The sequence below is a fragment of the Nocardia sp. NPDC023852 genome (assembly GCF_040639505.1).
Classification (GTDB): Bacteria; Actinomycetota; Actinomycetes; order Mycobacteriales; family Mycobacteriaceae; genus Nocardia.
On record NZ_JBFAAB010000002.1, the window covers coordinates 343,548 to 573,020 of the forward strand.

Annotated in this window: 208 protein-coding genes and 8 pseudogenes (2 of these 216 running past the window's edge); 140 read left to right on the top strand and 76 right to left on the bottom strand. The window is 67.3% G+C overall.

The window, feature by feature from the left end; all coding sequences use genetic code 11:
• The 8 genes from AB0H00_RS05320 to AB0H00_RS05355 form a co-directional block, all read left to right on the top strand.
• A protein-coding gene (locus tag AB0H00_RS05320) for an NAD(P)/FAD-dependent oxidoreductase (protein WP_357261144.1) crosses the window boundary here: on the top strand, nt 1-1,136 show its 3' portion. It extends 355 nt beyond the left edge of the window; 1,136 of the gene's 1,491 nt are visible here — the last part of the coding sequence; its start codon lies off the left edge, out of view; it ends in the stop codon at nt 1,134-1,136.
• Between the two features lie 181 nt (nt 1,137-1,317).
• Complete coding sequence (gene yajC / locus AB0H00_RS05325; protein WP_357261147.1) at nt 1,318-1,713, top strand: preprotein translocase subunit YajC; 396 nt, start codon at nt 1,318-1,320, stop codon at nt 1,711-1,713.
• Between the two features lie 116 nt (nt 1,714-1,829).
• The gene (gene secD, locus AB0H00_RS05330) at nt 1,830-3,488 is read left to right on the top strand and encodes a protein translocase subunit SecD (RefSeq protein ID WP_357261150.1); all 1,659 of its coding nucleotides are present in this window, start codon (nt 1,830-1,832) and stop codon (nt 3,486-3,488) included.
• A gap of 7 nt (nt 3,489-3,495) precedes the next feature.
• Nucleotides 3,496-4,731, top strand: a complete 1,236-nt coding sequence (secF, locus tag AB0H00_RS05335; RefSeq protein ID WP_357261153.1) for a protein translocase subunit SecF — start codon at nt 3,496-3,498, stop codon at nt 4,729-4,731.
• Nucleotides 4,732-4,750: 19 nt separating this feature from the next.
• On the top strand, nt 4,751-6,472 hold the full coding sequence (locus AB0H00_RS05340; RefSeq protein ID WP_357261156.1) for an ABC transporter substrate-binding protein: 1,722 nt from the start codon (nt 4,751-4,753) through the stop codon (nt 6,470-6,472).
• 37 nt (nt 6,473-6,509) lie between these two features.
• Entirely contained in the window at nt 6,510-7,082 is a 573-nt protein-coding gene (locus AB0H00_RS05345; RefSeq protein ID WP_357261159.1) for an adenine phosphoribosyltransferase, read from the top strand.
• Between the two features lie 298 nt (nt 7,083-7,380).
• Nucleotides 7,381-8,970, top strand: a complete 1,590-nt coding sequence (locus AB0H00_RS05350; RefSeq protein ID WP_357261162.1) for an ATP-binding cassette domain-containing protein — start codon at nt 7,381-7,383, stop codon at nt 8,968-8,970.
• Between the two features lie 130 nt (nt 8,971-9,100).
• Nucleotides 9,101-9,268 (top strand): hypothetical protein, encoded by a 168-nt coding sequence (locus AB0H00_RS05355; protein ID WP_357261165.1) that lies wholly within the window; start codon nt 9,101-9,103, stop codon nt 9,266-9,268.
• 109 nt (nt 9,269-9,377) lie between these two features.
• On the opposite strand, the gene AB0H00_RS05360 is transcribed toward AB0H00_RS05355, so the two are convergent.
• Nucleotides 9,378-9,791 (bottom strand): nuclear transport factor 2 family protein, encoded by a 414-nt coding sequence (locus AB0H00_RS05360; RefSeq protein WP_357261168.1) that lies wholly within the window; start codon nt 9,789-9,791, stop codon nt 9,378-9,380.
• Between the two features lie 80 nt (nt 9,792-9,871).
• On the opposite strand from AB0H00_RS05360, the gene AB0H00_RS05365 reads away from it, so the two are divergent.
• From AB0H00_RS05365 to AB0H00_RS05455, 19 genes are all read left to right on the top strand, one after another.
• Nucleotides 9,872-10,366, top strand: coding sequence for a helix-turn-helix domain-containing protein (locus tag AB0H00_RS05365; protein WP_357261171.1), 495 nt, complete (start codon nt 9,872-9,874; stop codon nt 10,364-10,366).
• 463 nt (nt 10,367-10,829) lie between these two features.
• The gene (locus AB0H00_RS05370; protein WP_357261174.1) at nt 10,830-13,232 is read left to right on the top strand and encodes a RelA/SpoT family protein; all 2,403 of its coding nucleotides are present in this window, start codon (nt 10,830-10,832) and stop codon (nt 13,230-13,232) included.
• Nucleotides 13,233-13,537: 305 nt separating this feature from the next.
• The gene (locus AB0H00_RS05375) at nt 13,538-15,136 is read left to right on the top strand and encodes a cutinase family protein (protein WP_357261177.1); all 1,599 of its coding nucleotides are present in this window, start codon (nt 13,538-13,540) and stop codon (nt 15,134-15,136) included.
• 57 nt (nt 15,137-15,193) lie between these two features.
• Nucleotides 15,194-16,156: a hypothetical protein gene (locus AB0H00_RS05380; protein ID WP_357261180.1), complete on the top strand. Its 963-nt coding sequence runs from the start codon at nt 15,194-15,196 to the stop codon at nt 16,154-16,156.
• 14 nt (nt 16,157-16,170) lie between these two features.
• The gene (locus tag AB0H00_RS05385; RefSeq protein WP_357261183.1) at nt 16,171-17,049 is read left to right on the top strand and encodes a hypothetical protein; all 879 of its coding nucleotides are present in this window, start codon (nt 16,171-16,173) and stop codon (nt 17,047-17,049) included.
• Nucleotides 17,046-17,708, top strand: coding sequence for a DUF6668 family protein (locus AB0H00_RS05390; protein WP_357261186.1), 663 nt, complete (start codon nt 17,046-17,048; stop codon nt 17,706-17,708). The genes AB0H00_RS05385 and AB0H00_RS05390 overlap by 4 nt, the downstream gene beginning before the upstream one ends.
• 52 nt (nt 17,709-17,760) lie before the next feature.
• Nucleotides 17,761-18,057: a hypothetical protein gene (locus tag AB0H00_RS05395; RefSeq protein ID WP_327119197.1), complete on the top strand. Its 297-nt coding sequence runs from the start codon at nt 17,761-17,763 to the stop codon at nt 18,055-18,057.
• Nucleotides 18,058-18,065: 8 nt separating this feature from the next.
• Nucleotides 18,066-18,341 (top strand): hypothetical protein, encoded by a 276-nt coding sequence (locus AB0H00_RS05400; RefSeq protein ID WP_357261189.1) that lies wholly within the window; start codon nt 18,066-18,068, stop codon nt 18,339-18,341.
• Nucleotides 18,342-18,384: 43 nt separating this feature from the next.
• Nucleotides 18,385-19,029: a hypothetical protein gene (locus AB0H00_RS05405; RefSeq protein WP_357261192.1), complete on the top strand. Its 645-nt coding sequence runs from the start codon at nt 18,385-18,387 to the stop codon at nt 19,027-19,029.
• The gene (locus AB0H00_RS05410; RefSeq protein WP_357261195.1) at nt 19,026-19,838 is read left to right on the top strand and encodes a hypothetical protein; all 813 of its coding nucleotides are present in this window, start codon (nt 19,026-19,028) and stop codon (nt 19,836-19,838) included. Before AB0H00_RS05405 ends, AB0H00_RS05410 begins: the two co-directional genes overlap by 4 nt.
• A gap of 23 nt (nt 19,839-19,861) precedes the next feature.
• Nucleotides 19,862-20,665 carry a hypothetical protein gene (locus tag AB0H00_RS05415; protein WP_357261198.1) on the top strand — a complete coding sequence of 268 codons (804 nt, stop codon included), beginning with the start codon at nt 19,862-19,864 and terminating at the stop codon, nt 20,663-20,665.
• 38 nt (nt 20,666-20,703) lie between these two features.
• Complete coding sequence (locus AB0H00_RS05420) at nt 20,704-22,131, top strand: hypothetical protein (RefSeq protein WP_357261201.1); 1,428 nt, start codon at nt 20,704-20,706, stop codon at nt 22,129-22,131.
• Nucleotides 22,128-23,618 (top strand): SCO6880 family protein, encoded by a 1,491-nt coding sequence (locus tag AB0H00_RS05425; protein ID WP_357261204.1) that lies wholly within the window; start codon nt 22,128-22,130, stop codon nt 23,616-23,618. The genes AB0H00_RS05420 and AB0H00_RS05425 overlap by 4 nt, the downstream gene beginning before the upstream one ends.
• Before the next feature lie 7 nt (nt 23,619-23,625).
• Nucleotides 23,626-25,818, top strand: coding sequence for a hypothetical protein (locus AB0H00_RS05430; RefSeq protein ID WP_357261207.1), 2,193 nt, complete (start codon nt 23,626-23,628; stop codon nt 25,816-25,818).
• Nucleotides 25,819-25,894: 76 nt separating this feature from the next.
• A complete protein-coding gene (locus AB0H00_RS05435; RefSeq protein WP_357261210.1) occupies nt 25,895-26,203 on the top strand; it encodes a transposase in 309 nt (102 codons plus the stop codon).
• A gap of 37 nt (nt 26,204-26,240) precedes the next feature.
• Nucleotides 26,241-27,905 (top strand): peptidoglycan DD-metalloendopeptidase family protein, encoded by a 1,665-nt coding sequence (locus AB0H00_RS05440; RefSeq protein WP_357261213.1) that lies wholly within the window; start codon nt 26,241-26,243, stop codon nt 27,903-27,905.
• 59 nt (nt 27,906-27,964) lie between these two features.
• Entirely contained in the window at nt 27,965-28,543 is a 579-nt protein-coding gene (locus AB0H00_RS05445; protein WP_357261216.1) for a hypothetical protein, read from the top strand.
• A gap of 42 nt (nt 28,544-28,585) precedes the next feature.
• Nucleotides 28,586-30,421, top strand: a complete 1,836-nt coding sequence (locus AB0H00_RS05450; protein ID WP_357261219.1) for a TraM recognition domain-containing protein — start codon at nt 28,586-28,588, stop codon at nt 30,419-30,421.
• Nucleotides 30,418-30,804 carry a DUF4913 domain-containing protein gene (locus AB0H00_RS05455; protein ID WP_357261222.1) on the top strand — a complete coding sequence of 129 codons (387 nt, stop codon included), beginning with the start codon at nt 30,418-30,420 and terminating at the stop codon, nt 30,802-30,804. Before AB0H00_RS05450 ends, AB0H00_RS05455 begins: the two co-directional genes overlap by 4 nt.
• 77 nt (nt 30,805-30,881) lie before the next feature.
• Here AB0H00_RS05455 and AB0H00_RS05460 read toward each other — a convergent pair whose 3' ends face one another.
• A complete protein-coding gene (locus tag AB0H00_RS05460; protein ID WP_357261225.1) occupies nt 30,882-31,433 on the bottom strand; it encodes a hypothetical protein in 552 nt (183 codons plus the stop codon).
• Between the two features lie 408 nt (nt 31,434-31,841).
• Nucleotides 31,842-32,720, bottom strand: a complete 879-nt coding sequence (locus AB0H00_RS05465; RefSeq protein ID WP_357261228.1) for a peptidylprolyl isomerase — start codon at nt 32,718-32,720, stop codon at nt 31,842-31,844.
• Between the two features lie 139 nt (nt 32,721-32,859).
• On the opposite strand from AB0H00_RS05465, the gene hisS reads away from it, so the two are divergent.
• The 3 genes from hisS to AB0H00_RS05480 all read left to right on the top strand — a co-directional run bounded on the left by hisS (nt 32,860) and on the right by AB0H00_RS05480 (nt 36,106).
• The gene (gene hisS / locus AB0H00_RS05470; RefSeq protein ID WP_357262385.1) at nt 32,860-34,131 is read left to right on the top strand and encodes a histidine--tRNA ligase; all 1,272 of its coding nucleotides are present in this window, start codon (nt 32,860-32,862) and stop codon (nt 34,129-34,131) included.
• Nucleotides 34,132-34,276: 145 nt separating this feature from the next.
• Nucleotides 34,277-34,924: a hypothetical protein gene (locus tag AB0H00_RS05475; protein WP_357261231.1), complete on the top strand. Its 648-nt coding sequence runs from the start codon at nt 34,277-34,279 to the stop codon at nt 34,922-34,924.
• Nucleotides 34,925-35,095: 171 nt separating this feature from the next.
• Nucleotides 35,096-36,106, top strand: coding sequence for a malate dehydrogenase (locus AB0H00_RS05480; protein WP_357261234.1), 1,011 nt, complete (start codon nt 35,096-35,098; stop codon nt 36,104-36,106).
• A 70-nt stretch (nt 36,107-36,176) separates the two neighbouring features.
• On the opposite strand, the gene AB0H00_RS05485 is transcribed toward AB0H00_RS05480, so the two are convergent.
• From AB0H00_RS05485 to AB0H00_RS05500, 4 genes are all read right to left on the bottom strand, one after another.
• Nucleotides 36,177-37,256: a 2-oxoacid:ferredoxin oxidoreductase subunit beta gene (locus tag AB0H00_RS05485; RefSeq protein WP_357261236.1), complete on the bottom strand. Its 1,080-nt coding sequence runs from the start codon at nt 37,254-37,256 to the stop codon at nt 36,177-36,179.
• The gene (locus AB0H00_RS05490) at nt 37,253-39,253 is read right to left on the bottom strand and encodes a 2-oxoacid:acceptor oxidoreductase subunit alpha (RefSeq protein WP_357261239.1); all 2,001 of its coding nucleotides are present in this window, start codon (nt 39,251-39,253) and stop codon (nt 37,253-37,255) included. Before AB0H00_RS05490 ends, AB0H00_RS05485 begins: the two co-directional genes overlap by 4 nt.
• A 110-nt stretch (nt 39,254-39,363) precedes the next feature.
• Complete coding sequence (locus tag AB0H00_RS05495) at nt 39,364-40,380, bottom strand: Rv2578c family radical SAM protein (RefSeq protein ID WP_357261242.1); 1,017 nt, start codon at nt 40,378-40,380, stop codon at nt 39,364-39,366.
• 31 nt (nt 40,381-40,411) lie between these two features.
• Nucleotides 40,412-41,416, bottom strand: a complete 1,005-nt coding sequence (locus AB0H00_RS05500; RefSeq protein ID WP_357261245.1) for an NAD-dependent epimerase/dehydratase family protein — start codon at nt 41,414-41,416, stop codon at nt 40,412-40,414.
• Between the two features lie 173 nt (nt 41,417-41,589).
• Here AB0H00_RS05500 and AB0H00_RS05505 point away from each other — a divergent pair, with 173 nt between their 5' ends.
• Together AB0H00_RS05505 and AB0H00_RS05510 are read left to right on the top strand one after the other, a co-directional pair.
• Nucleotides 41,590-41,961 carry a type VII secretion target gene (locus tag AB0H00_RS05505; protein WP_357261247.1) on the top strand — a complete coding sequence of 124 codons (372 nt, stop codon included), beginning with the start codon at nt 41,590-41,592 and terminating at the stop codon, nt 41,959-41,961.
• The gene (locus AB0H00_RS05510) at nt 41,958-43,520 is read left to right on the top strand and encodes a hypothetical protein (protein WP_357261250.1); all 1,563 of its coding nucleotides are present in this window, start codon (nt 41,958-41,960) and stop codon (nt 43,518-43,520) included. Before AB0H00_RS05505 ends, AB0H00_RS05510 begins: the two co-directional genes overlap by 4 nt.
• A gap of 67 nt (nt 43,521-43,587) precedes the next feature.
• On the opposite strand, the gene AB0H00_RS05515 is transcribed toward AB0H00_RS05510, so the two are convergent.
• The gene (locus AB0H00_RS05515; RefSeq protein WP_357261253.1) at nt 43,588-44,121 is read right to left on the bottom strand and encodes a hypothetical protein; all 534 of its coding nucleotides are present in this window, start codon (nt 44,119-44,121) and stop codon (nt 43,588-43,590) included.
• 93 nt (nt 44,122-44,214) lie between these two features.
• Nucleotides 44,215-45,141, bottom strand: a complete 927-nt coding sequence (locus AB0H00_RS05520; RefSeq protein WP_357261256.1) for a neutral zinc metallopeptidase — start codon at nt 45,139-45,141, stop codon at nt 44,215-44,217.
• Between the two features lie 163 nt (nt 45,142-45,304).
• Between AB0H00_RS05520 and aspS the strand changes: the two genes are divergently transcribed.
• Nucleotides 45,305-47,107, top strand: coding sequence for an aspartate--tRNA ligase (aspS, locus tag AB0H00_RS05525; protein ID WP_357261259.1), 1,803 nt, complete (start codon nt 45,305-45,307; stop codon nt 47,105-47,107).
• Between the two features lie 194 nt (nt 47,108-47,301).
• Here aspS and AB0H00_RS05530 read toward each other — a convergent pair whose 3' ends face one another.
• Nucleotides 47,302-48,291 carry a hypothetical protein gene (locus tag AB0H00_RS05530; protein ID WP_357261262.1) on the bottom strand — a complete coding sequence of 330 codons (990 nt, stop codon included), beginning with the start codon at nt 48,289-48,291 and terminating at the stop codon, nt 47,302-47,304.
• A 190-nt stretch (nt 48,292-48,481) separates the two neighbouring features.
• On the opposite strand from AB0H00_RS05530, the gene AB0H00_RS05535 reads away from it, so the two are divergent.
• The 8 genes from AB0H00_RS05535 to AB0H00_RS05570 all read left to right on the top strand — a co-directional run bounded on the left by AB0H00_RS05535 (nt 48,482) and on the right by AB0H00_RS05570 (nt 57,857).
• Nucleotides 48,482-49,651 (top strand): kinase, encoded by a 1,170-nt coding sequence (locus AB0H00_RS05535; protein WP_357261265.1) that lies wholly within the window; start codon nt 48,482-48,484, stop codon nt 49,649-49,651.
• A 178-nt stretch (nt 49,652-49,829) separates the two neighbouring features.
• Nucleotides 49,830-50,075, top strand: a complete 246-nt coding sequence (locus AB0H00_RS05540; protein ID WP_357261268.1) for a hypothetical protein — start codon at nt 49,830-49,832, stop codon at nt 50,073-50,075.
• Nucleotides 50,076-50,360: 285 nt separating this feature from the next.
• Nucleotides 50,361-51,665: a replication-associated recombination protein A gene (locus AB0H00_RS05545; RefSeq protein WP_357262388.1), complete on the top strand. Its 1,305-nt coding sequence runs from the start codon at nt 50,361-50,363 to the stop codon at nt 51,663-51,665.
• 84 nt (nt 51,666-51,749) lie between these two features.
• Entirely contained in the window at nt 51,750-54,416 is a 2,667-nt protein-coding gene (alaS, locus tag AB0H00_RS05550) for an alanine--tRNA ligase (protein ID WP_357261271.1), read from the top strand.
• A complete protein-coding gene (ruvX, locus tag AB0H00_RS05555; RefSeq protein ID WP_357262391.1) occupies nt 54,416-54,982 on the top strand; it encodes a Holliday junction resolvase RuvX in 567 nt (188 codons plus the stop codon). The genes alaS and ruvX overlap by 1 nt, the downstream gene beginning before the upstream one ends.
• Nucleotides 54,979-56,478: an endolytic transglycosylase MltG gene (gene mltG, locus AB0H00_RS05560; RefSeq protein WP_357261274.1), complete on the top strand. Its 1,500-nt coding sequence runs from the start codon at nt 54,979-54,981 to the stop codon at nt 56,476-56,478. The genes ruvX and mltG overlap by 4 nt, the downstream gene beginning before the upstream one ends.
• Nucleotides 56,468-57,283 (top strand): shikimate dehydrogenase, encoded by an 816-nt coding sequence (locus AB0H00_RS05565; RefSeq protein WP_357261277.1) that lies wholly within the window; start codon nt 56,468-56,470, stop codon nt 57,281-57,283. The genes mltG and AB0H00_RS05565 overlap by 11 nt, the downstream gene beginning before the upstream one ends.
• A gap of 106 nt (nt 57,284-57,389) precedes the next feature.
• Nucleotides 57,390-57,857 (top strand): B-4DMT family transporter, encoded by a 468-nt coding sequence (locus AB0H00_RS05570; RefSeq protein ID WP_357261280.1) that lies wholly within the window; start codon nt 57,390-57,392, stop codon nt 57,855-57,857.
• Nucleotides 57,858-58,022: 165 nt separating this feature from the next.
• Here the strand turns inward: AB0H00_RS05570 and aroB are convergent, their stop codons facing one another.
• The 3 genes and pseudogenes from aroB to aroC all read right to left on the bottom strand — a co-directional run bounded on the left by aroB (nt 58,023) and on the right by aroC (nt 61,233).
• Nucleotides 58,023-59,144, bottom strand: a complete 1,122-nt coding sequence (gene aroB / locus AB0H00_RS05575) for a 3-dehydroquinate synthase (RefSeq protein WP_357261283.1) — start codon at nt 59,142-59,144, stop codon at nt 58,023-58,025.
• A gap of 356 nt (nt 59,145-59,500) precedes the next feature.
• Nucleotides 59,501-60,028 (bottom strand): annotated as a pseudogene (locus tag AB0H00_RS05580) (shikimate kinase); the annotation flags it as partial.
• Entirely contained in the window at nt 60,025-61,233 is a 1,209-nt protein-coding gene (aroC, locus tag AB0H00_RS05585) for a chorismate synthase (RefSeq protein WP_357262394.1), read from the bottom strand. The gene aroC and the pseudogene AB0H00_RS05580, both read right to left, overlap by 4 nt.
• Nucleotides 61,234-61,528: 295 nt before the next feature.
• Between aroC and AB0H00_RS05590 the strand changes: the two genes are divergently transcribed.
• Together AB0H00_RS05590 and AB0H00_RS05595 are read left to right on the top strand one after the other, a co-directional pair.
• Nucleotides 61,529-61,948, top strand: coding sequence for a response regulator transcription factor (locus tag AB0H00_RS05590; protein ID WP_357261286.1), 420 nt, complete (start codon nt 61,529-61,531; stop codon nt 61,946-61,948).
• Nucleotides 61,949-61,982: 34 nt separating this feature from the next.
• On the top strand, nt 61,983-66,383 hold the full coding sequence (locus AB0H00_RS05595) for a HAMP domain-containing protein (protein ID WP_357261289.1): 4,401 nt from the start codon (nt 61,983-61,985) through the stop codon (nt 66,381-66,383).
• Nucleotides 66,384-66,457: 74 nt separating this feature from the next.
• Here the strand turns inward: AB0H00_RS05595 and AB0H00_RS05600 are convergent, their stop codons facing one another.
• Nucleotides 66,458-66,913, bottom strand: coding sequence for an A24 family peptidase (locus AB0H00_RS05600; RefSeq protein ID WP_357261292.1), 456 nt, complete (start codon nt 66,911-66,913; stop codon nt 66,458-66,460).
• 208 nt (nt 66,914-67,121) lie between these two features.
• Here AB0H00_RS05600 and AB0H00_RS05605 point away from each other — a divergent pair, with 208 nt between their 5' ends.
• Genes AB0H00_RS05605 through AB0H00_RS05620 form a run of 4 tightly spaced genes read left to right on the top strand, consistent with a single transcriptional unit; the run spans nt 67,122 to nt 69,665 of the window.
• Entirely contained in the window at nt 67,122-68,252 is a 1,131-nt protein-coding gene (locus AB0H00_RS05605) for a Xaa-Pro peptidase family protein (protein WP_357261296.1), read from the top strand.
• 48 nt (nt 68,253-68,300) lie between these two features.
• A complete protein-coding gene (efp, locus tag AB0H00_RS05610) occupies nt 68,301-68,864 on the top strand; it encodes an elongation factor P (protein ID WP_357261299.1) in 564 nt (187 codons plus the stop codon).
• 31 nt (nt 68,865-68,895) lie between these two features.
• Nucleotides 68,896-69,405, top strand: coding sequence for a transcription antitermination factor NusB (gene nusB, locus AB0H00_RS05615; RefSeq protein ID WP_357261302.1), 510 nt, complete (start codon nt 68,896-68,898; stop codon nt 69,403-69,405).
• Nucleotides 69,402-69,665, top strand: coding sequence for a YciI family protein (locus AB0H00_RS05620; protein WP_357261305.1), 264 nt, complete (start codon nt 69,402-69,404; stop codon nt 69,663-69,665). Before nusB ends, AB0H00_RS05620 begins: the two co-directional genes overlap by 4 nt.
• A 77-nt stretch (nt 69,666-69,742) precedes the next feature.
• On the opposite strand, the gene AB0H00_RS05625 is transcribed toward AB0H00_RS05620, so the two are convergent.
• Nucleotides 69,743-71,011, bottom strand: a complete 1,269-nt coding sequence (locus AB0H00_RS05625) for an SLC13 family permease (protein ID WP_357261307.1) — start codon at nt 71,009-71,011, stop codon at nt 69,743-69,745.
• A gap of 446 nt (nt 71,012-71,457) precedes the next feature.
• On the opposite strand from AB0H00_RS05625, the gene AB0H00_RS05630 reads away from it, so the two are divergent.
• Together AB0H00_RS05630 and AB0H00_RS05635 are read left to right on the top strand one after the other, a co-directional pair.
• Nucleotides 71,458-71,991, top strand: coding sequence for a DUF4334 domain-containing protein (locus AB0H00_RS05630; RefSeq protein WP_357261310.1), 534 nt, complete (start codon nt 71,458-71,460; stop codon nt 71,989-71,991).
• Between the two features lie 106 nt (nt 71,992-72,097).
• On the top strand, nt 72,098-73,330 hold the full coding sequence (locus AB0H00_RS05635) for an FAD-dependent oxidoreductase (protein WP_357261313.1): 1,233 nt from the start codon (nt 72,098-72,100) through the stop codon (nt 73,328-73,330).
• Nucleotides 73,331-73,385: 55 nt separating this feature from the next.
• Here the strand turns inward: AB0H00_RS05635 and AB0H00_RS05640 are convergent, their stop codons facing one another.
• Together AB0H00_RS05640 and AB0H00_RS05645 are read right to left on the bottom strand one after the other, a co-directional pair.
• On the bottom strand, nt 73,386-74,558 hold the full coding sequence (locus AB0H00_RS05640; RefSeq protein ID WP_357261316.1) for a serpin family protein: 1,173 nt from the start codon (nt 74,556-74,558) through the stop codon (nt 73,386-73,388).
• 98 nt (nt 74,559-74,656) lie between these two features.
• Nucleotides 74,657-75,637, bottom strand: coding sequence for a zinc-binding dehydrogenase (locus tag AB0H00_RS05645; protein WP_357261318.1), 981 nt, complete (start codon nt 75,635-75,637; stop codon nt 74,657-74,659).
• An 85-nt stretch (nt 75,638-75,722) separates the two neighbouring features.
• Here AB0H00_RS05645 and AB0H00_RS05650 point away from each other — a divergent pair, with 85 nt between their 5' ends.
• Entirely contained in the window at nt 75,723-76,298 is a 576-nt protein-coding gene (locus AB0H00_RS05650; protein WP_357261321.1) for a helix-turn-helix domain-containing protein, read from the top strand.
• Between the two features lie 36 nt (nt 76,299-76,334).
• Here AB0H00_RS05650 and AB0H00_RS05655 read toward each other — a convergent pair whose 3' ends face one another.
• The 3 genes from AB0H00_RS05655 to AB0H00_RS05665 form a co-directional block, all read right to left on the bottom strand.
• Nucleotides 76,335-77,156: a CPBP family intramembrane glutamic endopeptidase gene (locus tag AB0H00_RS05655; RefSeq protein ID WP_357261324.1), complete on the bottom strand. Its 822-nt coding sequence runs from the start codon at nt 77,154-77,156 to the stop codon at nt 76,335-76,337.
• Between the two features lie 129 nt (nt 77,157-77,285).
• Nucleotides 77,286-77,999, bottom strand: coding sequence for an HD domain-containing protein (locus AB0H00_RS05660; protein WP_357261327.1), 714 nt, complete (start codon nt 77,997-77,999; stop codon nt 77,286-77,288).
• Between the two features lie 53 nt (nt 78,000-78,052).
• Complete coding sequence (locus tag AB0H00_RS05665) at nt 78,053-78,679, bottom strand: alpha-ketoglutarate-dependent dioxygenase AlkB (RefSeq protein WP_357261330.1); 627 nt, start codon at nt 78,677-78,679, stop codon at nt 78,053-78,055.
• Between the two features lie 201 nt (nt 78,680-78,880).
• On the opposite strand from AB0H00_RS05665, the gene pyrR reads away from it, so the two are divergent.
• From pyrR to AB0H00_RS05730, 13 genes are all read left to right on the top strand, one after another.
• Entirely contained in the window at nt 78,881-79,513 is a 633-nt protein-coding gene (gene pyrR, locus AB0H00_RS05670) for a bifunctional pyr operon transcriptional regulator/uracil phosphoribosyltransferase PyrR (protein WP_357261333.1), read from the top strand.
• 65 nt (nt 79,514-79,578) lie between these two features.
• On the top strand, nt 79,579-80,538 hold the full coding sequence (locus tag AB0H00_RS05675) for an aspartate carbamoyltransferase catalytic subunit (RefSeq protein WP_357261336.1): 960 nt from the start codon (nt 79,579-79,581) through the stop codon (nt 80,536-80,538).
• A 17-nt stretch (nt 80,539-80,555) separates the two neighbouring features.
• Complete coding sequence (locus tag AB0H00_RS05680) at nt 80,556-81,872, top strand: dihydroorotase (protein WP_357262396.1); 1,317 nt, start codon at nt 80,556-80,558, stop codon at nt 81,870-81,872.
• A gap of 231 nt (nt 81,873-82,103) precedes the next feature.
• Nucleotides 82,104-82,625, top strand: coding sequence for a transporter (locus AB0H00_RS05685; RefSeq protein WP_357261339.1), 522 nt, complete (start codon nt 82,104-82,106; stop codon nt 82,623-82,625).
• On the top strand, nt 82,622-83,734 hold the full coding sequence (gene carA, locus AB0H00_RS05690; protein WP_357261342.1) for a glutamine-hydrolyzing carbamoyl-phosphate synthase small subunit: 1,113 nt from the start codon (nt 82,622-82,624) through the stop codon (nt 83,732-83,734). The genes AB0H00_RS05685 and carA overlap by 4 nt, the downstream gene beginning before the upstream one ends.
• On the top strand, nt 83,734-87,093 hold the full coding sequence (carB, locus tag AB0H00_RS05695) for a carbamoyl-phosphate synthase large subunit (protein ID WP_357261345.1): 3,360 nt from the start codon (nt 83,734-83,736) through the stop codon (nt 87,091-87,093). The genes carA and carB overlap by 1 nt, the downstream gene beginning before the upstream one ends.
• Nucleotides 87,094-87,121: 28 nt before the next feature.
• Nucleotides 87,122-87,946 (top strand): orotidine-5'-phosphate decarboxylase, encoded by an 825-nt coding sequence (gene pyrF / locus AB0H00_RS05700; protein ID WP_357261348.1) that lies wholly within the window; start codon nt 87,122-87,124, stop codon nt 87,944-87,946.
• A 565-nt stretch (nt 87,947-88,511) separates the two neighbouring features.
• The gene (gene mihF / locus AB0H00_RS05705) at nt 88,512-88,832 is read left to right on the top strand and encodes an integration host factor, actinobacterial type (protein WP_357261351.1); all 321 of its coding nucleotides are present in this window, start codon (nt 88,512-88,514) and stop codon (nt 88,830-88,832) included.
• A 7-nt stretch (nt 88,833-88,839) separates the two neighbouring features.
• The gene (gmk, locus tag AB0H00_RS05710) at nt 88,840-89,424 is read left to right on the top strand and encodes a guanylate kinase (RefSeq protein WP_357261354.1); all 585 of its coding nucleotides are present in this window, start codon (nt 88,840-88,842) and stop codon (nt 89,422-89,424) included.
• 103 nt (nt 89,425-89,527) lie between these two features.
• The gene (gene rpoZ, locus AB0H00_RS05715) at nt 89,528-89,809 is read left to right on the top strand and encodes a DNA-directed RNA polymerase subunit omega (RefSeq protein ID WP_357261357.1); all 282 of its coding nucleotides are present in this window, start codon (nt 89,528-89,530) and stop codon (nt 89,807-89,809) included.
• 42 nt (nt 89,810-89,851) lie between these two features.
• Entirely contained in the window at nt 89,852-91,075 is a 1,224-nt protein-coding gene (gene coaBC, locus AB0H00_RS05720) for a bifunctional phosphopantothenoylcysteine decarboxylase/phosphopantothenate--cysteine ligase CoaBC (protein WP_357261360.1), read from the top strand.
• 232 nt (nt 91,076-91,307) lie between these two features.
• On the top strand, nt 91,308-92,522 hold the full coding sequence (gene metK, locus AB0H00_RS05725; protein ID WP_357261363.1) for a methionine adenosyltransferase: 1,215 nt from the start codon (nt 91,308-91,310) through the stop codon (nt 92,520-92,522).
• A gap of 81 nt (nt 92,523-92,603) precedes the next feature.
• On the top strand, nt 92,604-94,895 hold the full coding sequence (locus AB0H00_RS05730; RefSeq protein ID WP_357262399.1) for a primosomal protein N': 2,292 nt from the start codon (nt 92,604-92,606) through the stop codon (nt 94,893-94,895).
• A gap of 36 nt (nt 94,896-94,931) precedes the next feature.
• On the opposite strand, the gene AB0H00_RS05735 is transcribed toward AB0H00_RS05730, so the two are convergent.
• Nucleotides 94,932-95,777, bottom strand: coding sequence for an NAD(P)H-binding protein (locus AB0H00_RS05735; protein ID WP_357261366.1), 846 nt, complete (start codon nt 95,775-95,777; stop codon nt 94,932-94,934).
• Between the two features lie 68 nt (nt 95,778-95,845).
• Here AB0H00_RS05735 and AB0H00_RS05740 point away from each other — a divergent pair, with 68 nt between their 5' ends.
• From AB0H00_RS05740 to AB0H00_RS05750, 3 genes are all read left to right on the top strand, one after another.
• Entirely contained in the window at nt 95,846-96,427 is a 582-nt protein-coding gene (locus tag AB0H00_RS05740; RefSeq protein WP_357261369.1) for a TetR/AcrR family transcriptional regulator, read from the top strand.
• 99 nt (nt 96,428-96,526) lie between these two features.
• A complete protein-coding gene (locus tag AB0H00_RS05745) occupies nt 96,527-97,162 on the top strand; it encodes a PadR family transcriptional regulator (protein WP_357261372.1) in 636 nt (211 codons plus the stop codon).
• Nucleotides 97,163-97,411: 249 nt separating this feature from the next.
• Nucleotides 97,412-98,227 (top strand): alpha/beta fold hydrolase, encoded by an 816-nt coding sequence (locus AB0H00_RS05750; protein WP_357262402.1) that lies wholly within the window; start codon nt 97,412-97,414, stop codon nt 98,225-98,227.
• Nucleotides 98,228-98,245: 18 nt separating this feature from the next.
• On the opposite strand, the gene AB0H00_RS05755 is transcribed toward AB0H00_RS05750, so the two are convergent.
• The 3 genes from AB0H00_RS05755 to AB0H00_RS05765 all read right to left on the bottom strand — a co-directional run bounded on the left by AB0H00_RS05755 (nt 98,246) and on the right by AB0H00_RS05765 (nt 101,006).
• Complete coding sequence (locus AB0H00_RS05755; RefSeq protein WP_357261375.1) at nt 98,246-98,509, bottom strand: hypothetical protein; 264 nt, start codon at nt 98,507-98,509, stop codon at nt 98,246-98,248.
• 94 nt (nt 98,510-98,603) lie between these two features.
• A complete protein-coding gene (locus AB0H00_RS05760; protein WP_357261378.1) occupies nt 98,604-99,731 on the bottom strand; it encodes an FAD-dependent monooxygenase in 1,128 nt (375 codons plus the stop codon).
• 195 nt (nt 99,732-99,926) lie between these two features.
• Entirely contained in the window at nt 99,927-101,006 is a 1,080-nt protein-coding gene (locus tag AB0H00_RS05765) for a methyltransferase (RefSeq protein WP_357261382.1), read from the bottom strand.
• Nucleotides 101,007-101,359: 353 nt separating this feature from the next.
• On the opposite strand from AB0H00_RS05765, the gene def reads away from it, so the two are divergent.
• The 4 genes and pseudogenes from def (at nt 101,360) to AB0H00_RS05785 (ending at nt 105,004) form a co-directional block, all read left to right on the top strand.
• On the top strand, nt 101,360-101,926 hold the full coding sequence (def, locus tag AB0H00_RS05770) for a peptide deformylase (protein WP_357261385.1): 567 nt from the start codon (nt 101,360-101,362) through the stop codon (nt 101,924-101,926).
• On the top strand, nt 101,926-102,849 hold the full coding sequence (fmt, locus tag AB0H00_RS05775; RefSeq protein ID WP_357261387.1) for a methionyl-tRNA formyltransferase: 924 nt from the start codon (nt 101,926-101,928) through the stop codon (nt 102,847-102,849). The genes def and fmt overlap by 1 nt, the downstream gene beginning before the upstream one ends.
• A gap of 182 nt (nt 102,850-103,031) precedes the next feature.
• The gene (locus AB0H00_RS05780) at nt 103,032-104,603 is read left to right on the top strand and encodes a transcription antitermination factor NusB (RefSeq protein WP_357261390.1); all 1,572 of its coding nucleotides are present in this window, start codon (nt 103,032-103,034) and stop codon (nt 104,601-104,603) included.
• A gap of 49 nt (nt 104,604-104,652) precedes the next feature.
• A pseudogene (locus tag AB0H00_RS05785) lies at nt 104,653-105,004 on the top strand (MmcQ/YjbR family DNA-binding protein).
• 6 nt (nt 105,005-105,010) lie between these two features.
• Here AB0H00_RS05785 and AB0H00_RS05790 read toward each other — a convergent pair.
• Nucleotides 105,011-105,874, bottom strand: a complete 864-nt coding sequence (locus AB0H00_RS05790; RefSeq protein WP_357261393.1) for an RNA polymerase sigma factor SigF — start codon at nt 105,872-105,874, stop codon at nt 105,011-105,013.
• Nucleotides 105,874-106,296 (bottom strand): anti-sigma factor, encoded by a 423-nt coding sequence (locus AB0H00_RS05795; protein WP_357261396.1) that lies wholly within the window; start codon nt 106,294-106,296, stop codon nt 105,874-105,876. The genes AB0H00_RS05790 and AB0H00_RS05795 overlap by 1 nt, the downstream gene beginning before the upstream one ends.
• Nucleotides 106,297-106,392: 96 nt before the next feature.
• Here AB0H00_RS05795 and rpe point away from each other — a divergent pair, with 96 nt between their 5' ends.
• Complete coding sequence (rpe, locus tag AB0H00_RS05800) at nt 106,393-107,049, top strand: ribulose-phosphate 3-epimerase (protein ID WP_357262405.1); 657 nt, start codon at nt 106,393-106,395, stop codon at nt 107,047-107,049.
• A gap of 6 nt (nt 107,050-107,055) precedes the next feature.
• Here rpe and AB0H00_RS05805 read toward each other — a convergent pair whose 3' ends face one another.
• A complete protein-coding gene (locus tag AB0H00_RS05805; protein WP_357261399.1) occupies nt 107,056-107,526 on the bottom strand; it encodes a hypothetical protein in 471 nt (156 codons plus the stop codon).
• Nucleotides 107,527-108,089: 563 nt separating this feature from the next.
• Here AB0H00_RS05805 and AB0H00_RS05810 point away from each other — a divergent pair.
• From AB0H00_RS05810 to AB0H00_RS05825, 4 genes are all read left to right on the top strand, one after another.
• Entirely contained in the window at nt 108,090-108,713 is a 624-nt protein-coding gene (locus AB0H00_RS05810; RefSeq protein ID WP_357261401.1) for a riboflavin synthase, read from the top strand.
• A gap of 239 nt (nt 108,714-108,952) precedes the next feature.
• Nucleotides 108,953-110,197, top strand: coding sequence for a bifunctional 3,4-dihydroxy-2-butanone-4-phosphate synthase/GTP cyclohydrolase II (locus tag AB0H00_RS05815; RefSeq protein ID WP_357261403.1), 1,245 nt, complete (start codon nt 108,953-108,955; stop codon nt 110,195-110,197).
• A gap of 31 nt (nt 110,198-110,228) precedes the next feature.
• Complete coding sequence (gene ribH, locus AB0H00_RS05820) at nt 110,229-110,708, top strand: 6,7-dimethyl-8-ribityllumazine synthase (protein WP_357261406.1); 480 nt, start codon at nt 110,229-110,231, stop codon at nt 110,706-110,708.
• A 3-nt stretch (nt 110,709-110,711) separates the two neighbouring features.
• Nucleotides 110,712-111,212: a PH domain-containing protein gene (locus tag AB0H00_RS05825; protein WP_357261409.1), complete on the top strand. Its 501-nt coding sequence runs from the start codon at nt 110,712-110,714 to the stop codon at nt 111,210-111,212.
• Nucleotides 111,213-111,467: 255 nt separating this feature from the next.
• Here the strand turns inward: AB0H00_RS05825 and AB0H00_RS05830 are convergent, their stop codons facing one another.
• Entirely contained in the window at nt 111,468-113,363 is a 1,896-nt protein-coding gene (locus AB0H00_RS05830; RefSeq protein ID WP_357262408.1) for a gamma-glutamyltransferase family protein, read from the bottom strand.
• Between the two features lie 218 nt (nt 113,364-113,581).
• On the opposite strand from AB0H00_RS05830, the gene AB0H00_RS05835 reads away from it, so the two are divergent.
• The 8 genes from AB0H00_RS05835 (at nt 113,582) to tpiA (ending at nt 122,731) form a co-directional block, all read left to right on the top strand.
• Nucleotides 113,582-114,271 (top strand): HAD family hydrolase, encoded by a 690-nt coding sequence (locus AB0H00_RS05835; protein ID WP_357261412.1) that lies wholly within the window; start codon nt 113,582-113,584, stop codon nt 114,269-114,271.
• A 165-nt stretch (nt 114,272-114,436) separates the two neighbouring features.
• On the top strand, nt 114,437-116,446 hold the full coding sequence (gene uvrC / locus AB0H00_RS05840) for an excinuclease ABC subunit UvrC (RefSeq protein WP_357261415.1): 2,010 nt from the start codon (nt 114,437-114,439) through the stop codon (nt 116,444-116,446).
• A gap of 112 nt (nt 116,447-116,558) precedes the next feature.
• Nucleotides 116,559-117,539, top strand: a complete 981-nt coding sequence (gene rapZ, locus AB0H00_RS05845; RefSeq protein ID WP_357261418.1) for an RNase adapter RapZ — start codon at nt 116,559-116,561, stop codon at nt 117,537-117,539.
• On the top strand, nt 117,536-118,582 hold the full coding sequence (gene yvcK, locus AB0H00_RS05850) for a uridine diphosphate-N-acetylglucosamine-binding protein YvcK (RefSeq protein ID WP_357261421.1): 1,047 nt from the start codon (nt 117,536-117,538) through the stop codon (nt 118,580-118,582). The genes rapZ and yvcK overlap by 4 nt, the downstream gene beginning before the upstream one ends.
• Nucleotides 118,579-119,556, top strand: a complete 978-nt coding sequence (gene whiA, locus AB0H00_RS05855) for a DNA-binding protein WhiA (protein ID WP_357262411.1) — start codon at nt 118,579-118,581, stop codon at nt 119,554-119,556. Before yvcK ends, whiA begins: the two co-directional genes overlap by 4 nt.
• Before the next feature lie 147 nt (nt 119,557-119,703).
• Nucleotides 119,704-120,723, top strand: a complete 1,020-nt coding sequence (gene gap / locus AB0H00_RS05860; protein WP_357261424.1) for a type I glyceraldehyde-3-phosphate dehydrogenase — start codon at nt 119,704-119,706, stop codon at nt 120,721-120,723.
• 5 nt (nt 120,724-120,728) lie between these two features.
• Entirely contained in the window at nt 120,729-121,943 is a 1,215-nt protein-coding gene (locus AB0H00_RS05865) for a phosphoglycerate kinase (protein ID WP_357261427.1), read from the top strand.
• Nucleotides 121,944-121,945: 2 nt separating this feature from the next.
• Nucleotides 121,946-122,731: a triose-phosphate isomerase gene (gene tpiA / locus AB0H00_RS05870; protein ID WP_357261430.1), complete on the top strand. Its 786-nt coding sequence runs from the start codon at nt 121,946-121,948 to the stop codon at nt 122,729-122,731.
• Nucleotides 122,732-123,177: 446 nt separating this feature from the next.
• Here the strand turns inward: tpiA and AB0H00_RS05875 are convergent, their stop codons facing one another.
• Entirely contained in the window at nt 123,178-123,960 is a 783-nt protein-coding gene (locus AB0H00_RS05875; protein WP_357261433.1) for an META domain-containing protein, read from the bottom strand.
• Nucleotides 123,961-124,219: 259 nt separating this feature from the next.
• Between AB0H00_RS05875 and AB0H00_RS05880 the strand changes: the two genes are divergently transcribed.
• From AB0H00_RS05880 to secG, 3 genes are all read left to right on the top strand, one after another.
• Nucleotides 124,220-125,164 (top strand): DMT family transporter, encoded by a 945-nt coding sequence (locus tag AB0H00_RS05880; protein ID WP_357261436.1) that lies wholly within the window; start codon nt 124,220-124,222, stop codon nt 125,162-125,164.
• Between the two features lie 10 nt (nt 125,165-125,174).
• The gene (locus AB0H00_RS05885; protein ID WP_357261439.1) at nt 125,175-126,776 is read left to right on the top strand and encodes an MFS transporter; all 1,602 of its coding nucleotides are present in this window, start codon (nt 125,175-125,177) and stop codon (nt 126,774-126,776) included.
• Nucleotides 126,777-126,856: 80 nt separating this feature from the next.
• Nucleotides 126,857-127,090, top strand: coding sequence for a preprotein translocase subunit SecG (gene secG / locus AB0H00_RS05890; RefSeq protein WP_327118689.1), 234 nt, complete (start codon nt 126,857-126,859; stop codon nt 127,088-127,090).
• Nucleotides 127,091-127,122: 32 nt separating this feature from the next.
• Here secG and AB0H00_RS05895 read toward each other — a convergent pair whose 3' ends face one another.
• The gene (locus AB0H00_RS05895) at nt 127,123-127,971 is read right to left on the bottom strand and encodes an SDR family NAD(P)-dependent oxidoreductase (protein WP_357261443.1); all 849 of its coding nucleotides are present in this window, start codon (nt 127,969-127,971) and stop codon (nt 127,123-127,125) included.
• 345 nt (nt 127,972-128,316) lie between these two features.
• On the opposite strand from AB0H00_RS05895, the gene AB0H00_RS05900 reads away from it, so the two are divergent.
• On the top strand, nt 128,317-128,919 hold the full coding sequence (locus AB0H00_RS05900) for a hypothetical protein (protein WP_357261446.1): 603 nt from the start codon (nt 128,317-128,319) through the stop codon (nt 128,917-128,919).
• A gap of 8 nt (nt 128,920-128,927) precedes the next feature.
• Here the strand turns inward: AB0H00_RS05900 and AB0H00_RS05905 are convergent, their stop codons facing one another.
• From AB0H00_RS05905 to tkt, 7 genes are all read right to left on the bottom strand, one after another.
• Nucleotides 128,928-129,407, bottom strand: a complete 480-nt coding sequence (locus AB0H00_RS05905) for a hypothetical protein (protein WP_357261449.1) — start codon at nt 129,405-129,407, stop codon at nt 128,928-128,930.
• A gap of 113 nt (nt 129,408-129,520) precedes the next feature.
• Nucleotides 129,521-131,767, bottom strand: a complete 2,247-nt coding sequence (locus tag AB0H00_RS05910; protein ID WP_357261452.1) for a thiamine pyrophosphate-dependent enzyme — start codon at nt 131,765-131,767, stop codon at nt 129,521-129,523.
• Nucleotides 131,768-131,819: 52 nt separating this feature from the next.
• Nucleotides 131,820-132,575, bottom strand: a complete 756-nt coding sequence (gene pgl / locus AB0H00_RS05915) for a 6-phosphogluconolactonase (protein ID WP_357261455.1) — start codon at nt 132,573-132,575, stop codon at nt 131,820-131,822.
• Entirely contained in the window at nt 132,568-133,476 is a 909-nt protein-coding gene (gene opcA / locus AB0H00_RS05920) for a glucose-6-phosphate dehydrogenase assembly protein OpcA (RefSeq protein ID WP_357262414.1), read from the bottom strand. Before opcA ends, pgl begins: the two co-directional genes overlap by 8 nt.
• The gene (gene zwf / locus AB0H00_RS05925) at nt 133,473-135,050 is read right to left on the bottom strand and encodes a glucose-6-phosphate dehydrogenase (protein WP_357261458.1); all 1,578 of its coding nucleotides are present in this window, start codon (nt 135,048-135,050) and stop codon (nt 133,473-133,475) included. Before zwf ends, opcA begins: the two co-directional genes overlap by 4 nt.
• A gap of 3 nt (nt 135,051-135,053) precedes the next feature.
• Nucleotides 135,054-136,208 (bottom strand): transaldolase, encoded by a 1,155-nt coding sequence (tal, locus tag AB0H00_RS05930; RefSeq protein ID WP_357261461.1) that lies wholly within the window; start codon nt 136,206-136,208, stop codon nt 135,054-135,056.
• Between the two features lie 6 nt (nt 136,209-136,214).
• Nucleotides 136,215-138,356, bottom strand: a complete 2,142-nt coding sequence (tkt, locus tag AB0H00_RS05935; protein ID WP_357261464.1) for a transketolase — start codon at nt 138,354-138,356, stop codon at nt 136,215-136,217.
• Nucleotides 138,357-138,949: 593 nt separating this feature from the next.
• Between tkt and AB0H00_RS05940 the strand changes: the two genes are divergently transcribed.
• Nucleotides 138,950-139,840 (top strand): heme o synthase, encoded by an 891-nt coding sequence (locus AB0H00_RS05940; RefSeq protein ID WP_357262417.1) that lies wholly within the window; start codon nt 138,950-138,952, stop codon nt 139,838-139,840.
• Here the strand turns inward: AB0H00_RS05940 and AB0H00_RS05945 are convergent.
• Nucleotides 139,833-141,248: an FAD-dependent monooxygenase gene (locus tag AB0H00_RS05945; protein ID WP_357261466.1), complete on the bottom strand. Its 1,416-nt coding sequence runs from the start codon at nt 141,246-141,248 to the stop codon at nt 139,833-139,835. The two genes, AB0H00_RS05940 and AB0H00_RS05945, sit on opposite strands and share 8 nt — an antisense overlap.
• Before the next feature lie 77 nt (nt 141,249-141,325).
• Here AB0H00_RS05945 and AB0H00_RS05950 point away from each other — a divergent pair, with 77 nt between their 5' ends.
• Complete coding sequence (locus AB0H00_RS05950; protein WP_357261468.1) at nt 141,326-141,934, top strand: TetR/AcrR family transcriptional regulator; 609 nt, start codon at nt 141,326-141,328, stop codon at nt 141,932-141,934.
• A 52-nt stretch (nt 141,935-141,986) separates the two neighbouring features.
• Here AB0H00_RS05950 and AB0H00_RS05955 read toward each other — a convergent pair whose 3' ends face one another.
• Nucleotides 141,987-142,952 (bottom strand): quinone oxidoreductase, encoded by a 966-nt coding sequence (locus AB0H00_RS05955; protein WP_357261470.1) that lies wholly within the window; start codon nt 142,950-142,952, stop codon nt 141,987-141,989.
• Between the two features lie 62 nt (nt 142,953-143,014).
• Here AB0H00_RS05955 and AB0H00_RS05960 point away from each other — a divergent pair, with 62 nt between their 5' ends.
• From AB0H00_RS05960 to AB0H00_RS05970, 3 genes and pseudogenes are all read left to right on the top strand, one after another.
• Nucleotides 143,015-143,365: a hypothetical protein gene (locus AB0H00_RS05960; RefSeq protein WP_357261473.1), complete on the top strand. Its 351-nt coding sequence runs from the start codon at nt 143,015-143,017 to the stop codon at nt 143,363-143,365.
• A gap of 3 nt (nt 143,366-143,368) precedes the next feature.
• Nucleotides 143,369-144,169: a transporter substrate-binding domain-containing protein gene (locus AB0H00_RS05965; protein ID WP_357261476.1), complete on the top strand. Its 801-nt coding sequence runs from the start codon at nt 143,369-143,371 to the stop codon at nt 144,167-144,169.
• A 305-nt stretch (nt 144,170-144,474) separates the two neighbouring features.
• Nucleotides 144,475-145,734, top strand: a pseudogene (locus AB0H00_RS05970) (cytosine permease); the annotation flags it as partial.
• Between the two features lie 234 nt (nt 145,735-145,968).
• Here the strand turns inward: AB0H00_RS05970 and AB0H00_RS05975 are convergent.
• The 8 genes and pseudogenes from AB0H00_RS05975 to mptB all read right to left on the bottom strand — a co-directional run bounded on the left by AB0H00_RS05975 (nt 145,969) and on the right by mptB (nt 154,088).
• Nucleotides 145,969-147,006, bottom strand: a complete 1,038-nt coding sequence (locus tag AB0H00_RS05975; RefSeq protein ID WP_357261479.1) for a cupin domain-containing protein — start codon at nt 147,004-147,006, stop codon at nt 145,969-145,971.
• Between the two features lie 212 nt (nt 147,007-147,218).
• Nucleotides 147,219-147,458 (bottom strand): hypothetical protein, encoded by a 240-nt coding sequence (locus AB0H00_RS05980; RefSeq protein ID WP_357261482.1) that lies wholly within the window; start codon nt 147,456-147,458, stop codon nt 147,219-147,221.
• 24 nt (nt 147,459-147,482) lie between these two features.
• The gene (locus AB0H00_RS05985) at nt 147,483-148,367 is read right to left on the bottom strand and encodes a universal stress protein (protein ID WP_357261485.1); all 885 of its coding nucleotides are present in this window, start codon (nt 148,365-148,367) and stop codon (nt 147,483-147,485) included.
• Nucleotides 148,368-148,478: 111 nt separating this feature from the next.
• Nucleotides 148,479-149,415, bottom strand: a pseudogene (gene pip, locus AB0H00_RS05990) (prolyl aminopeptidase).
• 76 nt (nt 149,416-149,491) lie between these two features.
• On the bottom strand, nt 149,492-150,466 hold the full coding sequence (locus AB0H00_RS05995; RefSeq protein WP_357261488.1) for a heme A synthase: 975 nt from the start codon (nt 150,464-150,466) through the stop codon (nt 149,492-149,494).
• 68 nt (nt 150,467-150,534) lie between these two features.
• Nucleotides 150,535-151,326, bottom strand: a complete 792-nt coding sequence (locus AB0H00_RS06000; protein ID WP_357261490.1) for an ABC transporter permease — start codon at nt 151,324-151,326, stop codon at nt 150,535-150,537.
• A complete protein-coding gene (locus AB0H00_RS06005; protein ID WP_357261493.1) occupies nt 151,323-152,255 on the bottom strand; it encodes an ABC transporter ATP-binding protein in 933 nt (310 codons plus the stop codon). Before AB0H00_RS06005 ends, AB0H00_RS06000 begins: the two co-directional genes overlap by 4 nt.
• 150 nt (nt 152,256-152,405) lie before the next feature.
• Complete coding sequence (gene mptB / locus AB0H00_RS06010) at nt 152,406-154,088, bottom strand: polyprenol phosphomannose-dependent alpha 1,6 mannosyltransferase MptB (protein WP_357261496.1); 1,683 nt, start codon at nt 154,086-154,088, stop codon at nt 152,406-152,408.
• A gap of 524 nt (nt 154,089-154,612) precedes the next feature.
• On the opposite strand from mptB, the gene AB0H00_RS06015 reads away from it, so the two are divergent.
• The 10 genes from AB0H00_RS06015 (at nt 154,613) to AB0H00_RS06060 (ending at nt 163,690) form a co-directional block, all read left to right on the top strand.
• On the top strand, nt 154,613-155,362 hold the full coding sequence (locus tag AB0H00_RS06015; protein WP_357261498.1) for a metalloregulator ArsR/SmtB family transcription factor: 750 nt from the start codon (nt 154,613-154,615) through the stop codon (nt 155,360-155,362).
• Nucleotides 155,359-156,795, top strand: coding sequence for a Fe-S cluster assembly protein SufB (sufB, locus tag AB0H00_RS06020; RefSeq protein WP_357261500.1), 1,437 nt, complete (start codon nt 155,359-155,361; stop codon nt 156,793-156,795). Before AB0H00_RS06015 ends, sufB begins: the two co-directional genes overlap by 4 nt.
• A complete protein-coding gene (gene sufD / locus AB0H00_RS06025; RefSeq protein WP_357261502.1) occupies nt 156,795-158,006 on the top strand; it encodes a Fe-S cluster assembly protein SufD in 1,212 nt (403 codons plus the stop codon). The genes sufB and sufD overlap by 1 nt, the downstream gene beginning before the upstream one ends.
• A gap of 38 nt (nt 158,007-158,044) precedes the next feature.
• Complete coding sequence (gene sufC, locus AB0H00_RS06030; RefSeq protein ID WP_357261505.1) at nt 158,045-158,863, top strand: Fe-S cluster assembly ATPase SufC; 819 nt, start codon at nt 158,045-158,047, stop codon at nt 158,861-158,863.
• Nucleotide 158,864: 1 nt separating this feature from the next.
• Nucleotides 158,865-160,118 (top strand): cysteine desulfurase, encoded by a 1,254-nt coding sequence (locus AB0H00_RS06035; RefSeq protein ID WP_357261508.1) that lies wholly within the window; start codon nt 158,865-158,867, stop codon nt 160,116-160,118.
• A 3-nt stretch (nt 160,119-160,121) separates the two neighbouring features.
• Nucleotides 160,122-160,625 carry a Fe-S cluster assembly sulfur transfer protein SufU gene (gene sufU, locus AB0H00_RS06040; protein ID WP_357261511.1) on the top strand — a complete coding sequence of 168 codons (504 nt, stop codon included), beginning with the start codon at nt 160,122-160,124 and terminating at the stop codon, nt 160,623-160,625.
• Nucleotides 160,618-161,025 carry a metal-sulfur cluster assembly factor gene (locus AB0H00_RS06045; RefSeq protein WP_357261514.1) on the top strand — a complete coding sequence of 136 codons (408 nt, stop codon included), beginning with the start codon at nt 160,618-160,620 and terminating at the stop codon, nt 161,023-161,025. The genes sufU and AB0H00_RS06045 overlap by 8 nt, the downstream gene beginning before the upstream one ends.
• 588 nt (nt 161,026-161,613) lie before the next feature.
• Nucleotides 161,614-161,808 carry a hypothetical protein gene (locus AB0H00_RS06050; protein WP_357261517.1) on the top strand — a complete coding sequence of 65 codons (195 nt, stop codon included), beginning with the start codon at nt 161,614-161,616 and terminating at the stop codon, nt 161,806-161,808.
• The gene (locus tag AB0H00_RS06055) at nt 161,792-162,289 is read left to right on the top strand and encodes a threonyl-tRNA synthetase editing domain-containing protein (RefSeq protein ID WP_357261519.1); all 498 of its coding nucleotides are present in this window, start codon (nt 161,792-161,794) and stop codon (nt 162,287-162,289) included. The genes AB0H00_RS06050 and AB0H00_RS06055 overlap by 17 nt, the downstream gene beginning before the upstream one ends.
• Nucleotides 162,290-162,736: 447 nt before the next feature.
• The gene (locus AB0H00_RS06060; protein WP_357261521.1) at nt 162,737-163,690 is read left to right on the top strand and encodes an acyltransferase domain-containing protein; all 954 of its coding nucleotides are present in this window, start codon (nt 162,737-162,739) and stop codon (nt 163,688-163,690) included.
• Nucleotides 163,691-163,912: 222 nt separating this feature from the next.
• Here the strand turns inward: AB0H00_RS06060 and AB0H00_RS06065 are convergent, their stop codons facing one another.
• Nucleotides 163,913-165,037 (bottom strand): CoA transferase, encoded by a 1,125-nt coding sequence (locus AB0H00_RS06065; protein ID WP_357261524.1) that lies wholly within the window; start codon nt 165,035-165,037, stop codon nt 163,913-163,915.
• Between the two features lie 82 nt (nt 165,038-165,119).
• Between AB0H00_RS06065 and AB0H00_RS06070 the strand changes: the two genes are divergently transcribed.
• Both AB0H00_RS06070 and AB0H00_RS06075 read left to right on the top strand, forming a co-directional pair.
• A complete protein-coding gene (locus tag AB0H00_RS06070; protein WP_357261527.1) occupies nt 165,120-166,289 on the top strand; it encodes an acyl-CoA dehydrogenase family protein in 1,170 nt (389 codons plus the stop codon).
• A gap of 26 nt (nt 166,290-166,315) precedes the next feature.
• Nucleotides 166,316-166,978, top strand: a complete 663-nt coding sequence (locus AB0H00_RS06075) for a GntR family transcriptional regulator (protein ID WP_357261529.1) — start codon at nt 166,316-166,318, stop codon at nt 166,976-166,978.
• A gap of 93 nt (nt 166,979-167,071) precedes the next feature.
• On the opposite strand, the gene AB0H00_RS06080 is transcribed toward AB0H00_RS06075, so the two are convergent.
• From AB0H00_RS06080 to AB0H00_RS06100, 5 genes are read right to left on the bottom strand one after another with little or no spacing between them, the layout of a single operon-like run.
• Nucleotides 167,072-168,019 (bottom strand): fumarylacetoacetate hydrolase family protein, encoded by a 948-nt coding sequence (locus tag AB0H00_RS06080; protein ID WP_357261532.1) that lies wholly within the window; start codon nt 168,017-168,019, stop codon nt 167,072-167,074.
• 17 nt (nt 168,020-168,036) lie between these two features.
• Entirely contained in the window at nt 168,037-169,056 is a 1,020-nt protein-coding gene (locus AB0H00_RS06085; RefSeq protein ID WP_357261535.1) for an aminoglycoside phosphotransferase family protein, read from the bottom strand.
• Nucleotides 169,053-170,363: a phosphopyruvate hydratase gene (gene eno / locus AB0H00_RS06090; protein WP_357261537.1), complete on the bottom strand. Its 1,311-nt coding sequence runs from the start codon at nt 170,361-170,363 to the stop codon at nt 169,053-169,055. The genes AB0H00_RS06085 and eno overlap by 4 nt, the downstream gene beginning before the upstream one ends.
• Nucleotides 170,360-171,352: a C-terminal binding protein gene (locus tag AB0H00_RS06095; RefSeq protein ID WP_357261540.1), complete on the bottom strand. Its 993-nt coding sequence runs from the start codon at nt 171,350-171,352 to the stop codon at nt 170,360-170,362. The genes eno and AB0H00_RS06095 overlap by 4 nt, the downstream gene beginning before the upstream one ends.
• Nucleotides 171,349-172,464 carry a fumarylacetoacetate hydrolase family protein gene (locus tag AB0H00_RS06100; protein WP_357261543.1) on the bottom strand — a complete coding sequence of 372 codons (1,116 nt, stop codon included), beginning with the start codon at nt 172,462-172,464 and terminating at the stop codon, nt 171,349-171,351. Before AB0H00_RS06100 ends, AB0H00_RS06095 begins: the two co-directional genes overlap by 4 nt.
• Before the next feature lie 361 nt (nt 172,465-172,825).
• Here AB0H00_RS06100 and AB0H00_RS06105 point away from each other — a divergent pair, with 361 nt between their 5' ends.
• Entirely contained in the window at nt 172,826-173,143 is a 318-nt protein-coding gene (locus AB0H00_RS06105; protein WP_357261545.1) for a cupin domain-containing protein, read from the top strand.
• Between the two features lie 106 nt (nt 173,144-173,249).
• Here the strand turns inward: AB0H00_RS06105 and AB0H00_RS06110 are convergent, their stop codons facing one another.
• The 7 genes from AB0H00_RS06110 to AB0H00_RS06140 all read right to left on the bottom strand — a co-directional run bounded on the left by AB0H00_RS06110 (nt 173,250) and on the right by AB0H00_RS06140 (nt 180,021).
• A complete protein-coding gene (locus AB0H00_RS06110) occupies nt 173,250-173,822 on the bottom strand; it encodes an NAD(P)H-dependent oxidoreductase (protein ID WP_357261548.1) in 573 nt (190 codons plus the stop codon).
• A gap of 86 nt (nt 173,823-173,908) precedes the next feature.
• On the bottom strand, nt 173,909-175,015 hold the full coding sequence (locus AB0H00_RS06115; protein WP_357261551.1) for an alcohol dehydrogenase catalytic domain-containing protein: 1,107 nt from the start codon (nt 175,013-175,015) through the stop codon (nt 173,909-173,911).
• 80 nt (nt 175,016-175,095) lie between these two features.
• Nucleotides 175,096-175,635: a carboxymuconolactone decarboxylase family protein gene (locus AB0H00_RS06120; RefSeq protein ID WP_357261553.1), complete on the bottom strand. Its 540-nt coding sequence runs from the start codon at nt 175,633-175,635 to the stop codon at nt 175,096-175,098.
• A 26-nt stretch (nt 175,636-175,661) separates the two neighbouring features.
• Complete coding sequence (locus AB0H00_RS06125) at nt 175,662-176,651, bottom strand: VOC family protein (RefSeq protein ID WP_357261556.1); 990 nt, start codon at nt 176,649-176,651, stop codon at nt 175,662-175,664.
• 166 nt (nt 176,652-176,817) lie between these two features.
• On the bottom strand, nt 176,818-177,315 hold the full coding sequence (locus AB0H00_RS06130; protein WP_357261559.1) for a flavin reductase family protein: 498 nt from the start codon (nt 177,313-177,315) through the stop codon (nt 176,818-176,820).
• 127 nt (nt 177,316-177,442) lie between these two features.
• A complete protein-coding gene (locus tag AB0H00_RS06135) occupies nt 177,443-178,609 on the bottom strand; it encodes an acyl-CoA dehydrogenase family protein (protein WP_357261562.1) in 1,167 nt (388 codons plus the stop codon).
• A 371-nt stretch (nt 178,610-178,980) separates the two neighbouring features.
• Nucleotides 178,981-180,021 (bottom strand): LacI family DNA-binding transcriptional regulator, encoded by a 1,041-nt coding sequence (locus AB0H00_RS06140; protein ID WP_357261565.1) that lies wholly within the window; start codon nt 180,019-180,021, stop codon nt 178,981-178,983.
• A gap of 633 nt (nt 180,022-180,654) precedes the next feature.
• Here AB0H00_RS06140 and AB0H00_RS06145 point away from each other — a divergent pair.
• Nucleotides 180,655-181,932: an MFS transporter gene (locus AB0H00_RS06145; RefSeq protein WP_357261567.1), complete on the top strand. Its 1,278-nt coding sequence runs from the start codon at nt 180,655-180,657 to the stop codon at nt 181,930-181,932.
• A gap of 139 nt (nt 181,933-182,071) precedes the next feature.
• On the opposite strand, the gene AB0H00_RS06150 is transcribed toward AB0H00_RS06145, so the two are convergent.
• Nucleotides 182,072-182,569, bottom strand: coding sequence for a MarR family transcriptional regulator (locus AB0H00_RS06150; protein WP_357261570.1), 498 nt, complete (start codon nt 182,567-182,569; stop codon nt 182,072-182,074).
• 113 nt (nt 182,570-182,682) lie between these two features.
• Between AB0H00_RS06150 and AB0H00_RS06155 the strand changes: the two are divergent.
• The 6 genes and pseudogenes from AB0H00_RS06155 to AB0H00_RS06180 all read left to right on the top strand — a co-directional run.
• Nucleotides 182,683-183,359: pseudogene (locus AB0H00_RS06155) on the top strand (aldo/keto reductase); the annotation flags it as partial.
• A 155-nt stretch (nt 183,360-183,514) separates the two neighbouring features.
• Nucleotides 183,515-184,387: a class II glutamine amidotransferase gene (locus tag AB0H00_RS06160; protein WP_357261572.1), complete on the top strand. Its 873-nt coding sequence runs from the start codon at nt 183,515-183,517 to the stop codon at nt 184,385-184,387.
• Between the two features lie 49 nt (nt 184,388-184,436).
• Nucleotides 184,437-184,529: pseudogene (locus tag AB0H00_RS06165) on the top strand (hypothetical protein); the annotation flags it as partial.
• A 41-nt stretch (nt 184,530-184,570) separates the two neighbouring features.
• Nucleotides 184,571-184,702: pseudogene (locus AB0H00_RS06170) on the top strand (FAD-dependent oxidoreductase); the annotation flags it as partial.
• 625 nt (nt 184,703-185,327) lie between these two features.
• Nucleotides 185,328-186,473, top strand: coding sequence for a peptidogalycan biosysnthesis protein (locus AB0H00_RS06175; RefSeq protein WP_357261575.1), 1,146 nt, complete (start codon nt 185,328-185,330; stop codon nt 186,471-186,473).
• 21 nt (nt 186,474-186,494) lie between these two features.
• Nucleotides 186,495-187,379 (top strand): hypothetical protein, encoded by an 885-nt coding sequence (locus AB0H00_RS06180; protein ID WP_357261578.1) that lies wholly within the window; start codon nt 186,495-186,497, stop codon nt 187,377-187,379.
• Between the two features lie 153 nt (nt 187,380-187,532).
• On the opposite strand, the pseudogene AB0H00_RS06185 reads toward AB0H00_RS06180, so the two are convergent.
• Nucleotides 187,533-187,643 (bottom strand): annotated as a pseudogene (locus tag AB0H00_RS06185) (antibiotic biosynthesis monooxygenase); the annotation flags it as partial.
• Between the two features lie 157 nt (nt 187,644-187,800).
• Between AB0H00_RS06185 and AB0H00_RS06190 the strand changes: the two are divergent.
• The 8 genes from AB0H00_RS06190 to AB0H00_RS06225 all read left to right on the top strand — a co-directional run bounded on the left by AB0H00_RS06190 (nt 187,801) and on the right by AB0H00_RS06225 (nt 194,142).
• Nucleotides 187,801-188,745 (top strand): metal ABC transporter substrate-binding protein, encoded by a 945-nt coding sequence (locus AB0H00_RS06190; protein WP_357261581.1) that lies wholly within the window; start codon nt 187,801-187,803, stop codon nt 188,743-188,745.
• The gene (locus tag AB0H00_RS06195) at nt 188,742-189,476 is read left to right on the top strand and encodes a metal ABC transporter ATP-binding protein (protein ID WP_357261584.1); all 735 of its coding nucleotides are present in this window, start codon (nt 188,742-188,744) and stop codon (nt 189,474-189,476) included. Before AB0H00_RS06190 ends, AB0H00_RS06195 begins: the two co-directional genes overlap by 4 nt.
• A 5-nt stretch (nt 189,477-189,481) precedes the next feature.
• Nucleotides 189,482-190,366: a metal ABC transporter permease gene (locus AB0H00_RS06200; RefSeq protein WP_357261587.1), complete on the top strand. Its 885-nt coding sequence runs from the start codon at nt 189,482-189,484 to the stop codon at nt 190,364-190,366.
• A gap of 108 nt (nt 190,367-190,474) precedes the next feature.
• A complete protein-coding gene (locus AB0H00_RS06205; RefSeq protein WP_357261590.1) occupies nt 190,475-190,906 on the top strand; it encodes a DUF4189 domain-containing protein in 432 nt (143 codons plus the stop codon).
• Nucleotides 190,907-191,167: 261 nt separating this feature from the next.
• Complete coding sequence (locus tag AB0H00_RS06210) at nt 191,168-191,926, top strand: SDR family oxidoreductase (protein ID WP_357261593.1); 759 nt, start codon at nt 191,168-191,170, stop codon at nt 191,924-191,926.
• 262 nt (nt 191,927-192,188) lie between these two features.
• Nucleotides 192,189-192,620, top strand: coding sequence for an SRPBCC domain-containing protein (locus AB0H00_RS06215; RefSeq protein ID WP_357261596.1), 432 nt, complete (start codon nt 192,189-192,191; stop codon nt 192,618-192,620).
• Nucleotides 192,610-192,939 carry a metalloregulator ArsR/SmtB family transcription factor gene (locus AB0H00_RS06220; protein WP_357261599.1) on the top strand — a complete coding sequence of 110 codons (330 nt, stop codon included), beginning with the start codon at nt 192,610-192,612 and terminating at the stop codon, nt 192,937-192,939. Before AB0H00_RS06215 ends, AB0H00_RS06220 begins: the two co-directional genes overlap by 11 nt.
• 582 nt (nt 192,940-193,521) lie before the next feature.
• Nucleotides 193,522-194,142, top strand: coding sequence for a hypothetical protein (locus AB0H00_RS06225; RefSeq protein ID WP_357261602.1), 621 nt, complete (start codon nt 193,522-193,524; stop codon nt 194,140-194,142).
• A 24-nt stretch (nt 194,143-194,166) separates the two neighbouring features.
• On the opposite strand, the gene AB0H00_RS06230 is transcribed toward AB0H00_RS06225, so the two are convergent.
• Nucleotides 194,167-194,967, bottom strand: coding sequence for a helix-turn-helix transcriptional regulator (locus tag AB0H00_RS06230; protein WP_357261605.1), 801 nt, complete (start codon nt 194,965-194,967; stop codon nt 194,167-194,169).
• Nucleotides 194,968-195,054: 87 nt separating this feature from the next.
• Between AB0H00_RS06230 and AB0H00_RS06235 the strand changes: the two genes are divergently transcribed.
• Nucleotides 195,055-195,435 (top strand): nuclear transport factor 2 family protein, encoded by a 381-nt coding sequence (locus AB0H00_RS06235; RefSeq protein ID WP_357261608.1) that lies wholly within the window; start codon nt 195,055-195,057, stop codon nt 195,433-195,435.
• A gap of 100 nt (nt 195,436-195,535) precedes the next feature.
• Here AB0H00_RS06235 and AB0H00_RS06240 read toward each other — a convergent pair whose 3' ends face one another.
• Together AB0H00_RS06240 and AB0H00_RS06245 are read right to left on the bottom strand one after the other, a co-directional pair.
• A complete protein-coding gene (locus AB0H00_RS06240; RefSeq protein WP_357261611.1) occupies nt 195,536-196,468 on the bottom strand; it encodes a Ku protein in 933 nt (310 codons plus the stop codon).
• 22 nt (nt 196,469-196,490) lie between these two features.
• Entirely contained in the window at nt 196,491-197,579 is a 1,089-nt protein-coding gene (locus tag AB0H00_RS06245) for a lycopene cyclase family protein (RefSeq protein ID WP_357262420.1), read from the bottom strand.
• Nucleotides 197,580-198,177: 598 nt separating this feature from the next.
• On the opposite strand from AB0H00_RS06245, the gene AB0H00_RS06250 reads away from it, so the two are divergent.
• Nucleotides 198,178-200,385 (top strand): MMPL family transporter, encoded by a 2,208-nt coding sequence (locus AB0H00_RS06250; protein ID WP_357261614.1) that lies wholly within the window; start codon nt 198,178-198,180, stop codon nt 200,383-200,385.
• A 210-nt stretch (nt 200,386-200,595) separates the two neighbouring features.
• On the opposite strand, the gene AB0H00_RS06255 is transcribed toward AB0H00_RS06250, so the two are convergent.
• The gene (locus AB0H00_RS06255; protein ID WP_357261617.1) at nt 200,596-201,360 is read right to left on the bottom strand and encodes an SDR family oxidoreductase; all 765 of its coding nucleotides are present in this window, start codon (nt 201,358-201,360) and stop codon (nt 200,596-200,598) included.
• Nucleotides 201,361-201,531: 171 nt separating this feature from the next.
• On the opposite strand from AB0H00_RS06255, the gene AB0H00_RS06260 reads away from it, so the two are divergent.
• The 3 genes from AB0H00_RS06260 (at nt 201,532) to AB0H00_RS06270 (ending at nt 204,170) form a co-directional block, all read left to right on the top strand.
• Complete coding sequence (locus AB0H00_RS06260) at nt 201,532-203,163, top strand: ABC-F family ATP-binding cassette domain-containing protein (protein WP_357261620.1); 1,632 nt, start codon at nt 201,532-201,534, stop codon at nt 203,161-203,163.
• Nucleotides 203,164-203,244: 81 nt separating this feature from the next.
• Nucleotides 203,245-203,478 carry a helix-turn-helix domain-containing protein gene (locus AB0H00_RS06265; protein ID WP_357261623.1) on the top strand — a complete coding sequence of 78 codons (234 nt, stop codon included), beginning with the start codon at nt 203,245-203,247 and terminating at the stop codon, nt 203,476-203,478.
• Nucleotides 203,479-203,597: 119 nt separating this feature from the next.
• Complete coding sequence (locus AB0H00_RS06270; protein ID WP_357261626.1) at nt 203,598-204,170, top strand: dihydrofolate reductase family protein; 573 nt, start codon at nt 203,598-203,600, stop codon at nt 204,168-204,170.
• Here the strand turns inward: AB0H00_RS06270 and AB0H00_RS06275 are convergent.
• The 3 genes from AB0H00_RS06275 to AB0H00_RS06285 form a co-directional block, all read right to left on the bottom strand.
• Nucleotides 204,164-205,093, bottom strand: a complete 930-nt coding sequence (locus AB0H00_RS06275; RefSeq protein ID WP_357261629.1) for a hypothetical protein — start codon at nt 205,091-205,093, stop codon at nt 204,164-204,166. The genes AB0H00_RS06270 and AB0H00_RS06275 overlap by 7 nt on opposite strands.
• A gap of 44 nt (nt 205,094-205,137) precedes the next feature.
• Nucleotides 205,138-205,593 (bottom strand): hypothetical protein, encoded by a 456-nt coding sequence (locus AB0H00_RS06280; RefSeq protein ID WP_357261632.1) that lies wholly within the window; start codon nt 205,591-205,593, stop codon nt 205,138-205,140.
• Nucleotides 205,594-206,036: 443 nt separating this feature from the next.
• A complete protein-coding gene (locus tag AB0H00_RS06285; RefSeq protein ID WP_357262423.1) occupies nt 206,037-206,459 on the bottom strand; it encodes a cupin domain-containing protein in 423 nt (140 codons plus the stop codon).
• A gap of 149 nt (nt 206,460-206,608) precedes the next feature.
• Between AB0H00_RS06285 and AB0H00_RS06290 the strand changes: the two genes are divergently transcribed.
• Together AB0H00_RS06290 and AB0H00_RS06295 are read left to right on the top strand one after the other, a co-directional pair.
• The gene (locus AB0H00_RS06290) at nt 206,609-207,115 is read left to right on the top strand and encodes a MarR family transcriptional regulator (RefSeq protein ID WP_357261635.1); all 507 of its coding nucleotides are present in this window, start codon (nt 206,609-206,611) and stop codon (nt 207,113-207,115) included.
• Between the two features lie 149 nt (nt 207,116-207,264).
• Complete coding sequence (locus AB0H00_RS06295) at nt 207,265-208,059, top strand: hypothetical protein (RefSeq protein WP_357261638.1); 795 nt, start codon at nt 207,265-207,267, stop codon at nt 208,057-208,059.
• A 10-nt stretch (nt 208,060-208,069) separates the two neighbouring features.
• Here AB0H00_RS06295 and AB0H00_RS06300 read toward each other — a convergent pair whose 3' ends face one another.
• Together AB0H00_RS06300 and acnA are read right to left on the bottom strand one after the other, a co-directional pair.
• The gene (locus AB0H00_RS06300; protein WP_357261641.1) at nt 208,070-208,636 is read right to left on the bottom strand and encodes a helix-turn-helix domain-containing protein; all 567 of its coding nucleotides are present in this window, start codon (nt 208,634-208,636) and stop codon (nt 208,070-208,072) included.
• 146 nt (nt 208,637-208,782) lie between these two features.
• On the bottom strand, nt 208,783-211,677 hold the full coding sequence (gene acnA, locus AB0H00_RS06305) for an aconitate hydratase AcnA (protein WP_357261644.1): 2,895 nt from the start codon (nt 211,675-211,677) through the stop codon (nt 208,783-208,785).
• A 237-nt stretch (nt 211,678-211,914) separates the two neighbouring features.
• Between acnA and AB0H00_RS06310 the strand changes: the two genes are divergently transcribed.
• The 9 genes from AB0H00_RS06310 (at nt 211,915) to AB0H00_RS06350 (ending at nt 220,957) form a co-directional block, all read left to right on the top strand.
• Nucleotides 211,915-212,559, top strand: coding sequence for a DUF6676 family protein (locus tag AB0H00_RS06310; protein ID WP_357261646.1), 645 nt, complete (start codon nt 211,915-211,917; stop codon nt 212,557-212,559).
• Between the two features lie 547 nt (nt 212,560-213,106).
• Complete coding sequence (locus tag AB0H00_RS06315) at nt 213,107-214,522, top strand: NlpC/P60 family protein (protein ID WP_357261649.1); 1,416 nt, start codon at nt 213,107-213,109, stop codon at nt 214,520-214,522.
• Between the two features lie 134 nt (nt 214,523-214,656).
• Nucleotides 214,657-215,853 carry a MoxR family ATPase gene (locus AB0H00_RS06320; protein WP_357261652.1) on the top strand — a complete coding sequence of 399 codons (1,197 nt, stop codon included), beginning with the start codon at nt 214,657-214,659 and terminating at the stop codon, nt 215,851-215,853.
• A gap of 32 nt (nt 215,854-215,885) precedes the next feature.
• Complete coding sequence (locus AB0H00_RS06325; protein ID WP_357261655.1) at nt 215,886-216,836, top strand: DUF58 domain-containing protein; 951 nt, start codon at nt 215,886-215,888, stop codon at nt 216,834-216,836.
• Nucleotides 216,833-217,837: a VWA domain-containing protein gene (locus tag AB0H00_RS06330; RefSeq protein WP_357261658.1), complete on the top strand. Its 1,005-nt coding sequence runs from the start codon at nt 216,833-216,835 to the stop codon at nt 217,835-217,837. The genes AB0H00_RS06325 and AB0H00_RS06330 overlap by 4 nt, the downstream gene beginning before the upstream one ends.
• A gap of 79 nt (nt 217,838-217,916) precedes the next feature.
• Nucleotides 217,917-218,633 carry a 3-oxoacyl-ACP reductase FabG1 gene (gene fabG1 / locus AB0H00_RS06335; RefSeq protein ID WP_357261661.1) on the top strand — a complete coding sequence of 239 codons (717 nt, stop codon included), beginning with the start codon at nt 217,917-217,919 and terminating at the stop codon, nt 218,631-218,633.
• A gap of 80 nt (nt 218,634-218,713) precedes the next feature.
• Nucleotides 218,714-219,550 carry an NADH-dependent enoyl-ACP reductase InhA gene (gene inhA / locus AB0H00_RS06340; protein ID WP_357261664.1) on the top strand — a complete coding sequence of 279 codons (837 nt, stop codon included), beginning with the start codon at nt 218,714-218,716 and terminating at the stop codon, nt 219,548-219,550.
• Between the two features lie 22 nt (nt 219,551-219,572).
• Nucleotides 219,573-220,634, top strand: a complete 1,062-nt coding sequence (locus tag AB0H00_RS06345) for a ferrochelatase (RefSeq protein ID WP_357261667.1) — start codon at nt 219,573-219,575, stop codon at nt 220,632-220,634.
• Nucleotides 220,635-220,708: 74 nt separating this feature from the next.
• Nucleotides 220,709-220,957 carry a hypothetical protein gene (locus AB0H00_RS06350; protein WP_357261670.1) on the top strand — a complete coding sequence of 83 codons (249 nt, stop codon included), beginning with the start codon at nt 220,709-220,711 and terminating at the stop codon, nt 220,955-220,957.
• Here the strand turns inward: AB0H00_RS06350 and AB0H00_RS06355 are convergent.
• The 3 genes from AB0H00_RS06355 to AB0H00_RS06365 all read right to left on the bottom strand — a co-directional run bounded on the left by AB0H00_RS06355 (nt 220,949) and on the right by AB0H00_RS06365 (nt 223,387).
• On the bottom strand, nt 220,949-221,116 hold the full coding sequence (locus tag AB0H00_RS06355; RefSeq protein ID WP_357261673.1) for a hypothetical protein: 168 nt from the start codon (nt 221,114-221,116) through the stop codon (nt 220,949-220,951). The two genes, AB0H00_RS06350 and AB0H00_RS06355, sit on opposite strands and share 9 nt — an antisense overlap.
• Before the next feature lie 473 nt (nt 221,117-221,589).
• Nucleotides 221,590-222,405, bottom strand: a complete 816-nt coding sequence (locus tag AB0H00_RS06360; RefSeq protein WP_357261676.1) for a hypothetical protein — start codon at nt 222,403-222,405, stop codon at nt 221,590-221,592.
• Between the two features lie 157 nt (nt 222,406-222,562).
• Nucleotides 222,563-223,387, bottom strand: a complete 825-nt coding sequence (locus AB0H00_RS06365) for a DUF3097 domain-containing protein (protein WP_357261679.1) — start codon at nt 223,385-223,387, stop codon at nt 222,563-222,565.
• A gap of 128 nt (nt 223,388-223,515) precedes the next feature.
• Between AB0H00_RS06365 and AB0H00_RS06370 the strand changes: the two genes are divergently transcribed.
• The 3 genes from AB0H00_RS06370 to AB0H00_RS06380 all read left to right on the top strand — a co-directional run bounded on the left by AB0H00_RS06370 (nt 223,516) and on the right by AB0H00_RS06380 (nt 226,079).
• Nucleotides 223,516-223,947, top strand: coding sequence for an NfeD family protein (locus tag AB0H00_RS06370; RefSeq protein WP_357261681.1), 432 nt, complete (start codon nt 223,516-223,518; stop codon nt 223,945-223,947).
• On the top strand, nt 223,947-225,218 hold the full coding sequence (locus AB0H00_RS06375) for an SPFH domain-containing protein (RefSeq protein WP_357261684.1): 1,272 nt from the start codon (nt 223,947-223,949) through the stop codon (nt 225,216-225,218). The genes AB0H00_RS06370 and AB0H00_RS06375 overlap by 1 nt, the downstream gene beginning before the upstream one ends.
• Before the next feature lie 183 nt (nt 225,219-225,401).
• Entirely contained in the window at nt 225,402-226,079 is a 678-nt protein-coding gene (locus tag AB0H00_RS06380; RefSeq protein ID WP_357261687.1) for an O-methyltransferase, read from the top strand.
• Nucleotides 226,080-226,182: 103 nt separating this feature from the next.
• On the opposite strand, the gene AB0H00_RS06385 is transcribed toward AB0H00_RS06380, so the two are convergent.
• A complete protein-coding gene (locus AB0H00_RS06385) occupies nt 226,183-227,178 on the bottom strand; it encodes a zinc-binding dehydrogenase (protein ID WP_357261690.1) in 996 nt (331 codons plus the stop codon).
• Between the two features lie 48 nt (nt 227,179-227,226).
• Nucleotides 227,227-227,913 carry a helix-turn-helix domain-containing protein gene (locus tag AB0H00_RS06390; RefSeq protein WP_357261693.1) on the bottom strand — a complete coding sequence of 229 codons (687 nt, stop codon included), beginning with the start codon at nt 227,911-227,913 and terminating at the stop codon, nt 227,227-227,229.
• A 92-nt stretch (nt 227,914-228,005) separates the two neighbouring features.
• Here AB0H00_RS06390 and AB0H00_RS06395 point away from each other — a divergent pair, with 92 nt between their 5' ends.
• Nucleotides 228,006-229,473: the 5' portion of an MFS transporter gene (locus tag AB0H00_RS06395; protein WP_357261696.1), read on the top strand. It continues 5 nt past the right edge of the window; the window shows 1,468 of its 1,473 coding nt (coding positions 1-1,468); its start codon is at nt 228,006-228,008; its stop codon lies off the right edge, out of view.

A 229,473-nucleotide genomic window follows, 5' to 3' on the forward strand; every position in this document is an offset into this window, starting at 1 on the left:
CCGTCGCGGGAGGTGACACCCTCACCGGCCGATACCTGCTCACCGCGACGGGCTTCCTCTCCCAGCCCTACACCCCGCCGTTTCCCGGCATCGACTCGTTCGCGGGCAAGATCATCCACACCACAGCGTGGGAGGACGACGTCGACCTCACCGGCCGCAAGGTTGCGATTATCGGTACCGGCGCCACCGCCGTGCAGCTGGTGCCGGAGGTCGCCAAGAAGGCGCAGGCACTCACTGTCTTCCAGCGCACCCCGATCTGGGTGGTCCCGAAGATCGATACCACCATTCCCGCCCCGGTGCGGACGCTGTTCGAGCGCGTCCCCGCCACGCAGAAGATCGCACGGCTGGTCAACACCAGCCTGCTCGAGGCTCTGATGGTGGTCGGCGTGCTGCACTTCAAGCAGGCCAAGCTGATGAACAAGGGCGCGGGCGTGCTGGCCAAGGCACACCTACGGGCGTCGGTGCGGGACAAGGAGACTCGCAAGCAACTCACGCCGCACTACGACTTCGGCTGCAAGCGGCCCACCTTCTCCAACCACTACTTCCCGACGTTCAACCAGTCGCACGTGCGGCTGGAGACGAACTCGATCGACCACATCGAGGCCGACGGCATCGTCACCGCCGACGGGCACCGGACCGAGATCGACACACTGATCCTGGCCACCGGCTTCAACCTGTGGGACGTGAACTTCCCGGCCATCGAGATCGTCGGCCGCGACGGAGTGAACCTCGGAAAGTTCTGGCGGGACAACCGCTTCCAGGCCTACGAGGGCATCACGGTGCCGAAGTTCCCGAACTTCCTCAGCCTCAACAGCCCGTACTCCTACAGCGGACTGTCCTACTTCACCACCATCGAAGCGCAGATGAAGCACATGGGCAGGCTCTTCGGTGAGTTGCGGCGCCGCGGCGAGACCACCTTCGAGGTGACCGAGCGGGCCAACGCCGAGTTCTTGGACCGCGTGACCGCCAAGCTAGGCTCCTCGGTCTTCTACGGAGGTGACTGCACCACCGCGCGCAGCTACTACTTCAACCCGCACGGCGAGGCGGCCCTGCTGCGTCCGACCAGCACCCTCAACGCCCACCGCGAAGCGGTCAGCTTCCCACTCGACGACTACGTCTACGGCACGACCGCCTGAGCGCACCGAGGAACCCTCACACACCGTCCCGCCGCCCGGAGAGGTTCCAGCGGCGATTCGGTGTGTGACGGGGCGTTGTAGCTGCCCAGCCGGTGTGCGGGTGTGGCGCCTGCGCGACGAACTGGCAGACTGTGTGGGTACTTGTCCATCCCACCCACAACACTAGGGACTGACTTCGACGATGGAACTTCTGTTTCCGCTGCTACTGGTAGCCCTGCTCGTGCCGATGTTCCTCGGTGTCCGCCGTCAGAAGCGGGAGGCCGAAAAGGTCTCGACCATGCAGGACAGCCTGAAGGTCGGCGACCAGGTCGTCACCACGTCGGGGCTGTACGGCACCGTGGTCGAACTCGATGACACCACGGTCGACCTCGAGATCGCCGAGGACGTGGTCACCACGTGGCTGCGCCAGGCCATCCGCGAGGTGCGCGCCGACGACGAGGTGAGCACCAACGGCGAGGGGCGTGCCGACAACGAGGTGAGCGCCGAAGAGTCCGGCACCGACGCCACCGGCTCGGAAGCGACAGACACCCGCGAGGAATCCGCCGAGCAGACCGAGACCCGGCTGACCAAGGACTGATCTTTCGGTGTGCCTGCGCGCCGGATGTCGCCGCGGCTACCCGTCCGCGCACCCGGCGGCGTTGGTGCATGCCCGCCTGTTCCATCCTCGACTTTCCGCCTAGGAGATGACGTACTGTGCCACCTTCCCAGGGATCGGCGCACCCGCTCCGGCTGCTCGGTGTCTATGCCGCGCTGCTGGCTGTGGTCTATGCGCTGGTGTTCTTCACCGGTGACAAGTCCCCGACACCCAAGCTCGGCATCGACCTGCAGGGTGGTACCCGGGTCACGCTGTCGGCGCGCACACCGGACGGCAGCAAGCCGAGCCAGGACAGCCTGAAGAAGGCGCAGGAGATCATCGAGAACCGGGTCAACGGACTCGGTGTCTCCGGCTCCGAGGTCGTCATCGACGGCAGCAACATCGTGATCACCGTGCCTGGCGACGATGGGCAACAGGCGCGCGCGTTGGCGACCACCGCCAAGCTCTACATCCGCCCCGTGCTGCAGGCCGTGCCCGCGGCGGGCCGCGGCGCGACGCCGCAGACAACGCCGGGCGCACAGCCTCCGCCGAGCACCGAGCCAGGTACGCCGGAGGCTCCGCAAGCGGAGCAGACACCCGCTGCGCAGCAGCGCGTGTTCCCCGCGCAGGCGCCGACCCCGGCGCCCGATCCCAACCTCGCTCCCACCGAGGAGGCCACCAAGGAAATCCAGGCGGCCAAGGCGGTCCGGCAGAGCACCGATCCGTCCGTGCAGCAGGCCGCGCTGGCCGCGCTGGACTGCGCCAAGGCCGATCCGCTCGCGGGCAACGACGATCCATCCCTTCCGCTGGTGACCTGCTCGACCGACGGCGCCGAGGTGTTCCTGCTCGACAAGAGCCGCATCGACGGCCAAGAGATCAAGGACGCCAGTTCGGGCCTGAATCAACAGCAGGCCAGGCACGAGGTCTACCTGGAGTTCAAGTCCGGCGGTAGCGACGCGTGGGCCGCGCTCACCGGCGAGTACGTCTACAAGCGGGTCGCGTTCGTGCTCGACTCCAGGGTGGTCAGCGCGCCGGTCGTGCAGCAGGGCCCGCAGCAGGGTGGCCGCACCCAGATCTCGGGCAACTTCACCGCCACCACGGCGAAGGAGCTGGCGAACACGTTGAAGTACGGTTCGCTGCCGCTGTCGTTCCAGACCTCCGAGGCCGAGACGGTCTCCGCGACGTTGGGCCTGTCCTCGCTGAAGGCGGGTCTGCTCGCGGGGGCGATCGGCTTGGTCGTTGTGCTGCTCTACTGCCTGTTCTACTACCGAATGCTCGGGTTCGTCACTGGATTGTCGCTGGTGGCGTCCGGATTCGCGGTCTACGGCATCATGGTGCTGCTCGGCCGCTGGATCGGCTTCACCCTCGACCTCGCCGGTATCGCCGGTCTGATCATCGGTATAGGCATGACCGCGGACTCGTTCGTGGTTTTCTTCGAACGCATCAAGGACGAGATGCGCGAGGGCCGCAGCTTCCGTTCCGCCGCGCCCCGCGGCTGGCAGCGCGCGCGCCGCACCATCCTGTCGGGCAACGCGGTCAGTTTCATCGCCGCGGCGGTGCTTTACATCCTCGCGGTCGGCCAGGTGAAGGGCTTCGCGTTCACCCTCGGCCTCACCACCATCCTCGACGTAGTCGTGGTATTCCTGGTGACTTCGCCGCTGGTGCTGCTCGCCTCGCGGACCGCGTTCTGGTCCAAACCGTCGGTGAACGGCCTGGGAGCGATCCAGCAGATCGCCCGCGAGCGGAAGGCGGCCGAGGCCGCCCTCGGGAAGGCGTGAGGACGCGATGACCAACAGCCACACCACCTCGTCGCTCAGTAAGCCGAACGCGACCGAGATCACCGACGTGTTCGCGGCGGTCACCGTCGCGGAACCGCCCAAGCACAGCTTCCTGAACCGGCTCTACACCGGCACCGGCGCTATCGATGTCATCGGCAAGCGGCGGATGTGGTACCTGATCACCGCCACCATCGTGCTGATCTCGTTGGGCAGCATCATCTTCCGCGGATTCAACTTCGGCATCGACTTCGAGGGTGGTTCACGGATCCAGTTCCCGGCTGGGCCGGCGACCACCGGTCAGGTCGAGGACGTCTACCGCGGGACCATAGGCACCGACCCGGTGTCCGTGCAGACCGTCGGCACCGGCGGCTCCGCCACCATGTTGATCCGATCGGAGGCCCTGAACCAGAACCAGGTGGAAGCGCTGAACAACGCGCTGTTCGCCAAGTTCCAGCCGAAGGACAAGACCGGCAACCCGAGCCGGGCCGCGATCAGTACCTCGGACGTCAGTGAGACGTGGGGGAGCCAGATCACCCGCAAAGCGCTCATCGCGCTCGCGGTGTTCCTCGTGCTCGTCGCGGTGTACATCGCGGTCCGATTCGAGCCGCACATGGCCATCGCGGCGCTCGCCGCGCTGGCCTTCGACGTCACCGTCACCGCGGGCGTGTACTCGATCGTCGGATTCGAGGTCAGCCCGGCGACGGTGATCGGCATTCTGACCATCCTCGGCTTCTCGCTCTACGACTCGGTCGTCGTGTTCGACAAGGTCGAGGAGAACACCCACGGCATCCTGCACCTGACTCGGCGCACCTACGGCGAGCAGGCCAACCTCGCGGTGAACCAGACACTCATGCGCTCGATCAACACCGCGTTGATCGGCATCCTGCCGATCGTCGGCTTGATGGTGATCGCGGTGTGGATGCTCGGCGTCGGCACCCTCAAGGACCTGGCGCTGGTGCAGTTGGTCGGTCTGCTGATCGGCACGTACTCCTCGATCTTCTTCGCGACGCCGCTGCTGGTGTCGATCAAGGAGCGCTGGGGACCGGTGGCGGCGCACACCAAGAAGGTTCTGGCCAAGCGGGCCGGCGTGGCGGGCGCCCGCGCCGGGATCGCGGCCGAGCGTCGGGCGACCATGGCGTCGGGCCGGGACTTCGACGAGCCGCCACGCAGGCAGCGCCCAGCCGGGCAGGCACCAAGGCCCGGCGCGCGACCGAGCGGGAAACGGCACAAGAAGCGGCACTGACAACAGGGCAGGGGGTTCCATGCGACACCCAGGCAGGGCGGTACGACTGATCGGAGCGCTTGTTGCGGGCACCCTGGCCGCCGGGCTGGTGGTCGGCTGCTCCAGCAAGAACCAGGTGCCGTCCATCGGCTACGCGACCGACGCCACCATCGCCACCTACAACGGTGGCAGCACGCTCGGGGCGAGTTCCGGATCCGACGCGGTCTTCGCGCGCGTGCTGACCGGCTTCTTCTACACCGGGCCGGACGGCCAGCAGGTCGCCGATACCGACCTCGGCACCGCGAAAGAGGTGCCCGGCGAGACACAGACCATCCAGTACCGCCTCAACCCGGACGGCGTGTACTCAGACGGCGTGCCCACCTCGTGCGACGACTTGGTGCTCGCCTGGGCCGCTCGCAGCGGGCGATTCACCAAACCCGGTGAGCGCGGAACGGTTCCGCTCTTCGACGCCGCGAGCACCGCGGGCTACGCCGACATCGAGCGGGTCGACTGCCAGCCTGGCTCGCGGGATGCCACCGTGGTGTTCCGGCCCGATCGGCACTACCTGGCATGGCGCAATCTGTTCACGGCAGGCGAGCTGATGCCCGCGCATGTCGCCGCCCGGGTGGCGAACATTCCCAATGTGGTGTCCGCCTTGCAGTCCGGTGATCCGAACGCCGTGGGCAGGCTCGCCGAGTTCTGGAATACCGGCTGGGCCATCCCGGCCGGTGGTGATCTGGACCTGTCCCGGTTCCCGTCGTCGGGACCCTACCGGGTCGAATCCTTCAGCCAGGAGGACGGATTGGTGCTGGTCGCCAACGAGCGCTGGTGGGGAAACAAGCCGGCGACCGGTCGGATCGTGGTGTGGCCCAAGACCGTCGACCTGAAACAGAAGATCGGCGACAGCGCCGTCGGTGTGGTCGATGTCGGCGCGGGCTCGGTGAAAGACCTGAATCTGAACGGTTTCTCGGTGAAGACCGTGCCCGGCCGTGGCGTCGAGCAGCTGGTGCTCTCGACCGGGGGGGTGTTCGGTTCGCGCGACGCACGACGTGCGTTCGCGTTATGCCTGCCGCGGCAGGCTTTGTTCGACAAGCTCGGCAAGGTGCCGGACGCGCCGAAGGCCGGGCTCGGCTCCGGCCCGCTGAACGCGCATATCGTGCAACAGGATTCGCTGTTCTATCCGGCGGTCATCGGGGCGGCGGACAAGTTCTCCGGTGGCGACGTGCCCGGCGCGACCAAGGCGATCGCCACCTCCGGTGCGCCGAACCCGACCGTCCGTGTCGGCTACCTGCGTCCGGACGATCGCCGCGCGCAGACCGTCTCGATGATCGCCGATGCCTGCAAACCGGCAGGTATCACCGTGGTGGACGCCGGGTCGTCCGATTTCACCCCGGCTCAGCTCACCGAGGGCAAGGTCGACGCGGTCCTGGGCAGCACCGCGTCGGCGCCTGGTCCGGCGGGATCGCTGGGTGGTGTGGCCGCGACCAGCGCGTTGCGCACCGGTAGCGGGCTCAATGTCGGGCGGTTCGGCAACGGCCGTTACGATGCCATCACCGATCAGCTTGCGGCCGACGACAACTCGACCACACAGCTGAATCTGCTCACCGATGCCGAGAACCTGCTGTGGGCGGAGCTGCCGAGCATTCCGTTGTTCGCCACCCCGCGCCTCATCGCTTTCGGGGCGGGGCTGCGAAATGGGATCGCAGGCCCCACCCAGGCGGGGTCCGGCTGGAACATGGATCGATGGGTGCTCGAGCGGTGACAGACGGTGTGGGTGATGTGATCATGGAGAGGTGTCGATGAGCAAGCACGCGGCGATCGAGTCCGAAGACATAACCGCCGAACGGTCCACCAAGGCCGCGGAGTTGGTCGATCGCCTGACCCGCTGGCACGATGACTTCCCCACACCCGGGGTCCGTTTCGCCGATCTCACCCCTGTGCTCGCCGACCCCGAGGGCTTCCGGGCGGTCATCGACTGTCTGGCCTCATGCGCGCCCGACGCCGACGTGGTGGCGGGCATCGACGCACGCGGTTTCCTGCTCGGAGCGGGCGTCGCGGCGACCCTGGGCACCGGCGTCCTCGCGATCCGTAAAGCGGGCAAGCTTCCGCCACCGGTGATCAGCCGGGAATACAGCCTCGAGTACGGCACCGCCGCCCTCGAGATCCCCGCGGACGGCATAGATCTGCAGGGCCGCCGCGTCCTGCTGCTGGACGACGTACTCGCCACCGGCGGCACCCTCGCCGCCGCCGCCGAGCTCTTCAAGCAGGCGGGCGCCGAGGTCGCCGCCGCCGCGGTGGTGCTGGAGCTCACCTTTCTCGACGGGCGGGTGCGGCAGGGAGACTACCCGCTGACCTCGATCGTGCAGATCTGAGCTGGTTCCCGAGGGTTCCGCACAGGACGGCGAAAGCGACTCCTGTGCGGTTCTGTGCCGGTCGTGAGTCGAAGCCACGCGGCAAGCCGGGGAAGCAGATGGAGCAGCGGTGGTGAAGGACGATGCGGCCATCCAGATCGGTGTGATCCGAAAATCACTGGCGCAGGAGCCGACGCTGTGCGTAACCTGAACGAGTCTTATCCCCGTTGATCGGAGTCATGCCGTTGCTCTTCTGAGGTAGCCATTCGGGCGGCCCGCTTTCGCGCGCCGCGTATCCGTCGCAACCTCGGGAGTCACTATGACCAATCTGTCTATTTCCGATCTCACCTTCTCCTGGCCGGACGGCACTCCCGTCTTCGAGGGGCTCGACGCCGTCCTCGGTCCCGGTCACGTCGGCCTGGTCGGCGGCAACGGTGCGGGTAAGTCGACACTGCTGGAGCTGATCGCCGGTCGGCTGAAGCCCGCGCGCGGGTCGATCACGGTCACCGGGCAGCTCGGGTATCTTCGGCAGGATCTCGGTCTCGCGTCAGGGCAGCGTGTCGACGCCGTGCTCGGTATCGCCGGTATCCGAAAGGCGTTGCACCGCATAGAGTCAGGGATCGCTGCTGAGGCGGACTTCGACCTGGTCGGCAATCAGTGGGATGTCGAGGAACGCGCTCTCGCGCTGCTGGCCGGGCTCGGCTTGCACTACGTCGCCCATTCGGTCGGGCAGCTCGATCGCACGCTGGACACGCTGTCCGGCGGCGAGACGGTGCTGCTCGGACTGGTCGCCGAGCTGCTCGCCGACCCTGACGTGCTGCTGCTGGACGAACCGACGAACAACCTGGATCAGATCGCCCGCGAACGGCTCTACGAGGTGGTCACCCAGTTCTCCGGCACGGTGCTCACCGTCAGCCATGATCGCGAGCTGCTGGAGCGGATGGCTGCCATCGCCGAGCTGCGGCACGGCGAACTGCGGTTGTTCGGAGGCAATTTCAGCGAGTACGAGCGGATCGTCGAGGCCGAGCAGGAGGCTGCCAGGGCCGCGATCCGGGATGCGCGCGGCGATGTGCGAAAGCAGGCGCGCGAGCTCGTCGAGGCGCGCATCAAGCTGGACCGCAGGCAGCGCTACGGGCAGAAGATGTGGGACCAGAAGCGGGAGCCGAAAATTGTCATGGGCGAGCGCAAACGGCAGGCACAGGTGTCTGCGGGCAAGCTGCGCAACAGCCACATCGAGAAGCTCGACACCGCCAAGGAGCAGCTCGAGCAGGCGAAGGAATTGTTGCGCGACGATCGGGAGATCAGGGTGGATCTGCCCGACACACGGCTCTATCCCGGCCAGGACGTGATCGGACTGGACCAAGTGGAGCTTGCTTGCGGGCCGACGGTGACGTTGCGAGTGTCCGGCCCGGAGCGGATCGCCCTGACCGGACGCAACGGGGTCGGTAAGACGACGCTGCTGCGCCACATCGCGGCGAAGGGTCCGAAGGTGCCGTGGCGGATGCTGCCGCAGCGTCTGGACGTGTTCGACGAGCGGCTTTCGGTGTTCGAGAACGTGGCCTCGACGGCGCCGCACGCGTCTGCCGAGCGGATTCGGGCCCAGCTGGCCCGCTTTCTGTTCCGCGGCGCGGACGCCGATGTCGCTGCTGCGGCGCTGTCTGGAGGGGAGCGGTTGCGGGCCGCGTTGGCGATGTTGCTGCTCGCCGATCCCGCGCCGAAATTGCTGCTGCTGGACGAGCCGACCAACAATCTCGATCTGCCGAGTCTGCGGCACCTCACGCAGGCCCTCGCCGGTTTCGAGGGTGCGCTGATCGTGGTAAGCCACGACTTGCGATTCCTCGGCGACATCGGGGTGACCCGGCGGCTGGAGCTCACCGCCGACGGGCTGGCTGAGACATTGGTGACATAGCGGGACCGCGTCGCGGCGCTTGCGGAACAGTTGTCCGACCTGACAAGATCGCTGCGACCCTGCACGGTGTCGAATGTTCCAGTGGGGCAGGGCTATTCGGTCTTGGTTTCGGAAGGTGGGGTTTGATTCTGTGAAGTCCGCGATGCGCGTCCTGGCCGTGTGTTTCATCGCCGCGGCGGTGGCAGGTGTGGGGGCGGCGGTCGCGGTGGCCGATCCGGTCGCCGACCCGCACTACAAGAGCTGCGTCGAGGCGCGTGCGGGCGGGCAAGGCGCGGCTGCGGAGAGGGGACCCCGGTGACGGCGAGGTGCGCATGAAACGTCCGGGAGCCCGGAATCGGGCGTTCACTACTCTCCGGTAGGCCGACGCAGATCGCCCGGATGCGGGACAACGGGCCCACGGGCGCAATTTACGCGGCCCGGGCCGCCCGCCGTAAGACGCCGGGATGCCGGAACAAACCAGGTGCCAAGCGCACCGCGAGGTAGCTGAGGGTGAGCCACGGCCGGAGGTGCGGGTTCAGCGTGCGGATGCGGCCGTGGTCGTCGAGCCCGATCACCAGCGCCTCGGTCAACCGGAGCGGTCCGATCGTGGCGGTCGCCAGCAGGACCTGGCGTGCGCCGTCGCCGATCTGCTCGGTCCAGCGCAAGTCGGTCGCGCTGCCGTAGGCGGCCGCTAGCAGCACCCGCAGGTCTGCCTTGCCCCGGAACACCAACCGGCCGGACAGCGGCGAGGTCAGTTCGGCATCGGGCGCGATCGTCTCCATCAGCGAGTCGATGTCGCCTGCCTCGGTCGCCGCGCGGAACCTGGCAATCGCGTCGGACATATCCGGTCACTCCTTTGCTTCTCGGTTGGCCCGAACCTAACCCAAGTAACTTGCAAAAAGCAATGGACTATCCTGTCCGTGTGCCCAAGGCTGCTTTCTCCGACATCGTCTGCTCGATCGCGCGCACGGTCGACGCGATCGGTGAGCGCTGGACGCCGCTGATCCTGCGCGACCTGTTCGTCGGGCTGACCCGCTTCGAGGACATCCGCCGCGACCTCGGTATCGCCTCCAACGTGCTCGCGGCTCGCCTGGACGCGCTGCAAAAGCACGGGATCGTCGAAGCGCGTGCCTACCAATCGAATCCGGTCCGACACGAGTACCTGCTCACCGAACAGGGGCGCGATCTGTATCCGGTCCTCACCATGCTCATCACGTGGGGCGACAAATGGCTGGCGGGTGCTGCGGGTCCGCCCGCCGTGGTCGTCCATCGCGACTGCGGTCGGCCGACCGCCGGCGTGGTGGTGTGCCAAGCCTGCGGAACACCCCTCACTGCCGACAACGTCCGCTGGCTGCACGGTCCGGGCGGCCGGCGCGGCCCCGGGACCATGCTCATCGGCGAACACCTCGAACCCTGACGAGGCGGCACGTGGCGCATGGCCACGGCAGACGGCAGACGGCAGACGGCAGACGGCACGAGAATGCGCTCCATGACGTGTGCCACGCACGGGTGAGCCCGCGACAACCCTGCCCCATGCGGCAAGGGTTCGGAGCCTGGCGGCATCGACGCGTTCTGGAGAGCCCTCGGCCGCCTCCACTGTCGGCTGAACGACCGCGTGATCCGATCCTGGCCGTTGATCGGCAGGGGTCGCTTCGCGGCAAGTATTCCAACTCGGGCGGCGTGGCCGCGTCCGATATGGCAGGGTTGCGTCTGATGGTCGAACCTCTCGGGAACCGTGCCCGTTGCTTGTCCGGAGACGCCTGCGCGCATCCACAGCCAGCTGAACGGACGCGCGAGCCCAGGCCGGACTAAAGTTGGTGGTCCGGGAGTCTGCAGCGGTCGGATAGGGTGTTCCGATCGAGGCGCGGAGAGGTGGTGGCATGGCTCAGCATCTGGGCGAGGCGAAGGTCGAGCAATCGGCGTCGGTCCCCCAGTCGGATGGTGCCTCCACCGCCGACGCCACCCAGCCGAAAAAGCCGCAGACGGCGGGGAGTGCGACGCCGCCGCGTCAGCCCGGTGCCGCTGTCCCGACCTCGGCCTCGCGTCGAGTGCGTGCCAGGCTGGCCCGCCGCATGACTGGTCAGCGCGGCATCGCGGCGGTCAAGCCGGTGCTGGAGCCGCTGGCCACTGTGCACCGCGAGCTGTACCCGAAGGCGAACCTGACGCTGTTGCAGCGCGCGTTCGACGTGGCCGACGACCGGCACAAGCACCAGTTCCGCAAGTCCGGCGATCCGTACATCACCCACCCACTCGCCGTCGCCAACATCCTGGCAGAGCTCGGCATGGACACCACCACGCTGGTGGCCGCCCTGTTGCACGACACAGTGGAGGACACCGGCTACAGCCTCGAGCAGCTCACCGAGGACTTCGGCACCGAGGTCGCGCATCTCGTCGACGGCGTCACCAAGCTGGACAAGGTCAACCTCGGCGCGGCCGCCGAGGCGGAGACCATCCGCAAGATGATCATCGCCATGGCGCGTGATCCGCGCGTGCTGGTCATCAAAGTGGCCGATCGATTGCACAACATGCGGACCATGCGGTTTCTTCCGCCGGAGAAGCAGGCCAAGAAGGCCAAGGAGACACTGGAAGTCATTGCGCCTCTTGCCCATCGCCTCGGCATGGCGACGGTCAAATGGGAACTGGAAGACCTCGCGTTCGCGATCCTGCACCCGAAGAAGTACGACGAAATCGTCCGGCTGGTCGCCGATCGCGCGCCCTCGCGCGACACCTATCTGGCGAAGGTGCGGGCCGAGATCGTCAATACGCTGGCCGCTTCTCGGATCAACGCGATCGTCGAGGGCCGCCCCAAACACTACTGGTCGATCTACCAGAAGATGATCGTCAAGGGTAAGGACTTCGACGACATCCACGACCTCGTCGGGATTCGCATCCTCTGCGACGAGGTGCGCGACTGCTACGCGGCGGTCGGCGTGGTGCACTCGCTGTGGCAGCCGATGGCAGGCCGGTTCAAGGACTACATCGCACAGCCGCGCTATGGCGTCTACCAGTCGCTGCACACCACCGTGGTCGGGCCGGACGGCAAGCCGCTGGAAGTGCAGATCCGCACCCAGGACATGCACCGCACCGCGGAGTTCGGCATTGCCGCGCACTGGCGCTACAAGGAGACCCGAGGCAAACACACCAACGACACCGCCGAGGTCGACGACATGGCGTGGATGCGCCAGCTGCTGGACTGGCAGCGTGAGGCCGCGGATCCGGCCGAGTTCCTGGAGTCGCTGCGCTTCGATCTGAAGTCGCCGGAGATTTTCGTGTTCACCCCGAAGGGCGACGTGATCACGTTGCCGCAGAAGTCGACGCCGGTCGACTTCGCTTACGCGGTGCATACCGAGGTCGGCCACCGGTGTATCGGCGCCCGGGTGAACGGGCGGCTGGTCGCGCTGGAACGTCAACTGGAGAACGGCGAGGTCGTCGAGGTGTTCACCTCGAAGGCGCAGAACGCGGGGCCCAGTCGCGACTGGCAGAACTTCGTGGTTTCGCCGCGTGCCAAGGCCAAGATTCGCCAGTGGTTCGCCAAGGAGCGGCGGGAGGAGGCCCTGGAGAGCGGCAAGGAGCAGATCTCCAAGGAGGTTCGCCGTGTCGGGCTGCCGCTGCAGCGGTTGATGAGCGTCGACGCGATGACCGCGGTCGCCCATGAACTGCACTACACCGACATCTCCACGCTCTACACCGCGGTCGGCGAGCACCAGGTCTCCGCGCACCACGTGGTGCAGCGGTTGATGGCCCAGCTGGGCGGTATCGGCGACGTGGAGAACGAGCTGGCCGAGCGCTCCACCCCGTCGACGACGCCGAGTAGGCAGCGGGTCACCGGCGACGCGGGCGTGCTGATTCCCGGTGCGGCGGGCACGGTCGCCAAGCTGGCCAAATGCTGCACCCCGGTGCCAGGTGACGAGATCATGGGCTTCGTGACCCGTGGCGGTGCGGTGAGTGTGCACCGCACCGACTGCACCAACGCGGGTTCGCTGCGCGAGCAAGCGGAGCGGATCATCGAGGTGTCCTGGGCGCCCTCGCCGTCCTCGGTGTTCCTGGTCGCCATCCAGATCGAGGCGCTGGACCGTACCCGGCTGTTGTCTGATGTGACGAAGGTGCTGGCCGACGAGAAGGTCAACATCCTGTCCGCGTCGGTCGCCACGCACGGTGACCGGGTGGCGATCAGCAAGTTCACCTTCGAGATGGGCGACCCGAAACACCTGGGGCACTTGCTGAATGTGGTGCGCAATGTGGAGGGCGTCTACGACGTCTACCGCGTCACCTCCGCTACCTGACCGGTGCCCTGCCCACCACCTGTTTGGTAGCCCTGTATTTGCTGATGTCGCAATAGCTTTCGTGGCTCGGTTGTCGCCCGGCGGTGGCCATCCAGTGCGAGCCGTCCGGAAACTTATCGAAGTGGCTCCCGTCGGCGCGTCATGGAGGGTCGCGCGCATCGGCGTTTCGCGGAAGATTTCCGCCGATTCGGCGGCAATAGTCGGAATCTGTTACCGTCTATTGCGTTTCATGGCGTTGAGGGTAGTTGCGGCAAACGACTTGATTGCGGGTCGCTATGACTGGACACACGGCAAGATTCTCGGGGATGCTGGTCGCACTCGCCGTGGGTGTGGCGACCGCCGGCACCGCGGAGGCGGAGCCGCCCAATCCCGCAAACCCCTCGACGAACATCGACATCCGCACTTGTCCTGCGTTGTACGCGTTGGGAATTCAGGGCACGGGTGAGTCCTCCCCGGACGCGGCACCCACCACGGACACCGGAATGTTGTCAACGGTGTTCCGGCCGATGATGGCCAAGGCCGCCGACCGCGGTCTGGTCGATCGGGCCTATGTGCCATATGAATCCGGCTTCGGCGGTGCGACCGCCGGTGGCGCGGTGCCGTACTGGGAGTCGGTGACCGGGGGCCTCGCTCGCCTGCGGGCCATGGCCGATACTGTCGCCGACGCCTGCGCGAACACCCGCTTCGCAGTGGTCGGCTACTCGCAGGGCGCGCACGTCGCATCGCTGTTCGCCCAGGAAATCGGCCAGGGCCACGGCGTGCTGCCCGCCGAGAAGGTCGCGGCGGTCGCGCTGTTCGCCGACCCGACCCGCAATTCCGGCGCGCCGCTGTTTCCCGGTGTGCCAGGCAAGGCGACGCCGGACGCCGCGCCGGGCACCTCGGGCGATCGGCTCGCGTCCATCGCCGCCCTGCCGCAGACGCCGGCCGCCGGCGGAGGCATCGGCCCGGAACGTGACAAGGCGGCCGACTTCGGCGCGCTCACCGGACGTGTGGCCAGTTTCTGCGCGGCCGGCGACCTGGCCTGCGACGCGCCGGACGGCGCCCCCATCCTCAGGGTGGTCGCCAACGTGGCCGGCCAGTCCACGCTGAGCGGTGGCGACCCGATCGCCTCCCTGGTGTCGATCGCACAGGCATTGGCGTACACCTCGATCAAGACCGTGACCACAGTGGTTGACGAGGACATCCAAGGCAATTCACTGGCGACCCTGTCGATCTCGCCCAGGAAATCGATCTCGCAGCGCCTCTCCGACGCCTCCGACCCGCGCACCCCGCTGGATCTTCCCGGCGCGCTGCAGACCCTGCTGAAGGTCGGCATGATCGGACTCAACGCGGTGGTCACGGTGGTCAGGACGTTCATCAACCCGACGGCCATCTCGGAGCTGGCCACCGCAGGCCTGTCCGATCCGCCCGCCGCGCTGCTGTCGCTCGGCACCAAGCTGCTCGGCGCCGTACCGCAGCTGATCCCGCCGACGACCGGCGTCCGGTTGGTCACCCAGGCGTTCGACGCGGTCGTGCAGAGCATCACCGACAACAGCGATTTGCTGAACACGACCACTTGGGTGCGGTACTGGGACACCATCCAGCGGCACCGCGGCTACTCCAGCGCGACGGTCTCGGCGAACGGTGATGCGCCCACCCAGCTGGTGGCCGACTGGTTCGCCGCCGTCGCCCGCGACGTGGCCGACACATTCGGCAGCAATACCACGCCACAGGGGGTGGTGGAGAAGCAACCCACCGGATTCTTCGGGGAAAGCTCCGGCGCGTCGCCCACGCCGAGTTCGTCCGGTACGGGACAATTTCCGTTCGGGACAGGAGCCGATGGCGCCTCATCCGGCGGCGTGACATCGATTCCGCCCACCGATCGACCCGGCATACCCAACACCTACCCGTTCTCCACGAACTGATCGCCGAGAGGGTCCCACGATGCGATGCTGCGTGCCCTGCTCTGCGGGAATGGGGGAATGTTGAAGTCGTACAAACAGCTGTCCCGCTGGTACGGCGCTCTGGAGCCGGAGAAGGGCACCCCGGAAACCGTCCACCCTGGGGAGGCGAGTTCCGCCGCTCCCGCGGAGGGCGACGGGCCCGCGCGCTATCCGCACTATATTCGCGAGGACGACGAGCCGTCGGGGCGTCCGGCCGAGGACATTTCCAGCGATCTGCCCGCGCAGCGCAGCGAATTCACCGGCGGCTGGTCGGATTGGGTGGCCGGCCGCGCGCCCGGTCCAGACGACGACTACACCCCGCCTCGGCAGGCCGGTCTCGCACGCTTTCCTTGGTCCGACGGGGACAACGGGGACAACGGGGTGGGCCGTCCGCGTCCGCGTGCGTCGGGTGCGCTGCGCAAAGCTGCCCGCGAGCACCCCGCCGTCCGCCGGGCCCGCCTGCTGATCGTCCTGATCGCGGCGGCGCTGCTGCTCGGCGCGGCGGTCGCGTGTGTGCTGTTTCTGCTGCACGCCTCCGGTAACCGCGCTGCGGCGCCGAAGGATTCGCCCGTACCCGCGTCGGTCCAGTTCACCGTCGCCGGTGCCCAGGCGGGTGTCAACCCGCGCGCGGGCGGCGGCTGTCCGACCGAACGGGGCGACTCGATCGTTCGCAGCGCGGAAGCCGGTGGTCCGGACTCCGGTCCGGACGCGGTGCTGTCGTTCCAGCATGCGTATTACGTCGAACGTTCCGGCGAGCGGGCAAGGGAGGCGGTCGCCCCCGACGCCGCCGTCCAGCCCGCTTCGGTTATCCAGCGCGGTATCGACACGATTCCGGCGGGCACCACGCACTGCGTGCGGATCGTGACGATCGCCGATAACCGGTATTCGGTGGAGGTCACCGAGTACCGGCCCAGCGGCGGTCCCGCCACGTACAACAAACAGACGGTCACCACCGCGGTGATCGGCGGCCGCACGCTGATCACGGGTATCGCGGCCGGATAAGGAGAGTAGAAGCGATGGGAGAGGACTGGAGCCGCTGGCTCGACGAGACGCCCGAGGAGGGCGAACCGTCGGGTCGGCCGGTGCGCTCCAAGGCTCCGGTGGTGCGATTGCGGCGCAGCAAACGCGATGGTTCCGGGGCAGACCGTCCACCGCAGCGCCCGATTCTGGTGGTCGGTGGGTGTGGTGGTGCGGGCACCACCACGACGGTGCTGGGATTGGCGGGAGAGCTCGGCACGGGTGGCACGCCGACAGTCGCGGTGGACGCGACGGCGGCGGGCAGTGATCTCGCATTACGCGGTGCGGACGAGCATCTGCACCCGATCAGCCTGCAGTCCTGGTTGTACGGACGCGGGGACGACGAACCGGCGCCGTTGAAGGAATGTCTTTCACGCGCCACCTCGGGCATCGGTTTGCTGTGGCGTGACGCCGCGCCATTGCGCAGGCGTGCGACTTATCTCACGGTCGCCCGGGCGGTGCACGACGCCGGGTATACGGCGGTATACGACGGCGGGACCCCGATTGCGGGCAGGCAGCTGCGCCCACTGCTCGATGACGCTGATGTCGCCCTGGTACTTGCCATTCCGGCTCGCACGGACGCGGCCAACCGGCTCCGGGTAACCCTGGAATGGCTCGACGACCAGTTCGGCGACACGGCCGAAGGGCAAGGCGGCGGTATCGTCGGTGACACGACCATCGTTGTCTCCCACCAGTACCCGGGTGGTGAGTCGCGGGTTGCGGATCATTTGCGTGAGCATCTTTCCGGCTGGGTCCGCGATATCAGGGAGATTCCGTACGATCCGCACCTTGCCCGCGGTGAACTCGTCCGGCACGCCGCGCTGGCCGACGAGACACGTCGGGCATATGGGCGCCTGCTCGCCGGGGTGGCATCATGACCGCCGCCATGATTTATCCCCCTCAGCCCGAACGCACGCCCGCCGGCATGATCGCCCCGCCGGAATCCCGCCGCGCCGCCATCTGGGACCGGCCGGTGCCCGGCATCGGCCGCGCTCCGCTGGTGTGGTTGCTGGGTGTGCATGGCGGAGCAGGAGCCAGTACCCTCGCGCATGTGCTTGCGCCCGCGGCGGATTCGGGCCGCCGCTGGCCCGGCGTCTTCGACCGCGAAAGTCCGTTCGTCGTCCTCGTGGCCAGGGAGACCATCGCCGGCCTGTCCCGCGCGCACGACCTTCTGCGCCAACATCTTTCGGGTTTGGCAGGACCCTCCGACGTGCTCGGGCTGGTCACCGTCGCTGTGCGCCCCGGCAGAATCGCTCCCGAGATCCGGCGCTACCGCGACGTCGTCGGCTCGCTGGCCGGGCAGCTGTGGCAGGTGCCGTGGTACGAGGAATGGACGCTGGTCGAGCCCGAGCAGCTGCCGGTGTGGTCCCCCGGCGACCCGCTGCCGCAGAAGAAGCGCAAGCTCGACCCGCTCGAGGAGGTACCGCTCGATGTCCGGGTGCTCGGCGCCGACATTGTGGCGGCGGCTCGGACGGCACTGGAGGACGCCACATTCGATTACCAGGCACCGGACCTCAGAAAGCCGCACGAGCAGTGAACGTACGCATCGAATCGGCGACAACTACATCATTATTCGAGAAAGGCACCCGATGAGCATGATCCTCCTCGCCGTGCAGGACACGTACGGCACCGTCCTCGCGCAAGTCGGTAATCCGACGCCCGAGGCGCCTCCCGGCTCCGAGAAGATCTTGCAGCTGGTGCGTTATCTCACCTGGTTCGTCTTGCTGTCCGGTGTCTGCGGCATCACCTACGCGGGCGGCAAGTTCGCGTGGGAGAAGTGGACCGGCGGTGGCTTGGAGTCGCCGAAGATGGTGGCGGGAGCCATGATCGGTGGCGTCGTAGCCACCAGCGCCGGCACCATCATGAACGCTGTCATCGGCACCTGATGTCCGCGATGAGTACTGTGCGCATGCCGGCGGCCGAGCTGCTGGCCTACAAACAGATGCCCGCCGAGGTTCTCGCACCCCTCATGCAGCTGCTGAACTGGCTGCTGTGGTTCGTGCTGTTGGTGTGCCTGGCCTGGATGATCGTTTCCGCAGGCAAGCTATGGATCTCGTTCCGCAGCGACCTGGCCATGAACGACTCCTCGCACGGCGTCCTGATGAGCCTGCTGGGTGCTGCGGTGGCGAGCACGGCGTCGGGGATCGCCCTGGCGTTCTTGCCCGCGTGAGCCATCGGAGCGGAACGGGGACGACGCGGGAATGAATTCCACAGTGATTCGGTCGAACGACTCAGCGGCGTGGCGGCGCGACCTACGCCGCCCCGCCGCCGGGGTCTTCGGCGCCGCGCTGGTGCTGGCGGCGGTCGGTTGCGGAGGAGACGACGACAAGTCAGGCACTGCCCTGAACGCGGCACCGACCGACGTGCGGTGGCAGCCGTTCCAAGGTGTGCCGTTACCGCAGACCGGCCAGGGGCCGAAGTCGACGGCCGACGGTGCCGCGACCGGTTTCGAGCACTCGCCGCGCGGCGCGGGCGTCGCCGCGCTGACTCATTCGGTACGTCTCGCAGTGGCCGCGGACACCCAGTGGGCGAAAGTGGCCGCGCAGGAACTGGTTCCGGGCCCGGCCAAGGACGAGTGGGCGATCAACCGGGTGCAGCTTTCGATCACGGGGCCGGCCGGTCCCGAGTTCACACCGCGCCTGCTCGGCTACAAGATCACCGGCTACACCGATCAGAGTTCCACCGTCGACGTGTACACCGAGTATTCCGACAGCTCGAAGGCGGTGCACCACACGACCGTCGAGTGGTTCAGCGCCGACTGGAGATTACGACTGCCCGACCCCGACTCGATCGTACGACCCATCGATTCGATCGACGCATTACCCACCGACATCGTGAAACTGGAGGCACCGACGTGAGCGACAAGGAGTCATACGCGCGCGACCGCGTCTCCTTCGGTGTCGTCGCGTCCGCCGCCGTGCTGACACTCATCGTGATCGTGGGCATCTTCGTCTTCGTCGGTCGCGACGACGACGGCGGTGACGGCGCTGCCGCCGTCACCGAAGGCTCCGGCGGCACCGGGTTCGCCGGGCCCGAGGTCGACATCCTCGGCAGGCGCGTGGACATCCCGAACAACACTGCCGGACAACCACTTCCGCAGGATCCGTCGCGTCAGCGCAAGCCGGCCGACGCGGACTGGTTGACCGCGGCGCCTGAGGGCACCACCGCGCCACACGGCTGGCAGCGGGTGTACGGCGCCTCCGTTCCGTTCTCCACCTCCGATGGGCCCACCCGCATCGAAGACGACCTGGCCGTCGGGTACTCGCATACGCCGCAGGGCGCGGTACTGGCCGCTGCGCAGATCACCTACCGGCTCAATGCCCGTCCTGCCGACCGCGATCTGTACGTGCGCCAGGTCCGTGTCTCCGCTCAGCAGATCGCCGCCTATGACAAGGCGCTGTTCGACGATCGCCTGCCCGAGCAGCAGCCCGAGAAGGTGACCCGCTACTTCGTCGCCTCCGATGCGTTCAAGGTGGACGATTATGCCGACGATCTCGCCATCATCCGCCTTGCCACCCGCGGGCCGGTGGTGGATGGCAAGCAGCTGTGGGCGGCGATGCGCCTGGTCATGGTGTGGGACGCGGGTGATTGGCGCTTGAAGCCCTCGACGACCAACAACGCACAGACCGAGTACATCGAGTCGTTGCAGGGGTGGACGAAGTGGTAAGCCGCAGAAGGTCCTTCGGGCGCATGCCGCTGGCTGTGCTGGGCGCAGGTGCAGTCCTCGCAGTTGCGGTGGCCGCAGTCGTCACCGTGGTTGCTATCGGGGACGACGACGCGCCCTACGACCAGGCGTCGTCAACGCCAACAGCGTCGGAGAATCCGCCTGGGCCGATTGGGTCGTCGTTCGTAGGTTCCGGCAAGGACTCTTTCGGGCATCCTTTTGATATCCCAAAAGATACCGCTGGACAGGCCCTTTCGCAGTCAGGTTTGCCACGGACACCGACCGACCCGGAGTTGCAGACCGGCGCGCCGGGGGGGACGAACCAGCCGGGCGGTTGGCAACAGGTGTACGGCGGCCCGATCATTCCTTTCTCGACGACCGATGGACCGGCGCGCATCGACAACGGCGTGCCGTCAGGTTTCAGCAAGACACCGCAGGGTGCAGCGCTGGCCGCCGAGCATATCTACTGGCGGACCGTGGCACGTCCCACCGACCACACGCTGTGGCAGCAGTTGGTGATCCTCACTCCCGAGGAGCTCGCCGATCGGGAGCGCAAGATCGCTGAGGGCAAAGTGCCCGACGTCTTGCCGGAGAGTGCCAAACCACTGTTGTACGCGTCCGACGCTTTTCGAATCGAAAGCTATGGTGACGATTTCGCTGTTGTTCGTATCGCCCGCAAGACCCGTGAGTTTCTGCACGGCGGGCGAAGCTGGGTGGCCATGAGGCTCAACGTGGTATGGCGTGACGGTGGCTGGAGACTGAAGTCGTCCGCGGGCGACGCACAGCCGCTCGAGACGATCGGCTCGATCGATGGGTGGACACAATGGTGAGACGGCTAGTCACAATCTTCGCGGTCATCTTCACAGTGATGATCGCGACTCCGACCGTGGCCTACGGTCAGACGTACGGCTTCGACGATACGTGCAACGAAATCCACGACTCTCTCGACGGCCTCGGACTGCCCGGCTTCACCCTCGGAGACGCCGCGTCGGCCGCCTGCAAGGCAGGCAACGCGGCCACGCATCCCGGCCAGGCAGCGACCGCGGTGAAGGACAAGGCATGGGACTCGACCTTCGGCAAGGTGGTCGACTCGCTCATGAATGGCCTCGGTGAGGCCATCATCCTGGCGTTGACCTTCTGGATGAAGGTGCCCAACGAAGCGGTCAGCGACTCGGGTTCGCTGTTCACGAAGATCAACGACTACACCTATCAGGCGCAGATATTGCTGTTGATCGCGTCGGTGATCCTCTCGGGGGCGCGATTGGCCGAGGCCAGACGCGGGGCCGCGATGAACGAGGCAGCCGAGTCGTTCCGCATGTTCACCCGCGTGGTGTTCAGCTCATGGATGCTCGGCGCGGTGATCGTGGCGGGTACCCAGGCCTCGGACCGCTTCTCGGAGTGGATCATCAACGACTCGACCAACGGCAACGCCAAGGACCTGGCCGAGTTGATGGTGAAAACCAGTAAGCTGCAGGCATTCTCGCCAGGTCTGGTGCTGATCATCGCGATAGTCGGCCTGCTGGGCGCGTTGGCGCAGATCGTGCTGGCCATTGTCCGCCAGGGTCTGCTGGTGATCGCGGCCGGTGTGCTGCCGCTGGCCGCGGCCGCGTCGGGCATGAACGTGGGCAAGCAGTCCTATCAGAAGCTGATCGGCTGGATCATCGCGTTCATGCTGTGGAAACCGGTGGCGGCGATCGTCTATATGATCGCGTTCACTACTGCGGGCCACGTGGATTCGCTCACCACGACCGCGGGCCTGCCGGACGGCGAACAAGCTCAGCGCATGCTGGTCGCCATCGTGTTGCTGTGCAGCGTGGCGTTCGTGCTGCCCGCGCTGATGCGGTTGGCCACGCCTGCCGTCGCGATCGTCGGTAGCGGCGGTTCCGGACTCACCGCGACCGGGGGAACCTTGCTCGCGGTCGCGGGCCTCGGCGCTATGGGCACCAAGGCCGTCGGTGTCAAGGGCTCCGCGGCGCCGGGCGCGGCGGGTTACGTGAGCGGCAGCGGAACTGGTCCGCGTCCTGGCGGCGCGGGCGGCCCGCGCGGCGGCGGCGCCCCGCGGCCGACGCCGCCGCGGGGCGGTGGCGGTGGTCAAGGCGGCGCGGCCCCGCGCGCCTCCGGCCCCTCTGGCGCGTCCGGGGTAGCGTCCGGAGCGGCCAGGACGGCAGGCCGGATCGGCGCGGCGCGCGCCGCGAGCGGCGGCCTGAACCGGGCCGACCAAACAATGGGTGACGTCGCGGGCGACCGCTGGACGAATCGTTCACCCGACCTCGGGAGGAGCACCATTCCGCGATGACAGTCACCGACACCTACGAGCGGCGCTCGTACGGCCTCTGGCAGAAGCCGCGCAGCGCGGGCCTTTTCGGCCTGCGCTGGGAGGAGACCGTGCTCGGCTTCGCGGTCGTGATCACGGCGCTGATCACCGCGATGGTCGGCGGCTTCCAGTGGGGTCTGATCGTCGGCGGCACCGGCGTCGTCGTGATGGTTCCACTGGTGTGGCGGACGGGTGGCCGTTCGGGTTACGAGACGGGATTGATGATGTTCAACTGGATGCGCTCGCGCAGTCGCGGCGAGCATGTGTACCGAGGCGGCCGGTTCTCCCGAATCCCGGGCGGCGTCACCCGATTGCCCGGTCTGCTCGCGCCCTCCAAGCTCTACGAGGGAATCGACGCGGGTGGCTACAGCTTCGGCATGATCCACCTTCCGCAGTTCGCGCAGTACACGGTGGTGCTGCGCGCCTGGCCCCAGGGCCACGAGGCAGTGGACCAGCCGGTGATCGACCGGTGGGTGTCGGCATGGGGCACCTTCCTGGCCTCGGTCGGCCAGACCAGCGACATCGTCGCCGTGGTCCCGGTCATCGACACCGTGCCCGAGACCGGAAACCGTTTGCTCACCGAGGTTTCCGCGATCACGCGGCCGGAGGCGCCGGAGCTGGCCCAGCAGGTGATGTATGAGCTGGCCACCGAACTGCCGCAGGAGCGCGTGCAGCTGCTTCCGCGTGTGGCGATCACGTTCAAGGCCACCACCGCCGAGCGCCGCAAGAACCCGGCGGAGGAGGCCGTCGAGATCGGCCGCCGTCTGCCCGGGATCTGCGCGGCACTGGCGGAGGCGGGTGTGCGCGCGCAGCCGATGTCGGCCGACGAGGTGATCTCGTTCATCCGGCGCAGCTACGACCCTGCCGCGCAGGCCGACCTGGAAGTCGCCGCGAGCGAACCCGAGGGCCACGGCCTGGACTGGGCGGACGCGGGGCCGGTCTCGCATGACGAGAAGTGGGACTACCTCGTACACGACGGCGGCCGGTCGGTGACCTGGGAGATGGACGCCGCTCCGGAGGGCGCGGTCGACGAGCGCGTGCTGCAGCGGCTGCTGGCACCGAATCCCGAAGTGCCGCGCAAACGTATCGCCATCGTATACCGGCCGCACTCTGCCGCCGATGCCGCCGAGATCGTCGACGACGACTTCAAGAATGCGCTGGTAGCCCAGCAGAGTGAACGTGGTGTCGTGTCGGCGGCGGCCACGCTGCGGGTGGGCGCCACCCAGCAGGCCCGCGAGGAGCAGGCCAGGGGTCACGGTGTGACCCGCTTCGGGGCACTGGTGACCATCACCGAGCCCCTGCGCGGCGATCTGCCGCGTATCGAAGCCATCACGCGCGACCTGTCGACCCAGGCGCGCTTGAAGATTCGGCGGTGTTACCGATACCAGGCGGCGGCCTTCGCGGCTTCGCTGGGTTGCGGGGTGATCCTGCCGGAACACGCCACTATTCCGAAGGCACTGGCGGGGTGAGGGATTCATGGCACGGGACTACGAGCCACCCGTACGGGACCGGGACGAAGCCGCTCGCAGGCGGCTCGAGCAAGCCGGGCGGGACGAGTGGGGCCAGCGGCCGCGGCGCCCCGCGCGGGATTCGACGCGGGTGAGCGGCGAGGATCGGTCGGACGTAGAGATGTCCGACCGGGAACGGCGGGCCGCTCGAGAGGCCGCCGAGCGGCGAGCGCGAGCAGGCACGGGCCGGTCCGAGGGCACGCGTTCCGAACGGGCGCACGCCGACCGCCCCCGCGGCGACCGCACGCCCGCGGATCGCTCCCGCACTGACGGCATGCGGACCCCCCGGCCTTCCCGCGACGCGGCCACCGAGCGCGTTGCCCGGCCCCGTCCAGATCGCAACGGCGCCAGAACCGGTCGCGTGCCCCGGCCCGCGAAGGTCGACTACACGGCCGACCGCGCCATGGGCACCCCCTACCTGGACAAGGCGGCCCGCCGCGCGAAGGCGAGGGCGGACCGACGCAAACAGTCCGGGCCTTCGCTGCTGGACGACGCCACCCGCGCCAAACTGGAGATGATCGCCCGCGAGGGGAGCGGCCTGCGTGCGGCGTGGGCACAGTTCCGGGTCCGCACCGACGACATCCGCCGCCGCAACTACGCAGCCCGCGCGGAGCAGACGATCGAGGACGGATTCGACCGCGGCACAGCGCAACTCACCGACCGCGGCTACGCGGGTGCGGGCGGCGGCCGGATGAACGTGGTCGGGCGTCCGGTCGAATACCGCGCCACCACCGCCCAGGTCGCGGGCTTGTGGCCGTGGTCGGTCGGCGCGGGCGCGCCGCTGATCGGCACGCCACTCGGCTCGCACCTGCACACCGGCGCCCCGGTCTGCTTCGACCCGATGAACTGGTTCATGCGCGGCAGCTTCATCACCGCGCCCAGCTTGTTCGTGCTCGGCCTCAACGGTTTCGGCAAGTCCTCGCTGGTGCGCAGGATCGTGCTCGGTGGTGTCGCGCAGGGGATCACGCCGCTGATCTTGGCCGACGTGAAACCGGACTACCGCAAGATGGTGGAGCTGGTCGGCGGCCAGGTGATCGATCTGGGATACGGGCACGGCAAGCTCAACCCGCTCGCGGCGGGAGTGCTCGGCGCGGTCGTGCCGCGCCTGGAAGATCTTCCTGCCTTGCAAATTCAGGTGTTGCAAGACCTCAGGGCCAGACAGGTAACGCTGATCGCGGGTCTGGTCGAACTGGTCCGCGGCGACCGTGTGCGTGATTACGAGGAGACGCTGATCTCCACCGCGTTGCGCATCCTCTACAAACCCGGCAGCGGATTCGCGCCGGACAAGCCGCCGATCATGGAGAACCTCCTCGAGGTGATCGTCGGTGGCGGTGAGGAATTGATGCTGGACGCGGGCGCCGATAATCCGGCCGAGTACCAGAACGCGATCAAAGGTTTGCGCCGCTCGTTGCGCGCCCTGACCCAGGGCCCGTTCGGCGCGGTCTTCAACGGGCAGACCACGGTGCCGATCGACACCAGCGCGGTCGCGGTATGTATGGACGTGTCGCACATCCCGACCGGTGACAAGAAGCTCAAGGCCGCGGTCATGCTGGCCTGTTGGGCGGACGGATTCGCCTCGGTCGAGGCCGCGCATGTGCTCGCCGACGCGGATCTGGGCCCGCAGCGTTATTTCCAGGTCGTGATGGACGAGTTGTGGCAGGTGCTCGGTCTCGGCGACTTCATGGTCGACCGGGTCGACGAGCTCACCCGATTGCAGCGCGGCATCGCCACCGCGCTGATCATGATCAGCCATACCATCAAGGACCTGCAGGCACTCGGATCGGAAGCCGCCATCGCCAAGGCGCTCGGTTTCCTCGAACGAGCGCGCGCCAAGATCTTCGGAGCGCTTCCTGCCGAAGAGATCAAACGACTGGACAGCACGGTGCCGTTCACGTCGGCCGAGGAGGAGATGGTGACCGGATGGTCCGCACCGCAGGCGTTGACCGGCGAAGCGCTCAAACCGGGCCAGCAGAGGCCGTCTCCGCCCGGAACCGGTAAGTTCCTGTTGAAGATCGGTGAGGACCGTCGGCCCGGCATCCCATTCCACATGGAATTCACGCTGTCGGAGAAGGAAAGCGGGATCCACGACACCAACCAGCGGTTCAGCGAATTCACCGAATCGAATTCGCGGGGAACGGATTCGCCAGGGAGTGCCGCATGAGAGATCAGCGGGGACGCGATGCGGGGATGATCCGCGTCGTGCCGCGGCACATGACCGTCGACGGGGGGCGCGCCGCATGATGCCGCACCGGTCCTACCGCCGCGTCTCACCGGAGGTGCGCGAGGCCGCCGTCCAGCAAGTCGTCGCGCTCACAGGCAAACTGCACAGCGAATCGGAGGCCTGTCGCGTGGTCGCCGAACAGATCGGGGTGCATACGAATTCGGTACGGAACTGGGTGCGCGCCGCCGAAGGCCCTGGTCTGGAGCGCATGGACGCGGCCGCTCTGCGGCGGAAGGTCGCGTTGCTCCAACAACAGTTGGCGGCTGCCGCCGAGATGAACCGTACCCTGGCCGACACCCTCAACGAAGCCCGGCGCCGGACGTGACGCACGCCTGTGCATTGCACGTCGGCGAGGGGCGGCGATGAGCGGCAAATCGATGCTGTGGGTTGCTCTCGGCGCGGTGCTCGGCCTGATGACCATCGTGCTGGTCATCATCATGCCCGCGGTGGACGACGCCTGCGAAGGATCCTCGGTGCTCGGTTCGCAGTCCGAACTGCCGCCGCTGGGCGGTTACCCGTCTGGTGGTTCGCGTCCCGCCGCGACCGGCAATCCCACTGCCACACAGGCCAATCCGACCGCGACCGCGACGCCCTCGCTGGCCGCTGGCTCCGGCCCGCTGCGCCGAACCCTGCCGTTGGCGGCCGGAACCTTCACCGTCTCCGACACTTTCGGCGCGCGCGGTGGCGCGCACAAGGGCGTCGACCTGGCCGCGGCCGACGGCACCCCCATCTACTCCGTGTCCGATGGACGCGTCGTCGCCGCGGGTTCGGCATCGGGTTTCGGCAACTGGATCGTCATCGACTCCGTGGACACCAATGGGCGCTCGTACTCGGCGGTCTATGGCCACATGTGGAACTCCGGTGTGCTTGTCCGGGTCGGTGACACGGTGACCGCGGGTCAGCCGATCGGCGCGGTCGGCTCCGCGGGTGAATCCAGCGGTCCGCACCTGCATTTCGAAATCGTCCCGGGCGGCCGGTTCACCGGCGGGCGTCAGATCGACCCGCTGCCCTGGCTGGACGGCGCCCCCACGCCGGACGTCGGTGGCGCGCGCGCCTACTCCAGCGATCCGCGGTGCAGTCTCGGCTTCGGCACCGCCGGTGGTGCGCTCGCCGCAGGCAAGGTGCCGCCGGAACTGGAAATCTGGTATCGCCGTGCGGGTTCGATCTGCCCGCAGATCACCCCGTCGTTGCTGGCCGCGCAGGGTAGGCAGGAGTCAGGATTCCGGCGCGGCGCAACCTCACCAGCCGGTGCGCAGGGGCTGGCGCAGTTCCTGCCGGGCACCGCGGCGAGTACCGATCCGGATGACGGTCGGCCGTATGTGATCGACGCCGACGGCAACGGCGTGGCCAGCGTGTGGGACGACGGCGATGCGATCATCGGTCAGGGCCGCTACATGTGCGCGATCGCGCACAAGATCCTGCGGTGGCAATCCGAGGGTAAGGTGCAGGGCGATGTCGTCGCGCTGACCCTGGCCGCGTACAACGCGGGCGAAGGCGCGGTGCTCGCTTCGGGCGGCATGCCGAATCAGGTTGCGGCACATTACGCCGAGACTCAGCCCTACGTGCGGAACATCCTGGCGATGGAAGCGCAGTACCGCGCGCCCGGCTCGCTCGGCCGGTTCACGCCGGGGGAGGGCTCGAACGGGGACCAGATCGTCGAGGCCGCGCACGAATGGCTCGGCACACCTTACGTGTGGGGCGGTGGCGGGCCACAGGGGCCGAGTGGCGGCGGTCTGGACGGCCCGGGGCTGACCTCGGCGGCGGTATTCGCGGCTTCCTCCGGCACGGTGACGCTGCCGCGTACGGCCGAACAGCAGTGGGAGTCGGGTGTGGAGGTGCCGATGAGCAGAACGCAGCCGGGTGACCTGGTATTCAGTTCCTTCGGTCCCCGCGGACCCGCGCAGGTCGGCATCTACGTCGGGAATGGGCGCATGATTCAGTCGGTGCCCGGCGCGGGAGCGCGATCCGGCGGCGGTGTTTCGCAAGTTGCGGTGCCGGGGGATGGCCGGGCGAGGAGGGTGCTGTGAGTGCCGGCGCGCGCACCACGAACCAACACACGGCGGAAGGACTGCCGAAGTGCCGCCCGATGCGGCTAGCCTGGAGAGGCAAAGCAAGTGCACGCGCGAATCTGGTGGTGATGCTGGTGCTGAGCGTCGCGATGCTGGGCGCGGCCTGCGGTCGTGGTGACCGTGTGGACGCGGAATCCGGTGGGGTGCATCCCGCTACGTCCACGACCCGGTTGCTCGAGGGTGTCCCCGCGCCCGACCCGGTGACGCCCGACGGCGTCGCCGTTGCGGCGCTGCGGGAGATCTACAGCTGGGAACCCGCCACCGAAAACCATGGCACATCGTTGAGCCGAGCGCGGAAGTTTCTGGGTCCCAGCTTGATTCGTATGCTGGATGCCTCGCCGACCGGGATGGAGACCCCGAAAGCGACGCTGCAGTGGTCGGATTGGGCGAAGGCCGGAGCGCGCGTGGACGCATTCACCTTCGCCTCCGGTGAGACGGCACCGAACACCACCGACCCGAACGTCCAGCAGTTCAAGATCGGGATCGAGCAGACCGTCGTCTATCCGAACGGGCGCAAGGAGCCGTTGCCACCGGCGACGGTGATCGCCACCGTCGTGCGGACGCCCGACGGATGGCGGCTCGACGCGTTCCGTTGACCACACGCTTTCACCACCGGACCGCCGACCCAGGAGGCACACATGGCGAAGAAGAAAAAGGTGACGGATCCGGCCGTGCCCGGACCCGATCTCAGCCTGTATCTGACCTACGCCGGCTTCGCGATCTTCGGAACCATCTGGATCGCACTGCATCTGGGCAACATGCTCGCGGGCAGCCCGCAGAGTGTCCCGATCAACCCGATCGCCATCGTCGCCGACCTCGCCAGGGGAAGGCTGCAGTGGCCGGGCGCGTCCACGGTGATCCTGCTGCTGGTGATCGCAAGCGTGGTCGCCTATCTCGCGATCCGCAGACGGCTGAAGAAGCGCCAGAGCAAGGGCAGGCTGCCGGTCGACGATAAGGCCGATGTGATGGGCAGCGGCGGCGCGATCTCCATGCTCACCGAGGCGGGTGTCCGGGAGAAAGCCGATCAGTTGGGGGTGCGACTCGGCTACGACGACGTTCCCGGTGTGCCGATCGGTGTCGGCGTGGCCGATGGGGTGATGCTTTACGGCTCCTATGAGGATCTGCACCTGGATATCTGGGGACCGCGTCAGGGCAAATCGACCTCGCGTGTGATCCCGGCGATCCTCACCGCGATCGGACCGGTGCTGGCCACCTCGAACAAGCGAGATGTGGTGGACGCGACCCGAGACGTCCGGGAGTCCAAGGGAAGTCCCACTTTCGTCTTCGATCCGCAGGGTGTCGCAGGCGAGGAGCCGACCTGGTTTTGGGATCCGTTGTCCTGGGTGGACGCGGGCCGCGAGGGCTGCGAGATGCGCGCGGCGCGGTTGGCCGGGCACTTTGCCGACGGTGACGGTGGCAGCGACACCAAGACCGACGCGTTTTTCGATCCGGAGGCCGAGGACCTGCTCGCCGGATTGTTCCTCGCCGCTGCCGTCGGTGACCGCAACGGCAGCAGGCCGATCGTCCAGGTGTGGGAGTGGGTGACGAACCCGCAGGATACCGAGCCGATCGAACTCCTGCGCGCCGCACGCCACCACTACACGGCGTCCGGACTTTCCTCGCAGTACAACACCGATCCGCGCACGCGAAGCGGCATCTTCGGTACTGCCAAGAAGATGATCCGCTGCCTGAAGCTGTCGAATGTGCATCCGTGGATCACCAGGGGCGGGGACCGTCGGGAGTTCGACGAGCTGGAGTTCCTCGAGCACAACGGAACTCTTTACAGCCTGTCCCTCGAGGGCCGCGGCTCGGCCGCGCCGCTGGTGAGCGCGCTCACCGAGGCGGTGGTGGACGTCGCGATGCGCAAGGCATCGCAGTCGCGCGGCGGGCGACTGGAGATTCCATTGCTCGCGGTGCTCGATGAGGCCGCGAACGTGGTGCGCTGGAAGGATCTGCCCAAGCAGTACAGCCACTTCGGCTCGCGCGGCATCGTGGTGATGACGGTGCTGCAATCCTGGGCGCAGGGCGCCCGCTGCTGGGGTGAGAGCGGCATGAACGCCCTCTGGTCGGCGGCGAACATCAAGGTGCTCGGCAGCGGCGTCGACGACACCAGGTTCCTGCAGGAGCGGTCCGATGTCCTCGGCGAGTACGATGCGATCTCCCAATCGGTCTCGGAATCCAAAGGTGGCAAAAGCTATTCGCGGTCGCTAGGTTCGTCGAAGACGTTCTCGGTCAACGGTCTGGCAACGTTGCCGCGTGGCCGGGCCATCGTGTTCCCGTCCGGTGCGCCGCCGGTGCTGGTCCGGACGGTTCCGTGGTGGGAAGGCGAGTACGCTGCCGACGTGAAGAAGTCCATCTCGCACCATGATCCGCAGCGCAAGACGGAAATCACGGACCTGATCGGCGCGCCCTCGTTGAGCAAGTCGGCACCGCCGCCGGAGTACGGACAGGTCGAGGAGGTTCGCCCGCTGTGACCGAACAGCAGCAGCAACCGATGATCTACGCGAGTGTGGTGGAGTTCGTCGAAAATTATCTCAGCCTGGTTTACCGGCGGCAGGTCACCGATCTCAGCGACACGGTGTGGTGCCCGGAGTGGTGGCAGCACGCCGAGGCGGTCGCGCGGCTGGACGCGCTGTGGCGTGCGTGGGAGCACTACCGCCTGGACGGGCGCACGGGGCTGAGCGTCTGGTTCCTGGACCACGCGGACCCACATATGTCAAAACTCTTCGACCCGAAGGGGCCGTTCAAATACTGCAGTGTGCGCAACGGTCACAAGGATATGCTCAGCCCGCTGCCGCTGAAGTCGCCGCAGCACGGCATGTTCGGTGATCCCACGATCGGCGACTTCCGCCTGTAAACCCTTGCCGGACAGCGCTTCACGTGGAGTCCCGGAAAGGCGAACGCCCGCTGGGAAACCAGCGGGCGTTCGGTCGTCTACTGTCTCGCGCGTTCCAGGCCGCGAGCTTCCTGTTCCCTGGCCCGAGTCACTGACGGCGCCTCGTCCGGGCGGGTGCGCACGGCCTCGCCCGGCGGCTGTGCCTGGCCTACCTCGATCAACATCCGCACCGCGGCCAGTTCCGGCGCGACCCCCATTTTGGCGAGATGGGCGGCGATCGCCATCCGGCGTTCCGCGGAGTCGTATCGCATCGCGGGCTTGGCGTTCGCGGCGGCGTTGGCGGCCATGCGCGTGGCCTCGGCTTGCGCGGAGAAGCGGTCCTTCTCCAGGGATACACCCTTTTCCGCGATCGGCTTCTCGATCAGCCGAGCCAGTTCGGTGTTGCGCGGATCCTTGGCCTTCGCGTCGCGGGCCTCGCGGAGCTGCATCTCTTTCGCCTCTTTGATGCGGGCGTCCGTGAGCTTGGCGCGCGCCTCGGCTTCTTTCTGACCACGCTCGCGGGTCCGCAGTGCGACGAGCGTCGCCATCTGCAACATAGTCCTCATCATGGCCGCTGTCTCCCGGCCGATGTCGTCCAGTTCTTCGGACATGGCTGCTCCCCGATGCTGCAGTGATCACTATGGATGATTGTGGTGCTTCGTCCCGGACGCCGCCACGCGAACCGTAGTCCGTGTAGCGGGCCCCGCCTGCAAACGCGGACACCCGGAGGACTCGTAACGCGGCACTCCCTACAAGGGGATCGCCCTATTCGCGGGATGGCTACGCTGCGGGAACTCCTTGGTTCGAGATTACCTGACAAAGGTCGACACAATCGTACGAGCGTGCCGCATATCAGCATATATTGCACAATTCCGGCGCAGGTGCGAACTCGGCGGAGGATCTCCGGATTTCTAGGAAAACCTTACCGAATAATAGGGTCGCCTATTTCGGTGGCGCGGCGGATCGGCGATGAACTCGGGCCCGCACGGTGATCGGCGGCGGGCCCGAGCATCGGGCGATCAGCGGTCGATGCGTACCGATTGGATCGTGACCGGCTCCTTCGGCTTGCCGTCGCCGGGGCCGTTCGAGTTGTCCTGGCCGAGCTGCGCGATCTTGTCGAGGGTGCCGAGGCTGCTCTCGTCCACGGTCCCGAAGATCGTGTACTGCGGCGGCAGCTGTGAATCTCCGTAAACGATGAAGAACTGGCTGCCGTTGGTGCCGGGGCCGGCGTTGGCCATGGCGAGCACACCACGTTTGTAGGCGATCGCATTGCTCAGCGCTGGATCGTTCGGCGCGTACTGATCGGTCGGGTATTCGTTGTCGAACTCATAACCGGGCCCGCCGGATCCGGAGCCGGTCGGGTCACCGCACTGCAACACCTTCAGGCCCTCGTCCGCGGTCATCCGGTGGCAGCCGGTGCCGTCGAAGAAGTTCTGCGAAGCCAGGCTGACGAAGCTGTTCACGGTGCACGGTGAGTCGGCGTTGTTCAACGTCAGCCCGATCGGACCCTGACTGGTCTCCATGCTCACGCTGACCTTGGCGTCGACACCGGTGGTCGGGATGCCGCCGGCCTTCGGCTTGGTCGCGGCCTTGTCCGCGGGCTTGGCGCCATCGCGGTAGACGCAGTCGACCGTCGCCGGCTTGGCCTTCGCGGCGGGTGGCGCCGCGGCCGCGGCCGCAGGTGAGCTGGTCGGCGAGGCGTCGGCGGCATCGGAGCTGTCGTTCTCGCCGCGGGTCAGGAAGTACACCCCGGTCACGGCTGCGACCACCACGACGACACCCAGCACCGAGCCGGCGATCGTGAGTTGCTTGCGCCTGCGCGCCCGCTGAGCCCGGTTGGCGAGCTGACGCTCCAGCTTGCGTTTCGCCGCTGCTCGTCGCTGTTCGTTGCTCGGCACTACCACGTTCCTCCCGTATCTGGTGACATCGGGATAAGAGTGTGCCAGTTTTTCCTGAGACTGCTCCGTAACCTTCCTGAGAGGCGGTTCGGTGAACCGGTTGGACTTCGCGGGCCGTGGTGGTGGAAACTGGAGCATCGTGACCAAGACCAGCAGCTTCTCCGCCCCGAAGGGGGTACCGGACTACGTGCCTCCCGGCTCGGCCGAGTTCGTCGCGGTGCGAGACGGCCTCATCCACGCCGCCCGACTGGCCGGGTACGGACATGTCGAGCTGCCGGTCTTCGAAGACACCGGGCTGTTCGCCCGCGGCGTCGGCGAGTCGACCGACGTGGTCACCAAGGAGATGTACACCTTCCCCGACCGCGGCGATCGCAGCGTGACGTTGCGCCCCGAGGGGACAGCGGGCGTGATGCGCGCCGTCATCGAGCACGGGCTCGACCGCGGCCAGCTCCCGGTGAAGCTGTGCTACTCGGGTCCCTTTTTCCGTTACGAGCGGCCGCAGGCGGGTCGCTACCGGCAGTTGCAGCAGGTGGGCATCGAGGCGATCGGCGTCGACGACCCGGCCTTGGACGCCGAGGTGATCGCCATCGCCGACGCGGGGTTCCGCGGGCTCGGGCTCGACGGCTTCCGGCTCGAGATCACCTCGCTCGGCGACGAGACCTGCCGCCCGCAGTACCGGGAGTTACTGCAGGAGTTCCTGTTCGGGTTGCCGCTGGACGAGGAAACCAAGCGCCGCGCCCAGCTCAACCCGCTGCGCGTCCTCGACGACAAGCGGCGCGAGGTGCGCGCGATGACCGCGGACGCCCCGCTGATGATCGATCACCTCTCGGAGTCGGCCAAGGCGCACTTCGAGCAGGTGCTCGGCCACCTGGACGCGCTCGGCGTGCCGTATGTGGTGAACCCGCGCATGGTGCGCGGACTCGACTACTACACGAAGACCACCTTCGAGTTCGTGCACGACGGTCTCGGCGCCCAGTCGGGCATCGGTGGCGGCGGTCGCTACGACGGCCTGATGGCGGAACTCGGTGGACAACCGCTGTCCGGCATCGGTTTCGGGCTCGGCGTGGACCGCACCATGCTCGCGCTGGAGGCCGAGGGCAAGTCGGCGGGAAACCCGGCGCGTTGCGAGGTGTTCGGTGTGCCGCTGGGCGATGCCGCCCAGCATCGGATGGTCGTCCTCGCCGCGCAGTTGCGGTCGGCGGGCATCCGGGTCGACCTCGCCTACGGCGGCCGTGGCGTGAAAGGCGCGATGAAGGCGGCCGACCGGTCAGGGGCGAAGTTCACCCTGGTGCTCGGCGACCGCGACCTCGCGGACAGCACCATCGGACTCAAGGAAATGGCGACCGGCGAGCAGCGGCAGGTTCCGTTGGGCGAGGTGGTCGGTGTGCTCCGAGCGTCGCTGGTCGGCTAGCCAACGGCCTCGCTCGGACTAGGGCAGCACCGAACTCGGGGTCTGGGCGGCGTGTGGGGCCACCTGGCACCGAACGCCCGCTCACCCAGGCGGCCGGCGCGGTAGCGTGACCCGGCACGTGCCGGAGTCGGGAGAGGGCGGAGCAGTGTCGACGAATTCTGGTGACCAGCAGGCCGTTGCGCCGGTGGGACTCGACCTGGTCGCGCCCGAGCTATACGCGCCGATGCTGCGCCGCCTCGCACTTGCCGCGTCGGGCATCGGGATCGGCGCCGCGCTGTTGGCGGCCACGGTGGTGACCTGGCCGTTCGCCGTCGCCATCGGTCTCGTCGTCGGCGCGCCGACCGTCCTCTATGCCGTCGCGCTGCGGCGTCGTCGAATGTGGTTGGCGGGCACAGTTATTCACGCCCGCAGGCTGTTCGGTGAGCGGCAGGTGGAGATGTCGGCGGCGACTGGTGTCGAGGTACTGGTCTTCCCGGCCCGGTTGAGCCGCATCGCCCTTCGGGTCACCGCGGGGGAGGTCTCGCAGCTGATCCCGCTGGCCATGTACACCGACGCGGGTAGCGGCCGCGAATTGCACCTGCTCGGTCTCCGCAGACTGGCCGACGCGCTCGCGGCCAGTCAATTGGCCGCGGCGGTGGCGGTTTCCGCGATGTTGTTGCACCAGTTGCGGGCGGAGGCGCGCGATGCGGGACTGGAGGAGCGGCCGCTGTATCGCGCCGTGCGGTTGGCACGGTCGAAGGATGTGGTGTCGCCGATCGTGCTGACCGACACCGAGGTTGCCGCGCTCGGCTGATCCGGCGCGGCGGGAGATCGGCTTGGGCCTCGGGCCGCGCCGGTGGCGCTGCGCAGGCGGGGTGTGCGGTTGCGTGGACGGATTACTGTCGTGTAGCTCACCACCGGGTTTCGCGGGCGGTGAGAGTCGATAGGGTGGGCAGCGAGAGCCCCCTACCGCAAGGAGTTCGTCGTGACCACCGCCGCCGGCACCGCGCCCGTGACCGTCGCCGTGACCGGAGCCGCGGGCCAGATCGCCTACGGCCTGCTGTTCCGGATCGCCTCCGGTGCGATGCTCGGCCCGGACACGCCGGTGCGGCTGCGGCTGCTCGAGATTCCCGCCGCAGTGGCCTCGCTCGAGGGCGTAGCGATGGAGCTGGACGACGGTGCGTTCCCGCTGCTGGAGTCCATCGACATCAGCGACGATCCGTGGATCGGCTTCGCGGGCGCCGACATCGCGCTGCTGGTCGGCGCCCGCCCGCGTACGGCGGGGATGGAGCGCTCGGATCTGCTCGCCGCCAATGGCACGATCTTCACCGAGCAGGGCGCGGCGATCAACGCCAGCGCGGCAGACGACGTCAAGGTGCTCGTGGTGGGAAACCCGGCCAACACCAACGCGTTCATCGCCATGAGCAACGCCCCCGATGTGCCCGCCGAGCGTTTCACCGCGATGACTCGTCTCGACCACAACCGGGCCATCGCCCAGCTGGCGGGAAAGACCGGTGCACCTGCCGCCGGCATCGCCCGCGTGGCGATCTGGGGCAACCACTCCGCGACGCAGTACCCGGACATCGCGCACGCCACCATCGCGGGTCGTCGGGCCCTCGATCTCGTCGGCGATCGCGCGTGGCTGACCGACGACTTCATCCCCACTGTGCAGCAACGCGGCACTGCGATCATCCAGGCTCGCGGCGCGTCCTCGGCGGCCAGCGCGGCGAGCGCGGCGATCGACCACATCCACGACTGGGTGCGTGGTACCCGGGACGGTGACTGGGTGTCCATGGCTGTGCCCTCGGACGGCTCTTACAGGGTGCCGGAGGGTCTGATCAGCTCGTTCCCGGTGACGTGTGAGAACGGCGATTACACGATCGTTCCCGGTCTGCCCATCGACGATTTCGCCGGGCCCCGCATCGGCGCCTCGGTCGCCGAACTCGAGCAGGAACGCGACGCCGTTATCGACTTAGGGTTTGCCAAGCGCGTCTGACGCTTGCCGTTTCCACGAATTCGCGCGGCGTTCGGCACACCGCGCGAATCCTGCGAGTCGCCCCACGGGCCTACGCGACCGTCCAGGTTTCGGATCCGCTGAGCAGGGACTGGAGTGAGTCCGGACCGACCGGCTTGCGTTCGCGGGCCACCTCTGTCTGGGCGCGTACCGCGTCGTCGTAAGTCGGCCGCGAGACGCTGCGGAAGATGCCGGTGACCACATGGCCGAGATCCTGGTCCGACAGCCGTGACAGCGCGTAGGCGTACTCGGGGCTGTCGGCGTAGGCGTCGTGCACCACGATGTCGGACTCCACGATGCCGTCGGTGCGGGCCACCTCGAGGCGGAAGCCGTTGCGCACGACGGCGAATTCGCCCTCGGCGCCGAAGCGGATCGGTTCGCCGTGCCGCAGCGGGACGAGATGGTCAGCGGCGTTCTCTCGTCGAAGCACGTCGAACGAGCCGTCGTTGAAGATCGGGCAGTCCTGCAGGATTTCCACGAACGACGTGCCGCGGTGCTCGGCAGCCGCGCGCAGCACCTCGGTGAGTCCCGCGCGGTCGGAATCCAGGGCGCGGGCAGCGAAGGTTGCCTCGGCGCCGAGTGCGATCGACAACGTGTTGAACGGGTGGTCCACCGAGCCCATCGGGGTGGACTTGGTGATCTTGCCCTGCTCCGAGGTCGGTGAGTACTGGCCCTTGGTGAGACCGTAGATCCGGTTGTTGAACAGCAGGATCGTCATGTTCACGTTACGTCGCAACGCGTGGATGAGATGGTTGCCCCCGATGGACAGCGCGTCACCGTCGCCGGTCACCACCCAGACCGACAGGTCGGGGCGGCTGACCGCGAGGCCGGTGGCGATCGCGGGTGCGCGACCGTGGATGGAGTGGATGCCATAGGCCTCCAGGTAGTACGGGAAGCGGCTGGAGCAGCCGATGCCGGAGACGAACATCAGGTTCTCTCTGCGCAATCCGAGTTCGGCGAGAAAACCCCGCACGGTCGCCAGGATCACATAGTCGCCGCAGCCAGGGCACCATCGGACCTCCTGATCGGAGGTGAAGTCCTTCGCCTTCTGCGGTCCGTCCGCCGACGGCACGCCGGACACCCCGGTCAGCCCCAGATCGGCGCCTATGAGCGAGGTTTCCACGATCGTCATTCGTTACCCCCAACCGTGCGGTAGGCGACTGCCTCGGCTGCGCTCGGTCCGGCGCAGGGCTGTGGACGGACTTCGTCCGGCAGTGCTCGATAGGTGGCCTTCGCTCGCGCGGCGAAGGCCTTGTCCCGTTCCATATCGGCGATCGATCCGTCCAGCGCTGCGTCGATGACCCCGACCAGTTCCTGTGCGGAGAACGCTGTGCCGGCGATCTTCGTCCACGGATGCACGTCGACCAGGTACCTCGCGCGCAGCAGCATGGCGAGCTGGCCGCCGTTCATCTCCGGCGCGACCACGGTGCGGTATCGGCGCAGCACGTCACCGAGGTTCGCGGGCAACGGATTCAAATTACGCAGGTGCGCCTGGGCGACCGGCGCGCCACGGCGACGGGCTCGACGGCACGCCTCGCCGATCGGGCCGTAAGAGCTACCCCAGCCGATCAGCAGCAGCTCGGCCGTGCCCTCCGGGTCGTCCACCTCGAGATCGGGGACGGCGATCGCGTCGATTTTGGCCTGCCGCAACCGGACCATGAGCTCGTGGTTGGTGGGGTCATAGGAGATGTTGCCGCTGCCGTCCGCCTTCTCCAGTCCACCGATGCGGTGCGCGCGCCCCTTGGTGCCCGGTACGGCGAGTGGGCGCGCCAGTGTGTCGGGGTCACGGGCGTACGGCTGGAACGGGTCGGCGTCATCGCCCTCCGGCTCGAATGCGGGATCGATCGGGGCCAGCTCGTCGACGCGCGGAATCGACCACGGTTCCGAACCGTTCGCGATGGCGCCGTCGGACAACAGCAGCACCGGAGTACGAGAGGTGAGCGCGATCCGTGCCGCCTCCACCGCAGTGGCGAAACAGTCGGCGGGTGAGCGCGGCGCGAGTACCGCCACCGGCGACTCGCCGTTGCGGCCGTAGAGCGCCTGCAACAGGTCGGCCTGCTCGGTCTTGGTCGGCAGGCCGGTGGACGGCCCGCCGCGCTGCACGTCGATCACTACCAGCGGTAGCTCGGTCATCACCGCGAGACCGATGGTTTCGCTCTTGAGCGCGAGACCGGGCCCTGAGGTGCTGGTGACGCCGAGCGCACCGCCGAGCGCCGCACCCAGCGCGGCGCCGATTCCGGCGATCTCGTCCTCGGCCTGGAATGTCGTGACGCCGAAGTTCTTGTGCTTGCTCAGCTCGTGCAGGATGTCCGAGGCAGGCGTGATCGGGTACGTGCCGAGAAAGACCGGCAGCCCCGCAAGCTGCCCTGCGGCGATCAGGCCGTAAGCGAGGGCGGTGTTGCCGGTGATCTGGCGATAGGTGCCCGGCGGCAGCTTGGCGGGCGCGATCTCGTAGGTGGTGGCGAAACTCTCGGTGGTCTCGCCGTAATTCCACCCCGCGCGGAACGCCAGCACGTTTGCCTCGGCGATCTCCGGCTTCGCTGCGAACTTCTCTCGCATGAACCGTTCGGTGCCGCCGATCGGGCGCCCATACATCCAGGACAGCAGGCCGAGCGCAAACATGTTCTTCGCGCGCTGGGCGTCCTTCTTCCCGACGCCGGTCGATTCGGTGGCGCCCAGGGTCAGCGAGGTCATCGGGACGTGATGCACCACGAAATCCGACAGTGTCTCGTCCGTCAGCGGATCGGCGCCGTAGCCGACCTTCGCGAGGGTGCGCTTGGTGAACTCGTCGGTGTTGACGATGACGGTGGCGCCGCGCGGGAGATCCTCCAGATTGGCCTTGAGCGCGGCGGGGTTCATCGCGACCAGCACGTCGGGTTGATCACCGGCGGTCAGGATGTCGTAATCGGCGATCTGGATCTGGAACGACGAGACACCGGGCAACGTGCCCTGCGGCGCTCTGATCTCGGCGGGAAAGTTCGGCTGGGTGGCCAGGTCGTTGCCGAAAGCGGCGGCCTCGTGGGTGAAGCGATCGCCGGTCAGCTGCATCCCGTCGCCGGAGTCCCCGGCGAACCGAATCACGACCTTTTCCAATTTCGCTGTGCCGACCTCACTTTGGTGCGAAACCATGTGCTTGCTTCACTTCCTCGTCGATGAGAGGTGCCATCGCCAAACTACTCCGTCGAGCGCGGTACGCGCCCCCGCAGCGCGCGGTCCGTCCGGAATCGGCGGTGGAGGCTTCAGGCGAACAATGCCAGCTGCGGGTCTGCGGTGTGTGGAATTTCGGAGGGTGTCTCTGGTTCGGTTGTGCTCCGCGGCGTCAGACCGTGCTCGGCCAGCAGCGGATCGACGCGCCCGCGCAGCCATGCCGCGTATTCCGGCGTCACGTATGCGCCCCGGCCGTAGAGTCGGCGGTAGCGGCCCAGCAGGGCGGGATGGTGTTCGGCCAGCCAGGTCAGGAACCAGCCCCTGGTGCTACCGCGCAGGTGCATCGGAAACGCGACGGCCGAGTCGGCCCCGGCCTCGGCGATGGCGCCGAAGATCGCGTCCAGGTGCGCCCGGCTGTCGGTGAGACAGGGGATCACCGGTGCGACCATGACGTTTACCGTGAACCCCGCGTCGGTGAGTGCGCGCACGAGATCCAGCCGTGCCCGGGGCGACGGCGTCCCGGGTTCCAGGCTGTGGTGCAGGTCCTGGTCGAGGATCGCGATGGATACCGCGAGGCCGACCCGCACCTCGCGGGCGGCGGGTGTGAGCAAAGGCAGATCCCGGCGTAGCAGTGTGCCCTTGGTGAGGATGGAGAACGGGGTGCCGGAATCGGTCAGCGCGCGAATGATGCCCGGCATCAATCGATACCGGCCCTCCGCGCGCTGATACGGGTCGGTGTTGGTGCCGAGCGCCACCGGCGCGCGGCGCCAGGACCGCTTGCCGAGTTCCTTGCGCAGCACCGCGGCGATATTCGTCTTCACCACGATCTGCGAATCGAAGTCCCGGCCCGCGTCCAGGTCCAGATACTCGTGTGTGCCGCGCGCGAAACAGTATCGGCACGCGTGGGAACAGCCGCGCATCGGATTGACGGTCCAATGGAACGGTAGATTCGCGCCCTCGGGCACCTTGTTCAGCGCGCTTTTGCACAGCACCTCGTGGAATGTGACGCCGTCGAACTCAGGCGTCTGGACGGTGCGCACGAAACCTGCCCGGGACAGCCCGGGCAGGGCGCCATCATCGGCGTCCAGAGTTTGGCTTTGCCACCGCACCCTTTCAGTCGAACATGTGTTCTAGATGCTGTCAAGCAATCTGCCGGGCGCCGGGCGGCGTCAGCCGGGCCGGGTCGGCGAAGAAGGCGACCAGATCGCGGACGGTTACGTCGATAGGGCGTGGCTGGTAGCCGAGTTCGCGTTCGGCCTTGCCGTGGTCCACGCTCGGCGCGGAAATCAGTGCGCCGAGCGCGGCCTTGGAGACGATGTCGGAGTTGAACAGCTTGCCGATCGGCGCGAGCGCCGGGATGATGCCGGACACGAGCTTGGGCGGGATGGCGAACTTCGGGCCCTTCTTGCCGCCGTGGCCCGCGGCCAGGCGGCACAGGTCGAGCATCGAGATCATCGATCCACCGAGCAGGTAGTTCTCACCGGTGCGGCCGTGTTCGCCGGCCAGTAGTAGGCCTTTGGCCACGTCGCGCACGTCGACCAGATCGAAGCCGCCGCCGATCATGGCCGGCACTCGGCCCCGCGCCGCGTCCGCGAGCGTGCGGTTGATCCGGGACAGCGGCCTGCTGTAGTCGAGCGGGCCGAAGACGCCGGTGGGGTTGCACAGCACCGCGTCCAAGCCCTGGTCGATCACCTTGCGCAGTTCCACTTCGCCCGCCCACTTCGAGCGGTCGTAGACCGGAAGTGCCGCCTCGTTCGACCGCGGCGCGCTCTCGTCGATCCGGCCGCCGCAGCTGTACTGGTTGAATGCGTGGATGGAGCTGGCGTGCACCATCCGGCGCGCGCCGACGGCAAGCGCCGCCTCGGCAACCACGCGCACGCCCTCGGTGTTCACCTGCCAGGCCAGCTCGTTCTTCTCGGCGAGGGTGATCACTGCGACAAGGTGGTAGACGACCTCGGCGCCGGCCAGTGCGGCGCGCATCGACTCCGGATCGAGTACGTCGCCGCGCACCCAGGTCGCATCCGGCGCGGCGACCGTGTCGGGGACCGTCCGATCGATGGCGGTGACCTCATGGCCCTGTTCGGCGAGCAGGGAAAGCAGATTCGTGCCAAGGTAGCCGGCTGCGCCGGTCACTGCGACCTTCATGGCTCCGAGAATATAGAACTTGTTCTAATTTGCAACACGTTCCAGTTCGGTGCGATTCGGCTCGTGACGCCGCGCTCGGCCTCGAACCTCGGCGGTCTCGTCCGCTATATTGAGCCCACACCGTAGCGGCCCAGCCGATTCGGCAGGGGAGCGAACGGGTCACGACGAAGTTCATGACACAGCTGTTCACGACGATTTTTTGGGGGGGCAACTCGATGAGTGATCTCTCGGTAGAGACCGAAGCGGTCCGGGCGTTCGCCGCCACGAACGCGGGCATCGCCGACGATCTCGCGGGGGCGGGCGCTTTCGACGCGGTGCGTAACGTTGCCGCGTTGGCTCCGGTGTTCGGACTGATCGGCGTCGACTATCTGGCGATGTTCGCCGCGGCCCAGGTGCTGCAGGCCAAGGACATCAATGATCTGTCGGCCAAGTACGCCAAGCTTTCGGAGTCGGCGTTCAGTGCCGCCGCTGCCTACGACGCCACCGACTCGTTCAACGCGGGCGCGCTCGGCTCCATCGCCAACCAGATCGGGGGCGCGGTATGAGACCACTGGACAGCGGCGTCATCGCGCCCGAGGGGTCGGTCGTCGAGCATGCGGCCGAGCAAAACGTCGCCATCGGCCAGCAGACCGTGCTGGACGCGTTGCAGAACTCGCCCGCGCGGGCGGTGCTCGACCTGCCGCTGCCCCAGCTGCCCGACGACATGCCGCCCATCGAACCGCCCGCGTTCGTATTGTCGCGCAAGATTTCCGAGGACCAGCACACGCTCGGCGCCGTTCCGGCGGGACTGCCCGGCTCGAACGGCGCGGCAGGGCCGGGCACTCAGGATATTCCTGGCGTTCCGCATGAGGTCTCCGCTCTGCTGGGAGAAACGGGCACCGCGATCAACCACGCCGCGGCCCCGGTGGTCGAGGGCGTGCTCAGTGGCGGGCTCGCCGACGCGCCGGCCGCCGTCTCGGCCGCGGTGAATCGGGCCGAGGCAGCGCTGCCGCCGCTGCCCGCCGACCCGGTGGCCGCGCTGATGCAGGGCGTCGCGCTGCCCGCGCTGCCGGGTGTGGACATGCTCATGAAGCCGATCCTCGATCTGCTCGGTAGCTTCGGCACCGGCGTGATCGGCGCGCTCGACCCGACCGCGATCCTCAGCCAGTCCTCCAAGGTGATCGAGATGGCCATGCAGGTGGGCAAGGGCAGCATGGCCACCGTCGACCAGCTGTGGCAGAGCCAGGCCGCCCGCAACGCGCAGGTCACGAGCCAGCAGGCGAACGTCGAGGGCCACGAGACCAGTCAGCGCGGCATCGACATCTCCGAGCTCACCCAACGCGCCGCCGCGGTAGTGCAGCAGGGCAACGCGCAGCTGCTCGGCATCGCGTCGTCGTTCGCCACCCAGGCGACCGCGCTGGCGCCGGTGATCCTGACCCCGCCCGCGCAGGCGACGCTGATCGCCTCGGCCACCGAGCACCTCGGTCACGCCATGGGCGTCGTCAATGCCACCCGCGGTGACCTGGCGGGGAAGACCGCCGAACTCAGCGGCATGGTGCAGCAGCTGGTGGCGCCGGGTGGCGGGCCTGCGCCGCAGGAGCTGGCGCAGGCGGTGGCGCAGACCGTCGGCCAGCCGATCCTGGAGCAGGCGCAGTCGACCGCGACGGACACGGCCACGAAGGCCGCGGGCCTGGACTCGTACGCACCGGGTACACCGTCGACCACACCGTCATCGGTGCATACGCCGCACAGTCCGAGCGTCAACCACGGCGTGCCGAGCGGTTTCCCCGGCAACCCCGGTCGGCCGGGAACGCCCTCGGTGCCCAAGCCCACCGGCCTGCCCGGCAGCGCGGCCCCGCCGATCCGCCCGATCGCGGGTGCGCCCTTCGGTCCGGGCGGACCCGGCACGACCCCCTCCGGTGCCAACAGCTTCATGGGCAGCCCTGCCGCCGGGGCGGGGCAGCGGGGCAACGACGAGGAGCATTCGCGCACCGTACAGCCCTATCTGAGTCCGACCGGCAATGACGACCTCACCGGTTCGCTGGGAGAGTCCACGCCGGACGTTATCGGCGCGACGCACTCCGACGAGATCATCAGCTCCAACTACGAGCAAGACCAGTTCTAGCCCCGCACGGGCTTACCGGGCAACCCGGCCCGAACTGGCAGTAACCGCTTGGGCCGCACCGCGGGTATCAGTTGTCCTGGACGAATGCATCGAGCAGCTTCTTGTAGAGGTCGGCAAAGCGTTTTCGATTGGCCTGCTGCTCGGCGCCGAGGCCGTCGGTGGCCTGGGGCGCGTAGACGATCAGATGCACGTCCGCATTCGGCGGCTGCGACATGTAGTCGATGATCTGGCTGCCTTGGTCGGTGGCCCTCGGCACACCGAGATCCACGGCGGTGAGCGACCTGGTCTCGGCCAGCGCCGCAGTCAGCACCTCGGGCGGAACGTGCCCGTTGATCCGCTTCGGCGAGACATCCGGTGTGCGATCGGCGGCGACGGCGTCGGGGATCTTGACAGCCTTGCCGTCGGAGAAGATTTCCAGTTGCGGGCGCAGATCCACCCGGCTCTGCCAGCCGTCCGGAATGGTGGTCAGGGTGAACAGCACCAGCGGCTCGGCGGCCGGAGGCAGCGCGCTGGGCTGCTGCGGCGGGGCGGACGCGGCGGTGCCTGAGCCCACCTCGAGCGCCAGCATCGCAACCAGCAGGGCCACTGTCGTACGTCGCATCAATCCCATCTCCCAGTTGCCGTTTTCACCTGTGGCACAGGCGAACTACCCGTCGATCATGACAGCAAAGCTGTGGTGCCGATCGAATCCGTGTCACCGCAAGGCGGACGGATTGTTCAGGTCCTGGGCCGAATAGGTGTCACAGGCGCGCACCTCGCCGGTCCTGTAGCCGGCGAGGAACCACTTCTGCCGCTGCTCGGACGAACCGTGAGTCCACGCTTCGGGATTCACCCTGCCCTGCGCCGCGCGCTGGATGCGGTCGTCGCCGACCGCCGACGCTGCCGAGAGCGCATCACGGACATCGTTGTCCGACAGCGGTTTCAGGAACGGTTGGCCGCCACCGGGTGCGGGGAGCTCATCCGCGAAGTGCGCCCAGATGCCCGCGTAGCAGTCGGCCTGCAATTCGGTGCGCACCGCGCCGGACTCCGGGCCGCGCGGATCCAGCTGTGCGCGGCCGATATCGCCGAGCTGGTTCTGGATGTGATGGCCGATCTCGTGCGCCACCACATATTCCTGCGCGAGCGGACCGCCGCTGGAACCGAAACGGTCCACCAACTCTTGGAAGAAGCTCGTGTCGAAGTAGGCGGTCTGGTCGGCCGGGCAGTAGAACGGGCCGACCGCGCTGGTGGCGTTGCCGCAGCCGGTCGAGGTGGCGCCGGAGAACAGCACGACCTTCGGCCGCACGTACCGCTTGCCGGTCTGCTTGGGGAGCTCGGTGGACCACACGGCGTCCAGGCTCTGCGCTGTGAGTGCCACTCTGCAGTCGACGTACTTATTGGCGTCCGCGCCGGTCTTGCAGTGGCTCGGTGTGCCCGCCGTGCCAGGTTGCGTCTGGATTTGGTCCTGTGCTCCGGTGAAGTTGCCGAGGATCGAGCCCGGGTCACCGCCCATCAGAAGGGTCAACACCAGCACGATCAGTCCGCCCGCGCCGCCGCCCAACGCGATCTTGCCGCCCATTCCGGGGCCTCCGCCGGACGAAACTCGATCAGGGTCGATCTGCATGCCCTCGTTGAAGGTCATCGTTGTCGCTTTCTCGTCGTCCGTAGCCCTCGGTCACACACTCGCCCGATACAGCTTGGCACGGGGGTGGTGATATCGGTTTCCACTCGGGGAATGTGTCTCACTACGATGGACCCGCACCTGGTCACATCGCGCCGGTGCCGGATTCGTCGAAAGGAACCCTGTGCTGCGCACCCACTTGGCTGGTTCGCTGCGAAGCGAGCATGCCGGTCAGACCGTCACCCTCACCGGCTGGGTGGCCCGGCGGCGTGACCACGGCGGGGTGATCTTCATCGATCTGCGCGATGCGTCCGGGGTCGCCCAGGCGGTGTTCCGTGAGGGTGAACCCGCCGCGCAGGCACACCGGCTGCGCGCCGAGTACTGCGTGCGTGTCACCGGCACCGTGGAACCGCGCCCGGATGGCAACGAGAACGCGGAGCTGCCCACCGGCACCATCGAGGTGAACGTCACCGAACTCGAGGTGCTGAACGAGAGTGCCCCACTGCCGTTCCAACTGGACGAGCAGCCCGGTGAGGAGGCGCGCCTCAAGCACCGCTACCTGGATCTGCGCCGCGAGGGTCCGGCGCATGCCATCCGGCTGCGGTCGAAGGTCAACGCGGCTGCCCGCGAGGTGCTGGCCCGCCACGAGTTCGTCGAGGTGGAGACGCCGACGATGACCCGATCCACCCCGGAGGGCGCACGCGACTTCCTGGTACCCGCCCGCTTGCAGCCGGGCAGCTTCTACGCGCTGCCGCAGAGCCCGCAGTTGTTCAAGCAGCTGCTCATGGTCGGTGGCATCGAGCGGTATTACCAGATCGCGCGCTGCTACCGCGACGAGGACTTCCGCGCCGACCGTCAGCCCGAGTTCACCCAGCTCGACATCGAGATGAGCTTCGTGCGCCAGGACGACGTGATTCTGCTGGCCGAGGAGATCCTCGTCGCGCTGTGGAAGCTGGTCGGCTACGAGATCCCGACGCCGATCCCGCACATGACCTACGCGGAGGCCATGCGCCGCTTCGGTTCCGACAAGCCGGATCTTCGCTTCGGTGTCGAGATCACCGAGTGCACCGAGTATTTCAAGGACACCCCGTTCCGGGTGTTCCAGGCGCCCTATGTCGGCGCGGTGGTCATGCCTGGCGGCGCGAGCCAGCCGCGGCGCCAGCTCGACGCCTGGCAGGAGTGGGCCAAGCAGCGTGGCGCGAAGGGGCTGGCGTATGTCCTGGTGAACGAGGACGGCACGCTCGGAGGACCGGTGGCCAAGAACCTCAGCGACGCCGAGCGCGAGGGCCTTGCCAAGCATGTCGGCGCGGTGCCGGGTGACTGCGTGTTCTTCGCGGCCGGTGCGGCGAAGGCACAACGCGGTCTGCTCGGTGCGGCGCGCGGCGAGATCGCCCGCAAGGTCGGCCTGGTCGACGAGGACGCCTGGTCGTTCGTGTGGATCGTGGACGCCCCGCTGTTCGAGCCGACCGCCGAGGCGACCGCGAGCGGCGATGTGGCGGTGGGCCATTCCGCGTGGACCGCGGTACACCACGCGTTCACCTCACCGAAGCCGGAGTCGCTGGACACCTTCGACACCGACCCGGATTCGGCGCTGGCCTACGCCTACGACATCGTCTGCAACGGCAACGAGATCGGCGGCGGCTCGATCCGTATTCACCGCCGCGATGTGCAGGAACGCGTCTTCAAGGTAATGGGCATCAGCCACGAAGAGGCGCAGGAGAAGTTCGGGTTCCTGTTGGACGCCTTCGCTTTCGGCGCCCCGCCGCACGGCGGCATCGCCTTCGGCTGGGACCGGGTCACCGCGCTGCTTGCCGGACAGGATTCGATCCGCGAGGTCATCGCATTCCCGAAGACCGGCGGCGGCGTCGATCCGCTGACCGACGCGCCCGCGCCGATCACCGCGCAGCAGCGCAAGGAGGCGGGCCTGGACGCCGAGCCGGAGCCGAAGAAGGGCGAGGACGCGAAAGCCGCGAAGCCCGCGCGATAGCGGTCGCGCCCGCGCGACAGTATGGTCTGGACAGCATCGCTACCGGCCCGGCGTAGCCGACCGCAAGGGGATTCGTGGTTGCCGGGATCATCGTGCTCGAGTTCCGGCCTCGCCGGGCAGCGAGGCCGGGCCGGTCGAGCGGGCGCGAGCGCTGGATCGGGATGCGGTCACTGATCAATGAAGTGATCGTCGGTTCACCGCGCGGAAACCGTGCCTCCGGTGAGCGTGCGGTAGGCGTAGGTTACCGCGAGGGCGGCGACCGGGCCTGCGACCAGCAGCCCGAGACCGCACAGCAGCAGCCCGAGGAAGGTCACCACGAGCACCGCGAGCGCGAGCAGGAGCACCGGCCAGATGTTGGCGACTACCAGCGTGAAGCTGGACTTCAGCGCCTCGAACGGTCCCTGGTCCTGGTCGACGACGTAGTGCAGCGAGAACATGCACAGTAAGCCGGCGACAAGTCCGGGGACGAAGCAGATCGCGGAGCCGACGAAGGTCAGCAGGAATGCCAGCAGCGCGGTGAGCAGGACATTGCCCGCGTTCACGAAGCGGAAGTATGAGCCGAAAGACGGTGGCGTTCCGTCGGTCTCGTACAGCGCACCGCGGACCATCGCGGCTTGCAGCAGCCACACACCAGCCAGCACCGCGAGGAAGATGAGTAGCAGCGGCAGTAGCGTCGTCGGATCGGTGAGTTGCACGACGAGCACGAACGCCAGATAGATGACGAGGCCCACGGCGGTCACGCCGATCCACGGCCCCGGGTTGGCACGGAACTTCGCCAAGCCGTAGCTGAGAGCCCGGCCCACATCGAGCGTACCGGGGGCCGCGGTGACCTGCTGGTAGCCGTAGACCGGTTGCTGCGGTGGCACGGCGCCGGGCGGTGGCATAATGCCAGGCTGCGCATAGCCAGGACCGGTGCCTTGCGTGCCATAAGTGGGGTACGGCTGGGATGCCACAGGCGGGGCCGGCTCCAGCGGTTCGCTGCCGTAGTGCGCCGCGTCCGGGCCCTCGAACTGCGGATATCCGGCCGAGCCCGCCATCTCGTGGCGGGCGTGGCCGGTTGCGGGACCCGGCGAGTTCGGGTTCGTGCCGGCGTGCTGTCCCGGCCGCGCCACGAAGCGCTCGTCGTTCGGGTCGGGGGCGCCGCCAGCTGATTCCTTCGACGCGGGAGGCGATGTTTCGGCCATGCGTAGACCTTTCGACTCAACTGGTTTGCGGTGTGGCGCAGAGCAGTTGACGATGACAAAACCGGACGGGTCCAATCGTGTCAAGCAATGAGCGGCCGCTCCGCGACCTCGGCACGGACACGCCGGACGACGCGGAAAGGTTGTGCAACCGCTCGCTAGAAGTGACCTGATGCGAGTAGCTTGAGAGGCGATGACCGCACTATTGGCCGAACGCGCCACCGAAGTCGTGTCCGCAGCGCAACAGTTGCTCACAAAGCGAATGGGTGCTCCGGTAAAGCTGAGCGATCCGATCGAACTCAGCGGTAGTGGTAGGACGACCGTCCTACGTGTGCGTGTAGCCGAGAACGCTTTCTCGTTGCCGCGAACCTTGATCGTCAAGCAGGTGCGCGGGGCCGCGCGGGATCGTCGGACCGGCGGTCTGGCTCCCGGCGTCGCCAGCATCGATTCCGCGTTCCTCCGCGAGGCCGTCTCCTATCAATTCACCACCGCCCTGAGCCGGGAGCACCGGCCGGGCGCGTATCTGATCGCGCACAGCCTGCCGGAACGGTTGCTGATCCTCAGCGATCTCGGCGAGAACTCCCTGATCACCGCCGTGCTGCGGTCCGGATCCGAGCCCGCCACCCGCAATGCGCTGATGGCGTTCGCGCAGGCGCTCGGCCGGATGCATGCCGCCACCGTCGGGCGCGAAGCCGACTTCGTCGCGCTGCTGCGCCGGGTCGATGTGGTGCACCGGGTCGACGGCATCGCGCAGCAGGCCGAGTCGGCGATCTCGGAGGTGCCTGGACTGCTGCAGCGCGAGCTGGGCATCGAGGTGCCCGGCGAGATCGCCGAGCGCATCGTGCGGGGCAACCGGCTGTTCTCCGCGGGGCGATTCCGCGGGTTCAGTCCGTCGGACCTGTGCCCGGACAATGTGATCTTGAACGAGGAGGGCGCGCGCTTCCTCGACTACGAGTGGGGTGGGTTCCGCGACGCCACCCTGGACATCGCCTATGCGCTGGTGTCGTTCCCCGGCTGCCTGTGCGATGTCGAGCTCTCGCGGGAGCGCGCCCAGCAGATGGTGGAGGCGTGGCGTTCCGAGGTGGTGGGCGTGTGGCCCGCGCTGGCCGACGACGACCTGCTCGCCGAGCGGATCCTCGAAGCTCGCCTGATCTGGGTGTGGCTGTCCACCTTCTGGTTCCTGCCCGCAGACCATGCGCGCATCGCGTCCGCACGCGAGCATGGACTTTCGGTGCCGCGCTCGGCAGCGCTGATCAACCGCTGGGCCGCGCTTGCCGAAGACGCGCGGTGTACGGGTGACGACATCGTCGGCGATTTCGCCGAGGATGTGTCGGCGATGCTGGAAGAGCGCTGGTCCGAATAGGTTTGAGCCACATGCAAGTCATCCGGTGAGGCGGGCTACCGGATGTGAGCTTTGACGTTGTTCTCGGTGAGCAACAGCGCCGACTGGTATTTCCGGCGACAAGCCGTGCACATAAGAGTCGCTGTACCGGCCCGGCCACAGGGAGGTCGCGAGTGCAGCGGAAGAAAGGGGGTGTCGGATGGGCGACCTATTGCTCGTCTTCCTTCCGATCGTGATCATCATCGTCGGCGTGCTCGGGCTCGCGGCTGCCCGCCGGACCAGGGCTCGCCGCTGTGCCGACGACCCGTCCACGCGTGCCCGCGCGGCTGGGGTTCGGCTGACCAAACAGGTCCGCGCCAGCCAATGGTGGAACCGGCCCTACGACAAGACCGGTTACACCGGCGGCGGCGGTGGCGGTGGGGGGTGCGGGGGCGGCTCCGAATGACGGGTCAGATCACCGGGCCCTGCGGCTCCGTCCGGCTCCGGGCGGACCTGAAGCCCAACTGATAGCCCGAACAGGCGATCGCGGTCGGCGGTGTAGCCATCCCACCGGTCGCTGTTCACCGACAATCAGCCTGCGGCAGGCCCGGATATCGCGTATGCCGCCGGTTACGGTGGGACAAGACCGGGTGTGGTGGCGGAGGAACAGCGCGCCGCGCTGTCGGTGCGGCTCGGTAACGTTCTTTCCGTGAGCGATGGCTTGTTCGATGTACCCGGTGACGCGGTTCCCGTGGAGCACACAATCGACAACGTGGTGCGCAGGGACGCGGGTGCGCCGTTGGCGGTGCGGATGCGGCCCACCTCGCTGAACGAAGTGGTCGGGCAGCAGCATCTTCTCGGCCCCGGCTCCCCGCTGCGCAGGCTGATCGAGGGCTCAGGGGCGGCGTCGGTGCTGCTGTACGGCCCGCCCGGCACGGGTAAGACGACCCTCGCGGCGCTCATCTCGCGCGCGACCGGCCGTCGCTTCGAGGCGCTCTCGGCGCTGTCGGCCGGGGTGAAGGAGGTACGCGCTGTCATCGATGTGGCGCGGCGCAGGCTGTCGGCCGGTGCGCAGACCGTGCTGTTCATCGACGAGGTGCATCGATTCTCCAAAACGCAGCAGGACGCCCTGCTCGCCGCTGTGGAGAACCGCATCGTCCTGCTGGTCGGCGCGACAACGGAGAATCCGTCGTTCTCAGTGGTGTCGCCGTTGCTGTCGCGCTCACTGGTGTTGCAGCTGCAATCGCTCACCGACGCCGACGTCCGGCAGCTGCTCACCCGCGCGATCGCCGACTCGCGTGGCCTCGACGGCGCGTACACCGTCACCGACGCGGCGCTCGACCACATCATCCGGATCGCCGGCGGCGACGCCCGCCGCGCGCTCACCGCACTGGAAGCCTCGGCCGAATCCTCGCTGGACGGCGCAGTCGATGTCGACCTTGTCGAGGCCAGCGTCGACAAGGCGGCCGTACGCTACGACCGGGCAGGCGACCAGCATTACGACGTGATCAGCGCGTTCATCAAGTCCATCCGAGGCTCGGATGCCGACGCCGCGCTGCATTACCTGGCCCGCATGTTGAGTGCGGGGGAGGACCCGCGCTTCATCGCCCGCAGATTGATGATCCACGCCAGCGAGGACATCGGCATGGCCGATCCGATGGCGCTGCAGACAGCGACGGCCGCCGCACAGGTGGTGCAGCTGGTCGGGCTGCCCGAGGCGCGGCTCGCACTGGCACAGGCCACGATCCATCTGGCCACCGCGCCGAAGTCCGGCGCGGTGGTGGCCGCGATCGGCGCGGCCATGGCCGACGTCGCAGCGGGCAAGGCCGGAGCGGTCCCGCCGCATCTGCGCGACGGACACTACGCAGGCGCGGCCGCGCTCGGCAACGCCCAGGGTTATCGATACCCGCACGACAACAAGGATGGCGTGCTCGCTCAGCAGTACCCGCCCGACGACTTGGTCGGCGTGGATTACTACCACCCCACTGACCACGGCCACGAACGCGAGGTCGGACCCCGCGTACAGAAACTCCGCCATATCGTTCGGGGGACCTGAGGGCCGGTTCGCTGCTCTCTCGCAGCAACGCGAGACCCCGGGCGATGAATAATCGCGTGCGCAGCACCGGTAGGCTGGATTTCTGTGCAGACCCACGAGATCCGCCGGCGTTTTCTGGACCATTTCCTTCGGGCCGGCCACACCGAGGTGCCGAGCGCCTCGCTGATCCTGGCCGACCCGAACCTGCTGTTCGTCAACGCGGGCATGGTTCAGTTCAAGCCGTACTTCCTGGGTCAGGAGGCGCCGCCCTACCCGCGGGCGACGAGCGTGCAGAAATGCGTCCGCACCGGCGACATCGAGGAGGTCGGTGTCACCACGCGGCACAACACGTTCTTCCAGATGGCTGGGAACTTCTCCTTCGGTGACTACTTCAAGGAGGGGGCGATCACCCTCGCCTGGGAGCTGATCAGCAAGCCCCAGGATGAAGGCGGCTACGGGTTCGATCCCGAACGGATCTGGGTGACCGTGTACCAGGACGACCCGGAGGCGGCCGAAATCTGGCGCCGGGTCGCGGGCATCCCCGCGGAGCGGATCCAGTTCCGCGACGGCAAAGACAATTACTGGGACATGGGCGTGCCTGGCCCAGGCGGTCCGTGCTCGGAGATCTACTACGACCGCGGTCCGGAGCACGGCCGCGATGGTGGGCCGGTCGCCGACGAGGACCGCTACCTCGAGATCTGGAATCTCGTATTCATGCAGGACATCCGTGGCGAGCTGAGTCCGAAGCTGGGCCATCCGCCGGTCGGGACACTGCCGAAGAAGAACATCGACACCGGTATGGGTGTTGAGCGGATCGCATTGCTGCTGCAGGGCGTGGACAATGTCTACGAGACAGATTTGCTGCGCCCGATCATCGACAAGGCCGAGGAGCTGACCGGTCGCTCCTACGGCGTGCAGCACGAGGACGACGTGCGCTTCCGCGTGATCGCCGACCACGCCCGCACTGCCGCCATGTTGATCGCCGACGGTGTGAACCCGGGCAACGACGGCCGCGGCTACGTGCTGCGTCGCCTGCTTCGCCGCATCGTGCGTTCGGCCCGCCTGCTCGGCGCCGAGAAACCGGTGATGGGCGAGTTCATGAAGGTCGTCAGCGATCTCATGACCCCGTCCTATCCGGAACTGTCCACCGACTTCCGCCGTATCGAGACCGTCGCGGTCGGCGAGGAGACGGCGTTCCTGAAGACGCTGAACACCGGCTCTACGCTGTTCGAGAACACCGCGACCGCGGTGAAGGCCGGGGGCGGTGCGACGATCGCCGGGTCGGACGCCTTCACTTTGCACGACACCTACGGCTTCCCGATCGATCTGACCCTGGAGATGGCCGCCGAGGCCGGTCTCTCGGTCGACGAGGAGGGCTTCCGCTCGCTCATGGCCGAGCAGCGCAAGCGCGCCAAGGAGGACGCGCAGTCCCGCAAGCACGCCCACGCCGACCTGACCGTCTACAAGGAACTGGTCGATCGCGGCGCTACCGAGTTCACCGGATTCGACGAGCTGACCTCCGAGGCCACGGTGCTGGCCCTGATCTGCGACGGCGTGCGGGTGCCGACCGCGACTGCGGGCCAGGACGTCGAGGTGATCCTGGAACGCAGCCCCCTCTACGCCGAATCCGGCGGCCAGATCGCCGACCGCGGCAGCATCACCGCGTCCGGCCTGAAGGTGCGCGTCAATGACGTGCAGAAGATCGCCAAGAAGCTTTGGGTGCACAAGACCACGGTCGAGCAGGGCCAGATCACCGAGGGCGACGTGGTGCTCGCCCAGGCCGACCCGGCCTGGCGGCGCGGCGCCACCCAGGGGCACTCCGGCACGCACATGGTGCACGCCGCCTTGCGTCAGGTGCTCGGCCCGAACGCGGTACAGGCGGGCTCGCTGAACAAGCCGGGCTACCTGCGCTTCGACTTCAACTGGCAGGGCCAGCTGTCCGAGCATCAGAAGGCCGACATCGAGGCCGTATCCAACGACGCGGTCGGCTCGGACTTTCCGGTCAACACCTTCGTCACCGACCTGCCGAAGGCCAAGCAGATGGGCGCCCTGGCGCTGTTCGGCGAGAATTACGGCAGCGAGGTCCGCGTCGTCGAGATCGGCGGCCCGTTCTCGATGGAGCTCTGCGGTGGCACGCACGTGCAGCATTCCTCGCAGATCGGTCCGATCACGGTGCTCGGCGAGTCGTCGGTCGGCTCCGGTGTGCGGCGCGTCGAGGCGTTTGTCGGCCTGGACTCCTACAAGTACCTGGCTAAGGAGCGAGCGCTGCTGGCTGGTGTCGCGTCGTCGCTGAAGGTGCCCTCGGAGGAGGTGCCTGCCCGCGTCGAGCAGCTGGTGGAGCGGCTCAAGGTGGCCGAGAAGGAGCTCGAGCGGGCCAGGACGGCCGCCGTGCTGTCCGCGGCCGGCAAGTTCGTCCAGGAGGCCGAGCGGATCGGCCGCCTGCTGCTGGTCGCCGTCGCCGCGCCCGAGGGCGTGCCGGCCGGCGATCTGCGGACACTGGCCACCGATATCCGTGGCCGGTTCGGCACCGAACCCGCCGTGGTGGTGCTGCTCGGCAACGCCGACGGCAAGGTGCCGTTCGTGGTGGCCGTGAACAAGCCCGCCCAGGAACTCGGCGTCAAGTCCGGTGATCTTGTCGGCAGCTTCGGCCCCAGCATCGCGGGACGCGGCGGTGGCAAGCCGGAGATGGCGCAGGGCGCCGGTTCGGATCCGTCCGGCATTCCAGCGGGCCTGGCCGCGGTCCGCGCTCGGGTGGCTGAACTGGCCGGGTGATGGACGACGCCGAAAGTCCGGAGCGAGCGGCGCCACGCGGCTCCGACCGGCCGCATCCTGACACCGATCCAGGGCGGGGCAGGCGGATCGGCGTCGATGTCGGCACCGTCCGCATCGGGGTTGCCGCCTGCGATCCCGACGGCATCCTCGCCACGCCGGTGGAGACCGTCTCGCGCGCGAAACAGAATCAGCGTACTTCCAGGGCGGCTCCCGATATCGGCAGAATTGCCGAAATTGTGCGGGAGTACGAGGCTGTAGAGGTCGTCGTAGGATTGCCGCGAACATTGCGCGGGGAGAAGGGCACTGCCGCTACGCTGGCCATCGCATTCGCTGAGCGATTGCGGGCTGCTGTCGCCCCGGTGCCTGTCCGGCTTTCCGACGAACGTTTGACTACGGTGTCAGCTGCACGTGCATTGCGGGACAGTGGAGTTCGCGCGCGTGGCCAGCGGCAGGTGATCGATCAGGCGGCGGCCGTGTCGATCCTGCAAGGATGGTTGGACGAACGGAGTGCGGTGTTGAGGTCGGTGGAAGCGGGACGCCCTGTGTCGTCCGGGGACGATGCATGACGGATCGGTGGGCGCGGGCCGAGGAACTGTTCAGACAGCGTGAAGCTGATCGGCGTTACCGCAGAGACGACCGGGCCTGGGATGAATACGACGAATACGACGACGGAGGCGCGCCCGCGCACCATCACGTCGTCGGGCCCGACTACGACGATTACGACGATGACACCACTGTCATCCCCCGCTACGTCGATGACGACGACGAGCCGCCACCGCCCGGCCCGCGAACCGGAAACCAACGTCCGCGCGTGGGCCGCCAAGAGGCGCGCCGCTCGAAGCGGGCGCAGCGGGAGCGCCCCACACGCTTGCAGCGCGGCAAGCGCTCTCGGGCCGCTTCGCGCAAGGCGGCTGAGCGCAAGCGGCGGCGCAGGAACCTGTGGATCATCGCCGGTGTCTTCGTGCTGCTGTTCACCGGCGCCGCGGTGTTCGCGGGAATGAAACTGATCGGCAGCATGTCCGGCCCGGAGGATTTCGCGGGTCCGGCGGGCCCGCTCGTGGTGGTGCAGGTGCAGCCGGGCGACACGTCCCAGCAGATCGCCTCCACCATGGTCGAGCGCGGCGTCGTCGCCAGCACGGGCGCATTCTTTCAGGCGGCGGTGCGCAACTCGAACATGAGCGCCGTGCAACCCGGTTACTACGCGATCCCCAGCCGCAGCCCCGCCGCGCAGGCGGTGACTGCCCTGATCAGCAAGTCCTCTCGGGTCGGCAATTTGGTGGTGTCCGAGGGGCGTCAGCTGCACGACCAGCAGGACGTGAATACCGGATCCCGCAAGGAAGGCATCTACCGCAAGATCGCGGACGCCAGCTGCGTCGGAACGGGGCCAACCCAGAAGTGCGTGACTTATGACCAGCTCGACGCCGCGGGCGCGGGCGTGAACCTGGCTGCGCTCGGGGTGCCGCGCTGGGCCGAGCAGGTCGTGCGCAACGTCCCCGATCGCGGCAGGCAGCTCGAGGGCCTGATCGCGGCGGGCACCTGGGATTTCGATCCGAGTGGCACGCCCGAGCAAATCCTCGCGCAGCTGGTGACCGCCAGTGCGCGCAGTTACGAGGGCACCGGGCTGCTGCAGTCGGGCGCCGAGACCAAGCTGAACCCCTACCAGACGCTGATCGGGGCCTCGCTGGTCGAGCGGGAAGCGTTGCCGCAGGACATGTCCAAGGTGGCGCGCGTGATCGTGAACCGGTTGCGGGTCGATCAGCCGCTGCAGTTCGATTCGACGGTGAACTACACCCTGGACCGCACCGAGGTCGCGACCACCGACACCGACCGGGCCCAGCACAACCCATGGAATACCTACGCGATGCCCGGCCTGCCCGCCACGCCGATCTCGGCGCCGTCGCTGAATGCGCTACGCGCTATGGAGAATCCGGAGCCAGGGCCGTGGCTGTATTTTGTCACCGTCGACAAGCAGGGCACCACCCTGTTCACGGACGGCTACCAGGAGCACCTGCGCAACATCGAGAAGGCAAGGCAGAGCGGAATTCTGGACAGTGGCCGGTAATCGCAAGGCGGCGGTGCTCGGCAAGCCGATAGCGCACTCCCGGTCCCCGCAGCTGCATCTGGCCGCCTATCGCGCGCTCGGATTGAGCTGGACCTATGAACGCATCGAGTGCTCGGCCGAGCAGCTGCCGAGTGTCGTCGACGGGCTGGGGCCGGAGTGGGTCGGGCTCTCGGTGACGATGCCGGGCAAGGAGGCCGCCCTGGCCTATGCGAGTGAGCGCACCGATCGGGCTGTGCTGGTCGGGTCGGCCAACACGCTGGTTCGTACCGAGAGCGGCTGGCGGGCGGACTGCACCGACGTGGACGGGGTATTCGGCGCGCTGCGCGGCGGAGGGGTCACCGAGCTGGCCGAAGGAGTAGTGCTCGGCGCGGGCGGTACCGCGCGGCCCGCGCTGCTGGCGATGGCTGAGCTGGGCGCGAAGGCGGTCACCGTGATCGCGCGGGACGCTGGGCGGGCCGTCGGCGCACTGGAGCTCGCGGACCGGCTCGGGATGGCCGCCGCCCTGGTCGGCTTCGACGCCGCCGCCATCGGTGCGGCCTGCGCGTCCGCGGGCGCCGTGGTGAGCACCATCCCCGCGACCGCCGCTGCGGCCGTCGCGGACCAGGTGGCATCGGCCCCCGTGGTGCTCGACGCGATCTACGACCCGTGGCCGACCGCGCTGGCCGAGGCCGTCGAGCGCGCGGGGCACACCGTGGTCAGCGGACTGCAGATGCTGCTGAACCAAGCCTATGGGCAGGTCGCGCAGTTCACCGGGCAACCGGCACCGCGCGCGGAGATGGCCGCCGCGCTGGCGGGCGCCGCATAGGTCTACGGGCGCCGCTTCCGCGCGCCGGGCGGGCCATACGTAATGACGGAGAAACTAGTACGAGTTCTAGTTTCGATCCGGGCAGCTCGAGGTTATGGTGGTCGGCATGAATGGTTGGGTGTTGCGGGCCGCCGTGCTCGGCGCGCTGGTGGTCATCCTGCGTACCGTGCTCGGGTTTGCGATGGTGAATTGGCCCACGCACGGCGCGTGGATGCGCATCCTATGCCTGATCGTGCTGGTCGCAGCCATCGTGTCCTGGGGTCTGTTGGATGGCCGCGCGGACCGTTCCGCCGGACCGGCCCCGGATCGCGGCTCCGATCTGACCCTCCTCTGGCTGAAAGCAGCCGTCGTCGGCGGCGTCGGCAGTGGGTTGGTCGCCTGGATCCTGGACTGGCTGCCGCGGTTCGATCTCGGTGACAACGGCCTGCTCTTCGAACTCACCGCGGGCGCGTCCTTCATCGTCCTGCTGATCTTCGTGCCCGCGCTGATCGGTGTCGGCATCGGTCGGATCCTGGCCGAACGGCGGGGCGCCAAGCGGCCCACGCCGCCGCACGCGCACGCCATCGCGCTCTGACCCACAAACGGCACGCCCCCGGTCCAAGACCGCGTCGTCGCGTATCCGGGCCCCACGCACCGGTCGGCTGCGCGAGCCTGGGGGCCGTGCGCGTGCAGCGGTCGGCATGGTTGGGATCACCTCGGGTCGAGGGCAGCGCGTCGGTCGCGGTGGCATGGCCGCGCGCTAGAGCAGAACCGCGCCGCCGCTCGAGCTGTCCTCGCGGGCGATCGCCGAGTACGCGGCGGCCAGCAGGGCCGGGTCCGGTCCCTCCAGGCGGCCGGGCTTGGCGAGGCCGTCGAGCACGACGAACCGCAGCACGCCTGACCGGGTCTTCTTGTCGGTCTGCATGGCGTCGAGCAGCTGGGGAAGGGCATCGGCGTCATAGCTGGTCGGCAGCCCCACGGCAGTGAGGATCGCGCGGTGCCGGTCGGCGGTGGCGTCGTCGAGGCGGCCCGCGAGGCGGCCTAGCTCGGCGGCGAACACCAGCCCCACGGAGACCGCGGCGCCGTGCCGCCAGCGGTAGCGCTCCCGCCGCTCGATCGCATGGCCGAGGGTATGGCCGTAGTTGAGGATCTCGCGGAGGGCGGCTTCCTTCAGATCGGCGGCGACCACATCGGCCTTCACCTGGATCGCGCGGCGGATCAGCTCAGGAAGCACCTCGCCGGTCGGGTCGAGCGCGGCCGCCGGGTCGCGCTCCACCAAGTCGAGGATCACCGGGTCGGCGATGAATCCGGCCTTGATGATCTCGGCCATACCCGCCACGATCTCGTTGCGCGGCACTGTTTCCAGCGTGGCCAGGTCGACCAGCACGGCCGCCGGCTCGTGGAAGCAGCCGACCAGGTTCTTGCCCGCCTCGGTGTTGATGCCGGTCTTGCCGCCGACGGCCGCGTCGACCATGGCCAGCAACGTGGTCGGGACGTGCACGATCCGCACCCCGCGCATCCAGGTGGCGGCGACGAAGCCGGCCAGGTCGGTCGCCGCGCCGCCGCCGAGGCTGACCACGACGTCGTTGCGCATCAGGCCGATGCGCCCGAGCACCTCCCAGCAGAACCCGGCGACGGGCAGGTCCTTGCCCGCCTCGGCGTCCGGGATTTCGATGCGATGTGCGTCCATACCGTTGTCGGCCAAGGCCTTCCGCACTGCCTCAGCGGTTTCGGTGAGCGGCGGCTGGTGGAAGATCGCCACGGTCCGCACGCCCGTGGTCGCTCCGCGGACCGACTCGACGAGTTCGTCGAGCAACCCGCGGCCGATGATCACCGGGTACGGGTCGGCGGTCCGGACTTCGAGACGACTCGGCTCTGTCACGTGGCTTGCTCCGATTCTGTTGCTGTCGCTGACTGTTGCGGTGTCCGTGCGCGGGCGCGCCGCGCGCGGGCGCGCCTGGTTCGGCCGCTGGACGCCGAGGTGTCCCCGGATCCGGCCACGCCCGCGGCGTCGGGCTCGCTCGCGGTGCCCCTTCGAGCGCGGCGCGGCCGGAGGGGCGCGCCGGATTCCGGCGCAGGAGCTGCCCCGACGTCGGTGCTCTCACTCGGGTCGGCGGTCCTGCGTTGCGCGGCCGCCCGGGCTCTGGCGCGCCGCCGGCCCCGCGATCGGCTGCTGCCCTGCGGAATTCCGGTGCGTTGCTGCTCAGGATCCGGCTCGGCCGTGGTCGGCTCGACTGGTTCCATGCCGAGTTTGGTCATGATCATCCGTACGACGCGACTCGGGCTGCGGCTGTCGGTGCGTACCCGCACGGTCGCCACCTCACGATAGAGCGGGCGGCGGGTGCGCATCAGCTCCCGGTACTTCGCGGCGGCGTCCGCGCCGTTGAGCAGCGGTCGCTGCGTGCTCGCCCCGGTGCGCCGAAGCCCTTCGGCCACACTGATTTCCAAGTAGACGACGGTGCGATTGCGCAGCAGCGTCCTTGTGTTCGCGGACAGCACGGCGCCGCCGCCGAGCGAGACGACCCCGCGTTGGGCCAGGATAGCGCGGCGCACCACCCCCTCCTCGATCCTGCGGAACTCGGGTTCACCGTCCTCGACGAAAATCTCCGGGATCGTGCGACCGGTTTCGCGCTCGATCCCGGCGTCGGTGTCGTACAGCTCGACACCGAGTTCCCTGGCGAGTTTGCGGCCGATCGTGGATTTCCCCGCCCCCGGCGGTCCGACCAGCACCACGCGCGGGGTGCGCGGGTCGGTCTGCACGATCATTGCGGCCGACTGTCCGCTGACACGTGGGGCCGGGTGCTGATGCGCTTGACGTAGCTGGTGATGTTCTCGAGGGTTTCGGTGAGCGAGTCACCGCCGAACTTCTCCAGCGCGGCCTGCGCGACGACCAGCGCCACCATCGATTCGGCGACCACGCCCGCGGCGGGTACGGCGCACACGTCGGAGCGCTGGTGGATGGCAACGGCTTCCTCGCCCGTGGTCATGTCGACGGTGGACAGTGCGCGCGGCACGGTGGAGATCGGCTTCATCGCGGCACGCACGCGCAACGCCTCGCCGTTGGTCATACCGCCCTCGAGCCCACCAGCGCGGTTGGTGGAGCGCAGGACGCCGTCGGGGCCGGGCCGCATCTCGTCGTGCGCCTGGCTGCCGCGCCGGCGCGCGGTCTCGAAGCCGTCGCCGACCTCGACGCCCTTGATGGCCTGGATGCCCATGAGCGCGGCGGCGAGCCGCGAGTCCAGACGGTTCTCGCCGCTGGTGAACGAGCCGAGGCCGACCGGGAGGCCCTCGACCACCACCTCGACCACGCCGCCGAGAGTGTCGCCATCCTTCTTGGCCGCTTCGATCTCGGCGATCATCGCCGCCTCGGCGTCCTTGTCGAACGCGCGCACCGGGCTCTCATCGACTGCGGCGAGGTCGGCGGCGGTTGGCACGATGCCGGTGGTGTTCCGCGCCGCGCCGATGGAGACCACATGCGAGACGACCGCCACGCCGAACGCCTGGCGCAAGAAGTTGCGCGCGACGGTGCCCGCCGCGACGCGCGCGGCGGTCTCCCGTGCGCTGGCGCGCTCGAGGACGTTGCGGGCGTCGTCGAAGTTGTACTTGAGCATGCCGGAGTAGTCGGCATGCCCGGGGCGTGGCCGGGTCAGCGGAGCGTTGCGGGCCAGGTCGGCGAGTTCGGTCGGATCGACTGGATCGGCGGACATCACTGTGGTCCACTTCGGCCATTCGGAGTTGGCGATCTCGATGGCCACTGGGCCGCCCATGGTGCGTCCGTGCCGCACGCCGCCGAGGACTGTGACCTTGTCGGCCTCGAACTTCATCCGCGCGCCGCGCCCGTACCCGAGCCTGCGGCGTGCCAGTTGCTCGGAGATCTCGTCGGACGTCACCTCGATACCGGCCACCATCCCGTCGAGGATCGTGACGAGAGCGGGACCATGGGATTCTCCGGCAGTTATCCAGCGCAGCACGCTGTTCATCTTCCCATGTCGACGCGGGTGCTTCGGAACGTGGCCCGCCGACGGCGGGCACTGCCGTCACACCTGCGGCATCGGCCATAGCCGGCCCACGACAGACCATGAGCCGCCGCCGCAGCGCATGTTGTCCACCGCGCTCGAAATCGTCGGTGAAAGATCGAAAACTCGACATGTGGACAGCCGCGACCTGGAATCTGCGAGGACGAAATTCCGATCATGAATCGCGATCAGAAATACAACTCGTGGAAATCCGGCAGCAACGAACCAGCATCGACGTAAGCTTACGTCTATGTCGGCTGATGTCGACCCTGGCCGTACACGGCTGCTGGTGGCGGAAGATCACCCCATGGTGGTGATGGCGTTGGACTCCGCCTTCGAGCTCGTCGACGACATCGAGGTCATCGAAATAGCGAGGTCGGTCGAGGATGCGATCGGTGCTGCGAGCCGATACCAACCACACGTCACTCTGCTCGACCGTCGGCTGCCCGATGGAGACGGGATCGATGCGATCGGGCGGCTGCACACGGTGTCTCCCCAGACCAGGGTGTTGATTTTCACCGGGGATGCGAACCGGGCCATGGTGGACCGGGTGATCGCGGCGGGTGGTGCCGGCCTGGTACTCAAGACCGGGATGTTCGACGACCTACTGGACGCCATCCGGCGGGTCGCCGCCGGCCAGGATTGCTTCGAGGTCGACCTCGGACATTGACCGGCTGGACAGGCGAAGTGAGGCAGGTATACCGATGGTCCAGTACACCGCGACCACGGAATTGGTGAGCAGCAACGACGAACGGCTGCAGCCCTTGCTGGACGGCCTCAAGGCCGTGCGGGACGGTGACTTCCGGCGGTACCTGCCCGAGGTAGGTGACCCGCTGCTGGACGAGATCGCCACCGTCTTCAACGGCATGGTGGACCAGCTCTCGCTCTTCACCACCGAGGTCACCCGTGTCGCCCGGGAGGTGGGTACCGAGGGCAAGCTCGGCGGCCAGGCTTCGGTGCCAGGGGTGTCGGGCACCTGGAAGGATTTGACCGAGTCGGTGAACGCGATGGCGGACAACCTCACCGCTCAGGTCCGCGACATCGCCGGCGTGGCCACCGCGGTGGCGCAGGGCGACCTGTCGCAGAAGATCGCGGTGGATGTCAAAGGAGAGTTGCTGGAGCTGAAAATCACCATCAACACGATGGTGGACCAGCTCTCGGCTTTTGCCGACGAGGTGACCCGTGTCGCCAGGGAGGTCGGCAATGAGGGACGGCTGGGTGGCCAGGCAAGAGTGCCCGGGGTGTCCGGAACATGGCGGGACCTCACCGAATCCGTGAACATCATGGCGGGCAACCTCACGGCACAGGTTCGGTCGATCGCGGAGGTGACGACCGCGGTGGCACGTGGCGATCTGTCGCAGAAGATCACCGTGGACGCCCGCGGAGAAATCCTGGAGCTGAAGTCGACGATCAACACGATGGTGGACCAGCTCTCGGCTTTTGCCGACGAGGTCACCCGCGTCGCGCGTGAGGTCGGCACCGAGGGACGGCTCGGCGGCCAAGCCCAGGTGCTGGGTGTCTCGGGCACCTGGAAGGGCCTGACGGAGTCGGTGAACTTCATGGCGGACAACTTGACCGACCAGGTTCGTTCGATCGCCCAGGTCACCACCGCGGTGGCACGTGGCGATCTGTCGCAGAAGATCCGGGTGGACGCCAGAGGGGAAATCCTGGAACTGAAAGACACCATCAACACGATGGTCGACACTCTGTCGTCGTTCGCCGACGAGGTCACCCGCGTCGCCCGTGAGGTCGGCACCGAGGGACGGCTCGGCGGGCAGGCCGACGTGAAGGGCGTATCCGGCACCTGGAAAGGCCTGACCGAGTCGGTCAACGTCATGGCGGACAACTTGACCGACCAGGTTCGTTCGATCGCCCAGGTCGCCACCGCGGTGGCACGTGGCGATCTATCGCAGAAGATCCGGGTGGACGCCAGAGGGGAAATCCTGGAACTGAAAGACACCATCAACACGATGGTCGACACTCTGTCGTCGTTCGCCGACGAGGTCACCCGCGTCGCCCGTGAGGTCGGCACCGAGGGACGGCTCGGCGGGCAGGCCGACGTGAAGGGCGTATCCGGCACCTGGAAAGGCCTGACCGAGTCGGTCAACGTCATGGCGGACAACTTGACCGACCAGGTTCGTTCGATCGCCCAGGTCGCCACCGCGGTGGCACGTGGCGATCTGTCGCAGAAAGTGACCGTTGAAGCCAAGGGCGAGGTCGCCGCGCTGGCGCACACCATCAACACGATGGTCGACACTCTGTCGTCGTTCGCTGACGAGGTCACCCGCGTGGGGCGAGAGGTGGGCACCGAAGGCATACTCGGCGGGCAAGCGCGGGTGCCCAATGTCGCAGGCACCTGGAAGAACCTCACCGACAATGTGAACTCGATGGCGGGCAACCTGACCAGCCAGGTTCGTTCCATCGCCCAGGTCACCACAGCGGTCGCGCGCGGCGACCTGTCGCAGAAGATCGACGTCGATGCGCGCGGCGAGATCCTGGAGCTCAAGACCACCATCAACACGATGGTCGACACCTTGTCCTCGTTCGCGGCCGAGGTGACCAGGGTGGCACGCGAGGTGGGCAAGGACGGTCGGCTCGGCGGACAGGCCGAGGTCGAGGGCGTGTCCGGAACGTGGAAGCGTCTGACCGAGAACGTCAACGAGCTGGCCGGCAACCTGACCCGTCAGGTGCGGGCCATCGCCGAGGTCACTAGCGCGGTGGCGACTGGAGACCTGACCCGGTCGATCGCTGTCGAGGCGAAAGGTGAGGTCGCCGAACTCAAGAACAATATCAACGCGATGGTTCACTCCCTACGCGAAACCACCCGCACCAACGAAGAGCAGGCATGGCTCAATACCAACCTGGCTCGGATATCCGGACGTCTGCAGGGACACCGGGATCTCAGCGCCGTCGCCCAGCTGATCATGAACCAGGTCACCCCGCTTGTCGGCGCCCAATATGGCGCATTCTTCTTCATGGAGTCGGAAGGGAAACGTGTCCAACTGCGGCTGATCGCTGGCTACGGGCGCAAGGAAAACGGTAGTACCGCATTCGAACTCGGCCAGTCGCTGGTCGGCCAGGTGGCGCTGACCAAAACGGCGATCGTGGTCGACCGGACGCCGCCGGAATACGTCCAGATCTCCTCCGGTCTCGGTGCCGCACAGCCCGTCAACCTGATCGTGCTGCCGATAGTGTTCGAGGATCAGGTGCTCGGCGTGATCGAACTGGCCTCCTTCAGCCGATTCACGGTCGTACAGCAAGATTTTCTCGAACAGCTGATGGAAAGCATCGGCGTGAATGTCAATACGATAATGGCCAATGCGCGTACCGACTCCTTACTGGAGGAATCGCAGCGACTCGCGGGAGAACTGCAAAACTCCAATGCGGCACTCGAAGAAAAAGCAGAGTTGCTCGTGCGTCAGAACCGCGATATCGAAATGAAGAACTTCGAAATCGAACAGAATCGGCGGGAAATCGAAGAACGAGCCCAACAGGTTGCGCTGGCGTCGAAATACAAGTCGGAATTCCTCGCGAACATGTCGCACGAGCTACGCACACCGTTGACCAGCCTGCTCATCCTGGCAGGCATATTGACACAGAACTCGAGCCGGAATCTGACCCCGAAGCAGGTCGAGTTCGCCAACGTGATCCAGTCCGCAGGCAAGGAACTGCAGCAGTTGATCGACGATATTCTCGATCTGTCCAAGGTCGAGGCGGGGAAGATGGAGCTTCAAAGGGAGCTCGTTCCGCTGCGGCAATTGCTGGAGTACGTGCAGGCCACGTTCCAGCCACTCATCAGCCAGAAGGGCCTCGAGTTCGACGTCGATGTCGAGCCGGCTGTTCCCGCCCACCTCAACACCGATGAGCAGCGGCTGCGTCAGGTGCTGCGCAACTTACTGTCCAACGCGGTCAAGTTCACCGAGAAAGGGATGATCCGGCTCAGAGTGCGGCGGTTGGACAACCACATCGCGTTCTCCGTGAGCGACACCGGAATCGGTATCGCCGAGCAGAATTTGGAGACCATCTTCGCCGCGTTTCAGCAAGCCGACGGCACCACCAGTCGTCGATACGGCGGTACCGGCCTCGGTCTGTCGATCAGCAGGCAGGTGGCGAACTTGCTCGGTGGCGAGATTCGGGCCGAAAGCCAGCTCGGCGTCGGCAGCACATTCACGCTCTACCTGCCCGTGACGCCGCAACCGGAGATCACCACCTACTCGAGGACACGAGCGAAGCTTATGGATCGTTCGGTGCTGGTCGTCGAAGACCAAGGCGACAGGCCGCTGAGCCGGCTTGTCCACGGGGTCGTCACGGCGTTGGAGGACACCGCAGGGCCGGTCCGCATCGAATCAGTCGGTACCCTCGATGAGGCACTAAAGGTGTTGCCCGCCTGTCCATATCGGTGTGTCTTGCTGGACGCGAGCCTGCCGGGCCTGTCCGCGCCGGAATTTCTGCGCGGGCTTGCCGAGGACACGGACGCGAGAAGTATTCCGTTGCTTGCGCATCCGGTCCGTGAGCGAGGTCCTGACCGGGAAAGGCTTACCGAGGAGGATGCCCGAAATCATCGGGTCGAACTGCTGGTTTCGCCGGACGAGTTTCGCGAACGGTTAATGCTGCTGCTGACTCACCCTCACCATTCGAAGCTCGAAACACCAGCTAAGCGGACAGGGCAGCCCGGGCTGGAGGGGCGCAAGGTCCTGCTCATCGACGACGATGCGCGCAATGTCCTGGCGATCGCGGAAATATTGGAACTGAACGGGATGTCCGTCGAGCACGCGCCCAATGGGCGGAAGGGCATCGAAATGCTGCAGGCCAACCAGGACGTCGACGTGATCGTGATGGACGCGATGATGCCGGAGATGGACGGTTACGCCACCACCGCAGCGATACGAAAGATGCCCCGCTTCGACCGGCTCCCCATCATCATGGTCACCGCTAAGGCCATGGCAGGCGATCGGGAGAAGAGCTTGGCATCCGGTGCCACCGACTACATCACCAAGCCCGTCGACCCCGACGAACTCCTGGGCTGCATCAACCGCTGGTTGCAAGCCATGGAGCGGGCGAGCACCGAACCAGTCCGTGTAGTAGATCTCGATATCCGAGCTTAGGTTCTCATCCCTGCTGGCAGCCTGGAGGTCCACGCGGCGGGCGAACACTGGAGGCGGGCGTGGGCTCGTGGTCATCATGTCGGCCAGGCGGTGGGAACAACCGCGACCAGAGTCGTCAGGCACATTGCCGGGCCGTGTGGAACGAGAGACCGACCGGCGTCCCGCGCCCGCATCCGGCGGACGGCCAGCAGGACAAGACCGGCGCAGGCGGTGAGAACCGGAGCCGTGATGGCCGCCCATACCCAGGCCTGCGCTCCACCGCGGGCCGCCACCGCACCGAGCCCGACCGCGAGTTTCACATCACCCGCACCGAATGCGGCGGGGGCGACCAGATGAATCACCAGATACGGCACCGCCAGTAGCGCCGCGCCGAGCAGCGCGGATGTGAATTGCGCTGTGCACAGTGCGTATCCGAAAATGCCCGCCGCGCCCCAGCCGGTGAGCGCATCGGGCAGGCGTCGATGTCTGAGGTCGATAATAGTCAAGGCCGAACACCACCCGGTCAGTAGCGCGAAAGCGATGGGGGACATGCCTCCAACCTCCGCCGCCCGTCCACCCCGATCAACCGCCCGCGCCCAAATGTGGACAACCCCTCGGTTTGTGAACAGTGACCGAGTCGGACCGTTGCCAGCGGACGCGGCTTATAGCAGCGACCAGGCATCTGTCGTGGAAAGCGCGAGAGCTCGGCCGTACGTGTTGAGTGGCCATATCGCGACATTCCGGCGGTAGCTTGGACCCATGTGTGCTGACCACGCCCCGCCGCTCCGCCCAGATTTCGCCGCGCGCCGCGGGGCGCTGCGGAACTTGCTCGTCGAGAACGGGGTCGATGCGCTGCTCGTCACCGACCTGGTCAACATCCGGTACCTGACCGGATTCACCGGGTCCAACGCAGCGGTGCTGGTGTGCTCCTGGGACACACACGATGCCGAAGAGCGCACGGTGATCGGCACCGACGGGCGTTACCGGACGCAGGTCGCGGAGCAGGTGCCGGACCTCCGCGCGGAGATCGCACGGGCCACTGCCCGCCGGATCGTGGAACTGGCGGGGGAGTGGCAACTCGGCCGAGTCGGTTTCGAGAGCCACGTCGTCACCGTCGACCAGCACCACGGCTACATCGAACAGCGCACCGGCCTGGAGTTCGTCGCCACGCCCGGCCTGGTAGAGCAGTTGCGCATGGTGAAGGACGCCTACGAGGTCGACCAGCTGCGTGCGGCCTGCGCGGTGGGCGATGCGGGTCTCGCCACGCTGTTGGAGCGCGGCGCCCTGCGCCCCGGCCGCACCGAACGTCAGGTGGCCAGGGATCTCGAGTGGGCCATGTTCGAGCACGGCGCCGAAGCGGTCGCGTTCGAGACGATCGTGGCGACCGGAGCGAATTCGGCCGTCCCGCATCACCGCCCGACCGAGGCTGTGCTCGGCGCGGGCGATTTCGTCAAGCTGGACTTCGGCGCGGTGGTCGGCGGCTACCACTCCGACATGACCCGCACCTTCGTGCTCGGCGCGCCGACCGATTGGCAGCGCGAGGTGTACGCGCTGGTCGAGGAGTCTCAGCGCGCGGGACGCGAGGCGCTGCGACCCGGGGTGCAGGTCGCCGATGTGGATGCGGCGTCGCGGTCGGTGATCGAGGCAGCTGGGCACGGCAAGCTGTTCGTGCACAGTCTCGGGCACGGGGTTGGGCTCCGGGTCCACGAAGCGCCGGGAATCGCGAAAACGGGAACCGGTACACTTTTGTCGGGCGTGGCGGTGACCGTCGAACCAGGTGTGTATTTTCCCGGCCGCGGCGGGGTCCGGATCGAGGACACTCTCGTGGTGCGTGAAGGGGGCCCGGAGCTGCTCACCCACACCAGCAAAGACTTGACCGTCGTCGACTGACGCCGGTCGGCCCTAGACCGAGTGGTAGAACGAGGAGATCCGAGGACAGTGGCGGACACCAGCGACTTCAAGAACGGCCTTGTGCTGAAGATCGACGGTCAGCTCCAGCAGATCGTCGAGTTCCAGCATGTCAAGCCGGGCAAGGGCCCCGCGTTCGTGCGGACCAAGCTGAAGAACGTCGTGTCCGGCAAGGTGGTCGACAAGACCTTCAACGCCGGGGTGAAGGTGGAGACCGCCAACGTCGACCGCCGCGACATGACCTACCTCTACCACGACGGCTCGGACTACGTCTTCATGGACGGCGAGACCTTCGATCAGATCTCGATCTCGGAGGAGACCATCGGCAACGGTGCCCGGTTCCTGCTCGAGAACATGACCGTGCAGGTTGCCACGCACGAGGGTGCGCCGCTGTACGTCGAGCTCCCGGTGTCGATCGAGCTCGTGGTGCAGCACACCGACATCGGCCTGCAGGGTGACCGCTCCACCGGTGGCACCAAGCCCGCCACCCTGGAAACCGGCGCCGAGGTGCAGGTCCCCCTGTTCATCAACACCGGCGACAAGCTGCGCATCGACTCGCGCGACGGCAGCTATCTCGGCCGAGTCAACGCCTGATCGCCGGACGCGGCGACCGGGATCTGTGACCGTGACGGAACAGCCTGTGGACAAGAAGTCCTCGTTCAAGAAGCTCGGCGCGCGGCACAAGGCCCGCCGCCGGGCGGTCGACCTGCTGTTCGAGGCAGAGGCCAGGGATATCGACGCCGCCGACCTGCTCGACGAGCGAGCCGAGTTGGCCACCCGCGACCAGGCGGTCGCGCCGGTGCACGCCTACACGCGCACCCTGGTCGAGGGCGTCGCCGACGACCTGGACCGGGTGGACGGCACCATCGAGTCTTATCTGCAGGACTGGACGTTGTCGCGGCTTCCGGCCGTGGACCGCGCCATCCTGCGTATCGCGGTGTGGGAGTTGTTCCATGCGGGTGACGTCCCCCCGGTGGTGGCCGTGGACGAGGCCGTGGAGCTGGCCAAGGAGTTGTCTACCGATGACTCCCCGTCCTTCGTCAACGGTGTACTCGGCCAGGTTGTCCTGGTGGCGCCGCAGGTGCGCGCCGCGGCCGCCGCGACTCGCGCCCCGCGCCAGGAGCCGGAGTCGTGAACAAGTACCTCGTGCTGGTGATGCGGACGCCGCGGTTCGATGCCGCCGTGATCGAGCCGCACAAGCAGTTCCTCGAGCAGCTCGTCGAGCGGGGGCAGCTGCAGGAGAGTGGCCGTTTCACCGACGATACCGGCGGCGCGTACGTCATCTTTGCCGAAAACCTCGATGCTGCACGGGAGATCGCTTTCACCGATCCCGTGCACACCACCGGCTCCTCGGAACTGACAGTCTATGAGTGGGAGATCACCACTCCGACGTGAGTTCCGCAGGTGTGAGGTGGGCCAGGTGAAGGCGCTCGAAGCCGACGTGATGGTCGGCGGTCTGGCCGCGAGCCCGGCTAACCCGTTGCCAGCAGTGCGACGACCGCCCCGGTTGTGGCGACGACGGCGAGGGCGATGCCGGTGAGGACGAACCGCGACATGGGGACGCGGACGTTGTGCGTTCGGCAGAATTCCAGGCACAGCAGCGTGGCGAGCGAGGCCCACGGTGTGACGACCGAGCCGATGTTGGTGCCGATCAGCAACGCGAGTAGCTGATTCCGGTTCGCCGCCGGGACGACCGCCTCACCCGCGGTGTAGGCAGGAAGGTTGTTGGCGAGGTTCGAGAGGGCAGCGCCCGCTGCGGCGGCCCGGTAAGTGCCTGCCGCGCCGGGGTCGGTGCCGATCAGTGCACGCATCAGGTGATCGAGGCCGAATCGGCTCAGGGTCGGCACCACAAGGAATAATCCGATCACGAAGACGAGCAGCTGCCACGGGATGAGCGACAGCCGCAGCGCGGCACGGTCGAACACGGCGAAGGCCGCCACCGCGATGGCCGCGGCGATGGCGGCCGCGATGCCGATTCGGTCGCCGAGGATGGGGATCGCGAGGATGAAGAGCAGACATGCTCCCGCCGTAGTGAACAGCAGCGCACGCTCCCGGAAGTTTGCTGGGTGGATCGGCTGGGGTGGCACGTAGCGGTCCGCCTGGCGTCGTCCGCGCCGCCAGTACCAGATCCACAGGCACAGCATTGTCACGGCGATCGAAACCAGTTGCGGTGCCCACATTCTCGCCGCGAACCCGGTCGCGGTCATTGCCACCCGGTCGGCGGCGAGCAGATTGGTGAGGTTGGAGACCGGAAGCAGCAGACTCGCGGTGTTGGCCAGCCACAGGGTGGTCATGGCCAACGGCAGCGGCGGAATCCGGGCGGGCGTCGCGAGCGCCAGCATCACGGGTGCGATCAGCACGGCCGTGGTATCGAGGTTCAGCAGGATCGTGGTGGCCGAGGCGAACAGCACGCACAGGAAGAACAGCGCCGGGTAGTGGCCGCGACCGAGGATCGCGAGGCGGTGGGCGATGACGTCGAAGACCTTGGCCTGCCTGGTCAGCTCGGCCAGCACGATCACGCTGCCGAGGAACAGCAGTAGCGGGCCGATGCGACGCATGTTCGCGGCGGCCTCCGCTCGCGGCAGCAGTCCGGTGAGCACACACAGCAGTCCGACCAGCAACAACGAGAGCCGGACCCCATCGATGACGCTGAGCCGTCCCTTCGGGCCGGACGGCGGCGCAATGGCCCGCGAGGGCGGGTTCCGCTCGGAGGAGTCGACCTGTTGAGACACGCCCGCCATCATGCAACATTTCAGCTGGGCCTCTTGTCTGCGGTCCGGGGCTCTAATGTTGGTGTACATAGCAGGGTGGGCGGACGCACGTCACAGCCACCGGTTGTGCGATTCCGTTGGGTGGCTGCGCACGACGCGCTCCGGGGCCGTCGTTGGCGTTCCACCGGTCAGGTGGACTGCGACCGGCGGCGCCGACGGCAACGCGAACTCTGGATGCTCCCGGTGAACTGGACCCGGACGGCGCCCGCGATCCAGACCGCACTCGGGTCGGACGGCCGGGGCAAGTTCGAGGGCAATATCGCCGGCCTCTGCTGGCCCGTCATCAGGTTGTCGCGGTGGGAGTCCGGCGAGCTGGACAACACCTGCCCGAGTCGGTCACTTTCCGATAGACGCCGCGGCTCCGAGAGACAGATAGATTATCTCTCGCAATGTTGCTATCCGTGAGGAGTGGAGCCATGGCCGCGAACGAGCTGAATGCACTGAACATCCGCACTGCGGCGGAGGCATGGGTACTGTTCGACCGCTTGCCTGCGGCCCGGGTCGAGGAGATCACGACCGGGCGCTGGCGCGGTGACGAACTGCCTACCGGGCATCCGTTCGACGGCGTACTCGTCGCCTCCGGGTGGTACGGCAAGCAGTTCGACGGGCCGGACGACGTGCACCCATTGCTCTTCACCGCGCGCGGCACTGTGTTCCCCGTCGACCCGCGCCGGATTCCACTCGGGCTGGCCGGGCGGGTGCCGCTGTCGGGGGTGCGTGCCATGCGGCGGATGCTGCCTTATCTCCGGCCCGCGCTGCGAACCCGCAAGTCCACAGCTCGTTTGCGCGACATCGAGTACCGCGGCGTGGCCAGTGCCGCGATGGTCTACGACCATCTGCCTATCATCGATCACTTCCGGCGCGCGGACGAGCACACCCTGCTCGGTGTGATGGATCTGCGCGGTATGACCGAGCCGTACTTCTTCATCCTGCGGAGAGACATCGGTTGAGTTCCGCGCGGGCCGCCTTCGATCCGGTCCGGCGCGGCACGCCTCGCATTAGGATTTGCCCGAGCAGGCGATACCTTTGCGGCGGCGACCGAGGGAGAGACAGTCGATGGAGCGCACGACCTGCCTGGTGGTCGGTGGTGGGCCGGCCGGAATGATTCTCGGACTGCTGCTGGCGCGCGCCGGCGTCGAGGTAACCGTGCTGGAGAAGCACAAGGACTTCCTGCGTGACTTCCGCGGGGACACCGTGCATCCGACCACACTCGACCTGCTCGACGAGCTTGGCCTCGGCGCGGAGTTCGCGAAACTGCCCGCGCGCAAGGTGGATCAGGTACAGCTGCCGACCGCTGGCGGCATGCAGACCTTGGTCACGCTGAAGAACCTGCCGGGCAAGCACAAGTACATCGCCATGGTGCCGCAATGGGATCTGCTGGACCTGCTCGCGCGCGCCGCCTCGCCGGAGCCGACCTTCCGGCTGCGGATGACCACCGAGGCCACCGACTTGATCTGGACCGACGGCAAGGTGGGCGGCGTCGCCTACCGGACCGCCGACGGCACGACCGGCACGATCGAGGCCGAGCTCACCGTGGCCTGCGACGGACGCGCCTCCGTGCTGCGGTCTGCCGCGGGACTGCCGAGCAGGAAGTGGCCCACCCCGATGGATGTGTGGTGGTTTCGCCTGCCACGCGCCGAGACCGACCCGGCGGGCGCGCTTCCGATCGTCACCGCCCACCGTGCGGCGGTGTTGCTCGACCGTGGCGACTACTGGCAGTGTGGGACGCTGATCGCCAAGGGCGCCGACGAGGTCGCGCGGGGCGGTCCGGTCGGGGACATCATGCGCACCATGGCCGACGCCGCCCCCTGGCTTCGCGACCGTGTCGACGCGTTGACCAGCTGGGACGAGGTGAAGCTGTTGGAGGTGAAGCTCGACCGCCTGACCAAGTGGTATACCAACGGTCTGCTCTGCCTCGGCGACGCGGCCCACGCGATGTCCCCGGTCGGCGGTGTCGGCATCAATCTGGCGGTGCAGGACGCCGTGGCGGCGGCGCGAGTTCTGGCCGCACCGTTGCTCTCCGGCACGGTCGGGACCAGGGAACTGGCGAAGGTGCAGCGCCGGAGGACCTTCCCCACCGTCGTGACGCAGGGAATGCAGCGCTTCCTGCACGCCAGTGCGATCGCCCCAGCCCTCGACGGACGGATCGACATCGCCACCGCCACGCGCGCACCACTGCCGGTCCGCATCCTGCGCCGGGTTCCCGTGTTGCGCAGCGTCCCACCATTCCTGGTTGCTCGCGGCGCCCTGCCGGAGCACGCACCGGATTTCGCTCGCCGTCCGGCCTGACCCCGCCGCCCGCCATCCCGTGCCAGGCTATGCGATCTGCTGCGAGACCTTCCTTCTACCGCGAAGTGTCGGTAGCGGGCGCCGAATCCGGCAGCGTGGCAACCCATCCCGCGACGACCGCCATGCCCGTCGGCCGATGCACGGCGAGGAAGCCGAACGGCCGGTCGAATGTCGCGGAGACAACGGTCACGCGCTGCCGCCGCAGTGCCGCGCTGGCGTAGCGCAGGGATAACGCGGTGACCGCGGCGGCCTCGAAACCCTCGTGCGTGAACCGTGCGAGGACCTCTTGGGCGCCCTGGCCGACACACAGCGGCACCGTGGAGATCGCGGGGAAATGACCACGGGTGCAGTCGGCCGCGGTGGCAAGCCCGAACAGGTCGGATCCGGCGAGCAGATCGTGGCTCGATCGAATCTCGAAGGGTGGCAGCTGGATCCGCAGCTGGTCGGTGTTCGACATGATCGTTTCGGTGCGCACGGTCAGCCCTGGCGCTTCGATACCGACCGGCAGATCGGTGCGTATCGGTACCGCGTCGGCCAAGGCGGCCAGACCCGTTCCGAGGACGCCACCCGGAGCGCCCGCCCCGATCAGGAGGTGCACGTCGAGGTCGGTGACGCCCTCGACGACGACACGCGTGACGGGCTCGGGCGCGTCCAGGATCACGGCATTGCTCAGATCACTGCTCGTGCGTGACAACCCGGGTCCGCGATGTCCTTGCCACGGGCCGTTCTTCGGTAGCAGCGTGCCGACCTCGAACGGCACGCGCCACCGGGTCTTCGCGACGAGCGCGGTCGCGAGTACCAGCAGCGTGTTCGGATCCACCGCGAGCGGGAATCGCTCGATGAGCCCGTCGGTATGCCGGGCCGCCCAGGCGTCGAGCACGTCCTGCCCGGCCAACCGTGCGACGGTGCCCGTGGGCAAGCGCCCCGACCACGCCTCGTGCAGCGGAAGATCACGGCGCACCCACGTTCCGAGCGCCGCGCAGACCGCCTGTGCGCGGTCGAGGTCGCGCAGCAACCGCAGCGCGCCGTCCTGCCCCGCCTCCGCGGGCACTCCGACCGCCTGCGCCAACTCCTCCCGCGCCCGACCTTCTGCCGCTGACGCGAGCAACGCCAGCAACGGCCACACCCCGGCGCCGGACACCACGAAGTCGCCCTCACGGACCTCCGCACACCATCGCGCTGTCAGCGCATTGGCTGCACCGATATGGGGTGCCAGAGAAGTCTGCACGAAACCCACCTTAACGACGGCGCTGCCCTGCTCGCGACGTTCCATAAACGCGTCACCCGTCCTTGCGGACGGCCGGGTGGACGCCGTAGCCGGCCCTGCTAGCCGCTGAGCCCTGGACGCAGCACGATCTTGCCCAGCGGTGTCCGATCCTCCAGCAGCTGGTGCGCCCGGCTGGCTTGATCCAGCGGCAGGATCGCTTCGACCAGCGGATCTAGTCTGCCCTCCGCTGCGAGGGTCAGAACGTCGGCGCGCGCTCGGGCTACCCGGCCCAGCCAGGCGGGTCCGGCGCAACCGGTGAAGGTGAGGCCGCGCATGATCAGGTCGCTCGCCGATACCTGCGCGGGTGCGCCGGCCAACCAGCCGTAACTCAGCATCCGGCCGCGCAGGGGCGTCATGAGGTCGAGCAGGTCCAAGGCGGTCGTGCCGCCGATAGAGTCGAAGACCACGTCCACGGTTGCGCCGCCGAGGTCTTCGCGCAGCCGGGCGGTCCACGCCGGGTCATTGTGGTCGATCACCTGGTCGGCGCCGAGCTTGCGGGCCTGTTTCGCCTTCCCCGGACCACCGGCCGTCGCGATGACGCGGGCCGCGCCGTACTCCTCGGCGAGTTGTGTCAGGGCGCTGCCGATGCCCGTGGCGGCCGCCTCGATCAGGACCGTCTCGGCACCGGTGAGCGCGGCGGTCTCCAGTAGCGGAATCGCCACCGACCCGTTCATCAGCACCGCCACCGCGTCCGCCGAGGACAATCCGTCCGGAATCGGCGTCACGGAATCCGCCTGCGCGGCGACGAATTCGGCGTAGGCGCCGAAACCCTTGCTGTCTACGACGACTCGCTGCCCGATCAGTGCCGGATCGACGTCCGCGCCGACCTCGGTGACCTCGCCGGCGGCCTGGAATCCGAACACCAGCGGCGGCTGCGCGCCGAGCGGGAACTCGCCGGAGCGCAGCTTGGTCTCCGGGAACAGCACCGGGATCGCCTCGGCGCGGATCACCACCTCGTCGGCGCCCGCCCGCGGGGCCGGGATCTCTGTGGCGACGAGCACGTCCGGTCCTCCAGGCGCCGTCATTACGATTGCCTGCATCACAAACTCCATAAATTGACTGTCGGTCCAGTTATGTTTGTAACGATATGGACCGTCGGTCAACTTGTCAATGAAAGCGGGAGCGATGACCGACGGGCGACCGAGGGAACGGGCGGATGCGGCGCGCAACCGGCGCGCGATCCTGGACGCGACCACCGCCCTGCTCGCCGAGCACGGCGCCGAGGCGATCACCATGGACCGCGTGGCGGCCGCCGCCGGGGTGGGGAAGGGGACAATTTTTCACCGTTTCGGCAATCGCGCCGGGCTGCTGCACGAGATGGTCGCCCAGAGTGCGCTCACTCTGATGAACGCGATCACCAGCGGCCCGCCGCCGCTGGGGCCCGGCGCGCCCGCCGATACGCGCCTGATCGCCTACTTCGATGCGATGGCGCGGTTGGTGATCGACAATTCCGAGCTGATGGTCGCCTATCGCACCGTGCCACCGCATCCACGGACCGCGGAGTTCCACGCGTTCTGGGACAACCACATCACCACGTTGCTGCGTGAGGCGCGTCCGGATCTGGACGCCGAGGTGGTCGGCCGACTGCTGCTCGGCTCGCTCAGCGGTGAGCTGGTGCCGCGCATGGTCCGCGCGGGCGAGACCTCTCGGCTGCTGGCCGGAGTCCGCGAACTTGTCGAATCGGTGCTGCGCGCGGCCTAGCCGCGTACGCCTGCGACTCGCTTGCTGGTCGCTCGCTCACGCCATGGACATGAGCATGGTGATCGGCGCATTGATCAGTCCGTGCACCACGAACAGCAGCCAGGGATTGCGGTAGCGCGACCACAGGTAGCCGAGGAAGAGTCCGTCGACGCCGAGCCGAACCACCACCGTCGCCAGATCGATGGCGAATCCGGCACCGCCGTGCAGCGCTACATGCCAGGATGCCCACAGCAGTGCGGTCGACATGATGGCGGGCCAGCGGCCGCAGATCGCCTCCAGGCGGGTCTGAAGCCAGATCCGGTAGAAGACTTCCTCCAGAACTGCGTTCACCAGAAATACCACCAGAATGGTTACCGGAGCCGGCGGTCTGCCGGTGAATCCTGGACCGAGCAGGCTGGCCAGCGCCACAAACGTCAAGACCGCCGGGATCGCGCGCAGCCAGCGCCTGTGCGTGTCGACGCGATACCACTCATGCCAGCTCGCGAGCCGCAAGAGCAGCGGAACTACAAGGAGCAGAGCCAGTTTGAGGCCGATGAACCACAGATCGTCGCCGGGGGAGAGGTACAGGGCGACGGTAAAGGTGAGGCCGAGTGCGAACAACCCCGATGCCTGCCGTACGGTCACCGACTCGTTCGCGCCCGAGGGCTGAGCTCTCCCGGAGGTTGCGGGTGGCACCAGCCAGGCGATGGCGAGCCCGCCGAGCACCGGCGCCCATGCGGCCCACAGTGGCAGTGTGTCGTCGTGATCGGCGGAGTATCGCAGCGCGGTGTGACCTGTCACGACCAGCGTCGCCGCCGCGGCGAGGTAGGCCGCCGCTGCCGTCGCCGTGAAGAGCTGCTTGATTCGTCTGTGTCGCAATATCTCCCGCTCCATCCGATGGTTCCCACCTTGCCACGCGCGAGCGATGTGGAGGTGAGCGCGTCGGACGTACTCCGAACAGAGGACGGCGCTGCGGTGGAATTCGGCCGCGGGCTCGGTGATCCGGGTTCAGTCCCGCGCCAGAATGGCGTTGAAGCGCTCGTCCGCGCGGTCGAGTTGGCCCAGGATATGCTGCCTGACGTGGTCGGCCAAGGGGGTGTCGGGCCGATTGACCAACTCGCGATACACCTCGGTGAGTGGGCGATACTTGGCGGCGAGCTTGGGCATCGCGGGGCCGGTCGCGTAGAGGATGCCGACGCCGTTGTCGGTGAAGTCGGAGAGCTTGATGATCCGGGCCCAAGGGTCGCGGTCCAGGTTGGCCACTACATGCTCGCGGTACTGGGCCTGCCGGTCGATCGAGGGGTCTGGTTCGGGATTGGTCACCGCGGCGACGAGGTCGGCCACCCGCTCGCCGAACCGCTCAGTGAGTTCGCGCAGCGCGGCCGGTGCGGCCGGGCCGGTACGGTCCGCGGCCAGCTCGGCCGCGTGGTCTTCCACCGAGTCGTGCAGCAGTCCGGCCGCGACCACGTCGGGGTCGTGAACCTCGTAGTGGCTGATGATCCGGATCGCCACGCGCAGCAGATGATTGAGGTATGGTTCGCGTCCATAGCGGTCCTCGCGGTGCAGATCGGCCGCCAAGTCGAGCGCGGCGACGAGACGTTCCATATCGGGCAGCTCGGCGATTTCCAGCAGGAGTCGGTCACGCAGCCCGGACTCGCCGTAGACCTCGCTGATCGTGTGCAGCGGCATCACGGCCAAGACGGCCGCCGCTGGATTGCTCATGCTGCCAATCTAACGTCGCCAGGTGACACTCGAGAATACGTTCGGGCAACGAACTACCGAACGCCGCGTGGGCGGAATTGGATGCTGATCCGCGGTCCGGCGGGTTTGCGGGTCTTCGGCACAGCATGCTCCCATGTCCGCTGGCACGAGCCGCCCATGACCAGTAGATCACCATGTCCCACAAGGTATTTGATGCTCGCGCCGCCTCCGCGCGGCCGAAGCAGCAGCGCCCTCGGTGCCCCGATCGACACGATCGCGACCATGGTGTCCTCTGTCGCGCCCCGGCCGGAAGTGTCGCCGTGCCACGCGACGCTGTCGTGCCCGTCCCGGTAGTAGCACAGCCCGGCCGTCCGGAACGGTTCGCCGAGCTCGCGCCGATAATGGTCGCTCAGCGCTGTGCGTGCGTCGGCCAAGGCCGGATCCGGCAGCGGTTCTTGTTCCTCGTAGAACTTCAACAGCCGGGGCACGTCGACCACCCGGTCGTACATCGGCCTGCGCTCCGCTTTCCACGGCACGTCCTCGACCAGCCGGTCGAACAGTGCGTCCGCACCGGAGAGCCATCCAGGCAGCACATCGATCCAGGCTCCGTGGTCCAGCACGGTCCGGCGGATCTCCCGCAGCGGCCCGAATTCGATCGCGCCGAACCCGTCGAGCAGCGATCCCTGCAGCGGTGTCGACATGGCTTCCAGCGTATCTCCGATCGAACATATGTACTAGTCCTCAGTGTGCTGGGTCCGTTGAGTGTTCGATCTCACAGTCGCGTCCGTGGCCTGGCTCACAGCGTGATATGCCTGGTGAAACCGGGGAACGGGCGCTGCTACGCTGCTTGTCGTAAGACATCCTTTAACGGACCGTCCGGTGAGGCGGGGAAGGAGGTCGGCGTGGCTGTGCCCGAAGAGCGGGCCGTCAAGTCCGGCGCTGGCGAGACATCGCAGCGACACACCCCGGAGTGGGTGGCGGCGGGGCGGGAGCTGTTGTCGGCTTCCGATGTCGGCCGGACTATCGCGCGCATCGCGCACCAGATCATCGAGAAGACCGCGGTGGACGCGGGCGAGCCGGAACCGCCGCGTGTGGTGCTTATCGGCATTCCCACCCGGGGCACCACGCTGGCGGCGCGGCTGACCGACAAGATCGAGGAGTTCTCCGGCGTCCGCCCGGCCCTCGGCTCCCTTGACATCACCCTCTACCGCGACGACCTGCGCAGCCGGCCGCACCGGCCCCTGGAGCGCACCTCCGTGCCCGAGGGGGGCATCGAGGACGCGTTGGTCGTCCTGGTCGATGACGTCCTGTTCTCCGGTCGCACCGTCCGATCCGCGCTCGATGGCCTGCGCGATCTCGGCCGCCCGCGTGGCGTGCAGCTCGCGGTGCTGATCGATCGGGGCCACCGTGAGCTGCCGATCCGCGCCGACTACGTCGGCAAGAACGTGCCGACCAACCGATCTGAGGACATCTCGGTGCTGCTCACCGAGCACGACGGTCGCGACGGCGTCTACCTGCACCAAGAGGAGGCGTAGATGGGCCGCACACGGGAAGCCTCGCCCCGCCTGGTCGACGCGGTGACGGCCATGGGGGTCCGGGCGTGAGGCATCTGCTGACCGTCGCCGGCCTCGATCGCGCCGCCGCGACCGAACTGCTCGACGAAGCCGAACGGTTCGAACAGGCGCTGCTCGGCCGCGAGGTGCGCAAGTTACCCACGCTGCGCGGGCGCACCGTGATGACGGTCTTTTACGAGAACTCCACCCGCACCCGGGTCTCGTTCGAGGTCGCCGGCAAGTGGATGAGCGCGGATGTGATCAACGTCAGCGCGAGCAGTTCCTCGGTCTCCAAGGGCGAATCGCTGCGTGACACCGCGCTGACGCTGCACGCCGCGGGCGCAGACGCGCTGATCGTGCGGCATCCGGCCTCCGGCGCGGCGCACCAGATCGCGCGCTGGTTGGACGAGTGGGCGGTCTCGGAAGGCCGCGCCTCCGGTCCGGCCGTCGTCAACGCGGGCGATGGTACCCACGAGCACCCCACCCAGGCACTGCTGGACGCGCTCACCCTCCGGCAGCGGCTGGGTGACATCGAGGGCAAGCGGGTCGTCATTGTCGGCGATATCCTGCACAGCCGGGTCGCCAGGTCCAACGTCTTCCTGCTGGCCACGCTCGGAGCCGAGGTAGTGCTTGTCGCGCCGCGCACACTGCTGCCGGTCGGCGTCGAGACCTGGCCTGCCCGCGTATCGCACAGTCTGGACGCCGAGCTGATCGGCGCCGACGCGGTGCTGATGCTTCGGGTGCAGGCCGAGCGGATGAATGGCGGGTTCTTCCCGTCTGCCCGCGAATACTCGATCAGCTACGGGCTGTCCGAACGCAGGTCGGCCCTGCTGGACGACCACGCCGTCGTGCTGCACCCCGGTCCGATGCTGCGCGGCATGGAGATCGCGTCCTCGGTCGCGGATTCCCCGAAAGCCGCGGTGCTGCAACAGGTCACGAATGGAGTGCACATGCGCATGGCCGTCCTCTTCCGCCTGCTCATCGGGACACAGGAGGCCCTCGTATGAGCGCGCGAGCAATGAGCATGACCGAGAACAGCGCGGCGCTGATCAAGGGTGCGCTGCTGTACGGCGAGGGCGAGCCGGTCGACGTGCTCGTCGCCGACGGCGAGATCCGCCAGATCGGCACGGATCTCGGGATCGTGGACGCCGAGGTCATCGACGCGCGGGGACAGATTCTCCTGCCCGGCTTCGTCGACCTGCACACCCACCTGCGCGAGCCGGGCCGGGAAGACACCGAGACCATCGAGTCCGGTTCCGCCGCCGCCGCGCTCGGCGGGTACACGGCGGTGTTCGCGATGGCCAACACCAGCCCGGTCGCCGACTCGGTGGTCGTCACCGATCACGTGTGGCGACGAGGCAAAGAGGTCGGCCTGGTCGACGTGTACCCGGTCGGCGCGGTCACCGTCGGGCTCGAGGGCAAGCAGCTCGCCGAGATGGGCACCATGGCGGCGGGTATCGGGGCGGTGCGCATGTTCTCCGACGACGGCCATTGCGTCTACGACCCGCTGATCATGCGCCGCGCCCTGGAGTACGCGAACTCGCTCGGCGTGCTCATTGCCCAGCACGCGGAGGAGCCGAGGCTGACCAAGGGCGCTGTCGCGCACGAGGGCCCCACCGCTGCCCGGCTCGGGCTGGCGGGCTGGCCGCGCGCGGCCGAGGAGTCGATCGTCGCACGGGATGCGCTGCTGGCTCGCGACGCGCGTGCGCGGGTGCACATCTGCCACGCCTCCACCGCGGGCACGGTCGAATTGGTCAAATGGGCGAAGTCCCAGGGTATTTCGATCACCGCCGAAGTCACCCCGCACCATCTGCTGTTGGACGACTCGCGGCTGGAGACCTACGACGCGGTGAACAAGGTCAACCCGCCGCTGCGCGAGGCCTCAGACGCTGCCGCGCTGCGGCAGGCGCTGGCCGATGGGATCATCGACTGCGTCGCCACCGACCACGCCCCACACGCCGAACAGGACAAGTGCTGCGAGTTCGCCGCAGCCCGCCCCGGCATGCTCGGCTTGGAGACCGCGTTGTCGATCATCGTGCGAACCATGGTCGAGCCGGGGCTGCTGGATTGGCGCGGCGTCGCGCGGGTGATGAGCGAGCGTCCCGCCGAGATCGTCGGCCTCGACGAGCACGGCAGGCCGCTCGAGGTCGGCGAGCCGGCCAACCTCACGCTGGTCGACCCGAACGCCACCTGGACGGTGCGCGCGGCCGAGCTCGCCAGCATCTCGAACAACACGCCGTTCGAAGCGATGACGTTTCCGGCCCGAGTCACCACGACGTTGTTGCGGGGCCGGGTGACCGCGCGCGAAGGCAAAGCGGTGGGGAACCGTGCGGAGGCGTAGATGAGCGATCATGGCGCACCCTCTTACCGAAGCCGACCGGGCGCGGGTATCTGGCAGGACACCGCGGCGCGAGCGATGGGCCCGGAGGTGGTAGCGGAGTGTGACCACGCAGGGCACCGGGAGCGCCGCAGATCGAGCACCGCGGCGCGAGCGATGGCCGCGGAGGTGGTAGCGGAGTGTGACCACGTAGGGCACCGGGACCGCTGCAGATCGAGCACAGGAGGTCCGTGAGTGGAAAGAACGCTGTGGGTGGTCGGCCTTCTGGCACTGTTCGTCGTCTGCCTCTGGCTGATGTATCGGGGCTGGCAGAACCGGGCGGCTCGTCAGGTGGCGCGCATCGGTGAACTTCCCGCCGTACCCGCTGAACTTGGCGCTCAGGTGCTGGAGCCGACCACCGGACTCTATCTCGGCAGCACTGTCGCACCCAGCTGGCAGGACCGGATCACGGTGGGCGACTTGGGTTTCCGGGCCATAGCGGAACTCACGCGGTTCGAACGGGGGATTCTGCTCGAACGCGACGGCGCGATGGTGCTGTGGATTCCGCAGGAGTCCATCACGGCCGTGCGCACCGAACGCGGCCACGCAGGCAAGGTGATGACGCAAGATGGTGTGCTGGTCATTCGCTGGAAGCTGCCCACTGGGACCGAGATCGATACCGGTTTCCGAGGCGACGACAAGTCGGTCTACCCGGCTTGGACGCAGCATTCGACGGCGGATCAGACCAGGACGATGACGGGAGATGACGAGGGATGACAGGTGAAGCAGCGCTCGTGCTGGAGGACGGCCGGGTGTTCCGCGGCCGAGCCTACGGCGCCGTGGGCCAGACGCTCGGTGAGGCGGTGTTCTGCACCGCGATGACCGGGTATCAGGAAACTTTGACCGACCCGTCCTATCACCGCCAGATCGTGGTGGCCGCCGCGCCGCAGATCGGCAACACCGGCTGGAATGACGAGGACGACGAGTCTTCGAAGATCTGGGTGGCCGGATACGCTGTGCGCGATCCGGCGCGGCGCGCCTCCAACTGGCGGGCCACCACCACCCTCCCGGACGAGCTGGAGCGTCAGCATGTCGTCGGCATCGCGGGCATCGACACCCGTGCGCTTGTGCGCCACCTGCGCAGCCGCGGCTCGATGAAGGCAGGCATCTTCTCCGGGGACGCGCTCTCCGCCGCCGACGAGCTGCTGGCCAGGGTCAACGGCCAGCCCTCGATGCTGGGCGCCGATCTGGCGGGCGAGGTGAGCACCGACGCGCTGTACACCATCGAGCCGGATGGCGAGCACCGCCGCACGGTTGTCGCGGTCGACCTCGGCATCAAGACCAATACCCCGCGCATGTTCGCCCAGCGCGGTATGCGGGTGCATGTGGTGTCGTCGAACACGCCGCTGGATCAGCTTCTCGAGCTGGAGCCCGACGGCATATTCCTCTCCAACGGCCCTGGCGATCCGGCCACCGCCGACGGCGCGGTTGCGCTGACCCGCGGAGTGCTGGAGCGGGGAATTCCACTGTTCGGCATCTGCTTCGGCAACCAGATCCTCGGCCGCGCGCTCGGCCGAAGCACCTACAAAATGAAGTTCGGCCACCGCGGCATCAACATCCCGGTGGTCGAGCACGAGACCGGCCGGATCTCGATCACCGCGCAGAACCACGGGTTCGCGCTGGAGGGCGAGCAGGGCGAGCGGTTCGACACCCCGTTCGGCACGGCCGAGGTGAGCCACGTCTGCGCCAACGACGGCACGGTCGAAGGCGTCCGGCTGGTCGACGGCCGCGCGTTCTCCGTGCAGTACCACCCGGAGGCCGCCGCCGGGCCCCACGACGCCGCATATCTGTTCGACCGTTTCGCCGGTCTCATGGAAGGAGCCTGATGCCTCGTCGCGAGGATCTCGAGCACATCCTGGTGATCGGCTCTGGCCCGATCGTCATCGGCCAGGCGTGCGAATTCGACTACTCCGGCACCCAGGCGTGCCGGGTGCTGCGGGCCGAAGGCCTACGCGTGTCGCTGGTGAACTCCAATCCGGCGACCATCATGACCGACCCGGAGTTCGCCGATTCCACCTACGTGGAGCCGATCACGCCGGAGTTCGTCGAGAAGGTCCTGGAAAGAGAGAAGGCTAAAGGAGCTCCGATTGATGCTCTTCTCGCCACCCTCGGCGGACAGACCGCGCTGAACACCGCGGTTGCGCTGCACGAGCGCGGCGTGCTCGCGAAGTACGGCGTCGAGCTGATCGGCGCCGACTTCGAGGCCATCCAGCGCGGTGAGGACCGGCAGAAGTTCAAGGACATCGTCGCCAAGGTCGGCGGCGAGAGCGCACGCTCGCGGGTTTGCTTCACGATGGACGAGGTCCGCGAGACGGTCGCCGATCTCGGCTTTCCCGTCGTGGTGCGCCCGTCGTTCACCATGGGCGGCCTCGGCTCCGGCATGGCATACAACGACGAGGACCTCGACCGCATCGCGGGCGGCGGCCTCGCCGCCTCGCCGACGGCGAACGTACTCATCGAGGAGTCCATCCTCGGTTGGAAGGAATACGAGCTCGAGCTGATGCGTGACGGCCGTGACAACGTCGTGGTGGTCTGTTCGATCGAGAACGTGGACCCGATGGGCGTGCACACCGGTGACTCGGTCACCGTCGCCCCGGCCATGACGCTCACTGATCGCGAGTACCAGAAGCTGCGCGACCTCGGCATCGCCATCCTGCGCGAGGTCGGCGTCGACACCGGCGGCTGCAATATCCAGTTCGCGGTGGACCCGCGCGACGGCCGTCTGATCGTCATCGAGATGAATCCGCGCGTCTCGCGTTCGTCCGCGCTGGCGTCCAAGGCAACCGGCTTCCCGATCGCCAAGATCGCCGCCAAGCTGGCCATCGGCTACACACTCGACGAGATCGTCAACGACATCACCAAGGAAACCCCGGCCTGCTTCGAGCCGACCCTGGACTACGTGGTCGTCAAAGCGCCGCGGTTCGCGTTCGAGAAGTTCCCTGGCGCGGACCCCACCCTCACCACCACCATGAAGTCGGTCGGTGAGGCGATGTCGCTCGGTCGCAACTTCTCCGAGGCACTGGGTAAGGTGCTGCGCTCGCTGGAAACCAAGGCCGCGGGCTTCTGGACGCAAGAGGATGGAAGGTGGGCTCCGTCCGAAGGCGGCGACCCGCAAGCGGTTGCCTCGGCCGTCGAGGCCATCCTGGCGGATCTGCGCACCCCGACCGAGGGCCGTATCTACCAGGTCGAGCGGGCGCTGCGCCTCGGCGCGAGCATCGAGGACGTGGCCGCCGCCTCGGGCATCGACCCCTGGTTCGTGGCGGAAGTGGCCGGTCTGGTCGAGCTGCGCCAGGAGGTCATCGACGCACCGGTGTTGGACGAGCCGCTGCTGCGGCGAGCCAAGCACTACGGCCTGTCCGACCGTCAGCTGGCCGCGCTGCGGCCCGAGCTGGCCGGGGAGACCGGTGTGCGTGCGCTGCGGCACCGGCTCGGCGTGCGCCCGGTCTTCAAGACCGTCGACACTTGCGCCGCCGAGTTCGAGGCCAAGACCCCGTATCACTATTCGGCCTACGAGCTCGATCCCGCGGCGGAGTCCGAGGTCGCGCCGCAGCGCGACCGTGACAAGGTGATCATCCTCGGCTCCGGCCCGAATCGGATCGGCCAGGGCATCGAGTTCGACTACTCGTGCGTGCACGCGGCGCAGACGCTGTCACAGGCCGGGTACGAGACCGTGATGGTCAACTGCAACCCGGAGACCGTCTCCACCGACTACGACACCGCCGACCGCCTCTATTTCGAGCCGCTGACTTTCGAGGACGTGCTCGAGGTCTACCACGCCGAGACCGAGTCCGGCCGGGTCGCGGGCGTCATCGTGCAGCTCGGCGGGCAGACTCCGCTGGGTCTGGCGCACCGGTTGACCGAGGCGGGCGTTCCGGTGGTCGGCACCAGCGCGGCCGCCATCGACTTGGCCGAGGACCGCGGCGAGTTCGGCGAGGTGCTCGTCGCGGCCGGGTTGCCCGCGCCCAAGTACGGCACGGCGACCACCTTCGCGCAGGCTGAGAAGATCGCCGCGAAGATCGGCTACCCGGTGCTGGTTCGCCCGTCCTACGTGCTCGGCGGACGCGGCATGGAGATCGTCTACGACGAGGAGTCTTTGGAGGGCTACATCTCGCGCGCCACCGAGGTCAGCCCGGAGCATCCGGTGCTGGTCGACCGGTTCCTCGAGGACGCGATCGAGATCGACGTCGACGCGTTGTGCGACGGCGAGGATGTCTACCTCGGCGGTGTGATGGAGCACATCGAGGAGGCGGGCATCCACTCCGGCGACTCCGCCTGCGCGCTGCCGCCGATCACCTTGGGCCGCAGCGATATCGAGGCGGTGCGTCGCTCCACGGTCGCGCTGGCCAAGGGCATCGGTGTCAAGGGCCTGCTCAACGTGCAGTACGCGCTCAAGGACGACGTGCTCTACGTGTTGGAGGCCAATCCGCGTGCCAGCCGGACCGTTCCGTTCGTGTCCAAAGCCACCGCGGTGCCGCTTGCCAAGGCCGCCGCTCGGATCATGCTCGGGGCCACCATCGCCGAGTTGCGCAAAGAGGGCATGCTGCCGAGCGAGGGCGATGGCGGACACGTCGCGCTGGACGCCCCGGTGGCGGTGAAGGAGGCGGTGCTGCCGTTCCATCGGTTCCCTCGTGCCGACGGCTCCGGCGTTGATTCGCTGCTGTCCCCGGAGATGAAGTCCACCGGCGAGGTGATGGGCATCGACGCGGACTTCGGCACCGCCTTCGCCAAGAGCCAGACCGCCGCCTACGGCTCGCTGCCGACCGAAGGCACCGTGTTCGTCTCGATCGCCAATCGGGACAAGCGCGCGATGGTCTTCCCGGTGAAGCGCCTCCACGACCTCGGCTTCCGCATCCTCGCCACCGAGGGAACGGCCGAGATGTTGCGCCGCAACGGCATTCCGTGCCAGCGAGTGCGCAAGCACTCCGAGGAAGGACCCGCGGACGAGCCGACGATCGTGGAGCAGATCCGTGACGGTGAGATCGACATGGTGTTCAACACCCCCTATGGCAACTCGGGGCCGCGCGTGGACGGCTACGAAATCCGTACCGCCGCCGTTGGGGTGAACATTCCGTGCATCACCACAGTGCAGGGCGCGGCGGCCGCGGTGCAGGGCATCGAGGCCGGCATCAACGGCGGTATCGGGGTGCGCTCACTGCAGGAACTGCACTCGGTGCTGCGTGGGTGAGTCGCCGACGCAGGACGGAGCAGACGGGATGAAGAGCTTCGGCAGCCGGTTGCGGCACGCGATGCGGCATTCAGGCCCGGTGTGCGTCGGCATCGACCCGCATCCGGAACTGCTGCGGTCCTGGGGGCTGACCGGGGACGTGGAGGGGCTCGAACGGTTCGCCGAGATCTGCGTCGAGGCCTTCGACGGCCTGGCCGCGCTGATCAAGCCGCAGGTCGCGTTCTTCGAGGCCTACGGTTCCGGCGGAATCGCCGTGCTCGAGCGCACCATCGATGTGCTGCGCGCCTCGGGGACCCTGGTGCTCGCCGACGCCAAGCGCGGCGACATCGGCTCCACCATGGACGCCTACGCGCGCACCTGGCTGGGCAACGGTCCGCTCGGGTCGGACGCCCTGACGGTCTCGCCGTATCTCGGATTCGGTTCGCTGGCACCGGCTTTGGCGCTCGCCGAGAACAACCACCGTGGTGTCTTCGTACTCGCGGCAACCTCGAATCCAGAAGGGGCGCAGGTGCAGCGGGCGGTCACGGCGGAAGGCCGCACCATCGCTCAGACGATGGTCGACGAGGCCGCGGTCCGTAATGCGGGTGCGGAGTTCGGATCGGTGGGCGTGGTAGTCGGCGCCACGCTGACCGAGGCACCGGACCTTTCCGTGCTCAACGGCCCGATCCTCATGCCGGGCGTCGGCGCCCAGGGCGGGGGTCCAGAAACCATTCGTGACCTGGTCCCCCCGCCGATGCTGCGGGCTGTGGTCCCGAACGTCTCGCGCGAGGTTCTGCGCGACGGACCGACCGTCCCGGCACTGCGTGCCAGATTGTGCGCGGTCCAGGACGCGTTCGCGTTCCTGCAGAAGTGACATCGAGGGCCGGCGCGTAGGCGCGGCCCCTGGGGGTGCCCGGCAATCGCGAGTGCGGAGGCACCCACGCATGTACCCATGCCGTGGGCTATACGCCATTCTGGGCCCATTTGAGGCCGGAGTGCGCCCCCGGGGGCGCCGATCGCCCTATGGCGACGCGGCGTCGCGTGTACGGCACCGAATTCACCGAATCGCGGCGCGCATCGCACAGTGTGACGCCCGACACGCGGTGAGAAGTCGCGACACGCGGAAAATTTCGAGAAAGTTCCTGGTAGGGCGCCTGGCCGGTTGCTGGCGCGCCGCGCCGCGCCGTCGCAACCCTCCAGCAAACCAGTCGGTTTGTTGAAAAAGCCCTGCTAGCGGGTTATTTCGTGGGTTCCGCGGCCTGATCCGGGCGGTGGCAGAGGCGGGATGTGCGGGGTACCGTACACGCGTCTACGTCATCCGGAATCATGCGCTGACCTGGGGGGTGGGTTCGCAATCGGCGGACGTCGTGGGTACGGTCGCTGAGACTGCACGGGTTACCGGCAGGAGTTGATGCAATGAACGATGAGACGGAGGAACCGTGGCCCTTCCCCAGCTGACTGACGAGCAGCGCGCCGCTGCTTTGGAGAAGGCGGCTGCCGCTCGCCGCGCTCGGGCGGAGCTCAAGGAGCGCTTGAAGCGTGGCGGCACCAACCTGAAGCAGGTCCTCACCGACGCCGAGACTGATGAGATCCTCGGCAAGATGAAGGTGTCGGCGCTGCTGGAGGCCCTGCCCAAGGTGGGCAAGGTCAAGGCGGCGGAAATCATGAGCGAGCTGGAGATCGCTTCCACCCGGCGGCTGCGCGGACTGGGAGATCGGCAGCGTAAGGCGCTGCTGGCCCGGTTCGACTTCGACGCCTGACATCAGGGTGGTCGAACACACGCAGAAGGGTCGGCTGGTTGTACTGGTCGGCCCCTCGGCCGTGGGCAAGTCCACTGTGGTCCGTTGTGTCCGCGAGCGACTGCCCCACCTGGTCTTCAGCGTGTCGGCAACGACCCGGGCCCCCCGGCCCGGGGAGGTCGACGGCCTCGACTACCGGTTCGTGACCCGGGCTGAGTTCGACGCGATGATCGCGGCGGGCGAACTGCTCGAGTGGGCGGACATTCACGGCGGGCTGCAGCGTTCGGGCACCCCGGCCGGTCCGGTGCGCTCCGCCTTGGCGGAGGGCCTTCCGGTACTGGTCGAGGTGGATCTCGAGGGCGCGCGGTCGGTGCGCCGGGCAATCCCCGAGGCGATTCTGGTGTTCCTCGCCCCACCGAGCTGGGACGAGCTGGTGGCCCGGCTGCGGTCGCGCGGCACCGAATCCCCCGAGGTGATCGAGCGTCGGCTGGAGACCGCCAGGACCGAATTGGCAGCCTGTGACGAGTTCGACATCGTCATCGTGAACGACGAGGTGACCAGCGCCTGTGAGCAGTTGGTATCGTTGTTCGTTAGCACGAATTCGAGTTCGTGACCCCCACCTTGCGCATGAGTGATCAGGGCCCGGAGTAGGCAGCTTGCGTAACCACGCAGGGCCCCCCGCTCGTGCGACATCCGAAACAGCAGGAGCCTCCCTAGTGAGCAGTACGGACATCAAGACCGCGCCCGCCTACGACACGCCGGTCGGCCTCACCAACCCGCCGATCGATGAGCTGCTGGAGCGCACCTCGTCCAAGTACGCCCTGGTCATCTACGCGGCCAAGCGGGCCCGCCAGATCAACGACTACTACAACCAGCTCGGCGACGGCATCCTCGAGTATGTCGGCCCGCTGGTCGAGCCGGGACTGCAGGAGAAGCCGCTGTCGGTAGCGATGCGGGAAATCCACTCCGACTTGCTCGAGCACTCCGAAGGCGAGTGAGCGAACCGGGTTCGCGGTAACCACAACTAGGCCGGAGGCGTAGTGACCACACGGATCGTCGTCGGCGTCGGCGGAGGGATCGCCGCGTACAAGGCATGCGCACTGGTCCGGCGGTTCACCGAGACCGGACATCAGGTTCGGGTGATCCCCACCGAGTCGGCGCTACAGTTCGTCGGCAAGGCGACCTTCGAGGCGCTGTCCGGGAACCCCGTGCACACCGGCGTGTTCACGGACGTGCCCGAGGTTCCGCATGTTCGGCTGGGCCAGGAGGCGGACCTCGTGGTCATCGCACCGGCAACCGCCGACCTCATGGCGCGCGCCGCGTCCGGCCGCGCCGACGACCTGCTGACCGCCACATTGCTGACGGCCCGATGTCCGATCCTGTTCGCGCCCGCGATGCACACCGAGATGTGGGAGCATCCAGCCACCGTCGCCAATGTCGCGGCGCTGCGCGCCCACGGTGCGATCGTCATGGAGCCCGCGGCGGGCAGGCTCACCGGCGCCGACACCGGTCCGGGACGGCTGCCCGAGCCCGAGGAGATCTTCGGCCTCGCGTCGCTGCTCAGGGAGCGCGCCGACGCGATCCCGCGCGATTTGGAGGGCCGCAGGGTTGTCATCACGGCAGGTGGCACCAGGGAACCGCTGGATCCGGTGCGTTTCCTCGGCAATCGCAGCTCCGGTAAGCAGGGCTACGCGCTCGCCCGAGTGGCGGCACAGCGTGGCGCCCAGGTGACACTGATCGCGGGCAACACGATCGAGATGGCCGCTCCCGCCGCTGTCGACTTGGTGCACATCACCACGGCCGAGCAGCTGAAGATCGCCGTCGACAAGCACGCAGTCGGTGCCGACGCGGTGATCATGGCCGCCGCGGTGGCCGACTTCCGGCCGACCAACGTGGCCGCCGCCAAGATCAAGAAGGGGGCGGGCGAGCCCGACGTCATCAAGCTGACCAAGACCGACGACATCCTCGCCGGGCTGGTGCAGGCGCGGCGCGACGGGCGGTTACCCGGCACGGCGATCGTCGGCTTCGCCGCCGAGACCGGTGACGAGCAGGGCGATGTCCTCACCCACGCGCGGGCAAAGCTCGCCCGCAAGGGGTGCGACCTGCTGGTGGTCAACGCGGTCGGCGAGGGTAAGGCGTTCGAGGTGGACACCAACGACGGGTGGCTGCTCGGCGCGGACGGCACCGAGCAGGCGCTCGATCACGGCTCGAAGGCGTTGCTTGCGAGCCGGGTGCTCGACGCGCTGAGTGCGTTGTTGCGCTGAGCCACCTGGGTGCCTGCCATGATCGCCAGCTGATCGGTTGGTTCTTCGCGGCCCCGTAGTGTCGTCATCGTGGTGGAGACACTGTGTTTTCAGCCGCCTGGGTTATGGCGTGGCAACGGGCCCGCCGTGTCGGTGATTTGGAATAGTCTGAAATGTAAGGGTTGCGCGGTAGCGACATCGCGTTACTGTCGCAAGCCGATACGAGCAACCCGTTGAGGGAGAGGGAAGAACTGTGCGCACGTCCGGCAGCCGGCTTTTTACCAGTGAGTCCGTGACCGAAGGTCATCCGGACAAAATCTGTGATGCCATCAGTGATTCCATCCTCGACGCGTTGCTGGCGGAAGACCCGCGCAGCCGGGTCGCGGTGGAAACGCTCGTGACGACCGGTCAAGTACATGTCGCGGGTGAGGTCACCACGTCGGCTTACGCGGATATCCCGCGAATTGTCCGGGAAAAAGTGCTGGAAATCGGATACGACTCGTCCGCAAAGGGTTTCGACGGCAATTCTTGCGGTGTGAATATCGCGATCGGCGCGCAATCGCCGGATATCGCGCAGGGCGTCGACACCTCGCACGAAGCGCGTGTCGGCGGCTCCGACGACGAGATCGAGCGGCAGGGTGCGGGCGATCAGGGCCTGATGTTCGGCTTTGCCACCATCGACACCCCTGAGCTGATGCCGCTGCCGATCGCACTGGCGCACCGGCTGTCGCGCAGGCTCACCGAGGTCCGCAAGTCCGGCGTGCTGCCATACCTGCGTCCCGACGGCAAGACCCAAGTCACCATCGAATACGACGGCGACCGCCCGATCCGCCTCGACACGGTCGTCATCTCCACCCAGCACGCCGCCGACATCGACCTGGACAATCTGCTCGCGCCCGACATCCGCGAGAAGGTCGTCGACGCGGTGCTGGCCGACCTGGAACTGCCCACACCCCTGGACACCTCCGACATCCGCCTGCTGGTCAACCCGACCGGCAAGTTCGTGCTCGGCGGCCCGATGGGCGACGCGGGCCTGACCGGCCGCAAGATCATCGTGGACACCTACGGCGGCATGGCACGTCACGGTGGCGGCGCGTTCTCCGGCAAGGACCCGTCGAAGGTGGACCGCTCCGCCGCGTATGCCATGCGCTGGGTCGCGAAGAACGTCGTCGCAGCCGAACTGGCCGAGCGTGTGGAGGTCCAGGTGGCATACGCGATCGGCAAGGCAGCACCGGTGGGTCTGTTCGTGGAGACCTTCGGCACCGAGAAGGTCGATCCGCTGCGCATCTCGACGGCGATCACCGAGGTGTTCGACCTGCGCCCCGGCGCGATCATCCGCGACCTCGACCTGCTGCGCCCCATCTATGCGCCGACCGCCGCGTACGGCCACTTCGGCCGTACCGACGTCGACCTTCCGTGGGAGCACACCGACCGCGCCGACAAGCTGCGCGCGGCCGTCGGCCTGTAACCCGACCGGGTCCGAGTGAACGAACCCGCGGCGGATGCCCCCGCCACCCCGGGGGACCGCCCGTCCGCGGGCCCCGCAGCTGTGGAGCACCCGGTCGCCCGGGTGCTCCCGCTGCTGTCACCGGCGCACCTCGACCGCGACTTCGACTACCTGGTTCCTCCTGAGCTGGACGAGATCGCCCAGCCTGGGGTCCGGGTGCGCGTCCGTTTCGCGGGTCGCCTCGTGGACGGCTACCTACTCGCTCGGCTCGCGCACAGCGATCACAGCGGCAAGCTGGTCGAGCTCGAGCGTGTCGTGTCCGGGGAGCGCGTTCTGACGCCGGAAGTCCTGACCCTCGCCACCGCGGTCGCCGCGCGTTACGCCGGTACCCGCGCCGATGTGCTCCGCCTGGCCATTCCGCCGCGGCACGCCCGAACGGAATCCGGAGGAGCGAAGACGCCGCCCGATTCGGCTGCGAAACGCGATGTTTCGTCAGCCTCGTTCGTTGGATCGACGGAACCCAATGAGACCGATGGCGAGTCGTCTATCGAAGCCGAAGGCGCGTCGGCGGTGAAATTCGGCGAGGTCACGGAGCCACCGGGTGACCGACCTGCCGGGGTGAACGATGCTGGTGTGCCGCAAACCGTCGGCACGGCAACCGACGAACCGTCGCACCCGCTCGCTGCTGACGGCATCGACGCATCCGAGGCCGCTGCGTCGACCATGGAATGTGTCGCTCCCCGCGATTCGGCCAGGACACAGGCATTTTCGGGCATCGACCTCGCGCCGTGGAAGCGGTACGTCCACGGCGCCGCCTTTCTGGCCGCACTCGGGCAGGGAAGGGGGGCGCGCGCGGCCTGGCAGGCGCTGCCCGGCGAGGACTGGCCGCGTCGACTCGCGGAGCTCGCCGCCGTGGTTGCCGGGCAGGGGCGCAGCGCGATCCTCATGGTGCCCGACCAACGCGACCTCGACCGCGTGCTGGCCGAATGCGTTCGGCTGGTGGGAGGTTCGGCGGTCGGACTGGCCGCCGGTCTGGGGCCCGCGGCCAGGTACCGGCGCTGGCTCGCGGTGCTGCGTGGGTCGGCACGTGTGGTGGTCGGCACGCGCAGCACGGTGTTCGTACCGGCCGCGAACCTCGGGCTGATAGCGCTCTGGGACGACGGCGACGACACATACGCCGAACCGCGCGCACCGTATCCGCATGCGCGCGAGGTCGCGATGCTGCGGGCACACGAGAGCGGCGCGGCGTTTGTAGCGGCCGGATTCGCGCGGACCGCCGAGATCCAGGCGGTGGTCGATTCGGGGTGGGCGCACGATCTGATCGCCGACCGCGCCGTCGTGCGCGAGGCCTCGCCCAGGATCAGCGCGCCCGGCGACAGCGACATCGCGCTCGAACGCGATCCGGTGGCTCGGGCGGTTCGGATTCCCGGTGTCGCGTTCGCGGCCGCCCGCTCCGCGTTGAAGGAGGGGGCAGCGGTACTGGTGCAGGTGCCACGGCGCGGCTACGTACCCGCGCTGGCCTGCGCGAAATGCCGCACCCCGGCCCGATGCAGGCACTGCAACGGCCCTCTTGCGCTGCCGGAGGCACGTGGACAACGCGGATCGTCGGCCGAATCCAGCGCGACCGCGCAGAGCCCCAGTTGTCGTTGGTGCGGTATCACCGAGGCTGCGTTCCGCTGCACCACCTGTGGGTCACGCGCGCTGCGCGCCGTAGTGATCGGCGCGTCCCGCACTGCGGAAGAACTGGGGCGCGCGTTTCCCGGCGTGCCGATCCGCGGCTCGGGCGGCGGTGCGATGCTCGACACTGTGGAGCCGGGACCACAGGTCGTGGTCGCGACGGTGGGCGCCGAACCCGTCGTCCCCGGCGGCTATGGCGTCGCGCTGCTGCTCGACGGGTGGGCGCTCCTCAGCCGCGCCGACCTGCGGGCCGCGGAGGACGCGCTGCGCCGTTGGATGTCGGCCGCCACCCTGGTCCGGGCGCAGGGGCAGGTCATCGTGATGGCCGAGCCTTCGATACCCACCGTGCAGGCCCTGGTTCGCTGGGATCCCGTCGGCCACGCCCGCGCCGAGGTCGGAGCCCGCGCCGAGGTCGGTTTCCCACCAGCCGTCCGGATGGCCGCGATCGACGGCGCCTCCGATGCGATCGCCGAACTACTGTCCACCGCAACCCTTCCAGAGGGCGTGGACATGCTCGGTCCGGTCCCGCTTCCGGTCACCGCCCGCAAACCTTTCGCCGGCGATTCCCTCGCCGAGGTCGAACGCATTCTGTTGCGTGTCCACCGCGGCTCCGGCGCTGCGCTGGCCCGCGCCCTCACCGCCGCTCGAGCCGTCCGCAGCACCCACCGCTCGGACGCACCCCTGCGCGTCCAGATAGACCCCGTCGATATCGGTTGAACGACCGGCGATAGGCAATGCGAACGGATCCGTGGACTATCGGAAGGCGGCGATGTTTCGCCGCGCCCAGTCCTCGAATGTGCGGGGTGCGCGGCCGAGCACCTTTTCGACATCGGGGCTGATCCGCTGCTCCGCGGCGGTGGGTGCGCCCAGGATCGTCAGGGTCGTCTCGACGACAGACTCGGGCATAAACCGCAGCATCTGTGCGCGCGCCTCGGCACGGGTCTGCTCGATGAACTCGATCGGCTCGCCGAGTGTGGCACCGATCGCAGCGGCCCGCTGCCGCGGCGTGCTGAGGGTAGGACCGGTCAACTCGTAGCTCTGTCCGGCATGACCGGCCTCGCACAGGACCGCGGCGGCAACCTCGGCAATGTCCGACGGATCGATGATCGGCAGACCGATGTCGCCGAACGGTGCGGCGACCGCCCGATGGCCACGAACCGATTCGACCCAGGCGAACGCGTTGGACGCGAACCCCCCGGGTCGGAGGATCGTCCATTCCATTCCCGACTCCCGGACGGCATCCTCGAAGGACTGTCCCAGGTTCCCGTGTGAGGCCGACTGTGGCCGGGTGACGACTCCTTGGGACGACAGCTGCACGATCCGTTCGACTCCGCCGGCTGCGGCGAGCTCGAGGACTGCCCGCGGATTCATCAGGTGTGCACTCGTGCCGGTGTCGTGCAGGAACAGTGCCTTGGCACCCGCGAAGGCGGGGGAGAGCGTGTCCAGTTCGGTCAGATCGGCTCGCTGGTGGCGCACGCCGTCGGGCAGCGCGATGTCCTGGCTCCCGCGCGACACTGCGATCACCTGCTCGCCAGCTTCGGCGAGGGTCTGCACGAGGGTGCGTCCGACATTGCCGGTTGCTCCGGTCACTACGATCACGATTACTCCTAGTTAGTTGACTGACTGAAACCTAGCCGTCGGTCGTTCGTTTGTCTATAGTCAGTTGTGTGACTAACTCAGTCGGTGCGACATCGCAGGCGGGCAAGCGGGAGCGGTTGGCTGCCGCAGCGGCTCGGGTGTTTCACGAACAGGGCGTCGAGAGGACCACGATCGCCGACATCGCCCGGTCCGCCGAGGTTCCGGTGGGCAATGTGTACTACTACTTCAAGACGAAGGATCAGCTGGTGCAGGCGGCGCTCGGCGCGCACACGCGGAATCTGCGGGATCTGATCACTGTGCTGGAACAGCAGGACGCGCCGCAAGACCGGCTCAAGGCGTTGGTGCGCGGCTGGGTTGATCAGCGGGACGTTGCAGCGCAGTTCGGTTGTCCCACTGGGACCTTGGCTGCGGAGCTGGGCAAGCGTACCGACGGGCTCGACCGCGAGGTGGCAACCGGCATGCGTGCGCTGATCGACTGGGTGGAGCAGCAATTCGTGGCCATGGGTCGCAGTGATGCCAGCGAGCTCGCGGTGGCGTTGATCGCTTCTTATCAGGGAATCTCGTTGCTCACCAATGCCTTCCATGAACCCGAGCTCATGGTTGCCGAGGGGTCTCGGCTGGAGCGCTGGATCGACTCGCTGGCTGGCTGAGGTCCGACTCACTCGAGAAGCCCGTCCCGGCACTTGTCTTCGATGTATTGACGATATATCGTCGATAATATGAAAACACGAGAGCCTTGGGAGGCTGACATGGAACACGAAGAACATCGAGAATTCGGGCGTCGTGGCCGCAGGCCGCTGCCGGGCCACGACGAGCTGGGCCGACGGTTCCGCCGCGGTGGCCGGCACGGGTTCGGGCCCGAGTTCGGGCCTGGGTTCGGCCCCGGTTTCGGGCCGCACTTCGGGCGCGGCCGAGGTCGCGGCGGCCGGGGCAGGCGCGGCGACGTGCGCGCCGCCGTGCTGCTGCTGCTCACCGAGAGGCCGATGCATGGGTACGAACTCATCCAGCAGATCCGCGAGCGCAGCGACGACATCTGGCGGCCGAGCCCGGGGTCCATCTACCCCGCGCTGGCACAGCTGGAGGACGAAGGTCTCGTCCTTATCGAGAAAGTCGCGGGGCGCAAGACCGCGAAGCTGACTGAAACGGGCACCGAGTACGTCACAGCCCATCGTCACGAGCTGGGCGATCCGTGGGCAGACGTCAAGCAGGACGTCGGGGCGCAAGCGATCGACCTGCGCGGACTTGTCGGGCAGCTGATGGGCGCGGTCGCACAGGTCGCCGCGGCGGGCACCCCGGAACAGGCCGCGCGTGCGGCCGAACTGCTTACCGAGACCCGCAAGTCCCTCTACCGCATCCTCGCCGAGGACGAGACCCCCGAGAAGTAGGGGACGTGAAACACCCCATAACAGCGCGCATTTGGAGCCGATCGGGTAGATCATTATGACATGGGACAGCCGAGGGGTTCGTGGAGTTGGGGTTATTCACATTTGTGTAGCGCCGTGCTGGCCTGCGCGATCGCCGGAGCCGCCGCGCTCGGCTCCGGCGCGGCGTCGGCCGACTCGTTCGTCCGTCCGCCCGACGTGCCGAGGCATTCCGCTCCGCCGCAGCAGGACCACTTGGCCGCCGCGGTGTACATGAAGAACCATCCGGATGCGGTTCCGGTGGGCACCAACGACTTCAGTTGCGTGCCGACCGCCGCCCACCCCCGGCCCGTGGTGCTTGCGCACGGGACCGATTCCTCGGCCTATTCCGACTGGTCGGGCATCGCGCCGCAGCTGACCGCGGCAGGATTCTGCGTATTCGCCATGAACTACGGTGGAAAGCCCGGCGCGGAGAGTTACGGCACGGAGGACCTGGTTCTCAGCGCCTACCAGGTCGGCGCGTTCGTCGATCAGGTGCTCGCGGCGACCGGCGCGAGCAAGGTCGATCTGGTCGGCTTCTCGCAGGGTGCCACTGTGACCCGCTACTTCGTCAACAAACTCGGCGGTGCGCCCAAGGTCGACCAGTGGGTGGGTCTCGCTTCGCCCAGCTACGGCGGTGTGATGTATGGACTGGTGCCGATCGCCCAGGCAATCCCCGGTGCACTGCAGGCATTCGCGCAGGTGACCTCGCTCGCGGCGGTGCAGCAGGTCCAGGGATCGCCGATCATGACCGACCTCAACGCGGGCGGTGACACGGTGCCCGGCGTCCGGTACGTGACCATCGGCAGTCGGGTCGACGAGATGATCCAGCCGTTCAGCAACATCGCGCTGCGTGGCCCCGGCGCGCGGAACCTCGTGCTGCAGGATTTGTGCCCCTCCGACCTGACCGGACATTTCCACATGGTGTACGACCCGTTCGTGCAGGAATTGCTGCTCGCCACCCTGGATCCGGGCAGCCCGGCCCCGGTGTGCAAGCCGGTCCCGCTCGGCACCGGCATCCCCGAAGTGATCATCGCCGGGCATTCCTGAGCGGGGTCGACTCGCGGCTCAACGATTCGCAGCAGTCCACTGCGGCAATGGATCCTTCCGGCGACAACGCTCGCGATTGCGGACCGTGGGCACAGTGGACTCTTTGCGGTAGTCGCGGAACGCGGCGCGCAAGTCGTCGATGATGAGGTCGGGTTCTTCCATGGCGGCGAAGTGGCCGTCGCGTTCGAATTCGGTCCAGCGCACGATGTTGTGGTTCTGTTCGGCGATGCGGCGGACAGGGACGCCGATGTCGTGGGGTAGGACTGCTACGGCGACCGGCACGTTGGTGTCAGGTTCGGTCCTGCCCTAGGTGGCGGCGGCTCAGAGCATCATTTCCTCGAGCAAGGTGTGGGTCGAACACGAGGTCGGATGTCGGTCACGCCGGCGCAGCCATCGATCGGTGGCATCGCTGCTGAACGTCGTCCGCTTCCGCGTGCCGGCCGGTGCGACCGAGGTCGGCGATTCGGACCGAGGACTCGACTACCAGTCGGCATCGCTCCAGCCGCCGCTGTGTGAAGGCGACCAGTGCCTTCTCGACGTTCGCCGCTGCGGCCAATTCCTCGGCGAGTAGAACGCCGTCCTCGATGGCGAGAGCGGCGCCGCTGACCAATTGCGGTGAGGGCGCATGCGCGGCATCACCGATGATCACGGTGCGGCCGCGATGCCATGGGCCCTCGACCATGACCACCTGCACAGGCCGCCGCACGACCAACGCCGAATCGGTGATGAGGTCACGGACTTCGGCAACTCGCCCGCCGAACGGAGCCAATAGCCGCCGCATGCCGTCGGCCAGGGTGTCCTCCGGGATCGGGGAGGGTTCCGCCTGGTTCTCGGTGAGGAACACGTACGCTCGGTCGTCGGCGATCGGGACGAGCCCGGCGTTGTTTCCAGTGCCCGCAAAGGTGTGCAGTGATGTCGCCCAGCCCGGGCGAGGTACGAGAGCCCGCCAGACCATCTGCCCGATATACCGCGAACTGCCGTGAATCCCGAGCAACGACCGCACCCGGGAATGGACCCCGTCGGCACCGACGACGACATCGGCGAAGCGCTCACTGCCGTCGCTGACGGTGGCCCGGACAATTTCCCCGTTGTCGTGCAGCCCGTCGATCGTGCGGCCGTAGCTGATCACGACTCCGGCTGCCAGCGCAGCCTCGCACAGGATGTCGTACAGCGCAGGTCGGCCGAGTCCAATCTGGCTGGGGCGCTTCGGACCGAGCAGCGGCGGCAAAGGGATGACGTTGCGCACCTCGCCGTTCGAGCCGCAGTTGCTGATTGCCGTGATTCCGTATCCGGCGGCGATGCATTCGTCGGCGAGTGCGAGCACATCGAGAGCTCGCAGACTCGGTCCAGTGAGGCTGAGACCCCAGCCGGCGACGTTGCGGCCCGGATTGATATCGACGACTTCGACGGTGACGCCGCGGCGCGCGAGCGCGATCGCGAGGGTAAGTCCGCCAACGCCGGCGCCGACCACCAAGACACGGCGAGGGGAAGACGACGAACTCACAGCAGCTCCAAACGTTGTTGATGGGAAAGGGGGCCGGGTTGAAAGTTGGCTCGCGCAGTGTCACCGGACCATCCACTGCCTTGGAAGCCACTACTGGCGGGGTGGCCCGCTGCCCCCGGATGCGGCAGCTGAGCGCGACCACGTAGCCACCCTGCTCGTACTGGAGAGAACACAACATGCGGCGCGAGGACCTGGTCACTCCGCCTTGCGCGCTTCCAGGATGCTGTCGGGTGTAGCGGTGGGGGTAATGCGGACCAACTCGAATCCCGCGGCGGCGAGGAGCTCGCGGAATTCTCGTTCGGTGCGTTCGCGACCACCGGCGCTGACCATCATCTCCAGATCGAGGAAATTACCCCGATGCGGCCGATTTCCTTCGGGGAGAACTATTTCCAGCAACAACAGTCGTGCCGACCCGGTCATGGCGCGGTGCACGGTGCGCAGGATCTTCTCCGCCTCATTATCGCCCCAGTCGTGCACGATGTGTTTGAGAACATAGGCGTCACCGCCCTCGGGAACTGTGTCGAAAAAGGAGCCGGCAACGACGGTGCACCGGTCTGGTGCCTGCACGTCGGCGACGATTTCGGGCAGATCGAACAGGACACCGCGGGTTTCGGGTGCTCGGGCGAGAATCTCGGCGAGCATCCTGCCCCGCCCACCGCCGACGTCGACGATCGTTCCGAATCGGTGGAAGTGACCCGCGGCCAGCATCGGTTCCAGCATCAACTCCGAAATACTGGTCATGGCGCCGTCGAAGACGGCACCGAATTCCCGGTCTTTACGGACGTAATCGAAGAACGGAAGACCGTCCATGCCCTCGGGAATGACCGCGGCGCCGGTGCGCACCGCATCACTCAGGTATGACCAGTACTGCCGATGCTGGGGAGACCCGATGAAGAGCGCGAAGTTGCGCATGGACACCGGCGCGTCCGCGCGTAGGGGTTCGGCGAGCGGTGTCAGACCGTAGGTTCCGTCGGGGTGCTGAGTGAAGATGTCCTGGCTGATCAGCCAGCGAAGCAGCCGCCGCAGGTAGTCGGGATCGGCGTCGATGTCGGCCGCCAGATCCGCGAGACCGCGCGGTCCGGCGGCCAACGCGTCGGCGATGCCGAGCTGTGCAGCGGCACAGACGGCCTGTGCGGTAGAGGCGGCGGCGATCATCTCGAACAGGGCGAGAGGCGGGGGTGCGAGCCTCCGGTTCAGTGCCGTGAACGCGGCGCGAATCCGTTCGACGATCCGGATCACGGGCAGCGGTGGAACCTTGTTCTTGCTTGCAGCCATCGGGGTATTGTGCGGTACTCAGCCGATTTCGGCAGGTTGAAGGCGCACCATGCCAGCAACACCCCACCCCGACGCCGTGCTCTGGCGGCGCGGGCACGGTACCGACCGAGCTGTCACGGACCGAGGTGAAAGAGGACGCGGGCTTTGCGCCGAGGACCGCGTGAGTGCGAGGAACTGCGGGAAAGGCTGCTCTGAGGTCGCTGACCAGGTCGTTTCGGGCGGCCGGGCGGGGGGCTCGACACCCCGCCCGGTCCGCATAGCAGTTCTACCAGCTTCCGGCTGGTGAATCGGGGATATCCGCGTCGTCTCACTAGAATGAGACGACCGCGTTCGTCCGATTCCGGGAGCCAGCCGTGACCATTCAGCCCGTTCGCCTGTTCGGCGATCCCATCCTGCGTGCCCGCGCCACGGAGGTCACCGCGTTCGACCGCGACCTGCGACAGCTGGTGACCGACTTGACCGAGACCATGCACGACGACGGCGGAGTCGGAATGGCGGCACCGCAGATCGGTGTTGGGCTGCGTGTGTTCGTCTACGACACCGGCGACGCCGCCGGACACCTGGTGAACCCGCAATGGGAGGTCATCGATGACGAGGAGCAGGTCGGTCCGGAGGGCTGCCTGTCGATCCCCGGTGTGCGTTACGACACGCGGCGCGCGCGGCGCGTGCGCGCGTCCGGTGTGGACCTGGACGGCGCGCCGGTCACATGGCAGGCGGAGGGGCTGCTCGCACGGTGCGTGCAGCACGAGAGCGATCACCTCGACGGTGTGCTGTTCATCGATCGCCTCGACCCGGCCCAGCGCAAGGAGGCGATGCGGACCATCCGCGAATCCGAGTGGTTCTCCGCGGGGTCGACGGTACGGCCGGCGCGGTCGATGAGTGGAACGGGCCAAGCCAACCCGTTCGGGCTGGGCCGTTGATGCGCATCGTCTTCGCGGGGACCCCCGAACCGGCGGTGCCGTCGCTGCGGCGCTTCCTGGAATCGGGGCGCCACGAGCTGGTCGCGGTGGTCACCCGGCCGGATGCGGTGGCAGGGCGGGGTCGCAAGGTGACCAGGTCGCCGGTCGGCAGGCTGGCCGACGAGTACGGCATTCCCGTGTTCACGCCGCGGCGGCCATCCGAACCCGAATTCATTGCGCAACTCACCGAACTGGCGCCGGACTGCTGCCCGGTTGTGGCTTACGGCGCGCTGCTGCCCCAGCAGGTGCTCGATGTCCCCCGGTTCGGCTGGATCAACCTGCACTTCTCGCTGCTGCCCGCCTGGCGTGGGGCCGCCCCGGTGCAGGCGGCGATCGATGCGGGCGACGAGATCACCGGCGCGTCGACCTTCCAAATCGAGGCCGGACTGGACACGGGCCCGGTGTTCGGCATGGTGACCGAGAAGATCTCCGTTACCGACACCGCGGGTACGCTGCTGGAGCGACTCGCCGACAGTGGCGCCCGGCTTCTCGAGGCGACCCTGGATGGTGTGGAAGACGGCTCGCTGCAAGCGGTTCCGCAGTCCAACGTCGGCGTCTCCTATGCGCCGAAGGTCGGCGTCGAGGCCGGGCACGTCCGGTGGGATCAGCCCGCGCTGGCCATCGGCAGACGTATCCGCGCCGTCACTCCCGCGCCGGGTGCGTGGACCGAGGTCGACGGCACCCGACTCAAACTGGGCCCGGTCGAGCTGGTCGAGGAGGTGTTGCCGGAGCGGGCGATCGAGGTCCGTAAGACCGGAGTTTTCCTCGGCACCGCGACTACCGCCGTGCGGCTGGATCAGGTTCAGCCGCAGGGCAAGCGCATGATGGCCGCCCTCGACTGGGCGCGTGGTGCGCGCCTGCGGCCTGGCGCGGTGGTCGAGTGAACCCGCGCGAAAACCGGCGTGGCGACGACAGCCAACGCAGTGGGCGGCGCGGCGGCGAACAGGATGCCGCGGCGGAGCCTACGAATCGGTCCGGCGGCACCGGTCGAGCCCGTGCCCAGGGTGCGCGGCCGAGCGGCGCACGGCAGCCGAATTCGGCCGATAGTGGCGAACCTCCGAAGCGCGTGACGCAGAACCGGAACGGTCCCGGGCAGTCACGGGCCGCCGAGCAGCGTTCTCGGGGCGGTGGCCAGGGCGAGGCGGGCGGGCACAACCGTAACGAACGGCGTGCCGCCACGGGGCAGCGTGCGACGGCGGGTCGAGCAGATCGTTCCGCCGAGCAGCGCCCGGCGCGCGCCACCGCGAAATCGAAAACCGCTGCGCGTCAAGGTGCGTCGGGCGTCGGCCGATCAGCCCGACACGAGAACGTCGATCCGCCGCGGTCGGTTGCCAGGGATGTGCTGCGCGCGGTGCGCGAACGCGACGCCTACGCCAATCTTGTCCTGCCCGCTCTGCTGCGCGACCGCGGGTTGTCCGGGCGGGACGCGGCCTTGGCGACCGAACTCGCTTATGGAGCGTGCCGGTCGCTGGGGCTGCTCGACGCGGTGATCGCCCAGGGCGCCGGCAGGCCGATCGAGGAGATCGACGGGCCGTTGCTGGACGTACTGCGGTTGGGTGCCTATCAGCTGCTGCGGACCAGGATCGGCGCGCACGCCGCGGTCGACACGTCCGTGGCCCTGGCTCGCGGCGAATTCGGTGCGGGCAAGGCCGGTTTCGTGAACGCCGTGCTGCGGCGGGCGGGCGAGCGGACCACCGAGCAATGGGTCGAGGCGCTCGCGCCCGCCGACCCCGTCGGCAGGTTGGCCTTCGAGTATGCGCATCCGGTGTGGATCGCGCAGGCATTCGCCGACGCGCTCGGCGCCCGGGCGGGGGAGCTGCGCGAGGCGCTCGCCGCGGACGACGCCCGACCGCTCGTGCATCTGGTGGCCAGACCCGGCGATATCACCGCGGAGGAACTCGCACTGGTGACCGGTGGCGAGGAAGGTCGGTGGTCGCCGTATGCGGTGTACCTGGAAGGCGGCGACCCCGGCAAGCTCGAGCCGGTGCGCGAGGGCATGGCAGCAGTGCAGGACGAAGGCAGCCAATTGGTCGCGCTCGCGCTGACGCGGGCCGCGCTCGATGGTGAAGACAACGGCCGCTGGCTCGACCTGTGCGCGGGACCAGGCGGCAAGGCCGCACTGCTCGGGGCGATCGCCGCGATCGACGGCTTCCGGGTCGACGCGGTCGAGCCCGCCGAGCACCGCGCCGAGCTGGTGCGCAAAACGGTGCGCGACCTTCCGGTCGACGTCCACGTAGCCGATGGCCGCGCCAGCGGACTGACCCGCGGCTACGACCGCATCCTGGTGGATGCCCCATGCACCGGCCTTGGCGCACTGCGCCGCAGGCCGGAGGCGCGTTGGCGGCGGACCCCTGGCGATGTCCGTGAACTGGTCGTGCTGCAGCGTGAATTACTCACCGCCGCATGGGATCTGCTGCGTCCGGGTGGGGTCGTCGTGTACTCGACCTGTTCCCCACACCTGGCCGAGACGGTGTCTATCGTCGCCGATGGCGTGCGTCGCCTGGGCGCAGAGCAGGTGGACACCCGCGACCTGCTGCCCGGCGTCACCGACGTCGGCGACGGGCCAGCGGCGCAACTGTGGCCGCATCGGCACGGCACCGACGCGATGTTCCTGGCCGCGCTCCGCAAGCCGCGCTGAGTTCCATTTGTCCAAGCGTGGACGCTCGGTCCTGCCGCACACTCGGATCATGACGATGACCTGGCCGGACGTAGTGGCTTTGGCGACCGATCTCCCGGGCGTCGAAGAAGCGACCTGGTAGCGCAGCCCGGCGTTGAAGGTTTGACGGCAAGGGGTTCGCCCGGCTGCGCCGCGAGGCCGAGGGCGGGCTCGTGCTGGCCTGCGAGATGGTCGAGAAACAGGCGCTGTTGGCCTCCGGCGATCCCGCCTACTACACCACGCCGCACTATGACGGCCACGCCTACATCCTCGTCGACCTGGATCGCGTTGCCCCCGATCAGCTGCGTGAGATGTTGGACGCCGCTTGGTGGCTCACCGCCCCGGCGAAGGCGCGCAGAGTGCGCGAACGCGGACAGGGTTGAGTATCGTCACTCTCGACTGGACTGATCGCGCAGGCGGGCAAGGGTTTTCGCGAGGATACGCGACACATGCATCTGCGAGATTCCCATCTGCTGCGCGATCTGGGTTTGCGTCATCGATTCGAAGAATCGCATGGTGAGGATTCGGCGTTCCCGCTCGGGCAGTCCGGCCAGCAGCGGCCGGATCGCGACGTATTCCTCGACGCGGTCGAACTGGGATTCTTCCTCGCCGAGGGTGTCCAGCAGCGAGGCTTCGGTATCGCGGCCGAGTGTGGCCGCGTCGATCGAGCTCGGCTGGTAGGCGTTGCCCGCGATGACGGCCTGGGTCACCTCGTCCGGATCGACGTCCAGTTCCGCCGCGATCTCCTTTGCGGTCGGCGCGCGGCCGAGGCTTTGCGAGAGCGAGTCGATCGCCGCGCCGATGCGCAGGTGAGTTTCCTTCACCCGCCGCGGCACTCGCATCGCCCACGTATTGTCGCGGAAGTAGCGGCGGACCTCGCCCATGATGGTCGGCACCGCGAAGGAGAGGAAGTTCGATCCCCGCTCGACATCGAAGCGGTCCACCGCGTGCACCAGACCCACTCTGGCCACCTGGGTGAGGTCGTCGAACGGTTCGCCGCGTCCGCTGAACTTGCGTGCGATGTGGTCAGCGAGCGGGATGCAGCGACCGATCAGTTCCGCGCGGAGCGCGGTATGCCGCGCTGTGCCCGGCTCACTGGCGGTGAGCTGCCCGAAGAGAAGTCCGACATCGTCATAAGCAGGGACGGCGCCAGCGGCTTCGAGGGTTTCGCTCTCCTCGGCGGCGTCCTCCGTGGTCAGCGTGTCGGCGTCATCGTCTCGTTGGGATTCGGACACGGTTTCCTCGTCGGTCACTACGCCTTCCCCCGGAGCCGACGGAACTCGACCCTGGTCGGATACCCGGAAACCGTCGAATCGAACGAATCCTGTGTCGCGTCCACCGTGTCGGTGAGCGTGCGCAGCACATGCCAGCCGAAGCTGCGCTGGTCGGGCAGCCCCGGCTTCTCCGCGATCCCGTCGACCCGGACGAGCAGCTCGGTGTCACCGACGGTGAACCGGCAGTTCAAGCTGGTTTCCTGTGCCGCGACCGCGATCAGCGTCGAGCAGACCTCGTCGACGGCAAGCCGGATGTCGGCCACCTCATCCAGCGTGAAATCGCTGAGTAGGACGAGGGTTTCGGCGAGCCCACGCACGATGGGCAGCTGTGTCACCGATGCGGCCACCCGAATCTCCACCGGGGTGCTGTAGAGCCCCTGTTCCGCCGAAATATTGATCACCCTATGCAGGCTACCCACTCCCGCGCTGGGCAACCCTACCGACCGTTAGACTGCCGCGTTGTGTCCAACCCGACTTTCCCGCGTCCGGCCGTCCCGATGATCGCCCCGTCCATCTTGTCCGCCGACTTCGCGCACCTCGCGGACGAGGTGCGGGCGGTCAAGGGTGCCGACTGGCTGCATGTCGACGTGATGGACGCGCACTTCGTGCCGAACCTCACGATCGGTCTTCCTGTGGTCGAAAGCTTGCTGAAGGCGACCGATATCCCACTGGACTGCCACCTCATGATCGAGGACCCGGGCCGCTGGGCGCCGCCGTACGCCGAGGCGGGCGCATACAACGTCACCTTTCACGCGGAGGCCACCGACGATCCGATCGCGGTCGCCCGCGACATTCGCGCGGCGGGCGCCAAGGCCGGGCTTTCCGTCAAGCCCAACACGCCCATCGAACCGTATCTGGAGATCCTGCGTGAGTTCGACACACTGCTCGTGATGAGCGTGGAGCCGGGCTTCGGCGGGCAGTCGTTCATTTCGCACGTGCTGGAGAAGGCACGTATCGTGCGCAATCTCGTCGACTCCGGCGAGCTGCGGTTGGTGGTCGAGATCGACGGCGGCATCAACGCCGACACCATCGAGGCCGCCGCGGAGGCGGGCGTCGATTGCTTCGTCGCCGGGTCCGCGGTCTACAACACCGCGGACCCCGGGGCCACCGTGCAGGCGCTGCGCAGTACGGCAGCCTCGGCGCGGACGCGCTGAAACTTCTTACCCCACGCGAACTTTCCGCGTGCCGACCTCCTGCGTCGCCTCGATCACGGCGCTGAGCGGCGGCCGGGGCGACGCAACCTCCGGTGGTCGGATCCAGGTGCGGTAGCCGGTGCGCTCGTCCTCCGGCGAGGGCAGCACGACCTGGCTGCCGGTACACGCGACTGTGGCATACAGCCGGAACAATTGGGCCAAGACGCCGGCGCTGAGCGTGTCGCGCTGGGCGTGCCCGGTGAGGAACGTCCAGAGCCGGGCGCGTGGATGTTCGACAACCGGACCGGCGAGCCCGGCCTGGACGAGTCGTTGCTGCACTCGTTCGCCGAGATCGGCGGGCATCGTGATGGCGCCGTAATCAGCGCCGATATGCAGCAGAATGCGGCGCGAGGTGGGATCGACCGCTGCGGGCAGATCGAATTCGCGGCGATACTGCGAGCAGCGGACTTCCAGCGCCGAATCGAGAATGGCGGTCACACCGTGCCCCCAACTGTGTCGCACTTGATTTGGCCCACTGTGTTTTCGGCTTTCTCGAGTTGTTGACATCCTGGGTTGAACTTCTCGGGTGTACTGCGGCCCCACGTCCAACCGCTCCACATCGAACTGCTCTGCGGGAAGCTGAACGGGAGGCATCAGTCATATGACGATATCGCCTGGTTTTCCATCTGTGTGCTAGTTCACGTTATAAGCGTGTTTCGGTGGGGTACCACGCGGGAATCGACCATTACGCGCGCGAGCGGAAATTAATTCGGGCGATAGCGAAAATAGGCTTGAACGGGAATCGCCTTCTTGTGATCGGCGCCGATTTCGGCATACGTGGGCAATTTTCGTTCAGCTTTCGATGGCAGATGTTTGTTCGAGCGCGACTTGCTCGCCCTGCGGTCTGCTTCCGGTCTCCCCGGCGGAGCCGGGTGTGGATCGGCCAGGCCGCTGTCCGCTACGACCTGGCGTCGTTAGGCTGAGGAGGTGGCGGGAATAGCGGCCGGGGCCCGCGCTGTTCCGCAACCGGAGGACAACGACGCGACAGGGAGTCAGGGCACATGTTCACAGGCATCGTCGAGGAACTCGGCGAGATCGTCGCCAGCGAGCAGTTGGCCGACGCCGCGCGGCTGACGATCAAGGGCAAGCTGGTGACCTCCGATGCCGGGCACGGTGATTCGATCGCCGTGAATGGGGTATGCCTGACGGTCGTCGAGGTGGTCGGCGGCGAGTCGTTCACTGTCGATGTGATGGCCGAGACGCTGAACCGCTCCAGCATCGGGAAGCTGGACGTCGGCTCGAAGGTGAACTTGGAGCGGGCCGCCGCGCTGAACAGCAGGCTCGGCGGCCATCTGGTGCAGGGCCACGTCGACGGCACCGGCACCGTGCTCTTCCGGACGTCGTCGGAGAACTGGGACGTGGTACGAATCTCCCTGCCCGAGCACGTCGCTCGCTACGTCGTGGACAAGGGATCGATCACCGTCGACGGCATCTCGCTCACCGTTTCCGGTCTAGGCGTCGCCGACGAGCCCACCGAGGACGGAAGCCGCGATTGGTTCGAAGTCTCCCTGATCCCGACCACTCTGTCGCTGACCAACCTAGGCTTCGCCACCGTCGGCACCACCGTGAACCTGGAAGTGGACGTAATCGCCAAGTACGTCGAACGCCTCCAGCAACGCGACTAGTCGTGTGGCGATCCGCTCGGCCCCGCCCGCGTCGTGAGAGGGCGCGACGGTCTCGAGCGCCGTTCGGGACGTGCGCATGTCCGAGCGGCGAGTGCATGCGGTGAAGTCGCGAGTTCCAGCCGTAGCTGGGTGCGAGTCTCGCCTGCTCGGAGCAAGCCGCGAACACGCCGCGCGAAGGCGCGGCAAATGAGACACAGTACTGTGGTGAGGCACCTATTTCGAGATGGAGCACAGCAGACGTGACCAGGTTCGACAGCATCGAGCGCGCAGTCGCCGACATCGCCGCCGGTAAGGCGGTCGTCGTCGTTGATGACGAGGACCGCGAGAACGAGGGCGACCTCATCTTCGCGGCGGAGAAGGCCACCCCGGAGCTGGTCGCCTTCATGATCCGCTACACCTCTGGGTACATCTGCGTGCCGCTCACCGGTGACGACTGTGATCGCCTGGGTCTCCCGCCTATGTACGCGATGAACCAGGACAAGCACGGCACCGCATACACCGTCTCGGTGGACGCGCGCGAGGGCGTCACCACCGGCATCTCGGGCGCCGACCGGGCCACCACCATGCGGCTGCTCGCCGATGCCGACGCGAAGGCCGACGACTTCACCAGGCCGGGCCACGTGGTGCCGTTGCGCGCCAAGGACGGTGGGGTACTGCGCCGTCCCGGCCACACCGAGGCGGCCGTCGACCTCGCCAGGATGGCAGGGCTGCGAGCCGCGGGTGTGATTTGCGAGATCGTCAGCCAGAAGGACGAGGGTCATATGGCCCGCACCGAGGAGTTACGCGTTTTCGCCGACGAGCACGAGCTCGCGCTGATCTCCATCGCGGACATGATCGCCTGGCGGCGCAAGCACGAGAAGCACGTGGTGCGGGTCGCGGAGGCGCGTATTCCCACGTCGCACGGCGAGTTCATGGCAGTCGGTTACCAGAGCATCTACGACGAGGTCGAGCACGTCGCGCTGGTGCGTGGCGACATCAGCGACGGCGAGGACGTGCTGGTGCGCGTGCACTCGGAGTGCCTCACCGGCGATGTGTTCGGGTCGCTGCGCTGTGACTGTGGTCCGCAACTGGACGCCGCGCTGGAGATGGTCGCGGCCGAGGGCCGCGGCATTGTGCTGTACATGCGCGGCCACGAAGGGCGCGGTATCGGCCTGATGCACAAGCTGCAGGCCTACCAGCTGCAGGATTCCGGCCACGACACGGTCGACGCGAACCTGGAACTGGGCCTGCCCGCCGATGCCCGCGACTACGGCACCGGCGCCCAGATCTTGGTGGATCTCGGTCTCCGCTCGATGCGTTTGCTCACCAACAACCCGGCCAAGCGTGTTGGTCTGGACGGCTATGGCCTGCGGATCACCGATCGAGTGCCGATGCCGTTGCGCGCCAACACGGAGAACCTCCGTTACCTGCGAACAAAGCGTGACCGGATGGGCCACGACCTGATCGGGCTCGACGAACTCGATCTCGGCGAGACCGCACACTGAACTCCGAGCAGACCCGGAAAGGCGGATATCGATGAGCGGTACCGGCGTACCGACTTTCGCGCTCGAAGATGCCAAGGACCTCACCTTGGGTATCGTCGCGTCGCGCTGGCACACCCAAATCTGCGACACCCTGCTCGCCAACGCGGAGCGGGTGGCCAAGGACGCCGGCGTCCACCGGATCACGGTAGTGCGTTGCGCGGGCGCGATGGAGCTGCCGGTGGTGGCTCAGGAACTCGCCAAGGCACATGACGCGGTGGTCGCGCTCGGTGTGGTGATACGAGGTGATACACCGCATTTCGAGTACGTCTGCGATGCGGTGACCACGGGGCTCACCCGGGTCTCGCTGGACGAGGGTACGCCCGTCGCGAACGGGGTGCTCACCACCAACAACGAGCGACAGGCGCTGGATCGGGCCGGGCTGCCGGATTCACACGAGAACAAGGGTGAGCAGGCGGCCGCCGCGGCGTTGGATGCCGCACTGACGCTGCGGGCCCTGCGGCAGTCCGCGTAGCCGATGCCGGTTGTCCGCATCTTCCGGAGGAACGCCGGCTCGCCCGCGGCGGGGAGCGATTCGCTGGACTGGGAGTTCGAGGTGCGTCCGAGGCGCGCGGTGCGGGCGGCCTGGATTGTGGCGGTCCTGATCGCGGCAGTGTTCACCGCGGGTGGTATCTGGTTGCGCAGCGGGTCGACCGGCGTGAATTTCCGCGTCGCCGACCAGGTCGCGATGATCGGGATCGGCCTGCTCGGTGCGGCGGCGGTGCTGCTGCTGACCAGACCGAGGGTGCGGGTGGGCGCGCGCGGCGTGTCTGTCCGAAACATCCTGGGCGACAATGATTTCGGGTGGGATGACATCCGCGGCGTGTCGTTCCTGGACCGGAAGTCCTGGGCGCGCCTGGAGCTGGTCGATGACGACTACGTCCCGATGCTGGCGATTCGATCCAATGACAGGGAGCATGCCGCGCAGGCGATGGCCCGGCTGCGCGAACTCGGCGCGCGATACTCCGGGAACAAGTGATCGGCACGCGCCGGGGAGGCAGACGTGCCACCTGATGTTCCGTCCGCCGCAGGGTAGTTTTGACGTTATTCAAACTTGTCGGGGATAGCGCCGGGTAGGTGCGTTTTCGCGGCGACTTTCGCCGACGACCCTTCTGACTGTGATCGGCGGCGAAAAGCCTTGCCGCTTTTGCGCAGGTTTCTTGCAGGAAGAATAAGCTTTACCCTGCCCGCAGGATGGAGGTCACCGCGCGGGCTATGGATCGGTGGCAGCTGTTCAGTGGGTGTCGCCCAGGACCGCGCCCTCGCGACGGGGGTCGGCGCCGCCGATCCAGCTGTCGGCGCCGTCGCGTTCGAGAGCGCTGAGACCGCTGATCTGTGGCGCGACCGAGACCTGATGGCCGAGCTCACGGAGCCGAAGTACGAGCGGGTCGTGATCGCCGTTGTCGGTCGCGTTGACCGCGGGGTGCTCGCCGCCGACGCCGGTGGTCGGGCTGTTCGCCGCGCCGAAGGCCACCGCGGAGACCGCCTGCTGCGGGTCCAAGCCCCAATCGAGCATGCTGACCAGGGATTTCACCACATACTGGATGATCACCGAACCGCCGGGTGAGCCTGCGACGTGGGTCAGCTCGCCGCGCGATCCGTCGCCGGCCTTGTCGAAGACCAGTGTCGGGCTCATCGAGCTGCGCGGCCGTTTGCCCGGCTGGACGCGGTTGGCCACTGGCACGCCGTCGGTGCCCAGTGGGTCGGCGTTGAAGTCGGTGAGTTGATTGTTCAGCACGAAGCCGTCGACCAGGTGGAACGAACCGAACGCCGACTCGACCGTGGTGGTCATCGCCGCGGCGTTGCCGTACTTGTCGACCACTGAAATGTGGCTGGTGCCGTGCTCGGGCGGCTGCGGGCTGATGCCGAGTGGAACCGGGCCGAAGTCGCCGGGCTGTGCGGTGCCCATACTGCGATTCGGGTTGATCAGCCCGGCGCGCTGCTTCAGGTAGTCCTTGTTCAGCAGGGTCTGAGCCGAATTACCAGGTAGCGGAATGAAGTCCGTGTCGGCCACGTACTTGTTGCGGTCGGCGTAGGCGAGTCGCTCGGCCTCCGAGATAAGGTGCACCGCCTGGGCGTCCGGCCTGCCACCGTTGCGGTCGATGTCATCCGGCCGCATGGCGGCCAGATCGAAGTTCTCCAGAATGCCGAGCGTGGCGGCGACGGTGATCCCGCCGGAGGAGGGGCTCGGCATGCCGCAGACCTCGCGCGTGCGGTAGCCGGTGCACAGCGCGGTGCGCTTCTTGGCCTGGTAGCCGGCCAAGTCTCCGGTCGTGATCAGGCTCGGGGTGCGCCCGCCGGAAGACCGTCCCGCGGCGTCGACGATGTCACGGGCGATGGCGCCGGTGTAGAAGGCCTGCGCGCCGTCGGCGGCGACAGCGCCGAGCGTTTTCGCCATGGCCGGGTTGGTGAGCACGGTGTCTGCGGGCTTGGGACTTCCGTCCGGGTTGAGGAAGTATGCCCGAGCGTCCTCGTCGACTGCGAGGTCCTTCGCCGACTCCGCGATCTGACCCGCAAGGCGGGGACTGATCGAAAATCCGCGATCGGCCAGCCCGATGGCCGGCTCGAAGAGGTCGCGCCACCCGGTCTTGCCGTGGTCGTGGTGCACCATTTCCAGCATGCGCAGCACGCCGGGCACTCCGATGGACCGACCGCTGGCACGTGCGTTCGGCTTGGGCTCGGCCCGATCGGTGTCGCCGACCCAGCGCAGGTAGTTCTCGGTCGCTGCGGCGGGGGCGATCTCACGGCCGTCGTAGGCGTCCACGGATTTCGTGTTCGCGTCGTAGTAGAGCAGGAACGCGCCGCCACCGATGCCGGAGGCCTGCGGTTCGACCAGTCCGAGCACCGTCTGCGCCGCGATCAGTGCGTCCGCCGCGGTGCCACCGTCGCGCAGCACCTCGCATGCGGCCTTCGTCGACACCGGGTTCGCGGTCGACACCGCGAAGCTGTGTGTGCGCACCGGCGTCATGCCGGAGCGGTACCCGCTCGCGATCTCCGGATTCGTGCTCAGATTCTGGGCGCCGCGGCCCGCTGGATCCGTCGAGGCCGCCGCCGCGACCGGTGTGCCGTTCGAGACGGTCGCGCACACGCCACCCGCGTTGTCCTCGTCGGACGAACAGGCCGTGGCCATCCCCACGGTGAGCGCCAACGCCGCGACAGCGCCGACCCAGCTTCCTCGCTTGCGCCTCATGCCCGGACTCTATCGTCCGGCACCGGCTCGCGCGACTTTCTCCGACCACTCACGAAATCGCTCTGGCCGCAGCCGGTGTCGTCACTCGGCGTCGTCGAATCGGTCCTGCGGTGTTCGCGACCATGCGGGCTCGAATAGTCCGTCGGTAGGCTGGCGCGGTGACGATCGACGCCGTGTTGTTCGACTTCTCCGGGACCCTGTTTCGGCTGGAGGAGGACGAAACCTGGTATGGAGATCTGACCTGGCCCGACGGCCGGGCGTTCGACGTGCACGAGAAGGCCGAGATCATGCGGCGGATGACGGCGTCCGTCGGACAGATCGTCCGGTTCGACGCGGAGAGGCAGTACGCGTGGGACAACCGTGACCTCGACCCGGCACTGCACCGCGTCGCCATGCTGGAGGTGCTGCGGAAGTCGGGCGTGCCCACCGACGAGCACGCCGAGCGGCTCTACGCCCGGCTCGTCGACCCGATGCAGTGGACGCCCTACCCCGACACGGCCACTGTGTTGGAACTTCTTGCCGCACAAGGTATCCCGGTCGCTGTTGTGAGCAATATCCCGTTCGACATCCGTCCCTCGTTCGCCGCGCGTGGCTGGGACCGGTCCGTCCAGGCCTTCACGCTGTCCTACGAGGTGGGCGCGATGAAGCCGGATCCGGCGATCTTCCAGTCCGCCCTCCACGCACTCGGCGTGCCCGCCGACGCGACGCTGATGATCGGCGACAGTGCCGAGGCCGACGGCGGCGCGGCGGCGCTCGGCTGCCGATTCGCTCAGGTCGACCCCGTCCCCACCACCGAGCGTCCGGAAGCCTTGCTGGCAGTCCTCCGCGGGCACGGCCTCGCGGAGTAGATGGCCGATCGGCGGCGCGCGCCTGCTACTCGCTCGGCACGACGGCGGCCGTCGTCCACCTGCTGCGGCGGCCGGACGCGAAGCCTGGTTCGGCGTCCGGGCGTCCTGACCGCGGCGGCTGCGGAGCCGTACCGGGCTGTCGGACCCGATGGATAGGCTTGACCCGTGGCAGATCCAGCGACGTACCGGCCCGCGCCGGGCACGATCCCCGTCGAACCCGGTGTCTACAAGTTCCGGGATGCCCATCGGCAGGTCATCTACGTCGGCAAGGCAAAGAGCCTGCGCAGCAGGCTGAACTCGTACTTCGCCGACGTCGCCGGTCTGCATCCGCGCACGCGGCAGATGGTCACCACGGCCGCGAGCGTCGAGTGGACGGTCGTCTCCACGGAGGTGGAGGCGCTGCAGCTGGAGTACAACTGGATCAAGGGTTTCGATCCGCGCTTCAACGTCCGCTACCGAGACGACAAGTCGTATCCGGTGCTCGCGGTCACCCTCGACGAGGAGTACCCGCGGCTGTTCGTCTACCGCGGAGCGCGACGCAAGGGCGTCCGGTACTTCGGCCCGTACGCGCACGCCTGGGCGATCCGCGAGACCCTCGATCTACTTCTGCGGGTGTTTCCCGCGCGCACCTGCTCCAACGGAGTCTTCAAGCGGCACAGCCAGATCGGGCGCCCGTGCCTGCTCGGGTACATCGACAAGTGCTCGGCGCCCTGCGTCGGCCGGGTGAGCGCCGACGAGCATCGCGGGATCGTCGAGGACTTCTGCGACTTCCTCGCCGGCCGCACCGACCGTATGGTCCGTGAGCTCGAGCGCCGCATGCACGACGCCGCCGAAGACCTGGACTTCGAGACCGCCGCCCGCCTGCGCGACGACATCCAAGCGCTGCGCCGCGCGTTGGAGAAGCAAGCAGTGGTGCTCGGTACCGGCACCGACGCCGACGTGATCGCCTTCGCTACCGACGAGCTGGAGGTGGCGGTGCAGGTCTTCCACGTCCGCGACGGTCGCGTGCGCGGCCAGCGCGGCTGGGTGGTCGACAAGTCGGGCGATGCCGTCGACACTCCCGAAGCCGGCGGCGAGCTGGCCGCCCTGGTCGAGCAGTTCCTCACCCAGTTCTACGGCGAGCAGGTCGCCGTGGCCGAACAGGCGACCGACGAGCGGCCCGCCACCGTGGTGCCGCGCGAGGTGCTTGTCCCCGAGTTGCCCGCCGACGTCGAGCAGGTCCAGCAGTGGCTGTCGGACCTGCGCGGCTCGGCGGTGCGACTGCGGGTACCGCAGCGCGGCGACAAGAAGGCCCTCGCCGAGACTGTGCAGCGGAACGCGATGGAAGCGCTTGCCCAGCACAAGCTCAAGCGCGCGGGCGATCTGACGTCGAGATCACAAGCTCTGCAGGACATTCAGGACGCGCTGGAACTCGACAGCGCCCCGCTGCGCATCGAGTGCGTGGACATCAGTCACGTGCAGGGCACCGACGTGGTGGCCTCGCTGGTGGTGTTCGAGGACGGTCTACCGCGCAAATCCGAGTACCGGCACTACGCGATCAAGGAGGCCGCAGGCGACGGCCGCTCCGACGACGTCGCCAGCATCGCCGAGGTGACCCGCCGCCGGTTCCTGAAGTTGCGGCGCGAACGCGATCTGAGGGAACAGGAAGACCTCGCCGCCATCAAAAGCGATGACGACACACCCGAACTCGTCTCCCGCCCGGGCATAGACCCACACACCGGGCGTCCACGCAAGTTCGCCTATCCGCCCAACCTGTATGTGGTCGACGGCGGCGCGCCCCAGGTCGCGGCCGCCGCCGAGGTGCTCGACGAACTCGGCATCACCGACGTCGCGGTGATCGGCCTGGCCAAACGCCTCGAGGAGGTGTGGGTGCCGGCGGAGAGCGAGCCGGTGATCATGCCGCGCAACAGCGAGGCACTGTACCTGCTGCAGCGAGTCCGCGACGAGGCGCATCGCTTCGCGATCACCTTCCACCGCAGCAAACGCTCGCGTCGGATGACGGCGTCGGCGTTGGACTCGGTGCCCGGCCTCGGCACGGCACGCCGGAGCGCACTGGTCACCCATTTCGGGTCGGTAGCCAAGCTGAAGCAGGCCACGGTCGAGCAGATCACCGAGGTGCCCGGCATCGGGCTGGCAACCGCGAAGGCGGTGCTCGCCGCACTACAGGCGGAATAGTCGCTGACAGTGCACCGGAAGTTTCGGTTTCGCGTACGTTATGTGTCTGTGCCCGATACCGAAACCGGTGCGGGATGATCGGAAGGCACCCGAGAGACGGATCCGGTAGGACATGACACGCGTCGAATCGAACAGCAGTGCGGGTGGCCCGCCGACGAGCGGAGGACGAGCGGGCTTGTCCGGCTCCTTCGCCGGAGCACACCCACAGGTCGAGGTAGTGATCGTGACCGGACTCTCCGGCGCGGGCCGTGGCACCGCCGCGCGCGTACTCGAGGACCTCGGCTGGTACGTCGCGGACAATCTGCCGCCTGAGCTGTTCGGTCGGATGGTGGAGTTGGGCGCCTCCGCGACCCCGCCGATCCGCCGCCTGGCCTTGGTCATGGATGTGCGCAGCCGGTTCTTCACCGGCGATCTCTCGGCGGTCACCGAACAGTTGCGGACGCTCGGCGTCGGCACCAGGGTCCTGTTCCTGGAGGCGTCCGACGACGTGCTCATCCGCCGTTTCGGATTTGCCCGGCGCCGTCATCCGCTACAGAGCGAGAGCAAAGACGGCACGCTGTCGGCCGGTATCGCCGCCGAGCGGGTGCGCCTGTCGGCCGTGAAGGCCGCGGCGGATCTGGTCATCGACACCACCGAGCTGTCCATCCATCAGCTGCACCGCAAGCTCGAGGAAGCATATGGGGGCGGCGCGCCCAGCGCGCTGCAACTCACCGTGCAGTCCTTCGGCTTCAAGTACGGGGTTCCGCTGGACGCTGACATCGTGTTGGATGTGCGTTTTCTACCTAATCCACATTGGATACCGGAATTGCGGGAACATACCGGTCAGGAGGCGGTGGTCAGCGAGTACGTGTTGTCACGCCCTGGCGCGGACGATTACCTGCGTACCTGTCACCACCTGGTCGATCTGACGACGAACGGTTACCGCCAAGAGGGGAAGCGATACATGACCGTGGCAGTGGGCTGCACCGGAGGCAAACACCGAAGCGTCGCGATAGCCGAGGCACTGGGCGAGCTGATCAGCCAGGTCCCCGGCGGGTCGGAGGGATCCGCCGACGTGGTGCGCGTCGTGCACCGGGATCTGGGGCGCGAATGACCGGTTGGGAATCCAATCCGAGTATCGTCGCGCTAGGCGGCGGGCATGGCCTGTACGCGACACTGACCGCGGTGCGACGGCTGACCAGGAAGATCTGCGCGGTGGTGACCGTCGCGGACGACGGCGGCTCGTCCGGGCGGCTACGCGCCGAATTGGGGGTGCTGCCGCCGGGGGATCTTCGCATGGCGTTGGCCGCCCTCGCCGCGGACGCCGATGGGGTGTGGACACGGACCGTTCAGCACCGTTTCGGCGGCACCGGCGCGCTGGCCGGGCACTCTGTCGGCAATCTCATCCTGGCCGGGTTGACCGAGGTGCTCGGCGATCCGGTGGCCGCGCTCGACGAGGTCGCCAAAATGTTGCGTATCACCGGACGGGTGCTTCCGATGGCGCCGATCACGCTCGACATCGAGGCGGATGTTTCTGGGCTGGAAGCAGATCCGCGGGTGAGCCGCTGCATTCGCGGCCAGGTTGCCATCGCCACCACGCCGGGTAAGGTGCGGCGGGTGCGGTTGATTCCGTCCGATCCGCCGGCCAGTCCCGAGGCGACCTCGGCGATCGAACACGCCGATGTCGTCGTGCTCGGTCCCGGTTCGTGGTTCACCAGCGTCATTCCGCACATCCTCGTGCCCGAGCTGCGGGAAGCCCTGGTGTACACCAGGGCGCGGAAGGTCTTGGTGCTCAATCTCGCTGCAGAGCCGGGGGAGACGGCGGGCTTCTCCGCGGAGCGGCATCTGCACGTATTGTCTCAGCACGCGCCGGAATTCGTGGTCGACGAGGTATTGGTCGATTCCGGGTCCGTGCCAGAGGGGCGCGAGCGAGAACATGTGGCCAGGGCTGCCGAACAGTTGCGGGCACGGGTAACCTTCTCCGATGTCGCCGAAGCGGGGACGGCCCGGCATCACCCCGGAAAGCTCGCCGCCGCACTGGATCAAGTGATCCGGCAACCTCGGCCGCAAATGGCAGGGCTTCGAGTCGAGGGACGGCACATGGGTCAGGATGTGCGTTCCGGGTTGGGTGGAAAGGAGCGCGTCTCGTGGCGATGACAGCCGATGTGAAAGACGAGCTGAGCAGGCTCGTGGTGTCGCAAGTGAGTTCCCGCAGGGCGGAGTTGTCCGCGCTGCTGCGCTTTGCCGGCGGCTTACACATCGTCGGCGGCAGGGTGATCGTCGAGGCCGAGGTGGACATGGGTTCCATCGCGCGCAGGCTGCGCCGGGAGATCTTCGAGCTCTACGGCTACGGCTCCGACGTGCACGTGCTCGGCGCGGGTGGTCTGCGCAAGACTTCACGCTATGTGGTGCGCGTGTCCAAGGAGGGCGAGGCGCTGGCCCGGCAGACCGGCCTGCTCGACGTGCGCGGTCGTCCGGTGCGTGGTCTGCCCGCACAGGTGGTCGGCGGCAGCATCGCCGACGCCGAAGCCGCTTGGCGCGGAGCGTTTCTCGCGCACGGCTCGCTCACCGAGCCAGGGCGTTCCTCGGCGCTGGAGGTCAGTTGTCCTGGGCCGGAGGCGGCGCTGGCGCTGGTCGGTGCGGCCCGGCGGCTCGGGATCGCGGCGAAGGCGCGCGAGGTGCGCGGCACCGACCGCGTCGTGGTGCGCGACGGCGAGGCGATCGGTGCGCTACTGACCAGGATGGGCGCGCATGGCACCCGGATGGTCTGGGAGGAGCGCAGGTTGCGCCGCGAAGTCCGCGCGACCGCGAACCGGCTGGCCAATTTCGACGACGCCAACTTGCGCCGCTCGGCGCGGGCCGCGGTAGCCGCGGCGGCGAGGGTGGAACGCGCGCTGGAGATCCTCAGCGAGGACGTGCCCGACCATCTCGCCGCCGCGGGCAAGCTGCGCGTGCAGCACCGCCAGGCGTCGCTGGAGGAACTGGGTCAGCTCGCCGACCCGCCGATGACGAAAGACGCCGTGGCGGGCCGTATTCGCCGCCTGCTGTCGATGGCCGACCGGCGCGCCAAGGAGCTCGGCGTGCCCGACACCGAATCGGCCGTCACGGCCGAGTTGCTCGACGACGCCTGAGCCCGCTGTCCCGGCGGACATCCGCCGGGACACGCGGTTCTGACCAGGTGCCGCACGAATGCCAGGTGCGTGTCGGTGAGGTACCGACAGGGCATTAGTGTGAGTGGGGCATCGGAATGATCCGCCTGAAAGCTGAGGAGCGATAACGTGACTGTCCGGGTAGGCATCAACGGCTTCGGCCGTATCGGACGAAACTTCTTCCGGGCGGTGGAGGCGCAGAAGGCGCTCGGCACCACCGACATCGAGATCGTCGCGGTCAACGACCTCACCGACAACGCGACCCTCGCGACCCTGCTCAAGTACGACTCGATCCTCGGCCGGTTGCCGCAGGATGTCTCGCTCGACGGCGACGACACCATTGTGGTGGGCGACCAGCGGATCAAGGCGCTGGCCATCAAGGAAGGGCCCGCGGCGCTGCCGTGGGGCGATCTGGGCGTCGACGTGGTCGTCGAGTCCACCGGCATCTTTACCGATGCCACCAAGGCCAAGGGCCATCTCGCCGCCGGCGCGAAGAAGGTCGTCATCTCCGCCCCCGCCAAGGGCGAGGACATCACCATCGTGATGGGCGTCAACGACGACAAGTACGACGGCAGCCAGAACATCATCTCGAACGCCTCGTGCACCACCAACTGCCTCGGCCCGCTGGCCAAGGTGCTCAACGACGCGTTCGGCATCGAGCGCGGCCTGATGACGACGATTCACGCCTACACCCAGGACCAGAACCTGCAGGACGGCCCGCACAGCGACCTGCGTCGCGCCCGCGCCGCCGCGCTGAACATCGTGCCCACCGGCACCGGCGCCGCCAAGGCCATCGGTCTGGTGCTGCCCGAACTGCAGGGCAAGCTGGACGGCTACGCACTGCGCGTGCCGGTTCCGACGGGTTCGGTCACCGACCTGACCGCCACCCTGCGCAAGTCCGCAACGATCGACGAGATCAACGCCGCCTACCGGGCCGCCGCCGAGGGCCCGCTGAAGGGCATCCTGAAGTACAACACCGACCCGATCGTCTCCAGCGATATCGTCACCGATCCGGCCTCGTCGATCTATGACGCGCCGCTCACCAAGGTGATCGACGATCAAGTGAAGGTCGTCTCCTGGTACGACAACGAGTGGGGCTACTCCAACCGTCTCGCCGATCTCATCGGCCTCGTCGGCAAGTCGCTCTGACGCGTATGGCTGTCAAGACACTCGCAGACCTGATCGAAGAGGGTGTCGAGGGTCGGGGCGTGCTCGTGCGCTCCGATCTCAACGTCCCCCTCGACGACAACGGAAAGATCACCGATCCCGGCCGGATCGTCGCCTCGGTGCCGACCATCAAGGCACTGGTAGAGGCGGGCGCCAAGGTCGTGGTGACTGCCCATCTCGGCCGCCCGAAGGGCGAGCCGGACATGAAGTTGTCGCTGGCGCCGGTGGCCGCCGAACTTGCCGACCAGCTGGGCCGCAACGTCCAGCTGGCCGGTGATGTCGTGGGCCAGGACGCGCTCGCGCGGTCGGAGGGCCTCACCGACGGCGACGTGTTGCTGCTGGAGAACATCCGCTTCGACCCGCGCGAGACCAGCAAGGACGACGCCGAGCGCGGCAAGCTCGCCGCGGCGCTGGTCGAGCTGGTGGGCGATGACGGCGCGTTCGTCTCCGACGGCTTCGGCGTCGTGCACCGCAAGCAGGCGTCGGTGTACGACGTGGCGAAGCTCCTGCCACATTTCGCGGGCACACTGGTCGCTGCCGAGGTCGACGTACTGGCCAGGCTGAGCGAGAAGCCGGACCGGCCGTACGCGGTCGTGCTCGGCGGGTCCAAGGTCTCCGACAAGCTGGCCGTCATCGAGGCGCTGGCGCCGAAGGTCGACACCCTGGTGATCGGCGGTGGCATGTGCTTCACCTTCCTTGCCGCACAGGGCCTTTCGGTAGGCTCCTCGCTGCTGCAGGAGGAGATGGTGGACACCTGCAAGAATCTGCTCGAGCAGTACGCCGACGTCATCCACCTGCCGAGGGACATCGTGGTGGCCGACACGTTCGCCGCGGACGCCGAGTCGAAGGTCGTGCCGGCGCATGAGATCCCGGACGGCTGGATCGGTCTGGACGTGGGCCCGGAGTCGGTGCGGCGATTCGCGGCGCTCCTGACCGAGGCGAGGACCGTCTTCTGGAATGGCCCGATGGGCGTGTTCGAGTTCGAGAAGTTCGCCGCGGGAACCCTCGGGGTCGCCGAGGCGATCGTGACCGCCACCGGCAAGGGCGCGTTCAGCGTCGTCGGCGGCGGCGACTCGGCCGCGGCCGTACGTGCGCTCGGGCTGCCGGAGGACGGCTTTTCGCATATCTCCACCGGCGGCGGCGCGTCGTTGGAATACCTGGAGGGCAAAGAGCTCCCTGGCATCGCGGTGTTGGAGGACTGAGCATGGCACGCAAACCGCTCATCGCGGGCAACTGGAAGATGAACCTCAACCACCTCGAGGGCATCGCTCTGGTGCAGAAGATCGCGTTCGCGCTGCCGGAGAAGTACTTCGACAAGGTAGACGTAGCGGTGATCCCGCCGTTCACCGACATCCGCAGCGTGCAAACGCTGGTCGAGGGGGACAAGCTCCTGCTCACCTACGGCGCGCAGGATGTCTCGGTCCACGAATCCGGCGCCTATACCGGAGAGATCAGCGCGGCCATGCTCGCCAAACTGGGCTGCGCCTTCGCCGTGGTCGGCCATTCGGAGCGACGGCAGTACCACAACGAGGACGACGCTCTCGTGCTCGGCAAGGCAAAGCAGGCGCTGAAGCACGGGATCACCCCGATCGTGTGCATCGGCGAGGGCCTGAACATCCGCGAGGCGCGGACGCACGTCGAGTACAACCTCGAGCAGCTGCGCGGTTCGCTGAAAGGCCTGACAGCGGAGCAGATCTCGAAGATCGTCATCGCCTACGAGCCGGTGTGGGCGATCGGCACCGGCAAGGTCGCCACCCCTGCCGACGCGCAGGAGGTCTGCGGCGCGATTCGCGGGGAGCTGGCGCGGCTGGCCTCGCCCGAGGTCGCCGCGGAGGTCCGCGTCCTCTACGGCGGCTCGGTGAACGCCAAGAACGTCGGAGAGTTGGTCGCTCAGACCGACATCGACGGCGCCTTGGTCGGCGGCGCGTCGCTCAAGGGCGACGAGTTCGCCACCCTGTCCGCGATCGCCGCGGGCGGCCCCCTGCCCTGACCTGGTCGAGGAACAACGCGCAACAGCCCGGTATCGCTCCCCGCGATACCGGGCTGTGCCGTATCCAGCGCCAGGAGTGGGTCTATCGGCCGGTGCGGCATGACCGGTGGTCGAGCGATGCATCCGCACTACCGGGCTGGGGCTGCTCAGGTTCTCGCCGACCGACAATCACTACGAGTGAGCGACGGTCGACAGCGTGACCCGATGACAATGACCTACAAGGGCACCAAGGGAAGTGGCGGCGATGCCGACATCGCCATGGCGGGGGAGTTCACCGATCCCGGTGTGCTGGCGAGCAGTTCGTCGCCAAGACCATTCCGATGCGCACGACGATCCGGCTGGAGTCAGCAGATCGGGTGGTCATGGAGGTCTTCGCCCCGCCGGGCGAGCAGGAACGGATCGCCGATCGGTGGTGCTCAGTCGGCAGAAGTAGGCGCTACCGGCACTTACTGCGCGTGCAGCATGAGACCGCTGCCGTTCTCGTTGCGGAGGGTCAACGTGTCGGCGTCGACCGTGGCGGTGGTCTTGCCGTCCAACGCTTTCAGGACCGCCTGTTCGACCTCCATCACCTCCGGGGTACACAGCATTTTGGTGGTGGCGATCCGGAAGGTGATCTCCGAGCCTGACACGTCCGCGCTGCCGGTCATGCGATTACACCCCGCGCCGCCGGAGACGCCGCCATCCTCGGCGATGGTGAGGGCCGGTTTCGTCTCGTCAATGGTTTGCGAGCGGATTTGGGCGTCAGGGGTGATGAGCGCGGTGACGAGCCACGGTGTCCCCCGCACGGGCTTATCGGGTCGAGCGACTTTCTTGTCGATCATGGTGACGGTGCGGTCGTCGCTGTGCAGGGTGAGCTTCGCGTCGTCGAGCCGCCAGCTGGGGTCGGAATTCAGCAGACCGCTGAGCCATTCGTCGGCGCCATGACGGCCGCCGCCGCAGGCCATCAAAGTGCTGGCAAGGCCGGAGACTCGCATGATGTGGTCGTCGAGTGTGACCGCGCCGGTGTACTTGTTGCAGCCCGCGTCGGCGGAGATGCGGCCGTCGGTGAAGCTGACTGTGAGCGGGCCGCCGCCAGGGATCGGCGTCCCCTCGATGCCGGTGGAGAGGAAGGTTCGGCCGATCGGGCTCGGCTCGTCGGAACTCTTGCCCGGGCTGCCGCTCGCGCATGCCGCGACCGCGCCGAGGGCGAGCAGGACAGCCGGACCGAGTCGCGCGAAGTGTGCCGCCATGGGGCGATGCTACCGACGACGCGCATCCCAGCACGGCTGCTCACCAGGTACCGGCGTGCCGAGTGCGCCAGCGAAGAGCTGGCGGGTATTAGTATCTGTTCCGTGCACCGATGCTTCCCGATCACTCCGCCGCCCGCCTCCTGAGCGAGGTGTAGGTTTCCAGCGCGCCACCGGCAGGTGAGCGCGCTGTTCTCGGCACCGCCGTGCACCTCGCTTCCGCGACCACCTTCCCTTTCTCGTCGCAGGAGCGCGATACTTCATGTCCACATCTGTGTCCACCGCAGGCCGTTCCGGGCTGGTCTACCTCGTCGGCGCCGGAATGCTTTGGGGCACCGGCGGTTTGCTCGGCACGCTGTTGCACCGGGCCACCGGCCTCTCGCCCGTTTCGGTTGCCACCTGCCGGCTCGCCGTCGGCGGGCTGCTGTTGGTGGCGCTGCTGGCCACCAGGAGGCGGCCCTGGCCGCGAAACCCCTTGGCGTGGCGCAGGGTCGGTGCGGTCGCCGTGCTCGCGGCAGTCTTCCAGGCGGCCTACTTCGGTGCTGTCGTGGCCTCCTCGGTCAGCTTGGCCACTCTGATCACCATCGGCATGTCGCCGGTGGTGGTCGCCGTGCTGGAACGCCTCACCGGAAGGTACGCGGTGGACCGGCGTCGCGCCGTCACGATCGGCATCGCCTTGTGCGGTCTTGCGCTGCTGGTCGGTGATCCCTCCGGTGGGGTCAGCGTGGGCGGGTTGGTCGCGGGCGCTGCGCTCGCCGCGGCGGCCGCGGCGGCGTTCGCGGCGGTCACCGTGATCAACGCGGTGCCGGTGCCGGGACTCGATGCGATGACCACGACGGGTCTCGGGTTCACCGGCGGCGCGCTGCTGCTTGCCCCACTTGCCGCGACTTCCGGGCTGGCGTTCGATCCGACAGCACGCAGCGTTGTGCTGGTCCTGGTGCTGGGTCTGGTGCCTACCGCGGTCGCCTACACGCTCTACTTCCGCGGGCTGTCGAACGCCGGGCCGGGGATCGCCGCGGTCCTCGCCCTGCTCGAACCGCTGACCGGCGCGGCGCTTGCCGCGGTGGTGCTCGGCGAACGACTGACGACGTCGGGGTTGGCAGGTGCCGCGCTGCTCGTCGTGGCGCTGTTGCTCGCCGCCATACCCTCGCGGTCGACGGCGCGGATCCCGGACACTGCGACGGGCCGGCGCCGGTCACGAGACTAAGCTTCGGCGAGTGACCGCTGCCGCAACGACTGTTCCAGGCTCCACCTGGGCGCCGATGCGATCGCCGGTCTACCGCGCGCTGTGGATCGCCCAGCTGGTGTCGAATCTCGGCACCTGGATGCAGACCGTCGGGGCGCAGTGGATCCTGGTCGACCAACCCAACGCCGCGGCGTTGGTGTCGTTCGTGCAGACCGCCATCACGCTGCCGGTGATGCTGCTGGCTATTCCGTCCGGGGTGGTCGCCGACCTGATGGACCGCCGCAGGCTCCTGCTCGGCGCGCAATCCACGATGGCGGCGCTCGCGACGATTCTCGCGGTCTCGACTGCGACTGGGCACACTACCCCAGGCGTGCTGTTGACTTTGTTGTTCTTGCTGGGCTGTGGGCAGGCGCTGACCGCGCCCGCGTGGCAGGCGATCCAGCCGGAACTGGTGTCGCGTGAGCAGATCCCGGCCGCCGCGGCGCTGGGCAGCATGAACATCAACATCGGAAGGGCGGTCGGCCCCGCGCTCGCCGGTGTGCTGATCTCGCTGTCCGGGCCGACGCTGGTGTTCGCACTGAACGCGGTGTCGTTCGGCGGGATCGTCGCGGTCCTCACCGTCTGGCGCAGGCCGGCGACGGATCGGCGACTGCCCACGGAACGTCCGCTCGCGGCGTTGCAGGCGGGCACCCGGTTCATCCGGGCCGCACCCGCGATCCGCCGGGTGCTGCTGCGCTCGATCCTGTTCATCGCGCCGGCCAGCGCGGTGTGGGCGCTGCTCCCGGTGATCGCACGGGATCGGCTCGGGCTCTCATCCTCCGGCTACGGCCTGATGCTCGGCGCACTCGGGCTGGGTGCGGTGCTCGGCGCCGCCACGTTGTCGCGACTGCGGAGCCTGATGACTCCGACGCAGCGGCTGACCACGGCCGCGATCCTGTTCGGCCTCGCGACCGCGGGCACCGCGCTGCTGCGCGTGCTGCCCGCGGTGTTGGTGCTGCTGATCTTCGCCGGGCTGGCATGGCTGCTGGCGATGTCCACGATGAACTCGACCATGCAGCTGCTTCTGCCCGCATGGGTGCGTGCGCGCGGGCTCTCGGTGTACTTGCTGGTGTTCATGGGCGGCCAGGCGATGGGCTCGCTGGTTTGGGGGCTGGTGGCCACTGCGCTCGGGCCGGTGTCGGCACTGCTGTTGGCCGCGGCTCTCCTCGCGATCTGTGCGCTGAGCACACCGTGGTTACCGATTCGGCACAACGCCGAGGAGCTGGATTTGACCCCGTCGGCGTTCTGGCCGGAACCGCAGCTGGTCGTCGAACCCGATCCCGACGACGGCCCGGTGCTGATTCTGCGCAGCTACGACGTGCCGCGGGAGAACGTCGAGGAATTCCTGGCCGCCATGGTTTTCGTCGGCCGGTCCCGGCAGCGCACGGGCGCCATGGAATGGCGTCTCTACCGTGACGTCGGGGTGCTCGACCGCTACGTGGAAGCGTTCGTCGTGCGGTCCTGGGCCGAGCACATGCACCAGCACCAGGTTCGGCTCACTGCGCAGGACCAGCTGCGCGAGCAGGCCGTCGCGAAGTTCACCACCAATGACGACGACCAGATCACCCACCTGGTCGCCGTCGACCCGCGCTAGCGGATCTTGCGGGCCGCGGCGGAGCGGTCTGGACGTATCCTGATTCGGCGGGATTCCGCCGACCGCATACACTGTCCCGCATGCGGATGTTCCTGGATATCCTCCTGATCATCACCAGCGTGCTGCTGGTGCTGCTGGTGCTGCTGCACCGCGCCAAGGGCGGAGGTCTGTCCAGCTTGTTCGGTGGCGGTGTGCAGTCCAGCCTGTCCGGCTCGACCGTCGTGGAGAAGAACCTCGACCGCATCACCATCTTCACCGGGGCGATCTGGCTCATCGCCATTCTCGGCATCGGCCTGGAGATCAAGTTCGCCTGACCCGGCCGGTCACACCCGTCGTCGCGGCGGATTCAGTCGACGCGAGGAACGCGTCCGTCGATATCGGTGAAGCCGTAGTACGCGGCTAGATCCGCCACCCGCCAGGGTAATCCGGTGCGCGCGTATCGCCCGCCGTCGGTGGCCAGGGCGACGACCGCGCGGCCCGGAAAGCGCGGCGTCTCCGCCTCGGCGAGGTCGAATGTCCCTTCGCCGGGCAGGGTGACCAGTCGTTGCCCGGTTGCGTCGGCCGGAACCATCTGCAGCAGTTCGGTATCCACGATCCCGGGCCAGATCGAGACGACCGTCACGCCGGTGCCAGCGAGATTGTGCGCCATGTCGGCGGTAAGCCGGTCGAGCGCGGTCTTCGCTACGCCGTATACGGCATTGTGCATGTACCCGCGTGCGCCTGGGGAGGAGATGTTGACGATCAACCCGCCCGACTCGATCAGCAGCGGCGCGGCGAAAAAGCTTGCCACATAATGTGATCGGACGCCTACGTCGAAGCTCTCGTCCCACGCCGCAGGCGGCACCTCCCAGAACGGCTTGCCGAGCCAGCGCGCCGCGGCAGGGGAGTTGTAGACGTTGTTCACCAGCACGTCCAGCCGGCCGTGCTCGGTGCGGATCCGCTCGAACAGCCGCTCGACCGCGTCATCGTCCCGATGGTCACAGACGAACGGAATCCCGACTCCACCCGCCGCGTCTATCTCGGTGGCGGTTTCGTGCACGGTGCCCGGCATTCGCCCCTTCGTGGCCGAGCGCCCGGTGACGAACACCGTCGCGCCCGCAGCGCCCAATTCCAGCGCGATGCCCTTGCCTATGCCGCGGCTGGCGCCGGTGACCACCGCGATCTTGCCTTCGAGCCCCTCGGGTATTCCGCTCACGGTCCCGGAACATTACCGTGAAACCAGAACGCGTTCTATGTTTTGGAAGCCGGATCTCGAGACCGGAGTGGAGTTGACCCATCGGTCGTGACGATCCACGGCATCAGGATGCACGTCGCCGAGCGGGGGAAGGGGCGAGCCGGTGATCTTTGCCACTGCTTCCCGCACACCTGGTACATCTGGTACCGCCAGCTGCCCGTGGTCGCCCGGCGGGCTATCGCGCAATGGGCTGATCGCCGCGCATCTGCGCCCCCTCTCCGCACACCCTCGACATACTGGTCTGAGCCGAAACGCCTTCGCACGGAGGGCCGTTCACTGTCGGTGGCCACCGCTAGTGTCTCCTGAATGAGCTATTGCCTGAGCATCTACGTCGTCGAACTGGACCGGATCAAGGGCGCCATCGGGTCCAGGGACGACAAGCTCCGGCGCATGATCGGGGGCCGGTTCAAGGCCCAGCTGACCCACGACGACGACTGGTTCGCCGAGGAGATCGAGAAGGGCGCACCCACCCGCTATGACGCGGTGCGCGCCGTCATCGCCGGCGGCCCATTCGACCCGTCATACGGGTTCCAATACGGCTATGCCTACCAAACGATCTGCCAGTTCTACGGCCGGTTCGTGGACAACCGGTACTTCTCCGCGTTCCGCGGCCGCTGGCTCGACCACATCGATGACGGGCTGGCCACGCTCGGCATCAAAGCGATCAGCGTCCGCGCCTTCATGTATCACTCGCTGCCACCTGCACTGCCCCAGCCCGACGACCTGCCCGGCTACGGCGAATGGACCCCTGAGCAATGTGCCGAAGCCCTGGTCCAGTGGGAATCGACCACGCCACGGCAGCGCGAAGAGATCGACCACGAGGTGCTGGCCGCCATCGAATCCTGTATCGCATGGATCAGGGAGGCGCAGGCTCGCCCTGGCTGGGGTATCGCCGGGTTCTTCTTTTGAGCAGCGATCTACTGATATTCCTCGGTCCGCTTCGGGTAGCTGGACCAGCAGGGCAGGGGTTGGTAGTCGAGGTAGGCCGTGAGGCGGTCGAGCAGATACTGCCAGCGGGGGCCGATGGCGCCGACGTCGGCGGGGCAGACGTGGCGGCGGGTCAGTTCGACGGTGGTGACCACGCCGACCTGGTTCATATGGATCTCGAGCAGGCATCCGTCGATGTGTACGACAAGTTCGTGCGGTGCCTGGCAGTGATCGACGCGCACCGCGATCGGACCGGAGACCGGACCGTCGAGCGGTTCGATCGTAAGGTTGCCGTTGCCGCCGGTGACGGCGCCGAGCCAGCGGGTGAGCTGGCCGCGCTCGGTAGCCGCTGACCACACCTCGAGCACCGGCTTGCGGAAGGACCGCAGATAGTGCAGGAGTACCAGATCGCCGTCCGTTGTGTGCTCGTGCTCCGGCCGTACCTCGCCGAGCATGGACATCGTGGTCATCTCCGTGCCCTTCCGCTACTGGTCACCGTCACTATCACTGTATTTCCACTATTCCCCCGTCGAATCGAATTCCAGGGAAACCCGCGCTCCGGCGCGCCGCAGGCCCGGGCGTGTTACCTCGCGAGGAGTTCCTCCGCCGCGGTCTCGATCTTGCTCTCGTCGAGCAGCACCGTATCGGCAGCCGGTCCCAGCGGGACGAAACTGTCCTCGCTGGTGACTCGTGCCATCCGCCCCTCGAAACCGGCGTCGATCAAGGCGGCGCACACCGCCTCGGACACGCCGCCACTGTGGCGGGTTTCGTCCGCGACCAGGACACAGCCGGTCGCGAGTGCGTGCTGGAGTAGATCGTCCACCGGCAGTGGCGCGAGCCAGCGCAGGTCGAGCACGCGCGCGCGGATACCGCGCTGGGCCAGACGGTGCGCGACGCGCAGGCTCATCGGCACGCCGTTGGCGAAGCTGACGAGGGTCAGGTCGGCGCCATCGCCGTAAACGCGGGCACGGCCGATCTCGACGTGCTCGGCGGGCGATGCGTCTGCGAGCCAGCCGTTGTCGCCGGGCCGGTGCAGGTCGCGGGTGTGATAAAGCGCGATGGGCTCCAGGTACAGGCATACTCTGCCGTCCACCCGGGCCGCGGAAACGCAAGTGCGGAGCGTGGCCGCGGCGTCGTCGGCGCGAGAGGGGGACGCGATGATCAAGCCGGGGATGTCGCGCAGCGCGGCGACCGAGTTGTCGTTGTGAAAGTGGCCGCCGAAGCCCTTCTGGTAGGCGTATCCTGCGATCCGGACCACCATCGGGTTCCGGTAGCGGCCATCGGAGAAGAACGACAGCGTGGCCGCTTCGCCACGCAGCTGGTCGGCGGCGTTGTGCACGTAGGCGAGGTACTGGATCTCCGGGATCGGCACGAATCCGGCCAATCCCGCGCCGAGCGCGGTGCCGAGGACGCTCTGCTCGTCCAGCAGGGTGTCGAACACGCGGCGTGCGCCGAACGTCTTCTGCAACCCCTTCGTCACGCCGTACACCCCGCCTTTGCGCCCGACGTCCTCCCCGAAGACGAGCAGGTCTCGATCGCGGGCCAGCAGATCCGCAAGCGTGTGATTGATCGCTTGGGCGAGGGTTGTCGAAGTGTCCGGAGGCGTCGCGCTGTTCGCACCGAGCTGTGCCGCGGCGCTACGCGCTGATTCCCGACTGGGGTCCACGCCGGTCGGGAGTGCGTCGATCCGGAGCACGTCGGCGCGCACCAGCGCGGTGCGGGACGCTCCGATCGGGGCGGCCACTGCCGCGGCGGAGGCGAGTTTCGGCTCACGCCAGACGAGTTCGGCCATCGCGGTCACCCGGTGGCCCAGGTCGTTGTAGCGCTCGAGGACCTCGGCGGGCGTTGCCACACCGGAGGAAATCAGCAGCCGCGCCGTCGCCAGCACCGGATCGCGCAGCTGGTCGGCGGCGATGTCCGCGGGGCGGCGGTAGGCCGCTTCGACATCCGAACCCGCGTGGCCCAGCAGGCGAACGGTCCGCAGCCGCAGGAATGCGGGTGTGCGGCGATCTCGAACCCACTGCGCAGCGGTGGCGCCGGTCGTCAAGGCGTCGCGCGCGTCGCATCCGTCCGCGCTGAAAAATGCCAGGCCGGGCCGATGGCCGTACGCTTGCTCGATCCAGTCCGGCGGCGTCGGCACGCTGATCCCGATGCCGTTGTCCTCGCAGACGAATAGTATCGGCATCGAAATCCCTTGATGGGCGGTGTGTATGGCGGCGTTGATCGCGCCCGCCGCCGTGGAGTGGTTCGCTGATGCGTCACCGAAACTGCAGAGCACCACCGAATCTGGCGGCCACTGCGCGGACACGCCGAGCCGAGCCGCACGGTCGATCGCGAACGCCAGCCCGACCGCGCGCGGAAGGTGCGAGGCGATCGTGGAGGTCTGCGGGATGACGTTCGCCGCCGCGCTGCCGAAGACTTTGTGTCGCCCACCGGAAATCGGATCCGCCGCCGCGGCGACCACGCCGAGCAACACGTCCCGGATCGGGTCGAGGCCGGGCACCTGGCGGGCCCGGTGTACGAAGAACGCCCCCGACCGGTAATGCAGCAGGGCCGGATCGGTGACCCGCAGGAGCGCGGCCAGCGCCGCGTTGCCTTCGTGGCCAGAGGACCCGATGCTGTAGTAGCCGCGCCGGGTACTGCCGAGCCTGCGTGCCGCGAGGTCGAGATGTCTGCTCGTCGCCTGCGACTCGAACAGCGCGAAGCACGCCTCACCGGTGATCGCGCTGCCCGGCTCGATCGCCTGACCGGCCGGGCGCTTCGGCTGCGGTGTGAGCGCCGAGATCGCGGTGCGAAAACGCTCGTCCAGATCCGCTACCTGATCGGTCATCGAAAGATCATCCCGTACAACTCCGCCGGTCGGCCGCGCCCGTCCGCAAAGGTCAGCGCAATGCGGCCGCGGCTTCCTGATCCAGCAGCCACGTGGTCGAGTCGATACCCATGGCACCCGCTGCGGGAATGTCCACCGGCTCCGCACCGGTCAAGGCCGCGGCGACTGCCTCGGCCTTGGCCGAGCCGCCTACCGCCAGCACCACGTGGCGGGCGCGGCGGACAGCGGGCAGGGTCAAGGTCACCCGGACCGGCGGCGGCTTCGGCGAATCCGTGACGGCGACAACGAGTTCGTGCTTCTCACGCACCGCGTCGGTGTGCGGGAACAGCGAGTTCACGTGACCTTCTCCGCCCATACCGAGCAAATGCAGGTCGAATGCGCTGTGCTCGGCGAGATAGGCATGCACGGCCGCGGAGTACTCGGCGGCGGCCTCGACCGGGTCGGGGTATTCGCCGTCGGAGGTTGCCACTGGATGCACCCGCGCCGGGTCCAGCGGCACGTGGTCGAGCAGTGCCTGCCTGGCCTGCAGATCGTTGCGCTCCGGATCGCCCGCGGGGACGAAACGCTCGTCTCCCCAGAACACGTCGAGCCGGGACCAGTCGATATCGCCGGGCGTCTTGTGCACTTGTTCGAGCAGTCCGATTCCGGTCCCGCCGCCGGTCAGCACCACCGACGCGGAGCCGCGCTCGGCCTGGGCCGCGACAACGATCGCGACGAAACGGGCCGCCGCGGCGGCGACCAGCGCGTCGGTGTCGAGATGGACCTCGACGGTGTCACTGGGGAATTCCGAATCGGTGTGGTCACTCATAGCTCACCTTCTCGATTCCGGCCAGTGCCTCCGCGTAGATCTCGTCGGCATCCAGCCTGCGTAGTTCTTCGGCGAGACAGTCGCGAGTCTCCCTGCGCGCCAGCGCGATCCGCTGATCAGGATCGCCGGTGCGGGTGACCGTCGCGGTGCGGCCGGTCTGCGGCCGCTCGATCGCGAAGTCGACCGACGGGCGGTGCACCTCCACGCGCAGCGCGCCCGAGCGGCGGCGAACCGGGCAGCCGAGCCGGGTGGCCAGCCAGCCCGCCAGCATGTCCAATGCGGGCTCGTTGCGCAGCCCGGACACGGTCACCGACTCCACCGGTTCGAACGGCGGCTCGTCCAGCGCGGCGGCCAGCAGCGCACGCCAGTAGGTGATTCGGCTCCAGGCGAGGTCGGTGTCGCCGCTCGCGTAGGAGTCGAGTCGCTTCTTGATCGTCGCTTGCGGGTCGGCCGCGAACGTGGCGTCGGTGATGCGCCGGGCCGCCAGACGACCCACCGAGTCCTTGGACGGGAACTCCGGTGCGCCGCGCGGCCACCAGGCGACCACCGGCGTGTCCGGCAGCAGGAACGGGATGACGACGCTGTTTTCGTGGTTGACCAGATCGCCTTGCAGGCGGAGCACTATCACCTCGGCCGCGCCCGCGTCGCCGCCCACACGGATCTGCGCGTCCAGTCGGGTCTCGGCCTCCCGGTCGCCGCGCGCGAGCACTACCACGCGACAGGGATGCTCGCGGCTTGCGTCGTTCGCGGCGTCGATCGCGTCTTCGGCCTCCGAGCTGTCCAGCGTGCACACCACCAGGGTGAGCACCCGGCCCATGGTGATCACGCCGTTGCTCTCGCGTAGCTGCACCAGGCGCTTCGTGACCTCGCCGGTCGTGGTCTCCGGCATATCGATGATCACGGTCGCCGCCATTCGCGCCCAGTGCGGGCGAGCATCTCGTCGGCGGAAGGCGGACCCCAGGCGCCCGCCTCGTATGGTTCCGGTTTGCCGTCGGCGGCCCAGCGCTCGAGTACCGGATCGAGAATGCGCCAGGACAATTCGACCTCCGCGTTCACCGGGAACAGTGACGGTACCCCGAGCAGCACGTCGAGGATCAGGCGCTCGTAGGCCTCGGGGGAGGACTCGGTGAACGCCTCGCCGTAGCTGAAGTCCATGTTGACGTCACGTACTTCCATGCCGGAGCCCGGCACCTTCGAGCCGAACCGCATGGTGATGCCCTCATCCGGCTGTACCCGGATGACCAGCGCGTTCTGCCCCAGTTCCTCGGTCATGGTCTGATCGAACGGCAAGTGCGGCGCTCGCTTGAAGACCACCGCGATCTCGGTCACTCTGCGTCCCAACCGTTTTCCGGTGCGCAGATAGAACGGGACGCATGCCCAGCGGCGGGTGTCGACCTCGAGGGTGATCGCGGCATAGGTCTCGGTGCGCGACTGGGGGTCGAACCCTTCCTCGTCCAGTAGGCCGACCACGTGCTCGCCGCCCTGCCAGCCCTCTGCGTACTGGCCGCGCGCGGTGGTTTCGTCCAGCGGCTCGACGAGCTTCGTCGCTGAAAGCACTTTGATCTTCTCGGCCTGCAGTTGCTTGGGCTCGAAGCTGATCGGCTCCTCCATGGCGGTGAGCGCGAGCAACTGCAGCAGGTGGTTCTGGATCACATCGCGCGCAGCGCCGATGCCGTCGTAATAGCCTGCGCGCCCGCCCAACCCGATGTCCTCGGCCATGGTGATCTGCACATGGTCGACGTAGTTGGCGTTCCAGATCGGGTCGAACAGCTGGTTGGCGAAGCGCAGTGCCAGGATGTTCTGCACCGTCTCCTTGCCGAGATAGTGGTCGATGCGGAACACCGTCTCTTCCGGGAACACCCGGTTGACCAGCGCGTTGAGTTCCTGGGCGCTTTCCAGGTCATGCCCGAACGGCTTCTCGATCACCACGCGTCGCCACGGTTTGCGGCCCGCCTCGTCGGTGCCTGTCGGCTGTGCAAGCCCATGTTCGGAGAGCTGATCGAGCACGACGGGGAACATGTTCGGCGGAATCGACAGGTAGAAGGCGTGATTGCCGCCGGTGCCGCGCTCCTTGTCCAGCGTGGCCAGGGTGTCGGCGAGGGTGGCGAATGCCGCGTCGTCATCGAAGCTGCCCTGCACGAACCGGATTCCCTCGGCGAGCTGGTCCCAGACCTCCTGACGGAAAGGGGTGCGCGCGTGCGCCCGCACCGCGTCGAGGACGACCGCGGCGAAGTCCTCGTCCGCGTAGTCGCGGCGGGCGAAGCCGACCAAGGCGAAGCCCGGTGGCAGCAGCCCCCGGTTCGCCAGGTCGTAGATGGCCGGCATCAGTTTCTTCCGGGACAGATCACCGGTGACGCCGAAGATCACCATGCTGCACGGGCCCGCGATGCGCGGGAGTCGTTTGTCCCGCTTGTCACGGAGCGGGTTCTTCCAGGCGATCGTTGCTGGTTTTCCCGTGGATGCTGTACCGGCCATCGGTCAGCTGTTCCCGGATACGTCAGTTCCGGAGGCGTTAGCCGAGTTCAACTCTTGGGCCGTGGCGGACAGCAACTCCTCCCAGGACTTCTCGAACTTGTCCACGCCTTCGCGCTCGAGCACCGCGAACACGTCGTCCAGGTCGATGCCGACCGCGCCTAACTTGTCGAAGACCTCCTGGGCCTCCGCGGCGGTGCCACTGACGGTGTCGCCCCGGATCTCGCCGTGGTCGGCGACGGCCGCCAAGGTCTTCTCCGGCAGCGTGTTCACCGTGTTCGGCGCCGCCAGCTCGGTGACGTACATGGTGTCGGAGTAGTCCGGGTTCTTCACGCCGGTCGAAGCCCACAGCGGCCGCTGGCGATTCGCGCCGGACGCGGCCAGGTTCGTATAGGTGGAGGTGCGCTTGCCGCCGTCGAACACGTCCTGGTACTCGGCGTAGGCCAGACGCGCGTTCGCGATACCGGCTCGACCGCGCAGCGCGAGCGCCTCGTCGGTGCCGATCGCCTCCAGCCGCTTGTCGATCTCGGTGTCCACCCGGGACACGAAGAACGAGGCGACCGAATGGATCTTGGCCGAATCGTGCCCGGCGATCTTGGCCTTCCGCAGGCCGTCCAGGTACGCGCCCATCACCGAGCGGTAGCGCTGGACCGAGAAGATCAGCGTGACGTTCACGCTGATTCCTTCCGCGATCACGGCCGTAATCGCGGGCAAGCCGGCCTCGGTGGCGGGGATCTTGATGAACAGGTTGGGCCGGTCGACGATCTTCCACAGCTCCACGGCCTGGGCGGTGGTCTTCTCCGCGTCGAACGCCAGACGGGGATCGACTTCGATGGAGACCCGGCCATCCACACCTCCGGTCGCCTCGTACACCGGGGCGAACACATCGCAGGCGGCGCGCACGTCGTCGGTGGTGATGGTCCGCACCGCGGCGTCGGCATCCGCACCTTGGGCGGCGAGCTCCTTCACCTGGCCGTCGTAGGCGTGCCCCTGGCTCAGCGCACCCTGGAAGATCGTCGGGTTGGTGGTGACCCCGACGACACTACGGGTGGCGATCAAGTCCGCCAGATTGCCGGACTGGATCCGGTCCCTGGACAGATCGTCGAGCCACACGGAGACGCCTGCCGCGGAGAGGGCGGCGAGATTTTCGTTCTGTGCCATGAGCGCTTATCCCTTCACGTTCTCGAGCGTGCGCTGCGCTGCGGCAACGACGGCTTCCGGAGTGAAACCGAATTCGCGGAACAGGGTCTTGTAGTCGGCGGAGGCGCCGAAGTGCTCGATCGATACGATCTCGCCCGCGTCACCGACGAACCGGTACCACGGCATCGCGATACCGGCCTCGACGACGACACGAGCGGCGACCGCGGGCGGGAGCACCTCGTCCCGGTAAGCCTTGTCCTGCGCGTCGAACCACTCCACACACGGCATCGACACCACGCGGGTTCCGATGCCCTGCTCCTCCAGCGTAGTGCGGGCGGCGACCGCGAGTTGGAGCTCCGAACCGGTAGCGATGAGGATCACCTGCGGTGTGCCGGTGGACGCCTCGGCCAGGATGTAGCCGCCCTTCGATACGCCCTCGTAGCTGGTGCCTTCCTGGATCGGCAGATCCTGGCGGGTCAGTGCCAGCCCTGACGGGCCGTCCTGATGCGGCAGCTCGGAGACCGAGAAGTGCGAGGTGTGCTCGTTGCTGTCACGCTCGAGGATGGTGCGCCAGGCGTATGTGGTCTCGTTGGCGTCGCCGGGGCGGACCACGTTCAGGCCGGGAATGGCGCGCAGCGCGGCCAGGTGCTCGATCGGCTGGTGTGTAGGCCCATCCTCGCCGAGGCCGATGGAGTCATGGGTCCACACGTAGATCGCGGGCACTCGCATCAGCGCGGCCAGGCGAACCGCAGGACGCATGTAGTCGCTGAACACCAGGAAGGTGCCGCCGTAGGGGCGGGTCGGGCCATGCAAGGCGATGCCGTTGAGGATCGAGCCCATCGCGTGCTCGCGGACACCGAAGTGCAGGGTGCGGCCGTACGGGTTGGCCTTCCACGTGCCGGTCGAGATCGACTCCGGCCCGAAGCTGGGCTGGTCGGGCATGGTGGTGTTGTTGGACTCGGCGAGGTCGGCCGAACCGCCCCACAGCTCAGGCAGCACCGGCGCGAGCGCGGCGAGTACCTTGCCGGACGCCTTGCGGGTGGCCATGCCCTTCGGATCCGCTTCGTAGGTCGGCAGGTTGGCGGCCCAACCTTCGGGCAGGCGCCGCTCGGCGAGGCGATCGAACAGCGCCTTGTTCGCCGGGTTCGCCGCGGCCCACGCGTCGAACGACCGCTGCCATTCCTGGTGGGCCTCCCGGCCGCGCTCGATAGCCTTGCGGGTGTGCGCGATGACCGCATCGTCCACCTGGAAGCTCTGCTCCGGGTCGAAGCCGAGGATTTTCTTGGTGGCGGCCACCTCGTCGGCGCCCAGCGCGGCGCCGTGCGCTGCCCCGGTGTTCATCTTGCCCGGCGCTGGGTAGCCGATGATGGTACGCAACACGATGATCGAGGGCTTGCCGGTCTCGGCCTTGGCCGTGGCCAGCGCGGCTTCGATCGCTACGACGTCCTCGCCGCCCTCGAGTACCTGCACGTGCCAGCCGTAGGCCTCGTAGCGCTTCGCGACGTCCTCGGTGAAGGCGATGGTGGTGTCGTCCTCGATGGAGATCCGGTTGTCGTCGTAGACCAGGACGAGATTGCCGAGCTGCTGGGTGCCCGCGAGCGACGACGCCTCGGAGGTGACGCCCTCCTCGAGGTCACCGTCGGAGGCAACCACATAGATGAAGTGGTCGAACGGGCTGGTGCCTGGCGCAGCGTCGGGGTCGAACAGGCCGCGTTCGCGCCGTGCCGCCATCGCCATACCGACCGCCGAGGCCAAGCCCTGGCCGAGTGGGCCGGTAGTGATCTCGACGCCGTCGGTGTGTCGGAACTCCGGGTGGCCCGGGGTGAGCGAGCCCCACTTGCGCAGGTTCTTCAGGTCGTCCAGTTCCAGACCGAATCCGGCCAGATAGAGCTGGATGTACTGAGTCAAGCTGGAGTGGCCGCAGGAGAGCACGAACCGGTCCCGGCCCACCCAGCTGGGATCGCTCGGGTCGAGACGCATCGTGCGCTGGTAGAGCGTGTACGCCAGCGGCGCCAGGCTCATCGCCGTGCCGGGATGACCGTTCCCGGTGTTCTGCACCGCGTCGGCGGCGAGGACCCGGATGGTGTCGACGGCCTTGGTGTCCAGATCCGTCCAGTCGTCCGGGTGGTTCGGCTGAGTGAGGGCGCGGATGTCGTCTGTGACTGACACGACCGAGGTTCTCCTGACATTGGTTTCGTCGACGGCGGCGGGTTTCTGACGGCGATGAACGCACGGCAGCGATGGCGTGCATACCGGTTTACCCAACCACCCTAGATGTGCCGCTTGACCGGCACAGCAGTAACCCGTGTTTAACGTGCGGTTGTGTCTGAGGGGCGGCGGGAGTTCGGATCGTGCAGGCGGTGCCCGGTGTCGCTCGGAAAGAGGCGAGTGGTCGATGGCGTGGGTGGTGCGGAGTGGACTCGAATGGGGCGGTGGGGACCGCGTGCGAGGACCGGTCTGATAGGTCAGGTTTCGGCGGGGTTGCGCGGGGGCGCGGGGAGAGGAGGAGTCGACGGGGGTCTACCATCCTTTGTAGTAGTCGCGCCGCGCCGGGTCTGGAGGGGCGTCGGGGTGGGCGGAGGTCCAACGGCGCATCGGGACCGCCGGGACGAGTGCGCTGCTGGTCCAGGCCGGAGGCGATGCACAGCGTGCGAGGAGAGACAGTGCGGATTGGGCAACAGCCGGGTGGCGATAGCGCACACGGCTCCTCCGCGACGGCGCTGGCCGATCGGTTCGCGGGTCCAGGTCTACCTTCTCGACTCATGCGGCGGATGTTGGCGTACATCGCGCTCACCAAACCGCGCGTTATCGAACTGCTGCTGGTCGCCACGATTCCCACCATGCTGCTCGCCGATCGTGGCACGGTCGACCTGCGGTTGATCGTGGTCACGCTGTTCGGCGGCTGGATGGGCGCCGCGAGCGCGAACACGCTGAACTGTGTCGCCGACGCCGACATCGACAAGGTGATGAAGCGGACCGCCAAACGTCCGCTGGCCAGGGATGCGGTGCCGACCAGGAATGCCTTCGTGTTCGGTGTGCTGCTGGGCGTCGGCTCGTTCGCCTGGTTGTGGTGGCAGGCGAACCTGCTCAGCGGCCTACTCGTGGTCGCGACGATCCTGTTCTACGTCTTCGTGTACACGCTCGGCCTCAAGCGCCGCACGGCGCAGAACGTGGTCTGGGGTGGCGCGGCGGGCTGCATGCCCGCGCTGGTCGGCTGGTCGGCAGTAACCGGCGGCATCGGCTGGCCTGCCCTCGCGCTGTTCGGTGTCATCTTCTTCTGGACACCGCCGCACACCTGGGCGCTGGCCATGCGTTACAAGGAGGACTACCGCGCGGCGGGCGTGCCGATGCTGCCGGTGGTGGCCACCGAGCGGGCCGTCACCAAGCAGATCGTCATCTACACCTGGCTGACTGTGCTCACCACCCTGGCCCTCGCGCCGGCGACCGGTGTGGTCTACACAGCCGTGGCCCTGGTGGCCGGAGCGTGGTTCCTGCTCATGGCCCACCAGCTGTACGCGGGTGTGCGGCGCGGCGAATCGGTGAAGCCGCTGCGGCTGTTCCTGCAGTCGAACAACTACTTGGCCGTGGTGTTCTGCGGCCTCGCGGTGGACTCGGTGCTCGGCTGGGACACCATCGGCAGCTTCTTCAACTGATCGCGCCCACGTAGCCGTCCGGCCGGATGAGTACGCAGGTGCCCTCGGCCGCGGCGTAGGCGGTGTGCGCGTGCCCGTCGACATCCACCACGTGCGGTCCCGCCACCGGCATCCCAGGGCGAACCACCGCATACGCGTCCAGGCCGGCCGGGGCGGTGCTGCCGAACGACAGCAGCGTCGTGTGCGGTCCGCGGAACAAATCGAACAGCCGGATCGGTCGTCCCGCTTCGTCTTTCAGCGGCGCGTCCGGTGCGCGATCGCCCGCCGCCAGCGGCTCGCACGCGGCCGGGTCGCGGTAGCTGATGTCCAGCTGCTGGGTCTCCGAACCGCGTCGCATGGCGTCCTCGTCGCCGTCGACCAGCTTGTCCAGCAGTTCCGAGCTCAGACCGAGTACCCGGGCGGCCACCGTCCTCCGCTCGGATTCGTAGCTGTCCAGCGGTGCGTCGTCACCGGCGAGGGCGGCGGCCAGCTTCCAGCCGAGGTTGTAGCCGTCCTGGATGCCGGTGTTCATCCCTTGTCCTCCGGTGGGCGGATGCGCGTGCGCGGCGTCACCGGCCAGAAAGACGCGGCCGTCGCGGAATTTTTGGGCCAAGCGGACATTCGGCCGCCACACCGTGACCCAGCTGAGCTCGGTCAGGGTGATGTCATCGCGTCCGCAGTAGCGGTCCACGTACTTCTGAAGCAGCGCGAGACTCGGCTGCGCGTCGCCGGCAAACGGGGCGGCGAACTGGAACTGGCGCCCACCGGGCAACGGCGACAGGGCGACGCCCTCCATCGGCCGGTCGGCGGCTGCGAACCAATAACCGAACTCGTGGTCGAGCGCGTCGGCGCGCACGTCGCCGAGCAGCATCCGGATCGACTCGTCGGTGTTGCCCTCGAACGGAATGCCCAACGTCTTGCGCACGGTGCTCTTCCCGCCGTCGGCACCGACCAGGTAGGCGGCGCGCACGGTCTCGCGTGCGCCGTCGCGCTCCAGCGTCGCCGTGACGGCATCCTCGTTCTGGTCGAAGGCGACCAGCGTGGTGCCGCGTTCGACGTGCACGCCGAACTCGGCGAGCCGATCGCGCAGGATGCCCTCGGTCCCGGACTGGCCGAGCACCCAAGGATTCGGGTAGGGGACGGTGGGGGTCGGCTCGATCGGCTCCCACATCCTGCGCTCGGTGACGAACGCGCCGTCGAGGTGGACGCGCATCGCGGGCATCGGCATCCCGGCCGCGCGCACCGCGTCGAGCACACCAAGGTCGTCGAACACCTCCAGCGTGCGCGGCTGGATGCCGTCGCCGCGGGAACCGGCGAAGAACTTCGCGGCCTTGTCGATGATGCGGACCGGGATGTTCCGGCGAGCGAGGTCGAGAGCGAGGGTAAGGCCGGTGGGGCCGGCACCCGCGACAAGGACGAGCTGAGCCATGGATACTCCTGATGAAATCAGATTCAGTGAATGAATGTTCAGTATGCGAGTTGGTACGTTTCCGTGTCAAGGAGGTGATGCGGGTGTCCCTGAGCCGCAAGGAGAAGTCGGCCGAGACCGAGCAGGCGCTGAAGGCCGCCGCACTGCGGCTGTTCGCCGAGCGCGGCTATCTGAATACCAAGATCACCGACATCACGACGACCGCGGGCCGGGCCGCGGGGTCGTTCTACAACCACTTCGCAAGCAAGGAAGAACTGCTTCAAGCACTACTGAGCGACCTGTCCGCGGCGGGTGACGAGCGCGCGGAGAAGCCCGACCACAACCCGGACTTCAGCGACCCGGAGGCGGTGCGTTACCACGTCGAGGGGTACTGGGCTTTCGCGCGGGAACACGCGGCGGTGCTACGCGCGGTGAATCAGGCGGCCTTGGTCAACGACGACTTCGCTCGCATGGTCGCGCGGTTCGGCCGCGAGCAGCGCGCGGACATCATCGACCACGTGGAAGGCTTCGCCGACAAGGGATTGCGGCTGCCGAGCACGGCCGACGCCAGTTTGGCGATGATGTTCCTGCTCACCCAAAGCCTGGTGGTCGCGGTCGAGGACGGCACCGTCGAGCTGACCGACGAACAGGCGGTGAACGGCTTGACTCGCTTCGTCTACCGCGGACTCACCGGGCGAGATTGCTGATGGGCGGTGGGCAATCGGCGACTGACCACGGCCAATGCTTTCCGGCCTGAGCCTAGGGGAGTAGAACGATGGAACCCGTGGTCTTGCGGCCCTCCAGGTCGCGATGGGCCCGCTCGGCGTCGGCGAGCGGGTAGGTGCCGCCGATTCGGATGTTCAGTGAGCCGTCGGCAATGGCGCCGAGTACATCGCCTGCGCGCCAGGTCAATTCGGCGCGGTCGCGGATGTAGTGCGCGAGGGTCGGGCGAGTGACCGAGAGCGAACCGGCTGGGCCGAGCCGTTGTATGTCGAACGGCGGCACTGGGCCGCTCGCGGCGCCGAACAGGGCGAGCGTGCCGCGGACGCGCAGCGAGGCCAGACTCGACTCGAAGGTCGACGCGCCGACGCCGTCGTAGACCGCGGCCACGCCGACGCCGTCGGTGAGTTTGCGCACCTGGTTGGCGAGATCATCGCCGTAGCGCAGCACCTCGGCGGCGCCCGCCGCGCGGGAAAGGGTTTCTTTGTCGTCGGAGGACACCGTCGTGATCACCCGGATTCCGCGCGCCGTGGCCAGCTGGGTCAGGATCAGCCCGACACCGCCCGCACCCGCGTGCACCAGCACGGTTTCCCCTGGCTCCGGTTTGTAGATCGACTCGATCAAGTAGTGCGCCGTCATCCCCTGCAGCAGCGCCGAGGCAGCCACCGCAGCCTCGACTCCGTCCGGCACCGCTATGGCGACGGCGGCGTTCACCGCCACCTTCTGCGCGTAACTGCCCGGCGCGGCCGCCCACGCGACCCGGTCGCCGACCGCGAACTCGCTCACGTTCGCGCCGATCTCGGTGACGACGCCGGTGCCCTCGGCGCCGGGGATGTACGGGACGTCCTGCGGGTAGCGGCCGGTGCGGATGTAGGTGTCGATGAAATTGATGCCGATCGCCTGCGTGTCGACCAGCAGCTGGTCCGGCCCGATGCGTGGATCGGGCACGTCCACGTACTTCAGGACCTCGGGACCGCCGTGTTCGGAAACCTGAATGGCGTGCATGAACTCCAGTTGTACACCCGAGCGGCTGGGCTGCTTTCTACCGGTCGGTAAACTCCGTTGTCATGAGTACTCGAGCCGCCACGGCCCCGGCGAAGTTGTCGGGCGCCCTTGTGGAGTCCGTCAAGGGATTCGTCGCCGATCACGGCGGTTCCGCCACGGCCGTGCTCCAGCCCCTCGGGCGCATCGGCGTCCGCGTCACCCTGGTAGGCGCCGACGGCGTTCTCGGTGACCGGGTCGTCGCCGACCTGGACACCGCCGAGGAGCTCGTCGGCTTCGTCGACGGCCTGACCGAATCCGGCGAATGGGATCGCGAACTCACCTCGGTCGTCACGCCGCGCCGAGGCCACTGGGCCAAGATGGCGGGCTGGGTCGCCCGACAGACCCGTTTCCCCAAGGCGCGCAACGAGGACTGAGCGGTGCGCTATCGAGTTATGCGGCTGTCCGGCCGCATCGGCGCAGTCTTCGTCGCCGGCTGGACAGCCCTTGCCGCGTCGGTGATTCCGGCCGCCGCGCAGGAGCTGTCGAATGCTCTGCGCGCCTGCACAACCGGGGACTATCCGCCATACTCCGTCGGCGACGGTGCGGATGGTTACCGTGGCGTCGACATCGATCTCGCGGAGGAATTCGCGGCTGTGCTCGGCCGTCCGGTCGAGTTCGTGCCGGTGACGTGGGCGACGTTGAGGACGGATTTCGCCGAGCGGCACTGCGATATCGCCGTCGGCGGCATCTCCGATCAGCCGTCCCGTCGCGTCTTCGCCGACTTCTCGATCATTTACGGCACCGACGGCAAGACGCCGATCACGCGCCGTTCGAGCGGCACCGACTTCTCGACGATCGAGCAGATCAACCGGCCCGGCGTCCGAGTGATCGCGAATCGGGGTGGCACGAATGAGGAATTCGCGCGCAAGAATTTCCCGGACGCGCAGCTCACCCTGTGGCCCGACAACCTGACCATCTTCGGCGAGATCGAACACGGCCGTGCCGACGTATTCGTTACCGACTCGGTCGAGGGCCGCTACCGCGTGCGTCAGCACCCGGACCTGCAAGTGCTGCACCCGGAGACGCCGTTCGACTCGTTCGGCAAGGTGCTCTTGGTTCGCAAGGACGACCAGCTCTTGGCCGCCGCGCTCAACGCCTGGTTGGCGACGCAACTCGCGACCGGTTCGGTCGACCGGCTATTCGACCAGTGGATCGGGCCGAACGCTTCCATCGGCTGAAGGACCCGCCGCGGCGGGTCAGGGACTCCTGGGCCGTCACATTCGCTGCTGCAACCAACACGCCGAATCGCCTCGGCCGTCGTCTTCGACGCCGCGATAGCGGCAGGCGTACTCCACAAGTTCGCTGACAAAGTGCCAGCACTGGACGCCCGGAGGCGGGTGCGGCTGTGCCGCTGAAGGGGCTTGCGCAAACCGTTCGAGACCTTACACTCGTTTATTGTGCCGTCAGTCAGCGGTTCAATGAGCGAGTGTACGTACTTGCGCCGGTCGGTTCGGACAACCCGCTCCCGTCGAACGGATTTCACATGGCAGTGAAAGCAGCGAGGGCTTCGGACTGGTCCTTCGAGCGCAAAGGCACCGAGTGGGTCACCGACGAGGAACGGCGGGGAAAGCCGCGTGCTCTGTTCTGGCCGTGGGCTGCCACGAGCTGCAACGTGGTCCTGATGTCATTCGGTCCGTATGTGACAGCGCTCGGCCTCGACTGGCACCTTGCGGCGCTGGCCGCGGCGGTTGGCGCGGTCTTTTCCTTCGGCCTGCTCGGCCTGGTTTCTCTGGCCGGGCAGCAGGGTGGGGCGGTGACGATGGTGGCAGGCCGCGCGGCATTCGGATTCCACGGCAACAAGATCCCGACCTTGCTCAGCTACCTTGCGTTGGTGGGGTGGGAGACGTTCTCGGCGGTCTTGGCGGCCCTCGCGGCTCGCACCGTGGCGCATCGCCTCGACCCGGACATGAATACCGATCCGGTCATGGTCGTCGCGCTGGTCACGGTCATCCTGATGACCACCGTGGTCGGAATCTACGGCTGCCATGTGATCTTGCGAATCCAGAAGTGGTTTGCCCTCGTATTCGCCGGGCTGTCGGTCGGCTACTTCGTGCTGACGCTACCCAACATCTCGTTTGCGGCACATGGCCAGGCGAGCGTGGGTGCGTTCGCGGGCGGTGTCATGCTGGTCGCCAATACACTTGGCCTGAGCTGGATCAACTGCGCGGCCGACTACACTCGATATCTTCCTCGTGAGTCCAGTAAACGCGCGCTGGTCGGCTGGACCACGTTCGGTGGTACCGCACCTGCCATCGTCCTGATGGGGTTCGGGACATTGTTGGCCGCAGGAAACCCCGACGTCGCGGAGCAGGCCGCGACCGATCCGGTGAGTGCCCTGTCAGCCCACTTGCCCACCTGGTTCCTGGTGCCGTATCTGGCGCTGGCGTTGCTAGGATTCGTGTCGGGTTCCATTATCGGCCTGTACTCCTCAGGGCTTGCCCTGCAAACGCTGGGCGTCCGGATCCCTCGGCATTTCACCGTGTTGGTCGATGCGGTGCTGATCGCCGCCGCAGGCGGGTACGTGGCCTTCGCCGCGCCGGGCTTCTTTGCGCCATTTCAGGCGTTCCTCACCACTACCGGGGTGGTGATGGCCGCCTGGGCGGGCGTGTACGTGGTCGACATATGGCAACGGCGTCGTCTGGGGTATGACCGCGTGGCTCTTTACAGCCTGGCCGGCGGCTATGGCCGAGTGAACATTGCCGGGGTCGGCTGCCTGGTTGTTGCGACGATTGTCGGCCTCGGCCTGGTCACCTCCCCTGATCCGCATATCGGCCCGCTGCTGGGTTACCTGTTCACGCCGGCGGCTCGCGCAGGAAGCCTGGGTAGCAGCAATCTCGGCGTGTTCGTCGCCCTCGTCCTCGCGACCGTGGGGTACGCGGCCTTACACCGGGTGCGACCGCTCTCGCAGGTGCCGAACATGCCCGAGCAGCCGGGGATTGTTTCCCAGGACGATGACGCCTGCGCCCGATTGCTTCGACTACGGGGCGAGGGGGTTGTTTCGGCTGACGATCAGGGGGTCGGTGGGGGTGAAGGGAAGGTCAGGGAGTTCGTCGAGGGTGGTGCCGAATGTCGCGGCGAGGACTTTGCGGGAGTAGGCGCTCATCGAGGCGCGGTAGCCGATGTCGGCGGGTGTCGGTTGGTCGAAGAAGATCAGCAGGTGAATTCGGGGTGAGTCGACGACCTCGATATGGTGGGGGTAAGCGCGGGGGATGAAGTACACCTCACCTTCCTTCACGGTGTAGGTGTCCAAGGTCCCGTCCGGATCCATGACCGTCATACGTGCGGAACCGTGGTGGACGTAGCCCATTTCGGCGGTGACAGGATGCCAATGTGGTTCGCGCATGCCGTCTTCCCGGACCCGCAGCGAGTACATCGAGATGTCGTGCAGTGCCGGCCAGAACTGTTCGCGGGCGGTGCGCGCGGAGCCGACCGGTGAGTCCACCGTCGCCGGTATCGCTTCGATGGCGAAGTGATGTGGATCGCCGAAATGGGCGGCGGCCGGGATATCGGGTTCGCCGTCGCGTTGCGCGATGAGCCTGGCGGTGGTGCTGCGCCGGATCTCGGCGAACTCCGCGGCAGGCAGGTCGTAGGTGTTGCCGAGCACGGAGTCGGTCATCGCGCCCAGGGCAGCGCTGAATCCGAAGTCCTCAGGTCGCTCATGGCGGAACGCCAGGATGAATTCCGCGTCGGTGTCGCCGACGTTCTCGACGTGGTGCAGGGCGCCGGAATCGATGTGGAACATTTCTCCGGCACTCACCAGGAACGAGGCGAAGTTACTGCCGTTGTCCAGTACCGATACCAGCGCCTGCCCGGCGGTGCAGTAGGTGAGTTCGGTGGCATTCGCGTGCCAGTGCGGTTCGCGAACCGCGCCGGGCGCCAGCGTGAGGTGTTTGATCGAGAGCCCGCTGAGGATCGGAAAACTGTCGGCGGTGAGTCTGGTCAGCGAACCGAGTTCGCTGCGGTAGACCTCTTCGCCCTTCCGCAGCGAGGCGACATGGATCGACGGATTGCACACGGTCCCTCCTTGCTCGCAGCTTCGAGATCGTTCTGTTCGACTTTGCGCGCCCGGGCGCATCGTATTTCGCGGCCTGCACGACCGCGGCCGCATGTTCAGTGCGCAGGAGTGGCGCGCCGCCCGATATGGTCACCATGCTGCCTGGCGAACCACAGGCCCGTCCCGGCTGCTCAACGAGCCGCTTCTTCAGCGAACCGTGTGGGCGTGCGAGATCAGGCTTGGTCCGAGCGATTCCGGAGCTGGTCGATGCCCCAGTACATCAGCGAGCCGGCCCCAACGAGGTAGAGGACGCCCGCGGCGACCACCATGATGCCGTAATCCGATGTCAAGCGGGGGATTTCGACTACTACGGCCAGCGCGGTGACCACCATCACCACGCCGAGGACCAGCGCGACCGGTGCGAGTGGCACGAGGTCCGGATCGCGCTGTCCAGGGTGTAGATCGTGGCTCATAACAATGGCCTCCTGTGGGAAGTTCTACTGTTCGCGGCAGATGACCACTGGCCGCGTCGAGTGGTGCAGCAGGTTCTGACTGGTCGAGCCGACCAGGAGCCCGGTCAGGCGGTTGTGCCCGCGGCTGCCGATCAGCACCATTTGCGCGTCCTCGGCGTGCTCGAGCAGTGCCTGCGCGGGCAAGCTCTTCTGAACCACCTTGGTGACCGCGACGTCCGGATACTTTTCGCTCCATCCGGCCAAGCGCTCGGACAGCAGTGCCTTCTCCCGCTGGGCGAGGGTGGTCCAGGCATCGGGTACCGGAGTCCATTGCAGCAGGTCCGGGTCGTTCCAGGCGTGCAACGCCAGCACCCCGACGTCGAGCGCCGACGCCAACTCGAATGCCTCGCCGATCGCGGCGGCGCTGCCCGGGCTGCCGTCGACACCGACCAGTACAGGCCGCCGATCCGGCAGCGGATGGTCGGTCTTTCCGCGCCATACGGCCACCGGACAGGTCGCCTTGTTCGCGACCACGAGCGCCGTGGACCCGAGCAGCAGCGTGCTGAACCGGTCGCTGAGCTTCGCGGCCAGCACGACTACGCGCGCTGTCGCGCTGCGTTCGATCAGTTTGCGTGCGGCAACGCCGGCTTCGACGATCCGCTGAATCTCCGCCTGTGGTTGGTCGCCGCGCACGGCCGCGAATGCCTCTTCGACCTTGCGCTGCGCCGCGGCGCGGAGTTCAGGAAGCAGATCGGTCTCCGCCAACGCCACCGCGGTCAGCGGATGCTCGAGCGCGGGAGCGACGCCTAGCAGCACCAGCGGGACACGCTCGCGGGCCGCCAAGTCGCCCGCCCAGCGGGCTGCGGCCAGTGCCGTAGCGGTGCCGTCGACCCCGACGACGATCGACCGATGGTCGGCTGGCGTGCTCATCTGGTCTCCGGTTGCTCGCGTCGACTGGATGCCTTTCACACTTGCAGCCGGAAACTGCCGACAACGGGGTCGCCGGACACCGATGACGGGGACCAAAGTCCCAATTCGGACTTAACTCGCGAATCGGGCGATGGCTCGCAAGGTTGCGGTGCGCATGGCTGGGCTGCCGGTATGTCCCGAATTCTCGATGACCTGGAGTTCCGCGTCGGGCCACGCTTCGGCCAACTGCCAGGCGGTGTACAGCGGGCCGCTCAGATCGAGTCTGCCGTGGATCAAAACGCCGGGGATGCCCGTCAGTCGGTATGCCTCGCGAAGCGGTTGACCGTCCTCGAGCCAGGCGGCGTTGGCGAAGTAATGCGTGCAGATCCGCACGAAGGCCAGCCGCGCCGCCTCCGTTTTGGCGCTGTACTGGCCTGGGCTGCCGAGGTTTTCGTGCGCGATCACGGCGTCCTCCCAGTCGCACCACCGCCGCGCCGCCAAGTCGCGAGTCGCCGGGTCGGGGCTTTCGATCAGACGGCGATAGGCTTCGACGAGATCGCGGCCGCGGTCGGAGGCGGGCACGCCGTTGCGGAAGGTCTCCCACTCCTCGGGTAGCAGTCGCGCGACCCCGCGATAGAGCCAGTCGATCTCTTCTGGTCTGGTCATCGTGACGCCGACGAGCACAATGCCGCTGACCTGCTCCGGGTGACGCTCGGCGTAGGCGAGGATCAGCGTCGAACCCCAGGAGCCGCCATGGAGCAGCCACCGGTCGATCCCGAGGTGTTCGCGCAGCCGTTCCATGTCGGCGATCAGATAGTCGGTGGTGTTGTGCGCCATGTCGACCGCTGGGTCGGAGGCGTGCGGCAGGCTTTCCCCGCAGCCGCGCTGGTCGAACAAGACGATCCGGTAGACCTCCGGGTCGAACGACTTGCGTGCGCCCCGCCGTCCTCCACCGCCGGGACCGCCGTGCACGACCAGCGCCGGTCTGCCGTTCGGGTTGCCGCTCGTCTCCCCAGTAGATCCGGTGTCCGTCACCGACGTCGAGCAGTCCGTGGTCGTAGGGCTCGATGTCCGGGAATGTCTCGGCGGCTTCGGTTTTCGGCTCAGGCGTCGGCACGTACGACAACGGTACCCGCAACGGGCGGTCAGGCCGCCTGCGTTGCGGTGTCCGGTACCGGCGCTCCGACCCGTTCCCTGCTGCGCAGTGAGGCCCACAGTGCGGCAGTCGCGGCAGTACAGGCCGCTGCTCCGCCGACGTGCACGACGATCAGGGCCGCGGGAACATCGGTGAAGTACTGCACCACGCCGACCAGCGCCTGCGAGCAGACCAGCGCGAGCAGCGTGAACAGGCGGGTGCGGACCGCGGGTGTGATGCCGACGGCGAACAGACCGAATGCCAGGCCGACCAGCAGCGCGAGATACCCGACCAGCAACTGCGAGTGCAAGTGCACCAGCGTGACGATCTCGATCTGCAGACGCTCGACGGGGCGCTCGATGCTCTTGTCGCCCGCGTGCGGCCCCGCCGCGGTCACCATGGTGCCCGCGATGAGCACAGCGCTCAGCGCCACACCGCTGAGCCCGGTGAGCCAGCGCAGCGCCGCGGGCGCCCGTACGGTGTCGATGCCGTCGTCGGGTTCGCCGATCTTCGCGTACAGCACCACCGCGAGCCACACCATCACCATGGATGCGAGCAGGTGCAACGAGACCGTCCACCACAGCAGGCCCGTGCGTACCGTGATACCGCCGATGATCGCCTGCACCACCGTGCCGCCGGGCATCAGCCACGCGTATACGAGCACTTCGCGGCGGCGGCGCGCACGAGTCACCGCGAGCACCACCAGCGCGGCACACAGCGTCACGGCGAAGGTGAGTAGCCGGTTGGAGAATTCGACGGCCTGGTGGATGGCCGGAACCTCCGAGACCGCGACCGGGGTGAAGCTGCCGGGGAAGCACTGCGGCCACGTCGGGCAGCCGAGGCCGGACGCGGTGACCCGGACGACGGCGCCGGTGACCGAGATGCCCGCCTGGGAGAGGATGACCGCGACCGCGATCAGGCGCTGCACCGACGGCGAGGGCAGCGGCAGCTTGTCGACGAGTCGCAAAAACGCGCGATACAGCACGTCCAGAATGGTAGCCGGGGCCGATTGGGTGCCAGCACCCGGTCTACTACATTCCGTCGTTGGATGAGTCAGTGGAAGCGGAACAAGCGGGTCGCGAGAACGCCGGACGCGCCGCCCCAGACCGCGAGCACGGCCAGCCCGAACCAGTCGACGCTGCTGCGCATCGCATCCTCCAGGGTGACCGCCAGCGCGCCCGAGGGGACCAGCCTGGCCAGCACGTTCACGGCGGTCGGCAGGTCGTCGGAGGCGAACACGATGCTGGCGATGCCGAGCATGACGAACCAGAGGATGTTCGCCAGCGCGAGCACGACCTCCGCCTTCAGCGTTCCGCCGAGCAGCAGCCCCATCGTCGCGAAGGTGGCGGTGCCGAGCGCGATCACGCCGGCACCGAGCAGCAGACCAACCGGCTCGGGACGCCAGCCGAGCGCGAAGCCGATCACGCCGAGCAGGATCGCCTGCAGCACGACGACGATGAGCACCGCCGCACTCTTGCCTCCGATGACGCCCCAACGCGGCAGCGCCGTCGCCCCGAGCCGTTTGAGCGCGCCGTAGCGACGGTCGAAGCCGACCGCGATGGCTTGGCCGGTGAACGCGGTCGACATGACGGCAACCATCATCACCGCGGGCACGATCTTGTCGACCCGATCCGTGCCGAGATCGCCGAACGGCAGCAGGCTCAGGCCGACCAGCAGGGTGATCGGAATGAACATGGTCAGCAGCAGCTGTTCTCCATTGCGCAGCAACAGGATCAGCTCCAGCCGGGTCTGCGCGTTCATCATCGCGGCGCGTGAGCTGGGACGTGGGGTGGGGGTGAAGGTGCCCGGCGCGAAGCGATTGGCGGTCATGTCGTGCTGGCTCATCCGCGCAGGTCCCGTCCGGTCAGTTCCAGAAAGACGTCTTCGAGGCGGCGCTGATCGATCCGGATATCGGTGGCCAGCACGTTCATCCGTGCGCACCAGGCGGTAACCGTCGCCAGCACCTGCGGGTTGATCTCGCCCTCCACCAGATACGTGCCGGGCGAGGTCTCCCTGGGCGCGAATCCTTCCGGTAGAGCCGATGTCAGCAATTCGAGGTTCAGTTTCGGCGGAGCGCAGAATCGCAGCTGTCCAGCCGCACCGTGCGCGGTGACCTCGGCGGGGGTGCCGGAGGCGACGACGCAGCCGTGATCGATGATCACCAGCTGGTCGGCGAGCTGCTCCGCCTCGTCCATCATGTGCGTGGTGAGCACGACGGTCACCCCGTCCCTGCGCAGGGCATCGATCAACTCCCAGACCATCAGCCGGGCCTGCGCGTCCAAGCCCGCGGTGGGTTCGTCCAGGAACACGATCTCCGGCTTGCCCACCAGTGCGCAGGCCAGTGCGAGCCGCTGCTGCTGGCCGCCGGAGAGGCGACGGTAGGGCGTGCGGCGGTTGTCCTGCAGCCCGAGCGTGCGCAGCAGCCACTCCGGGTCGAGCGGATCGGCGGAATATGCGGCGACCAAGTCGAGCATTTCGCCCGCCCGCGCACCCGGGTACGCGCCGCCGCCCTGGAGCATTACGCCGATGCGTGGGCGCAGCCGTTCGGAATCGGCGACCGGGTCCAGGCCGAGCACGCGCACAGAACCTGCATCCGGCGAGGCGAACCCCTCGCACATCTCCACCGTGGTGGTCTTGCCCGCGCCGTTCGGGCCGAGCAGTGCGAGCACCTGCGCCCGTTCGACCGCGAAGGACAGGCTGTCCACCGCCGTGGTCTCGCCGTAACGCTTGACGACCGCGTCGACGCTGACGGCGGGTCCAGTGACTGCGGTCACGACGCCGCCTCGCTGGCGCTCGGCTGCGTCGTGACCGGTGGTGCTGTGTTGATGGCTCCCTCGCTGCGCTCGGTCACGACTCCGCCTCGCTGGCGCTCGGCTGCGTCGTGCCCGGTGGTGCTGTGTTGATGGCTCCCTCGCTGCGCTCGGTCACGATGTCACACCGTAAGAGGCGGGCAGTTGTGACGGAGCCGACACCCCGGTCTGCCCCCGCCAGGGCAGCGCGTTGCGGGTGATGACGACGAAAAGTACTCCGACGATCGCGGTGGCGATTGCGGCGCCGACGATCTGGAACACCTCGAGGTCGGCGCCGCGCGGCATCAGGATGACGCTCACGACCGCCGAAAACGCGACGGCAGGGAGGCGGAACACCGGCCGGGTCGCCCACGCGGCCAGCGGCACGATCGCCCACAGCAGATACCAGGGCTGCACCACCGGAAACAGCAGCACGATGGCCCCGAGTGCCACGCCGAGCGCGCCGACCGGTTGTAGCCGACCGGTCCCGGTGGCGACCAGCATGCGAACGGTGAAGAAGCCTGCGACCAGGGCCGCGATCGGCCTGGTGATACTCAGCAGCGCGGTGGTGTGGTCGCCGAGTCCGAGCAGCACGCCGCCGAACCCGGTGATGATGCCGAGCGCCGTCGGCAGCGACATCCAGCTGCGCACCGCGTTCGCGGTGTTCAGAGTGTAGATCCACCCGAACCCGAGCCCGCTCACCGAACTGATGAGAAGCGTTGTGCCGACCGCGATCACGCCGAGCATGGCCGCCGCGATCGCGACCGTGCGCAGCGACGCGCCCCACCTTCTGGCCAGCGCCATGCCGACGAAGCCGAGCACGATGATCGAGGTGAACTTGATCGAGGAGGAGAGCGTGATGATGACCGCCCCGGTGATCAGCCACGCGTAGGCGCTTCCATCGAATGGGTGGGTGTCCTCGATGGCGCGCAGACAGAACTCCAACCCGGCCAGCATCAGACCGAGCATCAGCGCGTCGTTGTGCACGCCGCCGACCAGGTGAAACAGCACCAGCGGGTTGGCGGCGCCGAGCCACAGGGCGCTCACCGGCGCGACGCCGCAGCGCACCGACAGTCGCGGCAGTGCCCAGACGATCAACGCGACGCCGCCCAACGCCAGAATCCGGTGCACCCAAACGCCCGCGATGATGTTGTCGCCGGTGAGTTCGGCAATGCCGCGGCCGATCCAGAGGAACAACGGGCCATAGGGGGCCGGGGTGTCGCGCCAGATGGTCGGGACGTTGTTGGTGAGGACATTGTCGATCCCGAGTCCCGCGACCGGGCCTTCCTGATAGGGATCGATGCCGCGCGCGGCGATCTCGCTCTGCGCAAGATAGGAATACACGTCGTTGCTGAACAGCGGCGGGGCCACGCTGAGCGGGATGAGCCACAGCAGCAGCGTGCGATCCAGCTGCGAGCGGGTCAGCCGGTGGATGGGGGAGCCGCCGATGCCGCCGACCGCGAACCGGCCGAGTAACAGCCAGGCCAGTACGACGACGACAGTGCCGGTCATGCACATGGCTAGCGAGCCGGTGTGTGCGCGGGCGAAGATACCGAGCACGCGGACGCCGGAGGTGGGATTCTGGTGCACCGGCTGCGCGCCGATACCGAGTGCGCTGATCGCCATCAGCACCGTGCCGGTCGCGCCCATCCGGCGAATCCGGTCGAGCTGGACCAGCTCCTTGCGGTCGAGGCCGGGCACCTCCGACTCGTCGCGATGCAGGACCGCGATCGTGTGATCGGCCGCAGGCACGTCGAGTCCGAGTGCCCGGCGCGCGAACGCCAGTGTGCTGCGCCGTGCGCCCTCCAGTACCGCCACGAGACGAAGCCTAGTGCTCCCTCCCATTGCCTTGGCTCGTGAACCTGCCTCTCCCCGGGAGTTCATGAAGCCAGGGCCCGATAGTCCGAGGTGTACGCCAACAGCTCGCAAGGAGTTCGAAGCCCGCGGTGAACCTCGGTGAACGTCGCCTTCGGCTACGCGAGGTTCCTGCGGCACGGCTTTCCGCATCGTGTGGGCAGCGCCCGTCGACCGGCCGACCCGAGCATGTTCACCGATCTGTGCTGAAGCGCTTGTAGTTTTCGGCGAGGGATACCTCGGCTAACGCTGTGTGATACGTCACTCCGATCCTGCTCAGGTTCACCTCGACCGCACGGTGTTCGCACTTCGGCCGGTCCGGCGGCGTCTCGGGCCAGCTCGACCGCAGGTCGAGCGGCAAATAACTCAGGTCACCCTTATTAGATTTCGGGAACGAATTCCGCCACACTGATGTTGTGAAAACCGTGGGTTTGCGGAACAGCGAAGGGGCCGGTCGCAAGACTGGTGTCGGGTCGTCTGCTGCTCATGTGACGGTCGGTGCCGAGGGACACACTCGTGCGGCCATCGTCCAGCTGCTGCTGGAGGAGGGGCCGATCACCGCGACCGCCATCGGCAGCAAGCTGGGCCTGGCTGCGGCGGGCGTGCGCAGGCACCTGGATGCACTGATCGATTCCGGTCAGGCGCGGGCGAGCCGATCGGCGCCCTGGCAGCAGAAGGGCCGCGGCCGCCCGGCCAAGCAGTACCAGCTCACCGCCGCGGGGCGCGGCCAGCTCGGCCACGCTTACGACGACTTGGCCGGTGCGGCCATCCGGCAGCTCGGGGAGATCGGCGGCGAAAAAGCCATCACCGAGTTCGCGCGCAAACGGGCACGCGCTATCGTGGCCGGGATCGAGCCGGTCGGACAGCACACCCCCGGGGAGCAGAACGCCGCAGACACCGAGGCCAAGGCCGAGGAGATCGCCGAGGCATTCACCGAAGCCGGGTTCGCCGCCACCACCCGCAAGGTCGGCGCGGGCGTGCAGATCTGCCAGCACCACTGCCCGGTCTCGCACGTCGCCGAGGAATTCCCGCAGCTGTGCGCGGCCGAACTCGAGGCGTTCCGCGAGCTGCTCGGCACCCACGTGCAGCGGTTGGCAACGATCGCCAACGGCGACTGCGCGTGCACCACGCACGTGCCGCTGCTGGTGTTGCCGATTGCCGAGAAGAAGACGTCAGCACAAACCGCTGCACAGCCCGCAGCGGTACGAACGAACGACTCCGGAAGGAGTGCCGAATGACGACGACCACCGACCAGGTGCAACCGCTCACCCAGGAAGAGGCGATCGCTTCGCTGGGCAACTACGGTTACGGCTGGGCCGATTCGGATGTGGCCGGTGCCAGTGCGCAACGAGGTCTGTCCGAGGCGGTTGTCCGCGATATCTCGGCGAAGAAGAACGAGCCGGTATGGATGCTCGAGCAGCGGCTCAAGGCGTTGCGTATCTTCGATCGCAAGCCCATGCCGAACTGGGGGTCCAACCTCGACGGCATCGACTTCGACAACATCAAGTATTTCGTGCGCTCGACCGAGAAGCAGGCCGCGTCCTGGGACGAGCTGCCCGAGGACATCAAGAACACCTACGACAGGCTGGGCATCCCGGAGGCAGAGAAGCAGCGTCTGGTCGCCGGTGTCGCCGCCCAGTACGAGTCCGAGGTCGTCTACCACCAGATCCGCGAGGACCTGGAGGCCCAGGGCGTGATCTTCCTGGACACCGACACCGGCCTCAAGGAGCACCCGGAGATCTTCCAGCAGTACTTCGGCTCGGTGATTCCCGCGGGTGACAACAAGTTCTCCGCGCTGAACACCGCCGTGTGGTCGGGCGGCTCATTCATCTACGTGCCGCCTGGCGTACACGTCGACATCCCGCTGCAGGCCTACTTCCGGATCAACACCGAGAACATGGGCCAGTTCGAGCGGACCTTGATCATCGTCGACGAGGGCGCCTACGTGCACTACGTCGAGGGCTGCACCGCACCGATCTACAAGTCGGACTCGCTGCACTCCGCGGTGGTCGAGATCATTGTGAAGAAGGGCGGCCGCTGCCGCTACACCACCATCCAGAACTGGTCGAACAACGTCTACAACCTGGTCACCAAGCGGGCCAAGGCGGAGGCAGGCGCGACCATGGAGTGGATCGACGGCAACATCGGCTCCAAGGTCACCATGAAGTACCCGGCGGTCTGGATGACCGGAGAGTACGCCAAGGGTGAGGTGCTCTCGGTGGCGTTCGCCGGCGAGGGCCAGCACCAGGACACCGGCGCGAAGATGCTGCACCTGGCACCGCACACCTCGTCGACCATCGTGTCGAAGTCGGTGGCGCGCGGCGGCGGCCGTGCCTCCTACCGCGGCCTGGTCCAGGTGAACAAGGGTGCGCATGGCTCCAAATCGACCGTGAAGTGCGACGCGCTGTTGGTCGACACGATCAGCCGCTCGGACACCTACCCTTACGTCGACATTCGCGAGGACGACGTGACCATGGGCCACGAGGCGACCGTCTCGAAGGTCTCCGAGGATCAGCTGTTCTACCTGATGAGCCGCGGCCTCACCGAGGACGAGGCGATGGCGATGGTGGTGCGCGGCTTCGTCGAGCCGATCGCCAAGGAACTGCCGATGGAGTACGCATTGGAACTGAACCGGCTCATCGAGCTGCAGATGGAAGGGGCCGTTGGCTGATGGCGACTGGTGTGATTGGAGCGGTCGAGGGCGAGAACCCCACGGCCAAGCCGATTCAGAATCCGGGCGCAGGGGCCGCGACCAACAAGGGCGAGGTCTTCTCCTCGTACGACGTGAACGCCTTCGAGGTGCCTTCCTCGCACGACGAGGCGTGGCGGTTCACCCCGCTGCGCCGCCTGCGCGGGCTGCACGACGGCACCGCGGTCCGGGACGGCCAGGCTACGGTCGAGGTCACCCCGGTCGTCGGTGTGAAGGTCGAGACCGTGCAGCGCACCGACTCTCGCCTCGGCGAGGCGGGTGTGCCGTCTGACCGGGTTGCCGCGCAGGCCTATTCGGGCTTCGAGTCGGCCACCATCGTGTCGGTCGGCGCGGAGACCGAGGTCGCCGAACCGGTCGTCGTCACGGTCACCGGCCCCGGCGAGGGCAAGACCGCCTACGGCCACCTGCAGATCAGGCTGGAGAACTTCGCGGTCGCGACCGTGGTGATCGACCAGCGCGGCAGCGGCACCTACGCCGAGAACGTGGAATTCGTCCTCGGTGACAGTGCGAAGCTCACCGTCGTCGCGGTTCAGGACTGGGCCGACGATGCCGTGAACGCCACCGCGCACCACGGCAAGCTGGGCCGTGATGCCACGCTGCGGCACATCGCGGTCACCCTCGGTGGCGATCTGGTGCGCCTCACCGCCACCGTGCGCTACGACGGCCCCGGCGGTGACGCCGAGTTGCTCGGCCTCTACTTCGCCGACGCCGGCCAGCACTTCGAGCAGCGCCTACTCGTCGACCATGCGGTCCCGTACTGCAAGTCGAATGTGTTGTACAAGGGTGCGCTGCAAGGCGATCCGCATTCCCCCAAGGGTGACGCCCGCACCGTGTGGGTGGGTGACGTGCTGATCCGCGCCGCCGCCGAAGGCACCGATACCTTCGAGGTGAACCGCAATCTGGTGCTCACCGACGGCGCCCGCGCCGACTCGGTGCCGAACCTGGAGATCGAGACCGGTGAAATCGCCGGTGCCGGACACGCGAGTGCCACTGGTCGTTTCGACGACGAGCAGCTGTTCTACCTGCGCGCCCGCGGCATCCCGGAGGACGCTGCCCGCCGCTTGGTGGTGCGCGGATTCTTCCACGAACTCATCCAGAAGATCGCGGTGCCCGAGATCCGGGAGCGGCTGGAGTCGGCCATCGAAGCCGAACTCGCCGCGATCGGCGTCTGAAAACCGAACTACCCACCCCGAAAAGGAATTCGAATTCGATGACCACCCTGGAAATCAAGGACTTGCACGCCGAGGTCGCCAACCCGGACGAGTCAGGTGAGCCCATCAAGATCCTGAATGGTGTGAACCTCACGGTGAAATCCGGTGAGACGCATGCCATCATGGGCCCCAACGGTTCCGGCAAGTCGACCCTGTCGTACGCGATCGCCGGGCACCCGAAGTACACGGTGACCCGGGGCTCGATCACCCTCGACGGCGAGAATGTCCTGGAGATGTCCATCGACGAGCGCGCACGAGCCGGGCTTTTCCTGGCCATGCAATACCCGGTCGAGGTCCCCGGTGTCTCGATGTCGAACTTTCTGCGCACCGCCGCCACCGCCGTGCGCGGCGAGGCCCCGAAGCTGCGGCACTGGGTCAAGGAGGTGAAGGAGTCGATGAGCGAGTTGGAGATCGACGCCGCCTTCGCCGATCGCAGCGTGAACGAGGGCTTCTCCGGTGGTGAGAAGAAGCGCCACGAGATCCTGCAGCTGGGTCTGCTCAAGCCGAAGATCGCCATCCTGGACGAGACCGACTCCGGCTTGGACGTCGACGCGCTGCGCGTCGTCTCCGAGGGGGTGAACCGTTATAAAGAGCGGGAAAATGGAGGCGTCCTTCTGATCACGCACTACACCCGCATTCTGCGGTACATCCAGCCGCAGTTCGTGCATGTGTTCGTCGGTGGACGCATCGTCGCCGAGGGCGGCGCCGAACTCGCCGAAGAACTCGACGCCAACGGCTACGTCCGCTTCACGCAAAACTCACCCACCTCGTCGGCTTCGCCGACTGCCGTCCCCCAGTCCGCTACCGCTGGAGCTTGACATGACCGCTACGGTCCGCACCCTCGACGTCGCCCGTATCCGGGCCGACTTCCCGATCCTGAGCCGTACGGTTCGGGACGGGAAACCGTTGGTGTACTTGGACTCCGGCGCGACTTCGCAGCGGCCGTTGGACGTGCTCGAGGCGGAACGGGCCTTCCTTGTCACCAGCAATTCGGCGGTGCACCGCGGTGCGCACCAGCTCGCCGAGGAGGCGACCGACGCCTACGAGGGCGCGCGGGCCGATATCGCGCGGTTCGTCGGTGTCGACGCGGGCGAGATCGTGTTCACCAAGAACGCCACCGAATCGCTGAACCTGGTGACCTACTCGTTCGCCGACAACCGGTTCCCGTACCACGTCGGCCCGGGTGACGAGATCGTCATCACCGAGCTGGAGCATCACGCGAATCTCGTTCCCTGGCAGGAACTCGGGCGTCGCACGGGTGCGACGCTGAAATGGTTCGGGATCACCGACGACGGCCGGATCGACCTGGATTCCCTCGAATTGTCGCCCGCCACCAAAGTTGTCGCCTTCACCCACCAGTCCAATGTCACCGGCGCGATCACCGATGTCGCCGAGTTGGTCCGTCGGGCACAGTCCGTCGGCGCGCTGACAGTGCTGGACGCCTGCCAGTCGGTGCCGCATATGCCGGTCGACTTCCGCGAACTCGGCATCGACTTAGCCGCGTTCTCCGGGCACAAGATGTTCGGACCTTCCGGTGTCGGCGTGCTGTACGGCCGACGGGCGCTGCTGGAGGAGACTCCACCGTTCATCTCCGGTGGTTCGATGATCGAGACAGTCACCATGGAGCGCAGCACCTACGCGCCGCCGCCGCAGCGGTTCGAGGCCGGTGTGCCGATGACCTCACAGGTAGTCGGATTGGGCGCCGCCGTACGGTATCTGGAAGACATCGGCATGGAAGCAGTAGCCGCGCATGAGCACACGCTCGTCGGTGCGGCGCTCGAGGGTCTCGGCGCGATCGACGGCGTCCGCATCGTCGGCCCGACCGAGAACGTGGATCGCGGCGGTGCCGTGTCCTTCGTGGTCGACGGCATCCACGCGCACGATGTCGGGCAGATTCTCGACGACGAAGGCGTCGCGGTTCGCGTCGGTCACCATTGCGCGTGGCCGCTCATGCGCCGACTGAGGATTCCGGCTACCGCGCGCGCGTCGTTCGCGGCCTACAACACCCTCGACGAAGTGGACGCGCTGGTCACCGCAGTGCGGAAGGCCCAGACGTTCTTCGGAGTTGCATAGAACATGCGCATGGAGCAGATGTACCAGGAAGTGATCCTGGACCACTACAAGCACCCGCACCACCGCGGGCTGCGGGAGCCGTACGGTGCCGAGGTGCACCACGTGAACCCCACCTGCGGTGACGAGGTGACCCTGCGTGTGCGGCTCGATGACAACGGAGACGTCGCCGACGTCTCCTATGACGGACAGGGCTGCTCGATCAGCCAGGCCGCCACCTCGATCCTCACCGAACAGGTGATCGGCCTTCCGGTGCAGCAGGCGCTGAAGGTCGTCGACTCCTACAGCGAGATGATCTCCAGCCGTGGCACTGTCGAAGGCGATGAGGAGGTGATCGGCGACGGGATCGCCCTCGCGGGAGTTTCCAAGTATCCGGCTCGGGTGAAGTGCGCGCTGCTGGGGTGGATGGCGTTCAAGGACGCCGTGATCCGGATCGGCCCCGAGAACGCCGTGGATGGCATCAGGGAAGAAGCGAAGGGTTCGATGGAAACGGGGAAGCGTCATGAGTGACACACCGGCCACCCACACGGCCGAGCAGGTCGACACCGCCGAGCAGGTTGAGACGGCCGAGCAGGTCGAGCTGTCCGCTGAAGACATCAAGCAGCTCGAGGACCTCGAAGAGGCGATGCGCGACGTCGTCGATCCGGAACTCGGCATCAACGTCGTCGATCTGGGCCTGGTCTACGGTCTGCGCGTCGAGGAGGACAACACTGCTGTCCTCGACATGACCCTCACCTCCGCGGCGTGCCCGCTCACCGACGTCATCGAGGACCAGTCGCGCAACGCGCTGGTCCGCAGCGGATTGGTGGAGGACCTGAAGATCAATTGGGTCTGGATACCCCCGTGGGGGCCGGACAAGATCACCGAGGACGGTCGCGAACAGCTGCGCGCCCTCGGGTTCACGGTGTAATCGCCGAGCTGATAGCCGCCGCCGGGATAGGCGCCCACGGGTGCTGGTACAGGAGAAACGCGGGATGGTCCGGTGATAGCAGTGTCGGGAACTCGAGTTCCCCTCGGTCTTCTGCCCCGGGGATGATTGCCCTTCCGGTTTGTGTGCGTACTTTCCCTGTGCGGCAGTGGTTTGGTGGGTGCGATCGATGTGGTCGGATCGAGGGGTGAAGGTGTTCGTGTGCACTCCTGTATCTTCGGAGGTTGGGGTTGAGCGAAGCCGTCCGGTTGTCTACGACGTGAGGGTTGGGACTCATTGCCGAACTGACCTGCGAGTTCGGCGATCATGTCGTGAAATGCGGTCTGTGGGAACCGAATGTAGGTCGGCACTGCAACGGTGCTCGATCAAGTAGACGGCGTTGTTGCAGGTAGTGGGAGAAGCGGGCTGGTGTCTGCGGCGGCGTCGACAGGTCGACACCACTAGATGTCTTGCCGCACAACAAGTTCGGCAACCGCGTGTTGAGCTTCCTGGTAAGCTTCGTTCGCGAGCCGGTTGATTGTGGCGTAAGCGTCACGGGGACAGTCGAGATGACTTTCCGATGGTCATCAGGTGACTGATTCGAATCGCTTCGCCACCGTGATCACGCAGCGAGTTCACGGTGTGATTGCCTCCGGCACCGCGGCGAGCCCGAAGCCGGAAAACCGTCCTGCACGAACATCGTTTCCGGTTGTCGGTCCAGACGTGACGGGCACCTTGATCTGTACTGACTTCACCTATGAGGTGGCATATGAAAATCTTCAGTAGCCGCTGTCGGACATTTGAATACACCGTGACCACCGCAAGTCCGTCTGCCATCTGGCTCGAGCCCGCGAAGGTAGGGGTGGCACAGTCTTTTTCCGATTGCCTCGCGCTGATGATCGGCGTGGAGCGCGGGGACCTCTCGTCGTTGTCGGTGGCGACGAAGATGATTCGGCGCGTCGTGACCAAGACCGACGCTACGTCGATCGTCATCAACGGCTTTTCGCACCTGGCCACTCCTGGCAACCGATCCGACGTGGCGATCTCCAAGGAGGTTTTGTCGAGTCTCTCCGCGCGGCTGGAGGCACGTGGTGAGCGCGTGCATCTCATGCCGTTCGGCTGGAACAAGCGATGGAATGCGGACGTGCTCGACGGTGAATGGGAACAGCGCGTCATCCACTTGCCCGCGCCCGGCATGGATCCGCCCTCGGCAACTGTGTCGCAAACCGTACAGGAAATGTCGGTTCCGACACTTGGCTTGGCGTGACCAGCGCTACTGAAACGGACGTTGTCGCGACGCGGCGAGCCGATAAGGCGAAGGCCTAGAACGTGCCCAGCCAGCGGCCTTCTCTCTGTTGCGCCATCATACGACGGTGTCAATCGAGGCTGACAGCAACTCGGTGAGCAGGTCCTGCATCGGGACTCGATCTCGTCGCGTAGAGGGCCGGACCCGTTCGTTTCTCCCGCTGGCTATCGCGACATCGGCGTCTGGTCGACCAGCGACTTCGACGCGATCAGCTCGTCAAGCCAATGCCCTGGGCGGACAACCCGCTGACCATGGCATCATGGGGCGCCACTCACTATGTCGAGGTAGGTCCAGGAAAAGTGCTAAGTGGGCGGCGCCGGCGCACGCTCCGCGAGGCCGACGTCTTCCGCGCAGAGAGCGGGGACCCATGATCGCTGCCTCGACAGATACGCGACCCAGGGAGCGCCCATGACCGAGCAGCCGATCACCTTGCTGCTACCAGGGCAAGGCAGCCAGCACACCGGCATGGCGCTGGACGCCTACCGTCACCAGCCGGAATTCGCGGCGACGATCGATGAGTTCCTCGCGCTGATGTCCGAGGAAGGGGTCGAGCCCAAGCAGCGCTGGCTTTCCGATGACCCACAGGCCGATCTCGATGACGGTCGGGTCGCGCAGCCCCTGATTTTCGCGGTCGAGTACGCCTTTGCCACCATGCTGATCCGGGCCGGAGCGAATGTCGAGGCGCTGCTCGGCCACAGTGTCGGTGAACTGGCCGCCGCTACAGTCGCGGGGGTTTTCGATGCGCATTCGGCCGCACGGATTATGGCTGCCCGATCGCGCGCGCTGGACCTCGTGCCGCCGGGCGGCATGTTCGCGGTCGCGGCAGATCCGGCCGTCGTCTCGGCGCAACTGCGTGCGGAATGGGCGCGGGCCGGGGTCGTAGTCGCCGCGGTGAATGGACCGCGCCGCGCCATCGTCGCGGGCCCGGACCCGGAGGTGCAGACGGCGGAATCGATGCTGTGCGAGCGCGGGTTCGTCACGATGTCGGTGCCAGCCCGACAACCGTGGCACAGTCCGTGCATGGCCCACGCCGCCACCGTGTTCGAGCGGTCCATCGCGGCCGAGCGACTGCACGAGCCGAAAATACCGATCTGGTCGGGCAGAACCGGACAGCGACTGCGCGCCGACGAGGCGAAGGATCCGGGATTCTGGGCGGCCCAGATCGCACATCCTGTGCTGTTCTGGGATGCGCTGTCGGATCTACTCGCCCACCGTAGCTCGCTTCTGATCGAGACCGGCCCGGGTACGGGGTTGTCGGTCCAAGCCATGTCTCATCCCGAAGTCCGCGAAGGTCGAAGCAAAATTGTCCCGATAACCCAGGGGCCAGGTCAGCGGGAGCAGTCGTCGGCTCCAATCGGGTAGAACCGGAACCCGTCGCCCGGTTGATAGTCCGACAAAGGCTCGGTGGTGGCGTCGCCGATGGTAAGCGGGATTCGGTCGATCACCGGCCACCCTCCCGGTCGCCGGCCATGCGTAAACCGCCTGATGCCGGCCACCGCCACGGCTTCCGCTGGCAGGTGGGTGCGGGAGAGTACGCCGAGGCACGGGCCGCGGAAAAGCGGGGCCGCCTGTTGCCGTATCGGCTCATCTGTTCTTCGTGCCGGGCAGCAGTGGTGGTGCCGATCGGTAGACGGCCGGGGTCGACGAGAGGTTGATGGGATTACGGCACAACGAGACGGCACCGCCGTCCTCGCGGGGGAGTTCGACGAGGGGGTCCAGGCCGAGTCCGGTCGCGAGATCGAAGGCTCCGGCGATGTCGTTGACGGTGCCTGCCGGGACACGTACCCGCGCCAGCGCAGCAGCCCAGCCGGCGGCCGTGCCCGAGACGAGGCGGCGTTCCAGCTCGGCACGCAGTCGGTCCCGGTGCTGGACGCGGGCGGAGTTGGTAGCGAACCTCGGGTCGTCCGCGAGGTGTGGTGCGCCGAGCACATCGCACAGCGCAGTGAACTGGCGGTTGTTGCCGACCGCGAGGACGAGGTCGCCGTCGGCGCAGGAAAGCAGCTCGTACGGGGCGATGCTTGGATGCCGGTTACCCATCCGGGTCGGCACCTCGCCGGCCGAGGTGTAGGCGCTGGCCTGGTTGACCAAGCCTGCGAGCAGACAGGACAGCAGGTCGATGTCGACCCGCTGGCCCTCGCCGGTGGCGTTCCGGTGGTGGAGTGCGGTCAGGATGCCGGTGGCGGCGAACAGGCCGGCTAGGACGTCGACGACGGCGACCCCGACCTTCTGGGGCTCGCCGTCGGTGACCCCGGTGACGCTCATCAGCCCACCGAGGGCCTGAATCAGCAGGTCATAGCCGGGGAGCTCGGCTCCGGGGCCGCGGCCGAAGCCGGTGATCGAGCAGTAGACGAGCCCGGGGTTGGCCGGCCGGAGCTGGTCGTAGTCGAGTCCGAACTCCGCCATCAGGCCAGGGCGGAAGTTCTCGACGACGACGTCGGCGCCGGTGGCGAGCTTCCGGGCCTCGGCGAGATCGTGCTTGTCGGTCAAGTCGAGGACGATGCTGTCCTTGTTGCGGTTGACCGCCTGAAAGTAAGTTGCCTGCCCGCGCGCATCGTAGGGCGGACCCCAGGAACGGGTGTCATCGCCGGTGCCGGGGCGTTCGACCTTGGTCACCGTGGCACCGAAATCGGCGAGCTGCATCGTCGCGAATGGCCCGGCCAGGATCCGCGAGAAGTCGAGAACCCGCAGGTTGCGAAGAGCTTCGGACATCAACTACCTCGAATCTTCGATTTTCGAAAATCTAAGATTCATACGGTAGGCTGCGGATCAGCCCGACGTCAAGGAGGCCCTAATGCTCGCCGCAGCAGCCCTGCAAGATTTTCTTTCCATCGACACGATGCTCTCCGACGAGGAACGAGACATCCGTGACACGGTCCGGGCGTTTGTTCGGAGCCGCGTGGTGCCCATGGTCGGGGACTGGTTCGAGGAGGGCCGAGTGCCTCGGGAACTGATCAGCGAGTTGGGCAAACTCGGTGTGCTGGGGATGCACCTGGAGGGCTATGGCTGCGCCGGGACGAGCGCGACGGCCTACGGGCTGGCCTGTCTCGAGCTCGAGGCAGGCGACAGCGGGATCCGCAGCATGGTGTCGGTGCAGGGCTCGCTGGCGATGTTCGCGATCCACCGGTGGGGATCGGAACAGCAGAAACAGGAGTGGCTGCCACGAATGGCTGCCGGGGAGGCGGTCGGCTGTTTCGGGCTGACCGAACCGGACTCCGGGTCGGATCCCGGATCGATGCGCACCCACGCTCGCCGCGAAGGCGAAGACTGGATCCTGCGCGGCCAGAAGATGTGGATCACCAACGGCTCGCTCGCCGATGTCGCCGTGGTCTGGGCGCGCACGGACGAGGGAATCCGGGGATTTCTGGTGCCCAAGGGCACGAAGGGCTTCACCACCCTGGACATCCACAAGAAGCTGTCTCTGCGCGCGTCGGTCACCTCGGAGCTGATCCTCGATGACGTACGGCTGCCCGCGTCGGCGATGTTGCCCGAGGCGACCTCGTTGCGCGGTCCGCTGTCATCACTGAACGAGGCCCGCTACGGCATCGTGTGGGGGGCGGCCGGTGCGGCGCGGGCCTGCCTAGAGGCCGCCGTGGACTACAGCACTACTCGGGTCCAGTTCGGGAAGCCGATCGCCTCCTTCCAGATCCAGCAGCAGAAGCTGGCTGCGATGGCCCTGGAGGTCAACCGGGCCACCTTGCTGGCGCTGCAGCTCGGCCGGCTCAAAGATGCCGGACGGCTGCAACCAGAGCAGGTCAGCATGGGCAAGCTGGGCAACGTCAACGCCGCACTGGAGGTCGCCCGCACCGCGCGGCAGATGCTCGGCGCGAACGGAATCACGTTGGAGTACCCGGTCATCCGGCACATGGCCAATCTCGAGTCTGTGGTTACCTACGAGGGCACCGCCGATGTGCACGCCTTGGTGATCGGGGGCGCCCTGACCGGGATCCAGGCTTTCCGGTAGCGGCGGCTACGGCTAGAGTCGCGGCGATGATATTGCGCCAGGACGGTCCGGGAACGACGGCCCAGCACGCACTCGACGGGCTGCGCCGGGCGATCGTGGCAGGGGAGTTCCGCCCGGGACAGCGAGTCCTGCAGGAGGAGATCGCCGAAAGCCTGGGTGTCAGCGTGGCTCCGGTGCGCGAAGCATTGCGCGCGCTCGAGCAGGAGGGTCAAGTGGTATACCGGCCTCGGCGCGGCTACTTCATCACAGAGTTGCGCGCCGGGGACCTCGCGGAGATCTACGCGTTGCGGCAGCTGCTGGAAGAGCGGGCGGTGCGCTGGGCACTGCCCACTTTGGACGACGATGCCGTGGATCGGATCGAGCTGGCCGCGCGCGAGTGTGCCGAGGCGGCTGGGCGCGGTGACGTCGCGGCCGAGTTGGCGGCGAACCGCCGGTTCCATTTCGGCATCTTGGAGTCGCCGGATCATCCGCACACGATGCGTCTGATCCGGCTCCTCTGGGACTCCACCGAGGCGTACCGGGCGATGTACTACAACTCGCCCGAAGAGCGGGCCACCACTGTGGATGCGCACGAAAAGATCCTCGATGCCGTCCGCCGCCGTGCCGTCGCCGAGGTGGTCGCCGAACTCGACGACCACCGGAACCGCGCGTTGCGGGTGCTGACGGCGATCCTGGAAGCCGGTGACTGAATCGCCCTGCCGCGATGGCCGTAGAACCCCCCGCCCGCTCTTCTGTCGCTCGACTGTATCGAGGCTGTCGACTACCCGCCGACCGTCACCGTGTCATCGATTTCTCAGAGTATCCGGAGAATCCTCGACGATCTCCACGTGCAGCGACCCCAGCCCGGAGATTTCGCCGACGAGGTGATCGCCGACCTCGGTCCACCCGCCGGTCGACAGCCCCACGCCGGCCGGAGTGCCGGTGAGAACGACATCTCCCGGTTCGAGCGTGACATGCTCGCTGATCCGGGCGACGAGTTCCGGTACCGGCCAAATCATGTCTTTGGTGTTGGCGTTCTGCCGGAGTTCGCCGTTGAGGTGAAACCGAAGCTGCAAGTTTCCCTCATCGACGAACCGCGCCGGCACGATACCTGGGCCCAGGGGGCAGCTGTCGTCGAACGCCTTGCCCCCGAACAGGTCGAACTTGGCCAGATGTTTCGGATGGCGTTGCCAATCGCGCGCCGACAGATCGAGGCCGATGGTGTATCCGGCGACGTAGTCGCGTGCCTCCTCGACCGCGATGCGCCTGCCGCGCTTGCCGATCACGAACGCCAGCTCTAGTTCGTAGTCGAATGTGCTCGACTGAACCGGATAACGCACCGACCTGCCCTGGCCGACGAGGGTTGTGGTGGGCGGTTTGAGGAAGAAGACCGGGATGTTGTCTTCCTTGGTGAAGTCGGTGTGGCCGCCGTCCTGCGTCATGTGGTCGTAGTAGTTCGCGCCGGTGCAGATGACCTTGTTCGGGTAGCGCAACGGTGTCAGCCAGTCCTCGAGTCGGCCCGGCGCGTTGACTTCGGCGCATGTCAGCACACCATCGGTGAGGTCGCGGGCAGCACGCAGCAAAACCGGTTCGGTGTCTGTCCAGTGCGCGAACACCGTCATCAGCCCGGCCGAGGGATTCGGTGCGAGAACCTCCGGGGCGAGCTCGGCGATCCGGTAATGCCTGCCGTCCATGCTGAGTACTGGGGTCGGCGAGTCGTCGACACAGATCGTCGCGAGGGAAAATGTCATGGTGCGTTGTCTCTTCACTAGGTGCCGCTAGGGAGTGAGCCGGCCATTGCCCACCGGTCGAGCAGTTGGTCGACGGCCGGTGCGGGATCGGCGAGCAGCGCCCGGCCGACTTTCCGGACTTCGCGGCGTTGAGCCGTATCGAGATACTCCACCGGGGACATGCCATCGATGCGGGCCAGCGCGAGCGCCGGCAGCAGTGCCGTCACTCGCTTGCCGAACGCGGTCGGTGATTCCCAGTCGATATGGCGTGCGTGCGCTTCGGCCAGTGTTTGCGCCGCAGCGCGCAGGTCCGCGGCGTGCCGCGGCAGCTTGACCGATTTGATGAGCAGGTGGTTGAGGCAGAAGGCGACGTCGAAGGCCGGGTCGCCGAACCACGCGCACTCCGCGTCCAACAGCACTGGGCCATCGGGACCGAGCAGAATGTTCTTCGGACTGACATCACCGTGCACGACGGCGAGATGCGTGCTTGTCGTCGTCCTGGCCAGTTCGGTGAACCGTTCCCGCAGATCTGAGTGCGTTTCTCCGGTGAACCGAAGGAACGGCTCGATGCGCAAGGCGTCGAAGTTGTCATCGGTGTCGAATCGGAGCGCACTCCGCGAATCAGCGGCGCTGGCCGAGTGTAGTCGGCCGACGAGGTCTCCGACCGCTCGCGCGGCCGTAACGTCCACATTCCCGCCGAGCAGCTCTGCCTTCCACACCGGGTAGCGTTCCGGCGGTAGGAATTCCATCGCGAACAAGCCCACCTCGGCGTCATGGGCGATTACCCGCGGTACGTGACCCGGGCACACTTGGGCGGCGAACCGTAGCCAGTCGTACTCGACCTGGTTTCGCGAGACGGGTGCGAGCCACTCGTGCGCGACCTCGAGCTGTGCCAGAGCTCGTTTGACACATACTGTCCTGGTGGGCAGGTCCGCTTTCCACAAATCCGAGGAGACCCCGCCGGTCAGCGGAGTCAGCTCCGCGTACTCCCCGGCGCGCAATAATCCTTGCCTGCGCAGGAACTCGTGCACTCCCGTGCGAGAGTCTGATGAGTTCATGGGGTCAACTCGGGAGCGGAAAACGAACCGGGCAGCGGGAGCGGGCTGAATCCCAAGCCGCTGTCCTCCGCGATACGAATCAGCTGGTTGTACTTGGCCAGTCGTTCCGACGAACGTACCGACCCGATCTTGATCTGCCCCGCGGCGGTGCCGACCGCGAGATCAGCGAGGAAGTCGTCCTCGGTCTCGCCGGAGCGCGCCGACACCACCGACACGTAGTCGGCGGCGTCGGCCGCGGAAACCACCTCGAGCGTGCCGGTGAGCGTCCCATTCTGGTTGACTTTCACGAGGACACCTGTAGCGCACCCCTTCGCGATGCCCTGAGACAGACGATACGGGTTGGTTGTGAACAGGTCGTCTCCTATGAGCCGCACCCGATCTCGGAGCCGCGCCGTCAGCGTGTGCCATCCGTCCCAGTCTTCCTCGTCCAGCGCGTCCTCGATGGACACGATCGGGAAGTCGTCGACCCAGGATGAGATGATCTCGATCATTTCCGCAGCACCGACCCGGCGCCCTTCCCTGCGCAAGTGGTAGTCCCCGGTCGTGCCGTCGTATAGGGACGTGGCCGCGACATCGATCGCGATCGCGACATCCACACCCGGCTCGAGTTCGGCGCGCTCGATCGAGGCCATGAGCAATTCGAGCGCATCCCGTCCGGTGCGGCAGCCGGGGCTCACGCCGCCTTCGTCGGCGAGCAGCGTCGGCAGGCCGCGTTCGGCACACACGACCGTCGCAGCGTCGCGGACCTGCGCGGTGAGCCGGATCGCCTCCAGCATCGAGGTCGCCGCGATCGGCACGGCAAGAAAGTCCTGGATGTCCATCCCGCGTCCGGCATGCAAACCGCCGGACAGGATGTTCACCATCGGCATGGGCAGTACTGGCTCGGCCACACCGGCGAGTTCGGCGATCCGCCGGTAGAGCGGCTGCCTGGACACCTTCGCCGATGCTCGGCAGATCGCCAGTGAGGTGCCTAGTACGGCGTTGGCGCCGAGCCGGGAGAGCCCGGGCGTGCCGTCGAGTTCGCGCAGCAAGGAGTCGCAACCCCGCTGATCCATCACGTCGTGCCCACGCAGTGCGGCGGCAATCTCCCCGTTGACATGCGCTACCGCAGAAAGCACGCCCAGGCCGTTGAAGAACGCTTCGTCACCATCGCGAAGCTCATGCGCTTCGTGCGTGCCGGTGGACGCACCGGACGGCACCGAGGCGCGGGCGACAACGCCGTCGTTCAGGACCAGCTCGACCTCGACCGTGGGTCGTCCACGGGAGTCGAGCACCTGTCGGCCGCGCACACTGCTGATCACGCTCATAAAGACACTCCATACGGGATTGTTGAAGATTGGTTACAGGGATAGCGCGGTGTTTCGCCACGCAACACCCGGACGACTTCCTCCGCTGCGCTGCGACGGAGTTCGACGACCGAGGCGTCCGAGGAGAATGCGATGTGCGGGGTGATCACCACGCCGGGGTGCTCCAGCAGTTCAGCGGGCACCGAAGGTTCCTCTTCGAGCACGTCGAGGCCGGCGCCGCCGAGGTGGCCGGCCCGCAGCGATGCGACGAGGGCTTCGGTGTCGACCAGGCCGCCGCGGCTGACGTTGACCAGCAGCGCCCCGGGCCGCATGCGTGCCAGTTCGCGGGCACCGATGAGGTGGCGCGTCGCGCCCGTCAACGGCGCATGCAACACGACGACGTCGCTGCCGGCAAGTAGTTCATCGAATTCGACGACCGGCACGTTGCCCGTATCCGTGGCAGAAGGATCGCTGACCAGGACACGGGCGCCCAGCGCTCGAAGCTTCGCCGCGCTTGCTCTGCCGATCCGCCCGAACCCGACCACACCGCAGGTCAGAGTGGACAGCCGCCGCAGCCGGGCACCGGCCGGGTCCCAGCGCCCGGCCCGCACCGCACGGTCGGCGCCGACCAGTCCTCGCGTCCAGGCCAGGACCAGCCCGACCGCGTGATCGGACACCTCTTCGACGCAATAGTCGGGAACGTTGGTCACCAGCACGCCGTGGTCGGTCGCGGCGGCTACCGCGATGTTGTCGAGACCGACGCCCATGCGGGCGACGACCCGAAGTGCCGTGGCGTCGGCGATGGCGGCTGCCGACACCGGTGCCCAACAGGTGAGTATCGCCGCCGGCTGATGCTGTGCCACCAGCGCTTCGATCGCGGCGGCGGGCGCCGGTTCCGGCGGTCCGCTGACCAGCCGGAAACCGGCGGTTTCGATGACCGCGCGTTCCACGCTGTCGTCGGGCCACGCTCGATCGGTCAGAAGCACCGTGTTGCTCCGGTCCTCGGTCATCGCATGTGTTCTTTCTCGGTTGCTTGTTGTGGGTCGACACGCGCCTGGGGGAGTTCTTCCGCAAGGCAGAACAGGCGTTGCTCGCCGAGTCCGGACACCTGCGCGGTCACTACATCGCCGGCCCGGAGGAACCGTCCATGGTGGACGCCGAACCCAGCCGGTGAACCGGTGCACAGGACGTCGCCCGGCCGCAGGCTCGTGTGCCGGGCGAGGTACGCGACTTGGTGCTCGATACCGAACAGCATGTCCTCAGCGGTGTCGTTCTGCATCACGATGCCGTTGACGGACAACTGGAGGCGCAGCCGCGGTGGGTCGGGAACCTGCCATGCGGGCACGAACCACGGCCCGAGCGGCAGCGAACCCGGCATGCCCTTGCTCTGGATCCAGTCGCTGCCGAGGCTCGGTAGATCTTCGCGCACCACCCGGGAACGGACGGTCAGATCGTTCGCAACGCAGTATCCGGCGATGACGCTCGCCGCGGTCTCCGGGGAGATCCGGCGGGCAGGCGCGCCGAAAACGACCGCGATCTCGACCTCCCAGTCGAGGGTCTCGACGCCGGGCGCGATCGACAGGTTGCCGATGGGACTGCCGACCCGCTCGGAACTGGTCAGGCAGACGTAGGGCTCGCCGGTCTTGCTCCGGCGGTGCAGTGCTTCCAGTGCGGACGCCCGCCGTGCGGGAGCTCCCGGCCCGTCGGCGCCGTCACCGGCGTCCGCGGCGGCTTCCACGACCTGGCGGACATAGTTGCCGATCGCGCAGAACGTGTGCCGGGGCCGAATCGGTGGCCGCACGAGCAACGAGCTGATGTCGTCGCCACGGGCGAGGATGAGGTCCCTGGTCTGCGTGCGAGTAGTCAGGTCGCGCAGGCCGGATTCGTGATCCGGCCAGTGCTCGAGAAGTTCGGTGAGTGATCCGGTTCGCCCGAATGGCCACTCGTCGGCCCACTCGCGCAGCGGCAATGCGCGTCCGTTCGCGACCAGCCACGGCATCGACTCGCTGTCGCCTCGGCTTGCCTGAGCCAGCACGATGCCCGCCGGGGCCGCATCGCCATCCGAGTCGAATCCGCCGCGGCTTGCCAACTCCGCGGTGTCCGCCTTCCAATGCGCTGCCATGTGCTAACGATAGCACTCTCGATCTCTGAAACTCTAGCTGTAACTCTCTCATTTTTAAGAATGTGCGCGAAATTGGCAGCGAAATCGACATGTGTGCACTAACCTGTAGTGCTATCGATGGCATTATGTGAGGAGTGAAGCAGTGAAAGTGCGGCGGGTAGTGGCTGGGAATGATGCGCGAGGGCAGTCAGTTCTTTTGTCCGACGGCGTCGTTCCGAACAGCCACGACTTCGAGTCCATGCCCGGTCAGGCGCAAGCCCGCGTCTGGTTCACCGCCGGGTCTCCGGCGACGACACCTCCCGGGAGCGAGCCGACAAGCAACACAGGTCCGGTCGTTCCCGGCCCTGGGGGAGCGAGCTTCGTGATCGTGCAGTATGCGCCCGATTCGGTGGTCGCCGACCCGCGCTTCGACGCCGCGCGTGCCGGCGCCGAGTTCGCCACCTACGCACCGGACATCGCCGAGGCCTCGGATCCCGCCGTGCCGGGCATGCACCGCACGCCGAGCCTCGACTACGGTGTGGTGCTCGACGGCGAGATCTGGCTCGAACTGGACGACGGCACGCGGACCCGGCTCACCCGCGGCGACACGATCGTCCAGATTGCCGGTAGGCACGCGTGGCGGAACAAGACGGACCGGCCGGCGACAGTCGCTTTCGTCCTCACCGGGATCGGCGACTGACCCCCGGCGAAGAGCGCTCTCTACCAACGGAGAGAGCGCTTTCCGGAAGCCCGGAAGTGGCCTCCCGGCCCTGTGATCAGGCAACGAGAAGTTTCCGAACCGGCCACTATGCGACCGGCGGGCGCAGGCGCGCGAGCGCGACGGTGGTGCGGGAGAGCTCGTCGAGGAGCGCCGTGCACGCCGCGGCGGCCGGCTTCCCCGGGTCGAACACGCCGTCCACGAGGTACTGCGCGAAGTTCGACAGTGCGACCTGATCGGTCAGCGGCAGCATCCGAAGGGCGGTCAGGACGGGTTTGAGCAACTGGACGGCTCGCATCCCGCCGGAGAGTCCCCCGTAGCTGACGAATCCGGCCGGCTTGAACGCCCACTCGTCATGCAGGTAGTCGAGCGCGTTCTTCAGCGGAGCGGGAAAGCCATGGTTGTACTCAGGCATCACGAACACCACGGCGTCGCACGCGTCGACGGTGCTGCTCCACGAGCGCGTGTGTTCGTGGACGTAGTTCCGCGCTCGGGGATTATGCGGTTCGTCCATCATGGGCAGGGCAAGTTCGGCGAGGTCGGTGACCTCGATCGTGAAGCGCCCGTCCAGGCGGCATTGCTGGGCGAACCAGTCCCCGATCGGTTTGCCGGCGCGTCCCGGCCGCGTGCTCGCGATGACGACTTGCAGTGTTGCTGGCATGGCTAGACCTTCGTTTGACATTGCGGCGAAATCCCGCGGCGAGAGGCCATGTCCGAGTTCGGCCCGGCCTCCTGACCACGGCTTGTTCAGGGAATGACGACGTAATTGCTGAAACCGCCGCGGCGGTCCTTCAGCCCGGAGATCGCGTGGTTGACCTCGGTCAGGGGAAACCGCTCGTGTTCGAGATAGGAGAGGTCGAGCGTGCCGGTCTCGACCATGTGCGCCAGTTCTTGGCCCTGCGCGGTGCTGAACCAGTTCGAGCCGATGAGCTGCACCTGCTCGTCCATCAGCCACTTCATGTCCACCGGTACCCGGTCGGCCACCCCGCCGACGTTGACGACTTTCCCGCCACGGCGGACACCCTGAATCGAATCCAGCATCGTTTCCGCCGACGCCCGGGCGCCGAGCGCGCTGATCACGAAGTCGGCGCCTTCGCCGTCGGTCAGTGCTTTCGCCCACTCGCCTGAGGGTTTGTCGCCGAGTTCGAGAATCTCGATCCGGTCCGGCGCCAACGACTTGACCCGGTGCAGCAGTTCCTTGTCTCGCCCGGTGCCGAGCACTTTCGCTACCCCTAGGACCAGTGAAAGCACTGTCGCCGCAACGCCCAGCGTTCCGGTGACTCCATCGATAAGGCCCACCATGCCGGGTCCCGCATCGGCCATGCGAAGGGCGCCGTAGGACGTTCCGATGTAGCCGAGCCGACCCGCCTGCTCGAAGGAGATGTTGTCCGGCAGCTTCACCAGCGATTGCTGAGGCGCGGTCATGTATTCGGCGAAACCCCCGTAAGGGTAGAGGTCGAAGATTTTCTGCCCATCGGGTGACGTGCTGAAGTAGCCGTTCAGGGTGAAGTAGCGGCACCGGCTGAGCTGACCGCCTCGGCAGGAGTAGCAGCTCCCGCATGAGCGCAGGGGGTTGACGTACACCCGGTCGCCTGGCCTGGTCCTGATCACCGCCTCGCCGACTTCCTCGACGATTCCTGCGGCGTCCAGTCCGAAGATCGCGGGGAATGCGGCTAGCGGCTGCTGGGGAAACCAAGTGGGCCAGTTGCTGATCACGTTGGCCATATTCGGAACGATCCCGCAGGCCTCCACCCGCACGAGAACGTCTGTTGGTCGGGGTTTCGGCACTTCGATCTCATCGATCGACATCGGCTCGCCGATCGCATGCAGCCGGGCCGCGCGCATCAACGCCATTGGTGGTGCTCCTTCTTTTCTGACTCTGGGAAGGTGGGCCGGTCGGCCCGGTAAAGATCGTGGCGAAGTGGACGGTTGTCCTACCCCTGGTAGCTGTCCTCGAGGTCGATGTCGAGCATTCCCATGATGCGGACGCCGGAGTTGTACCAGGCGATGGTCAGCGCGAGCTCGATCATCTGCTTGTCGCTGAGGTGCGCCGAGGCTTCGGCCCAACGCTTGTCGGTGACGTCCACTGCCGCGGTGGACTCTTCGGCGAGCCGCATCACGGCCCGTTCGGCCTCGTCGAAGAGGTCGGAGTTCTCGAAGTCGGCGACGGCGGCCAACTGCGCCGGCGTGACACCGGCCTTGTTGGCATGGGACTGGTGGTGCGCGATCTCGTACCGCGATCGGGTGGCATGGCCGACTGTCAGGATTGCGAGCTCGCGGAGTTTCGGGCTCAGTTCCGAGCCGTCCCTGAGCGCGTTGGCGTAGGACAGGAACGCGTCGAGCAGTGCGGGTGCGTTCGCCAGGGCAGCAAAGATGTTGGCGGTCGGCACCTTTCGTTCCGCCTCGAGGCGATCCCACAGTGCTTCGGTGTCTGCGGTGGCGTCCGTGCGGGAGAGGTAGGGGACTCTTGCCATGGTGGTTCTCCTGGATCTGCGCTAGGTCAGTTCGCGCGTTGCTCGAGCAGGAATCGTTCGAGTGTCATCGGGTTCTGCTGGGTTTCGGGCGCCTTCTGTACGACGTCGTCGAATGCCGACGCCTCGAAGTACCACCGCTCGAGTGCGGGAAGACCCCACCGGGCGTTGGTGCTGAGTGCGGCCGCGTCCCACCGCACCGGCACGGTCTCGATATCGATGGTCTGGTAGTGGCTGTTGAACACCTCGACCCGATGTCCGTCGGGGTCGCGGAGGTAGACGAAGAGCATGCCGCCCGGCCCATGCCGGCCAGGGCCGCGTTCCACCGAGTCGCCGTAGCCGAGGTTGCCGGCGAAGTCGCACGCGGTGAAGATGTCGCGGCTTTCGGAGACGGTGTAGGCGAAGTGATGCATCCGGGGGCCCTCGCCGGTGACGATGGCAAGATCGAGGCAGGTGCCCTTCCGGTACATGAACGCACCGAGGAGGGTTGCGCCGTGGGTGAGGTATTCCGAGTTCCGGAACCCGAGTGCGCTGTAGAAGGCGCACAGCTGGTAGGTATCCGGAGCGAGGATCTGGTAGTGATCGAGCCGCTGGGCGTGTGCGCCCTTGAATGCCTCGAACTGGATGTGCATCCGCGGTCGCGTCTCCATGGTCGCGCATAGCTCCAGCGGCGTCCCGACGGGATCGCTGACGTGCAGAGTCCGGCCCTGATGTGGCGCGGCGACCCATTCGGCCGGAAGTTCCCGCTCGCGGAAGTAGTCGTAGGCGACGTCGAGATCTTCATCGAAGAACACCCGGAATCCGATCCTGCGGCAAGTGCCGCCATCCGGCGCCTGCTCGAGTACCAGACTGTGGTGACACGCCTCCTGCAAACCGCGCAAGTAACAGACGGAACTATTTTCTTCGGTGACGACGAGGCCGAGCACGTTCACATAGAAGTTCCGGCTCTCGGCGAGATCGGTGACGGTCAATCGGATATGGCTCGACCGGCTGATGTTGAACGGCGGCCGGAGGTTCACGGGGGGCAACATCGGGCGTGGTACTCCAATCGGTATTTCGGGCGGTTTCCGCTTGACGTCGGACAGTTCGCAGGGAGAACCCGAATGATTATAATTCTATAATTATAGACACATAACCTAAAAGCAAGAGCGGTTCCGTACGCGTTCGAGTCCTTGCCCGGCCGGGTTATGAGGCTGCCAGGCGCCGGAACCGGCTGCCGTGGAATACCAGCGGCGCTCGGTCGGGTTCGACTTTCAGGCCATGGATCCGTAGCAGGACGATCGTGTGGTCGCCTCCCGGGAGTTCGGTGTGTATCGAGCAGTCGAGCCAAAGGCTGGCACCGTGGATGTACACGCTGCCGCGGCCATCGGCTACCCAGTCGACGTTGGTGAAGCGGTCCTCCTGCTTACCGGCCAGTGACCGGCAGGCCGCGTCCTGCCCCTCGGCGAGCACGCTCACGCCCAGGCGCGGCAATGTGCGCATGGTCGGCCATGTCCTCGAAGTGTCCTGCACGCATATCGATACCAAGGAGGGCGCCATGGAGACCGGGGTGAACGTGCTCGCGGCCATGCCCAGCGGCGCACCGCAATCGAGCCCACAAACAGCTGTCACCCCGGACGGGAAGCAGGCGAAAGCCCGGCGGAGGAGAACAGAATCCATCGGTGTCTTGTCAAGTAGGTTCATCGCGGCCCCTCTCCCCGGCCCCGGCGTGTCGGTTGATGCCGCCCTTTGCCGCGAATTCCGGTTGAGCAGGTCAATGTGCGGCGAAGCGTGTGCATTGCTGCCTCTTATTTCAGGTGTAGGAGATGGGTCAGCTTTGCCCCGACAGGAACGCGCCGAACGCCCGTATGGCGCCGTTATTACCGACTACGTGCTGGGAGACGCAGCGAATGTCGCGCCAGCGACGCTGGAGCGCACTCGCGCCGTAGAGACCCGAACTGCCCGACAGCGTCATGATCTCGTTGAGGATCCGAATGCCTTCGTGGTGAATGTGCTGGGTGCTGCCCGTATAGCTCAACCACTCGAACCGGGTGGGCGTCTCTCCCGCGAGTGCCCGTTTCATGACGCCCTCAGTGGTCCGCTGCGACAGGGCAGCCAGTGCCGCCGCGCGCAGCTGTAGCTCAGCGAAGTTCTCCTGGAAGACAGGGTTCTCGCCGAGCAGCACCCTCGGGTTGAACGCGGGCCGTTTGCTTGCGGCAAGCTCCGCGAGGTCGTCGAGCGCGCCGTCCAGCGCGCCGATGATGACCGCGTCGTGCGACGCGCCGGTGGGGGAGTACGGCAGGCCGTAGAGAGGGGCGGGGATGTTGTTCTCGCCGAACAGCGGGCCCGTGTCTTGCTCGGGCACGAAAACATCGTCCATTGTGAAGTCATTGCTCTGCGTAGCGCGCAGGCCCACCGCATCCCACGTGTCGAGGAACGTGACCTGGTCGGGACGGATCAGTGCAACCCGGATATCCGGGCGGCCGTCCGGCAATGGGGCCGAACCCTCGGTCAGGAAACCGGCTAGCATCCAGTCCGGCGTAAACGGTCCGCTGGCCAGCGGCCAGCGTCCACTGATGCGATAACCTCCCGCTACCGGCGTCGCTCGACCCTTCGGAGCTACCGCGCCACGGAGCATCAAGTCGGCGCCGTTGGCGAACACCTTGTTTTCGAGCGTTTCCCGGGGCAGCCCCCGGATGAAAGCCCAGGCCATCGAAGCCACCTGAACGGTCCAGCCAGTCGAGCCGTCCGCCCGGGCTACCTCGCGCACCACCTCCGCGCTTTCCGTCAGGCCGAACTGCTCGCCGCCCCACGCCTTGGGCAAGGCCATCCGGAACACACCGGCCGCACGCAGAGCGCTGACGATTTCCTGGGGCACTGCCCGGGCGGCCTCACCTTCGGCAGCGCGCGCCATGATCTCGGGAACGAGTGCGCGGACGCGGCCGAGCACGTTGTCGTCAGTTCCGCGCGGTGGGATGTGGTCCAACACTGTGGTCATTACTAGCTCCTTTGCTAGGTCTACCGGCCATCGACTCGATGGCGACCGGCCTTCTTTGCCGTGCTATCGATAGCACTCAGACGACGCTTCGGCCTTCGGCTGCTTCGTGTCTGGGGTGGAGTATTTCTAGTGATCGCGGCGTACCTGGCAACAGGAGGCTTGCGGACGTTTATTGCATCGGTCTGGGGCGTAGATCCCCTCAATAGTGATGCTGACCATATAACTATGCCGCTATAGCGTCAAGAGGTAAAGCTGCTGCAGGACGCTCGGAATCGTTGTCCGTGCCCCTGGGGGATTGTCGTTCAACGCTAGGGCTCGGGGCACGCTCAGCGGTGATAGGGCCGCCGCCCAACCGCGGTGTGGCGGGGCTATCAGCTGCCCTTCCGACGCACCGGTCGGCGCACATTTGCGGGAGGCGCGGTACTGCCCCGCACGATCAGTGCCCCGGGCGACACCGAGGTGTACGGAGTGTCATCGTCCGGCTTGGTGCTCAATCGGCGCATGAGCCACAGCCCGCAGCCCGCGGCCACCGCCTGGATAGGCAGGCCTATCGTCGTGAGACCCGGTCCCCACCAGGAAAAACCCGGCTCGTCGCCGAAGCCGACGACGGACAGATCTCCAGGCACGCGTACGCCCATTCGGTGGAGTTCTTCCAAGGTGCCGAGCGTGAGCTGGATCGATCCGAGCGCGATCGCGGTCGGCGCCGACCGCCCCGTCAGTAGTCGGCGCACCGCTTGTCGCCCGTGCTCGACGGAGGACGGCGGACCCAGTTCTATACGACTGGCTCGGCTCGGCAGGTTGCCTTCGGAGAGCGCGCTGCGAAAGCCTTTCAGGCGCTCCGCGCCGGTGGGCAGTTCAGCTGAGCCGCCGACATAGCCGATCCGGGTGTGTCCTTGTTCGACGAGATGAGTGGTGGCCTGCCGCAGGGCCTCGAAGTCGTCCACGCCGAACCACTGTGACCCGAGCGACGAATGCTTACGCAGCAGCTGCACATGGGGAATGGCCTGGAGCAGCTTGCCTGATTCACCGTGCGGGCGTGCGGTCGGCACGATGATGATGCCGGCCACTCGACTCGCGGAAAGCTCACGCAGGTGACGCAACTCCACCATTCGGTCGTCATCTGTTTCCGACAGTATGAGCTGGAAGCCCTGCGTCTCCATGTCTTTGGACAGCTCATGGGCGATGGTTGAGTAGAAACTGTTCCGGATATCGGGAATCACCAGGCCGACCACGTTGCTGGCGGCGCCGCGCATCATTCGCGCGGCCCGGTTCGCCACATATCCCATCTCGGCGGCGGCCTGTCGGACCCGGAATTTGGTTTGCTCGCTGATGCGATGGTCGTCGGCCAGTGCTCGCCCCACCGTCGACACGGAGAGCTGCAAGTGTTCGGCGATATCTCTGGTGGTGATCACTGGCTGCCCGATCCTCCGAAGTTTGTGCGGAAGATCTTATGCTAGCGATCGCACAATATCTGGCGCGGGAGGCGCGGGAAGTGCACTGCCCGCCCGAACCCGTTCTTTATGGTGCAATCGCGAAATTTTCGACCGGGAACACCGCATCGAAGTGCGGGTTGTCAAGGGGGACAAGGGAACTCTCGGTGGCCAGTGCGCCGATTTTCACGGCCGTGCGACTTGGTGCGTCGGCCGGGACGCGCTGGAACCCCACGCGGCTTCTGTGCGTCCTGATTCGCACCTCCCGGTCTCGACGAGGATGACTATGCAGCGAGTGCTAACGATAGCACGAACATTTGTCGAATCAAGTGATCCCTGACGGGCGAATCGCTGGCCACGTGTGTCCGGGAGGTGTTTCTGCAGGCCGCCGAAATAATTCGCCGTCAGCTCTTGACGTGACGCGCGCAACAGTTGATGCTGGCTGCCATCCACGACTGTGTGGCGGACCGTTGGCAGCGACGCGGCCCGTCATTCTTCCCAGCGAACCACCGCCTATCCGGTTGCAACCGGGTTGCCGTGCGCAGTTCGTCGGTCGTTCTCGCAATCCATCAGGGTCTACCGCGGCGCTACCGCGGCCTTTCTGCAGGAGTCTCAATGATCAACGCAGCGCCCGCTGACGCAGGCAACATTCCCGTTCGTGCAATGGCGGGACTCCGCCATGCCTCGGTGCCCAAACGTGTCGTCGTGACGGGGTTCCTTGTGATGGCGGTGTCGTACATGATCAACGCCATGGACCGGCAGGTGTTCGCCCCGCTGTTGCCGACCATTCGCTCGGAGTACGGGTTCGGGCTGCAGGAAAGCGGGTTGCTCGCCACCGGTTTCACATTGGGCATGGCATTGGCCGGACTGCCGGCCGGATATCTGGTCGACCGCTTTTCCCGCAAGACCGTTTTGGTGGTCAGCATCGTGATCTACTCGCTCGGCACGTTGGCCACGACACTGGCGTCCGACTGGGTCGATATGTCGGCATACCGAATCTTCTCGGGCTTCGGCGAGGGCATGCAGTCAGCGGCGCTATTCGCGGCGGTAGGTGCGTTCTTCAACCACAGGCGCGGTCTCGCTTTCGGTGCACTCGGCGTCGCATTCGGGGTCGGGAATTTCCTCGGCCCGCTCGTCGGTGTCCATCTGGCGACAACTTATGACACCTGGCGGGCGCCCTTCGTCGTATTCGGTTCGTTCGGTCTGGTCGCAGCACTGATCGCTGTGTTCGCCGTCAGCCGCCGGATGACCGAGCGAGTCGTCGAAGCGACGGTCAGCACCGCGACCTTCGATTACATGCCCGCGTCTCCGTACAACCGCAACTCCATCGCGTTGGCGATCAGCACGGCGATCGGTGGCGTGGTGATCTATGGAGTTCTCGGTCTCTACCCGACGTTCCTGATCAACCAGCTGCACTACACAAGGGCCGATTCCGCGCTGGCCCTGAGCTTCGTCGGCTTCGGTGGGGTCGCGGGTTTGCTGGGTGGTTGGCTCGGCGACCGGGTCGATCAGCGCAACCTCCTGATCGGCAGCTACCTCGGGATCTCGGTGGTCGGCATTCTCATCTATCAGGTGCAGGGCGCGCTCGGCTGGCAGTGCGTGTTCGCATTCCTGATGGGCGTCGGTACCGGTTTCGTGTTCCCCAATAGCAGCAGTGCGATGCAGCGGGCGGTACGGCCGAATCAGGTCGGCCTCGGTGCCGGACTGTTCGTCACCAGCTACTACCTGCTCGCCGCGTTCTCCGGTCTGCTCTTCACCGCTCTCGTAGCTGCCTTCGGCTGGCGCCAGGCGGGTATGTGGCAGGTCACGGTGCTGCCGCTGATCGCTGTCCTCGCGTTGGCGTTCGTCCGGACCGCTCAGTTCAACAACGCGGTCCGGCAACGTTCGCACTGAATGTCTGAGGCGGGAGCGCCCTCGCCGATCATGTCGGCGAGAGCGCTCCTATCAGTCGGTCGGTGTCGGACCCGCTGGGAGGTGCTCGCCGGCGCCTTCTTTGTCGGTAGGCCGTTCCGGCTCGACGTTCCAGGGCGGATCAGGGAGCGTCGCCTTTCCGGTGCCCGACGAGCCCGGCCTCGACCCTGCGCAGCAGCGCCACGGCCGAGCCGAGGTCCGCGGCATCCCCGGCCGCCGCGGAGACAAGTCCGGCCCACTCGGCGCGGACCAATGCATAGTTGCTCGTTCCGCGGGCAGTCGGATAGATCTTCACCTCGCGACCGTCCTCCGCACTGCTGCGGCGCTCGATGACCCCTTTGTCCTCCAAGCCGCGGAGTACCGTGCTGAGGTTGCTGCGCTGCAACCCGGACGCGTGCGCGATCCGGCTCGGTATCGCGCCCGGGTGGCGATGCAAATAGCGCATCACGATCCCTTCGGACGGCGAGAGTGACACGGCCTCCTTGCTGGAGTAGCCACGGAACTGGATCTCCCGGGAGATGATGAGCACCAGGTCGGCGAAGTCGGCCCACAGGTCGTCGGAGGCGTTCGAGGCGCGCCGCCGACCATGCCCAGCTTGATCATCTCCCACGGCTCTCATCGTACTACTTAACAATTCATAGTTATTTCTCAATAGCTAGCCGGTCGTGAAGCGGGGAAGTGTGCGGCTGCTGACCGCGAGTAGCACCACGATCGCCGTGCTTTTCGCTCACCATTCGCACCGTGGTCGAAGGCTCCCTACGGCGGCTGGGCACCGACCATATCGACCTGTACTACCAGCACCGGGTTGACCCCGAAACCCCCATCGAAGACACCGTGGGCACTCTGGCTGACCTGGTCAGCGAGGGCAAGATCCGCCACATCGGTCTTTCCGAGGCGGTGTGACGACGATCCGCCGCGCACACGCCGTGCCCCCGATCACTGCCCTGCAGTCGGAATATTCCTTGTGGACCCGGGATCCTGAGCCCGAGGTGTTGCCGCTGTTGCGCGAGCTGCGCATCGGCTCCGTGCCCTACTCCCCGTTGGGCCACGGCTTTCTCACCGGGACGATCCGCTCGACCGAACAGTTCGACCCCACCGACTTCCGCGCCACCAACCCACGTTTCACCGGCGAGAACTTTCAGCAGAACTTGCGCATCGCCGACCAAGTCGCAGCCGTCTCCGCCGAAGTGGGCGCCACAACCGCGCAGGTCGCGCTGGCCTGGCTGCTGGCACAAGGCGACGAGATCGCCCCGATCCCCGGCACCAAACGAGTCGCCCGCGTCGAGGAGAACACCGCCGCCGACAGCATCGAGCTGACCGGCGAACAGATCGACAAGCTCAACAACCTCACACCACCTGCGGGCGACCACCACAACGAGCAACAGATGCGGATGATCGAGCGCGGATAGCCGAGGTTGTCCGTCTGCGCGACAACGCGGGTGGGGCCCCACCGACGTGGATCTGCACGTGCGAGCTCGGGGACCGGACCTTCGAGTCCCCTTCGCACCCAGAGGTAGTGGCAGGAATCCGCAGTAGAGCGCTCTCAGGGCGTACGGTAGGCAGCATGTGCCGCCTGTTCGGCTTGCACGCGGGACGTGCCGTGGTGACGGCGACGTTCTGGCTGCTGGACGCGCCCGACAATCTGTCCGTCCAAAGCACGCGGAATCCCGACGGCACAGGCCTGGGTGTGTTCAACGGTGACGGCAAGCCGGTGGTGAGCAAGCAGCCGATCGCGGCGTGGGAGGACACCGCATTCGCCTGCGAAGCCCACGAAATGACGGGGACGACGTTCATCGCCCACGTTCGGTACGCGTCCACCGGTGCGCTCGATGTTCGCAACACACACCCGTTTTTGCAGGACCACCGGATCTTCGCGCACAACGGCGTAGTCGGCGGGCTGGACGTGCTCGACGCACGGCTCGCGGAGCTGCGCGTCGCCGATCTAGTGCTGGGGCAGACCGACAGTGAGCGGGTATTCGCGTTGGTCACTTCCTCGATCAGGGCAACTGGGGGCGATGTCGAGGCGGGTCTGCTGGACGCAATGAACTGGCTGGCGGTGAACGTGCCGATCTATGCCGTCAATCTGTTGCTGAGCACTGCGACGGATCTTTGGGCGCTGCGATATCCAGAGCCCCATGAGCTGTACTTGCTCGATCGGCGCAAGCCGGTCGAGTCAGCGGACTTCGATCTCCAGACCTGGCGCATTCACGCGCGGTCGGAGCATCTCGATAGACAACCATCCATCGTGTTTGCGAGTGAGCCGATAGACGATGATCCGCAGTGGCGACTCCTCGTTCCGGGCACACTGGTGCACGTTGATGCCGACCTGATGCTCACTGAGCGCGTGGTGTTGCCCGAGCCGCCACGACACCAGCTCACGCGTGCCGACCTCAGCCCGACCGCTGCGGCGTCACAGCACCCGGCGTCGGCTCGGTAATCGCGGGCTCGAGGCAGGTACACACGCTCGGAGGGGGATCCGGCGGCCGGTGCCGTCCCCGGATGTTCATGGCAACCGTCACCAGATCGTCGCGGCAGCCTTGGTTCTATTCCGGGACAAAGGCCTCGATGTATCGATGAAGGAGGCCGCCGACCGCGCCGGTGTGGGCGCCGGCACGCTGATTCGGCGGGCAGGGTTGCACTGGTCGGCGATGCCGCGTACTGCGCAGCCCCGGCCTCGGGCGCCGGTGCCGAACTGGCGTTGATCGGTGCCTACCGCCTCGCCGGCGAGCACGCGGCCTCCGGCGGCGACCACCACATCGGATTCCGCCGCTACGAGCAGATCAGCCGTACCCTCGTCGACCGCAAACAAAAGCTCGGCCCCGATCTACGGTTGATGGTACCGAAGTCGAGAATCGGCATGGCGGTGCGCAACACGATCACCCGCCTACCGCTGCTGGAATCCATGGCGGGTAGGGAACGCATCATGGCATCCGAGGCCGCGGAGAAAGTGCCCGACTATCGGTGATGCGCTGCGTGGTCGTCCCGTACGGGCCCCGTACTACCGGAGGCATTTCTACCTGCATTGCGTGAACTGATCGAGGTCGATGAACACCACGACGTGGTGGTGGTGGGGCGCAAGCGTCCGAGTCCATATACGTTGCGGCGCATCGGGATCGGTTCACGGCCGCTGGGAGAGTTCCGGTGATCGTGTTGTCCCGCGAGGTTGGGCACGATCCCGACGACACCGCCGACGAGAGGCGGAAGTCGCCGGTTCAGGATGCCGAATATTGACTGGACAATTCGAACCGTGTGAAGGAACCCAGGGCGGTGGAAGGGGTGAATGTCCAAATGATGGAACGAGTGCTGGTCAGCCCACCCAGCATCGGCGGGTCGGATGTCCTACGATCGCGGTATCTGCTAGTAGCTCGGGAAGAACTATGCTGTGCACATCCATCGAAACGCGCCGGGTCGAAGCCGTAGACGCGATCAGCGCGATCGAATGGGATGGCCTTGTTCCGCCGGGCGATCTGTTCTGTAGCCACGCCTGGCTGCGCCATCTCGATGAGGCGGCAGGCCGGCGTCCGGTCCTCACGGTCAGCATCGGTAGCCGGGTCACTGGTGCGACGGCCCTCTGGGAGGGCGAGCCGATGCCCGGGCTGTTTTATTTACCGGAATTCTTCCCGGAGCTTTCGGGCCCGTGGCAGCACCCGTTCGTCTGGCTCGGCGCCCGTCGGTCGGTGCGTAATGGCCTGATCTGCACGGCTGGGCCGCAACGGTCGGCGACGTTGTCTCACCTGCTCGCCGGTTCACTCCATTACGCCCGCGAGAACGGACGGGCCGGGGTGGTGATGCCGTACCTCCCGGTGAGTGCCGCAAGAGAACTCGGGCGCGCGCATCCCGCCGCGCACGTGCTACTGCATTCCGCCGAGGCTACGGTCGCGGTGCCCCCACACGGAACCGCGGACCTTGTCGCGCATGCGGGCGGACACAACCGCAAGCGACGACGCCGAGAACTCCGGGACTTCACCGCCGCCGGCTTCACCCTGGAATGGGTCGATCTCACACCCGAGATCGAGGCCGCGATCGCACCGCTGATCGCAGCTACGCGCCGCAGATACGGCAATGGCCAAGGTGTTGTGTGGATGTTGCGTGTCTTTGCCGCCCAGCGCCGAGTAGGCCTACTCGACCACGCAAAAGTCTTGCTGTGTCATCGAAATGGCAGGCTGGCCACCGTTGCCGTATGTTACCGGCATGGCGACAGCCTGCACGGCCGGTATTTCGGCGCGGACGATGCGGTGAGCAGAGACGGGTACCCGTATTTTGTCACCACCTGTTATGCCCCTATCGACTACGCCGCACATAACGGGCTACCTCGGCTTTTCCTGTCGACGTCGTCACTGGAAGCGAAGATCCGCCGTGGTGCGACGGTGGAACCGCTCGCGGCTGTGGTGCTGCTCGACAATGATGAACTTCACGTCGAACGCGTCCGTGTGCACAACAGGGACCTAGCGCGCGGTTACCGTGACCGATTTCCCAAGTACTTGTCCTCGCTGAGCCGCGACTGGCTCGATTTTCTGTCCTGATCCGAACGAAAGGCCCGCTGAATGCTGCACCTGGTCTACCGGTTTCGACCGACCGTAAAGGCCCGCGCAGATCTGGCAGCGTTCTGGCAGTGGATCGCAGACCGCCAGCTCTGGTTCTATGCCGACCTGGACATGGTGCTCGGCACCCGGTGGTACACGGTGACCGTCGGTGACGATGTGCATTGCCTCGAGCATCACGTCACTTTCGCCGACGAAGCCGAATGGGGCCGCTACCGTCGCGAAATCAGCGCTCGGTCCAGGGATCCGGAATGGGAGAAACGGCGGACCGATCAGGACGAGTGGTACGAAATCCTCGACGCCCGGATCCTCACCGACCCGATCATTCCCATCCCGCTACCCACACCCGAGCAACCCGGACGAGGATCGGACGTGGCGGCTCTCGCGCTGCGCAGCCGTGTCCTGCTCGATCGAGCTCGATTCGTCACCCTCGCCACCAGTGGACCTGTCGGTCCTTGGTCGTCCACCGTCAACTACGTCGTGCTGAACCAGCCGCTGCGGCTGCTGTGGTATTCGCTGCGTGACGCCCGGCATTCGATGAATATCGCCAATTGGCCGCTGGTCGCGGGCTCGATTTTCCGGACCGGGCTGACCGGCTCCGATGCCCCGTCGGGCATACCGATCGACGGTGCCCAGTTCACCGGCGAGTGCCACGAAGTCACCGCCGAGGAACTGCCCGCCTACTACGACCACTACTACGAATCGAACTTCCCCGATCCCGGGATCCGTGCCGAGTGGATGCTGCCGCTCGACGAATTCCGCGCCGATGGTCCCCGCCGGTTTTATCGCCTCGATATCGACCGGTGGTGGCTTTACGACGCACAACGCTGGACCGAGGACAAGCACGACACCAGAATCGAAGTCTCCGTCGCCGCCATCGACCGATGAGGGCCTCGACAACACGACCGATCGGCCGGACGGGGCACGATGATGCGCATTCCATCCGGGCAGGGGCCGATCATCGAATGTGAGCAATCGAAGCAGTCGCGGGGACCGGAAATCGCAAAGTCGAGCTGCGTCGGAAGGATCGGTTCCGCCGGCTTATCCGACAGTCATCTCACCCATGTCGGACCAGTTGGTGTCGTCGATGGTCTGGCTGATGATCTTCGGCGTCGACCGAAGTGCCTGCGGTAGTTGGTCCATCGCGGCTTTTGACCGTTCGACCGAGCCGGTTCACTTGTCGGCCTGAAGGGGGAGCGATGAACGTACGCTTCGGTCGGTGGTCCCGTGGATCGGTGGCGCCCGGACCGTCTCCGCGATAGTTTCGCAGCGCTAACTCATAAGTTAGGCTATACGAAATCGTCCGTTGATGAAGGTTGGACTCCAACGCATGTTTTCTCGTCGGGTACGCCTGTTCTCCGCAGCAGTTACCGCGTGTGCTTTGAGCTTTGCCTTGACCTCTTGTAGCGGTGGCAGCGCAGGCGGGGATGGTCGGCCGGTGGTGTTGACCACGTTCACAGTGTTGGCCGATATCGCGCAGAACGTGGCCGGCGAGCACTTGGCGGTCGAGTCGATCACCAAGGCGGGCGCGGAGATCCACGGCTACGAGCCGACTCCTGGCGACATCAAGAAGGCATCGAAGGCCGACCTGATTCTGGACAACGGCATGAACCTGGAGGCGTGGTTCGCTCAGTTCGTATCTGACGTGAAGGTGCCGCACGTTGTGGTCAGCGAGGGGGTCGCGCCGATCGCCATCGGCGAGGACGCCTACCGGGGGAAGCCGAATCCGCATGCGTGGATGTCGCCGCTGAACGTGCTGATCTATGTCGACAACATGGTGCGTGCGTTCGGCGAACTCGATCCAGCTCACGCCGCCGACTTCCGGGCCAACGGCGAAACCTACAAGACCGAGCTGCGCAAAGAGCACGACGAGTTGGTCGGGACGCTCAATGCGCTGCCGCCGGATCAGCGCGCTTTGGTGTCCTGCGAGGGCGCATTCTCCTACCTGGCACGCGACGCCGGTCTGAGCGAGAAGTACATCTGGGCGGTCAATGCCGAGCAGCAGGCCACGCCGCAGCAGATCGCCTCGGCGATCGACTTCGTCCGCCAGCACAGGGTGCCCGCTGTATTCTGTGAATCCACCGTGTCCGATGCCCCGATGCAGCGAGTGGTCGAAGCCACCGGCACCACATTCGGCGGTGTGCTGTATGTCGATTCGCTCTCTGAGGCCGACGGTCCGGTACCCACGTACCTGGCACTGATCCGGCACGACGCCGGCACCATCGGTTCAGCGCTGACAGGCACACGCCGGTGAACACGCCCGCCCTCGAGGTTCGCGATGTCACCGTCCACTACGGTGACGTCCTCGCGCTGGATCGGGTCGACCTGACCTTGGCACAAGGGCGGGTCTGCGGCTTGATCGGGATGAACGGATCCGGCAAATCAACCTTGTTCAAGACCGTCATGGGCCTGGTCAAGCCCGACCGGGGGAGCGTGCTGATCAACGGTAGGGCGCCGCTCGAGGCCCGTCGCGCGGGCGCCCTCGGCTACGTGCCGCAAGCCGAGGATGTCGACTGGAGTTTCCCACTCTCGGTCTATGACGTCGTGATGACCGGCCGCTACGGGCAGATGGGCTTCACCCGCCGCCCCCGTCGCGGCGACCGCGCGGCGGTTGCCGCGGCTTTGGAGCGAGTGGAGCTCGCAGACCTCGCCGACCGGCAGATCGGGCAACTGTCCGGCGGCCAGAGGAAGCGAGCCTTCGTGGCTCGTGGCCTCGCGCAAGGTGCGACGATCCTGCTCCTCGACGAGCCGTTCGCCGGCGTCGACAAGCGCTCGGAGGCCACTATCACCACACTGCTGCGCGAACTCGCAGACGGCGGGGCCACGATCCTGGTGTCCACTCATGATTTGCACGCGCTGCCGGGTCTGGCCGACGAGGCGGTGCTGCTCATGCACAGTGTCCTCGAACACGGCGACCCCGACTTCGTGCTCCAGCCGGAGAACATGGCCAGGGCCTTCGGTCTCGACGTCATGAACCGGATGTGAGACAGATGAACCTGACCGAATTCTTCATAACTCCATTGAGTTACGAGTTCATGGTGCGGGCGCTGATCACCACCGTGACGGCCGCCACCGTATGCGCGGTCCTGTCCTGCTGGCTGGTGCTGATCGGCTGGTCACTGATGGGCGACGCCGTCTCCCACGCGGTCCTGCCGGGGGTCGTGCTCGCGTACATCCTCGGGGTGCCGTTCGCGGTGGGCGCGATAGTTTTCGGTTTCCTGGCGGTTGCGCTGATCGGGGTGGTCCGCGATACCAGCCGGGTCAAGGAGGACGCGGCAATCGGCATCGTGTTCACCACGTTGTTCGCGTTCGGGTTGGTGCTGGTGTCCGTGACGCCGAGTCAGACAGACCTCAACCACATCGTCTTCGGCAACCTGCTCGGCGTCAGTCGTGCCGACGTGATCCAGATCGTCGTTCTGGCTGTGGTCACCCTCGCCGCGCTGGCGCTCAAACGCCGCGACTTCACCCTCTATGCCTTCGACCCCACCCACGCTCACGCGATCGGGCTCAACCCTCGATTGCTCGGCACCGCATTGCTCGGCCTACTCGCGCTGACCTCCGTGGTGGCGTTGCAGGCCGTCGGTGTCGTCCTCGTGGTCGCCATGCTGATCATCCCTGGCGCGACCGCATACCTGCTCACCGACCGATTCAGCCGCATGCTGGTGATCGCCCCCACCGTATCGGTGTGCTGTGCGGTGGTGGGCCTGTACCTGAGCTATCACCTCGACACCGCCTCGGGCGCCATGGTTGTGGTCGCGCAAGGGGTTGCGTTCACTGTCGTCTACTTGTTCGCACCACATCACGGTGTGATCGGTCGCCGCGTCGCCGCCGCCCGCCGGCGCCGAGCCCGTGCAGCGGCCGTTACTCGCGGATGAATGTGAACCCGGGCTCGCGCGGCCTTGGTCGAACCGCCGATAGTTGGACAAATCGGGTGAGCTGGACGATCATCTGAGCCCGGAGTCGGTTCGACACGGGGAGAACGCATGTCATTGCCGCGCAAGGCTGCCCTCGGCGTCGTGGTGGCGTCCGCTGCCACCTGCGCCTTGGCCGGGAGCGTCGCGGGGGAAGCGCATGCGGCCGGGAATTACTATGGCGCGCTTGCTCTGTCGTCGAGTACCGGAGCCGTCGCGTCGGCGGTGAACTATCCGGACGCCGCGGCGGCGGAAAACGCGGCGCGCGCCCAGTGCGGTATCCGCGACTGTCGGGCGGTCGTGCAATTCTGGAACGCCTGCGGGTCGGTGGTCAGGGGCGCCGACGGCCGCTTCGGCTGGGCCTGGGCCGCTACCCGCGCGGAAGCTGAACGCCGCGCCATCGAGGTCCTCGGCCCCAGTGCCCCACCCTTCCCGGACCTGGGCAGCGCGGTGCCCCGCGCCGCGAGTGTCCGCCTGACGGCCTGCACGGCGACAGCCGGGTAACGGTCCGGAAACCGGTGTCCGGGACCACCGCTGGGCCACGCGTTCCCTGATCGCTCAGCGGCGCAAAACTTTTCGGGCCCGCCAGGTGCGTCGCAGTTCCGCATCGGTGCGATAGTGCCGGACTCCTTCGATGGGGCCTTCTGGCCGTCGCAGTTGACTCGGCGTGACCTGTCGCGCAGGCTGTCGTAAAACCGGACATTATTGTCCGGTTAGGAGTGGTCCGCACGTTTGTGTCAGATGACCCGAATCGAAAGGCTCGCCATGAGCAGCACGGACAGCGGCAGTCGAGTCGCATTGATTACCGGGGCCGGGTCCGGCATCGGGCGCGCGATGGCCCAGGACTTCGCCGCCACCGGAGCGCGCGTGGTGGTCGCCGACATCGACCTGGGCAATGCCGAGAAGGCCGCCGCCGAGATCGGCGACGCGGCCATCGCCGTTCGCGTCGACATCTCGGAACAGGCATCCGTCAACGACCTGGTACGGCGTACGCTCGACATCTTCGGCCGCATCGACGTGCTGTGCAACAACGCCGGTGTGCTCGACACTATGGCGCTGCCAGCCGACACTCCGATCGAGGTGTGGGACCGGGTGTTGCGTATCAATCTGACCGGAACCTTCCTGGTCACCCATGCGGTCGTGCCGCATATGCTCGCCAAAGGTAGCGGCGTGATCGTCAACACCGCCTCCGAGGCCGGTATCCGCGGCGGTGCCGCGGGGATCGCCTACACCGCTTCCAAACATGGCATCGTCGGCATCACCAAGAATGTGGCGTGGGCCTACGCCAACGAAGGCATCCGCTGCAACGCGATCCTGCCGGGCCCCACCCTCACCGGCGTGGCCGCCGAAGCGGCGAACTTCGACCCGGCGGGCGTAGCCCGGCTGCAGCCGATCATCTCGCTCAACCAGAGCATCGCCCAGCCCGACCAGATGGCCGCCGTCGCCGTCTTCCTGGCCTCCGACGCCGCGTCCAATGTGAATGGCGCGATCGTCCCGGTCGACGGCGGCTGGTCGGCGGGCTGAGTCGAGGCCGCGGCCCCGGCGGTGGTGATGACCCATCCGGTGCACCACTCGGTGCCGACGCCACCTTCTCGCCGCCGATAGGCCCTGGGGGCATCGGGTCGCCGGTATCGGCCACGGGCCCGACATCTCGGGTGAGATCGACCGGTACTCCGTGGCTGATGCCGGAATCAGCTGTAGCCGTCTTGGAGCTCCGCTTGACGCAACCGAACGGTTGCAATAATGTGAGTAGCAACTTTATGGTTGCTACTTGTTGGAGGCTGTCATGGGATTTCCCGACCAGATTGTGCGGACGGTCGAGCTCGCACACCCACCGGCCGCAGTGTGGACCGCGTTGACAACGGCCGAAGGCCTCGGCACGTGGTTCGGTCACGCGGCGGCGATCGACTTGCGTCCCGGCGGCGCCGCGCAGATGACATGGAAGAACGGCCACAAGGCCGATATGCGCATCGAGCGGGTCGAGAAGCCGTCGGTATTCGGCTTCACCTGGCCTATCCATGGTCTGCCGGACGACGACCCGCGCCGCACCTATGTGGAATTCACCCTGGAACCGGTAGACGCGGGGACGCGGCTCACCATGGTGGAATCCGGCTTTGCCCAGTTGCCGGCGGACGACTACCGCGAGGCATTCGACGGCAATACCGACGGTTGGGCGAACGAGCTGGGTGAACTGGTCGAATACCTCAATGCCGCCTGACATCGAGGCGATCGCCGAACAGGTGTTCATCGCCCTGGCCGATCCGAGCAGGCGTGGCATCCTCGCCGCGCTGGCCGCGGGCGGCCCGGCCACGGCAACGGATCTGGCCGATCGCTTGCCGATTACTCGGCAGGCGATCGCCAAACACCTCGCCCTGCTGGCGGATGCTGGCCTCGTCATGGCCGAACCGGGTGAGCGTCGCCGGGTCCGATACCGGCTTCGCTCAGCTCCGATGCAAGTGGCACAACAGTTTCTGGCCGCGCTGGCCCGCGACTGGGACGGCCGGTTCGACGCCTTGCGTAAGCACCTCGACGATTGAGGTCGGTGGCCTCCTGTGCACGTCCACCGACCGGCTCACGCAAGCTGGCGAGGTCGTCCGGTGGTGGTGGCGCGTATCACTCGCAGGCGGTAGCGGCACAGTTGCCATGCGGGCCACTTCTTGATGCGATCTGCCCAAACGGCTGGCGCTGCCGATCTTCGCCAGTGACCCCCTGTCATCGGTGGCTTATGCGGCTCGCTGCGGTTGAAGGCGCGCCTGCTGTTCGAACCCAGGGTGATGGTGACCAGCGTGCCGTGGCAGCTTCGGTCGTCGAAGAGGCGCGACCTGTCGCGAGTCGAGCACAGTCCCGGCGAAGTACGCAGAGGAATCACCGGTTCGTCCCCCGCACCGAAGTCGCGGACGGTCGTCACTACTACCGCGCCTCGCCGGTGCGCGACATGGCCATCGGTTGACGAGGCGGAGCTACCGATTGGTCCGTCGGGTTCCTTCGCTCAGCGGGCGGCTTGGTTACGGATGGTCGTCGTCTGCTGCGGCGGGCTGGTGCCGGTTGCGCGCGGTGGCTGGACCAGCAGTCGGGCGAAACGCATGCGGCCCGGTGTCCGCAGCAGCGATGATGCGGGAGTGGACGAGAAGACGTACCTGCGGTCCCGGCAGGCGCTGCACGCGACCGCGGAATTGTTGATCGCGGGCCCGCAGTATCGAGAGTTCGGCACCACCCGGCTGCGGATCGTGCAGGGGGGATTCGGCGGCGTGCGGTGGCCGTTCTCGGTCATCGGCACCGAACTGGCGTGGCCGGAAGGGCGAGCGCGACTACAGGGGACTTTCCGAGAGGTCGCACAGGCGGCGGGCTTCGAACCGGGAGCGCCGGAGGGGGCGTACGCGGAAATGACCGGCGCCGACCCCGATGCGCCGCTCGAGGTGGACATCTCGGCGGCAGGACTGATCGAAGAGTGGTTTGTGCTGGGGGACAGAGCTTTACGCTGTCTGGCGCCGGATGTGTCGCCGGTACTGTGGCCGGAGCACTTCGATCTGGCGAGCACCGTCACCGACGTCAACTATGGGGTGTCGCCCGGCGATGAGGCTCACCCAGGTCCGTACGCCTACGTCGGGCCATCGACACCGTGCGCCGGCGACTTCTGGAATGCCCCGTTCGGCGCGCTGCGTCCCCGCGACGAGGTGAATACCGTGGCCGCACTGCTGGAGTTCTTCGAGGAAGGCCAGGCCCGCGCGGCGCCGAGCTGAGGTGCCGACTGCGCCGATGGACGGCTACCCGGGCGCGGTCGCGGACGTGTCGCGCGCCAAAGCATGCAGATAGTCGGATGTCGATCGGTCCGCGGGAAAATAGGCTTCGACGGCGATCTCATCGAGTGTCACGTCGAACGCCGCACCGAATGTTGTGATGGTGTTGAAGAAGCACAGTTGCGCGTCCCCGTGCCGAATGCGGATCGTCAGTGCGATGTCGGCTCGGTCGAGGCGGACGGGCTCGGTGGGCGCGTACGCGCTCAGTTCGTCGTGCAGCGCGCCGAGCTCGGGGTCTCCGGTCTGCGCCGCCTGGCGGGCCAGCCGAGGGAGCAGAAAGGCGCGCACCTGGTCGAGATTGTCGAGGCGTGCCGCGAAACCTTCGGGGTGCAGGCCGATCCGCATAAGGTTCACACGGGGCTCACGCAGTGCGGGATCGACGCCGTCCAGGAAGACTCGGGCGGCCGCGTTGGCAAACAAGAGGTTCCAGCGGCGGTCGACCGCCAGCGCCGGATACGGCTCATGGCCGGAGAGCACCCGGCGCACGGCTGCGCGCGCGTCGGCGAGATTCGGGTCGTCCAGCGGCGTGTGCCGGTAGGCAGGCGCATGCCCGGCCGCCACCAGTAGCTGATTACGTTCGCGCAGCGGAATGTTCAGCTGTTCGGCCAGCCGCTCCAGCATCGGCGGACTCGGGACGGTGCGGCCGGTTTCGACGAAGCTGACATGCCGCGCCGACGTGCCCGCGCGCAACGACAGCTCGAGCTGGCTGAGCCCGCGCCGCCTTCGCCATTCACGCAACTGTTCGCCGACCGGGCGATTGTGGTTCACTGCGCCAGTATCGCCGCATGGGCGACCGAGCCACCATTACATGCCTGGTAATCGACAGTGCGCGGCCCCGGCTGCGACGGTGGCGGCATGACCAACGACACCCCCGCCATCCGAAACAAGAATCTCGTCTTGCACGCTCTCGCGCAGTTCGCTGAGGGCAACCTCGAGGTCCTGCGGGCGGCGCTGCACGAGGACTTCCGCGAGCACAGTCCCGGAAACCCCTCGGGCCGAGACCCGTTCATCGAGTTCGTGGCCGGCTCTCCGGTCGCGAAGGCTCGGATCGACGTGAAACGCGTCATCACCGATGATGAGTACGCCGTCGTGCACTACCACATGATTCCGGAGGACGATCCGCGCGGCGTCGCCGTCGTCGACGTCTGGCGACTGGTCGACGGAAAGATTACCGAGCACTGGGATGTGCTGCAGCCGGTGCCGGATCCGGACCTGATCCCGCACGGCATGTTCTGACGTGGTGCGCCGTGGCCGTCTCCGGTGGATCAGCGTGCGCTTCGCCGCCCGACAGAGCTCCGCGGCGGCTCCGGTGTCCAACAGGATTCGGCCCGCAAGGTCACGCGCCCTTGCGGGCCGCGGACTTCTTGGCGGTCTTCTTCGCGGGCGCCTTCTTCGTCGCGCTCTTCGATGCGGCGCTCTTGGACGCGGTCTTCTTCGCCGCTTTCTTCGGCTCGACCTTTTCGGGGGTCTCGGCGCCCGCGGAACGGCGTCCACTCGCCTCTAGGCTGCGCTGTAACGCGGCGACGAGGTCGACCACCTCGGCGTCCATCGCGCTGGGCACGGCCTCGGGCTGCTCGGGCACCTTTCCGGTGCCGCTGGCGATCGCCTCGTCGAGCAGGCGCTTCAGCTCGATCTGGTACTCGTCGGTGAACTGGTCCGGGTCGAAGTCGTCGGACATGGCCTCGACCAGCGTCTCGGCCATCTTGATCTCTTGCGGCCGCGGTTCGGCGACGCCGTCCAAGGATTCGAAGTCGACGGCGCGGACTTCGTCCGGCCACAGCAGCGTCTGCAGCACCAAGATGCCCTCGCGGACGCGTAATGCCCCGAGCCTGGTCTTTTGGCGAAGCGTGAAGTGCACCAGCGCCGTGCGGTCGACCTGCTCCAGCGTCCTGGCCAGCAGTACGTATGCCTTCGGCGTGCTGGAATCCGGTTCCAGGTAGTAGCTCTTGTCGAAGAGGATCGGCTCGATCTGATCGGATGGCACGAACTGCAGCACCGGGATCTCGTGCTTCTCCGCCGCGGGAAGTTTCGCGAAGTCCTCGTCGGTCAGGATGACCTTGTCGCCGTCGGGCGACTCGTAGGCCTTGTCGATATCGGCGTACTGGATGGGCTGACCGCACACAGTGCAGACACGGTCGTACTTGATCCGGCCTCCATCCTTGGCGTGCACCTGATGGAATCGGATGTCGTGGTCCTCGGTGGCCGTGTACACCTTCACCGGGACGTTCACCAGCCCGAATGCGATCGAGCCCTTCCAGATCGATCTCATGCCCTCCATCATCGCCGAACCCCTACGAACCGCGCGAGTGAACCGGAATCCCGAGTGTCGCGGCGGCGACGCGCCGTCGCAGCGGCCAGGGCAGGGCCGTGAACAGCGAGCGCATCGCCGCGAGGGTGCCGTGTAGGTCGGTGCGACCTGAGAGATACGCGCGTTGCGCGGCCGGAGACAGGGTGAAGAACGTGTCGAAGAACAGTGGGATATCCGTAGGCGGCAGGGCCAGCAGCGCCCGCAATCCGGCGGCGCGCAGATGGTAGACCGCTCGCGCTGAGGTTGGCCACACGTCCTGACCCGCCGCCACCGTATCGGCCGCGGCCAGCGCGGCGGCGACACTGTAGCCGGTGGCGGGATGCAGGAAACCGCCGGCCGCCCCGAACGTGTGGTGGTTCGGCCGTCCGCCCTGCACCGGGAAGCGAACCCGCTCGACCGGCTCCGTGCCGGTGAGCCGGATGCCGCGGGAGCGTAGGCGATGACGCAGGCGCTCACGCAGCTCGACGCCCGCGAGCGCCGGCCGCCCGGCCAGACAGGTCTCCTCCAGCAGCATCCGACCGCCGCCCAGCGGTACCGCGTAGAGAAACGAGCGTGGCGCGTCGGGCGGTGCGCCGTGGTCGGGGCGCCAATCCATGAACAGCGGCTCCAGGCCCACGCAACGCTCAGCGTCCAGGATCAACCCGTAGGCGGTCTGCTCGGCACGCGTGGGGGAGCGGGCGACACCACGCGCATCGATCACCCGTCCGGCCGTGAGCGGCGTGCCCGACGCGAGGGTCACACTGTCGCCTGTGATGTCCACCGCTCGGTCCGCGATCACCTGTGCACCGGCCAGGCGCAGGGAGTCGCGCAGCCGCGCGGTGTCCAGCACGACATATGCGCGGTCGAGGTGGTGCGCGCGAACTCCCCAAGCCATCGGCCGACGCACCGTCGCGGCGACGACCTCCGGGGCAAGCCAGTCCGGCAGCTCGTCGGCCCACGCCGCGTAGGTGGCCGTCCACGGGCGGTCCGGCAGGGGATCGACGACGGTGACCGTGAGTCCGCGCTCCAGGCCGCGGTGTGCGAGGGCGCGACCGGCCGGGCCGAGCCCGCAGACAACGAGGTCCGGCGTCACGCCGTGCCGTGGCCCGCTCGCGCCGTGCGGGTTGCGCCTCGGTGCATGTCTGGTCCGCCCCTTTCGCTCGCTCGGTGGTCGGAGCTTAGCCGCCACGTTCGCTCCGACGGGCGCTCCCGCAGGTGTTCGGCTCCGTGCTGTGCGAGCGGAGCTCATAGCCCTACCGGCGCGGGAATCAGCCGCGGGCGAGGTCGGTCCGGCCTCCCGCCGAGCCGACGGGGGCGCCGCCCCGTCGGAAACGGTGAACGAGCGAGCCTTCGGACGGGTCTCTGGCGTGCGAAATCGCCGTTCGGCTCTCGTCCGCTATGACTCGGGGAACCCCGACCCGTCCGTTCACCAGCGGTGGACAACGGATCGCGCTACTCGAAGGGATACCTTCCGCCCGTCGGCATCGCGCGGAAGGTGTTCTCGCCCACCGAAATTTCGACCCGCGTTGCTAGGATTCCTGGGCGCTGGCGCACGCACCCGGCCCCGGTGTCGAGGAGCAGGAGGTGTTCGGCGTACCGGTGTGCTGTCGTGGTCCGCCGGGCAGGTTAGGCGAACCGGCGACACCGCGCGAGTACGAGGACGGTGCGGCGGAACGAGTTAGGGGGACGCAGTGGTCGAGCTGACCAGGCGGCGCAGCCGGTGGATCCTGGGCGGGTTCGCGATACTCGCGCTGGTGATGGGCACGCTCAGCGTGACATTGTTCGACAAGATGCAGGGCGGGGGCTACATCGACCCTGGCAGCGAATCAAGCCAGGCGGCAACGGTCCTCCGCGAAACGTTCGGCCAGGCCACCCCGAATCTCGTGCTGCTGGTGCAGACGCGCGACTCGGTGGACGACGACGCCTCTGTCACCGCCGCGACGAAGCTGGTCACCGAGCTGACGTCCGCGGCAGGCGTCGTAGGCGTCACCTCGTACTGGACCGACAAGTCACCCGGGTTACGCAGCGCCGACGGCACCAAGGGCCTGATCATGGCCGGCGTCCTCGGGGAGGAAGCGGAAGTCCAGAAGCGTGTCGGTGATCTCGCCAACCGGTTCGGCGGCACGCACGGCCCGCTCGAGGTACGGGTCGGCGGCTACGCGATGTTGCTGCACGAGACGGTGGAACAGAGCCAGAAGGACGTCGTCCTCGGCGAGTCCATTGCCTTCCCGCTCACGCTGGTCGCGTTGCTGCTTGTCTTCGGCGGTCTGGTGGCGGCCAGCCTGCCGCTGGCCGTCGCCATGGTCACAGTGCTGATCACCGTGGGCGCGTTGTCGCTGATCGCGAGCGTCACCGATCTCGCGGCGAGCGCGACCGACGTCGCCACCCTGCTCGGGCTCGGCCTCGCGATCGACTACAGCCTCCTGATCATCAGCCGATACCGCGACGAACTGGTCGCCGGGCAGCAGCCCGCGGCCGCGGTGGTCGAGACGATGCGCTCGGCGGGCCGCACCGTCGTGTTCTCGGCAGTCACCGTCGCGGTGGCGCTGTCGGGTCTGCTGTTCTTCCCACTGCCTGCCGTGCGGTCCATGGGGTACGCGGGGCTCGCGGTCGCGGTGATCGCGGCGACCGTCGCGCTGACGGTGCTGCCCGCGATCCTGTTCCTGCTCGGCACCAGGATCGACAGCGGCCGGCTGTGGTGGTTCCTGCGCGCCGCGCGGCCCGCCGCGGGCGAGGGCGCCTGGCATCGCCTCGCCCGGTTCGTGATGATGCGGCCGGTGCCCATCGGCGTCGCGATCATCGGGCTGCTGCTCGTGCTCGGCGCGCCGTTCCTCGGTGTGAATCTCGGTTTCCCCGACGAACGTTCGCTGCCGGAGTCGATGAACAACCGCCAGATCACCGAGACGATCCAGCGTGATTTCGCCGCCACCGAGCAGAACGGGCTGTTCGCCGTACTGCCCGAGAGCGCTTACAGCGCAGCGGGGTTGGACGCCTACGCCAGAAAGCTGTCGAAGATCGAGAACGTTCACCGGGTCGATACCGCCACCGGCAGCTACAGCCACGGCGGCCTGCTCGCCGCACCCACCCCGGCCAATGATCGCTATCGCGCGGTGAACGCTGCCTACCTCGCGGTGGTTCCGGACACGACTGACCCCGTTGTGCTGAACCGCATCTCGGGCGACGTTCGTGCCACACCCGCCGCCACACCGGTCTTGGTCGGCGGCGTGGCGGCGGCAAACGCGGACGCGATCGACTCGGTGATATCGGTGCTGCCGTACGCGCTCGCCTTCGTCGTGCCGATCTTGCTGGTCGTGCTGGTCGTGCTCACCGGCAGTGCGGTGCTGCCGCTGCTCGCGGTAGTGCTCAGCGTGCTGAGCTTGACCGCGACCTTCGGCGCGCTGGTCTGGATCTTCCAGGACGGGCACCTGTCCGGGCTCCTCGGCTTCACCGTCACCGATGACCTGCCGCCGACGGTGCCGGTCATGTTGTTCGGCGTGGCGTTCGGCCTCGCCATGGACTATCAGGTGTTCCTGCTGGCCCGCATCCGCGAGGAGTATCGGCGCACCAGATCCAATGCGTTGGCGATCACCTCGGGACTGGAACGGATCGGCCGGATCGTCACGGCAGCGGCGGTACTGATCTCGCTGGTGTTCCTCGGTTTCCTCGCCTCCGACATCACTTTCATGAAGGCGTTCGGCATCGGCTTGCCGCTCGCGGTGCTGGTGGACGCGACCCTGGTGCGGGGATTCCTGCTGCCCGCGGCCATGGAGTTGCTGGGCGATTGGAACTGGTACGCGCCGGAACCGTTGCGCAAGCTGTACCGGCGATTCGGCATCGAGGGGGCATCCACACTCGTGACACCCGATCGAGCGGACTGGCGCCGGCCCGTCCGGCTCTGACCCGCGGCCGGTAAGGCCGGGCGGGGAGCCTGAGGAGGCCGTACGGGGTGGGATGGCCGCTCGGGAGTGACAACGAGGAAGGATGTCGTGGTGGCACGGTGACCGCCGCCGGCGCGGTCGGCGCCAAGGCAGTCGAGAAATTTCTGCCCTGCAGGCACGCCGACGCGCTGGGCGTGCCGGCAGGGCAGTTGCTTGTGTGTAGGCGGATCGTTACAGTCCGCCGGTGGACAGCAGCCCGCCGTCGACCCGCACCGTCTCGCCGGTGATCCACGCGGCCTCATCCGAAACCAGGAACCCGATCAGACGCGCCACATCCTCCGGCGATCCGAGCCGCTTCATCGGGTACCCGCTCGCGGCCTGATTCTCGTCGGCCGAGTACAGCGCGTCGGCGAACTTGGTCTTGATCACGCCTGGAGCGACCGCGTTCACCCGGATATTCGGTCCGAGCTGCCAGGCGAGTTCGTCGGTAAGGCGGATCAGTGCGGCCTTGGACGCGCCGTAGGCGGCGATGACGCCGGTGGAACGGATGCCTGCCACGCTGGCCACGTTGACCACGGCGCCGCCGTGGTCGCGCATCCACGCCTTGAATGCCTCCTGGACATAACCGAGTGCCGCGACCACGTTGACGTCGAAGATCTTTCGCACCGCGTCCAAGTCGGCCTCCATCAACGAGCCGAACACGGGGTTGATGCCGGTGTTGTTGATCAGGACGTCCAGCGAACCGAACTCCGCGACCGCGCGCTCGACCGCCGCCGCCCGATCCTCCGCGACGCCGGAGTTGCCTGCGAGCGCGACAACTTGGCCCTGGTGGCCCGAACCGCGCAGCTCGGTGGCCGCCTCCTCCAGCGGCTCCTTCTTGCGCGCGGTGATCAACACATTCGCGCCGCGGCTCAGCAGCTCCGCTGCCACCGCCTTGCCGATGCCGCGGCTGGCCCCCGTGACCAGAGCGCTCTTGCCTAAAAGATCAGTACTCATGCCATGGCACGCTAGCGCAGCTGTCGGTCCATTTCGTTACTGCCGTCACATGCGCGAGGCTGGATGGCGGGGCGGCCGTTCGTCCCGGGTAAAATCGGTGGTTCCTGTGCGCGTCGGGTCGCACAATCGTGCAGCAACCGTCCAGCACCACCAATCCTCGAGGAGAAGTTTGTGATCACCGCGACCGACCTGGAGGTCCGGGCCGGCGTCCGCACCCTGCTGTCGGCCCCAGGACCGGCGCTGCGGGTGCAGGCAGGCGACCGGGTCGGGCTGGTTGGGCGCAATGGTGCCGGCAAGACCACTACGCTGCGTATCTTGGCTGGTGAGGGCGAGCCATACGCGGGAAAGATTCTGCGTTCCAGCGATGTCGGGTATCTGCCGCAGGACCCGCGTGAGGGCAACCTCGACGTGCTGGCCCGCGACCGGGTGCTGTCTGCGCGCGGCCTGGACACGCTGATCCGCGACATGGAGAAGCAGCAGGCGCTGATGGCCGAGGTCGCCGACGAGAAAGAGCGCGAGAAGGCAGTCCGCAAGTACGGCAGGCTCGAGGAGCGCTTCTCCGCACTCGGCGGCTACGTCGCCGAGAGTGAGGCGGCGCGCATCTGCCACAGCCTCGGCCTACCCGACCGGGTGCTCGGCCAGGCATTGCGCACCCTGTCCGGCGGTCAGCGCCGCCGAATCGAATTGGCCCGCATCCTGTTCGCGGCCTCCGACGGCAGTGGCGGCCGCTCGGACACGATCCTGCTGCTGGACGAACCGACCAACCATCTCGACGCCGACTCGATCACCTGGCTGCGCGGCTTCCTGCAGAGCCATGACGGCGGGCTGATTGTGATCAGCCACGACGTCGAGCTGCTCGCCGACGTGGTCAACAAGGTGTGGTTCTTGGACGCGGTGCGCGGCGAGGCCGATGTCTACAACATGGGTTGGAAAAAGTACCTGGACGCCCGTGCCACTGATGAACAGCGCCGTCGGCGCGAGCGCGCGAACGCCGAGAAGAAGGCGAGCGCGCTGCGCGCGCAAGCGGCCAAGCTCGGCGCGAAGGCCACTAAAGCCACCGCGGCACAGAACATGGCCAAGCGCGCAGACCGCCTGATGGCCGAACTCGACGACGTGCGCGTCGCGGACAAGGTTGCCAGGATCAAGTTCCCAGAGCCCGCGCCCTGCGGCAAGACGCCGCTGATTGCCGAGAACCTGACCAAGGTCTACGGCTCGCTGGAGATCTTCACCGGCGTCGACCTGGCGATCGACCGGGGGAGCCGGGTCGTGGTGCTCGGGCTCAACGGCGCGGGCAAGACCACACTGCTGCGCCTGCTGGCCGGGGCGGAACAGCCGACCGCGGGCGCATTGGTGCCCGGGCACGGCCTGAAGGTGGGGTACTTCGCCCAGGAACACGACACCTTGGACGACAACGCCACCGTGTGGGAGAACATCCGCCACGCCGCCCCGGACGCCGGCGAGCAGGATCTGCGGGGGCTGCTCGGTGCGTTCATGTTCTCCGGTCCGCAGCTGGAGCAGCCCGCGGGCACCTTGTCGGGCGGTGAGAAGACCCGCCTTGCGCTGGCCGGTCTGGTCTCCTCGGCGGCGAACGTGCTGCTGCTGGACGAGCCGACGAACAACCTCGATCCGGTGTCGCGGGCGCAGGTGCTGGACGCTTTACGCACCTACGCGGGCGCGGTCGTGCTGGTGACGCACGACCCCGGCGCGGCGGAGGCGCTGTCTCCGGAACGGGTGATTCTGCTTCCGGACGGGACGGAAGACCATTGGTCGGCCGAATACCTGGAACTTATTCAGCTCGCGTGAGTTTCATCACACGAACCCGTTGATCATGGCCTGCTGAGTGCTTAGCCTGGAAAGACGCTGCTCGGCGACTCGGAGGAAGCCATGAGCGACAGACCCACACAAGGCAAGGCCACATTGGGTAAGGGCACACGTGTCACCGGGAAGTCACGCGACCGCCTACAGACCCAGCTGAAGAAGCAATACGAGGCGGGTGCGAGCATCCGGTCACTGGCGCGGTCCACCGGCCGTTCCTATGGCTTCGTCCATAACGTGCTGGTGGAGTCGCATGTGCAGCTCCGCAGTCGTGGCGGGGCGAATCGCCGCAAGAGGCAGTAGGGTCTCGGAAGACGCCAAATCGGCGTCGGTGGTGAGATTTTCGCCGGCACCGCGATGAATTCGCGTCCCGGGAGCCGTCTGCATTGTCGAAGCACGTTGCCGACGGAAGGAACCTCGCGGTGCGGACCCTGCTGCTGCAGATCATGGTGACACTGGACGGCTACGCGGCCGGCCCGGACGGCGCACTGGACTGGATCGAGGTCGACGACCCCGGGCTGGACGCCTATCTGGCCGAGCTGCTCGGCGGCGTCGACGCCCAGATCTTCGGGCGCACGTCCTACGAGCTGCTCGCCGGGTATTGGCCGGACGCGCAACGGAATCCGGCGACACCCGGCGACGCGTTGCTCGCGCCGCTGGTCAACGAGCTGCCCAAACTGGTGCTGTCGCACCGGCCCGACCTGGAGCTGCCATGGGAACCCGCCCGCCGGATCGGCGCCGATCTGCCCGGCGAGGTCACGGCCCTGAAAAACACCCCGGGCAAACCGGTGGTCGTGTTTGCCGGTGTGCGCACTGCACAGGAGTTCCTCCGCCTCGAAGCAGTGGATGAGCTTCGGCTGCTGGTCTTTCCGGTGCTGCTTGGCGCGGGCCGTCGGCTGTTCGACGAGGTCGCGCCGCGACAGCTGCGGCTGGTGGATGCCGTTCCCTTCCCGAAGTCGGGTGTGGTGCTGCAGATCTATCGCCGGAATCAGTAGCCCGCCACCATGCCGTCGCCGTGCACCAGGAGATTGGCCAGGCTGCGGAAGATCGGCAGGCCGGTTTTGATCTCCAGATAGGCGAACTGGCCCTGCGGGTTGACCTCGAGGAAGTAGTACTCGCCGTCGCGGCCGAGCCGAATGTCGAGGACGCCGAAGGACAGACCGAGTGCCCCCATCAGCGTCGCGAGCGACTTGCTCACCGCTGCGGGCAGGTGGTCGGGAACGAAATCGACCGACGTGTCCAGGCGGGAGTCGACCTTGCCGACGCCGGCCTGCGAGTCGATGCGAACAGTCCATTCGACACCATCCACCCAAACCACACGCAGGTCGCAGGTGGCGTCGACGTAGTCCTGGAAGGTGGTCGGCGCCGAGCGGATCGCGGCGAGCCTGCCGAAATCGTCTCGGGTGATGATCCTCGTCTCGGCGAACTCGGCCCGGCTGGTGCCGGTACGTTTGTAAACCACCGGGCCCGGTCGGGATTCGACGAAGGTGCGCGCCTCCTCCGGGTCGTTGGTGATCAGCGTCTCCGGCACGGTGAACCCGGCCCGCAGCGCCGTCTCCAGCTGCACGATCTTGCGGCTCGCGGTACGGCCGGCGCCGGGATCGTTGACCCAGTAGGCCGGGATCGACCAGAGCAGACCCTGGATGAACCCGTCGCATTCGGACTGCCGGAAGTCGTTGTCCGAGGCACGCACCCCGGCGGGCACCCGGGCCGGATGCGGGCGACGCCACCAGACCGATTGGACGTCGTCGAGTCCCATCAGGTGTGAAAGCGAGCGCGCGGTACCGAGACGGTCGAGCCGGAAGCTGCCGGCCTCGCGCGGAAAATCGCGTAGGTCGAGTTGAACAGGGCTGAGCCCGTGATGTTCTCGTAACGTCGCCGCCATCGCGGAGCCGTGCAGATCATCGGATTCGGACACGATCAGGATCGAACCCTTCCGGCGTGCCGCCATGTGCCGGCCGTTCAGTCGAGACTGTCGCAGTTGATGCCGTCGTCGCTGCCGTCGGACGATTTGGTCTGGCAGTAGGTGAACGTCGCGCCGTTCGATCCAGGGCAGTCGACGAGTTGCATACGGTCGGCCCAGATTTCGGTGAGCTGGCGGAGTTGGTCGTCGCCCAGCGCCTCGGACGGCGTCTCGGGGATGGTCATCGGCCGATCGACCAGATCGATGCGCAGTCGGCGGGTGAAGTCGGCGGTGGCGCCCGCGCGGATGTCCACGAGCACCGGACGGCCGCCTTGATCGGGGTGCGCCGCCGCGGAATCCACCACCCGCAGTACGTCGGACCGACAGAACGTCCACGTTCCCTCGGCGACGCGCACGGTGATCTCGCGGTCCGATTCCGCTACCAGCAGACCCTGCAGCGGAGGAACACGATCACCCTTCGGCGCGGTCCCGGGAAGGCGGATTCCGTCGGTCATAGCCGTTTCTCCGATCTGCTCACGATTTGCCACGACCCCCTGGCGTGTGAGTGATCATATCGCGGGAAGGGCGACTATCGGCTCGGATCGAGAGATTTCACGGCCTGTGGCAAACCGAATTCCGGTGTGAGAGGGACTAGCACCGAAATTTTTCGGCAGACCAGGAATTGCCGTGGCGCAATCTTCTAGCTATCTCGCCGGGGTGTGAGATCAGCGCTCGTAGCTCGGTATTGGCGGTCGTGCGTCCGTGTGTACCCTCGACGGGCGGCGAGTGGGGCGGTGCGGTCGGCGAGTTCGGTGCGGCGTTCGGCCGGTGGCGCGACAAGTTTGCGGGCGGCGTGCTCGAACGGTCCGAGGAGCATGGCATCCGCGCTGCGAACATCCGCCGCGGCGCCACTGTTTCGAGTGGCGCCGGCAGATTTCTCAGACCGGCGCGCGGCCGCTCAGCATCGGTTCGCGTTTCGTTCCGCCCACCAGGCTGGGGCGTCGACGAAGTGGTTGTCGAACTCTTCCTGGGATGCCGCGAGATCGGCGAGCGTGGAATTGCCCTTGGCAATTCGGTCCAACAGTCGGAAATACTCGAAGCGCTGTACGCCCGGCATGAGCGTGATCATGATCCGCGCCGAGCTGTCCGGTGTGGCGCCGAAAGCGTGCGGCATGAGCTTCGGCACGACGATCGAGCCCCCCGCGCCGACCGTCACAATTCGATTGCCTGCCAGTAGCTGCAGTTCCCCGTCGGCGATGTAGAACAGCTCATCCGACTGGGTGTGGTAGTGCGGCGCCGCACCGTCGGCACCGGGGGTCATGGTGACCTCGAGGTTGCTCAGCGCGCCGCCTGCCTCCTCGGCATCGATCAGCAGGCGCATGGTGACCGACTCGGAGCCCAACGTCTCGGCGTCTTCCGCCTGACGGATCGCGATGTCCTTACGTGGGGTGATGATCATTTCCGACTCCAGCTAGTTCGGTGATTGATAATTCGCTATCAAACTATATCCCAGTGAATAAAATCTTGCCCATGACGGAGCAGATATCTGATCCGATCGACGCGATCGAGGCTCAGTGGCGACGCGAACGACCGGATCTGAACCTGGAGGCCATGGCCGTGCTGGGCCGTCTCGGGAGGCTGATGGTGGTGGCGCAGCGCGAGATCGAGGCGGTGTTCGGCAAGCACGGCCTGCAACGTGGCGAGTTCGATGTGCTTGCGGCCCTGCGTCGTTCGGGCGAGCCGTTCGAGCTGAACCCATCGGTGCTCGCCGCCACGCTCATGCTCTCGCGCGCGGGCATGACCGGACGGTTGGACCGGCTGGAGGCGGCCGGGATGGTGCGTCGCATCGCGGACGTCGGAGATCGCCGCGCGATCCGGGTTGCCCTGACCGACGCCGGGCGGGACTTGATCGACATTGTCGTCACCGAGCACACCGCGAACGAAACCAGGTTGCTGTCCGTGCTCGCCCCGAGCGACCGGCGCGAACTGGACCGGATCGTGCGGGTGCTGCTCAGCAGCATGGAGCCGGGCGAGTAGCCACCGGGGCGTTCTCCCGTCGGATCACGCTTCCGCGTGGCGAAACGCGTGTCGCGACGAGGTAGCCCGTTACTCGAGACGTGCTGTGCCGCAGGGATCTACCGTGAGATTCCGTACCGAAGGTCGGTGCGGTGCGCGAGGAGGTCACGATGATCGACATCATCACGTTCCGTGGCACCGGTGAGCCGCGGAACCCTGACGGCGCGCCTGCGGGCATGGTGCACTACGTCACTACCTTGCTCGACACCAGCCGGTTCAGCTCTTTCGAACCGGACTGGCCCGCCTCTGTAGGTCCTGCGCCGAACGTAGGGGGGCCCTCGCTGGACACATCGGTGCGGCTGGGCATCGCCGCGGGGGTGCGGGCGATCCAGGAGTCACCGAATGTCTGTGGTCTGCTGAGCTATTCGCTCGGTGGGATCTGCGCGAGCCGGATCCTGGAGGGCGTCCGATCGGGAAAGTACAAGAACACCGATGGCACGCCGCTGGAAATCGCGTTCGCCGTGAACATCGCCAACCCACTGCGGCGAGCGGGCGAGTCGGTGGGAAACCTCTGCGCGCCCTCGACTTTCGGCCTGCATGGTCAGCGCGGCTCCTGGCCCGCTTCCGTAGCGGTCCGCGAGTACGCGAACCCTGGTGACATCATCACGGCGTCCCCGGCGGACTCGCCCCTGCGCATCATCGACGCCGGCGTCTCGCCGTTCTCCTTCGTCGAGGGCGCCCGAATCGGCGACGTCGCGCCGTTGATCTTCGCCGAACTACTCGAAGTGCTGATGCGGGATCCGATCGCCAACCTCGACCGCTACGCCACCGCGGTTCGTGGCGTCGTCGGCTATCTGACCCCGCCACCCGACGGCCAGCATGTGCTCTACGCGAGCCGGAGCATGCCAGGCACAAACGTGTCGTGGACGACGCACGCGGCGAACTACCTGAACGCGGCGTTCTGATTCGGGCGGCTCAGTGCTTGCGGCGGACCGAGGCCTCGACGAGATCCAGTACGGCGGTGAGGTTCTCATTGGTGTGGCCGGAGGCGATCCGGGCGATCAGACCGTCCAGGACGAGATCGAGGTAGCCGAGCAGGACGTCGGTGGGGACGTCGTCGCGCAGTGCCCCTGCGGCTTTGCGGCGCTCCAGGCGGGCCAGCGTGGCGGCGGTGAGTTCGGCGGAGCGCTGGGTCCAGCCCGCGCGGAACTCCGCGTCGGTGCGCAGTCGCCGCGCGATCTCCAAGCGTGTTCCGAGCCAGTTGAACTGCTCGGGGTGGGCGAGCATATCGCGCATCACCTGCACGATGCCCTGGTTGGCGGCGACCTCGGCCATGCGTTCGGCGTCCTCTTGGGCGAGGGCGAGGAACAGCGCGTCCTTGTCGCGGAAATGGTGGAAGATGGCGCCCCGCGATAGCCCGATCTCCTCCTCCAGACGGCGCACGGTGGCGCCGTCGTAGCCGTATTCGGCGAAGCAGCGGCGTGCTCCGTCCAGAATCTGGCTGCGCCGGGCGGCGAGGTGATCGTCACTGACCTTTGGCATGGGGGCTCCTCCGAACGAAGCGGGCGGCGCGAAGCGGAATGCGGAGAGGTCCGCGCACCACGGAAGCGGTGCGCGGATCCTCTACGGCGGTTCTGCCGTCCGCCCTCGGCGCGAACCGGCGGACGGCGGACGGTCAGCGAAACAGCTCAGCCGCGAATCATATTGCGCAGCACGTACTGCAGGATGCCGCCGTTGCGGTAGTAATCGGCCTCACCGGGTGTGTCGATCCGGACCACCGCGTCGAAGGTGATCTTGTCACCGTTCTCCTTGGTAGCGGTGACCTTCATCGTCTTCGGGGTGACGCCCTCGTTCAGCCGGGTGATGCCCTCGATGTCGAAGGTCTCGGTACCGTCCAGCTTCAGCGACGCGGCCGACTCGCCCGCGGGGAATTGCAGCGGGACGACGCCCATGCCGATGAGGTTGGAGCGGTGGATGCGCTCGAAGGACTCCGTGATGACGGCCTTCACGCCGAGCAGGCGGGTGCCTTTGGCGGCCCAGTCACGCGAGGAACCCGAGCCGTACTCCTTGCCGCCTAGCACGACCAGCGGTATGCCCGCGGCCTGGTAGTTCTGCGCGGCGTCGTAGATGAACGCCTGCGGCCCGCCCTCCTGGGTGAAGTCACGGGTGTAGCCACCCGAGACGTCGTCGAGCAGTTGGTTACGCAGCCGAATGTTGGCGAAGGTCCCGCGGATCATCACCTCGTGGTTACCGCGCCGGGAACCGTAGGAGTTGTAGTCCTTGCGCTCGACGCCGTTGGCCTCCAGGTACTGCGCGGCCGGGGTGCCGGGCTTGATGTTGCCCGCGGGGGAGATGTGGTCGGTGGTGACCGAGTCTCCCAGCAGCGCGAGCACGCGGGCGCTCTTGATATCGGTAACCGGCTCCGGGCTCGGCGGCATACCCTCGAAGTACGGGGGTTTGCGCACGTAGGTGGACTGCTCTACCCACTCGAAGGTCTTACCCTCCGGAGTGGGCAGACTGCGCCAGCGCTCGTCGCCCTTGAAGACGTCCTTGTAGTCCTCGAGGAACATGTCGCGGCTGATGACCCGGTCGATGGTGTCCTGGATCTCCTGCGGCGACGGCCAGATGTCCTTCAGGAAGATGTCGTTGCCGTCGTTGTCCTGGCCGAGGGCGTCGTGCTCGAAGTCGAAGTCCATGGTTCCCGCGAGCGCGTAGGCGATCACCAGCGGCGGGGAGGCCAGGTAGTTCATCTTCACATCGGGGGAGATGCGGCCTTCGAAATTGCGGTTGCCGGACAGCACCGCGGTGACCGTGAGGTCGTTGTCGTTGACCGCCTTGGAGATCTCCTCCGGCAGCGGGCCGGTGTTGCCGATGCAGGTGGCGCAGCCGAAGGCGACCAGGTTGAAGCCGAGCTTGTCCAGGTAGGGCCAGAGGCCCGCCTTCTCGTAGTAGCCGTTGACGACCTGCGAGCCCGGCGCCATGGAGGTCTTCACCCACGGCTTACGGGTCAGGCCTTTGTCCACCGCGTTACGGGCGAGCAGGGCGGCGCCGAGCATGACCGACGGGTTGGAGGTGTTGGTGCAGGAGGTGATCGAGGCGACCACCACCGCGCCGTGGTCGAGCACGAAGTCGCCGTACTCCTCGGTCTGCACCTTGACGGGCTTCGACGGACGGCCCTGGGCGCCGTTCGCGGCCGACGCCAACACGGCGTCGTCGTCGGCGAAGGACAGCACCGCCGGATCGCTGGCCGGGAAAGACTCTTCGATGGCCTCGTCCAGGTGCGTGTGCGGTGTGGTGGCGGCCGGGCCGGTGACCGCGTCATCGGTGTAGTTGTGGATGTCCTTGCGGAAGGCGGTCTTGGACTCCGACAACAGGATTCGGTCCTGCGGACGCTTCGGACCCGCGATGGACGGCACCACGGTGCTCAGGTCGAGTTCCAGGTACTCCGAGTAGGCGGGCTCCTTGTCGGCGTCGTGCCAGAGGCCCTGCTCCTTGGCGTAGGCCTCGACCAGCGCGACCTGCTCGTCGGAACGACCGGTCAGGCGCAGGTACTCGACGGTCACCTCATCGATCGGGAAAATCGCCGCCGTGGAACCGAACTCGGGGCTCATATTGCCCAGAGTGGCGCGGTTGGCCAGCGGCACCTCGGCGACGCCCTTGCCGTAGAACTCGACGAACTTGCCCACCACGCCGTGCTTGCGCAGCATGTCCGTGACGGTGAGCACGACGTCGGTCGCGGTCACACCCGGGTTGATCTCGCCGCTCAGTTTGAAGCCGACCACGCGCGGGATCAGCATCGAGACGGGCTGGCCGAGCATGGCCGCCTCGGCCTCGATGCCGCCGACGCCCCAACCCAGGACGCCGAGGCCGTTGACCATCGTGGTGTGCGAGTCGGTGCCGACGCAGGTGTCGGGGTAGGCCTGACGAATGACGTTGCCGCCCGAGCGGGGGCCCTGCGTGGTTACGCCCGCGGCTGCGTCCTCCGGGCCTGACCCGCTCGGGCGGTCGCGGACCATGACGACACGGGCCAAGTGCTCGATGTTGACCTGGTGCACGATGCCGGTGCTCGGTGGAACGACCTTGAAGTCGTCGAACGCGGTCTGGCCCCAGCGCAGGAACTGGTAGCGCTCACCGTTGCGTTGGTATTCGATGTCGACGTTGCGCTCGAAGGCGTCGGCGCGGCCGAATACGTCGATGATGACCGAGTGGTCGATGACCATCTCGGCGGGTGCGAGGGGGTTCACCTTGTCCGGGTCGCCGCCGAGGGTGGCGACGGCCTCGCGCATGGTGGCGAGGTCGACGATGCACGGCACGCCGGTGAAGTCCTGCATGATGACGCGTGCGGGGGTGAACTGGATCTCGGTATTCGGCTCGGCCGACGGATCCCACTTCGCGATGGCGCGAATGTGATCGGCGGTGATGTTAACGCCGTCCTCGGTGCGGAGGAGGTTTTCCGCGAGGACCTTCAGTGCGTAGGGGAGTTTCTCGGTGCCGGGCACGGCGGAGAGGCGGAAGATCTCGTAGGAGTCGCTTCCGACCTCGAGGGTGCCCTTGGCGCCGAAAGTATCGATACTTGTCGTCACGTCAGCTCCACTCGTCTGTGCGGGTGGCCGCCGGCAGGGCTGTGCCGGCGACCGAGTCTTCGGAGGTGCTCCCGCGCCGGAAGGCGCCGGTTCCTCGCGCTACGACCTTAACAGTACGCTTGTCCTGTGAAACACCTGGGGGCCGCTGGGTGTGCCGCACGTGCGTGCTGCGACACTCCGTCGCGTACTGTGCTTTCGAGCCAGCAAGGGGGACCTCGCTCAACCCTGCAGTGTTGGATGCCCGTCGCTTCGGATGCCGATGCGGCTCGACAGACCGGATGGAAGATGACCGCCCCGCACACCTCGGTTTTCACCCCTATGGCCGCCGAACTGCCGCCGAATATCAGCGCCGACACCGTGAGCTCGCTCAATGCCGATCTGGCTGACGACCACGTCGCGACCCTCACTGGCAAGGACAAGGCGGAGTTGGCGACCATCGCCGCGGATGCGCGATCTCACGGAATCCCGTTGAGCATTGTGGTAGTTCCCGGCAACCCAGGCCACGACTCGAGCCTACGTGACCTGGCCACCGAGGTGGGCAAGACACAGCACGGCACCGTCGTCGTCTTGAGCGACGACTGGGTCGGCACGTACAGCGACTCGGTGAGTCGCGTTCGGCTGGAATGGGCGGAGGACGCCGCGAAGGAGACGCACGGTAAGAGCTCGGAGGCGGCCACGATTTTCGTCGGTCGTCTGGAGGCCCCGGAATCCGTGTCATGGACCGCCATCACCTCCGTACTGCTGCTGGGGACACTGGCCGCCATCGGTGGGCTGTACGGGGTCAAGGCCAGGCGGGCGCGGCGGAGCGAGGGCGCGCTCGTGCGGAGTTCCGGCGATCTGCGGCTTCGAGAGGACGCGGCACCCGACATTCGGGCGATCTAGCGCGGAGTCATTCGTGGGTCGGTGTTAGGCCGACTGATTTTCGTCGCTGTACGACGACCGTCGACGGGGTCGGTTCTGTGGGCCGCTCCGATCCTTGTCGTGCGGTAGGGCGCCCGCCGATCGGTGGCGGTTCCGCGCGTCCGGCGGCATGGCCGACCGCGAGTGCCGGTCCTTCGCGGCCGCGCCACTTTCGGCAGGCCGGTCCTCCGGTGCTGGATCGTGCGATGGCAGCCGGGTGCCCCCTATCGATTGTGCTGGTGCGACTCGGCGCTCACCGAGGCTTTGGTTTCTCGGCAGTTAATTTTATGAACGTCTGGTTTGTCTTACTTCACGAAGCCGAAGTGTCATCTGGCAAATTCTGGGCAAAATAAGAATTACGCGCGTGTAGTTCTGTTGCGGGAGTTTCCTCGGTGACTTAAGTGTCGTACGGTTCGAATGGTTGCTGCTGGGGAATAAGTGTTTCCAGAGGCCATCTGTCGGCCACCGTGCGTCATGGTTCTGCTGATGTCTATGGGGCATTGCCGGAATCCGGTCCTTGGGAGGTGCGATGTGCAGTAACGGTGAGTTCGCCCACCGGCGTCCTTCGTGGATCGCTATGGGATTGCTGGCTATGGTTTCCGTGCTAGTCGCCACGGGGCCTGCCGACGCGTTGCCGCCACCGCCACCGAATCCCAGTGACAGCCAGATCGCCGAGGCCGGAGCGCAGGTCGATGCGGGGATCACCGAGGTGAGCACTCTGATCAACCAGGTCGCCGCAGTCGACCAGCAGCTGCGGGAACTCGACGACGCGGTCGCGCGAAAGCGCGAAGACGTCAACAAGGCCCTGGTCGACCTGCAGACCGCGCGTGCCGCCGCCGACGCCGCCGCCGCGGTGGTCGCCGACACCCAGTGCGAATTGGCTGCTGCCGGAACGCGAGTCGGCCAGGCACGGCGTAACTTCGACCAGTTCGCCGCCCAGGCTTACACCCGGCCGGCCTCCGAATCAATGGTCACTTACCTCGCGGCCGCCACTCCGGCAACCGCGCTCGATCAGGCCGAGCTGCTGAACTTGGTCTCCAAAAACCAGCGGCAGGTGCTCGACAGCCTGCGCCGCGCGCAGATCGATCAGGGCAACAAGAACTCCAGCGCGCGCCAGGCGAAGTCCGCCGCCGCCGCGGCCGCGGCCGCCGCCGAGGCGAGGAAGGTCGGCGCCCAGAACGCGGTCGCCGCCGCCAAGGCCGAGTTCGACCAGCAGGCCGTGCAGCGCGCCGACCTGCTCCGCAAGCGCCAGGACGCGCAGGGCAGGCTCGGTCTGGCGCGCCAGAACGTGGCGGGTCTGCGGGATCAGCGCGATGCGTACCTGGCCTGGGACGCGCAGCGCACGGCGGAGGAATCCGCGGTGCGTGCGGCCGCCGCCGCTGCCGCCGCTCGTGCCGCTGCCGACCAAGCCGCCCGCGACCGCGCCGCCGAGCTCGGTGCGGGCAGGCGTCCGCACGCCCAGATCGAGGACGCGCCGCCGCGGCGAGGATCCCCCCGGGCGACCACGCCCTCGGTCGGCGGTTCCGCGGCGATCGAGATCGTGGTCGATCGGGCAATGTCACAGCTGGGCGTCACCTATGCCTGGGGCGGAGGCGATGAGGACGGACCGACGCTGGGCATCCGCGACGGCGGCGTCGCCGACAATCACGGCGACTACGACAAGGTGGGCTTCGACTGCTCGGGGCTGATGGTCTACGCCTTCGCGGGCGTCGGAGTATCGCTGCCGCACTACAGCGGCTATCAGTACAACGCGGGCACGCGGGTGCCGGTGGGGCAGCGCGAACGTGGCGACATGCTGTTCTGGGGGCCCAACGGCAGTCAGCACGTGGCGCTCTATCTCGGTAACGGGACAATGGTCGAGGCGCCGCAGTCCGGCGAGGTGGTCAAGGTGTCCGCGGTCCGTGAGGGCGGCATCATGCCGTACGCGGTCCGTATCCTCCCCTGACATATCGGACATTCCGGGTGTGAAGCGGGCTGGGAAACCGTCGAATTCCGTTCTTGTCGGGTCCGGGTGCGGCACAGGCGGCCATTACCTGGAATAGTTGTGGCAGCACGCACAGGACTAAGGCGAAAGCGGGGATGTTGGTGACTTCGACGGACGGTGTGAGCGGGGCGAATTTGGCGAAAGATGCGCCTGCCTCCGCGCCCAGCACCATCGAGCGTGACGTCCAGACCCTGGAGAAGGCGATCTACGAGGTCAAGCGCGTGATCGTGGGCCAGGATCGTCTGGTCGAGCGGCTGCTCGTCGGTGTGCTCGCGCGTGGCCACGTCCTGCTCGAGGGTGTGCCGGGTATCGCGAAGACGCTTGCGGTGGAAACGTTCGCGAAAGTGGTCGGCGGTTCGTTCGCCCGCGTGCAGTTCACGCCTGACCTGGTGCCCACCGACCTCATCGGTACCCGTATCTACCGGCAGGGCCGCGAGGAATTCGATACCGAGCTAGGTCCGGTCGTCGCGAACTTCGTACTCGCCGACGAGATCAACCGCGCACCGGCCAAGGTGCAGTCGGCGTTGCTCGAGGTGATGGCCGAGCGGCACGTGTCGATCGGCGGCAAGACCTACCCGATGCCTGATCCGTTCCTGGTGATGGCGACCCAGAACCCGATCGAGAGTGAAGGCGTGTACCCGCTGCCGGAGGCGCAGCGTGACCGCTTCCTGTTCAAGGTCGTCGTCGACTACCCCTCCGTGGAGGAGGAGCGCGAGATCATCTACCGGATGGGCGTGACTCCACCGGAGGCCGGCCGCATCCTGCAGCCGGAGGAGCTGATCCGCCTGCAGAAGGTCGCGGCCAACACCTTCGTCCATCACGCGCTGGTCGACTACGTGGTCCGGGTGATCGCGGCGACCCGCAAGCCCGCCGACTTCGGCATGCAGGACGTGGCCAGCTGGATCTCCTACGGCGCTTCACCGCGCGCCAGCCTCGGCATCATCGCCGCGGCCCGCGCCGTCGCGTTGATCCGCGGGCGCGACTACGTCGTGCCGCAAGATGTCGTCGAAGTGATCCCGGACGTGCTGCGCCACCGGCTCGTGCTGTCCTACGACGCGCTCGCCGACGAGATCAGCCCGGAGGACGTCATCAAGCGCGTGCTGCAGACCATCGGCCTGCCGCAGGTCGCGCCGCATGCCGTCGCGCCGGGCGCTCCGGCCGCGCCGCCCGCTCCCTCTCAGCAGGCTCCGCAGCAGCAGATCCCGCAGCCGCCCTCACCGCAGCAGCAGGCCGTGCCGCAGCCGCCGAACGGGCAGCAGTCCCAGCCCGCCGGCAACTTCCCGTCGAAGTGACCTCGGCATCGGATCCGGTTGCCGCAGTGTCGATGTCGTCTCACGGACCGCCATCGTTCCGATCGGGGGAGCTGACCGACCCGCGGCTGTCGGTCGCGCTGAAGACTCTCGAGCTCACCGTGCGCCGCAGACTCGACGGCGTGCTGCACGGCGACCACCTCGGTCTGATTCCCGGGCCCGGCTCCGAGCCGGGGGAGGCGCGTACCTACCAGCCGGGTGACGATGTGCGCCAGATGGATTGGTCGGTCACCGCCCGCACCACCCATCCGCACGTGCGGCAGATGATCGCCGACCGGGAGCTGGAAACCTGGATGGTGGTCGACCTGTCAGCCAGCCTCGACTTCGGTACCGCCGCCTGCCAGAAGCGCGATCTCGCGATCGCCGCCGCGGCTGCCATCACCTATCTGACCAGCGGCGGCGGCAACCGGATCGGCGCGGTCGTCGCGACGGGCGAGCAGTTGGTCCGCATTCCCGCGCGCAGCGGGCGCGTCCACGCCCAGTCGATGCTGCGCAGCATCGCGACCACGCGGCACGCGCGTGACGGCGTGCGCGGTGACCTGCGCGGCGGCATCGAGTCGCTGCGCCGCCCGCAACGCAAACGGGGGCTCGCGGTGATCGTCAGCGACTTCCTCGGCGATATCGACTGGCAGCGCTCGCTGCGCGCCATCGCCGCCAGGCATGATCTGCTCGCGGTCGAGGTGCTCGACCCACGCGACCTGTCGCTGCCTGATATGGGCGATGTCGTGCTGCACGATCCGGAGACCGGGCGCACCCGCGAATTCAGCGTGACCCCCACATTGCGCGCCGATTTCGCGGCCGCTGCCCAGCGCCATCGTCAGCAGGTCGAACAGGCCCTGCGCAGCTGTGGCGCCCCGGTCCTCACCCTGCAAACCGATCGGGACTGGATCGCCGACGTGGTCCGGTTCGTGTCCACCCGGCGCCACAGCTTCGGCGCCCCGACCGGGCGGGTGCCACGCCAGTGAGTATTTCGCATTTCACCGCGCAGCTCTGGCTCGGATTCCTCGCGGTCGTCGCACTGATCGCGCTCGGCTACATCCTGGTGCAGCGCGGCAGGCACAAGCACATGTTGAAGTTCACCAACATGGAGCTGCTGGAGAAGGTCGCGCCCGCGCGGCCGAGCCCGTTCCGGCACGTGGCTGTCGCGCTCATGCTGGTCGGCTTGGTGTTCCTCACCGTCGCCGCGGCCGGGCCGACGGCGGTCAAGAAGGTGCCGCGCAACCGCGCGACCGTCATGCTGGTGATGGACGTCTCGCTGTCCATGGAGGCCACCGACGTGCCGCCGAGCAGGTTGCAGGTGGCGCAGAAGGCAGGTAAGGAGTTCGTCGACGGGCTGACTCCCGGCATCAACCTCGGCTTCGTCACTTTCGCGGGCACCGCGTCGGTGATGGTGCCGCCGACCGTGAACCGGGAATCGGTCAAGGCGGCCATCGACAACATCAAGCTCGCCGAGCGCACCGCCACCGGTGAGGGCATTCTCACCGCGCTGCAGTCGATCGAGACGCTGGCCACCGTGCTCGGCGGCGCGGAGACGCCGCCGCCCGCGCGGATCGTGCTGATGTCCGACGGCAAGCAGACCGTGCCCGACGACAAGGATGTCGACAACCCCCGCCACGGTTTCACCGCCGCGCGGCTGGCCAAGAGCAAGGGCGTTCCGGTGTCGACGATTTCGTTCGGCACCGAGTGGGGATCGGTGGAGATCCCCGACCAGGACGGCAAGGGGACGCAGCGGGTGAAGGTGCCCGTCGACAACGATGCGCTGCGCGAGATCGCCAAGCTCTCCGGCGGCGACTTCTACACCGCCTCCAGCCTCGCGGAGCTGACCGCCGTGTACGACACACTCGAACAGCAGATCGGCTATGAGATGACCAGGGGCGACGCCAGCAGGCCGTGGCTGCTGCTCGGCATGTTGCTCGTGTCCGCCGGCGTCGTGACCGGCTTGCTCTATCGTCAACGCCTGCCGTAGCGCGGACGCGACTATGGCCTCACGCGAAGGTGTGGAGCCCGGGCGCGGCGCACGAACCCGAACAGATAGGTTGGTCTTCATGTCGAACATCACGTCTCGGTCGGTCCTGGTGACCGGCGGTAATCGCGGCATCGGTCTCGCGGTCGCGCAGCGTCTGCTTGCTGACGGTCACAAGGTGGCCGTCACGCATCGTGGTTCGGGGGTGCCGGACGGGCTGTTCGGTGTGAAATGCGATGTGACCGATAGTGAGTCGGTGGATCGGGCGTTCACGGAGGTGGAGCAGCACCAGGGTCCGGTCGAGGTGCTGGTGGCCAACGCGGGCATCACTGACGACACCCTGCTCATGCGGATGACCGAGGAGCAGTTCACCCGGGTTATCGACGCCAACCTGACCGGTGCGTTCCGGGTGGCCAAGCGGGCCAACCGGGCGATGTTGCGGGCGCGCTGGGGCCGCCTGGTCTTCCTCGGCTCGGTGGTCGGTATGGGTGGCGGGCCCGGCCAGATCAATTACGCCGCCTCCAAGGCGGGCGTGATCGGCATGGCGCGATCGATCACCCGGGAACTCGGCTCGCGATCGATCACCGCCAATGTCGTCGCGCCAGGGTTCATCGAAACGGATATGACCGCGGAACTGGACGAAAAGTACCGCGACATGGCGAAGCAGTTCATTCCTCTGCAGCGGCTCGGCCAGCCGGAAGATGTTGCGGCCGTTGTCAGCTTCCTGGCCTCCGAGGACTCAGCCTATGTGTCCGGTGCCGTGATACCGGTCGACGGTGGCATGGGCATGGGCCACTGAGCTAGCCCAAAGCCGCGCGGTGCCGAGACCTTCGGGCCGCATGCAACTCAGACATTCGACTTCAGGAGAACCGAGGACTCATGGGCGGACTGCTCGAAGGCAAGACCATTCTGGTCACCGGCATCATCACCGATTCGTCGATCGCGTTCCACGCGGCGGCGGTCGCGCAGGAGCAGGGCGCGAAGGTGATCATCACCGGTATCCCGGAGCGGCTGCGGCTGATCGACCGGATCGCCAAGCGACTGCCGCAGGAGGTTCCGCCTGCCATCGGGCTCGACGTGACCAGCGAGGATGACCTCGCCGCGCTCGCCGAGAAGGTGCGTCAGCTGGCGCCGGAAGGGCTTGACGGGCTCCTGCACTCGATCGCGTTCGCGCCGCGCACCCTGATGGGGCCGGAGGCGCGTCCATTCCTCGATGGTCCCGGCCCGGACGCAGCCAAGGCGTTCGAGATCTCGGCATGGAGCTACGCGTCGCTGTCGCGCGCGGTGCTTCCCGTGATGAACGAGGGCGGCTCGATCGTCGGCATGGACTTCGATCCGCGCACCGCTATGCCGTTCTACAACTGGATGGGCGTGGCGAAGGCGGCGCTGGAGTCGGTGAACCGGTACGTGGCACGGGAAGTGGGTACCGCCAAGAAGATCCGCTCGAACCTGATCGCCGCCGGTCCGATCAAGACACTGGCCGCCAAGGCGATCGCGGGCACCGCGACCGACGACGCCGCGAAGCTGAACCAGCTCAACACCTACTGGGACGGCGCGTCGCCGATCGGCTGGGACGTCGACGACCCGACGGTAGTGGCGAAGTCGATCGTCGCGCTGCTGTCGGACTGGCTGCCCGGCACCACGGGCTCGATAATCTACGTCGACGGCGGCGCCAGCCACAACACCTGGTTCCCGGAGAACATGTCGATCAACTGAGCCTGATTCGGGAGGAGGCACTGTGGTTCGTGCTGTCGACGCGCTGCTGTTGCTGTCCTTCGGCGGCCCGGAGCGTCCCGAGGACGTGATGCCGTTCCTGGAGAATGTCACCCGGGGGAGGGGAGTGCCGCGCGAACGTCTCGAAGAGGTCGCCGAACACTACCGGCATTTCGGCGGCGTCTCGCCGATCAACGCGCTCAACCGCGACATCATCGCCGCGGTCGAGACCGAATTGACCACGGCGGGTATCGATCTGCCGGTCTACTTCGGTAACCGGAACTGGGATCCCATGGTGGAGGACACCGTCGCGCGGATGGCTGCCGACGGTGTCGGTTCCGCGCTGGTGTTCTCGACCTCGGCGTGGGGCGGCTACTCGGGCTGCCTGCAGTACCACGAGGACATCGCAAGGGCGCGTACCGCTTTCGGTTCCGGTGCGCCGGAATTGGTGAAACTGCGCCACTATTTCGACCACCCCCTGCTGATCGACGCGTTCGCCGACGCGATTCGCGCGGCGCGCGAGCGCCTTCCGGCCGACCGCCGTGCGGGCGCGCGACTGGTGTTCACCGCGCACTCGATTCCGGTGTCGGCCGACGCCGCTGCGGGCCCGCCTGCCGATGGTGGCCGCCTGTACAGCCGTCAGGTCGCCGAGGCCGCGCGATTGTGCGCCGCCGCAACCGGTTTCACCGGCTACGATCTGGTGTGGCAGTCCAGGTCCGGCCCACCGCAGGTGCCGTGGCTGGAGCCGGACATCGTCGACCACCTCGACGACCTCGCGGCCAAGGAGGTCGAGGCGGTCGTCGTTTGCCCGGTTGGCTTCGTGTCCGACCACCTCGAGGTCATCTGGGATCTCGACAACGAGGCCGCGCAGAAGGCCGCCGAACTGGGCATGGCTTTTGCTCGCGCCGCCACGCCGGGCACCGATCCCCGTTTCGCGAAGCTGGTCGTCGAACTGATCTCCGAGCAACTGGACGAGAACGAACCCCGAAGGCTCGGCGAGGTCCCGGGTTACGGCTGTACACCTAACGGCACCCCGTGCGCCGGCGGTTGCTGCGCCGCACCGCGCCGTCCCACAGTTGGGAAGTGACTTGGATCGGGCGAGTTAGCATCGACTGCGCCTGAGACCGAGCGCTGAATCCATTCCTTAGGGGGTAATTCTCGATGACCTATGCCGACGTGCTGACCAACGCCGCGGTGCTCGATCCACATGCCTGGTCCGATACGAGTGTGTGGACCGTGGCGCTGGACTCGACCGAGGCCAGGCGGCGCGGTCGCAGTAGCGGCAGCGGCGGTTCGATCTGGGTCGGCATTCTCTGTATCGGGCTCGTAGTCGTCGGCATCGGGCTCGCGATCTGGCTGGGCAAGAGAAAGAACTCGAATCAGCCGCAGCAGCCGTATGCGTCACAGTAGTACCAGCAATCGCAGCCGCCGCAGTATCAACAGCCGTATCCACCTCATCAGGATCAGCAGCCGTATCCGCACCAGCAGGGATTCGGGGCGCCGCCGCAGTATCAGCAGTCCTACCCACCACAGCCGCAGCAGTACCAACCGCCGCAGCAGCAATACCAACCGCCCTACCCGCCGCAGCAGTAGCCCGTTCGGGTCGCGGCGCCGTTCGGGTGGACACGAAGATCTTTGTCCGCACGGTGGTTCCGTCGTTTCCGCGGAGGTCGTAGGTGTTGCCGAGCACGGAGTCGGTTGTGGCGCCGAGGGGTCGTCGCGGCCGAAGGTGAGGTGAGCGCCTCGGGCAGCAGTCTGGCCGGGTCGACACAGTGCGCCGCGGTGATCCCTGGTCCGGCATGATGAGCGCGCCGCCGCAGAACTGGCCGGTGGGGCGGGTGATGAACAGTGGTGTGTCGACGGCGGCCAGCCACGGGTAGCCCACCGTCGCCCGGGGCCGCCCACGATCGCGGAGGCTGGGCAGGCGAAGCGAGACCGATCAGCGCGGTGGCGAGGGCCGCGGCGCCACGACGGTAAATGCGCGTGCCACACCGCCTGCTGGGAAGATCGCTGATCGCCTGTTCAACCAGATCGGCGCGGGTTCAGTGGTTGCTGCGCGCCGAGGCGTGCACCGCGACCAACCGCGCCGCGCGGATCGCGTCCCAGAGTGGGCGCAGCAGCGATTCTTGCGCGCCGATCGCGCTGGCGGAGGTGGGTGAGGCGGCGGGCTCTCGCTGCGCCACCGTGAGGATGGCCGCGACATGGTCGGCGGTATTCAGAATCCGCCTGGCGCGCAAGGGGATCGAGCCGGGGTAGTCGTGCCGGGAGTAGTCGGCGAGTTCGGCCTCGATGAGCTCGCGCGGATCGGACTCGGCCGCGCCGACGGAGGTGGTGTGGAGTTTCATCAGGGCGTCGGCGGCGTCGCGGACCGCTTCTCGCATGGCGTATTCGGCCTCGCCGAGCGACATGTCGGAGCCTGGCGCCGAGGGGATGGGGGTGCTGTAGACAGTCCACTGCAGGGTGTCGTCGTCGGCCCACTGCGGGATGAGGCCGGTGCCGTCGGAGCCGGGGACACCGATCAGGATTCCCTCCTCGGCTTCGATGGCGTCGGCGGCGAATGCCGTCCCCCCGGGCAGGCCACGCACGTCGCCGGGGACCGGGAGTACAAGCCGTAGCTGTGCGCCGGGCTGCGCCATCGTCTCGCGAATCACCTTGAGCAGCGCCATGACCCCGCTGCCCGGCAGATTCCCGTGCGACGACCAAGGCAGGTCCGTGCGGCCGCCGGTGACCGGGTCACCTGCCGCGATCGTGTGCCTCGGCGCCCATGCATGCAAGGCAGCCAAGATGTCGTCGGGCGCGCTGCAGCCGGCCAGCCATGAGCCGGCCCACACCGTCAGCGTCGCACTTGGAGAGCACATAATTATCGAGCATAAAGGTTCGCGCTACTCTCGGGCATCCGTGCGGCGAGCATTCTCGAGCTGCGTGCGGTGATGGGCGGGCCGTTCGCGTCCGCCGCTCCGCCCGCGCCGGCATCTCCTGGCATGTGCCTCCCGCACCCACCTTCTGGGATTCGGCCTAATCCGGCTCGGTGACGAAGTCGATCAGGCGTTCCACCGCGCCGAGCAGGGGGGCTTCCAGATCGCGGAAGGAGGTCACGGCGTCGTATACCCGCCGCCAGCCATCCTGCGGGGTACCCCAGCCCAGGCGCGTGCAGATGCCGGTCTTCCAGTCCTCGCCTCGGGGCACCTCCGGCCATCGCGCGATTCCGACGGCCGCGGGCCGCACCGCCTGCCACACGTCAATGAACGGATGTCCGGTCACGAGCACGTGCGGCCCGAGTCCGGTGGTCAGCTGCGTCTCCTTGGACCCGATGACCAGGTGGTCGACCAGCACACCGACCCGGTGTCCCGGCCCCGGGTCGAACTCCACCAGCCGCTCGGCCAGGTTGTCCAGGCCCTCCAGATGTTCGACCACCACGCCCTCGACCCGAAGGTCGTGTCCCCACACCCGCTCCACCAGCGCGGCGTCGTGCACGCCTTCCACCCAGATCCGGCTACCGCGGGCCACCCTGGCACGCAGGCCCTCCACCCTGGTCGAACCGGAGGCGGAGCGGGTCTGCTTCTTCGGCGGCGCGGCGGAGGGCCGGACCAGCGTCACAGGCTTGCCATCGATGAGGAATGCGGCCGGACGCAGCGCGAACAGGCGCACCACGCCGCGGGCGTCCTCGAGCTTCACGAACTCGCCGTCGTAGCTGCGATCGAAACCGACCACGGCGCCGCAGAATCCGGTGGCGGCGTCCTCGACGACCAAGTCGCGTTCCGCGGTTACCGTCGGCACCGCCCGCTGCTTCGATCGAGGATGTCCGGAGAAGATGTCACCATACCTGTCACGCGCGCTCACCCGCCTGAAGCTAGCACCGCCGCTGTGAGTTTCGGTGTCACCGCCCGCGCGTCACCGCGGCGAATTCGTGCCGCGCGCTCGTGTCCTTCCGCGCCCGGAATCATGATCGGCGCACTACAGTGGGTGGCGTGGCCGCAATCTTTTGGCTGGTCGCGGGCATCCTGCTCGCGGCGGCGGAAATGCTCACCGGTGACTTCACGCTGCTGATGCTCGGCGTCGCCGCGCTCGGCACCGCGGGCGTCGGCGCCGCGGCGGATACCTCGCTGGTGGTGGATGCCATTGTGTTCGCTGTGATCTCGGCGGTGCTGTTCCTCGGTGTCCGCCCGTATATCCGTCGGCGCTTCGGTACTCCGCCGCCGATTCCGACGAATGTGGACGCCTTGCCTGGTAAGACGGCGCTGGTACTGGAACAGGTCGCGGCCCATTCCGGGCAGGTGAAGCTGGGCGGCGAGGTCTGGACCGCCCGACCGATGGACACGACCGAGGTCTACGAGCCGGGTACGACCGTCTATGTCATGAAGATCGACGGCGCGACCGCCGTCGTCTGGAAGGGGCCGTAATGGCTGTACTGATCGTCGCCGCTGTTCTCGTCCTTTTGGTCGTGGTGGTGGTCTTCAAGTCGATCGCGCTGGTGCCGCAGGCCGAGGCCGCGGTCATCGAGCGCCTCGGCCGTTATTCGCGCACCGTATCCGGCCAGCTCACGTTCCTCGTTCCGTTCGCCGATCGGATCCGGGCCAAGGTGGACTTGCGCGAGCGGGTGGTCTCCTTCCCGCCGCAGCCGGTGATCACCGAGGACAACCTGACTCTGCACATCGACACCGTGGTCTATTTCCAGGTGACCAGCCCGCAGGCGGCGGTGTACGAGATCAGCAACTACATCGCCGCGGTCGAGCAGCTGACCGTCACCACGTTGCGCAACGTGGTCGGCGGCATGACGCTCGAGCAGACGCTGACCTCCCGCGACTCGATCAACGGCCAGCTGCGCGGCGTGCTCGACGAGGCGACCGGCCGCTGGGGCCTGCGCGTCGCGCGGGTCGAGCTCAAGAGCATAGATCCGCCACCGTCGATCCAGGAGTCGATGGAGAAGCAGATGAAGGCCGACCGCGAGAAGCGCGCCATGATCCTCACGGCGGAGGGCACGCGCGAATCGCAGATCAAGACGGCCGAAGGTTCCAAGCAAGCGCAGATCCTGTCCGCGGAAGGCGCCAAGCAGTCGGCGATCTTGGCGGCCGAAGGTGAACGGCAGAGCCGGATCCTGCGCGCGCAGGGTGAGCGAGCCGCCTCCTACCTGCAGGCACAGGGCCAAGCCAAGGCCATCGAAAAGGTTTTCGCCGCTATCAAATCCGGCAAGCCCACACCGGAACTGCTTGCCTACCAATACCTGCAGACGCTGCCGATGGTCGCCCGCGGTGACGCCAACAAGGTATGGCTGGTGCCCAGCGACTTCGGTAAGGCGCTCGAAGGGTTCGCCAAGAGTTTCGGCACCCAGGGTGAGGACGGCGTCTTCCGCTACGAACCGCCCGCGACCGACGGCTCCGAAGTCAAGCCGGAGGACGACTCCGACGTCGCGGACTGGTTCGACACCGCGCCCGACCCGACCATCGAGCGGGCCGTCCGCGCCGCTGAGGCGACGGCACGCACTCCGGTCGAGGGCATGACGCCCACACCGCCGCCGGGTTACCAACCCTCCCCACATCAGCCGGTCCTCCCCCCGCAGGAAGCCTTCCCGCCCCAACAGCCATCACAACAGCAGCCGCCGCAGCCGCCGGCTTATCGCCCCGACGATCCGCACGGCCGCCCCTGGCAGCCCCCGGAGAACTTGTCGAAGTAGTGCGATGTCGTCGGCTGTCGCGGAATTCGCTAGCCGAATTGTGCGACAGGCGCGGATCGCCGCAACGATCACGTCGACGACGTCGCACACGCCGTGCGGGGTGAGGTGGTACGGGATGGTGATCGGCAGGTTACTCGGGAAGCTGATTCCCGGCGGGCGGAATCGAGTGGCAGACTTCCAGGTATGACGACACCCGGATGGGCCGACGTGGACCGCTACATCGTGGACACACTGGTGGTGGATGAGGACTCCGAAGCGGCGTTGGGGGCGAACAAGGCGGCGGGGCTGCCTTCGATCGACGTGTCACCGGCGCAGGGGAAATTCCTGCATCTGCTCGCCAGGACGGTCCGGGCGCGGCGGGTGCTGGAGATCGGCACGCTCGGTGGATACAGCACGATCTGGCTCGCCCGTGCGGTCGGCCCGAAAGGGCAGGTGGTCACCCTCGAGTTCGCGGCTCAACACGCCGAGGTCGCCCGCGCGAACCTCGACCGGGCCGGTGTCGGCGACCGGGTGGAGATCCGTGTCGGCGCAGCGCTCGACAATCTGCCCGTACTCGCGGAGGAGGACCCGGAGCCGTTCGACCTGGTGTTCATCGACGCGGACAAGGTGAACAACTCGAACTATGTGTTGTGGGCGCTGCGCCTGACCCGGCCTGGTTCGGTGATCGTCGTCGACAACGTGGTGCGCGGCGGCGCACTCGCCGATGAACACTCCGATGATCCGAACGCCCAGGCCTGCCGTGACCTGCTCGACCTGCTTGCCGCCGAACCGAGCCTGGACGCGACCGTGGTTCAGACCGTTGGCAGCAAGGGCTGGGACGGCTTCGCCTACGCCGTTGTGAACGGCGACATCGGCGACTGAGCAGATTCTGTCGCGGAGGTCAGTCCACTGCGCGGCCCCGTCCGGGCCGGTTACCGGTGTAGTGCGTCGGCCAGCTCGGCAAGCCGACGCGGGGCGCATTCGGCTAAGGGATGAGGACCACCTTCCCGGTTGTCGCGCGCGTCTCCAGCGCGTGGTGGGCGGCGGCGGCCTCGGCGAGCGGGAAGCGGTGTACCGCGGGGCGCAGGCGACCGGCCGCCGCCTCTGCCATCGCGCGCTCCTCCAGTACGCGCAGATCGCCGCCGGCGCGCGCGAGCATCGGCGGGCCGATCACCACGTGGGAGGTGACACCGCGCGCGGCCAGTTCGTCGACCGAGAGCGACTGCCGCACTTGCTCATCCGACGTCTGGCCGGACCAGCCGTAGATCAGGTGCTGCCCGCCCTTGCCGAGCAGACCGAGGGCGGCACGGGCGATCTCGCCGCCTACCGAGTCGAACAGCACACTGGCGCCGCGGTCGCCGATACGTTCCCGAACCTGCTCGGGCCAGTCCGGTCGCAGGTAGTCCACCGCGAGATCGGCGCCGTTACGCCGCACCTGATCGACTTTCGCGGGCCCACCGGCAAGCCCGATCACCGTCGCCCCGGCATTCTTGGCGGACTGCACCAGCAGCGTGCCGATGCCGCCGGCGGCGGCCGTCACCATGGCGACGCTGGCGGGGCCGAGTTCGGTGAACTGGAGGATGCCCGAGGTGGTACGGCCGGTGCCGATCATCGCCACCGCCTCGGCTGGATCGAGGTTCACCGGAATCTCATGCAGCCGAGCGACTTCTGTCACGGCGAGTGCCGCGTAACCACCGGGCACCGCGCCGAGGTGGGCCACCACCCGTGCACCGAGGTGACTCGGGTCGACATCGGCGCCGATCCGGTCGACGGTGCCCGCGACTTCGCGGCCGGGGATGGTCGGCAGTTCCGGCAGGGGGAACGGTCCGGTCTGGCCCTTCCTCAGCGTGGTGTCGACAAGGTGGACTCCAGCGGCCGCCACCGCTATCCGTACCTGCCCGGGGCCGGGCGCTGGGTCAGGCAGGGTTTCGTACTGGAGGTTCTCGGCTGGGCCGAAGGCATGGAGGCGAATGGCGTACATGGTGGCTCCTGTTGGTGAGGCAGTTGCCGACCACCCTTCAACATCAAGTTAGGTTGGGGTCAAGGGCCTTCGGCGCGCCGCTCGTGCGGCGAACCCGTCGCAGAGTGCGTCGAGCCCGACGTAGAGCAGTTCCTCCTGGGTCAGATCGCTGACGCCGCTGCCCTCGAGATCTACCAGCGCGGGTGGGACCGGCGTCTGTGCCGCCCCTTTCAGTAGCGTCCGCAGCCCGTTGTCGCCCTCGGGGTTCATACCCTTGCGCGCCATCAGTGCGGCGCTGATCTCCGGCAGGGTGGCGCCGGAGATGTAGTTCCACACGGTGAAGGCCATGGTTGTCGCCTCGCGGGTCGAGACGTCGAGCTCCAGAAAGCCTTCGACCAGCCAGGCAAGACATGCCAGACTCTGCGGCCCGAAGCTGTAGCGCGGCGTGGCGAAGGTGAGCAGCACCCACGGATGTTGTCGATAGAGGGCCCAGTCGATCTCTGCGGCGATACGCACCCGGTCACGCCAGGTCCACTGCCGACCCTCCGGCGAAGGGTATGGATTGCGCCGGGCTACCTCGTCGGTCATCGACGCCAGCAGCTCGTCCTTGTTCGCCACGTGGCGGTAGAGCGACATGGCGCCCACGCCCATCCGCTCGGCTATGCGCCGCATGGACAGCGCGTCCAGGCCCTCGGTGTCGGCGAGCGCGATCGCGGTGTCGACGATGGCGGCGCGATGCAGCTTGGGTTCGGTCATCCCACGACTCGCTTTCCGTTCCGTGGCGGGTTGCGTACACTGTACCCGGACTCATGCGTACGGCGTACGCGGCGCGGGAGAGGAAGTTCGGAATGACGGACCTGGAGGCGGTGCGGACCGCACCGGGCACGGTGGCCTCGCGCCGCGCCTGGCTGGGCCTCGCGGTATTGCTGCTGCCGGTGCTGCTGGTGTCGATGGACATCTCGGTACTGTTCCTCGCGCTGCCGACCCTCACCGTCGACCTGGACCCTTCGGCGGACCAGCAACTATGGATTCTCGACATCTATGGGTTCCTGATCGCGGGTCTGTTGATCACCATGGGCAACCTCGGTGACCGGATCGGCCGGCGCAACATCCTCCTCGCGGGAGCCACCGTCTTCGGGATAGCGTCGGTGATCGCGGCGTTCGCGCCGAGCGCGGGTGTTCTCATCGCGGCGCGGGCGCTGATGGGCATCGGCGGCGCGACCCTTCTGCCGTCCAGCCTGGCGCTGATCTCCAGCCTGTTTTCCGATGCCCGCGAGCGGGCCGCCGCGATCGGCGTCTGGACGGCGTTCTTCGCGGGGGGCTCGGCCGTCGGGCCGATTATCGGTGGTGTGCTACTGCATCAGTTCTGGTGGGGTTCGGTGTTTCTCATCAACATTCCGGTGCTGCTGATCCTGCTCGCGTTCGGTCCGTTCGTACTGCCGGAGCATCGGGGAGGCGTGCTCGGTCCGCTGGATCTGCCGAGCGTCATACTGTCCATCGGCGGCATTCTCCCGATGGTGTACGGCATCAAGCACGCCGCGACCGAGGGGATCGATGCGCAGGCGACCATCATCGCGCTGATCGGCGCGGTGATCCTGGCCGTGTTCGTCCGCAGGCAGCGCCGGCTCGACGAACCGCTGCTGGATCTGCGGCTGTTCGGCCGGGCCCAGTTCTCGGTGGCCATCGGTTCCAGCCTGGCCGGCATGATGTCGCTGGCAGGCATGAGCTACCTCACCAGTATCTATCTGCAATCGGTGACCGGGCGCGAGCCGCTGGCCGCGGCGTTGCTGGGCATTCCGATGGCGGCCGCGGTGTTCGTCTGTTCGATGAGCGGTGCGCGGGTCGGCCACCGGCTCGGCGCGCGCACCACATTCGTGTTCGCGCTGCTCGCCTCGGCGGTCGGCAACCTGATGCTGCTCGGCGTCGGTGTGCAGGGCGGTCTCTGGTGGTATCTGACCGGGTCCACGGTCGCGGGCATCGGTTACGGCCTCGCCTTCACGCTGGTGTCGGACGTCGCGGTGTCATCGGTGCCGCCCGCGCGGGCCGGGTCGGCCGTCGGTATTTCCGAGACGAGCTTCGAGCTGGGCAACGCGCTGGGGCTCGCGCTGCTCGGTTCGCTTGCGGCGCTGATCTTCCGTTCCGGCGGCGACTACGCAGCCACGCTCGGCGAAACCATCCAGCATGCCAACGGCAATGCGGCGTTGATCGAGTCCGCGCGTGCATCATTTGTCAGCGGAATGCATATCGCGGTGGCGGTCGGCGCGACGGTGCTCGTGGCTATGGCGCTGATCGCACGGTTCGCCTCGCCCGCGAAGC

Bases quoted from the DNA above. Each gene is read 5' to 3' on its own strand.
- yajC (WP_357261147.1), top strand. From the start codon at position 1,318: ATGGAACTTCTGTTTCCGCTGCTACTGGTAGCCCTGCTCGTGCCGATG.
- secF (WP_357261153.1), top strand. From the start codon at position 3,496: ATGACCAACAGCCACACCACCTCGTCGCTCAGTAAGCCGAACGCGACC.
- AB0H00_RS05340 (WP_357261156.1), top strand. From the start codon at position 4,751: ATGCGACACCCAGGCAGGGCGGTACGACTGATCGGAGCGCTTGTTGCG.
- AB0H00_RS05345 (WP_357261159.1), top strand. From the start codon at position 6,510: ATGAGCAAGCACGCGGCGATCGAGTCCGAAGACATAACCGCCGAACGG.
- AB0H00_RS05350 (WP_357261162.1), top strand. From the start codon at position 7,381: ATGACCAATCTGTCTATTTCCGATCTCACCTTCTCCTGGCCGGACGGC.
- AB0H00_RS05360 (WP_357261168.1), bottom strand. From the start codon at position 9,791: ATGTCCGACGCGATTGCCAGGTTCCGCGCGGCGACCGAGGCAGGCGAC.
- AB0H00_RS05370 (WP_357261174.1), top strand. From the start codon at position 10,830: ATGGCTCAGCATCTGGGCGAGGCGAAGGTCGAGCAATCGGCGTCGGTC.
- AB0H00_RS05375 (WP_357261177.1), top strand. From the start codon at position 13,538: ATGCTGGTCGCACTCGCCGTGGGTGTGGCGACCGCCGGCACCGCGGAG.
- AB0H00_RS05380 (WP_357261180.1), top strand. From the start codon at position 15,194: ATGTTGAAGTCGTACAAACAGCTGTCCCGCTGGTACGGCGCTCTGGAG.
- AB0H00_RS05385 (WP_357261183.1), top strand. From the start codon at position 16,171: ATGGGAGAGGACTGGAGCCGCTGGCTCGACGAGACGCCCGAGGAGGGC.
- AB0H00_RS05390 (WP_357261186.1), top strand. From the start codon at position 17,046: ATGACCGCCGCCATGATTTATCCCCCTCAGCCCGAACGCACGCCCGCC.
- AB0H00_RS05395 (WP_327119197.1), top strand. From the start codon at position 17,761: ATGAGCATGATCCTCCTCGCCGTGCAGGACACGTACGGCACCGTCCTC.
- AB0H00_RS05400 (WP_357261189.1), top strand. From the start codon at position 18,066: ATGAGTACTGTGCGCATGCCGGCGGCCGAGCTGCTGGCCTACAAACAG.
- AB0H00_RS05415 (WP_357261198.1), top strand. From the start codon at position 19,862: ATGCCGCTGGCTGTGCTGGGCGCAGGTGCAGTCCTCGCAGTTGCGGTG.
- AB0H00_RS05420 (WP_357261201.1), top strand. From the start codon at position 20,704: ATGATCGCGACTCCGACCGTGGCCTACGGTCAGACGTACGGCTTCGAC.
- AB0H00_RS05425 (WP_357261204.1), top strand. From the start codon at position 22,128: ATGACAGTCACCGACACCTACGAGCGGCGCTCGTACGGCCTCTGGCAG.
- AB0H00_RS05430 (WP_357261207.1), top strand. From the start codon at position 23,626: ATGGCACGGGACTACGAGCCACCCGTACGGGACCGGGACGAAGCCGCT.
- AB0H00_RS05435 (WP_357261210.1), top strand. From the start codon at position 25,895: ATGATGCCGCACCGGTCCTACCGCCGCGTCTCACCGGAGGTGCGCGAG.
- AB0H00_RS05440 (WP_357261213.1), top strand. From the start codon at position 26,241: ATGAGCGGCAAATCGATGCTGTGGGTTGCTCTCGGCGCGGTGCTCGGC.
- AB0H00_RS05445 (WP_357261216.1), top strand. From the start codon at position 27,965: ATGCGGCTAGCCTGGAGAGGCAAAGCAAGTGCACGCGCGAATCTGGTG.
- AB0H00_RS05450 (WP_357261219.1), top strand. From the start codon at position 28,586: ATGGCGAAGAAGAAAAAGGTGACGGATCCGGCCGTGCCCGGACCCGAT.
- AB0H00_RS05460 (WP_357261225.1), bottom strand. From the start codon at position 31,433: ATGTCCGAAGAACTGGACGACATCGGCCGGGAGACAGCGGCCATGATG.
- AB0H00_RS05485 (WP_357261236.1), bottom strand. From the start codon at position 37,256: ATGACGATCGTGGAAACCTCGCTCATAGGCGCCGATCTGGGGCTGACC.
- AB0H00_RS05490 (WP_357261239.1), bottom strand. From the start codon at position 39,253: ATGGTTTCGCACCAAAGTGAGGTCGGCACAGCGAAATTGGAAAAGGTC.
- AB0H00_RS05500 (WP_357261245.1), bottom strand. From the start codon at position 41,416: ATGAAGGTCGCAGTGACCGGCGCAGCCGGCTACCTTGGCACGAATCTG.
- AB0H00_RS05505 (WP_357261247.1), top strand. From the start codon at position 41,590: ATGACACAGCTGTTCACGACGATTTTTTGGGGGGGCAACTCGATGAGT.
- AB0H00_RS05510 (WP_357261250.1), top strand. From the start codon at position 41,958: ATGAGACCACTGGACAGCGGCGTCATCGCGCCCGAGGGGTCGGTCGTC.
- AB0H00_RS05515 (WP_357261253.1), bottom strand. From the start codon at position 44,121: ATGCGACGTACGACAGTGGCCCTGCTGGTTGCGATGCTGGCGCTCGAG.
- AB0H00_RS05520 (WP_357261256.1), bottom strand. From the start codon at position 45,141: ATGACCTTCAACGAGGGCATGCAGATCGACCCTGATCGAGTTTCGTCC.
- AB0H00_RS05530 (WP_357261262.1), bottom strand. From the start codon at position 48,291: ATGGCCGAAACATCGCCTCCCGCGTCGAAGGAATCAGCTGGCGGCGCC.
- AB0H00_RS05535 (WP_357261265.1), top strand. From the start codon at position 48,482: ATGACCGCACTATTGGCCGAACGCGCCACCGAAGTCGTGTCCGCAGCG.
- AB0H00_RS05540 (WP_357261268.1), top strand. From the start codon at position 49,830: ATGGGCGACCTATTGCTCGTCTTCCTTCCGATCGTGATCATCATCGTC.
- ruvX (WP_357262391.1), top strand. From the start codon at position 54,416: ATGGACGACGCCGAAAGTCCGGAGCGAGCGGCGCCACGCGGCTCCGAC.
- mltG (WP_357261274.1), top strand. From the start codon at position 54,979: ATGACGGATCGGTGGGCGCGGGCCGAGGAACTGTTCAGACAGCGTGAA.
- AB0H00_RS05570 (WP_357261280.1), top strand. From the start codon at position 57,390: ATGAATGGTTGGGTGTTGCGGGCCGCCGTGCTCGGCGCGCTGGTGGTC.
- AB0H00_RS05590 (WP_357261286.1), top strand. From the start codon at position 61,529: ATGTCGGCTGATGTCGACCCTGGCCGTACACGGCTGCTGGTGGCGGAA.
- AB0H00_RS05595 (WP_357261289.1), top strand. From the start codon at position 61,983: ATGGTCCAGTACACCGCGACCACGGAATTGGTGAGCAGCAACGACGAA.
- AB0H00_RS05600 (WP_357261292.1), bottom strand. From the start codon at position 66,913: ATGTCCCCCATCGCTTTCGCGCTACTGACCGGGTGGTGTTCGGCCTTG.
- AB0H00_RS05605 (WP_357261296.1), top strand. From the start codon at position 67,122: ATGTGTGCTGACCACGCCCCGCCGCTCCGCCCAGATTTCGCCGCGCGC.
- AB0H00_RS05625 (WP_357261307.1), bottom strand. From the start codon at position 71,011: ATGGCGGGCGTGTCTCAACAGGTCGACTCCTCCGAGCGGAACCCGCCC.
- AB0H00_RS05630 (WP_357261310.1), top strand. From the start codon at position 71,458: ATGGCCGCGAACGAGCTGAATGCACTGAACATCCGCACTGCGGCGGAG.
- AB0H00_RS05635 (WP_357261313.1), top strand. From the start codon at position 72,098: ATGGAGCGCACGACCTGCCTGGTGGTCGGTGGTGGGCCGGCCGGAATG.
- AB0H00_RS05645 (WP_357261318.1), bottom strand. From the start codon at position 75,637: ATGCAGGCAATCGTAATGACGGCGCCTGGAGGACCGGACGTGCTCGTC.
- AB0H00_RS05650 (WP_357261321.1), top strand. From the start codon at position 75,723: ATGACCGACGGGCGACCGAGGGAACGGGCGGATGCGGCGCGCAACCGG.
- AB0H00_RS05660 (WP_357261327.1), bottom strand. From the start codon at position 77,999: ATGAGCAATCCAGCGGCGGCCGTCTTGGCCGTGATGCCGCTGCACACG.
- AB0H00_RS05665 (WP_357261330.1), bottom strand. From the start codon at position 78,679: ATGTCGACACCGCTGCAGGGATCGCTGCTCGACGGGTTCGGCGCGATC.
- AB0H00_RS05680 (WP_357262396.1), top strand. From the start codon at position 80,556: ATGACCGAGAACAGCGCGGCGCTGATCAAGGGTGCGCTGCTGTACGGC.
- carA (WP_357261342.1), top strand. From the start codon at position 82,622: ATGACAGGTGAAGCAGCGCTCGTGCTGGAGGACGGCCGGGTGTTCCGC.
- carB (WP_357261345.1), top strand. From the start codon at position 83,734: ATGCCTCGTCGCGAGGATCTCGAGCACATCCTGGTGATCGGCTCTGGC.
- pyrF (WP_357261348.1), top strand. From the start codon at position 87,122: ATGAAGAGCTTCGGCAGCCGGTTGCGGCACGCGATGCGGCATTCAGGC.
- AB0H00_RS05745 (WP_357261372.1), top strand. From the start codon at position 96,527: ATGGAACACGAAGAACATCGAGAATTCGGGCGTCGTGGCCGCAGGCCG.
- AB0H00_RS05750 (WP_357262402.1), top strand. From the start codon at position 97,412: ATGAAGAACCATCCGGATGCGGTTCCGGTGGGCACCAACGACTTCAGT.
- AB0H00_RS05765 (WP_357261382.1), bottom strand. From the start codon at position 101,006: ATGGCTGCAAGCAAGAACAAGGTTCCACCGCTGCCCGTGATCCGGATC.
- fmt (WP_357261387.1), top strand. From the start codon at position 101,926: ATGCGCATCGTCTTCGCGGGGACCCCCGAACCGGCGGTGCCGTCGCTG.
- rpe (WP_357262405.1), top strand. From the start codon at position 106,393: ATGATCGCCCCGTCCATCTTGTCCGCCGACTTCGCGCACCTCGCGGAC.
- AB0H00_RS05810 (WP_357261401.1), top strand. From the start codon at position 108,090: ATGTTCACAGGCATCGTCGAGGAACTCGGCGAGATCGTCGCCAGCGAG.
- ribH (WP_357261406.1), top strand. From the start codon at position 110,229: ATGAGCGGTACCGGCGTACCGACTTTCGCGCTCGAAGATGCCAAGGAC.
- AB0H00_RS05825 (WP_357261409.1), top strand. From the start codon at position 110,712: ATGCCGGTTGTCCGCATCTTCCGGAGGAACGCCGGCTCGCCCGCGGCG.
- AB0H00_RS05830 (WP_357262408.1), bottom strand. From the start codon at position 113,363: ATGGCCACGGCCTGTTCGTCCGACGAGGACAACGCGGGTGGCGTGTGC.
- rapZ (WP_357261418.1), top strand. From the start codon at position 116,559: ATGACACGCGTCGAATCGAACAGCAGTGCGGGTGGCCCGCCGACGAGC.
- yvcK (WP_357261421.1), top strand. From the start codon at position 117,536: ATGACCGGTTGGGAATCCAATCCGAGTATCGTCGCGCTAGGCGGCGGG.
- whiA (WP_357262411.1), top strand. From the start codon at position 118,579: ATGACAGCCGATGTGAAAGACGAGCTGAGCAGGCTCGTGGTGTCGCAA.
- AB0H00_RS05865 (WP_357261427.1), top strand. From the start codon at position 120,729: ATGGCTGTCAAGACACTCGCAGACCTGATCGAAGAGGGTGTCGAGGGT.
- tpiA (WP_357261430.1), top strand. From the start codon at position 121,946: ATGGCACGCAAACCGCTCATCGCGGGCAACTGGAAGATGAACCTCAAC.
- AB0H00_RS05875 (WP_357261433.1), bottom strand. From the start codon at position 123,960: ATGGCGGCACACTTCGCGCGACTCGGTCCGGCTGTCCTGCTCGCCCTC.
- AB0H00_RS05880 (WP_357261436.1), top strand. From the start codon at position 124,220: ATGTCCACATCTGTGTCCACCGCAGGCCGTTCCGGGCTGGTCTACCTC.
- secG (WP_327118689.1), top strand. From the start codon at position 126,857: ATGCGGATGTTCCTGGATATCCTCCTGATCATCACCAGCGTGCTGCTG.
- AB0H00_RS05900 (WP_357261446.1), top strand. From the start codon at position 128,317: ATGAGCTATTGCCTGAGCATCTACGTCGTCGAACTGGACCGGATCAAG.
- AB0H00_RS05905 (WP_357261449.1), bottom strand. From the start codon at position 129,407: ATGACCACGATGTCCATGCTCGGCGAGGTACGGCCGGAGCACGAGCAC.
- AB0H00_RS05910 (WP_357261452.1), bottom strand. From the start codon at position 131,767: ATGACCGATCAGGTAGCGGATCTGGACGAGCGTTTTCGCACCGCGATC.
- pgl (WP_357261455.1), bottom strand. From the start codon at position 132,575: ATGAGTGACCACACCGATTCGGAATTCCCCAGTGACACCGTCGAGGTC.
- zwf (WP_357261458.1), bottom strand. From the start codon at position 135,050: ATGGCCGGTACAGCATCCACGGGAAAACCAGCAACGATCGCCTGGAAG.
- tal (WP_357261461.1), bottom strand. From the start codon at position 136,208: ATGGCACAGAACGAAAATCTCGCCGCCCTCTCCGCGGCAGGCGTCTCC.
- AB0H00_RS05940 (WP_357262417.1), top strand. From the start codon at position 138,950: ATGCGGCGGATGTTGGCGTACATCGCGCTCACCAAACCGCGCGTTATC.
- AB0H00_RS05945 (WP_357261466.1), bottom strand. From the start codon at position 141,248: ATGGCTCAGCTCGTCCTTGTCGCGGGTGCCGGCCCCACCGGCCTTACC.
- AB0H00_RS05950 (WP_357261468.1), top strand. From the start codon at position 141,326: ATGCGGGTGTCCCTGAGCCGCAAGGAGAAGTCGGCCGAGACCGAGCAG.
- AB0H00_RS05955 (WP_357261470.1), bottom strand. From the start codon at position 142,952: ATGCACGCCATTCAGGTTTCCGAACACGGCGGTCCCGAGGTCCTGAAG.
- AB0H00_RS05960 (WP_357261473.1), top strand. From the start codon at position 143,015: ATGAGTACTCGAGCCGCCACGGCCCCGGCGAAGTTGTCGGGCGCCCTT.
- AB0H00_RS05980 (WP_357261482.1), bottom strand. From the start codon at position 147,458: ATGAGCCACGATCTACACCCTGGACAGCGCGATCCGGACCTCGTGCCA.
- AB0H00_RS05985 (WP_357261485.1), bottom strand. From the start codon at position 148,367: ATGAGCACGCCAGCCGACCATCGGTCGATCGTCGTCGGGGTCGACGGC.
- AB0H00_RS06000 (WP_357261490.1), bottom strand. From the start codon at position 151,326: ATGAGCCAGCACGACATGACCGCCAATCGCTTCGCGCCGGGCACCTTC.
- sufB (WP_357261500.1), top strand. From the start codon at position 155,359: ATGACGACGACCACCGACCAGGTGCAACCGCTCACCCAGGAAGAGGCG.
- sufD (WP_357261502.1), top strand. From the start codon at position 156,795: ATGGCGACTGGTGTGATTGGAGCGGTCGAGGGCGAGAACCCCACGGCC.
- sufC (WP_357261505.1), top strand. From the start codon at position 158,045: ATGACCACCCTGGAAATCAAGGACTTGCACGCCGAGGTCGCCAACCCG.
- AB0H00_RS06035 (WP_357261508.1), top strand. From the start codon at position 158,865: ATGACCGCTACGGTCCGCACCCTCGACGTCGCCCGTATCCGGGCCGAC.
- sufU (WP_357261511.1), top strand. From the start codon at position 160,122: ATGCGCATGGAGCAGATGTACCAGGAAGTGATCCTGGACCACTACAAG.
- AB0H00_RS06045 (WP_357261514.1), top strand. From the start codon at position 160,618: ATGAGTGACACACCGGCCACCCACACGGCCGAGCAGGTCGACACCGCC.
- AB0H00_RS06055 (WP_357261519.1), top strand. From the start codon at position 161,792: ATGAAAATCTTCAGTAGCCGCTGTCGGACATTTGAATACACCGTGACC.
- AB0H00_RS06060 (WP_357261521.1), top strand. From the start codon at position 162,737: ATGACCGAGCAGCCGATCACCTTGCTGCTACCAGGGCAAGGCAGCCAG.
- AB0H00_RS06065 (WP_357261524.1), bottom strand. From the start codon at position 165,037: ATGTCCGAAGCTCTTCGCAACCTGCGGGTTCTCGACTTCTCGCGGATC.
- AB0H00_RS06070 (WP_357261527.1), top strand. From the start codon at position 165,120: ATGCTCGCCGCAGCAGCCCTGCAAGATTTTCTTTCCATCGACACGATG.
- AB0H00_RS06075 (WP_357261529.1), top strand. From the start codon at position 166,316: ATGATATTGCGCCAGGACGGTCCGGGAACGACGGCCCAGCACGCACTC.
- AB0H00_RS06080 (WP_357261532.1), bottom strand. From the start codon at position 168,019: ATGACATTTTCCCTCGCGACGATCTGTGTCGACGACTCGCCGACCCCA.
- AB0H00_RS06085 (WP_357261535.1), bottom strand. From the start codon at position 169,056: ATGAACTCATCAGACTCTCGCACGGGAGTGCACGAGTTCCTGCGCAGG.
- eno (WP_357261537.1), bottom strand. From the start codon at position 170,363: ATGAGCGTGATCAGCAGTGTGCGCGGCCGACAGGTGCTCGACTCCCGT.
- AB0H00_RS06095 (WP_357261540.1), bottom strand. From the start codon at position 171,352: ATGACCGAGGACCGGAGCAACACGGTGCTTCTGACCGATCGAGCGTGG.
- AB0H00_RS06100 (WP_357261543.1), bottom strand. From the start codon at position 172,464: ATGGCAGCGCATTGGAAGGCGGACACCGCGGAGTTGGCAAGCCGCGGC.
- AB0H00_RS06110 (WP_357261548.1), bottom strand. From the start codon at position 173,822: ATGCCAGCAACACTGCAAGTCGTCATCGCGAGCACGCGGCCGGGACGC.
- AB0H00_RS06115 (WP_357261551.1), bottom strand. From the start codon at position 175,015: ATGGCGTTGATGCGCGCGGCCCGGCTGCATGCGATCGGCGAGCCGATG.
- AB0H00_RS06120 (WP_357261553.1), bottom strand. From the start codon at position 175,635: ATGGCAAGAGTCCCCTACCTCTCCCGCACGGACGCCACCGCAGACACC.
- AB0H00_RS06130 (WP_357261559.1), bottom strand. From the start codon at position 177,315: ATGAACCTACTTGACAAGACACCGATGGATTCTGTTCTCCTCCGCCGG.
- AB0H00_RS06135 (WP_357261562.1), bottom strand. From the start codon at position 178,609: ATGACCACAGTGTTGGACCACATCCCACCGCGCGGAACTGACGACAAC.
- AB0H00_RS06145 (WP_357261567.1), top strand. From the start codon at position 180,655: ATGATCAACGCAGCGCCCGCTGACGCAGGCAACATTCCCGTTCGTGCA.
- AB0H00_RS06150 (WP_357261570.1), bottom strand. From the start codon at position 182,569: ATGAGAGCCGTGGGAGATGATCAAGCTGGGCATGGTCGGCGGCGCGCC.
- AB0H00_RS06160 (WP_357261572.1), top strand. From the start codon at position 183,515: ATGTGCCGCCTGTTCGGCTTGCACGCGGGACGTGCCGTGGTGACGGCG.
- AB0H00_RS06175 (WP_357261575.1), top strand. From the start codon at position 185,328: ATGCTGTGCACATCCATCGAAACGCGCCGGGTCGAAGCCGTAGACGCG.
- AB0H00_RS06180 (WP_357261578.1), top strand. From the start codon at position 186,495: ATGCTGCACCTGGTCTACCGGTTTCGACCGACCGTAAAGGCCCGCGCA.
- AB0H00_RS06190 (WP_357261581.1), top strand. From the start codon at position 187,801: ATGAAGGTTGGACTCCAACGCATGTTTTCTCGTCGGGTACGCCTGTTC.
- AB0H00_RS06200 (WP_357261587.1), top strand. From the start codon at position 189,482: ATGAACCTGACCGAATTCTTCATAACTCCATTGAGTTACGAGTTCATG.
- AB0H00_RS06205 (WP_357261590.1), top strand. From the start codon at position 190,475: ATGTCATTGCCGCGCAAGGCTGCCCTCGGCGTCGTGGTGGCGTCCGCT.
- AB0H00_RS06210 (WP_357261593.1), top strand. From the start codon at position 191,168: ATGAGCAGCACGGACAGCGGCAGTCGAGTCGCATTGATTACCGGGGCC.
- AB0H00_RS06215 (WP_357261596.1), top strand. From the start codon at position 192,189: ATGGGATTTCCCGACCAGATTGTGCGGACGGTCGAGCTCGCACACCCA.
- AB0H00_RS06220 (WP_357261599.1), top strand. From the start codon at position 192,610: ATGCCGCCTGACATCGAGGCGATCGCCGAACAGGTGTTCATCGCCCTG.
- AB0H00_RS06235 (WP_357261608.1), top strand. From the start codon at position 195,055: ATGACCAACGACACCCCCGCCATCCGAAACAAGAATCTCGTCTTGCAC.
- AB0H00_RS06240 (WP_357261611.1), bottom strand. From the start codon at position 196,468: ATGAGATCGATCTGGAAGGGCTCGATCGCATTCGGGCTGGTGAACGTC.
- AB0H00_RS06255 (WP_357261617.1), bottom strand. From the start codon at position 201,360: ATGAGTACTGATCTTTTAGGCAAGAGCGCTCTGGTCACGGGGGCCAGC.
- AB0H00_RS06265 (WP_357261623.1), top strand. From the start codon at position 203,245: ATGAGCGACAGACCCACACAAGGCAAGGCCACATTGGGTAAGGGCACA.
- AB0H00_RS06280 (WP_357261632.1), bottom strand. From the start codon at position 205,593: ATGACCGACGGAATCCGCCTTCCCGGGACCGCGCCGAAGGGTGATCGT.
- AB0H00_RS06285 (WP_357262423.1), bottom strand. From the start codon at position 206,459: ATGCGCCTGCTGATCGATGCCGAGGAGGCAGGCGGCGCGCTGAGCAAC.
- AB0H00_RS06290 (WP_357261635.1), top strand. From the start codon at position 206,609: ATGACGGAGCAGATATCTGATCCGATCGACGCGATCGAGGCTCAGTGG.
- AB0H00_RS06295 (WP_357261638.1), top strand. From the start codon at position 207,265: ATGATCGACATCATCACGTTCCGTGGCACCGGTGAGCCGCGGAACCCT.
- AB0H00_RS06300 (WP_357261641.1), bottom strand. From the start codon at position 208,636: ATGCCAAAGGTCAGTGACGATCACCTCGCCGCCCGGCGCAGCCAGATT.
- AB0H00_RS06310 (WP_357261646.1), top strand. From the start codon at position 211,915: ATGCCCGTCGCTTCGGATGCCGATGCGGCTCGACAGACCGGATGGAAG.
- AB0H00_RS06315 (WP_357261649.1), top strand. From the start codon at position 213,107: ATGTGCAGTAACGGTGAGTTCGCCCACCGGCGTCCTTCGTGGATCGCT.
- AB0H00_RS06320 (WP_357261652.1), top strand. From the start codon at position 214,657: ATGTTGGTGACTTCGACGGACGGTGTGAGCGGGGCGAATTTGGCGAAA.
- AB0H00_RS06325 (WP_357261655.1), top strand. From the start codon at position 215,886: ATGTCGTCTCACGGACCGCCATCGTTCCGATCGGGGGAGCTGACCGAC.
- fabG1 (WP_357261661.1), top strand. From the start codon at position 217,917: ATGTCGAACATCACGTCTCGGTCGGTCCTGGTGACCGGCGGTAATCGC.
- inhA (WP_357261664.1), top strand. From the start codon at position 218,714: ATGGGCGGACTGCTCGAAGGCAAGACCATTCTGGTCACCGGCATCATC.
- AB0H00_RS06350 (WP_357261670.1), top strand. From the start codon at position 220,709: ATGACCTATGCCGACGTGCTGACCAACGCCGCGGTGCTCGATCCACAT.
- AB0H00_RS06360 (WP_357261676.1), bottom strand. From the start codon at position 222,405: ATGTGCTCTCCAAGTGCGACGCTGACGGTGTGGGCCGGCTCATGGCTG.
- AB0H00_RS06375 (WP_357261684.1), top strand. From the start codon at position 223,947: ATGGCTGTACTGATCGTCGCCGCTGTTCTCGTCCTTTTGGTCGTGGTG.
- AB0H00_RS06380 (WP_357261687.1), top strand. From the start codon at position 225,402: ATGACGACACCCGGATGGGCCGACGTGGACCGCTACATCGTGGACACA.
- AB0H00_RS06385 (WP_357261690.1), bottom strand. From the start codon at position 227,178: ATGTACGCCATTCGCCTCCATGCCTTCGGCCCAGCCGAGAACCTCCAG.
- AB0H00_RS06390 (WP_357261693.1), bottom strand. From the start codon at position 227,913: ATGACCGAACCCAAGCTGCATCGCGCCGCCATCGTCGACACCGCGATC.